200 protein-coding genes, 3 tRNA genes and 1 pseudogene (2 of these 204 only partly in view) are annotated in these 230,686 nt (G+C 59.1%); 115 read left to right on the top strand and 89 right to left on the bottom strand.

Annotated elements, in window-relative coordinates; genetic code table 11:
- The 7 genes from dnaK to AC5SEM_RS00500 all read left to right on the top strand — a co-directional run.
- Positions 1–579 carry the final stretch of a molecular chaperone DnaK gene (gene dnaK, locus AC5SEM_RS00470; protein ID WP_007915221.1) on the top strand. Its footprint begins 1,338 nt before the window's first position, so 579 of the gene's 1,917 nt are visible here — the last part of the coding sequence; its start codon lies beyond the left edge, outside the window; its stop codon occupies positions 577–579.
- A gap of 297 nt (positions 580–876) precedes the next feature.
- On the top strand, positions 877–2,001 hold the full coding sequence (gene dnaJ, locus AC5SEM_RS00475) for a molecular chaperone DnaJ (RefSeq protein WP_016986506.1): 1,125 nt from the start codon (positions 877–879) through the stop codon (positions 1,999–2,001).
- 9 nt (positions 2,002–2,010) lie between these two features.
- Complete coding sequence (gene dapB, locus AC5SEM_RS00480; protein ID WP_495471940.1) at positions 2,011–2,817, top strand: 4-hydroxy-tetrahydrodipicolinate reductase; 807 nt, start codon at positions 2,011–2,013, stop codon at positions 2,815–2,817.
- Positions 2,818–3,074: 257 nt separating this feature from the next.
- On the top strand, positions 3,075–4,211 hold the full coding sequence (carA, locus tag AC5SEM_RS00485) for a glutamine-hydrolyzing carbamoyl-phosphate synthase small subunit (RefSeq protein WP_007915228.1): 1,137 nt from the start codon (positions 3,075–3,077) through the stop codon (positions 4,209–4,211).
- A 125-nt stretch (positions 4,212–4,336) separates the two neighbouring features.
- A complete protein-coding gene (carB, locus tag AC5SEM_RS00490) occupies positions 4,337–7,558 on the top strand; it encodes a carbamoyl-phosphate synthase large subunit (protein WP_077571025.1) in 3,222 nt (1,073 codons plus the stop codon).
- Positions 7,555–8,031, top strand: coding sequence for a transcription elongation factor GreA (gene greA, locus AC5SEM_RS00495; protein ID WP_003221530.1), 477 nt, complete (start codon positions 7,555–7,557; stop codon positions 8,029–8,031). The genes carB and greA overlap by 4 nt, the downstream gene beginning before the upstream one ends.
- A gap of 28 nt (positions 8,032–8,059) precedes the next feature.
- Entirely contained in the window at positions 8,060–8,464 is a 405-nt protein-coding gene (locus tag AC5SEM_RS00500; protein ID WP_016986502.1) for a hypothetical protein, read from the top strand.
- 9 nt (positions 8,465–8,473) lie between these two features.
- Here the strand turns inward: AC5SEM_RS00500 and AC5SEM_RS00505 are convergent, their stop codons facing one another.
- Positions 8,474–8,782, bottom strand: coding sequence for a YhbY family RNA-binding protein (locus AC5SEM_RS00505; RefSeq protein WP_016771761.1), 309 nt, complete (start codon positions 8,780–8,782; stop codon positions 8,474–8,476).
- A gap of 101 nt (positions 8,783–8,883) precedes the next feature.
- Between AC5SEM_RS00505 and rlmE the strand changes: the two genes are divergently transcribed.
- From rlmE to AC5SEM_RS00585, 16 genes are all read left to right on the top strand, one after another.
- A complete protein-coding gene (gene rlmE / locus AC5SEM_RS00510; RefSeq protein ID WP_008088328.1) occupies positions 8,884–9,513 on the top strand; it encodes a 23S rRNA (uridine(2552)-2'-O)-methyltransferase RlmE in 630 nt (209 codons plus the stop codon).
- Between the two features lie 202 nt (positions 9,514–9,715).
- Positions 9,716–11,623: an ATP-dependent zinc metalloprotease FtsH gene (gene ftsH / locus AC5SEM_RS00515; protein WP_016986501.1), complete on the top strand. Its 1,908-nt coding sequence runs from the start codon at positions 9,716–9,718 to the stop codon at positions 11,621–11,623.
- Positions 11,624–11,631: 8 nt separating this feature from the next.
- The gene (gene folP, locus AC5SEM_RS00520; RefSeq protein WP_495471941.1) at positions 11,632–12,483 is read left to right on the top strand and encodes a dihydropteroate synthase; all 852 of its coding nucleotides are present in this window, start codon (positions 11,632–11,634) and stop codon (positions 12,481–12,483) included.
- 16 nt (positions 12,484–12,499) lie between these two features.
- Positions 12,500–13,837 (top strand): phosphoglucosamine mutase, encoded by a 1,338-nt coding sequence (gene glmM, locus AC5SEM_RS00525; RefSeq protein WP_495471942.1) that lies wholly within the window; start codon positions 12,500–12,502, stop codon positions 13,835–13,837.
- Between the two features lie 65 nt (positions 13,838–13,902).
- Entirely contained in the window at positions 13,903–14,658 is a 756-nt protein-coding gene (gene tpiA / locus AC5SEM_RS00530) for a triose-phosphate isomerase (protein WP_016986498.1), read from the top strand.
- 4 nt (positions 14,659–14,662) lie between these two features.
- Positions 14,663–15,049 carry a preprotein translocase subunit SecG gene (secG, locus tag AC5SEM_RS00535; protein ID WP_016986497.1) on the top strand — a complete coding sequence of 129 codons (387 nt, stop codon included), beginning with the start codon at positions 14,663–14,665 and terminating at the stop codon, positions 15,047–15,049.
- Between the two features lie 22 nt (positions 15,050–15,071).
- Positions 15,072–15,157 (top strand) — tRNA-Leu (locus AC5SEM_RS00540).
- A 97-nt stretch (positions 15,158–15,254) separates the two neighbouring features.
- Positions 15,255–15,331: transfer RNA gene (locus AC5SEM_RS00545), tRNA-Met, on the top strand.
- A 139-nt stretch (positions 15,332–15,470) separates the two neighbouring features.
- Positions 15,471–15,929: a ribosome maturation factor RimP gene (rimP, locus tag AC5SEM_RS00550; RefSeq protein WP_077571035.1), complete on the top strand. Its 459-nt coding sequence runs from the start codon at positions 15,471–15,473 to the stop codon at positions 15,927–15,929.
- A gap of 47 nt (positions 15,930–15,976) precedes the next feature.
- Positions 15,977–17,458, top strand: a complete 1,482-nt coding sequence (nusA, locus tag AC5SEM_RS00555; RefSeq protein WP_077571038.1) for a transcription termination factor NusA — start codon at positions 15,977–15,979, stop codon at positions 17,456–17,458.
- 27 nt (positions 17,459–17,485) lie between these two features.
- Positions 17,486–20,017, top strand: coding sequence for a translation initiation factor IF-2 (gene infB / locus AC5SEM_RS00560; RefSeq protein WP_077571040.1), 2,532 nt, complete (start codon positions 17,486–17,488; stop codon positions 20,015–20,017).
- Between the two features lie 160 nt (positions 20,018–20,177).
- Positions 20,178–20,579: a 30S ribosome-binding factor RbfA gene (rbfA, locus tag AC5SEM_RS00565; protein WP_007915259.1), complete on the top strand. Its 402-nt coding sequence runs from the start codon at positions 20,178–20,180 to the stop codon at positions 20,577–20,579.
- 4 nt (positions 20,580–20,583) lie between these two features.
- Complete coding sequence (gene truB / locus AC5SEM_RS00570; RefSeq protein ID WP_034154423.1) at positions 20,584–21,501, top strand: tRNA pseudouridine(55) synthase TruB; 918 nt, start codon at positions 20,584–20,586, stop codon at positions 21,499–21,501.
- Between the two features lie 142 nt (positions 21,502–21,643).
- The gene (rpsO, locus tag AC5SEM_RS00575) at positions 21,644–21,913 is read left to right on the top strand and encodes a 30S ribosomal protein S15 (RefSeq protein WP_003177875.1); all 270 of its coding nucleotides are present in this window, start codon (positions 21,644–21,646) and stop codon (positions 21,911–21,913) included.
- A 193-nt stretch (positions 21,914–22,106) separates the two neighbouring features.
- Positions 22,107–24,212 carry a polyribonucleotide nucleotidyltransferase gene (gene pnp, locus AC5SEM_RS00580; RefSeq protein WP_053117036.1) on the top strand — a complete coding sequence of 702 codons (2,106 nt, stop codon included), beginning with the start codon at positions 22,107–22,109 and terminating at the stop codon, positions 24,210–24,212.
- 129 nt (positions 24,213–24,341) lie between these two features.
- Positions 24,342–24,417: transfer RNA gene (locus AC5SEM_RS00585), tRNA-Thr, on the top strand.
- A gap of 6 nt (positions 24,418–24,423) precedes the next feature.
- Here the strand turns inward: AC5SEM_RS00585 and AC5SEM_RS00590 are convergent.
- The gene (locus AC5SEM_RS00590) at positions 24,424–24,918 is read right to left on the bottom strand and encodes a hypothetical protein (RefSeq protein WP_123594497.1); all 495 of its coding nucleotides are present in this window, start codon (positions 24,916–24,918) and stop codon (positions 24,424–24,426) included.
- 274 nt (positions 24,919–25,192) lie between these two features.
- On the opposite strand from AC5SEM_RS00590, the gene AC5SEM_RS00595 reads away from it, so the two are divergent.
- On the top strand, positions 25,193–25,492 hold the full coding sequence (locus tag AC5SEM_RS00595) for a DUF6388 family protein (RefSeq protein WP_034154593.1): 300 nt from the start codon (positions 25,193–25,195) through the stop codon (positions 25,490–25,492).
- 89 nt (positions 25,493–25,581) lie between these two features.
- Here the strand turns inward: AC5SEM_RS00595 and nadC are convergent, their stop codons facing one another.
- On the bottom strand, positions 25,582–26,430 hold the full coding sequence (nadC, locus tag AC5SEM_RS00600) for a carboxylating nicotinate-nucleotide diphosphorylase (RefSeq protein ID WP_016986492.1): 849 nt from the start codon (positions 26,428–26,430) through the stop codon (positions 25,582–25,584).
- A 372-nt stretch (positions 26,431–26,802) separates the two neighbouring features.
- On the opposite strand from nadC, the gene AC5SEM_RS00605 reads away from it, so the two are divergent.
- The 5 genes from AC5SEM_RS00605 (at position 26,803) to AC5SEM_RS00625 (ending at position 33,340) form a co-directional block, all read left to right on the top strand.
- Positions 26,803–28,983 (top strand): DUF1631 domain-containing protein, encoded by a 2,181-nt coding sequence (locus AC5SEM_RS00605; RefSeq protein ID WP_495471943.1) that lies wholly within the window; start codon positions 26,803–26,805, stop codon positions 28,981–28,983.
- 64 nt (positions 28,984–29,047) lie between these two features.
- Positions 29,048–29,608 carry a 1,6-anhydro-N-acetylmuramyl-L-alanine amidase AmpD gene (gene ampD / locus AC5SEM_RS00610; protein WP_116029441.1) on the top strand — a complete coding sequence of 187 codons (561 nt, stop codon included), beginning with the start codon at positions 29,048–29,050 and terminating at the stop codon, positions 29,606–29,608.
- Positions 29,605–30,444 carry a regulatory signaling modulator protein AmpE gene (gene ampE, locus AC5SEM_RS00615; RefSeq protein WP_495471944.1) on the top strand — a complete coding sequence of 280 codons (840 nt, stop codon included), beginning with the start codon at positions 29,605–29,607 and terminating at the stop codon, positions 30,442–30,444. The genes ampD and ampE overlap by 4 nt, the downstream gene beginning before the upstream one ends.
- A gap of 1,554 nt (positions 30,445–31,998) precedes the next feature.
- Complete coding sequence (locus AC5SEM_RS00620) at positions 31,999–32,703, top strand: methyl-accepting chemotaxis protein (protein ID WP_404943013.1); 705 nt, start codon at positions 31,999–32,001, stop codon at positions 32,701–32,703.
- A 247-nt stretch (positions 32,704–32,950) separates the two neighbouring features.
- Positions 32,951–33,340, top strand: coding sequence for a hypothetical protein (locus AC5SEM_RS00625; RefSeq protein ID WP_034154430.1), 390 nt, complete (start codon positions 32,951–32,953; stop codon positions 33,338–33,340).
- On the opposite strand, the gene AC5SEM_RS00630 is transcribed toward AC5SEM_RS00625, so the two are convergent.
- Positions 33,341–34,117, bottom strand: a complete 777-nt coding sequence (locus AC5SEM_RS00630) for a TatD family hydrolase (RefSeq protein WP_495471945.1) — start codon at positions 34,115–34,117, stop codon at positions 33,341–33,343.
- 3 nt (positions 34,118–34,120) lie between these two features.
- Positions 34,121–35,116 carry a catabolite repressor/activator gene (gene cra / locus AC5SEM_RS00635; RefSeq protein WP_495471946.1) on the bottom strand — a complete coding sequence of 332 codons (996 nt, stop codon included), beginning with the start codon at positions 35,114–35,116 and terminating at the stop codon, positions 34,121–34,123.
- A 308-nt stretch (positions 35,117–35,424) separates the two neighbouring features.
- On the opposite strand from cra, the gene ptsP reads away from it, so the two are divergent.
- The 4 genes from ptsP (at position 35,425) to AC5SEM_RS00655 (ending at position 42,688) form a co-directional block, all read left to right on the top strand.
- Positions 35,425–38,286 (top strand): phosphoenolpyruvate--protein phosphotransferase, encoded by a 2,862-nt coding sequence (gene ptsP / locus AC5SEM_RS00640; protein WP_495471947.1) that lies wholly within the window; start codon positions 35,425–35,427, stop codon positions 38,284–38,286.
- Entirely contained in the window at positions 38,286–39,227 is a 942-nt protein-coding gene (gene pfkB, locus AC5SEM_RS00645; RefSeq protein ID WP_495471948.1) for a 1-phosphofructokinase, read from the top strand. The genes ptsP and pfkB overlap by 1 nt, the downstream gene beginning before the upstream one ends.
- A gap of 11 nt (positions 39,228–39,238) precedes the next feature.
- Positions 39,239–40,972: a PTS fructose-like transporter subunit IIB gene (locus AC5SEM_RS00650; protein WP_495471949.1), complete on the top strand. Its 1,734-nt coding sequence runs from the start codon at positions 39,239–39,241 to the stop codon at positions 40,970–40,972.
- 174 nt (positions 40,973–41,146) lie between these two features.
- Complete coding sequence (locus tag AC5SEM_RS00655) at positions 41,147–42,688, top strand: alkaline phosphatase D family protein (protein WP_495471950.1); 1,542 nt, start codon at positions 41,147–41,149, stop codon at positions 42,686–42,688.
- Between the two features lie 222 nt (positions 42,689–42,910).
- On the opposite strand, the gene AC5SEM_RS00660 is transcribed toward AC5SEM_RS00655, so the two are convergent.
- Positions 42,911–45,439, bottom strand: coding sequence for a PepSY domain-containing protein (locus AC5SEM_RS00660; protein ID WP_495473433.1), 2,529 nt, complete (start codon positions 45,437–45,439; stop codon positions 42,911–42,913).
- Positions 45,440–45,675: 236 nt separating this feature from the next.
- The gene (locus tag AC5SEM_RS00665) at positions 45,676–48,015 is read right to left on the bottom strand and encodes a TonB-dependent receptor (protein WP_495471951.1); all 2,340 of its coding nucleotides are present in this window, start codon (positions 48,013–48,015) and stop codon (positions 45,676–45,678) included.
- A gap of 207 nt (positions 48,016–48,222) precedes the next feature.
- Between AC5SEM_RS00665 and AC5SEM_RS00670 the strand changes: the two genes are divergently transcribed.
- The 4 genes from AC5SEM_RS00670 (at position 48,223) to AC5SEM_RS00685 (ending at position 53,024) form a co-directional block, all read left to right on the top strand.
- Positions 48,223–48,903 carry a Fe2+-dependent dioxygenase gene (locus AC5SEM_RS00670; RefSeq protein WP_495471952.1) on the top strand — a complete coding sequence of 227 codons (681 nt, stop codon included), beginning with the start codon at positions 48,223–48,225 and terminating at the stop codon, positions 48,901–48,903.
- Positions 48,900–49,655 (top strand): tetratricopeptide repeat protein, encoded by a 756-nt coding sequence (locus tag AC5SEM_RS00675; protein WP_495471953.1) that lies wholly within the window; start codon positions 48,900–48,902, stop codon positions 49,653–49,655. The genes AC5SEM_RS00670 and AC5SEM_RS00675 overlap by 4 nt, the downstream gene beginning before the upstream one ends.
- Positions 49,656–49,881: 226 nt before the next feature.
- A complete protein-coding gene (locus AC5SEM_RS00680; RefSeq protein WP_495471954.1) occupies positions 49,882–52,098 on the top strand; it encodes an alpha-xenorhabdolysin family binary toxin subunit A in 2,217 nt (738 codons plus the stop codon).
- Between the two features lie 47 nt (positions 52,099–52,145).
- Positions 52,146–53,024, top strand: a complete 879-nt coding sequence (locus AC5SEM_RS00685) for a hypothetical protein (protein WP_495471955.1) — start codon at positions 52,146–52,148, stop codon at positions 53,022–53,024.
- Positions 53,025–53,063: 39 nt separating this feature from the next.
- On the opposite strand, the gene AC5SEM_RS00690 is transcribed toward AC5SEM_RS00685, so the two are convergent.
- The 5 genes from AC5SEM_RS00690 to AC5SEM_RS00710 form a co-directional block, all read right to left on the bottom strand.
- A complete protein-coding gene (locus tag AC5SEM_RS00690; protein ID WP_034154440.1) occupies positions 53,064–54,227 on the bottom strand; it encodes a type III PLP-dependent enzyme in 1,164 nt (387 codons plus the stop codon).
- A gap of 652 nt (positions 54,228–54,879) precedes the next feature.
- Complete coding sequence (locus AC5SEM_RS00695) at positions 54,880–56,037, bottom strand: osmoprotectant ABC transporter ATP-binding protein OsmV (RefSeq protein WP_047291222.1); 1,158 nt, start codon at positions 56,035–56,037, stop codon at positions 54,880–54,882.
- A complete protein-coding gene (locus AC5SEM_RS00700; protein ID WP_495471956.1) occupies positions 56,034–56,687 on the bottom strand; it encodes an ABC transporter permease in 654 nt (217 codons plus the stop codon). The genes AC5SEM_RS00695 and AC5SEM_RS00700 overlap by 4 nt, the downstream gene beginning before the upstream one ends.
- Before the next feature lie 13 nt (positions 56,688–56,700).
- Positions 56,701–57,606 (bottom strand): glycine betaine ABC transporter substrate-binding protein, encoded by a 906-nt coding sequence (locus tag AC5SEM_RS00705; protein ID WP_495471957.1) that lies wholly within the window; start codon positions 57,604–57,606, stop codon positions 56,701–56,703.
- Positions 57,607–57,627: 21 nt separating this feature from the next.
- The gene (locus AC5SEM_RS00710; RefSeq protein ID WP_495473434.1) at positions 57,628–58,317 is read right to left on the bottom strand and encodes an ABC transporter permease; all 690 of its coding nucleotides are present in this window, start codon (positions 58,315–58,317) and stop codon (positions 57,628–57,630) included.
- A 358-nt stretch (positions 58,318–58,675) separates the two neighbouring features.
- Between AC5SEM_RS00710 and AC5SEM_RS00715 the strand changes: the two genes are divergently transcribed.
- From AC5SEM_RS00715 to AC5SEM_RS00730, 4 genes are all read left to right on the top strand, one after another.
- Positions 58,676–60,259, top strand: coding sequence for a peptide chain release factor 3 (locus tag AC5SEM_RS00715; protein WP_064119440.1), 1,584 nt, complete (start codon positions 58,676–58,678; stop codon positions 60,257–60,259).
- A gap of 308 nt (positions 60,260–60,567) precedes the next feature.
- The gene (fic, locus tag AC5SEM_RS00720) at positions 60,568–61,689 is read left to right on the top strand and encodes a protein adenylyltransferase Fic (RefSeq protein ID WP_122843128.1); all 1,122 of its coding nucleotides are present in this window, start codon (positions 60,568–60,570) and stop codon (positions 61,687–61,689) included.
- Positions 61,690–61,861: 172 nt separating this feature from the next.
- The gene (locus tag AC5SEM_RS00725; RefSeq protein ID WP_495471958.1) at positions 61,862–63,061 is read left to right on the top strand and encodes an MFS transporter; all 1,200 of its coding nucleotides are present in this window, start codon (positions 61,862–61,864) and stop codon (positions 63,059–63,061) included.
- Positions 63,062–63,221: 160 nt separating this feature from the next.
- Complete coding sequence (locus AC5SEM_RS00730; RefSeq protein WP_331694402.1) at positions 63,222–63,479, top strand: hypothetical protein; 258 nt, start codon at positions 63,222–63,224, stop codon at positions 63,477–63,479.
- Positions 63,480–63,676: 197 nt separating this feature from the next.
- Here the strand turns inward: AC5SEM_RS00730 and AC5SEM_RS00735 are convergent, their stop codons facing one another.
- From AC5SEM_RS00735 to AC5SEM_RS00775, 9 genes are all read right to left on the bottom strand, one after another.
- Positions 63,677–64,657, bottom strand: coding sequence for a peptide ABC transporter ATP-binding protein (locus tag AC5SEM_RS00735; RefSeq protein WP_127925811.1), 981 nt, complete (start codon positions 64,655–64,657; stop codon positions 63,677–63,679).
- Positions 64,657–65,625 carry an ABC transporter ATP-binding protein gene (locus AC5SEM_RS00740; RefSeq protein WP_016985406.1) on the bottom strand — a complete coding sequence of 323 codons (969 nt, stop codon included), beginning with the start codon at positions 65,623–65,625 and terminating at the stop codon, positions 64,657–64,659. Before AC5SEM_RS00740 ends, AC5SEM_RS00735 begins: the two co-directional genes overlap by 1 nt.
- Positions 65,626–65,635: 10 nt before the next feature.
- The gene (locus AC5SEM_RS00745; protein ID WP_034154447.1) at positions 65,636–66,559 is read right to left on the bottom strand and encodes an ABC transporter permease subunit; all 924 of its coding nucleotides are present in this window, start codon (positions 66,557–66,559) and stop codon (positions 65,636–65,638) included.
- Between the two features lie 10 nt (positions 66,560–66,569).
- Entirely contained in the window at positions 66,570–67,580 is a 1,011-nt protein-coding gene (locus AC5SEM_RS00750) for an ABC transporter permease subunit (protein ID WP_007917620.1), read from the bottom strand.
- 73 nt (positions 67,581–67,653) lie between these two features.
- Positions 67,654–69,249, bottom strand: coding sequence for an ABC transporter substrate-binding protein (locus AC5SEM_RS00755; protein ID WP_495471959.1), 1,596 nt, complete (start codon positions 69,247–69,249; stop codon positions 67,654–67,656).
- Between the two features lie 78 nt (positions 69,250–69,327).
- Entirely contained in the window at positions 69,328–70,743 is a 1,416-nt protein-coding gene (locus AC5SEM_RS00760; protein WP_495471960.1) for an OprD family porin, read from the bottom strand.
- Positions 70,744–70,919: 176 nt separating this feature from the next.
- Positions 70,920–72,518 carry an ABC transporter substrate-binding protein gene (locus tag AC5SEM_RS00765; RefSeq protein ID WP_495471961.1) on the bottom strand — a complete coding sequence of 533 codons (1,599 nt, stop codon included), beginning with the start codon at positions 72,516–72,518 and terminating at the stop codon, positions 70,920–70,922.
- A gap of 300 nt (positions 72,519–72,818) precedes the next feature.
- Positions 72,819–74,444 (bottom strand): ABC transporter substrate-binding protein, encoded by a 1,626-nt coding sequence (locus AC5SEM_RS00770; RefSeq protein WP_077571094.1) that lies wholly within the window; start codon positions 74,442–74,444, stop codon positions 72,819–72,821.
- Between the two features lie 260 nt (positions 74,445–74,704).
- Complete coding sequence (locus AC5SEM_RS00775) at positions 74,705–76,306, bottom strand: ABC transporter substrate-binding protein (RefSeq protein WP_495471962.1); 1,602 nt, start codon at positions 76,304–76,306, stop codon at positions 74,705–74,707.
- A 277-nt stretch (positions 76,307–76,583) separates the two neighbouring features.
- Here AC5SEM_RS00775 and AC5SEM_RS00780 point away from each other — a divergent pair, with 277 nt between their 5' ends.
- Positions 76,584–77,885 carry an IS4 family transposase gene (locus AC5SEM_RS00780; protein WP_077571455.1) on the top strand — a complete coding sequence of 434 codons (1,302 nt, stop codon included), beginning with the start codon at positions 76,584–76,586 and terminating at the stop codon, positions 77,883–77,885.
- Positions 77,886–78,813: 928 nt separating this feature from the next.
- Complete coding sequence (locus AC5SEM_RS00785; RefSeq protein WP_495471963.1) at positions 78,814–79,170, top strand: DUF6124 family protein; 357 nt, start codon at positions 78,814–78,816, stop codon at positions 79,168–79,170.
- A gap of 173 nt (positions 79,171–79,343) precedes the next feature.
- Here AC5SEM_RS00785 and AC5SEM_RS00790 read toward each other — a convergent pair whose 3' ends face one another.
- Complete coding sequence (locus tag AC5SEM_RS00790; protein ID WP_116029459.1) at positions 79,344–80,060, bottom strand: SIMPL domain-containing protein; 717 nt, start codon at positions 80,058–80,060, stop codon at positions 79,344–79,346.
- Between the two features lie 315 nt (positions 80,061–80,375).
- On the opposite strand from AC5SEM_RS00790, the gene AC5SEM_RS00795 reads away from it, so the two are divergent.
- The 4 genes from AC5SEM_RS00795 (at position 80,376) to AC5SEM_RS00810 (ending at position 84,952) form a co-directional block, all read left to right on the top strand.
- Entirely contained in the window at positions 80,376–81,638 is a 1,263-nt protein-coding gene (locus tag AC5SEM_RS00795) for an ATP-binding protein (protein ID WP_007915316.1), read from the top strand.
- Complete coding sequence (locus AC5SEM_RS00800) at positions 81,631–82,191, top strand: response regulator transcription factor (RefSeq protein ID WP_003221630.1); 561 nt, start codon at positions 81,631–81,633, stop codon at positions 82,189–82,191. The genes AC5SEM_RS00795 and AC5SEM_RS00800 overlap by 8 nt, the downstream gene beginning before the upstream one ends.
- Positions 82,192–82,287: 96 nt before the next feature.
- The gene (locus AC5SEM_RS00805; protein WP_495471964.1) at positions 82,288–84,015 is read left to right on the top strand and encodes an ABC transporter ATP-binding protein/permease; all 1,728 of its coding nucleotides are present in this window, start codon (positions 82,288–82,290) and stop codon (positions 84,013–84,015) included.
- 190 nt (positions 84,016–84,205) lie between these two features.
- Positions 84,206–84,952: a FadR/GntR family transcriptional regulator gene (locus tag AC5SEM_RS00810; protein WP_180988119.1), complete on the top strand. Its 747-nt coding sequence runs from the start codon at positions 84,206–84,208 to the stop codon at positions 84,950–84,952.
- A 7-nt stretch (positions 84,953–84,959) separates the two neighbouring features.
- Here AC5SEM_RS00810 and AC5SEM_RS00815 read toward each other — a convergent pair whose 3' ends face one another.
- Complete coding sequence (locus AC5SEM_RS00815; protein ID WP_495471965.1) at positions 84,960–85,304, bottom strand: hypothetical protein; 345 nt, start codon at positions 85,302–85,304, stop codon at positions 84,960–84,962.
- Positions 85,305–85,484: 180 nt separating this feature from the next.
- Positions 85,485–85,865 carry a hypothetical protein gene (locus AC5SEM_RS00820; RefSeq protein WP_495471966.1) on the bottom strand — a complete coding sequence of 127 codons (381 nt, stop codon included), beginning with the start codon at positions 85,863–85,865 and terminating at the stop codon, positions 85,485–85,487.
- Positions 85,866–86,161: 296 nt separating this feature from the next.
- Between AC5SEM_RS00820 and kdgD the strand changes: the two genes are divergently transcribed.
- From kdgD to AC5SEM_RS00845, 5 genes are all read left to right on the top strand, one after another.
- Positions 86,162–87,073, top strand: coding sequence for a 5-dehydro-4-deoxyglucarate dehydratase (kdgD, locus tag AC5SEM_RS00825; RefSeq protein WP_495471967.1), 912 nt, complete (start codon positions 86,162–86,164; stop codon positions 87,071–87,073).
- 75 nt (positions 87,074–87,148) lie between these two features.
- Complete coding sequence (locus AC5SEM_RS00830; protein WP_034154458.1) at positions 87,149–88,594, top strand: aldehyde dehydrogenase family protein; 1,446 nt, start codon at positions 87,149–87,151, stop codon at positions 88,592–88,594.
- Positions 88,595–88,732: 138 nt separating this feature from the next.
- A complete protein-coding gene (locus AC5SEM_RS00835; RefSeq protein WP_007915342.1) occupies positions 88,733–90,094 on the top strand; it encodes an MFS transporter in 1,362 nt (453 codons plus the stop codon).
- A gap of 11 nt (positions 90,095–90,105) precedes the next feature.
- On the top strand, positions 90,106–91,659 hold the full coding sequence (gene garD / locus AC5SEM_RS00840) for a galactarate dehydratase (RefSeq protein WP_456024204.1): 1,554 nt from the start codon (positions 90,106–90,108) through the stop codon (positions 91,657–91,659).
- Positions 91,660–92,185: 526 nt separating this feature from the next.
- Positions 92,186–93,127 (top strand): AEC family transporter, encoded by a 942-nt coding sequence (locus AC5SEM_RS00845; RefSeq protein ID WP_495471968.1) that lies wholly within the window; start codon positions 92,186–92,188, stop codon positions 93,125–93,127.
- A gap of 108 nt (positions 93,128–93,235) precedes the next feature.
- Here the strand turns inward: AC5SEM_RS00845 and AC5SEM_RS00850 are convergent, their stop codons facing one another.
- From AC5SEM_RS00850 to gatC, 6 genes are all read right to left on the bottom strand, one after another.
- Entirely contained in the window at positions 93,236–93,616 is a 381-nt protein-coding gene (locus AC5SEM_RS00850) for a carboxymuconolactone decarboxylase family protein (protein WP_016984177.1), read from the bottom strand.
- Positions 93,613–94,674: a calcium/sodium antiporter gene (locus AC5SEM_RS00855; protein WP_077571109.1), complete on the bottom strand. Its 1,062-nt coding sequence runs from the start codon at positions 94,672–94,674 to the stop codon at positions 93,613–93,615. The genes AC5SEM_RS00850 and AC5SEM_RS00855 overlap by 4 nt, the downstream gene beginning before the upstream one ends.
- A gap of 46 nt (positions 94,675–94,720) precedes the next feature.
- A complete protein-coding gene (locus AC5SEM_RS00860) occupies positions 94,721–95,095 on the bottom strand; it encodes a septal ring lytic transglycosylase RlpA family protein (protein WP_077571111.1) in 375 nt (124 codons plus the stop codon).
- A gap of 148 nt (positions 95,096–95,243) precedes the next feature.
- Positions 95,244–96,689, bottom strand: a complete 1,446-nt coding sequence (gene gatB / locus AC5SEM_RS00865; RefSeq protein WP_034154465.1) for an Asp-tRNA(Asn)/Glu-tRNA(Gln) amidotransferase subunit GatB — start codon at positions 96,687–96,689, stop codon at positions 95,244–95,246.
- A 10-nt stretch (positions 96,690–96,699) separates the two neighbouring features.
- Positions 96,700–98,151, bottom strand: a complete 1,452-nt coding sequence (gene gatA, locus AC5SEM_RS00870) for an Asp-tRNA(Asn)/Glu-tRNA(Gln) amidotransferase subunit GatA (protein ID WP_220557806.1) — start codon at positions 98,149–98,151, stop codon at positions 96,700–96,702.
- A gap of 16 nt (positions 98,152–98,167) precedes the next feature.
- Positions 98,168–98,455, bottom strand: a complete 288-nt coding sequence (gene gatC, locus AC5SEM_RS00875) for an Asp-tRNA(Asn)/Glu-tRNA(Gln) amidotransferase subunit GatC (protein ID WP_007915356.1) — start codon at positions 98,453–98,455, stop codon at positions 98,168–98,170.
- Between the two features lie 211 nt (positions 98,456–98,666).
- Between gatC and mreB the strand changes: the two genes are divergently transcribed.
- The 8 genes from mreB to tldD all read left to right on the top strand — a co-directional run bounded on the left by mreB (position 98,667) and on the right by tldD (position 109,877).
- The gene (mreB, locus tag AC5SEM_RS00880) at positions 98,667–99,704 is read left to right on the top strand and encodes a rod shape-determining protein MreB (protein ID WP_002555108.1); all 1,038 of its coding nucleotides are present in this window, start codon (positions 98,667–98,669) and stop codon (positions 99,702–99,704) included.
- A gap of 141 nt (positions 99,705–99,845) precedes the next feature.
- Positions 99,846–100,988 (top strand): rod shape-determining protein MreC, encoded by a 1,143-nt coding sequence (gene mreC, locus AC5SEM_RS00885; RefSeq protein WP_116029467.1) that lies wholly within the window; start codon positions 99,846–99,848, stop codon positions 100,986–100,988.
- Positions 100,988–101,479, top strand: a complete 492-nt coding sequence (gene mreD, locus AC5SEM_RS00890) for a rod shape-determining protein MreD (protein WP_077571118.1) — start codon at positions 100,988–100,990, stop codon at positions 101,477–101,479. The genes mreC and mreD overlap by 1 nt, the downstream gene beginning before the upstream one ends.
- Positions 101,480–101,516: 37 nt before the next feature.
- Positions 101,517–102,113, top strand: coding sequence for a Maf family protein (locus AC5SEM_RS00895; RefSeq protein WP_495471969.1), 597 nt, complete (start codon positions 101,517–101,519; stop codon positions 102,111–102,113).
- A 58-nt stretch (positions 102,114–102,171) separates the two neighbouring features.
- Positions 102,172–103,629 carry a ribonuclease G gene (gene rng / locus AC5SEM_RS00900; protein ID WP_007915369.1) on the top strand — a complete coding sequence of 486 codons (1,458 nt, stop codon included), beginning with the start codon at positions 102,172–102,174 and terminating at the stop codon, positions 103,627–103,629.
- A gap of 75 nt (positions 103,630–103,704) precedes the next feature.
- On the top strand, positions 103,705–107,511 hold the full coding sequence (locus AC5SEM_RS00905; protein ID WP_495471970.1) for a YhdP family protein: 3,807 nt from the start codon (positions 103,705–103,707) through the stop codon (positions 107,509–107,511).
- A gap of 58 nt (positions 107,512–107,569) precedes the next feature.
- Positions 107,570–108,430 (top strand): carbon-nitrogen hydrolase family protein, encoded by an 861-nt coding sequence (locus tag AC5SEM_RS00910; RefSeq protein WP_495471971.1) that lies wholly within the window; start codon positions 107,570–107,572, stop codon positions 108,428–108,430.
- Positions 108,431–108,434: 4 nt separating this feature from the next.
- On the top strand, positions 108,435–109,877 hold the full coding sequence (tldD, locus tag AC5SEM_RS00915; RefSeq protein ID WP_007915374.1) for a metalloprotease TldD: 1,443 nt from the start codon (positions 108,435–108,437) through the stop codon (positions 109,875–109,877).
- A 51-nt stretch (positions 109,878–109,928) separates the two neighbouring features.
- On the opposite strand, the gene yjgA is transcribed toward tldD, so the two are convergent.
- Positions 109,929–110,453, bottom strand: coding sequence for a ribosome biogenesis factor YjgA (gene yjgA, locus AC5SEM_RS00920; RefSeq protein ID WP_007915377.1), 525 nt, complete (start codon positions 110,451–110,453; stop codon positions 109,929–109,931).
- Between the two features lie 108 nt (positions 110,454–110,561).
- Here yjgA and pmbA point away from each other — a divergent pair, with 108 nt between their 5' ends.
- The 6 genes from pmbA to AC5SEM_RS00950 all read left to right on the top strand — a co-directional run bounded on the left by pmbA (position 110,562) and on the right by AC5SEM_RS00950 (position 116,196).
- A complete protein-coding gene (pmbA, locus tag AC5SEM_RS00925; RefSeq protein ID WP_038357527.1) occupies positions 110,562–111,908 on the top strand; it encodes a metalloprotease PmbA in 1,347 nt (448 codons plus the stop codon).
- A gap of 251 nt (positions 111,909–112,159) precedes the next feature.
- Positions 112,160–112,555 carry a FagA protein gene (locus AC5SEM_RS00930; protein ID WP_116029471.1) on the top strand — a complete coding sequence of 132 codons (396 nt, stop codon included), beginning with the start codon at positions 112,160–112,162 and terminating at the stop codon, positions 112,553–112,555.
- 253 nt (positions 112,556–112,808) lie between these two features.
- Positions 112,809–114,191 (top strand): class II fumarate hydratase, encoded by a 1,383-nt coding sequence (locus AC5SEM_RS00935; RefSeq protein WP_495471972.1) that lies wholly within the window; start codon positions 112,809–112,811, stop codon positions 114,189–114,191.
- Between the two features lie 27 nt (positions 114,192–114,218).
- Positions 114,219–114,659 carry a DUF2753 family protein gene (locus tag AC5SEM_RS00940; RefSeq protein WP_016984162.1) on the top strand — a complete coding sequence of 147 codons (441 nt, stop codon included), beginning with the start codon at positions 114,219–114,221 and terminating at the stop codon, positions 114,657–114,659.
- Between the two features lies 1 nt (position 114,660).
- Complete coding sequence (locus tag AC5SEM_RS00945) at positions 114,661–115,272, top strand: superoxide dismutase (RefSeq protein ID WP_495473435.1); 612 nt, start codon at positions 114,661–114,663, stop codon at positions 115,270–115,272.
- A 30-nt stretch (positions 115,273–115,302) separates the two neighbouring features.
- On the top strand, positions 115,303–116,196 hold the full coding sequence (locus AC5SEM_RS00950; RefSeq protein ID WP_077571127.1) for a ZIP family metal transporter: 894 nt from the start codon (positions 115,303–115,305) through the stop codon (positions 116,194–116,196).
- A 94-nt stretch (positions 116,197–116,290) separates the two neighbouring features.
- On the opposite strand, the gene AC5SEM_RS00955 is transcribed toward AC5SEM_RS00950, so the two are convergent.
- The 10 genes from AC5SEM_RS00955 to AC5SEM_RS01000 form a co-directional block, all read right to left on the bottom strand.
- Positions 116,291–116,566 (bottom strand): HPr family phosphocarrier protein, encoded by a 276-nt coding sequence (locus AC5SEM_RS00955; RefSeq protein ID WP_242205282.1) that lies wholly within the window; start codon positions 116,564–116,566, stop codon positions 116,291–116,293.
- A 15-nt stretch (positions 116,567–116,581) separates the two neighbouring features.
- A complete protein-coding gene (rapZ, locus tag AC5SEM_RS00960) occupies positions 116,582–117,439 on the bottom strand; it encodes an RNase adapter RapZ (RefSeq protein WP_495471973.1) in 858 nt (285 codons plus the stop codon).
- A 2-nt stretch (positions 117,440–117,441) separates the two neighbouring features.
- A complete protein-coding gene (ptsN, locus tag AC5SEM_RS00965) occupies positions 117,442–117,906 on the bottom strand; it encodes a PTS IIA-like nitrogen regulatory protein PtsN (RefSeq protein ID WP_116029477.1) in 465 nt (154 codons plus the stop codon).
- 11 nt (positions 117,907–117,917) lie between these two features.
- A complete protein-coding gene (gene hpf, locus AC5SEM_RS00970; RefSeq protein WP_495471974.1) occupies positions 117,918–118,226 on the bottom strand; it encodes a ribosome hibernation-promoting factor, HPF/YfiA family in 309 nt (102 codons plus the stop codon).
- 73 nt (positions 118,227–118,299) lie between these two features.
- On the bottom strand, positions 118,300–119,790 hold the full coding sequence (locus AC5SEM_RS00975; RefSeq protein ID WP_077571131.1) for an RNA polymerase factor sigma-54: 1,491 nt from the start codon (positions 119,788–119,790) through the stop codon (positions 118,300–118,302).
- Between the two features lie 187 nt (positions 119,791–119,977).
- A complete protein-coding gene (gene lptB, locus AC5SEM_RS00980; protein ID WP_008085069.1) occupies positions 119,978–120,703 on the bottom strand; it encodes an LPS export ABC transporter ATP-binding protein in 726 nt (241 codons plus the stop codon).
- Positions 120,703–121,248, bottom strand: coding sequence for a lipopolysaccharide transport periplasmic protein LptA (gene lptA, locus AC5SEM_RS00985; protein WP_116029478.1), 546 nt, complete (start codon positions 121,246–121,248; stop codon positions 120,703–120,705). The genes lptB and lptA overlap by 1 nt, the downstream gene beginning before the upstream one ends.
- The gene (lptC, locus tag AC5SEM_RS00990; RefSeq protein WP_495471975.1) at positions 121,235–121,807 is read right to left on the bottom strand and encodes an LPS export ABC transporter periplasmic protein LptC; all 573 of its coding nucleotides are present in this window, start codon (positions 121,805–121,807) and stop codon (positions 121,235–121,237) included. The genes lptA and lptC overlap by 14 nt, the downstream gene beginning before the upstream one ends.
- Before the next feature lie 8 nt (positions 121,808–121,815).
- Positions 121,816–122,340 (bottom strand): KdsC family phosphatase, encoded by a 525-nt coding sequence (locus AC5SEM_RS00995; RefSeq protein ID WP_495471976.1) that lies wholly within the window; start codon positions 122,338–122,340, stop codon positions 121,816–121,818.
- Positions 122,340–123,314, bottom strand: coding sequence for a KpsF/GutQ family sugar-phosphate isomerase (locus tag AC5SEM_RS01000; protein WP_116029481.1), 975 nt, complete (start codon positions 123,312–123,314; stop codon positions 122,340–122,342). Before AC5SEM_RS01000 ends, AC5SEM_RS00995 begins: the two co-directional genes overlap by 1 nt.
- Before the next feature lie 275 nt (positions 123,315–123,589).
- Here AC5SEM_RS01000 and AC5SEM_RS01005 point away from each other — a divergent pair, with 275 nt between their 5' ends.
- The 10 genes from AC5SEM_RS01005 to hisC all read left to right on the top strand — a co-directional run bounded on the left by AC5SEM_RS01005 (position 123,590) and on the right by hisC (position 131,543).
- Positions 123,590–124,399 carry an ATP-binding cassette domain-containing protein gene (locus AC5SEM_RS01005; RefSeq protein ID WP_495471977.1) on the top strand — a complete coding sequence of 270 codons (810 nt, stop codon included), beginning with the start codon at positions 123,590–123,592 and terminating at the stop codon, positions 124,397–124,399.
- Positions 124,399–125,196: a lipid asymmetry maintenance ABC transporter permease subunit MlaE gene (gene mlaE, locus AC5SEM_RS01010; protein ID WP_007912402.1), complete on the top strand. Its 798-nt coding sequence runs from the start codon at positions 124,399–124,401 to the stop codon at positions 125,194–125,196. Before AC5SEM_RS01005 ends, mlaE begins: the two co-directional genes overlap by 1 nt.
- On the top strand, positions 125,196–125,663 hold the full coding sequence (mlaD, locus tag AC5SEM_RS01015; protein WP_007912400.1) for an outer membrane lipid asymmetry maintenance protein MlaD: 468 nt from the start codon (positions 125,196–125,198) through the stop codon (positions 125,661–125,663). Before mlaE ends, mlaD begins: the two co-directional genes overlap by 1 nt.
- Positions 125,664–125,674: 11 nt before the next feature.
- Positions 125,675–126,319 carry an MlaC/ttg2D family ABC transporter substrate-binding protein gene (locus tag AC5SEM_RS01020; protein WP_077571134.1) on the top strand — a complete coding sequence of 215 codons (645 nt, stop codon included), beginning with the start codon at positions 125,675–125,677 and terminating at the stop codon, positions 126,317–126,319.
- Positions 126,316–126,621 carry an STAS domain-containing protein gene (locus tag AC5SEM_RS01025; protein ID WP_471895795.1) on the top strand — a complete coding sequence of 102 codons (306 nt, stop codon included), beginning with the start codon at positions 126,316–126,318 and terminating at the stop codon, positions 126,619–126,621. The genes AC5SEM_RS01020 and AC5SEM_RS01025 overlap by 4 nt, the downstream gene beginning before the upstream one ends.
- A gap of 115 nt (positions 126,622–126,736) precedes the next feature.
- Positions 126,737–126,976, top strand: a complete 240-nt coding sequence (locus AC5SEM_RS01030) for a BolA family protein (RefSeq protein WP_008085051.1) — start codon at positions 126,737–126,739, stop codon at positions 126,974–126,976.
- A gap of 22 nt (positions 126,977–126,998) precedes the next feature.
- Positions 126,999–128,264 carry a UDP-N-acetylglucosamine 1-carboxyvinyltransferase gene (gene murA / locus AC5SEM_RS01035; protein WP_007912385.1) on the top strand — a complete coding sequence of 422 codons (1,266 nt, stop codon included), beginning with the start codon at positions 126,999–127,001 and terminating at the stop codon, positions 128,262–128,264.
- Positions 128,265–128,388: 124 nt separating this feature from the next.
- Positions 128,389–129,024, top strand: coding sequence for an ATP phosphoribosyltransferase (gene hisG, locus AC5SEM_RS01040; protein WP_007912384.1), 636 nt, complete (start codon positions 128,389–128,391; stop codon positions 129,022–129,024).
- A gap of 125 nt (positions 129,025–129,149) precedes the next feature.
- Complete coding sequence (hisD, locus tag AC5SEM_RS01045; protein ID WP_116029483.1) at positions 129,150–130,487, top strand: histidinol dehydrogenase; 1,338 nt, start codon at positions 129,150–129,152, stop codon at positions 130,485–130,487.
- Positions 130,488–130,490: 3 nt separating this feature from the next.
- Positions 130,491–131,543, top strand: coding sequence for a histidinol-phosphate transaminase (gene hisC, locus AC5SEM_RS01050; protein WP_495471978.1), 1,053 nt, complete (start codon positions 130,491–130,493; stop codon positions 131,541–131,543).
- 119 nt (positions 131,544–131,662) lie between these two features.
- Here hisC and AC5SEM_RS01055 read toward each other — a convergent pair whose 3' ends face one another.
- From AC5SEM_RS01055 to algW, 3 genes are all read right to left on the bottom strand, one after another.
- A complete protein-coding gene (locus tag AC5SEM_RS01055) occupies positions 131,663–132,382 on the bottom strand; it encodes a DUF4198 domain-containing protein (RefSeq protein WP_495471979.1) in 720 nt (239 codons plus the stop codon).
- Positions 132,383–132,394: 12 nt separating this feature from the next.
- Entirely contained in the window at positions 132,395–134,500 is a 2,106-nt protein-coding gene (locus tag AC5SEM_RS01060) for a TonB-dependent siderophore receptor (protein ID WP_495471980.1), read from the bottom strand.
- A gap of 88 nt (positions 134,501–134,588) precedes the next feature.
- Positions 134,589–135,746 carry a Do family serine endopeptidase AlgW gene (algW, locus tag AC5SEM_RS01065; protein WP_064387994.1) on the bottom strand — a complete coding sequence of 386 codons (1,158 nt, stop codon included), beginning with the start codon at positions 135,744–135,746 and terminating at the stop codon, positions 134,589–134,591.
- A 103-nt stretch (positions 135,747–135,849) separates the two neighbouring features.
- Here algW and AC5SEM_RS01070 point away from each other — a divergent pair, with 103 nt between their 5' ends.
- The 3 genes from AC5SEM_RS01070 to cysN all read left to right on the top strand — a co-directional run bounded on the left by AC5SEM_RS01070 (position 135,850) and on the right by cysN (position 139,683).
- On the top strand, positions 135,850–136,608 hold the full coding sequence (locus AC5SEM_RS01070) for a Nif3-like dinuclear metal center hexameric protein (protein WP_495471981.1): 759 nt from the start codon (positions 135,850–135,852) through the stop codon (positions 136,606–136,608).
- Between the two features lie 249 nt (positions 136,609–136,857).
- On the top strand, positions 136,858–137,775 hold the full coding sequence (gene cysD / locus AC5SEM_RS01075) for a sulfate adenylyltransferase subunit CysD (RefSeq protein WP_007912374.1): 918 nt from the start codon (positions 136,858–136,860) through the stop codon (positions 137,773–137,775).
- Positions 137,776–137,784: 9 nt separating this feature from the next.
- The gene (cysN, locus tag AC5SEM_RS01080) at positions 137,785–139,683 is read left to right on the top strand and encodes a sulfate adenylyltransferase subunit CysN (RefSeq protein ID WP_137219263.1); all 1,899 of its coding nucleotides are present in this window, start codon (positions 137,785–137,787) and stop codon (positions 139,681–139,683) included.
- 170 nt (positions 139,684–139,853) lie between these two features.
- Here the strand turns inward: cysN and yihG are convergent, their stop codons facing one another.
- From yihG to AC5SEM_RS01095, 3 genes are read right to left on the bottom strand one after another with little or no spacing between them, the layout of a single operon-like run.
- The gene (gene yihG / locus AC5SEM_RS01085; protein WP_495471982.1) at positions 139,854–140,759 is read right to left on the bottom strand and encodes a 1-acylglycerol-3-phosphate O-acyltransferase, YihG family; all 906 of its coding nucleotides are present in this window, start codon (positions 140,757–140,759) and stop codon (positions 139,854–139,856) included.
- Positions 140,760–142,859 carry a phosphate acetyltransferase gene (gene pta / locus AC5SEM_RS01090; protein WP_077571143.1) on the bottom strand — a complete coding sequence of 700 codons (2,100 nt, stop codon included), beginning with the start codon at positions 142,857–142,859 and terminating at the stop codon, positions 140,760–140,762.
- Between the two features lie 60 nt (positions 142,860–142,919).
- On the bottom strand, positions 142,920–143,246 hold the full coding sequence (locus AC5SEM_RS01095; RefSeq protein WP_077571443.1) for a DUF3565 domain-containing protein: 327 nt from the start codon (positions 143,244–143,246) through the stop codon (positions 142,920–142,922).
- Between AC5SEM_RS01095 and AC5SEM_RS01100 the strand changes: the two genes are divergently transcribed.
- The 3 genes from AC5SEM_RS01100 to AC5SEM_RS01110 all read left to right on the top strand — a co-directional run bounded on the left by AC5SEM_RS01100 (position 143,215) and on the right by AC5SEM_RS01110 (position 145,635).
- Positions 143,215–143,700, top strand: a complete 486-nt coding sequence (locus AC5SEM_RS01100; protein ID WP_007912368.1) for an FKBP-type peptidyl-prolyl cis-trans isomerase — start codon at positions 143,215–143,217, stop codon at positions 143,698–143,700. The genes AC5SEM_RS01095 and AC5SEM_RS01100 overlap by 32 nt on opposite strands.
- Before the next feature lie 123 nt (positions 143,701–143,823).
- Positions 143,824–144,306 (top strand): glutathione peroxidase, encoded by a 483-nt coding sequence (locus AC5SEM_RS01105; protein ID WP_077571144.1) that lies wholly within the window; start codon positions 143,824–143,826, stop codon positions 144,304–144,306.
- Positions 144,307–144,531: 225 nt separating this feature from the next.
- Entirely contained in the window at positions 144,532–145,635 is a 1,104-nt protein-coding gene (locus AC5SEM_RS01110) for an NADH:flavin oxidoreductase (RefSeq protein ID WP_495471983.1), read from the top strand.
- A gap of 109 nt (positions 145,636–145,744) precedes the next feature.
- Here the strand turns inward: AC5SEM_RS01110 and AC5SEM_RS01115 are convergent, their stop codons facing one another.
- A complete protein-coding gene (locus AC5SEM_RS01115) occupies positions 145,745–146,944 on the bottom strand; it encodes a glycosyltransferase family 4 protein (RefSeq protein ID WP_495471984.1) in 1,200 nt (399 codons plus the stop codon).
- A gap of 42 nt (positions 146,945–146,986) precedes the next feature.
- A complete protein-coding gene (gene cysZ / locus AC5SEM_RS01120; protein ID WP_123594963.1) occupies positions 146,987–147,739 on the bottom strand; it encodes a sulfate transporter CysZ in 753 nt (250 codons plus the stop codon).
- A 311-nt stretch (positions 147,740–148,050) separates the two neighbouring features.
- Here cysZ and trxB point away from each other — a divergent pair, with 311 nt between their 5' ends.
- Complete coding sequence (gene trxB, locus AC5SEM_RS01125) at positions 148,051–149,013, top strand: thioredoxin-disulfide reductase (RefSeq protein WP_116029496.1); 963 nt, start codon at positions 148,051–148,053, stop codon at positions 149,011–149,013.
- A 183-nt stretch (positions 149,014–149,196) separates the two neighbouring features.
- Here the strand turns inward: trxB and AC5SEM_RS01130 are convergent, their stop codons facing one another.
- The 6 genes from AC5SEM_RS01130 to AC5SEM_RS01155 all read right to left on the bottom strand — a co-directional run bounded on the left by AC5SEM_RS01130 (position 149,197) and on the right by AC5SEM_RS01155 (position 152,329).
- On the bottom strand, positions 149,197–149,535 hold the full coding sequence (locus tag AC5SEM_RS01130) for a HopJ type III effector protein (RefSeq protein WP_047299789.1): 339 nt from the start codon (positions 149,533–149,535) through the stop codon (positions 149,197–149,199).
- Positions 149,528–149,824: a DUF1244 domain-containing protein gene (locus AC5SEM_RS01135; protein WP_077571159.1), complete on the bottom strand. Its 297-nt coding sequence runs from the start codon at positions 149,822–149,824 to the stop codon at positions 149,528–149,530. Before AC5SEM_RS01135 ends, AC5SEM_RS01130 begins: the two co-directional genes overlap by 8 nt.
- Positions 149,825–149,923: 99 nt before the next feature.
- Entirely contained in the window at positions 149,924–150,295 is a 372-nt protein-coding gene (folX, locus tag AC5SEM_RS01140; protein ID WP_007914273.1) for a dihydroneopterin triphosphate 2'-epimerase, read from the bottom strand.
- The gene (folE, locus tag AC5SEM_RS01145; RefSeq protein ID WP_331694732.1) at positions 150,296–150,856 is read right to left on the bottom strand and encodes a GTP cyclohydrolase I FolE; all 561 of its coding nucleotides are present in this window, start codon (positions 150,854–150,856) and stop codon (positions 150,296–150,298) included.
- A 20-nt stretch (positions 150,857–150,876) separates the two neighbouring features.
- The gene (gene folM / locus AC5SEM_RS01150; RefSeq protein WP_495471985.1) at positions 150,877–151,587 is read right to left on the bottom strand and encodes a dihydromonapterin reductase; all 711 of its coding nucleotides are present in this window, start codon (positions 151,585–151,587) and stop codon (positions 150,877–150,879) included.
- Between the two features lie 172 nt (positions 151,588–151,759).
- Positions 151,760–152,329 (bottom strand): putative antibiotic biosynthesis monooxygenase, encoded by a 570-nt coding sequence (locus tag AC5SEM_RS01155; RefSeq protein WP_077571162.1) that lies wholly within the window; start codon positions 152,327–152,329, stop codon positions 151,760–151,762.
- Between the two features lie 213 nt (positions 152,330–152,542).
- Here AC5SEM_RS01155 and AC5SEM_RS01160 point away from each other — a divergent pair, with 213 nt between their 5' ends.
- On the top strand, positions 152,543–153,502 hold the full coding sequence (locus AC5SEM_RS01160; protein ID WP_495471986.1) for a MerR family transcriptional regulator: 960 nt from the start codon (positions 152,543–152,545) through the stop codon (positions 153,500–153,502).
- Positions 153,503–153,505: 3 nt separating this feature from the next.
- On the opposite strand, the gene AC5SEM_RS01165 is transcribed toward AC5SEM_RS01160, so the two are convergent.
- The gene (locus AC5SEM_RS01165; RefSeq protein ID WP_034154507.1) at positions 153,506–154,111 is read right to left on the bottom strand and encodes a hypothetical protein; all 606 of its coding nucleotides are present in this window, start codon (positions 154,109–154,111) and stop codon (positions 153,506–153,508) included.
- Positions 154,112–154,165: 54 nt separating this feature from the next.
- On the bottom strand, positions 154,166–154,642 hold the full coding sequence (locus AC5SEM_RS01170) for a PAS domain-containing protein (RefSeq protein ID WP_495471987.1): 477 nt from the start codon (positions 154,640–154,642) through the stop codon (positions 154,166–154,168).
- Positions 154,643–154,795: 153 nt separating this feature from the next.
- Here AC5SEM_RS01170 and AC5SEM_RS01175 point away from each other — a divergent pair, with 153 nt between their 5' ends.
- Complete coding sequence (locus tag AC5SEM_RS01175) at positions 154,796–155,251, top strand: flavodoxin (protein ID WP_495471988.1); 456 nt, start codon at positions 154,796–154,798, stop codon at positions 155,249–155,251.
- Here the strand turns inward: AC5SEM_RS01175 and AC5SEM_RS01180 are convergent.
- Positions 155,241–156,128, bottom strand: coding sequence for a LysR family transcriptional regulator (locus AC5SEM_RS01180; RefSeq protein WP_495471989.1), 888 nt, complete (start codon positions 156,126–156,128; stop codon positions 155,241–155,243). The two genes, AC5SEM_RS01175 and AC5SEM_RS01180, sit on opposite strands and share 11 nt — an antisense overlap.
- A gap of 95 nt (positions 156,129–156,223) precedes the next feature.
- Here AC5SEM_RS01180 and AC5SEM_RS01185 point away from each other — a divergent pair, with 95 nt between their 5' ends.
- The 5 genes from AC5SEM_RS01185 (at position 156,224) to AC5SEM_RS01205 (ending at position 160,223) form a co-directional block, all read left to right on the top strand.
- Positions 156,224–156,610 (top strand): CidA/LrgA family protein, encoded by a 387-nt coding sequence (locus AC5SEM_RS01185; protein ID WP_495471990.1) that lies wholly within the window; start codon positions 156,224–156,226, stop codon positions 156,608–156,610.
- Positions 156,600–157,286 carry an LrgB family protein gene (locus tag AC5SEM_RS01190; protein ID WP_077571167.1) on the top strand — a complete coding sequence of 229 codons (687 nt, stop codon included), beginning with the start codon at positions 156,600–156,602 and terminating at the stop codon, positions 157,284–157,286. Before AC5SEM_RS01185 ends, AC5SEM_RS01190 begins: the two co-directional genes overlap by 11 nt.
- 131 nt (positions 157,287–157,417) lie before the next feature.
- Positions 157,418–158,200, top strand: coding sequence for a class II aldolase/adducin family protein (locus tag AC5SEM_RS01195; protein ID WP_007950070.1), 783 nt, complete (start codon positions 157,418–157,420; stop codon positions 158,198–158,200).
- Entirely contained in the window at positions 158,200–159,102 is a 903-nt protein-coding gene (locus tag AC5SEM_RS01200; protein ID WP_495471991.1) for an alpha/beta fold hydrolase, read from the top strand. Before AC5SEM_RS01195 ends, AC5SEM_RS01200 begins: the two co-directional genes overlap by 1 nt.
- 209 nt (positions 159,103–159,311) lie before the next feature.
- Positions 159,312–160,223: an SDR family oxidoreductase gene (locus tag AC5SEM_RS01205; RefSeq protein WP_495471992.1), complete on the top strand. Its 912-nt coding sequence runs from the start codon at positions 159,312–159,314 to the stop codon at positions 160,221–160,223.
- Between the two features lie 52 nt (positions 160,224–160,275).
- Here the strand turns inward: AC5SEM_RS01205 and AC5SEM_RS01210 are convergent, their stop codons facing one another.
- On the bottom strand, positions 160,276–160,533 hold the full coding sequence (locus tag AC5SEM_RS01210) for an immunity protein (protein ID WP_077571171.1): 258 nt from the start codon (positions 160,531–160,533) through the stop codon (positions 160,276–160,278).
- Complete coding sequence (locus AC5SEM_RS01215) at positions 160,530–162,860, bottom strand: S-type pyocin domain-containing protein (protein ID WP_495471993.1); 2,331 nt, start codon at positions 162,858–162,860, stop codon at positions 160,530–160,532. Before AC5SEM_RS01215 ends, AC5SEM_RS01210 begins: the two co-directional genes overlap by 4 nt.
- Positions 162,861–163,595: 735 nt before the next feature.
- Here AC5SEM_RS01215 and AC5SEM_RS01220 point away from each other — a divergent pair.
- From AC5SEM_RS01220 to AC5SEM_RS01235, 4 genes are all read left to right on the top strand, one after another.
- A complete protein-coding gene (locus AC5SEM_RS01220; RefSeq protein WP_212622956.1) occupies positions 163,596–165,389 on the top strand; it encodes a DUF1302 domain-containing protein in 1,794 nt (597 codons plus the stop codon).
- Between the two features lie 23 nt (positions 165,390–165,412).
- The gene (locus tag AC5SEM_RS01225) at positions 165,413–166,780 is read left to right on the top strand and encodes a DUF1329 domain-containing protein (RefSeq protein ID WP_077571173.1); all 1,368 of its coding nucleotides are present in this window, start codon (positions 165,413–165,415) and stop codon (positions 166,778–166,780) included.
- A 139-nt stretch (positions 166,781–166,919) separates the two neighbouring features.
- The gene (locus tag AC5SEM_RS01230) at positions 166,920–169,475 is read left to right on the top strand and encodes a helix-turn-helix transcriptional regulator (protein ID WP_495471994.1); all 2,556 of its coding nucleotides are present in this window, start codon (positions 166,920–166,922) and stop codon (positions 169,473–169,475) included.
- Positions 169,476–169,627: 152 nt separating this feature from the next.
- Positions 169,628–173,092 (top strand): dermonecrotic toxin domain-containing protein, encoded by a 3,465-nt coding sequence (locus AC5SEM_RS01235; protein WP_495471995.1) that lies wholly within the window; start codon positions 169,628–169,630, stop codon positions 173,090–173,092.
- A gap of 29 nt (positions 173,093–173,121) precedes the next feature.
- Here the strand turns inward: AC5SEM_RS01235 and AC5SEM_RS01240 are convergent, their stop codons facing one another.
- On the bottom strand, positions 173,122–173,901 hold the full coding sequence (locus AC5SEM_RS01240; protein WP_495471996.1) for an IclR family transcriptional regulator: 780 nt from the start codon (positions 173,899–173,901) through the stop codon (positions 173,122–173,124).
- 164 nt (positions 173,902–174,065) lie between these two features.
- Here AC5SEM_RS01240 and hmgA point away from each other — a divergent pair, with 164 nt between their 5' ends.
- From hmgA to AC5SEM_RS01260, 4 genes are all read left to right on the top strand, one after another.
- Positions 174,066–175,370, top strand: coding sequence for a homogentisate 1,2-dioxygenase (hmgA, locus tag AC5SEM_RS01245; protein ID WP_095112653.1), 1,305 nt, complete (start codon positions 174,066–174,068; stop codon positions 175,368–175,370).
- A 2-nt stretch (positions 175,371–175,372) separates the two neighbouring features.
- Complete coding sequence (fahA, locus tag AC5SEM_RS01250) at positions 175,373–176,677, top strand: fumarylacetoacetase (protein ID WP_495471997.1); 1,305 nt, start codon at positions 175,373–175,375, stop codon at positions 176,675–176,677.
- A 12-nt stretch (positions 176,678–176,689) separates the two neighbouring features.
- Complete coding sequence (gene maiA, locus AC5SEM_RS01255) at positions 176,690–177,325, top strand: maleylacetoacetate isomerase (RefSeq protein WP_495471998.1); 636 nt, start codon at positions 176,690–176,692, stop codon at positions 177,323–177,325.
- A 142-nt stretch (positions 177,326–177,467) separates the two neighbouring features.
- Positions 177,468–178,838 carry an MFS transporter gene (locus tag AC5SEM_RS01260; RefSeq protein WP_495471999.1) on the top strand — a complete coding sequence of 457 codons (1,371 nt, stop codon included), beginning with the start codon at positions 177,468–177,470 and terminating at the stop codon, positions 178,836–178,838.
- A 50-nt stretch (positions 178,839–178,888) separates the two neighbouring features.
- On the opposite strand, the gene AC5SEM_RS01265 is transcribed toward AC5SEM_RS01260, so the two are convergent.
- The gene (locus AC5SEM_RS01265; RefSeq protein WP_077571181.1) at positions 178,889–179,692 is read right to left on the bottom strand and encodes a SirB1 family protein; all 804 of its coding nucleotides are present in this window, start codon (positions 179,690–179,692) and stop codon (positions 178,889–178,891) included.
- Between the two features lie 185 nt (positions 179,693–179,877).
- Between AC5SEM_RS01265 and AC5SEM_RS01270 the strand changes: the two genes are divergently transcribed.
- Complete coding sequence (locus tag AC5SEM_RS01270) at positions 179,878–180,897, top strand: Leu/Phe/Val dehydrogenase (RefSeq protein WP_495472000.1); 1,020 nt, start codon at positions 179,878–179,880, stop codon at positions 180,895–180,897.
- A 144-nt stretch (positions 180,898–181,041) separates the two neighbouring features.
- On the opposite strand, the pseudogene AC5SEM_RS01275 reads toward AC5SEM_RS01270, so the two are convergent.
- Positions 181,042–181,296: pseudogene (locus AC5SEM_RS01275) on the bottom strand (YebG family protein); the annotation flags it as partial.
- 327 nt (positions 181,297–181,623) lie between these two features.
- On the opposite strand from AC5SEM_RS01275, the gene AC5SEM_RS01280 reads away from it, so the two are divergent.
- Positions 181,624–182,124: a phosphate-starvation-inducible protein PsiE gene (locus AC5SEM_RS01280; RefSeq protein ID WP_026000737.1), complete on the top strand. Its 501-nt coding sequence runs from the start codon at positions 181,624–181,626 to the stop codon at positions 182,122–182,124.
- Here AC5SEM_RS01280 and AC5SEM_RS01285 read toward each other — a convergent pair.
- The 3 genes from AC5SEM_RS01285 to AC5SEM_RS01295 all read right to left on the bottom strand — a co-directional run bounded on the left by AC5SEM_RS01285 (position 182,121) and on the right by AC5SEM_RS01295 (position 185,498).
- Positions 182,121–182,438: a DUF3509 domain-containing protein gene (locus AC5SEM_RS01285; RefSeq protein ID WP_212622950.1), complete on the bottom strand. Its 318-nt coding sequence runs from the start codon at positions 182,436–182,438 to the stop codon at positions 182,121–182,123. The genes AC5SEM_RS01280 and AC5SEM_RS01285 overlap by 4 nt on opposite strands.
- A 295-nt stretch (positions 182,439–182,733) precedes the next feature.
- On the bottom strand, positions 182,734–184,035 hold the full coding sequence (locus AC5SEM_RS01290) for a serine/threonine transporter (protein ID WP_495472001.1): 1,302 nt from the start codon (positions 184,033–184,035) through the stop codon (positions 182,734–182,736).
- Positions 184,036–184,121: 86 nt separating this feature from the next.
- Positions 184,122–185,498, bottom strand: a complete 1,377-nt coding sequence (locus AC5SEM_RS01295; protein WP_495472002.1) for an L-serine ammonia-lyase — start codon at positions 185,496–185,498, stop codon at positions 184,122–184,124.
- Positions 185,499–185,633: 135 nt separating this feature from the next.
- On the opposite strand from AC5SEM_RS01295, the gene AC5SEM_RS01300 reads away from it, so the two are divergent.
- Positions 185,634–186,581, top strand: a complete 948-nt coding sequence (locus AC5SEM_RS01300; protein WP_160055961.1) for a LysR substrate-binding domain-containing protein — start codon at positions 185,634–185,636, stop codon at positions 186,579–186,581.
- Positions 186,582–186,781: 200 nt separating this feature from the next.
- The gene (locus AC5SEM_RS01305; RefSeq protein WP_038357585.1) at positions 186,782–187,186 is read left to right on the top strand and encodes an HPF/RaiA family ribosome-associated protein; all 405 of its coding nucleotides are present in this window, start codon (positions 186,782–186,784) and stop codon (positions 187,184–187,186) included.
- 277 nt (positions 187,187–187,463) lie between these two features.
- Here the strand turns inward: AC5SEM_RS01305 and fecA are convergent, their stop codons facing one another.
- From fecA to AC5SEM_RS01320, 3 genes are all read right to left on the bottom strand, one after another.
- On the bottom strand, positions 187,464–189,797 hold the full coding sequence (gene fecA / locus AC5SEM_RS01310) for a TonB-dependent Fe(3+) dicitrate receptor FecA (RefSeq protein ID WP_495472003.1): 2,334 nt from the start codon (positions 189,795–189,797) through the stop codon (positions 187,464–187,466).
- A 90-nt stretch (positions 189,798–189,887) separates the two neighbouring features.
- On the bottom strand, positions 189,888–190,820 hold the full coding sequence (locus tag AC5SEM_RS01315; protein ID WP_495472004.1) for a FecR domain-containing protein: 933 nt from the start codon (positions 190,818–190,820) through the stop codon (positions 189,888–189,890).
- A complete protein-coding gene (locus AC5SEM_RS01320; RefSeq protein ID WP_495472005.1) occupies positions 190,817–191,305 on the bottom strand; it encodes a sigma-70 family RNA polymerase sigma factor in 489 nt (162 codons plus the stop codon). Before AC5SEM_RS01320 ends, AC5SEM_RS01315 begins: the two co-directional genes overlap by 4 nt.
- Before the next feature lie 190 nt (positions 191,306–191,495).
- On the opposite strand from AC5SEM_RS01320, the gene AC5SEM_RS01325 reads away from it, so the two are divergent.
- The 6 genes from AC5SEM_RS01325 to AC5SEM_RS01350 all read left to right on the top strand — a co-directional run bounded on the left by AC5SEM_RS01325 (position 191,496) and on the right by AC5SEM_RS01350 (position 197,900).
- Positions 191,496–191,801 carry a DUF3649 domain-containing protein gene (locus AC5SEM_RS01325; RefSeq protein WP_495472006.1) on the top strand — a complete coding sequence of 102 codons (306 nt, stop codon included), beginning with the start codon at positions 191,496–191,498 and terminating at the stop codon, positions 191,799–191,801.
- Positions 191,798–193,384, top strand: a complete 1,587-nt coding sequence (locus AC5SEM_RS01330) for a PepSY-associated TM helix domain-containing protein (protein ID WP_495472007.1) — start codon at positions 191,798–191,800, stop codon at positions 193,382–193,384. The genes AC5SEM_RS01325 and AC5SEM_RS01330 overlap by 4 nt, the downstream gene beginning before the upstream one ends.
- Positions 193,384–193,710, top strand: coding sequence for a DUF3325 domain-containing protein (locus AC5SEM_RS01335; RefSeq protein WP_123594982.1), 327 nt, complete (start codon positions 193,384–193,386; stop codon positions 193,708–193,710). The genes AC5SEM_RS01330 and AC5SEM_RS01335 overlap by 1 nt, the downstream gene beginning before the upstream one ends.
- A 1-nt stretch (position 193,711) precedes the next feature.
- Entirely contained in the window at positions 193,712–194,278 is a 567-nt protein-coding gene (locus AC5SEM_RS01340) for an RNA polymerase sigma factor (RefSeq protein ID WP_034154542.1), read from the top strand.
- Positions 194,275–195,264, top strand: a complete 990-nt coding sequence (locus AC5SEM_RS01345) for a FecR family protein (protein ID WP_495472008.1) — start codon at positions 194,275–194,277, stop codon at positions 195,262–195,264. The genes AC5SEM_RS01340 and AC5SEM_RS01345 overlap by 4 nt, the downstream gene beginning before the upstream one ends.
- 206 nt (positions 195,265–195,470) lie before the next feature.
- Complete coding sequence (locus tag AC5SEM_RS01350) at positions 195,471–197,900, top strand: TonB-dependent siderophore receptor (RefSeq protein WP_495472009.1); 2,430 nt, start codon at positions 195,471–195,473, stop codon at positions 197,898–197,900.
- Positions 197,901–198,226: 326 nt separating this feature from the next.
- Here the strand turns inward: AC5SEM_RS01350 and AC5SEM_RS01355 are convergent, their stop codons facing one another.
- Positions 198,227–199,102 carry an AraC family transcriptional regulator gene (locus AC5SEM_RS01355; RefSeq protein ID WP_186616525.1) on the bottom strand — a complete coding sequence of 292 codons (876 nt, stop codon included), beginning with the start codon at positions 199,100–199,102 and terminating at the stop codon, positions 198,227–198,229.
- 139 nt (positions 199,103–199,241) lie between these two features.
- Here AC5SEM_RS01355 and AC5SEM_RS01360 point away from each other — a divergent pair, with 139 nt between their 5' ends.
- The gene (locus AC5SEM_RS01360; RefSeq protein WP_495472010.1) at positions 199,242–200,144 is read left to right on the top strand and encodes a DMT family transporter; all 903 of its coding nucleotides are present in this window, start codon (positions 199,242–199,244) and stop codon (positions 200,142–200,144) included.
- A gap of 19 nt (positions 200,145–200,163) precedes the next feature.
- Here AC5SEM_RS01360 and AC5SEM_RS01365 read toward each other — a convergent pair whose 3' ends face one another.
- A complete protein-coding gene (locus AC5SEM_RS01365) occupies positions 200,164–200,673 on the bottom strand; it encodes a DUF2165 family protein (protein ID WP_495472011.1) in 510 nt (169 codons plus the stop codon).
- A 147-nt stretch (positions 200,674–200,820) separates the two neighbouring features.
- On the bottom strand, positions 200,821–201,795 hold the full coding sequence (locus tag AC5SEM_RS01370) for a 2-hydroxyacid dehydrogenase (RefSeq protein ID WP_495472012.1): 975 nt from the start codon (positions 201,793–201,795) through the stop codon (positions 200,821–200,823).
- 393 nt (positions 201,796–202,188) lie between these two features.
- Here AC5SEM_RS01370 and AC5SEM_RS01375 point away from each other — a divergent pair.
- A protein-coding gene (locus AC5SEM_RS01375; protein WP_495471026.1) for an IS3 family transposase occupies positions 202,189–203,372 on the top strand; the annotation gives its coding sequence in 2 pieces (ribosomal slippage) (positions 202,189–202,453 and positions 202,453–203,372; 1,185 coding nt in all).
- A gap of 529 nt (positions 203,373–203,901) precedes the next feature.
- On the opposite strand, the gene AC5SEM_RS01380 is transcribed toward AC5SEM_RS01375, so the two are convergent.
- From AC5SEM_RS01380 to AC5SEM_RS01390, 3 genes are all read right to left on the bottom strand, one after another.
- A protein-coding gene (locus AC5SEM_RS01380) for an IS3 family transposase (RefSeq protein WP_320413090.1) occupies positions 203,902–205,043 on the bottom strand; the annotation gives its coding sequence in 2 pieces (ribosomal slippage) (positions 203,902–204,782 and positions 204,782–205,043; 1,143 coding nt in all).
- 224 nt (positions 205,044–205,267) lie between these two features.
- Positions 205,268–205,642: a DUF6124 family protein gene (locus tag AC5SEM_RS01385; RefSeq protein WP_495472013.1), complete on the bottom strand. Its 375-nt coding sequence runs from the start codon at positions 205,640–205,642 to the stop codon at positions 205,268–205,270.
- Between the two features lie 410 nt (positions 205,643–206,052).
- Positions 206,053–207,021, bottom strand: a complete 969-nt coding sequence (locus AC5SEM_RS01390) for a LysR family transcriptional regulator (RefSeq protein WP_102900633.1) — start codon at positions 207,019–207,021, stop codon at positions 206,053–206,055.
- Between the two features lie 275 nt (positions 207,022–207,296).
- Here AC5SEM_RS01390 and AC5SEM_RS01395 point away from each other — a divergent pair, with 275 nt between their 5' ends.
- The 4 genes from AC5SEM_RS01395 (at position 207,297) to AC5SEM_RS01410 (ending at position 212,198) form a co-directional block, all read left to right on the top strand.
- Complete coding sequence (locus AC5SEM_RS01395) at positions 207,297–208,796, top strand: efflux transporter outer membrane subunit (protein WP_495472014.1); 1,500 nt, start codon at positions 207,297–207,299, stop codon at positions 208,794–208,796.
- Positions 208,797–208,938: 142 nt separating this feature from the next.
- Entirely contained in the window at positions 208,939–211,131 is a 2,193-nt protein-coding gene (locus AC5SEM_RS01400) for an FUSC family protein (protein ID WP_495472015.1), read from the top strand.
- Positions 211,121–211,321: a DUF1656 domain-containing protein gene (locus AC5SEM_RS01405; protein WP_007914106.1), complete on the top strand. Its 201-nt coding sequence runs from the start codon at positions 211,121–211,123 to the stop codon at positions 211,319–211,321. The genes AC5SEM_RS01400 and AC5SEM_RS01405 overlap by 11 nt, the downstream gene beginning before the upstream one ends.
- 10 nt (positions 211,322–211,331) lie before the next feature.
- The gene (locus AC5SEM_RS01410; protein ID WP_495472016.1) at positions 211,332–212,198 is read left to right on the top strand and encodes an efflux RND transporter periplasmic adaptor subunit; all 867 of its coding nucleotides are present in this window, start codon (positions 211,332–211,334) and stop codon (positions 212,196–212,198) included.
- Between the two features lie 129 nt (positions 212,199–212,327).
- Here the strand turns inward: AC5SEM_RS01410 and AC5SEM_RS01415 are convergent, their stop codons facing one another.
- Together AC5SEM_RS01415 and AC5SEM_RS01420 are read right to left on the bottom strand one after the other, a co-directional pair.
- Positions 212,328–212,726, bottom strand: a complete 399-nt coding sequence (locus AC5SEM_RS01415; RefSeq protein WP_495472017.1) for a DUF4440 domain-containing protein — start codon at positions 212,724–212,726, stop codon at positions 212,328–212,330.
- Complete coding sequence (locus tag AC5SEM_RS01420) at positions 212,723–214,141, bottom strand: MFS transporter (protein WP_495472018.1); 1,419 nt, start codon at positions 214,139–214,141, stop codon at positions 212,723–212,725. The genes AC5SEM_RS01415 and AC5SEM_RS01420 overlap by 4 nt, the downstream gene beginning before the upstream one ends.
- A gap of 61 nt (positions 214,142–214,202) precedes the next feature.
- Here AC5SEM_RS01420 and AC5SEM_RS01425 point away from each other — a divergent pair, with 61 nt between their 5' ends.
- Complete coding sequence (locus tag AC5SEM_RS01425; protein ID WP_331695841.1) at positions 214,203–215,084, top strand: LysR family transcriptional regulator; 882 nt, start codon at positions 214,203–214,205, stop codon at positions 215,082–215,084.
- Between the two features lie 117 nt (positions 215,085–215,201).
- Here AC5SEM_RS01425 and AC5SEM_RS01430 read toward each other — a convergent pair whose 3' ends face one another.
- From AC5SEM_RS01430 to AC5SEM_RS01485, 12 genes are all read right to left on the bottom strand, one after another.
- A complete protein-coding gene (locus tag AC5SEM_RS01430; protein ID WP_495472019.1) occupies positions 215,202–216,026 on the bottom strand; it encodes an SDR family oxidoreductase in 825 nt (274 codons plus the stop codon).
- A 36-nt stretch (positions 216,027–216,062) separates the two neighbouring features.
- The gene (locus AC5SEM_RS01435; RefSeq protein ID WP_077571208.1) at positions 216,063–216,527 is read right to left on the bottom strand and encodes a multidrug transporter; all 465 of its coding nucleotides are present in this window, start codon (positions 216,525–216,527) and stop codon (positions 216,063–216,065) included.
- A 265-nt stretch (positions 216,528–216,792) separates the two neighbouring features.
- Positions 216,793–218,244, bottom strand: a complete 1,452-nt coding sequence (locus AC5SEM_RS01440) for a mannose-1-phosphate guanylyltransferase/mannose-6-phosphate isomerase (protein ID WP_495472020.1) — start codon at positions 218,242–218,244, stop codon at positions 216,793–216,795.
- Positions 218,245–218,459: 215 nt separating this feature from the next.
- Positions 218,460–219,116 (bottom strand): alginate O-acetyltransferase AlgF, encoded by a 657-nt coding sequence (locus tag AC5SEM_RS01445; RefSeq protein ID WP_007914291.1) that lies wholly within the window; start codon positions 219,114–219,116, stop codon positions 218,460–218,462.
- A gap of 14 nt (positions 219,117–219,130) precedes the next feature.
- Positions 219,131–220,306 (bottom strand): alginate O-acetyltransferase, encoded by a 1,176-nt coding sequence (locus tag AC5SEM_RS01450; protein ID WP_495472021.1) that lies wholly within the window; start codon positions 220,304–220,306, stop codon positions 219,131–219,133.
- A gap of 10 nt (positions 220,307–220,316) precedes the next feature.
- Positions 220,317–221,882, bottom strand: coding sequence for an MBOAT family O-acyltransferase (locus tag AC5SEM_RS01455; protein WP_495472022.1), 1,566 nt, complete (start codon positions 221,880–221,882; stop codon positions 220,317–220,319).
- Between the two features lie 532 nt (positions 221,883–222,414).
- Positions 222,415–223,527: a mannuronate-specific alginate lyase gene (locus tag AC5SEM_RS01460; RefSeq protein ID WP_495472023.1), complete on the bottom strand. Its 1,113-nt coding sequence runs from the start codon at positions 223,525–223,527 to the stop codon at positions 222,415–222,417.
- An 8-nt stretch (positions 223,528–223,535) separates the two neighbouring features.
- The gene (locus AC5SEM_RS01465) at positions 223,536–224,996 is read right to left on the bottom strand and encodes an alginate O-acetyltransferase (RefSeq protein WP_495472024.1); all 1,461 of its coding nucleotides are present in this window, start codon (positions 224,994–224,996) and stop codon (positions 223,536–223,538) included.
- 10 nt (positions 224,997–225,006) lie between these two features.
- A complete protein-coding gene (algG, locus tag AC5SEM_RS01470) occupies positions 225,007–226,578 on the bottom strand; it encodes a mannuronan 5-epimerase AlgG (RefSeq protein WP_495472025.1) in 1,572 nt (523 codons plus the stop codon).
- A gap of 26 nt (positions 226,579–226,604) precedes the next feature.
- Positions 226,605–228,086: an alginate export family protein gene (locus tag AC5SEM_RS01475; protein ID WP_495472026.1), complete on the bottom strand. Its 1,482-nt coding sequence runs from the start codon at positions 228,084–228,086 to the stop codon at positions 226,605–226,607.
- Positions 228,083–229,591, bottom strand: a complete 1,509-nt coding sequence (algK, locus tag AC5SEM_RS01480) for an alginate biosynthesis TPR repeat lipoprotein AlgK (RefSeq protein WP_495472027.1) — start codon at positions 229,589–229,591, stop codon at positions 228,083–228,085. Before algK ends, AC5SEM_RS01475 begins: the two co-directional genes overlap by 4 nt.
- A 9-nt stretch (positions 229,592–229,600) precedes the next feature.
- Positions 229,601–230,686: the 3' portion of an alginate biosynthesis protein Alg44 gene (locus tag AC5SEM_RS01485; protein WP_077571216.1), read on the bottom strand. Its footprint extends 84 nt past the window's final position; the window shows 1,086 of its 1,170 coding nt (coding positions 85–1,170); its start codon lies off the right edge, out of view — the gene reads right to left on this strand; it ends in the stop codon at positions 229,601–229,603.

Here is a 230,686-nt window from a genome sequence, read left to right on the forward strand (position 1 = left end):
CAAGCCACTCAGAACAAGTCCCTGGGCAAGTTCGACCTGGCCGACATTCCACCTGCTCCACGTGGCGTGCCACAGATCGAAGTGACCTTCGACATCGACGCTAACGGCATCCTGCACGTTGGTGCGAAAGACAAGGCTACCGGCAAGACCCAGTCGATCGTGATCAAGGCCAACTCCGGTCTGTCCGACGAAGAAATCGAGCGCATGGTGCGTGACGCCGAAGCCAACGCTGAGGAAGACCGCAAGTTCGAAGAGCTGGCCGCTGCCCGTAACCAGGGTGACGCACTGGTTCACTCGACGCGCAAAATGATTGCTGACGCGGGCGACAAAGTCACCGCCGAAGAGAAGACTGCGATCGAAGCCGCTGTGGTTGCTCTGGAAGCTGCTGTCAAAGGCGACGACAAGGCTGCTATCGAAGCGAAGGTTGAAGAGCTGTCGAAAGTCTCCGCTCCGGTTGCTCAGAAGATGTATGCCGAACAGGCTCAGCCAGCTGATGGCGCAGCCCCGCAAGGCGAATCGGCTGAGAAGGCTGACGACGTTGTCGATGCAGAGTTCGAAGAAGTCAAAGACCACAAGTAAGTTGTTGGTCGGCCGGTTGACTGCCTTTAGGCAGTGACTGGTAGGATGTCGCCGCGCGGGAGCTAGCTCCCGCGTTGGCGTATCTGGAATACGCGAATTTTTACAGCATGCGACAAGGTTCGGATGTTGGCGGTATGGCCGGGAATGCTCCTGCTTTTCGTGCCGAAAGTACCGCAAGAAACAAAGACCAGGATCGTTGAATTGACGTGAGTTGGGTCCGGGCCTGTATTGGGGCTCAACGAGTTTGGCCATCCTCAGGAGGGGTTTGCCGAACGTCCTCAAGAGTGCAGAAGACTTATGGCAAAGCGTGACTATTACGAAGTGTTGGGTGTTGAGCGCGGCTCAAGCGATGCGGACCTGAAGAAGGCTTACCGTCGTCTGGCGATGAAGCACCACCCGGACCGTAATCCCGATGACAAAGCGTCGGAAGAAATGTTCAAAGAGGCCAATGAGGCCTATGAAGTGCTGTCCGATTCCAGCAAGCGCGCGGCGTACGACCAGTACGGTCATGCCGGCGTCGACCCGAGCATGGGCGGCGGCGGTGCCGGTTTCGGTGGTCAGAACTTCTCGGATATCTTTGGCGATGTCTTCAGTGATTTCTTCGGTGGCGGTCGCGGCGGTTCCCGCGGCGGCGCTCAGCGTGGCAGCGACTTGCGCTACACCCTGGAGCTGAATCTGGAAGAAGCGGTGCGCGGCACGTCGGTGAATATCCGCGTTCCGACACTGGTCAACTGCAAGCCGTGCGACGGTTCCGGCGCTAAGAAAGGCTCGTCGCCATCGACCTGCCCGACCTGCGGCGGCATTGGTCAGGTGCGCATGCAGCAGGGCTTCTTCTCGGTGCAGCAGACCTGCCCGCGTTGCCATGGCCAAGGCAAGATCATTTCCGATCCGTGCGATTCCTGCCACGGTGACGGTCGCGTTGAAGAGTACAAAACCCTGTCGGTCAAAGTGCCGGCCGGTGTCGATACCGGCGACCGCATTCGTCTGTCCGGCGAAGGTGAGGCGGGCACGCAGGGCGGTCCGACGGGCGACCTGTATGTGGTCATCAATGTCCGCGAGCACGATATTTTCCAGCGCGATGGCAAGCATCTGTTCTGCGAAGTGCCGATCAGCTTCGTCGATGCGGCGCTGGGCGGCGAGCTGGAAATTCCGACCCTCGACGGTCGCGTCAAACTGAAAATCCCTGAAGGCACCCAGACCGGCAAGCAGTTCCGTGTACGCGGCAAAGGCGTTGCGCCGGTGCGTGGCGGTGGTGCGGGCGACTTGATGTGCCGTGTGGCGGTCGAGACCCCGGTCAACCTGAACCGTCGTCAGCGCGAACTGCTGGAAGAGTTCCGCAGCTCGCTGGCGGACGACAACAGCCACTCGCCGAAAACCACCGGTTGGTTCGACGGTGTGAAGCGCTTCTTCGGCGATCTGTAAGGAGTCGGCATGCGACGTATAGCTGTGATGGGCGCTGCTGGGCGCATGGGTAAGATTCTGGTCGAGGCCGTGCAGCAGCGCGCGCCGCTGACCGGTTTGACTGCTGCCGTGGTGCGCCCGGGCAGCACGCTGATCGGCGTCGATGCCGGTGAGTTGGCGTCGTTGGGTCGCATCGGCGTGCCGTTGTCCGGGCATATCGAAGCGGTGGCTGAAGAGTTCGATGTGTTGATCGACTTTACGCTGCCGGAAGTGATGCTGAAAAACCTCGCGTTCTGCCGCAAGGCCGGCAAGTCCATGGTCATTGGCACCACCGGCCTGGATGCGGCGCAGAAGCAGTTGCTGGTCGAGGCGGGCAAGGATATTCCGATCGTGTTCGCGGCCAACTTCAGTGTCGGCGTCAATCTGTCGCTCAAACTGCTGGATATGGCGGCGCGGGTGCTGGGTGATGATGCGGATATCGAAATCATCGAAGCGCATCACCGTCACAAGATCGATGCGCCGTCGGGTACGGCGTTGCGCATGGGTGAAGTGATCGCCAGTGCGCTGGATCGTGATCTGCAGAAAGTCGCGGTTTACGGTCGCGAGGGTCACACCGGCGCTCGTGAGCGTGAAACCATCGGCTTCGCCACTGTGCGTGGTGGTGATGTGGTGGGTGATCACACCGTGCTGTTCGCCTGCGAAGGTGAGCGTCTGGAGATCACGCACAAGGCGTCGAGCCGGATGACGTTTGCCAAGGGCGCGGTGCGTGCGGCGTTGTGGCTGGACGGTCGCGAGCCGGGTCTGTATGACATGCAAGACGTGCTCGACCTGCGTTGATACACTGCTGAACCCGGCGCAAACGCCCTGTTTGCGCTGGTTTTTCTCCGCTTGGCGACGACCTGTCGCATTCTCCGGCCTTTTAGGCTCTTTAGCGGTGGACCAAAAAAGCCTTTTTCTGTAAGCTACAGCTTTAGTGTGTCCACTAAAAGCGCGCAGAATAATTCAGTGAAGAAGCGGGGTGACGTGTCCATACGTCACTCCGCTTTTTTACAACCTGCGATCGCCCTTTCATGCGTTATTTACGGGAGGTCTTCTTGACTAAGCCAGCCATACTTGCCCTTGCTGATGGCAGCATTTTTCGCGGCGAAGCCATTGGTGCCGACGGTCAAACCGTTGGTGAGGTGGTGTTCAACACCGCAATGACCGGCTATCAGGAAATCCTTACCGATCCTTCCTACGCCCAACAGATCGTTACCCTGACTTACCCGCACATCGGCAACACCGGCACCACGCCGGAAGACGCCGAGTCCGACCGCGTCTGGTCCGCTGGCCTGGTCATTCGTGATCTACCGCTGGTAGCGAGCAACTGGCGTAACACGATGTCCCTGTCCGATTACCTGAAAGCCAACAACGTTGTCGCCATCGCCGGTATCGACACCCGCCGCCTGACCCGCATCCTGCGTGAAAAAGGCGCACAGAACGGCTGCATCATGGCCGGCGACAACATCTCCGAAGAAGCGGCCATCGCCGCTGCGCAAGGCTTCCCGGGCCTGAAGGGCATGGACCTGGCGAAAGTCGTCAGCACCAAGACCCAATACGAATGGCGCTCGACTGTCTGGGATCTGAAGACCGACAGCCACGCGACCATCGACGCTTCCGAGCTGCCTTACCACGTGGTTGCCTACGACTACGGCGTCAAGGTCAACATCCTGCGCATGCTGGTCGAGCGCGGCTGCCGCGTCACCGTCGTACCTGCGCAGACGCCAGCCGCTGATGTGCTGGCACTGAAGCCCGACGGCGTGTTCCTGTCCAACGGCCCTGGTGATCCGGAGCCATGCGACTACGCGATCAAGGCGATCAAGGAAGTCCTGGAAACCGAAATTCCGGTATTCGGCATCTGCCTCGGTCACCAATTGCTGGCACTGGCCTCCGGCGCCAAGACCCTGAAAATGGGCCACGGCCACCACGGTGCCAACCACCCGGTGCAGGATCTGGACACTGGCGTCGTAATGATCACCAGCCAGAACCACGGTTTCGCGGTAGACGAAGAAACCCTGCCAGCCAACGTGCGTGCGATCCACAAATCGCTGTTCGACGGCACCCTGCAAGGCATCGAACGCACCGACAAGAGCGCGTTCAGCTTCCAGGGCCACCCTGAAGCGAGCCCGGGCCCGAACGATGTCGCGCCACTGTTCGACCGCTTCATCAACGAGATGGCCAAGCGACGCTAAGCGTTCGCCTTGAGACTGTAGAGAGAAGCCCTCGAGGGCGGCCCCGACACCGGCGGCCCCCTCGGGACTTCAGAAATCGATCAAGACGGCTTGCCGACTGACCTGCGGATTTGAGTGACAAACCCATGCCAAAACGTACAGACATTAAAAGCATCCTGATTCTCGGCGCTGGCCCGATCGTTATCGGCCAGGCCTGCGAATTCGACTACTCCGGCGCCCAGGCCTGTAAAGCCCTGCGCGAAGAGGGTTACCGCGTCATCCTGGTGAACTCCAACCCAGCCACCATCATGACCGACCCGGACATGGCCGACGCCACCTACATCGAACCGATCAAGTGGCAGACCGTTGCCAAGATCATCGAAAAAGAGCGTCCGGACGCCGTGCTGCCAACCATGGGCGGCCAGACGGCTCTGAACTGCGCCCTGGACCTGGAGCGCGAAGGCGTTCTGGAGAAGTTCGGCGTAGAGATGATCGGCGCCAACGCTGACACCATCGACAAGGCTGAAGACCGTTCGCGTTTCGACAAGGCGATGAAATCCATCGGCCTGGCGTGCCCGCGTTCCGGTATCGCGCACAGCATGGAAGAAGCCAACGCGGTTCTCGAAACCCTCGGCTTCCCGTGCATCATCCGTCCGTCCTTCACCATGGGCGGCACCGGTGGCGGTATCGCGTACAACCGTGAAGAGTTCGAAGAAATCTGCGCCCGTGGTCTGGACCTGTCGCCGACCAAAGAGCTGCTGATCGACGAATCGCTGATCGGCTGGAAAGAATATGAAATGGAAGTTGTCCGCGACAAAAAGGACAACTGCATCATCGTCTGCTCGATCGAAAACTTCGACCCGATGGGCGTGCACACCGGTGACTCGATCACCGTGGCTCCAGCACAAACCCTGACCGACAAGGAATACCAGATCCTGCGTAACGCCTCGCTGGCGGTACTGCGCGAGATCGGCGTCGAGACCGGTGGTTCCAACGTTCAATTCGGTATCTGCCCGAACACTGGCCGCATGGTCGTGATCGAAATGAACCCGCGCGTATCGCGTTCCTCGGCACTGGCTTCGAAAGCCACCGGTTTCCCGATTGCCAAAGTCGCGGCCAAACTGGCTGTGGGCTACACCCTCGACGAACTGTCGAACGACATCACCGGCGGCAAGACCCCGGCGTCCTTCGAGCCGTCGATCGACTACGTCGTGACCAAGTTGCCACGCTTTGCCTTCGAGAAATTCGCCAAGGCTGACGCACGCCTGACCACTCAGATGAAGTCGGTTGGTGAAGTCATGGCCATCGGCCGTACCTTCCAGGAATCCCTGCAGAAAGCTCTGCGCGGTCTGGAAGTGGGCGTTTGCGGCCTGGACGAGAAGCTCGACCTGAGCAACCCGGAAAGCATGAGCGTGCTCAAGCGCGAACTGACCGTGCCGGGCGCCGAGCGTATCTGGTACGTGGCGGACGCTTTCCGCGCCGGCATGACCGTCGAAGAAATCTTCGCCATGAACATGATCGACCCGTGGTTCCTGGTGCAGATCGAAGATCTGATCAAGGAAGAAGAGAAGGTCAAGACCCTTGGTCTGTCCGCGATCGACCGCGACCTGATGTTCAAGCTCAAGCGCAAAGGCTTCTCCGATCAGCGTCTGGCCAAGCTGCTGGGTGTGACCGAGAAGAACCTGCGGACTCACCGTCACAAGCTGGAAGTGTTCCCGGTTTACAAGCGCGTTGACACCTGCGCCGCTGAGTTCGCCACCGACACCGCATACCTCTACTCGACTTACGAGGAAGAGTGCGAAGCCGCGCCGTCGGGCCGCGACAAAATCATGATTCTGGGTGGCGGTCCGAACCGTATCGGCCAGGGCATCGAGTTCGACTACTGCTGCGTTCACGCTGCCCTCGCTCTGCGTGAAGACGGCTACGAAACCATCATGGTCAACTGCAACCCGGAAACCGTTTCCACCGACTACGACACTTCCGACCGTCTGTACTTCGAATCGGTAACCCTCGAAGACGTGCTGGAAATCTGCCGCGTCGAGAAGCCGAAAGGCGTGATCGTCCAGTACGGTGGTCAGACTCCACTGAAACTGGCGCGAGCTCTGGAAGCGGCTGGCGTGCCAATCATCGGCACCAGCCCTGACGCTATCGACCGTGCCGAAGACCGTGAGCGCTTCCAGCAAATGGTTGAGCGCCTGAACCTGCGTCAGCCGCCAAACGCCACCGTGCGCAGCGAAGACGAAGCGATTCGTGCCGCCAGCAAGATCGGCTACCCACTGGTAGTGCGCCCATCCTATGTCCTGGGTGGTCGCGCGATGGAAATCGTTTACGAAGAAGAAGAGCTCAAGCGCTACCTGCGTGACGCGGTGAAAGTGTCCAACGACAGCCCGGTGCTGCTCGACCACTTCCTCAACTGCGCCATCGAAATGGACGTGGATGCGGTCTGTGACGGCAAAGACGTGGTGATCGGCGCGATCATGCAGCACATCGAACAGGCTGGTGTTCACTCCGGTGACTCCGCGTGCTCGCTGCCGCCGTACTCGCTGCCGGCGCACATCCAGGACGAGATGCGTGAACAGGTCAAGAAAATGGCCTTGGAACTGGGCGTTGTCGGCCTGATGAACGTGCAGTTGGCGCTGCAAGGCGAGGACATCTACGTCATCGAAGTCAACCCGCGCGCTTCGCGTACCGTACCGTTCGTATCGAAGTGCATCGGTGTTTCCCTCGCCATGATCGCTGCCCGCGTGATGGCCGGTAAGACCCTGAAGGAAATTGGCTTCACTAAAGAAATCATCCCGAACTTCTACAGCGTGAAAGAGGCGGTGTTCCCGTTCGCCAAATTCCCTGGCGTTGACCCGATCCTCGGCCCAGAGATGAAGTCGACCGGTGAAGTGATGGGCGTGGGTGACACCTTCGGTGAAGCATTCGCCAAAGCCCAGATGGGTGCCAGCGAAGTGCTGCCGACCGGCGGTACAGCGTTCATCAGCGTGCGCGACGACGACAAGCCATTGGTTGCAGGCGTTGCCCGTGATCTGATCAACTTGGGCTTTGAAGTGGTTGCCACTGCCGGTACTGCCAAGCTGATCGAAGCCGCAGGCCTGAAAGTGCGCCGTGTGAACAAGGTGACCGAGGGTCGTCCGCACGTGGTCGACATGATCAAGAATGACGAAGTCACCCTGATCATCAACACCACCGAGGGTCGTCAGTCGATCGCTGATTCGTACTCCATTCGTCGTAATGCCTTGCAGCACAAGATTTACTGCACCACCACCATTGCTGCTGGCGAAGCTATCTGTGAAGCGCTGAAGTTCGGTCCGGAAAAAACCGTGCGTCGCTTGCAGGATCTACACGCAGGATTGAAGGCATGATCAAATACCCAATGACTGTCCAGGGCGCTAAAGCCCTGGAAGAAGAACACGCTCACCTGACCAAGGTCGTTCGTCCGAAGCTCAGCCAGGACATCGGTACGGCCCGCGAGTTGGGTGACTTGAAAGAAAACGCTGAATACCATGCCGCACGCGAACAGCAAGGCATGGTCGAGGCGCGGATTCGCGACATCGAAGGCCGGATTCAGAATCAGGTCATCATCGATGTCACGACCATTCCTCATACCGGCAAAGTGATTTTCGGTACTACTGTCGAAATCGCCAACGTCGAGACCGATGAAAGCGTCACTTACCACATCGTGGGTGAGGATGAGGCTGACTTCAAACTCGGCAAGATTTCGGTCGGCTCGCCTTTGGCCCGTGCCTTGATCGGCAAGGAAGAGGGCGATGTGGTCGCCGTGAAAACGCCAAGCGGCGTGATCGAGTACGAGATTGTCGAAGTCCGTCACATCTGAAAAAGGGCGCCCGCTGCATGCGGGCGCCATGCTTTGGCAGCTGACCCAGATGCTTTGGGTCGGCGGTCTATGGCTGATACATCTCGGTTTGCAGCCGGCGCTGGGCAAGATTGGCCTGGCACCGTTGCTGATCGATGAAGTGGCCAGTGCATTTGAAGTGTTGGTGGTAGGTTTTTCCGCCGCATGCGTTATTTTTCAGGCTTTGGTGCTGGTACAGGCCGAGGGCCTTGCCAGTCTATGGCGAGATTTTCGCGGTCAGGTGCTGCTGATGGCGTTGTATGCGTGTGCGATGTTTGTCGCAGTGCGTGTCGGCTGGCCGGATGCGCAGCGCTGGCAGGTATTCAGTTATCTGGTTCTGGGGTTTTCCGGGCTGGTGCTGGTGATGCAGCCGGTGCCGGGATGGAGTGGCAGGGTGCGCCAGGCACACCCGTGACCCTTTTCATCACTTGAAGCGATGAACGTTCGACAGCTGCTTGTTGGCGCTGAAATTCTTGCGGTAAACCAGTGCCATCTTGCCGATGACCTGTACCAGATCCGCTTTGCCAACCTTGCACAGCTCTGCGATGTGCGCCAAGCGCGATTCGCGATCGAGGATATTGAGCTTGATTTTGATCAGCTCGTGATCCGCCAAAGCGCGCTCAAGTTCGGCTAAAACACCTTCAGTCAAACCGTTGTCAGCTACCGTCAAAACCGGTTTGAGGTGGTGGCCAATGGATTTGTACTGTTTCTTCTGCTCTGGAGTGAGCGGCATAATCTGACCCTTTCGTCTGGATTCTGTAAAATGGCGGCCATTTTACCCGAGGGCTCGTGGATCCGCCCAATTAATCACGACTCTTATTATCGAGGTGCCCAATGGCGCGTTCCAAGACAAGCCTTGGTTGGCTGAAGCGACATGTCAACGATCCCTATGTGAAGCAAGCGCAGAAGGATGGCTACCGCTCGCGTGCGAGTTACAAACTTCTGGAAGTCCAGGAGAAATACAAGCTGATCCGTCCTGGCATGAGCGTTGTCGACCTCGGTGCGGCACCTGGTGGCTGGTCGCAGGTCACCAGCCGTCTGATCGGCGGTCAGGGGCGTTTGATCGCTTCGGACATTCTGGAAATGGACAGCATCCCTGACGTGACCTTCATTCAGGGTGACTTCACCGAGGACGCAGTGCTCGCGCAGATTCTTGAAGCGGTGGGTAATTCGCAGGTGGACCTTGTGATTTCCGATATGGCCCCCAATATGAGTGGTACGCCTGAAGTGGATATGCCGAAGGCCATGTTCCTGTGCGAGCTGGCACTTGATCTGGCGGAGCGGATCCTCAAGCCGGGCGGTAATTTCGTGATCAAGATTTTTCAGGGCGAAGGCTTTGATGTTTACCTGAAGGATGCTCGCAAGAAGTTCGACAAGATCCAGATGATCAAGCCGGACTCCTCTCGTGGCAGCTCCCGCGAGCAATACATGCTGGCTTGGGGTTATCGCGGGCGTAGCGAGTAAAACGAGGTTTTTGTGCGGGGTGATAGGTTTTTAGTATTTCGCCCGGCGAGCATTAACGAATATTGTGTAGAAAGTGTTTCACAAAGGGTTACAGACGGCGCCTGCCAGAGTCGTAGGTAATGTAGTAAGTTAGGCCGGTGAATATCATGCGAAGCGCGCGCCAGTAGCGGAGCTTGCTTCAGAGGGTAGTTAATTGAACGATATGGCAAAGAATCTGATCCTGTGGTTGATCATCGCGGCTGTCCTGGTGACGGTGATGAACAACTTCTCCAGCCCTAACGAGCCGCAGACCCTCAACTATTCCGACTTCATCCAGCAGGTCAAGGATGGCAAGGTCGAGCGCGTAGCGGTTGATGGCTATGTAATCACCGGCAAACGCAATGATGGCGACAGTTTCAAGACCATTCGTCCGGCAATTCAGGACAATGGCCTGATCGGCGATCTGGTCGACAACCACGTTGTGGTTGAAGGCAAGCAGCCTGAACAGCAAAGCATCTGGACCCAGCTTCTGGTGGCCAGCTTCCCGATCCTGGTGATCATCGCGGTGTTCATGTTCTTCATGCGCCAGATGCAGGGCGGTGCCGGTGGCAAGGGCGGACCGATGAGCTTCGGCAAGAGCAAGGCGCGCCTGCTCTCCGAAGATCAGGTGAAAACCACATTGGCTGACGTTGCCGGTTGCGACGAAGCCAAGGAAGAAGTCGGCGAGCTGGTTGAATTCCTCCGTGACCCGGGCAAGTTCCAGCGCCTGGGCGGCCGCATTCCTCGCGGCGTGTTGATGGTCGGTCCTCCGGGTACCGGTAAAACCTTGCTGGCCAAGGCGATCGCCGGCGAAGCCAAGGTTCCGTTCTTCACCATATCCGGCTCTGACTTCGTCGAAATGTTCGTCGGTGTTGGTGCCAGCCGTGTTCGTGACATGTTCGAACAGGCGAAGAAGCACGCGCCGTGCATCATTTTTATCGACGAAATCGACGCCGTCGGTCGCCATCGTGGCGCCGGCATGGGTGGCGGTCACGACGAGCGTGAGCAGACTCTCAACCAACTGCTGGTTGAGATGGACGGCTTCGAGATGAATGACGGCATCATTGTTATCGCTGCAACCAACCGTCCTGACGTACTCGACCCTGCGCTGCTGCGTCCGGGCCGTTTCGACCGTCAGGTTGTCGTTGGTCTGCCGGATATCCGTGGTCGCGAGCAGATTCTCAAGGTTCACATGCGTAAAGTGCCAATGGGTGACGACGTTGCTCCGGCCGTTATTGCACGTGGTACTCCGGGGTTCTCGGGTGCTGACCTGGCTAACCTGGTCAACGAAGCGTCGCTGTTCGCTGCACGCAGCGGCAAGCGCATCGTTGAAATGAAAGAATTCGAACTGGCCAAAGACAAAATCATGATGGGCGCCGAGCGCAAATCGATGGTCATGTCCGAGAAAGAGAAGCAGAACACCGCTTATCACGAAGCAGGTCACGCCATCGTTGGTCGCGTCGTGCCTGAGCATGATCCGGTGTACAAGGTGTCGATCATTCCGCGCGGCCGTGCGCTGGGTGTGACCATGTTCCTGCCGGAAGAAGATCGCTACAGCCTGTCCAAGCGTGCGCTGATCAGCCAGATCTGCTCGCTGTACGGCGGCCGTATCGCTGAAGAAATGACCCTTGGCTTCGACGGTGTGACTACCGGTGCTTCCAACGACATCATGCGTGCCAGCCAGATCGCGCGAAACATGGTGACCAAGTGGGGTCTGTCGGAAAAACTCGGTCCGTTGATGTACGCCGAAGAAGAGGGTGAAGTATTCCTCGGTCGCGGCGGTGGCGGCCAGGCTGCCAGCTTCTCCGGGGAGACAGCCAAGCTGATCGACTCCGAAGTGCGCAGCATCATTGACCAGTGCTACGGCACGGCCAAGCAGATCCTCACGGACAACCGTGACAAACTCGATGCCATGGCTGATGCCCTGATGAAGTACGAAACGATCGATGCTGAACAGATCGACGACATCATGGCAGGTCGTACACCTCGCGAGCCTCGTGACTGGTCGGGTGGCACTGGTACGCCACCACCTCCAGTGGTTCGGGACGAGCGTCCGGAAACACCGATTGGCGGTCCGGCTGCTGACGTTTAAGGTTTGAAATGACTTCTGTACAGTCCCTGACCCGGTTGCCTTGCGGCAACCGGGTTCTTGATTTGGCCCAGACGCATGTCATGGGTATTCTCAATGTCACCCCTGATTCTTTCTCCGACGGCGGGCAATACAGCCAGCTGGATGCAGCCTTGCGTCACGCTGCCGCCATGGTTGCAGCCGGTGCGACGCTGATTGATGTTGGTGGCGAATCTACTCGTCCTGGCGCGCGAGCAGTGTCCCCGCTCGAAGAGCTTGAACGTGTGGCGCCGATCGTCGAGCTGATCAATCGTGAGCTTGATGTGATCATTTCGGTGGATACCTCCACACCCGCCGTGATGCGCGAAACCGCGCGCTTGGGGGCCGGGTTGATCAACGATGTGCGTTCGCTGCAGCGCGACGGCGCACTGGATGCGGCGGCGGCTACCGGTTTGCCGGTGTGCCTCATGCATATGCTCGGCGAGCCCGGAGATATGCAGGACAATCCGCATTATCAGGATGTCACGCGCGAAGTGGGCGACTTTCTCGCTGAGCGCATGACGCAATGTGCGGCTGCCGGTATTCCTGCCGAGCGAATCATTCTCGATCCGGGTTTCGGTTTCGCCAAAACCCTGCAGCACAATCTAAGCTTGTTCAAGCATATGGAAGCCCTGCATGCGCTGGGTCGACCGTTGCTGGTCGGCGTTTCGCGCAAAAGCATGATCGGCCATGCCCTGAATCGCCCGGTTGGCGAGCGGCTTTTTGGTGGTCTGGCGCTGGCAGCGCTGGCATCTGTTAAAGGTGCGCGTATATTGCGCGTCCATGATGTTGCGGAAACGGTAGACGTGGTGCGCATGATCGCAGCCGTAGAGTCAGCCGAATAAGAATGGTGGAGCACTTATGAGCAAGAAATACTTTGGTACCGACGGCATTCGTGGTCGCGTCGGTGAATACCCGATTACTCCTGACTTCATGCTCAAGCTCGGCTGGGCGGCCGGCATGGCCTTTCGCAAGATGGGTGCCTGCAAGGTGCTGGTCGGCAAAGACACACGGATTTCCGGTTATATGTTCGAGTCGGCGCTTGAGGCCGGCCTGACGTCGGCGGGTGCCGATGTGATGCTGCTGGGCCCTATGCCGACGCCGGCGATCGCCTATCTGTCGCGCACGTTCCAGGCTGAGGCCGGCATCGTGATCAGTGCTTCGCACAATCCGCATGACGATAACGGCATCAAATTCTTTTCCGGTAAAGGCACCAAATTGCCGGATGAGCTGGAATTGATGATCGAGGAGTTGCTTGATACTCCGATGACCGTGGTCGAGTCGAGCAAGATCGGCAAAGTTTCGCGGATCAACGATGCGTCAGGGCGCTACATCGAATTCTGCAAAAGCAGCGTGCCAACGGGGACCAGTTTTTCCGGCCTCAAGATCGTTATCGACTGTGCGCATGGTGCGACCTATAAGGTGGCTCCGAGCGTTTTCCGCGAGTTGGGTGCAGAGGTCGTCGTTCTGTCGGCGCAACCTAATGGTCTGAACATCAACGAAAATTGCGGCTCGACCCATATGGGACAGTTGCAGGCTGCGGTACTCGCTGAGCACGCCGACCTGGGTATTGCTTTTGATGGTGATGGCGACCGGGTTTTGATGGTTGACCACACGGGTGCCATTGTTGATGGCGACGAATTGTTGTACATCATCGCCCGAGACCTGCATGAGCGTGGCAAATTGCAGGGCGGCGTGGTTGGCACATTGATGAGTAATCTGGGGCTGGAGCTCGCGCTTGCAGAGCTTTCCATTCCATTTATTCGTGCCAATGTCGGCGACCGTTACGTGATCGCCGAGTTGCTTGAGCGCAATTGGCTGGTCGGTGGTGAGAATTCGGGGCACATCGTTTGCTTCAATCACACCACGACCGGTGATGCGATCATTGCTGCGCTGCAAGTATTGATGGCGCTGAAGACTCGTAATGAGGGCTTGGCGCAAGCGCGTCAGGCATTGCGCAAGTGCCCCCAGGTACTGATCAATGTGCGTTTCGGTGGTGGCGAAAGTCCGCTCGAGCATCCGGCTGTCAAGGAAGCCAGTGCGCGAGTCACCCAGGCAATGGCGGGGCGCGGTCGCGTGCTTTTGCGCAAGTCCGGGACAGAGCCGTTGGTGCGTGTAATGGTCGAAGGCGAGGACGAAACACAAGTTCGCAACTATGCCGAAGAGCTGGCAAAACTGGTAACTGAAGTTTCTGCCTGATTCGGCTTGCAAGCCATGATTGTGTTGGGTAACATCTGCGCCCACTTTGACCGACGAGGTACAGCATGCGTCGCCCTATGGTAGCTGGTAACTGGAAGATGCACGGTACCCGCGCCAGCGTCGCTGAGCTGATCAACGGCCTTCGTCATCTGGCCTTGCCAAGCGGTGTTGATGTCGCGGTATTCCCGCCTTGCTTGTATATCAATCAAGTGATTGATGGCTTGAAAGGCAAGTCGATTTCGGTCGGCGCGCAGAATTCTGCGGTGGAATCGATGCAAGGTGCATTGACCGGTGAAATTGCTCCGAGTCAGTTGGTGGATGCAGGTTGTTCCCTGGTGCTTGTCGGGCACTCCGAACGCCGCCAGATAATGGGCGAGCGAGACGGGATGCTGAATCGCAAGTTCGCAGCGGCACAGGCATGTGGCTTGATTCCGGTGCTGTGTATAGGGGAGACCCTTGAGCAGCGTGAAGCCGGGAAAACTCTTGAGGTTGTCGGGCGTCAGCTGGGCAGCATCATCGAGGAGCTGGGTGTAGGTGCTTTTGCCAAGGCAGTCATTGCTTACGAGCCTGTCTGGGCTATTGGTACCGGACTGACTGCAACGCCGCAACAAGCTCAGGATGTGCATAAAGCCATCCGCGAGCAGTTGGCGGCAGAGAATTCTGAAGTCGCACGAGGTGTGCGGCTTCTATACGGCGGCAGCGTGAAGGCGGCCAATGCGGTCGAACTGTTCGGCATGCCGGATATCGATGGGGGGCTCATTGGTGGAGCTTCCCTGAATGCAGATGAGTTCGGTGCGATCTGTCGCGCCGCGGGAAACTGAAAAAATGCTGGAAACAGTCGTAGTCGTTTTTCATCTGCTGGGTGCATTGGGCGTAGTTGCTCTGGTTTTGCTGCAGCAGGGTAAGGGTGCGGACGCTGGCGCGTCTTTCGGAGCAGGTGCTTCAAATACTGTGTTCGGAAGCCAAGGTTCCTCTACCTTTCTTAGTAAGTTTACTGCTATACTTGCCGCCGGTTTCTTCATAACCAGCTTGGGGTTAGGTTACTTTGCTAAAGAGAAGGCTCATCAGCTGACTCAGGCAGGTCTCCCAAATCCAGCAGTGTTGGAAGTACCTAAGCAACAACAACCGGCTTCTGATGATGTACCGGTGCTTCAAGAGCAAAAGTCGGCTACTCCAGCGACTGACGTACCTCCAGCTCAAGAGCAGAAGTAAGAAGGGTTTCAAACGTAGTTTTGCCGAGGTGGTGGAATTGGTAGACACGCAACCTTGAGGTGGTTGTGCCCATAGGGTGTAGGGGTTCGAGTCCCCTTCTCGGTACCAATTAGTCAGGAGAGCCCGCTGTTGCGGGCTTTCTTGCAGGTGGAAGGTTACATTGACCCTATAAGGGATCGGTCGTATACTTCCGCCCCAGCTTTGTCGCGGGGTGGAGCAGTCTGGTAGCTCGTCGGGCTCATAACCCGAAGGTCGTCGGTTCAAATCCGGCCCCCGCAACCAGTTTAAGGAGCCCCTTTTCAGGGGCTTTTTGTTAGCTGGACACTTTCAACGCCGCTGTTCGACGGCGTTTCAAGGATGGGCGTTATGCCCATTTTTTTATTTTGCAAAGCATGCACATATCATGCACTAGGGGGTTCAGGTGTCGAGCAAGCTAGAAGAGTTGCAGGCCTTGCTGGCCCCGGTGGTCGTGGCCCTGGGCTATGAATGCTGGGGTATCGAGTTTTCGGCTCAGGGTCGTCACTCGATGTTGCGCGTTTATATCGATAAAGAGGGCGGCGTGCTGGTGGACGATTGCGCCATTGTCAGCCGTCAGATCAGCGGTGTACTGGATGTTGAAGATCCTATCGCCGTTGAATACACCCTCGAAGTTTCCTCGCCTGGCATGGAGCGCCCACTGTTCACTCTTGAGCAGTTTGCAAAGTTTGCCGGTGAACAAGTGAAGATCAAGCTGCGCTCGCCTTTTGAAGGTCGACGCAACTTTCAGGGCCTTCTGCGCGGTGTAGAAGAACAGGACGTCGTGGTGCAGGTAGATGACCATGAGTTCCTGTTGCCGATCGATATGATCGACAAGGCCAACATTATTCCCAGTTTTGACTGAGACGCGGATCCCGCGGATCCAATGGCTTGCGAAAGGCGAGGCGTACGATGAGCAAAGAAGTACTGCTGGTTGTTGAGTCGGTATCCAATGAAAAGGGCGTACCGGCAAGCGTAATTTTTGAAGCGCTGGAGCTGGCTTTGGCCACTGCTACCAAAAAGCGTTTTGAAGACGAAGTTGACCTGCGTGTGGAAATTAACCGCCACACCGGGGCATACGAAACTTTCCGTCGCTGGACGGTCGTCGAAGAGAATGATCTCGACGATCCGGCCATCGAAACCTGGCCAAGCAAGGTTGCCGAAACGCATCCGGGTGCCAAGGTTGGCGACGTTGTCGAAGAAAAGATCGAATCCATCGAGTTCGGCCGCATTGCTGCGCAGACTGCCAAGCAAGTCATCGTGCAGAAAGTTCGCGAAGCCGAGCGCGCTCAAGTGGTTGACGCTTATCGCGAGCGCCTGGGAGAAATCATCTCCGGCACCGTGAAAAAAGTCACCCGCGACAACGTGATCGTCGATCTGGGTAACAATGCTGAAGCGTTGCTGGCCCGTGAAGACATCATTTCTCGCGAAACCTTCCGTGTCGGCGTGCGTCTGCGTGCGCTGCTCAAGGAAATCCGCACCGAGAACCGCGGCCCGCAGCTGATCCTGTCGCGTACTGCGCCGGAAATGCTGATCGAGCTGTTCCGCATCGAAGTGCCGGAAATTGCCGAAGGCCTGATCGAAGTAATGGCAGCGTCCCGTGATCCGGGTTCGCGCGCCAAGATCGCCGTTCGCTCGAAGGACAAACGCATCGACCCGCAAGGCGCTTGCATTGGTATGCGCGGTTCGCGCGTCCAGGCAGTGTCGGGTGAGTTGGGCGGTGAGCGTGTTGATATCGTCCTGTGGGATGACAACCCGGCTCAGTTCGTGATCAACGCCATGTCCCCGGCTGAGGTTGCGGCAATTATCGTTGACGAAGATGCCCACGCAATGGACATCGCCGTTGGCGCAGACAATCTGGCTCAGGCCATCGGTCGCGGTGGTCAGAACGTGCGTCTGGCGAGCCAGTTGACTGGCTGGACCCTGAACGTGATGACCGAATCGGACATCCAGGCTAAGCAGCAAGCAGAAACCGGCGACATCCTGCGCAACTTCATCGACGAGCTTGAAGTCGACGAAGACCTGGCACAGGTGCTGGTAGATGAAGGCTTCACCAGCCTGGAAGAGATTGCCTACGTACCGTTGGAAGAAATGCTCAACATCGACGGCTTTGACGAAGATACCGTCAACGAGCTTCGCGCTCGTGCCAAGGATCGTTTGTTGACCAAAGCCATCGCTACTGAGGAAAAGCTGGCAGACGCCCATCCGGCCGAAGACCTGCTCTCGCTTGAGGGTATGGACAAGGATTTGGCGATGGAACTGGCGGTGCGCGGCGTAATTACCCGCGAAGACCTGGCCGAGCAGTCTATTGACGACCTGCTCGACATCGACGGCATTGACGATGATCGTGCCGGCAAGTTGATCATGGCCGCCCGAGCCCACTGGTTCGAGTAATTAGGCGCGGCCTGAGGAGAGAAGTGCATGACGCAAGTCACGGTGAAACAACTGGCCGATGAGGTCAAAACACCGGTAGAGCGCCTGTTGCAGCAGATGCGTGAGGCAGGTCTGCCGCACACCGCCGCCGAAGAAAATGTGACTGACAGTGAGAAGCAGTCCCTGCTGACTCACTTGAAAAGCAGCCACAAGGCGAAAGTGGAAGAACCACGCAAGATCACGCTGCAGCGTAAAACCACCAGCACCCTGCGTGTTGCTGGCAGCAAAAGCATCAGCGTTGAAGTCCGCAAGAAGAAAGTTTTCGTACAGCGCAGCCCGGAAGAAATCGAAGCCGAGCGCAAGCGTGAACTGGATGAGCGTCGCGCAGTAGAAAATGCTGCCCGTCAGAAGGCTGAAGAAGAAGCCAAGCAACGCGCCGAAGTAGAAGCGCGTAATCAGCCTGCTGCTGCGCAGACCGCTACCAGCGACGCCGTTGCGGCGCCGGCTGCAGTTGCCGAACCTGTTCGCGAAAGCGCACCGGTAGTTGCCGCTGCTCCAGCTCCGTCTGCTGACGTTCGCAACAAGCAGAACGAACAGCGCCGTCCGGACAAGCCACGTGCCGACGACAACAATCGTCGCAGCGGTGGTGGTGATGGCGAGCGCAAAAACGCTCCGCATCGCGCCTCGGTCAAAGAAAAAGCGCCGGCTCCACGTGTGGCGCCACGCACTACCGACGAAGAAAGCGATGGCTTCCGTCGCGGTGGTCGCGGCAAGGCCAAGCTGAAGAAGCGCAACGCTCACGGTTTCCAGAGCCCAACCGGCCCTGTCGTGCGTGATGTGCAGATCGGCGAGACCATCACTGTTGGCGATCTCGCCAATCAGATGTCGGTCAAAGCTGCTGAAATCATCAAGTTCATGTTCAAACTGGGTACTCCAGCGACCATCAACCAGGTGCTTGATCAGGAAACTGCTCAACTGGTAGCCGAAGAACTGGGCCACAAAGTGACCCTGGTCAGCGACACCGCCCTGGAAGATTCCCTGGCCGAGTCCCTGAAGTTTGAAGGTGAGTCGTTCTCCCGTGCGCCAGTCGTGACCGTAATGGGCCACGTTGACCACGGTAAAACTTCCCTGCTCGACTACATCCGTCGTGCCAAGGTAGCTGCTGGCGAAGCCGGCGGTATCACCCAGCACATCGGTGCATACCACGTTGAAACCGAACGCGGCATGGTCACCTTCCTCGATACCCCTGGTCACGCCGCGTTTACCGCAATGCGTGCTCGTGGTGCCAAGGCGACCGACATCGTGATCCTGGTGGTTGCAGCGGACGACGGCGTGATGCCGCAGACCATTGAAGCTGTTCAGCACGCAGTAGCGGCTGGCGTTCCACTGGTTGTAGCCGTGAACAAAATCGACAAGCCGGGCGCCGATCTCGATCGCATCCGTAGCGAACTGTCGGTTCACGGCGTGACTTCCGAAGAGTGGGGCGGTGATACGCCGTTCGTTCCGGTTTCGGCGAAGGTCGGTACTGGCGTGGACGAGCTGCTTGAAGCCGTTCTGCTGCAAGCTGAAGTTCTCGAACTGAAAGCGACCCCATCGGCTCCTGGCCGTGGCGTTGTGGTTGAATCGCGTCTCGACAAAGGTCGTGGCCCGGTGGCAACCGTTCTGGTTCAAGACGGTACCCTGCGCCAAGGCGACATGGTGCTGGTCGGTTCGAACTATGGCCGCGTTCGCGCCATGCTCGACGAGAATGGCAAGCCAATCAAGGAAGCCGGTCCTTCCATCCCTGTCGAGATCCTCGGCCTGGACGGTACCCCGGACGCTGGCGACGAGATGAGCGTGGTTGCCGACGAGAAGAAAGCCCGTGAAGTGGCTCTGTTCCGTCAAGGCAAGTTCCGCGAAGTCAAACTGGCTCGCGCTCACGCCGGCAAGCTGGAAAACATCTTCGAAAACATGGGTCAGGCCGAGAAGAAGACGCTCAACATCGTCCTCAAATCCGACGTCCGTGGTTCGCTGGAAGCGTTGAACGGTGCCTTGAATGGCCTGGGCAACGACGAAGTACAAGTGCGCGTAGTTGGCGGCGGTGTCGGTGGTATCACCGAGTCCGACGCTAACCTGGCACTGGCTTCCAACGCTGTACTGTTCGGCTTCAACGTGCGTGCCGATGCTGGCGCACGGAAGATCGTCGAGCAGGAAGGTCTGGACATGCGTTACTACAACGTGATCTACGACATCATCGAGGACGTCAAGAAAGCCCTGACCGGCATGCTCGGCAGCGATGTTCGCGAGAACATCCTGGGTGTGGCCGAAGTGCGTGACGTGTTCCGTTCGCCGAAGTTTGGCGCGATCGCTGGCTGCATGGTGATCGAAGGTGTTGTGCACCGTAACCGTCCGATCCGTGTACTGCGTGAAGACATCGTTATCTTCGAAGGCGAGCTGGAATCCCTGCGCCGCTTCAAGGATGACGCTTCCGAAGTACGTGCCGGCATGGAATGCGGTATCGGTGTGAAGAGCTACAACGACGTCAAAGTCGGCGACAAGATCGAAGTCTTCGAGAAGGTTCAGGTTGCTCGCAGCCTCTAACTCGCGCACTTCAGGAGCCGTGATGGGCTGCCGTACTCAACAGTGCGGCGCATCACCCGGACTCTAAACGCAACGCCCGGTCTGGCTTTTGTCAGGCCGGGCGTTTGCCGCTTTCAGACCTTGCGGGTTTCACCGCTGGGCAGTAACAGGTAACAAAATCATGGCAAAAGAATACAGCCGTACCCAACGTATCGGCGATCAGATGCAGCGTGAGCTGGCTCAACTGATCCGTCGCGAAGTCAAAGATCCACGTGTGGGTCTGGTCACCATTACCGCTGTTGAAGTCAGCCGTGACGTCGGTCACGCGAAGATTTTCATCACCGTAATGGGCCAGGACAACGCTGAAGACATCGCACAAAGCATCAAGGTGCTCAACGCCGCCGCAGGCTTCCTGCGTATGCAACTGGCCCGTGAAATGAAGCTGCGCAGCGTGCCGCAACTGCACTTCCACTACGACGAATCCGTCGTACGTGGTGCGCATCTGTCGGCCCTGATCGAGCGTGCGGTTGCTGAAGACAATCAGCATCCGGTCGCTGCTGAACCTGAAGACACCAAGGAGTAATTCGGTGGCTCAGGTCAAACGTATCCGTCGTAACGTCAGTGGCATCATCCTGCTCGACAAGCCGTTGGGGTTCACCTCCAACGCCGCGTTGCAGAAGGTTCGCTGGCTGCTGAATGCCGAGAAGGCCGGTCACACCGGCAGCCTCGACCCGCTGGCCACCGGTGTTTTACCGTTGTGCTTTGGCGAAGCGACCAAGTTCTCGCAATACCTGCTCGATTCCGACAAGGGTTATGAAACCCTGGCGCAACTGGGCAAGACCACCACCACGGCTGATGCTGAAGGTGAGGTTTTGCAGGAACGCCCGGTGACCGTTGGTCGCGCCGATGTCGAAGCGGCATTGCCGAAATTTCGTGGGCAAATCAGTCAGATACCGCCGATGTACTCGGCGCTCAAGCGTGATGGCCAACCGCTGTACAAGCTGGCTCGTGCAGGCGAAGTAGTGGAGCGCGAACCGCGTTCTGTTACTATTGCGCGCTTGGAATTACTGGCCTTCGAAGGCGATACTGCGCGTCTTGCGGTGGATTGCAGCAAGGGCACCTATATTCGCACCCTGGTGGAGGATATTGGTGAGCAACTCGGTTGTGGTGCGTACGTCGCTGAATTGCGCCGTACCCAGGCCGGGCCTTTCACCCTCGCGCAGACGGTTACCCTCGAAGAGCTTGAAGCAGTACATGCCGAAGGCGGCAACGAAGCAGTTGATCGCTTCCTGATGCCATCGGACAGCGGCCTGCTGGACTGGCCGTTGCTGCACTTCTCGGAAGCGAGCGCGTTCTACTGGCTCAACGGCCAGCCGGTACGTGCCCCGGATGCTCCGAAGTTCGGCATGGTACGGGTACAGGATCACAATGGTCGCTTCATCGGTATCGGTGAAGTGAGCGAAGACGGGCGTATTGCGCCACGTCGACTGATTCGGTCGGAATGACCGAAACCGGTCTGTGTCAAAGCAGGCTGGCGAGGGTGGCTGTTAACAGGCACGGTCACTACTCATTTATAGATACAGGGATTTGTCCCTGGCCTGTTGAAGCTGTTTCTTTGAAACAGTTTCCTGATAAAAGGATTGCCTCATGGCTCTCGACGTTCAAGAAAAAGCTCAAATCGTTGCTGACTACCAGCAAGCTGTTGGTGACACTGGTTCGCCAGAAGTGCAAGTTGCACTGCTGACCCACAACATCAACAAGCTGCAAGGTCACTTCAAGGCCAACGGTAAAGATCACCACTCCCGTCGTGGTCTGATCCGCATGGTAAACCAGCGTCGCAAGCTGCTGGACTACCTGAAAGGCAAGGATCTGGGTCGTTATCAGACTCTGATCGGTCGCCTGGGTCTGCGTCGCTAATCAGCGATTGCGCTATGAGGTTGGTTGTCTGTCGGACGTCTGCGGTTTACCGCCGGCGGCTTGCAGGCTCCCAGCCTCAAGTTTTATCTGGATACACGTTTTACCCCGGACAACGGTTGGGCCGATTCCCGACATTGCCCAAGAATTCGCAAGAAACCAGTTCCCCCAAGAGCCACAAAGAAGGTAGGACACCGTGAACCCGGTAATCAAAAAATTCCAGTTCGGTCAATCGACCGTTACCCTCGAGACTGGCCGTATCGCCCGTCAGGCCTCCGGCGCAGTATTGGTCACCGTTGACGACGACGTCAGCGTATTGGTGACTGTAGTTGGCGCAAAACAAGCTGATCCAGGCAAGGGCTTCTTCCCTCTGTCGGTTCACTACCAGGAAAAGACTTACGCTGCCGGTAAGATCCCTGGCGGTTTCTTCAAGCGTGAAGGCCGTCCTTCCGAGAAAGAAACCCTGACTTCCCGACTGATCGACCGTCCGATCCGTCCGCTGTTCCCGGAAGGCTTCATGAACGAAGTGCAGGTTGTCTGCACCGTCGTTTCCACCAGCAAGAAGACCGATCCGGACATCGCTGCGATGATCGGTACCTCGGCTGCCCTGGCCATCTCGGGCATTCCGTTCGACGGCCCGATCGGCGCCGCTCGTGTAGCTTTCCACGAAAGCACCGGCTACCTGCTGAACCCGACTTACGAGCAGCAAGCTGCTTCGAGCCTGGACATGGTCGTTGCCGGTACTTCCGACGCCGTACTGATGGTTGAATCGGAAGCCAAAGAGCTGACCGAAGACCAGATGCTGGGCGCGGTACTGTTTGCTCACGACGAATTCCAGGTGGTGATCAACGCTGTTAAAGAGCTGGCCGCTGAAGCTGCCAAGCCAACCTGGAACTGGGCTCCGGCGCCAGAAGCCACCGAACTGCTGGGCGCTATCCGTGCCGAGTTCGGCGAAGCGATCTCCCAGGCTTACACCATCACCATCAAGGCCGACCGTTACGCTCGCCTGGGTGAGCTGAAGGATCAAGTGGTTGCCAAACTGTCCGGTGAAGAAGGCCAGCCTTCGTCCAGCGAAGTCAAAGCCGCTTTCGGCGAAATCGAATACCGCACCGTTCGCGAAAACATCGTTAACGGCAAGCCACGTATCGACGGCCGCGACACCAAAACCGTACGTCCGCTGAACATCGAAGTCGGCGTTCTGCCGAAGACTCACGGTTCGGCGCTGTTCACCCGTGGTGAAACCCAGGCTCTGGTTGTTGCAACACTGGGCACCGCCCGTGACGCACAGCTGCTGGACACCCTGGAAGGCGAGAAAAAAGACCCGTTCATGCTGCACTACAACTTCCCTCCGTTCTCGGTGGGCGAGTGTGGTCGCATGGGTGGTGCAGGTCGTCGTGAAATCGGTCACGGCCGTCTGGCCCGTCGTTCGGTTTCGGCCATGCTGCCAGCCGCTGACGTGTTCCCGTACACCATCCGTGTAGTTTCGGAAATCACCGAATCCAACGGTTCGAGCTCGATGGCTTCCGTTTGCGGCGCTTCCCTGGCCCTGATGGACGCTGGTGTGCCGATGAAGGCGCCGGTTGCCGGTATCGCCATGGGTCTGGTTAAAGAAGGCGAGAAATTCGCCGTCCTGACCGACATCCTCGGTGACGAAGACCACCTGGGCGACATGGACTTCAAAGTAGCCGGTACCGCCAAAGGTGTTACCGCGCTGCAGATGGACATCAAGATCAAGGGCATCACCGAAGAAATCATGGAAATCGCTCTGGGCCAAGCCCTGGAAGCGCGCCTGAACATCCTCGGTCAGATGAACCAGATCATTGGCCAGTCGCGTACCGAACTGTCGGCCAACGCTCCGACCATGATCGCGATGAAGATCGACACCGACAAAATCCGTGACGTTATCGGTAAAGGTGGCGCGACCATCCGTGCGATCTGCGAAGAAACCAAGGCTTCGATCGACATCGAAGACGACGGTTCGATCAAGATCTTCGGCGAAACCAAGGAAGCCGCTGAAGCAGCACGTCAGCGCGTTCTGGGCATCACCGCTGAAGCCGAGATCGGCAAGATCTACGTGGGTAAAGTTGAGCGCATCGTCGATTTCGGCGCATTCGTCAACATCCTGCCTGGCAAGGACGGTCTGGTGCACATCTCGATGCTGAGCGACGCTCGCGTAGAGAAAGTGACCGACATCCTGAAAGAAGGCCAGGAAGTGGAAGTGCTGGTACTGGACGTGGACAACCGCGGCCGTATCAAGCTGTCCATCAAAGACGTGGCAGCGGCCAAGGCTTCGGGCGTTTAATCACCCCAAAGCGTTAGCGCAATAAAAATGCCCCGCCGTGAAAACGGTGGGGCATTTTTTTGTCTGCGAAATATCGAGACATTCTGCGAAGTTGCCGGACTTCAGAACCGGTGCTAGGTTTAGCCCACCGCCCGTGTAGCTCAGCCGGTAGAGCAGCGCACTCGTAACGCGAAGGTCGCAGGTTCGATTCCTGTCTCGGGCACCACCTCTCTTATTTCACCTTGCGGCTCAGATCCTCGACGGTACGTTTGAGCTGTTCCATCGCCCGATCCTGATCGTTGATTTTCTGCTTTAGATTCGAAATCTCGCTGCTGTTCGAGTTGGAACTGGAGCCACTGTTGCGCTTGAGGTCTTCGACCTGACGACCGAGCGTGTCCAGTTCACGGTCCTGGTCTTTGACCTTGTTTTTCAGATCATCGATTTCCTTGCCGCTGGAGCTTGAGCTCGAACCGCTGCTGCGTTTCAGTTCTTCGATCTGGCGCGATTGCTCGCTGATGGTATCGCGCATTTTTCTCAGGTCATCGATGCTGACATCGCTTCTGATCACCACGTCTTTGCCGTAGTCGTTGTGAATCAGTGAAACCTTGTCGCCGTAGGAAGCGCTGCTGTTACTCAATTCAACAGCCATTGCACTGGCCGGCAGAACCAAAGTGGCGATCAGAGCGGTGGCAGACACAACAGAAGAAATTTTCGAAAAGCTGCGCATCACTGGGTTTCCTTGTGAACAGCGAAGAAGTGCCGAAGTGGCACATCGCTATGACTCGAAATCCGCATTTATGTTCCGCAGGTCAGCTTTTTGTGGGAGAGATGTAAAGAGCCGTGTAATTCGTCATGCAAACGTCCTATATTCGGTGCCTGCATGAGCATCGCCCAGCAGTTTTCAGATGATCCCGAATGGTTCCGAAGGCCGGACAATCCGCGTCAGAGAGATCCTTGATGATCCAGATCCATCCTCCATTCTTACGATCAGCGAGAACGCCATGACCGAATTAACTCAAGAGCAACGTCACGAACAAGCGCTGGAAAAGTACATTCTGGACGTACCGGACCTGAAGGAAGAGATCAAGGACCTCAGTCCTGATGATCAGAAAGATCAGATTCAGTGGGCCTTCGAAGACGAGGCTGAAGCCCAGGGCCTGCAGCCGTGGGAACTGACGCTCAAGTACACGAGCACGCCGGAGGAGTTCGAGGCGCAGCGCCTTGTGCTGCACAAAGAGGCGGCCGAAGTACTGGGTGTCGAATGGGACGAGTACTGCGAGATGAATAATCTCGTCGTATAACAGCAGCTACAAGCTTTCAGCGGCAAGCTGCAAGTCAACGCAAAAGCGCTTTGGCTTGCAGCTTGTAGCTTGGAACTTGCCGCTGCTGCTTAAAGGCTGAGTCGCATCGACAGATCCACCGCTTTGACATCCTTGGTCATCGCACCGATCGAGATGTAATCCACGCCGGTTTCGGCGATCGGCAGCAGCGTGCTTTCGTTGATGCCGCCGCTGGCTTCCAGTTTTGCCTTGCCACCGTTCAGGCGCACGGCTTCGCGCATGTCGTCCAGGCTCAACTCATCAAGCATGATGATGTCGGCGCCAGCAGCCAGCGCTTCTTTCAGTTCATCCAGACTTTCCACTTCGACTTCCACCGGTTTGCCCGGCGCAATCTTGTGCGCAGCGGCAATGGCTTGTGGAATGCCACCGCTGGCGGCGATGTGGTTTTCCTTGATCAGGAACGCGTCGTACAGACCGATGCGATGGTTGTGGCAGCCACCGCAGGTCACCGCGTATTTCTGCGCCAGACGCAGACCCGGCAGAGTCTTGCGGGTGTCGAGCAGTTTGACCTGAGTGGTGCCGACGAAATCGGCAAGGTACTGCGCGCGCGTGGCTACGCCGGACAGCAGTTGCAGGAAATTCAGCGCACTGCGCTCACCGGTCAGCAGCGAACGGGCCGGGCCTTCGAGGTGAAACAGCGGCTGATTGGGTTTCACCCGTTCGCCATCGACTACCTGCCAATGCACCGCGACCCGCGGATCAAGCTGACGGAACACGGCATCGACCCACGCGGTGCCGCAGATGACGGCCGCGTCGCGCGTAATGATGGTGGCTTTGGCCAAGCGTTCGGCCGGGATCAGTTGCGCGGTGATGTCGCCGCTGCCGATGTCTTCGAGCAACGCACGGCGCACGTTGGCTTCGATTTCGGCGGTCAAATCGGCGAGACGTAGATTCGGCATAACGGGCTCCACAAACAAAGTGGTTCGATTATAGGGGCATGGCGCGAGCCAACCCAAGGCGAGAACGCGCGTGCTTGCCTGCATCCGGTCGATTTTCTTTGAGCAAACCCGGCCAGTCGTGGTCACTGAAAGGGGCGGTATAGGGGAAACCCTGACGGCTATGGCGCCGGGTGCAAGTTATGAAAGATAATTCGCCTTGCATTTGACGTCATAGCTTTGACGTCCTGATTGAACTTGCGCGAGCGAACCTGCTCGGAAATGCATGCTCTCAGTGACATTGCTGCGGCTGATACACCGCCATCGCGAGCAGGCTCGCTCCCACAGGGGGCCGGGTTGGCTTGACCGAACGAATCACCGTTTCAGGAGGCTTGGATGCACAACGACGGGAAAGTGGTGCCTTTGCACAAAGGCACTGCCGATCAGGCGAATCACTCGCCGCTCGCCCGCCTGCCTGTAATTCTGCTTCAGGTTCGCGACAAGGCTGCCCAGCAACTGCGCCACGGTTTGCAGGAGCTGTTCGATAACGCCGACGACACGCTGTTTGAAATGGCCGACCGGGCGCGCAACGATGTCGAACAGAATATTTTTTTCGAAGCCATGCGCGACCTGCGTCTGAAGCGCAAAAACATCGAGCGTGGTTTTCTTGAGCAGTTTTTTGAAGCCTTTGTCGGCCTGACTCAATACGATCCCACGCACCACACGCTGCCCCATGCCCTGATATATGACGAGTTGGCGCCACGCAGCGACGACATGGAACGCAGTGTGGCGGTCGAGACCATGGTCGGTCGCGTACTCAAGCGTGACGGCTTCGCGCTCGATCAACTGACCGCGCGGCTCAACGCGCTGCTCGGCAATACCCTCAATCATCAGCACAACCCGCTAGGCCCGGCGCTGCTCTGCGAGTTTTTCCTGCAGGCCGGACGTAACCTGGGCGTGGAAATCAAGGTCAAGCTGATCCTGCTCAAACTGTTCGAGCGCTATGTCTTGGCCGACACCGAACAGCTCTACGCCGAAGCCAATCAATTGCTGCTTGCCACCGGTGTGTTGCCCGAATTGAAAGCAGCCCCGGCACGTCGCGCAATTGATTGTGCGGCAGCCGATGTCGACCGCGAGGAAGGCCACGACCCGGCGCCAGTCGACGAAGGTGTACAGGAAGTTTTCGCGGCATTGCAGGAGTTGCTTTTGCATGTGCGCGGCAGTGTCGCACCAACGCTGGAGTCCAGCGCAGCAGCGCAGCCGATTTCCACTCGCGACCTGTTGCGTCTGCTCTCGCACCTGCAACAGTACGTGCCGGCGCTTGCGGCTCAGGATGACTTCGATCTGCGCAATCAGCTCGAGCAACTGCTGACTCGAGTCAGCGTCAGAAGTGGCAAATCACGGATCGTCGGCGATGCGGACGAAGACGTGATCAACCTGATCGCCATGGTCTTCGATTGTATTCTTGAAGACCGCAATGTGCCGGATTCGCTCAAGGCCTTGATCGCTCGCTTGCAGATTCCGATGCTCAAGGTCGCGGTGCTCGACAAGAGTTTCTTCAGCCGCAGCACCCATCCGGCGCGGCGCCTGCTCAACGAAATTGCCGAGGCGGCCATGGGCTGGGGCGATTGTGACGGTGACGCGCGTGACAGCTTGTACCTGCGTATCGAACAAGTGGTGCAGCGTCTGCTGACTGACTTCGTTGATGATCCGGCGATTTTTTCCGAGTTGCTGGCCGATTTCCTCGCGTTCACCAGCGACGAACGCCGACGCAGTGAGTTGCTTGAGCAACGGTTGCGCGATGCCGAAGAGGGGCGGGCAAAAACCGAACTGGCCCGGCGCCGGGTCGAACGGGCGCTGAATCAAGCGTTGCTGGGTAAAACGCTGCCGCCGACCGTGGTCACCTTCGTCCAGGACGCCTGGAGCAAAGTACTCCTGCTGACCTGCCTCAAGCATGGCGATCAGTCAGCCGAATGGCAGGCCGACGTGCAAACCATGGAGCAATTGATCTGGAGCGTGCAGCGTCATGAAGACACTGAATCCAGTCTGCGTTTGCTGGCACTGGTGCCGGGCTTGCTCAAGTCGCTGCGGGATGGCCTGAGCAGTTCGGCGTTCGATCCATTCGCCACCAGTGAATTTTTCAGTGAGCTGGAAGCCTTGCACGTACGGGTGCTGGAGCGTTCCGTCGAGGCGGATCCGGCCGCACCGATGATCGAGGTGTCGCAGCAGATCATGCTGCAAACTGCCGACGAGGGCAGCATGGCGCTGACGTCGGTACGCTTGCCCCATGACGCTGCGGGTCTGCGCCAGGTCGAGCAACTGCGCCTGGGCAGCTGGGTGGCGTTTCAGGAAGACGAGGAAAACAGTCTGCGCTGCAAGCTGGCGGCAATTGTCGAAGCCACTGGCAAGTATGTATTTGTCGATCGCACCGGGATGAAGGTGCTGGAGCGCAGCCGCATTACGTTGGCCTTGGAATTCGAGCGCGGTGTGGTGCGTGCGCTGGACGACACCTTGCTGTTCGACCGGGCGCTGGAGTCGGTGCTGGGCAATCTGCGGCGACTCAATCGCGGCAAGTGATCGCGCGCCGGGGGCCGATCACGGCATACTGGGCGCCAACACAGTCGGCGTTGAAGGAATCGGTATGCAGTTGGATCCCGCTAGCGGGTGGTGTCACGGGGTGCAGGTCTGCCCATCGCCCAACTTCAATGAACGCCCTGCGGGCGAAATTTCCCTGTTGGTCATCCACAACATCAGCCTGCCGCCGGCGCAGTTCGCCACGGGCAAGGTGCAGGAATTTTTCCAGAATCGTCTGGATGTCACCGAACATCCCTACTTTGCAGGGATCGCTGACCTACGCGTCTCGGCGCATTTTCTGATCGAACGTGACGGTAAGGTCACCCAGTTTGTCTCCTGTCTTGAGCGGGCTTGGCATGCCGGCGTGTCAATTTTTGAAGGGCGTGAAACCTGTAACGATTTTTCCGTGGGCATCGAGCTTGAAGGCACCGATGATCTACCGTTCACCGACGCGCAGTATCAGGCGTTGACGGCGTTGACTCGCCAGTTGCAGACAGCATTTCCGGCCATCACCGGCGCCCGCATTTGTGGGCACAGCGACATAGCACCCGGGCGTAAGACCGATCCTGGCCCGGCATTCGACTGGGCACGTTACCGCGCAGCCCTGGCACAAGAGGAAGGACAATGAGTTTTCTGGTGTTACTGCTGGCGCTGTGGATCGAGAAGTTTTCGGCCCTGCGTCATCGGGTTCAACGCGATGGCGGATGGATCCGCGAACTGAACAAGCTGGAAAGCAGCGCGCGGCTGGCCAAACAGCCGTGGCTGGTGCTGAGCATTCTGGTGCTGTTTCCAGTGGCGTTGCTGGCGCTGTTGCTGGTGGTGCTGGAGCCGGTGGCTTACGGCTTGCTGGCGTTGCCGGTGCATTTGCTGGTGGTGATTTACAGTCTGGGGCGCGGCGACTTGCTTGGCGGTCTCGGGCCCTTTCGTGATGCCTGGCGCCGTGAGGATCTGCAAGCCGCGGCGCACGTGGCCAAGCGCGATCTGAATATCTGCGCCGACAGCGGCGAGCAGTTGCTTGAAAGCGTGCAAGGGCATCTGCTGTGGCAGGCCTATCAGAGCTTTTTTGCGGTGATCTTCTGGTATTTCGTACTTGGCCCGGTGGCGGCGTTGGCGTATCGCCTGTTGGCGCTGGCGCAGGAACATGGCCAGAACCCGGCATTGGTGGAGCGCGCTGCGCAACTGCGGCATGCCTTTGACTGGCTGCCGGTGCGCTTGTTGGCGGCGAGTCTGGCGCTGGTCGGCAATTTTGTCGCGGTCAGCCGGGTGATGCTGCATGAGCTGCTCAACTGGAACATCAGCGCTGCGCAACTGATCAATCGGGTCGGTTTGGCGGCGGGTGAAATTCCACCTCCAGTGGTCGGGCCGGAAGGCATCAACACGCTCGATTGCCTGTGGGAACTGCTGCTGCGTGCGGCGGTGCTGTGGTATGCCGGGTTTGCCTTGTGGACAGTCCTGATCCACTGATTTCACTGATTTAAAGAAGGATCAAAAGATCGCAGCCTGCGGCAGCTCCTACACAGGGATTGTGTGTTTCCTGTGAGAGCTGCCGCAGGCTGCGATCTTTTTGTCGTTAACCTTAAGTTACAAAACCTCCCTTCGATTTGAGCTATACAGAGATGGCGCCCGATAGTGGCTATCTGCTGTCGCCCCGCGCCTGCCAATAAAAACAAGAAAAACCAAGGGAGACTTCCAGTGAAGAGCTTGCTCTATCCCGCTGTCTCGCTGATGAACCGTCTGAGCTTCGGCATGAAGTTCAGCCTGATCAGCGTGCTGTTCCTGGTGCCGATGCTGGTGACCAATTTCTATCTGGTGCGCGATTCCTATCGCGAATTCCAGGGCACCCGCGTCGAACTGCAAAGCCTCGATCTGCTGGGCAGCAGCCTGGCCTTGCGCCGGGATCTGGAAACCCTCAACAATCTGGTGCAGATCAACGTCACCCTCGGCCAGTCCGGCAAGGCCGGGAATGTCGAGGCGCAGATCACCACCCTCGAACAAGCGGTACTGGCCCACCTGCAAGGGCTGACGGCGATGACCGACGACCCTGAGCAGGTCCAGGTATTCGATGGCAAGCGCGACGAAATGATCGCTGCATTCAAGGCCCAGCAAGCGGAAAACTCGCTGCAGAGCAAAAGCGCGTTGATCGGCAAACTGCTGGCCAGTGCGCAGATTTTCAGTCAGATCATCACCAGTCAGGCCGGACTGAGCCGCGATAATCAGAGCGACATCCGTCAGCTCAGCGAACTGATCACCCTGATCACGCCGAGCGTCACGCAAACCCTCGGCGAAGGCCGGGCGATGGGCTCGTATTCATTGGGCCAGGGGTTTCTCAACAGTTCTTCGAGCACCCGTTTTGATGAGCTGCTGGTGCAGATCGAAAAACTCCAGGCCGAATACGGCTTGAAACTGCAGGACGCCCTCGGCTCCAGCAAAGCCGCGCGGGACAACCTCAGCACGGCGGCCGACAGCAGCAAGGGCTCACTGAAACAGGCCAGCGAACTGTTCGAAGAACAGGTGGTGATGGCCGACACGCTCGATGCGCCGTGGCAGGCTTTTTACGATCAGGTCACTGGGCTGATCGGCAAGACCTATGAGCTCAACGAAGCCACGCTGAAATTCCTCGACACTCAATTGCAGCAGCGTCTGGCGCAGAACCGCACGCACATGGTCTTGCAGGCGGTGGCGCTGTCGGTGGTGTTCGTGCTGATTTTCTATCTCTACGGTGGTTTTTACGCCTCGACCCGCACCACGCTTAAACGCCTTGGAGCAATGATGGACAAAGTCGCGGCGGGGGACATGACGGTCAACTTCAAAGCCAACAGCCAGGATGAACTCGGCGAGTTGGGCGAAGTGTTCAACGGCACGGTGAGGAAGATTCACGACTTGATTGAGCGGGTGGGGCAGACCGTCGGCGAGGTCGAGCGTCAGGCCGGACAGGTTGAAAACGTTTCGGCGCAAAGCAACCAAGCGGTCGCAGGGCAACGTACGCAGATCGAGCAAGTGGCGACGGCAATGAACCAGATGTCGGCGACCTCTCTGGAGGTGGCGCGCAGTGCCGCCGCAGCGGTGAGCAGTGCCCACAGCGTGAATGACGAGACCATCAGTGGTCGTGGCCTGGTCGAGTCACAGCAGGGCAGCATTGCCGCGCTGGCCAGTGAAATCGATCAGTCGGTACGGGTGATCAACCAGTTGGCGAGCGACAGCCAATCGATCAGCCGCGTACTGGAAGTGATCAAGAGCATCGCCGAACAGACCAACCTGCTGGCGCTGAATGCCGCGATCGAAGCGGCGCGTGCCGGCGAGCAGGGGCGTGGTTTTGCCGTGGTGGCGGACGAAGTGCGCACGCTGGCCAAACGCACCCAGCAATCGACCGAAGAAATCGAACAGATGATCGCCAAACTGCACGGCGGTGTCGGCGCGGCGGTGAAAGCCATGGGCATCAGCCATCAGATGGCCAGCGGCACGGTGGGGCAGTCGGAGAAGGTCCAGCAGGCGCTGGAAAACATCCTCGGCGCGGTCGGCATGATCGTCGATCAGAACCAGCAGATTGCCGCTGCAGTTGAACAGCAAACGGCGGTGGCCCATGACATCGACCAGAACATCGTCGAAATCAACCGCGCCGGCGAGCGCACGGCGCAAGGTGCGCACCAGACCGAAGATGCCAGCCGCGCGCTGTCAGCCCAAGTGGTAGAGCTCAAACAACTGATCAGCGCCTTCCGCGTCTGAGGCACGCACGAAAAACTGTGGGAGCGAGCCTGCTCGCGAATGCAATCTGTCAGTGACATCTCTGTTACCTGATACACCGCCTTCGCGAGCAGGCTCGCTCCCACAGGGCTTTGGGTTTTGTCAGAACCCTTTGTAGTACTTCTTCACTTCCGGCCGTAAGCCCAATCCTGTTTCTCTGCAGACTCTGGAATTTCCCCAGCAATGAGCCAGTATCCATACCCAATCGTTTGTGTAGAGGAGGCCGCTCATGTCTGCCGCAACTCTGGGAGTCCAGGGCCGTTGTGCTCATTGCCAGACCACGCTGCTGCTCAAACCGTGGCAACTCAATGCCATCTCGATCAATGAACCGTTCACCTGCGAGCATTGCCAGCAAACGCTGGAATTGCGTTGCCCGCAACAGATCAAACGCTTCAAGTCCCTCGATTCACTGGCGCTGCTGCGTTTCAGCGCTTCGGTGACGGTGTGCACCGCGCTGCTGGTGGCGTTGGTGATGGAATGGGTGGGGCTGCTGAGCGTCACCGAACAACTGAACGCTTCACTGATCACGATCTTCGTGTATTTCGTGGTCGTCCGTTACGCGCGCCAGCGTCAGCATCTGACGCTGATTCTGGAGGCCGCCAAGGCGCACGCCGACTGATTACCAGCCGAATACTTCGCAGCTGTTGGCGGTACTGGCCGTGGCCAGTTGTTGCGGGCTGATCTTCATCAACTCGGCCAGCGTCTCACAAATCGCCGGCAAGTGCGCCGGGCTGTTGCGCTGACCGGCAAACATCGCAGGCGCCATGTCCGGCGAATCGGTTTCCAGCACAATCGAATCCAGCGGCAGTTCCGCCAGCACCCGATGCATGCGCAACGCCTGCGGCCAGGTCGGTGCGCCGCCCAGGCCCAGTTTGAAACCGAGTTTGATGTACTCCCGCGCTTCTTCACGGCTGCCGGCGAAAGCGTGGATGATTCCCGCGCGTTTGAGCTTGAAGCGTTTGAGCGTAGCGATGACCGCCGCATGACTACGGCGAACGTGGATTAATGCCGGTAATTCGAAGTCCGCCGCCAATTGCAGCTGTGCTTCGAACAGCGCCTGTTGCTGCCCGCGGTCGAGAGATTCAATGAAGTAATCCAGACCGATTTCGCCCACCGCACACAACTGCCGATGACCACGCAGCCGCGTCAGCCAATCACCCAAAGCCGACAAATCCTCAGGACGATGCTGATCGAGATACACCGGGTGCAGGCCGAACGCGGCGTACAGATCCGCATCGCTCTGCACCAGATCCCAGACCCGTTGCCAATTGCCTTCATAAACGCCCAACACCACCATCCGCCGCACCCCGAGGGCGCGGCTTTCGGCGAGCAACGCTAAGCGATCGGCGTCGAAGTCGGGGAAATCGAGGTGGGTGTGGCTGTCGATCAGCTCCACGGCTCAGTCCCGGTGAATACGCTGCTTGAAGGTCCGCGCAATGGCCTGCACGCCGCGCTTGTACTCCGACTGTTCGACGGCGGCCAGCGCCAGTTCCAGCGCCTTGTCGGCGATCAGCTGGTGTTGCTGGGCCATGGCGTTGACCGGCAGCGGCAGGAAATCCAGCAACTGCGTATCGCCGAAGGTGCCGAGGCGCAGCGGGCGCGATTTCAGCGGGAAGTCATGCAATGCATCGAACACGCCTTGCAGCAGCACGTAGGAAGTTGTCACCAGTGCATCCGGCAAATGTCCCAGACGCTGCAGGAGTTCTTCCATCAATTGCTTGCCGCACTCACGACTGAAAGACTCGGCGTGTTCGACCAGCACTTCGCCTTTGAAGTCGACCAGCGCCTCTTTGAAACCGGCGGCACGTTCCTGACTGATGCTCAGTTCCGGACGGGCGCCGAGCAGTACGATCTGCTTCGGTTGCGGATCGAGCAGGCTCTGGGTCAGGTGCAGGCTGGCCTCGCGGTCGTCACTGATCACCGAGCAGAAGTGCTCGGGTTCCATGACCCGGTCGATGGCAATGATCGGCAGACCTTTGGCCTGTAGCTGCCGATAGCTGTCATCGCCGGCTGGCAGGCAACTGGCGACGATCAGCGCATCGCAACGCCGCGCGCGAAACAGTTGCAGCAACTGGCGCTCACTGTCCGGTGCATCGTCGGAACTGGCGATCAGCAACTGATAGCCGCGCGCCCGCGCACCTTGCTCGAGCAGTTTGGCGATCCGCGCGTAACTGGGGTTTTCCAGATCCGGCAGAATAAAGCCCAGCGTGCGCGTATGCCGACTGCGCAGCCCGGCCGCTTGAGGGTTTGGCGTGAAGCCGTGCAGATCGACCACCGCCCGCACCCGCTCGACGGTGGCGGTGCTGATGCGTTGCTGTTCGGCCTTGCCGTTGATGACGTAGCTGGCGGTGGTCACGGACACTCCGGCCAACCGCGCGATATCACTGAGTTTCAACCCGGTATTTCCTTGTTTTTTCGAGCTTGCCGCCACATTTTCGCCAATCCTACCCGATTAGGGCAGGCGACTATTGTCGCAGCGCATCCGACAAGTTGGACTTCAAGGATGGGACATTATCGAGTAACGTGCCGATCAATCTAGATTAAACGTTTCAGCAAGCGTATTTTCTACGTTTTAGACGTCTTTGGCCGGTTCTGCCGTGAAACCGCCAAAACTGCCGCTGAAAAGCAAAGCGGTAAAGCGCCTAAGCTGCAAACCATCCAAAACAATACCTGGCACTCATATAGCGCCAAAAAGGAGATCGCATGCTCGAGCTCACTATAGAGCAGATATCCATGGGCCAATCGGCTGTGGATAAACCCGCTGCCCTGCAACTGCTGGCCAATCACCTGGTGGCCGATGGTCTGGTTGCCGACGGTTACCTCGCCGGATTGCAGGCCCGGGAAGCCCAGGGCTCGACCTTTCTCGGTCAAGGTATTGCCATTCCCCACGGAACCCCGGAAACCCGCGATCAGGTGTTCGCCACTGGCGTGCGCCTGATGCAATTTCCTGAGGGCGTGGATTGGGGCGATGGCCAGATCGTTTATCTGGCGATTGGCATCGCCGCCAAATCCGACGAACACCTGCGCCTGCTGCAACTGCTGACCCGCGCCCTCGGCGAAACCGATCTGGGCCAGGCCCTGCGTCGTGCCAGTTCGCCTGAAGCGCTGCTGAAACTGCTGCAAGGCGCGCCACAAGAGCTGGCGTTGGATGCGCAGATGATCGGCCTCGGCGTCTCGGCCGACGATTTCGAAGAACTGGTCTGGCGTGGCGCACGTCTGTTGCGTCAGGCCGATTGTGTGAGCAACGGTTTCTCGGCGGTGCTGCAACAGGTCGAAGCACTGCCGTTGGGCGATGGTTTGTGGTGGTTGCACAGCGAGCAAACCGTAAAGCGTCCGGGGCTGGCGTTTGTAACCCCGGACAAACCGATGCGCTACCTCGGCCAGCCACTCAGCGGACTGTTCTGTTTGGCCAGCCTTGGCGAAGCGCATCAGGCGCTGCTTGAACGCCTCTGTGCGTTGCTCATCGAAGGTCGCGGCCACGAGTTGGGGCGCGCCACCAGCAGCCGCAAAGTTCTCGAAGTGCTAGGCGGTGAATTGCCCGCCGATTGGCCAAGCGCACGCATTGCCCTGGCCAATGCCCATGGTCTGCACGCGCGTCCGGCGAAGATCCTCGCGCAACTGGCGAAGAGTTTTGATGGCGAAATTCGCGTGCGCATTGTCGATGGTCAGGACAGCGCCGTGTCGGTGAAGAGCTTGAGCAAACTGCTCAGCCTCGGCGCCCGTCGCGGTCAGGTGCTGGAGTTGATCGCCGAGCCGAGCATTGCCGCTGATGCCTTGCCGGCCTTGCTCGCTGCTATCGAAGAAGGGCTTGGTGAAGAAGTCGAGCCGCTGCCCGCCGTCAGTCAGCAACGTGAAGTCATCGCCGACATCGCCGAAGTTCTGATCGCTCCGGCGTCCGGCGCTCAGTTGCAGGCGATCCCGGCAGCACCGGGCATTGCTATCGGGCCTGCGCATATTCAGGTGCAGCAAACCATCGATTACCCGCTGCGCGGCGAGTCCGCCGCCGTTGAACGCGAACGTCTCAAGCAAGCGCTCAGCGACGTGCGCAGTGACATCCAAGGCCTGATCGAACGCAGCAAAGCCAAAGCCATCCGCGAGATTTTCATCACCCATCAGGAAATGCTCGACGACCCGGAACTCACCGACGAAGTCGACACCCGCCTCAAGCAAGGCGAAAGCGCTGAAGCGGCGTGGATGGCGGTGATCGAGGCGGCGGCCAAACAACAGGAATCGCTGCAGGATGCCTTGCTTGCCGAGCGCGCGGCGGACCTGCGAGACGTCGGTCGTCGCGTGTTGGCGCAACTGTGTGGCGTGCAGACGTCGAGCGAACCTGAACAGCCGTACATTCTGGTGATGGACGAGGTCGGCCCGTCCGACGTCGCACGGCTGGACCCGGCGCGTGTGGCGGGGATTCTCACCGCGCGCGGCGGTGCCACCGCGCACAGTGCAATCGTTGCGCGCGCCCTTGGCATCCCGGCGCTGGTCGGCGCTGGCGCGGCGGTGTTGCTGCTGGCGCCGGGCACGCCGTTGCTGCTCGACGGTCAACGCGGTCGCCTGCACGTCGACGCCGATGCCGCGACCCTGCAACGCGCTACCGAAGAACGCGACAGCCGCGAACAACGCCTGAAGATTGCCGCCGAACAACGCCACCAACCGGCGCACACCACCGACGGTCATGCGGTCGAAGTGTTCGCCAACATCGGCGAAAGCGCGGGCGTGATCAGCGCGGTGGAGCAGGGCGCCGAAGGCATTGGCCTGCTGCGTACCGAACTGATTTTCATGGCCCATCCGCAAGCGCCGGACGAAGCCACGCAAGAAGCCGAATACCGCCGCGTGCTTGACGGTCTTGCCGGGCGTCCGCTGGTGGTGCGCACGCTGGATGTCGGTGGCGACAAACCGTTGCCGTATTGGCCGATCGCCAAGGAAGAAAACCCGTTCCTCGGCGTACGCGGTATTCGCCTGACCTTGCAGCGTCCGCAGATCATGGAAGCGCAACTGCGCGCCTTGCTGCGTTCGGCGGACAACCGTCCGCTGCGAATCATGTTCCCAATGGTCGGCAGCGTTGAAGAATGGCGTCAGGCCCGCGACATGACCGAACGTCTACGCCTGGAAATCCCGGTTGCTGATCTGCAACTGGGGATCATGATCGAAGTGCCGTCCGCCGCGTTACTCGCGCCGGTATTGGCCAAGGAAGTCGACTTCTTCAGCGTCGGCACCAACGATCTCACGCAATACACCCTGGCCATCGACCGTGGTCATCCGACACTGTCGGCGCAGGCGGATGGCTTGCACCCGGCGGTGCTGCAACTGATCGACATCACCGTGCGCGCGGCCCATGCCCATGGCAAATGGGTCGGCGTCTGTGGCGAACTGGCGGCGGACCCGCTGGCGGTGCCGGTGCTGGTCGGCCTCGGTGTCGATGAACTCAGTGTCTCCGGGCGCAGCATTGCTGAAGTGAAAGCGCGCATCCGCGAACTCAGCCTGACCCAGGCGCAAACCCTTGCTCAACAGGCCCTGGCCGTGGGCAGCGCGAATGAAGTGCGCGCATTAGTGGAGGCCCTGTAATGGCCAAGATTCTTACCCTGACCCTTAACCCGGCGCTCGACCTCACCGTCGAACTGCCACGGCTGGAGGCCGGTCAGGTCAATCGCAGCGACGAGATGCACACCCACGCCGCTGGTAAAGGCGTGAACGTCGCGCAGGTGCTCGCCGACCTTGGTCATCAACTGACGGTCAGCGGCTTTCTCGGCGAAGACAATCTGCAAGCGTTCGAGACCCTGTTCGCCAAGCGCGGTTTTGTCGACGCGTTTATCCGCGTGCCGGGTGAGACGCGCAGCAACATCAAAGTCGCGGAACAGGATGGCCGTATCACCGACATCAACGGCCCTGGACCGGTGGTCGACGCCGCCGCGCAGCAGGCGTTGCTCGAGCGTCTGCTGCAGATTGCACCGGGTCACGATGCGGTGGTGGTCGCCGGCAGTTTGCCGCGCGGCGTCACGGCGCAATGGTTGCGTGAACTGATCGAACGGCTCAACCAGCTCGGTTTGAAAGTCGCCCTCGACTCCAGCGGCGAAGCCTTGCGTGCGGCGTTGAAGGCCAGTCCATGGCTGATCAAACCGAACACTGAAGAACTCGCCGATGCACTCGGTTGCGAGGTGGTTTCTCACGCGGCCGAGGCACAGGCAGCGGCACGTTTGCATGCCCAAGGCATCGAGCACGTGGTGATTTCCCACGGTGCTGACGGTGTGAATTGGTTCAGCGTCGGTTCGGCACTGCACGCCACGCCGCCGAAGGTCAGCGTCGCCAGTACCGTTGGTGCCGGTGATTCGTTGCTGGCCGGCATGCTCCACGGTTTGCTCAGTGCCGACACGCCTGAACAAACCCTGCGCACGGCCACCGCGATTGCGGCGATGGCGGTGACCCAGATCGGTTTTGGCATCAACGACGCTGCGCAACTGGCGCAGCTCGAACAGGGCGTGCGCGTGCGCCCCCTGACAGAACAATAAGAGGGTTTGTCATGAAATTAGCCATTGTTACGGCTTGCCCGAACGGCATGGTCACCAGTGTGCTGTGCGCGCGTTTGCTCGATGCGGCGGCGCAGCGTCAGGGCTGGAGCACTAGCGTTGAAGTGGTCGATGCGGCGCACCCCGAACGGGAATTGTCGGCGGCGACCATTGCCGCGGCCGAGTGGGTTTTGCTAGTCGCCACAGGTGCGGTCGACATGAGCCGCTTTGTCGGTAAACGTGTTTTACAGATTGCTCCGGCTCAGGCGTTGCAGGATGTCGAAGCGGTGCTGCGTCGTGGCGCTGAAGAGGCTGAGGTTTACGTTGCCAGCGCGGCTGAACCGGTTGCTGATGCGCCGCGTGCGCCACGCATCGTCGCGATTACCGCGTGCCCGACCGGTGTCGCCCACACCTTCATGGCCGCCGAAGCTTTGCAGCAAACTGCCAAGCGTCTGGGCTATGAATTGCAGGTCGAAACCCAAGGCTCGGTGGGCGCGAAAACTCCGTTGAGCGCAGCGGCGATTGCCGAGGCTGACGTGGTGTTGCTGGCGGCGGATATCGAAGTCGCCACCGAGCGTTTCGCTGGCAAGAAAATCTATCGCTGCGGCACCGGGATCGCTTTGAAGCAGTCCGAAGCCACGCTGAAAAAAGCCTTGGCCGAAGGTGCTGTGGAAAGCGCTGCGGCTGACGGCAAAGTACCAGCCAAGCAAGAGAAAACCGGCATTTACAAGCACCTGCTGACTGGCGTGTCGTTCATGCTGCCGATGGTTGTGGCCGGCGGTTTGATGATTGCGCTGTCGTTCGTGTTCGGCATCACCGCGTTCAAGGAAGAGGGCACGCTGGCGGCGGCATTGATGCAGATCGGCGGCGAGACCGCGTTCAAATTGATGGTGCCGCTGCTGGCCGGTTACATCGCTTATTCGATCGCCGACCGTCCGGGCTTGGCACCGGGGATGATTGGTGGATTGCTTGCCAGTACCTTGGGCGCCGGGTTTATCGGCGGCATCGTCGCTGGATTTATCGCCGGTTATGCGGCCAAGGCGATCAGCCGTTATGTCGCCTTGCCGCAGAGTCTTGAGGCGCTGAAACCGATTCTGATCATCCCGCTGTTCGCCAGTCTGTTTACCGGTCTGGTGATGATTTACGTGGTCGGCAAACCAGTCGCCGGTATGCTCGGGGCGCTCACGCATTTCCTCGACAGCATGGGCACCACCAACGCGATTCTGCTCGGTGTGTTGCTCGGCGGCATGATGTGCGTCGACCTCGGCGGGCCAATCAACAAAGCCGCGTACGCGTTCTCGGTGGGGCTGTTGGCGTCGCAGAGTTATGCGCCGATGGCCGCAACCATGGCGGCGGGCATGGTGCCGCCGATTGGCCTGGGCATCGCCACGTTTATTGCGCGGCGCAAGTTTGCTCAGACCGAGCGCGAGGCGGGTAAAGCGGCGCTGGTACTGGGGCTGTGTTTTATCTCCGAGGGGGCGATTCCGTTTGCCGCGAAAGACCCGTTGCGGGTGATCCCAGCGAGCATTGCCGGCGGTGCGCTGACCGGTGCGTTGTCGATGTACTTCGGCTGCAAGTTGATGGCGCCGCACGGTGGCTTGTTTGTGCTGGCGATTCCGAATGCGATCAATCATGCACTGCTGTATCTGCTGGCGATTGTCGCGGGGAGTTTGTTGACCGCTGTGGTCTATGCGACGGTCAAACGCCCGGAAGCCGTCGAGCTGGCGCTGGAACCCGCCAAGGCCTGACTGACACCGCCCCCCGCTGTGGGAGCGAGCCTGCTCGCGAATGCAATCTGCCAGCGACATGTATGTTGACTGGCACACCGCTTTCGCGAGCAGGCTCGCTCCCACAATGGTTGGTGGTGTCATGGCGAGTTCATATAGGCGTGCTTAAGTTTTCCTTTTTTCAGGGAGAACACCATGAGCGATTTCAACCCCGGTCGCCGGCGTGTCATGCAAGTCGTCGGCGCCGGTCTGCTGATGCCAAGCCTGGCGCCGGCGGTGATTGCCTCGGTCAAGGATCGTCCGCAGTTGACCGATGGCGTGCAGTCCGGCGACCTGCAAGGCAACCGCGCAATGATCTGGAGCCGCAGCGATCGCCCGGCGCATATGGTGGTCGAGTGGGACACCCGCAGCCAGTTTCGTCACCCGCGCCGGGTGGTCTCGGCGCTGGCCGATGCGCGCACAGATTTCACCGCTCGGGTCGAGCTCACCGGGCTGCCCGCCGATCAGGCGATTTTCTATCGGGTGTATTTCAAAGACGCGCAAACCGGCGTCGCCAGCGAGCCGTGGCTGGGTCACCTGCGCAGCGCACCGACGGCGCGGCGCAATATTCGTTTTGTCTGGAGCGGCGACACCGTCGGCCAGGGTTTCGGCATCAACCCGGACATCGGCGGCATGCGCATCTACGAAGCCATGCGTCTGCGCCTGCCGGACTTCTTTATCCACAGCGGCGACACCATCTACGCCGACGGCCCGGTACCCGCGCAGCTCACCACGGAAAACGGTCGCATCTGGCGCAACCTCACCACCGAAGCCAAGAGCAAAGTCGCGCAGACCCTCGACGACTATCGTGGCAACTACCGCTACAACCTGATGGACGAAAACATCCGCCGCTTCAACGCCGAAGTGCCGCAGATCTGGCAGTGGGACGACCATGAAGTGGTCAACAATTGGTCACCGGGCAAGCAGCTCGACGAGCGTTATCAGGAGAAAGATATCCACACCCTGGTCGGGCGCGCACGCAAGGCCTGGCTGGAATATTCGCCGATGCGTTTGCAGGCTGCCGACGGTGGCGGGCGGATTTATCGCAAGCTCAGTTACGGGCCGATGCTCGATGTGTTTGTGCTCGACATGCGCAGTTATCGCAGCGCCAATGACGACAACCTCGGCGCGGCGAAACCGTTTCTGGGGCGTGAGCAACTGGACTGGCTCAAACGTGGCTTGAGGAAATCCAAAGCTCAGTGGAAGGTCATCGCCGCTGACATGCCGATTGGTCTTGGCGTGCCGGATGGCGAGGTCAGTCCGGGTGTGGCGCGTTGGGAGGCAGTGGCTAACGGTGATCCGGGACCGGCGCAGGGGCGCGAGGTGGAAATCGCCGAGTTGCTTGGCTTCCTGCGTGCACAGCAGGTGCGCAATTTTGTTTTTCTGACGGCGGACGTGCATTACTGCGCGGCGCATCACTATCACCCGGATCGCGCGGCGTTTCAGGATTTCGAACCGTTCTGGGAGTTTGTCGCGGGACCGCTGAATGCCGGGAGTTTCGGGCCCAATCCGCTGGATAAAACCTTTGGCCCGGAGGTGGTGTTCGAGAAGGCGCCGCCGGCGCAGAACACGTCGCCGTTTGCCGGGTTTCAGTTTTTTGGCGAGGTGAATATTGAAGGGGGGAGTGGGGAGATGAGCGTGGTGTTGCGGGATTTGAATGGGGTGGCGGTTTTCGAGAAAAAATTGCAGCCGGTTTGAAGATCAAGAGCGACCCTCACCCCAGCCCTCTCCCGGAGGGAGAGGGGGCCGACGGAGGTGTCTTGCGTCATACATCGACCTGAAAGACCGGGTCGATTAGGAGATCAGCACAAAGCCTTTCTCGATTATGGATTCGGTAAAGCAGTCGCAGGTCGGCGTACATCTCAAGCATCCCCCAATCAGTCCCCTCTCCCTCTGGGAGAGGGCTAGGGTGAGGGGCTTTTAATAGACATCACGCCGATATCGACCCTGCTCAATCAACCGCTCGACTTCGGCGCTGCCGAGAATGTCGTTAAGCACCTGATCAACCCCCGAAGCCATTCCCTGCAAGCTGCCGCAGATATAAATCACCGCCCCCTCCGCCAGCCATTTCTTCAGCTCATCAGCCGACTCACGCAAACGATCCTGCACATAAACCTTCTCCGCCTGATCCCGCGAAAACGCCAGATCCAGCCGCGCCAGATCGCCATTGATCAACCACTCTTCCAGCTCCGCGCGGCAGAGGAAATCGTGTTCACGATTGCGCTCGCCAAACAGCAACCACTGACGCTGTTGACCCTCGGCAATCCGTGCCTTGAGCAAACTGCGCAGCCCGGCCAGACCCGTACCGTTGCCCAGCAGAATCATCGGCAGCGGTTCGTTCGGCAGGTGGAAACCACTGTTGCGGCGCACGCGCAAACTGATGCTGCCGCCCACCGGCGCATGCTCGGTCAGCCAGCCAGAACCGATGCCAAGGGTGCCATCAGCATGCTGCTCCTGACGCACGATCAACTCCAGCACGCCGTCGGCGGCAATCGAGGCGATCGAGTATTCGCGCATGGCCAGCGGCACCATCGCATCGACCAGCGATTGCGCATGCAAACCGACCAGATGCGCGCGATGTTCAGGCAATTGCCGCGACGCCAATGCCACTTCCAGCGGCTCATCGAGGCCGTTGATTTTCACTGGGGTTTCACCGCGAATGCCGAGGCCATCGAGGAAATGTTCGATGGCCCACGGGCAGTTGCGCGGCAGCACTTCGACCAGATCACCGGCCAGCCAACTGCTGGTGTTCGGTGCGCTCAGGCCCAGCAAGTAAACCGGCGAACCGCTGCTGTCCGGGTTCATCAGTTCGCGGCGGATCAGGGTCCAGTTGTCGTAACTCGGCGCCTGCCAGGTGTCGACCGGTGCTTGGCCGGTGAGCAGGCCGAGTTGGGTTTGCCAGTGACGCAGGGCATACGGATCACCGCTGTCGACTTCCACCGGGGCGAACAATGTCTTGCCGCCGTGCTCCGCCAACCATTGGTGCAGGCGTTTGGCGAAACCGCAGAAGTGCTGATATTGACGATCACCGAGACCGAGCACCGAGTAATTCAGACTGTCGAACGTTGCCGCCTTGCTCAACACCTTGCGCTCGAATCCGCGCGCGCTGTCCGGCGCTTCGCCGTCGCCGAACGTGCTCACCACAAACAGTGCGTTGTTCGATTCACGCAAATCCTGCTCGCTGACATTCGCCAGTGGCTGCACTTTCACCGGCAATCCGGCGGCCTGCAATTGCCCGGCGGTCTGCCACGCCAGTTGCTCGGCAAACCCGCTCTGGCTGGCGAAACCGATCAGCCACGCCGAAGCATCGCCGGCCGGTTGAGCGAGGCCTTTGCGCGCATCCTTGATCTGCTTTTTCTTGCGCCGACGATCGAGGTACAGCAGCCATCCGGTGATGAAAAACAGCGGCATGCACACCGCTGCGAGCGTGATGATGATCCGCCCGACCAGGCCGAAGTAACTACCGACGTGCAGCGCATAAATGCTGGTCAGCAGTTGCGCCTTGAAGCTCTTGTCGGCGTAGCGGTCGACACGTTTGACGATGCCGGTGGCCGGGTCGAGGGTGATCTGGTTCAGCGCGCGATCATGCGGCGAGCTGTCGAGCAGGTAGAACACGGTCGCCGGTTGGCCTGCGACGGCCGGCATGCGGATGTTGTACGCGGCCAGTCCCGGGCCGGCAGCGCTGTAGATGCTGCTCCACATTGCCGCGTAATCGGCGGTTGGCGCCGGGCCTTCTGGCGCGGGGCCACGACCGCCGCGCACGCGCTCGTTTTGCGGCGCATCGGAAAGCAGTCTGGTCAGGCCTTTGTTGTACCACTCGTAAGACCACGACAACCCTGTCAGTGCCAGCAGCAGATACACCAGCAGGCACCAGGTACCGGCCACCGAATGCAGATCCCAGTTGAAGGCGCGGCCCTTTTTCTTCCAGTCGAGGGTCAGCCAAACACGCCAGCTGTTCCACTGCCGCGGCCAGCGCAGGTACAACCCTGAAAGGCAGAAGAACAGCAGAATCAGCGTGCAGGCGCCGGTGATATTGCGGCCGGTGTCGCCCATGGCGAGGAAGCGGTGCAGTTGCAGCATCAGGCCGAAGAAATCCTGGCCGACGGCATCGCCCATGAACTCAGCGTTGTACGGATCGAAGTAACGCATCTCGCCGCGCCGTTCACCTTTGGGCGGCGTGAAGAACACTTTCGCGGCGTTGCCGCTGTCGGTTTCGACCCAGAGCATCGAGACCTTTTTGCCGGACGTGGCTTCGATGCGCTCGACCAGTTCCACGGGCGGCAGGACGCCGGCGACCTGTTTTTCTACTTGCAGGACGGACGGATTCAGCGCCCGCAGGATCTCGTCCTGAAACGAATAGGCCGCGCCGGTGATGCCCATCAGGGCCAGCACCAGGCCTGCGGTGATGCCAAAAAACCAGTGCAACTGGAACAGGGTTTTCTTCAACACGTCACTCGCCGTCCGTTCGGAAATTGTTTTCACGGCGCGCATTATGCCGTGGGTTATCGAGAAGCGTTCTTTCTTACGCACAAAAGCCCCGTTCAATTGAATGAACGGGGCCAAGCCTTGCGGCGTATTCCCTGTAGGAGTGAGCCTGCTCGCGATAGCGGTGTGTCATCCAATCAATTTGCTGACTGACACAACCCCATCGCGAGCAGGCTCACTCCTACAGTTTCCAATATCGGTCAGAAGTGGAAGTTGGTGCTGAACAGTGCCGTACGGCCCGCCGCCTGATTGGCGAAGTGGGTCGAGAAGGCTTTGTCGTAATAGGTTTCGTTGGTCAGGTTCTGCACGTTGAGTTGCAGGTCGACGTTCTTGGTCAGCTTGTAAGCCGCCATCGCGTCGTAGCGAACATACGAGTCAACCATGGTGGTGTTGGCCACGCTGCCGTACACGTCGTCGACGTAGAACGCACCGCCACCGATGGTCAGCTTCGGCGTGACCTGATAAGTGGTCCACAGGCTGGCGCTGTTTTTCGGCGTGTTAGGCAGCTCGTTGCCATCGTTGGCCCGGCCCAGTGGACCGCCGTCGACTTGTTCGCTGTCCATGAAGGCGTAACCGGCGAACACTTGCCACTTGTCGGTGATCTTGCCGCTGGCCGACAGTTCGACACCTTGCACACGGGTCTTGCCGGCGTTTTCGTACGAGGTGGTGTCGGTCTGAACGCGGGCGTTGTCTTTCTCGGTACGGAAGATGTCAGCGGTCAGCGACAGACGATCGTTGAGCAGGTCCCACTTGGTACCGATTTCGTAGTTCTTGGTGGTTTCCGGCTCCATGTCGCTGCTGAGCAGGTTTTTGCTGCGATCGACGGTGCCGCCCAACGGATTGCCGTCCATGCCTTCGCCGAGAGTGTTGCCCGGTGGGGTGGCAGAGGTGGCATAGGAGGCGTAGATACTGCCGTTCTCAGCCGGCTTGTAGACCACACCGAACTGGCCGGTTACAAATTCGCTGGTGTCTTTGCCTTTGGCTTCTACGCCTTTGTTGACGGTTGTGGAACCGTCGGCTTCATAGGAGCGGTATTGGGTGTCGAAGTGGTCGTAACGCAGCCCCATGTTCACCAGCCACTGCTCGTTCAACTCCAAGGTGTCGAACACGTACAGCGCGTAGGTGTTGGCCTGAGTGTCGGTGCCGGCGTAGTTGCGCGAGATCGCGCCGTTCCACGGATCGTTCGGGTTCGGGTTCGACAGCGAGGTGCAGTTGTAGCCGCTCGACGCACCGATCATCGATGGCGTGCAGTTGGTGCTCGCCGCGACGTTGGTGGTGCCTGGTGTGGTGTCAGTGTTGACGTTGTACGAGGACTTCTGGCTTTCCTCACGGGTGTATTCGACACCGGTGGAGAAGCTGTTCTTGAAGCCGGCGACGTAGAAGTTGCCGAACAGGTCAGTCTGGTTGGTGGTGGTCTCGGTGTTGCTCACACGAGTATTCGCCCGACGCCAGACCGTGCCGTTGTTGACGTTGCCTTTACTGTCGTCCGGCTGGGTGAGGATGTAATCCTGCATGCTGGTGCCGTGACGCAGGGTGTTCTTGATCGTCAGCGAGTCGCTCAGGTCGTGCTCGATGGCGAAGGTCGCGGTGTCGGTGCGGCCTTTGCGGAAGTCGCGATCCAGGCCGTAGAAATTGCTGTGGTCACCACCGGCGTATGGCTTGTCCGGATTGGACTTGGTGCGTGCAGCGGAGCCGCCGGCAGGAATGGTGTACGGCACTCCCGAATCCGGGGTGTCGTTGCTTTCGAGATGGTAATAATCGAGGTTGACGCGGGTGTCGGTGCCCAGGCCAAACGCCAGGGACGGGGCGATACCCCAACGGTCGTAGTCGACCTTGTCGCGACCGGCGACATTGCTCTCGTGGCTCATCAGGTTCAGACGGCCGGCGGCGGTGTCGCTGAACTGGTAGTTGCCATCGAGGGTGTAGCGCTGGGTCTGGTCGGAGCCGTAGGTGAAGCCGCCGTCGAACGAGTTGCCCAAGTGCGCTTTCTTGCTCACCAGGTTGATGCTGCCGCCTGCCGCGCCACGACCGCCGATGGCGGAGTTCGGGCCCTTGCTGACTTCGATGTTTTCCACGGCGAAGATCTCGCGGCTCTGCGAGCCGGTGTCGCGCACGCCGTCGAGGTAGGTGTCGCCCTGGGCGTCGAAGCCACGGATGAACGGACGGTCGCCCTGTGGGTTACCGCCTTCACCGGCGCCGAAGGTGATGCCTGGCACGGTGCGCAGCGCGTCCTGCATGTTCAGCGCGCCGGTATCTTTCAGAACTTGTTGCGGAATAACGGTGACCGAGCGCGGCGTGTCGACCAGCGGCGCGGTGTACTTGGGCGAGGAGGCTTTTTCGACCTGGTAGGACGTCGAGTCCTGGGCTTCGCCAGTGATGGCGGTGGCGTCCAGGGCGATGGCATTGCCGGCGGCTTTGCTGTCGGTTTTTTCCGCAGCGAAGACCATCTGGCCAGCAGAGCCGGCGGTGATTGCCACACCGATTGCAGAGGCGAGCAGACGTGGTGAACTGACCGGTAATTGTGCGTGTTGACGTGCCATTTTTATTCCCCTCCCCAAGGATTTGAGGCGGCGGAATATAGGGTAAACAGGTATTCGTATCAATTGCGAAACATTGTTATTCGCACTGAATTTACATTCTTTACAATTTAACCTTACGGTTTTTGCCAGTTCATTCGTCTCTCGGGTTTTACACGGCCAATAAGAATCAATACCATTGCCGCCTCTTTGCCATCAGGTGACAACCCCATGCTGCTGCACATTCCCGGATTGTTCGCGAAAGACGAAGTGCAGCGCATTCGCCAGGCGTTGGAGCAGGCCGATTGGGCCGATGGCAAGATCACCGCCGGCTTTCAGTCAGCGAAGGCCAAGCACAATCTGCAATTGCCTGAAGGTCATCCGCTGGCCAAGGAAATCGGCGCGGCGATGCTTGAACGGTTGTGGAAAAAACCGCTGTTCATGTCCGCCGCGCTGCCGCACAAAGTCTTCCCGCCGTTAGTGAACTGTTACACGGCCGGTGGCTGTTTCGATTTCCACATCGACAACGCCGTGCGCCAACCCAAGGGCAGCATCGAACGGGTGCGCACCGATCTGTCGGCGACGCTGTTCTTCAGCGAACCTGAGGATTACGACGGCGGCGAGCTGGAAATCCAGGACACCTACGGCACGCAACAGGTGAAACTGCCGGCAGGCGATATGGTTTTGTACCCCGGCACCAGTTTGCACAAGGTCAACGCGGTCACTCGTGGTGCGCGTTATGCGTCGTTCTTCTGGACGCAAAGTCTGGTACGCGAAGACAGCCAGCGCGCGTTGCTGTTCGAGATGGACGGGGCGATTCAGCAACTGACTCAAGACATGCCTGATCATCCTTCGCTGATCCGCCTCACCGGCACCTATCACAACTTGCTGCGGCGCTGGGTCGAGGTATGAGTTTCCAGCTGCGCCGCGAGGAAGTCCTCGACGGCGAACAACTCAGCACCATGCTCGCCGAAAGCCCGGCACGCGCGGCGCAGGCAATTCTGCTGACGGCGGGTGAGGGCGAAGTAGAGGCGCAGGCGTTGCTCGGGCAGATCCTGCTCGACGGTCAGGGCATCGCCCAGGATCAACCGCTGGCGCTGCGCTGGTTCGGCATCGCCGCGGGGCGCGGGCATCTGATGGCGCGCAACATGCTCGGGCGTTGTCATGAGCATGGCTGGGGCGTGGCTGCGGATGCGTCGATTGCCGCGCAGCACTATCGGCTTGCAGCAGATGCCGGGCTGGATTGGGCCATGTACAACCTCGCCAATCTGCTGGCGACCGGGCGCGGTGTCGCGGTGGATCATTTGCAGGCGCTGGCGTTGTATCAGTGTGCGGCTGAACGGGGCCACGCGAAATCAATGAATCTGCTTGGACGGTATCTGGAAGAAGGGCAGGTGTGTCCGGCGGATTCGGCAGCGGCGCGCGACTGGTATCGGCGCTCGGCCGAGGGCGGGGATTTTCGCGGGCAGTTCAGTTTTGCAGCGGTGCTGGCGGATGAGGGACGTGTCGAAGAAGCGCTCGGCTGGCTGCGCAAGGCGATGGTCGGGGGGAATGCGAACTTTCTGCGGGTCGCCAGTGAATCATTGATGAAGGCTCAGCACGCGCAGATCCGTGCACTGGCGCACGCCTACTTATTACGCCTGAATCAGTGGGGTGGCGAGTAAGTTTGATAGTGCTCGTTAGTTGTTCGAGTAGTTATTGGCTTGTTTAAGTTGTCTTGAAGATGAATGGAGTGTCTTTGCTGTCTTGATTTTTAATATATTGACGCTTGTTGATTGTTGTCTGGGTGCTCTATGGTTTGTTTCTGGCTGGCGATAAAGGAAGTTGGTTTGATTTCCTCTTTGCTGCCTGTTTGACAAATTAATCATCCAACTAAGACAAGGGGTCTTTATGGAATCCAGAATTGACGACAAGATTGTCGAGGCCGCCGCCAAGGCGCCTCAAGCATTTGTTAATGCCTCTATGGGCGACGGTGAAGAATACAATCGGGATACCGGTATTCAGTTAACCAAAGAACAGATCATCAGTTTAAGAAAGTATGAAGTTCTCGGGCTGTCTTTGCCCGTCAGATTGCAAGACGTTATTGCTTATTTGAATTACGGTGCCGGTGATGCCGGTGGCGTAGGACTCAAACCCGCAGATTTTCTGCGCACCTTCACTACGACGTATGACCACGCCAAGCGCTGGTCGCCGTTACGCGAGCAAGTCATGCTCACCGGAACCGACCTGAAGATTTTCGCCGGCAGCATCATCCGCACAGGCAAAGGCATCGTCGAAATCTATGAGGATCTGAAAGCTTCGAGGTATCTGGAAGAGCACGATATCAACACCCCAGAACAGTATCTGGAACTCAAGCGACAGATTCCCAACCTGCCTGATCTTGCATTGCCGGCTGGCGATGTTCCGGAGATCAAGGCCTACCTCAACGATATGCTAGGCAAAGTCAGACAGTGCCATGAAAAAGCCGAACGGGTGCGAGCGCAACTGGACAGCTTTGGCATTGATATGCGCGAAAAAGTCTTGCCGGAGATCAAGCTGCGCCTGGAGTTTGTGTCGAGGAATACCTACCAGGCGGACATTCAGGTTCTCCAGGGTGAGATTGACCAGCGCTCGAAAGAGATCGATGAACTCAACAAGCAGTATGACCAGCTTGTTCAGGAGGCAATCAAATCTGCAGCGACGTTGAACATCGGTGGCTTGATTCTGGGTATCTATCAGGGCGTCAAGGCTGAAAAAATCCGCAAGGAGCGAAACAGTCTTAAAGAACAACAACAAACGGCCAACCAGAAAATGGCCAGCAAGAGCCAGACACTGAGTTCGTTGAACAAAGTGCGCGACGACTTGCAGAATCTTAGCTATGTAACGATCGAGGCTGAAGTTGCCACGCAAAATCTGATGCTGGTATGGAATGCACTAAGTACTTATGTGAGTGCCTCTATCAAGGAAGCTGATCTGCTATTGGAAGTGACTTCCTTGCGACGCTTCAAAAACCAGATTCTGGCCATTATTGATCCGTGGGAACAGATCAAATCGAGTTCTGATCAACTGCTGGGCGTTTTCGCAGCGGCGGATAAAGAGTATGGAAACAGCTTTCCGGCATTCAGGAGCAAGACAGTCATGCTGTCGTCGTATAACAATAAAACCTACCCCGATTTAAATGTTGCTGCTCTGCGTGAGCATGCCCTTGCAGTCCAGCAGCGTAATGTTACAGCGCAAATGCTGTTTGAGCAGTTCAACTATTTGCCGGGCACCGTGCGCACCATGAAAGAACTGGCCGATGCCATCCAGAAAACCGGCTTTGATATGCGTAATCAGTCCCAGAGTGATGTTATCGCTCTGGAGCGCGCGCAGACCAAGCTGAAGGGCTATCAGGCTGAACTTGCCTTTCCGGAAGATGCAGATGAAGTCCGTGAGGATATGGAAACCGAGCTTAAAAGCCTCTACAAAAAAATCTGCGAACGCTTCGAAGATCTGAAAACTACCCGCAACGCTATGAGCACGGCCTATGACCGAGCCGCTTCGCAGGAATGGATTGCGACGCTGCAACAGGATCAGGACATCACGCGAGCGCTGAAACTGAAGGCTGAGGAGAAAGTGATCGCTCTGGAAGCGGAAATGAAATCGGTGGCCGAAGGCATCGACTTGATCGCCAAGGCTGGCGTGGAGAAGATCGGCAAGGAAACGCAGCTATCCCTGGACAGTCTCAAAGCCTTGGGGATGGCGCCACCACAGGTTGCAGTTGCGATGCTGGCTGTCGACACGCTGAAAAAAATCATCGCCGGTATCGGTGAATCGATTTCCTTCCTGAACATGCTGGCGGGCTACAACAAACTCAGGGACAAAGCCGCAGACTTGCGAGCGCAGGTCAAAAAATACGTGAACGAGATCGCCCAGACCGCGGGGAAAATTCAACTGGTCGAGGAGCTTGATCAATTGGATGACGGACGTTGGAGCTATGTGAATGAGTTTTCCAATCTGGTCGCCGGGTTTGAGTCGTTCTGCCGAGATTTCAAGCAGGACAAGGCTCTGCCGGTAGACGACCGCGCAACCGATGCGATTGCCCGGATTGCCGACGTCGTCAAGTATCTGAAAACTGTTCAACAATAAGGGGGGGCGGGGCGGTGGGCTGTGCGCCCATCGCCTCCTGAGTAGTGATGAATACACTTGCCTATGAGTTTTCTGCCGAGCAACGGCGCATATTGGATCGCTACACGGCGTTTCTCGGGTCTCTCGTGCCGACGTTTAACAACATTGCCGTGGTATTTGAGCGCTGCAGGGCCAGCGGTCACGCACCTGCCGTGTTAGCCAGCGACTCGCGTTTGAGCAACATCCGATTCAATGAGCGCTATCTGCAAGAGTTCCGGAAATGGACTGATGAGGCCCGGGACTTGTGCAGGGCTTACGTTTCGGATCTCACCGTATTTACCCACGAAACTCGGGACATCAGCCAAAGTACCTCGAGGAGCGAGCGGCTCGATCAAGTGGATTTCAAGTTGTACAGCCTGTCCCGATCGCCAACGTGGAAGTTGTCTCCAGCCACTGACGTGCGGGGCCTGATTCACGAGCTGATGCTGCGCTTTTATTCGCTCAGAGCGGTGATCCAACAACTGAAATACCCCATCGCAGAGGTGCATGATGAGTCGTTCGGATTGCACTCCGTGTTTGTCAGGGCAATGGACCATCGCATCTGCCAATGCCATGCCGAGCCGACAATTGTCTCGGAACTGTTCCGCGATACCAACACAGTACCGGTTTGGGACATCACGTATTCCTCTTTGAATGCAGTCGTTCGCGCCGCAGAGTACAAGGCTGATATTGTCCGGTTGTTTAACGGATTGGCTTCCGTGAGCGCGCAAATCAGCGTGTTTATCGAGGAAACGATATTGCGCATAGACACTGCAATCAATGAGTTGTTGAAGGCCTACGGCGTGTCGACACTCAGAGAGCTGAATTTCCAGTTAGCGGGTATAAAGGAAGGAGCCGACGAGTTCATGGCGATGGTCGATCACCTTGAGACATGGTTGCGCAAATAAAAAAGGCCCATGCATGGGCCTTTTCATTCAGAGCATTGATTACACGTAGAACGACTTCAACGGCGGAAAGCCATTGAACTCAACGGCGCTGTAACTGGTGGTGTATGCACCGGTCGACAGCCAGTACAGACGATCACCGATCGCCAGGTTCAGCGGCAGACCGTACTTGTAGTTCTCGTACATGATGTCGGCGCTGTCGCAGGTCGGGCCGGCGATCACCACTTCTTCCATCTCGCCTTTTTTCTCGGTCCAGATCGGGAACTTGATGGCTTCGTCCATGGTTTCGATCAGGCCGGAGAACTTGCCCACATCGGTATACACCCAACGCTCGACCGCCGTGCGCGACTTGCGTGCAACCAGTACCACTTCACTGACCAGAATGCCGGCGTTGGCGATCAGCGAACGGCCCGGCTCCAGAATGATTTCCGGCAAGTCATCACCGAAGTCTTCTTTGAGGAAGCGGATGATTTCTTCGGCGTAGGTTTCCAGGCTGTTAGTGCGGGTGATGTAGTTCGCCGGGAAGCCACCGCCCATGTTGATCAGCTTGAGGTGGATGCCGTCTTCTTCTTTCAGACGCTCGAAGATTACTTTGACCTTAGCGATCGCTGCGTCCCAGACGCTGATGTCGCGTTGCTGCGAACCGACGTGGAAGGAGATCCCGTAAGGCACCAGGCCGAGGTCGCGAGCGAGAATCAGCAGGTCCATGGCCATGTCGGTCTGGCAGCCGAATTTGCGCGACAGTGGCCAGTCAGCCGTGGTCGAGCCTTCGGTGAGGATGCGCACGTAAACTTTCGAGCCCGGTGCAGCCTTGGCGATGTTGCGCAGGTCGGCTTCGGAGTCGGTGGAGAACAGACGCACGCCCTTCTCGTAGAAGTAGCGGATGTCCTTGGATTTCTTGATCGTGTTGCCGTAGCTGATACGGTCGGCGCTGACGCCACGATCCATCACCTTGTCCAGTTCGTAGATAGAGGCGATGTCGAAGCTCGAACCTTTCTCTTTGAGCAGGTCGATGATCTCGACAGCCGGGTTGGCCTTGACCGCGTAGTAGACCTTGGCGAATTCGAAACCGGCGCGCAGATCATCGTAGGCCTGGGCGATCATCGCGGTGTCGATCACCACGAACGGGGTTTCCTGTTTGTCGGCGAACGCCTTCATTTTGTCGAATGTAGCGCGCGCGAAATAGTCTTCGACCTGGATCGACATGCTGGGAACTCCTACTGGCAAACTAAGTTAATCAATGGGTGCAAATGAACGCCCTCCGTATCCCCACTTTGGTTCGCCTACTTCCCAAGGCATGTCGCCGAAAGCAAAAAGGCCATGGGAGGTGCAGCTTTCCCTTGGCCTTGCTGTCTCGTCGTCAGTACTTGAGCCGGATGGATCGTTTCCAGCATGGACGTTCGGCGCGAACTTTAGGGCGTGAGGGGCGTGAGATCAACTAAAAATGTCGCGTTTTTGCACGCTTCTGACGTGCGTCGCGTTCATCACTCTTTGTAGCCGACCGAGATGACGGGCAGATGTTCCCCGAGAATTTTTGAGTGTTAAAAATACCTGCACGTTCGCGGATTATGTCGGCGAAGTCGTGGGTAAGTGTGAAGGCGGCAATATCGGCGACGTTGGCGGCGAGAGGAGGGGGTGAGGGGGATTTTGGTTGTTTGGAAGGCTGTCCAGGGCATGCTGTCTGATTCTCAGGTGTTGAGATTCTTTTCCGCCTTGTGAAGGACTTGGTAACAACCCCGGTCCTGTAGGAGTGAGCCTGCTCGCGATGACTTTTTTTCAGCCGACATCTTCATTGACTGATATTGCGCTATCGCGAGCAGGCTCACTCCTACAGGGATTTGTGTTTCCTATCCGAAAATCAGGCGACGACGGCTTCAGCCGGCGAGACGATATTGGTCTTCATCCCGCGCGAGCGACCCGAACTCAGATAAGCCGCAATCGACTCCTGCGTCACCTCACCGAGGAACACCCGCTCGGCATCCATCACCGGCAGCCACGAACGGTTGAACTCGTACATGCGCGACAGCAGGATGCGCAAATGCTCGTCGTACGCCGCCGTGGCATTGAACTCACGGAGGAACTGCGCGCAAGTGCCGGTCTGACGGTGCAGATCGCGACGACGCACATAACCCAGCGCCTTGTTCTCGGCACAGGTGACCACGACATAGCGACGGTCATGTTCGTCCATCAATTCCAGCGCATCGGCCACTGGCGTTTCCGGGCTCACCGACGGTGCGTTGTCCGCGGCATCTTCGGCTTTCACCAACAACAGACGTTTGAGCGTGCTGTCCTGACCGACGAAGTTGCTGACAAAGTCGTCTGCCGGGTGCGCGAGCAGCGTGTCCGGATGATCGATCTGCAGCAGTTTACCAGCGCGGAAAATCGCGATCTTGTCGCCGAGTTTGATCGCTTCGTCGATGTCGTGGCTGACCATGATCACGGTCTTGTTCAGCGCGCGCTGCATCTCGAAAAACTCGTTCTGGATCATCTCGCGGTTGATCGGGTCGACCGCGCCGAACGGTTCGTCCATCAACAGCAGCGGCGCATCCGCCGCCAGTGCGCGGATCACGCCGATGCGCTGTTGCTGGCCGCCGGACAATTCGCGCGGATAACGATGCAGATACTGCTTGGGCTCCAGCTTGATCATGCTCATCAACTCGCGGGCGCGGTCGTGGCATTTCTGTTTGTCCCAGCCGAGCAGTTTCGGCACGACGACGATGTTCTCTTCGATGGTCATGTTCGGGAACAGACCGATCTGCTGGATCACATAACCGATGTTGCGCCGCAGGGTCACTTCGTCGAGATCGGTGGTGTCTTCGCCGTTGATGAGGATCTTGCCCGAGGTCGGTTTGATCAGGCGATTGATCATCTTCAGCGTGGTGCTTTTGCCGCAACCCGATGGCCCGAGGAACACACAGATTTCGCCTTCATTGACGGTCAGGCTCACCGAGTCCACGGCTTTGACGTCTTTGCCGTTGCTTTGGAAAGTTTTGCTGAGGTTTTGAAGTTCGATCATTTGAGCAGTCCTTTTGGAGTCAACGAGCGTTGCAGCCATTGGAGAAACAGGTCAGCGAAAATGGCCAAAAGACTGACCAGCAGTGCGCCGACGATGAGCATCGACATGTCACTGCGGCTGATGGAAGCGAGGATCAATACACCGAGGCCGCCGGCGCCGATGGTCGCGGCGATGGTCATCACGCCGATGTTCATCACCACGGCGGTGCGTACGCCGGCGAGGATCACCGGTACGGCGATCGGCAACTCGACCATGCGCAGACGTTGGCCGAAGGTCATGCCGATACCGCGTGCGGCTTCACGGATACCCGGTTCCACGCCGGTGAGGGCGAGGTAGGTGTTGCGCATGATCGGCAGCAGTGAATAGAGGAACACGGCGGTGATCGCCGGCATCGGGCCGAGGCCCTGGCCGAACTTGGAGTAGAACGGCAGCAGCAGACCGAACAGGGCAATCGACGGCACGGTCAGCAGCACGGTGGCGCCGGCTTGCAATGGACCGGCGAGGGTCGGAAAGCGTGTCATCAGAATGCCCAGCGGCACGCCAACCACAATCGCCAGTGTCACGGCGATGCCGACGAGGGTGATGTGCTGCCAGGTCAGGTGCATCACCTGCTGCCAGTCGAGATGGGAAAAGGCGTTCAGGAATTCCATGACTTCTCCTCTCTTAATTCAGCGGATGTTGGCGCAGGAAATCGGCGGCAACTTTCGATGGGCTTTCGTGATCGACGTCGACCCGCGCGTTGAGCTGGCGCATGGTTTCGTCATCGAACAGTTCGGCCAGCGGCTTGAGCTGTTCGGCCAGTTGCGGGTGCTTATCGAGATAAGCCTGACGCACCACCGGTGCGGCGGTGTAGTCGGGGAAGTAGTGCTTGTCGTCTTCCAGCAGTTTCAGGCCGAAGGCATTGAGGCGACCGTCCGTGGTGTAAACCAGACCGGCAAACACCTGGCCGTTGCGTAGCGCGGTGTAGACCAGCCCCGCGTCCATCTGGCGGATGTTCTTGCGGGTCAGGTTCATGCCGTACAGATCGACCATGCCGATCAGGCCGTCAGAGCGGTTGGCGAACTCGGTATCCAGCGCCACCAGGTGATTGGTCTTGGCCTCGGCGCGCAGCACTTCGTTCAACTGGCTGATGTTGTTGATCTGCGGATATTCCTCGGCGACCTTTTCAGGGAGGGCGAGGGCGTAGGTGTTGCTGAATTTCGACGGGGTCAGCCAGACCAGGCCTTTGTTCGCGTCGAGTTCTTTTACCCGGGCGTAGGACTGGGCGCTGTCGAGTTTTTCGGTGACATGGTTGTAGGCCACCAGCGACACGCCGGTGTATTCCCAGAGCATGTCCAGCTGCCCGCTTTCGTGAGCGCTGCGGGCAAGGTTGCTGCCCAGACCACCGGTGATCTGTGCGTCGTAGCCTTTGCTGCGCAGGTATTGCGCGGTGATTTCCGCGAGCAGGGTTTGCTCGGTGAAGACCCGGGCGCCGAGGCGAATCAGCGGTTTTTCAGCGGCTTGCGCTACTCCTGCGAACAGCAGGATGCAGCCTGCTATCAATCCCAAAGACGAGCTAAATCGTTTCATATTCATTCCTTCGCAAAAGCCTTAAGACGGGCGCAAACCGCGTTCCAGCCAGAGACGGCTGGCGAGGGTGACGACGCCATCGAGCAGCAAGGCCATCAGCGCGGTGCACGCGGCGCCGAGCAGCAGTTGCGGCTGATTGTTCAGGGCGATGCCAGGGAAGATCAGGCTGCCGAGGCTGTTGGCACCGATCAGGAAGGCCAGCGGCGCGGTGCCGACGTTGATTGCCAAAGCCACGCGCACACCACCGACGATGATCGGCACGGCATTGGGCAATTCGACTTTCCATAGCACTTGGCGCGGGGTCATGCCGATGCCGACGGCCGCTTCTTTCAGCGAGCCCTGCACGTTTTTCAGGCCTTCGTAGGTGTTGCGCACAATCGGCAACAGGGAGGCGAGGAACAAAGCGAAGATCGCCGGGCCACTGCCGATCCCGAGGACGCCCAGGGCAATCGCGAGCACGGCCAGCGGAGGTACGGTGTTACCGATATTGAAGATCTGCATGAAGCGTTCGGCGCGGCCGACCATGGTCGGGCGACTGAGAAAGATACCGGCGGGGATGCCCACGACAAGGGCGGCCAGCATTGAAGCGAGGACGAGAATCAGATGAGCTTGCAGGTAAAACAACAAATCGTCGCGGTAGTGTTCGATCGTGTTGATGCCGATCCAGTGGACCAGCAGGGCCAGGAGCGCGATCACCACCGCACCTCCCATCAGCCCTTTGCCATAGCGGATAGCCACAGGCGGACTCCTTTTTTTGTAGTCGGCGAGCGCAGTCCCGTGTGGCAAGCCAAGCCTTGGCTGCCGGGAGCGTCGTTCGCGAAAAGTAGCCGTTTTTCAGCGCCGCAAAAGGGGGCTGAAAGCGAGCCATGAGCGCAGCCTCGTCAGGCTAACTTGCTGATTTTTCAGCCCCTGACGAAAATTCGTAACAGGGGATGGACGTCTCCGTGCTTTAAAAGGTTCCCATCTGCGGCAGCATTTGGCCACCCTTAATGTGCTCAACGGTTCGGTTATTGCATCGAGTTGGGCTATAATCGCGGCCCTTTTTTGAATCACCGCCAGGCGATTTCCCATGACCAACCAGGCCGCCGAAGTCGCGAAACGCCGCACTTTCGCCATTATTTCCCACCCCGATGCCGGTAAAACCACGATCACCGAAAAGCTCCTGTTGATGGGCAAGGCGATTGCAGTGGCCGGTACGGTGAAATCCCGTAAATCCGATCGCCATGCGACATCCGACTGGATGGAGATGGAGAAGCAACGGGGTATTTCCATTACCACGTCGGTCATGCAGTTCCCGTATCGCGAACACATGATCAACCTGCTCGACACCCCGGGCCACGAAGACTTCTCCGAAGATACTTACCGCACCCTGACGGCGGTGGACTCGGCATTGATGGTTCTCGACGGCGGTAAAGGTGTCGAGCCACGGACCATTGCGCTGATGGACGTCTGCCGTCTGCGTGATACGCCGATCGTCAGCTTCATCAACAAACTCGACCGTGACATCCGCGACCCGATCGAACTGCTCGACGAGATCGAAGCCGTGCTGAAGATCAAGGCTGCGCCGATCACCTGGCCGATTGGTTGTTACCGTGACTTCAAGGGCGTGTACCACCTGGCGGACGACTACATCATTGTCTACACCGCCGGTCACGGTCACGAACGCACCGAAACCAAGATCATCGAGAAACTCGACTCCGACGAAGCTCGCGCACACCTGGGCGACGAGTACGAGCGTTTCATCGAGCAGCTGGAACTGGTTCAGGGCGCCTGCCACGAATTCAACCAGCAGGAATTCCTCGACGGTCAGCTGACTCCTGTGTTCTTCGGTACTGCACTGGGCAACTTCGGTGTTGACCACGTTTTGGACGCCGTCGTTGATTGGGCGCCGCGTCCATTGGCCCGTGTCGCCAACGAGCGTACCGTCGAGCCGGTGGAAGAGAAGTTCTCGGGCTTCATCTTCAAGATCCAGGCGAACATGGACCCGAAACATCGCGACCGCATCGCCTTCATGCGCATTTGCTCCGGCAAGTACGAGAAAGGCATGAAGATGCGCCACGTGCGTACCGGCAAGGACGTGCGCATCGGCGACGCCTTGACGTTCTTCTCCTCCGAGCGTGAGCAGCTTGAAGAAGCCTTTGCCGGCGACATCATTGGTCTGCACAACCACGGTACGATCCAGATCGGCGACACCTTCAGCGAAGGTGAAACCCTGGGCTTTACCGGTATCCCGCACTTTGCGCCGGAGCTGTTCCGTCGTGTGCGTCTGCGTGATCCGCTGAAGTCCAAGCAGTTGCGTCAGGGTCTGCAGCAGTTGGCCGAAGAGGGTGCAACGCAGGTGTTTTTCCCGGAGCGCAGCAACGACATCATTCTGGGCGCCGTCGGTGTGCTGCAGTTTGATGTGGTCGCCAGCCGTTTGAAGGAGGAATACAAGGTTGAGTGCTCGTATGAGCCGATTACTGTGTATTCCGCGCGCTGGATTGAATGCGGTGACAAGAAGAAGCTTGAGGAATTCTCTAACAAGGCTGTGGAGAACCTGGCGGTCGATGGCGGGGGGCACCTGACTTACCTGGCGCCGACGCGGGTTAACCTTGCGTTGATGGAAGAGCGTTGGCCGGATGTGAAATTCCGTGCGACGCGTGAGCATCACTAAGTTCTGAATTGGTTTGTCCGAAGCCCCTGAAGTGTATGCCTTGGGGGTTTTTTTGGCCTGCTGGTTTTGGTTTTGGCTGCTTGGGCCTCTATTTAATGTTCTCTGAGTCGTTAGCTACACGTCGCTCAAAATCCATTTCAAAGACACGAGATATGCACGTGTCGCCGCCAGCGACATAAGATCAAAACGTGTCGTCAAAATTGAAATGCGGCGACACGTATGGTGTACATGTTTACACTGACGCCACGAAAAGGGCCCTTATCGAGTGCCCTTGCTTTAGATGGATCCAAAGGATCAGGCCCTCATCCATGACCGCATACCCTTTCCCTTGGCAGGCCGACAAGCCCTATAACCAGCTTCCGACCTTGCCGCCCAGAGCGGAGCTGGAGACTCGCGCAGTGCTCAAGCGCTGTATCGAGGCCCGCACAGCGCTTGCCGAGTTGAAACAGGCAGCCGAGCTGATTCCGAACCAAACGGTTTTGATCAACACCATCCCATTACTGGAAGCGAAGGACAGCTCGGAAATCGAAAGCATCGTCACCACGACGGACTTGCTCTTTCAGCACGCCCAGGATGGCGAAAACCACGCTGATCCCGCTACTAAAGAGGCTCTGCGCTATCGCAAGGCCCTCCATCATGGCTACCAGTCTTTGGCCGAACGGCCACTTTCCACGGGTACGGCAGTCGAGATTTGTCGCACTCTCAAAGGTGTGGATATGGATATACGCCGAGTGCCCGGTATCCAGTTGGCCAACGACCGCACTGGCGAGATCATCTACACCCCTCCCGAAGGCGAGGATCACTTGCGTGATCTGCTCGCTAACTGGGAGCGCTTCCTGCACAACGAGACGGACCTGGATCCACTGGTTCGCATGGCCGTTGGTCATTACCAGTTTGAGGCCATTCACCCGTTTACCGACGGCAATGGCCGTACCGGGCGAGTGCTCAATACCCTATACCTGATTCAAGAAGGGCTGCTGAATCTGCCGATTCTTTACCTCAGCCGGTACATCATCGCCCATCGCGCCGATTACTACCGCCTGCTGCTCGATGTCACTCGCGAGCAAGCTTGGGAACCTTGGCTGCTGTATATGCTCAGCGCTGTAGAAGAAACCGCCCGCTGGACCAGCGCAAAAATCGCCGCCATCCGCAGCCTGTCCGAGCACACCACTCAGTTTGTTCGCGAGCAGTTGCCGAAAACCTATTCCCGCGAGCTGGTGGACGTCATTTTCGAGCAACCCTATTGTCGCATCAGCAACGTCGTCGACAAACGGGTTGCCCAGCGTCAGGCAGCCTCCCGCTACCTCAAAGAGCTAGTCGTCATCGGCGTACTTAAAGAAATACAGGTCGGCAAGGAAAAACTCTTTATCCACCCCAAACTGATGCAACTGTTGATTCGCGACAGCAACGACTTCAAACCGTACGTCTGATCCTGTTTTTGAGGCGCGCATGATAAGTAAGCAAAAGACCAAATTACAGCACCGCTGGGTAAGTCCGTAGGGCGATTCCTTTTTTGCGATCTCGATGTTCTTCAGCGCGACAACACGCGTGCTCCCCGTTAGTGTTCCAGCTCCACCCAAGTCGCTCTGAGAGGTCAATGGAATGACGAGTCGCCTGACTCACCTGCTGCGCCTCGGCGGCTATTTCAGCGTAATGGCCTGGGTGCTTGCGGCGCTGTTGTTCATCAATCGCTTGAGCAGCATGGTCAAGCTGTTCATGGCGTTGTACCTGCGTCAGGAGCTGGGGCTGGCGATCGAGACAGTGGGCTGGCTGCTCTCGGCGTACGGCGCGGGTTTGCTGGTCGGTTCGATGCTCGGGGGCTGGCTCAGTGATCATGTGCGCACGGCGCGGCTGACGGCGGCGTTGTTCTTTGTTTCGGTGTGGGTGCTGATTCTGCTGGGGCTGGTGACGCAGGTGCCATTGCTGGCGGCATTGCTGTTGCTCAGCGGAACCATCGACGGGGCTATTCGCACCCTGCATCAGCGGTTGATCATGGAATATTGCGTAGTCGCTCAACGTTCGCGTGCGCAGGCTTTGAGCCGGGTGGCGCGTAATCTCGGCATGGCCGCTGCCGGGGTGGCGGGCGGGGTGTTGGCGCAGACCGATTTTCGCTGGGTGTTTTTCGGCAGTGCGGCGATGACGTTGCTGGCGTTGCTGTGGTTTGTTCGCACCACGTGGCAGCGGCCGGTGTTGATCAATGATGAGCCATCCATGAGCGGCACAGGTGGATCAGGTGTGCCGTTTCGTGACAAACCGTTCCTGTGGTTGCTGGCGGCGACGGCCGTGCTCGGCATCGCGTTCGACACGGTCTACAGCACGCTGGGCAATTATCTGCGTGATTACTATCAGTTGAGCACCGAGGCCATTGGCTGGCAGTTCGGGCTCAATGCGTTGCTGGTGATTGCCCTGCAGATTCCGCTGTCGCATTGGGGCGAGCGTTGGGGCACGCGGCGGCAAATGCTCGCGGGGAGTTTGCTGCTGGCGTGCGGACTGGGCATGTTGCCATTCGGTTCCGGGCTGGCGTTCGTCTGTCTGTCGACGGTGATCTGGACCTTGGGTGAGGCGTTGTTCATGCCGCCGCTGAATGTGCTGGCGATGCAGTTTGCGCAGAGTGGCAAAAGCGGTCAGTACTTCGGCCTGTTCTTTATGAGCTGGAGCGCCAGTGCGCTGTTGTCACCGGTGCTCAGTGGCCAGTTGTATGGTCAATTCGGGGGCCACAGTGTGTGGCTGGCGAGTGCGCTGATGGTGTTGATTTCCATCCCGCTGACTTGGCAGGCCACGCGATCACGCGGCGGCGCTTAGCTGTTGCGGCTATGAGTATTATTCGAAAACTGTCTTTCCATGAAGGGCATTTCTGCCTGCTCGTTAGCGTCCTATCTGGTGAACCCGATGGATCGGAACTAGATTTCACACAGCGCCAGTCAGGCACGAATGTCTCACCTGAAAATGGATGGAGTCGGCTATGAAAAGCAGGTTGCTACGGGTTTTATTGCTGTTGAAAGTGATGGTCATGCTGTCCCTCGGCACCGCGACGGCCTGGGCCGAGTGCGAGGATCACGATTCCCAGGCGTTCAACGGCCAGGTCGGGCATAGCGGCTTGATGCTCGCCAAGTCCGAGTCCGAGCCGGGCGATCAGGGGCAGGGCGGCAGCGCCGATGATGACGACTCGACCACTGATGAACCGGACTCTGATGACGACGAAGGTGATAGCCAGACGTAAATCGCAGGCAAAAGAAAACCCCTACTGCCTCGACTGATGCGCAATCGAGGTGGAAGGGGCTTGGTTAACTCAGGAATAACTCACATCCCCTGTGGGAGCGAGCCTGCTCGCGAAGGCGTCATCTCAGTCAACATTAATGGTGACTGATTCACCGCTTTCGCGAGCAGGCTCGCTCCCACATTGTTTCAGGGCGGTTTTTAGGCCGCGCCATCAAGGAACTGCTCGGCGTAGTGGCAAGCCACCTGCCGACTGTCGAGCTGACGCAAGGCCGGCTCTTCGCTGCTGCAACGTTCGGTCGCATACGGGCAGCGCTTGTGGAAAGCACAGCCCGGTGGCGGGTTCAGCGGGTTAGGCAGTTCGCCGACAATCTTGATTTTCGGCTTGTTCGGGTCCGGATGAATGGTCGGGGTCGCCGACAGCAGCGCCTGGGTGTACGGGTGCAGCGGACGCTCGTAGATGTCGTTCTTCGGGCCCAGTTCCACCGGGCGACCGAGGTACATCACCATCACGTCATCGGCCACGTGTTGCACCACCGCGAGGTTGTGCGAGATGAACACGTACGCGGTATTGAACTCCTGCTGCAGATCCATGAACAGGTTCAGCACCTGCGCCTGAATCGACACGTCCAATGCCGAAGTCGGTTCATCCGCCACCAGCACTTTCGGTTGCAACATCATCGCCCGAGCCAGGGCGATACGCTGACGCTGACCACCGGAAAACATGTGCGGATAGCGCTGGTAGTGCTCAGGGCGCAAACCGACCTGCTTCATCATCGCCTGGACTTTCTCGCGACGTTCGGCGGCGGAGAGGTTGGTGTTGATCAGCAGCGGTTCGCCGAGCTGGTCACCGACTTTCTGCCGGGGGTTCAACGACGCGTACGGGCTCTGAAACACCATCTGCACGTCTTTGCGCAGTTGCTTGCGCTGGGCCTTGTCGGCGCCGGCGACTTCCTGGCCGGCGATTTTCAGCGAGCCGGACGACGGATCTTCAATCAGCGTCAACGCACGGGCGAGGGTGGATTTGCCGCAGCCCGATTCGCCTACAACAGCGAGGGTCTTGCCGGCTTCCAGTTCGAACGACACGCCGTTCAGTGCGCGCACGGTCGCATGGCCCTTGAACAGGCCACGGGAGACTTCATAGTGACGGGTCAGGTCGCGGGCGGTAAGTACGACGGCCATTACGCCACCTCCTGGTTCAGCGGGAAGAAGCAGCGGGCGAGGCTGTGGGCTTTCGGATCAAGGCCTGGACGCTGCGCGCGGCAGCTGTCCTGCACGTACGGGCAGCGCGGCGACAGCAGGCAACCCTGCGGACGGTCGTAGCGGCCCGGAACGATGCCCGGCAGGGTCGACAGGCGTGCGGCGCCGAGGCTGTGCTCGGGAATCGCCTTGAGCAGCGCTTCGCTGTAGGGGTGTGCCGGGACGTCGAACAGTTGCGGCACCTGACCGACTTCAACAGCCTGGCCTGCGTACATCACGCAGACGCGCTGGGCGGTTTCAGCCACGACCGCGAGGTCGTGAGTAATCAGCACCAGGCCCATGTTCTGTTCTTTCTGCAACGCCAGCAGCAGATCCATGATCTGTGCCTGAATCGTCACGTCCAAAGCCGTGGTCGGTTCGTCGGCGATCAGCAGTTTCGGTTCGCCGGCAATCGCCATGGCGATCGCGACGCGCTGGCTCATACCGCCGGACAGTTGATGGGGGTAGGCATCCATACGGCTGGCGGCGCCCGGGATTTCAACTTTTTCCAGCAGCTCGATCGCACGTTTGCGCGCTTGCTTGCCGGACATTTTCAGGTGCAGACGCAGCACTTCTTCGATCTGGAAACCGACGGTGTAGCTCGGGTTCAGCGCGGTCATCGGATCCTGAAAGACCATCGACAGGTCTTTGCCGACGATCTGCCGACGCTGACGGTTGCTCAGCTTGAGCATGTCCTTGCCGTCAAAGCTGAGCGAGTCAGCGGTGACGATGCCGGGATGCTCGATCAGGCCCATCAGCGCCATCATGGTCACGGATTTACCCGAACCCGACTCGCCAACGATGGCCAGCACTTCGCCCTTGTCGACTTTCAGGTCGAGGCCGTCGACCACCGGGGTCGCGGTCTTGTCGCCGAAGCGAACGTTGAGATTCTTGATTTCTAACAGTGACATGGGAATCTCCTCAGGCGGCGTTCTTGAGTTTCGGGTCCAGCGCATCGCGTAGACCGTCGCCCATCAAGTTGATTGCCAGCACGCTGAGCAAAATGGTCAAACCAGGCAGGCTCACTACCCACCACGCGCGTTCGATGTAGTCGCGGGCCGAAGCGAGCATGGTGCCCCACTCAGGGGTTGGCGGTTGTACGCCAAGGCCGAGGAAGCCCAGTGCGGCGGCATCGAGAATCGCCGAAGAGAAGCTCAGGGTCGCCTGCACGATCAGCGGCGCCATGCAGTTCGGCAGCACGGTGATGAACATCAGGCGTGGCAGACCGGCACCGGCCAGGCGCGCGGCGGTCACGTAGTCGCGGTTCAGTTCGCCCATCACCGCAGCGCGGGTCAGACGTACGTAGGACGGCAGGGATACCACAGCAATGGCGATCACGGTGTTGATCAGGCCAGGGCCGAGGATGGCGACAATCGCCACAGCCAGCAGCAGCGACGGCAGGGCCAGCATGATGTCCATCAGACGCATGATGGTCGGGCCGATCATCTTCGGGAAGAACCCGGCGAACAGACCGAGGAGGATCCCCGGAATCAGCGACATCACGACCGACGACAAACCGATCAGCAGCGACAGGCGCGAGCCCTGGATCAGACGCGACAGCAGGTCACGACCGAGTTCATCGGTGCCGAGCAGGAATTGCATCTGCCCGCCTTCCAGCCACGCCGGCGGCGTCAGCAGGAAGTCGCGGTATTGCTCGCTCGGGTTGTGCGGCGCGACCCACGGCGCGAACAGTGCGCAGAAGATCACCAGCAACATGAACAGCAGGCCGGCAACCGCGCCCTTGTTCTTCGAGAAGGCTTGCCAGAATTCTTTGTACGGTGACGGGTACAGCAGACTTTGATCCGCGTTGGCGGCGGTGGCTACTGAGGATGTTGGAGTGCTCATGGTATGGACCTCAGCGCTGATGACGGATGCGTGGGTTGGCAAAGCCGTAGAGGATGTCCACTACGAAGTTGACCAGAATCACCAGGCAGGCGATTAACAGGATGCCGTTTTGCACAACCGGGTAGTCCCGGGCGCCGATGGCTTCGATCAGCCATTTACCGATGCCGGGCCAGGAGAAGATGGTTTCGGTCAAAACTGCACCGGCCAGCAGGGTGCCGACTTGCAGGCCGACCACGGTGAGTACCGGAATCAGTGCGTTACGCAGACCGTGGACGAACACCACGCGCGACGGCGACAGGCCCTTGGCCTTGGCGGTGCGGATGTAGTCTTCGCGCAGCACTTCGAGCATCGACGAACGGGTCATCCGCGCGATCACCGCCAGCGGAATGGTGCCGAGGACGATGGCCGGCAGGATCAGGTGATGCAGTGCATCGAAGAACGCCCCGACGTCGTCGGCCAGCAGCGTGTCGATCAGCATGAAACCGGTGCGCGGCTCGATGTCGTAGAGCAGGTCGATCCGTCCGGAAACCGGGGTCCAGCCCAGGCTCACCGAGAAGAACATGATCAGGATCAGGCCCCACCAGAAGATCGGCATCGAATACCCCGCGAGGGAAATGCCCATCACCCCGTGGTCGAACAGCGATCCTCGTTTGAGTGCCGCGATTACCCCGGCCAGAAGCCCGAGAATGCCGGCGAACAGCAGGGCGGCCATGGACAGTTCCAGGGTCGCCGGGAAGAGGGAGGTGAACTCGGTCCATACGCTCTCACGCGTACGCAGGGATTCGCCGAGATCGCCTTGAGCCAGTTTGCCGATGTAGTCCAGATACTGGGCATACAGTGGCTTGTTCAGACCTAGGCGTTCCATTGCCTGAGCGTGCATTTCGGGGTCGACCCGACGTTCGCCCATCATCACTTCCACGGGGTCGCCCGGAATCATGCGAATCAACGCGAAAGTCAGCAAGGTGATGCCGAAAAACGTGGGGATCAATAACCCCAGTCGGCGGGCAATAAAACTAAACATCTTGTGTGGTACCTCATCAGCCGGTTAGGCGTGCCCGGCATCCCTGGGGTCAGGGACGCCGGGAGTTTCTTATCTACTTCACCTGGGTAGTGGCGAAGTTATTAGTGGTGAGAGGGCTGATGTGATAGCCCTCTACATTTTTACGCATTGCGGTAAACATCCGGGTGTGGGCCATGCTGATCCACGGTTGATCCTGATTAAACAGAACCTGAGCCTGCTCATAGAGTTTCGCGCGTTCGGCCGGATCTACTTTAGCCCGTGCTTCGTCGAGCAGTGCCTGGAATTTCTCGTTGCACCAGCGTGCATAGTTTTCGCCGTTCTTGGCAGCTTCGCAACTGAGCATAGGCGTCAGGAAGTTATCCGGGTCGCCGTTGTCGCCCGCCCATCCGGCCGAGACCATGTCGTGCTCGCCGGCCTTGGCGCGTTTAAGCATTTCGCCCCATTCCATCACGCGAATATCGATCTTGATCCCGACTTTCGCCAGGTCAGCCTGCATCATCTGCGCGCCGAGCATCGGGTTGGGGTTGGTCGGGCCGCCGCCGTTGCGGGTAAACAGGGTAAACACGGTGCCGTCCGGAACCCCGGCTTCCTTGAGCAGGGCGCGGGCCTTGTCGAGGTCACGTGGCGGGTTCTTCAGGTCGTGGTTGTAGCCGAGCAGGGTTGGCGGGTACGGGTTGACCGCGACCGAGGCATTGCCCTTGCCAAACAAGGCGTTGACGTAGGCTTCCTTGTCGAAGGCGATGTCGATGGCCTTACGTACACGCACGTCGCTCATGTACTTGTGCTGGGTGTTCATGGCGATGTACGAGACGGTCATCGCGTCCAGCTCATCGACTTTCAGGTTGCTGTCTTTCTTGATGCTCGGGATGTCGTCCGGTTTCGGATACAGAGCGATCTGGCACTCGTTGGCCTTGAGCTTTTGCAGGCGTACGTTGTTGTCGGTGGCGATGGCCAGGATCAACGCGTCAGCCGGCGCCTTGCCACGGAAGTAATCCGGGTTGGCCTTGAAGCGCACCTGAGCGTCTTTGGCGTAGCGCTGGAAGATGAACGGGCCGGTGCCGACCGGCTTGTTGTTGAGGTCGCCGGTCTTGTTGGCCTTGAGCAACTGGTCGGCGTATTCGGCCGGATAGATCGAGGAGAACGCCATCGCGATATCGGCCAGGAACGGCGCTTCGCGGCGGGTCAGGGTGAACTTGACAGTGTTGTCGTCGACTTTTTCGACGTTTTTCAGCAGTTCCTTGAAGCCCATGCTTTCAAAGTACGGGAAGCCCACGCTCGACAGTTTGTGCCATGGGTGGTTCGGGTCCAGCTGACGCTGGAAGCTCCAGACCACGTCGTCGGCGTTCATGTCGCGGGTCGGCTTGAAATATTCGGTGGTGTGAAACTTGACGCCTTTGCGCAGGTGGAACGTGTAGGTCAGGCCGTCTTCGCTGATGTCCCAGGACTCGGCGAGAGCCGGGATCACTTCAGTGGTGCCAGGCTTGAAGTCGGCCAGGCGGTTGAAGATGGTTTCGGCCACAGCGTCCGCCGTGACTGCAGTTGTGTACTGGACCATATCGAAGCCTTCCGGACTGGCTTCGGTGCAGACCACCAAGGGTTTGGCCGAGACGCCAACAGCGACACTCAGCAACGCAGCCGCGATGGCCGCACGTAGGGGAAGCATTTTCATCGATAACCCTCTGCAATCGGTTGAAGACAAAAAACCGAACGGCCGACTCATCATGAGTCAGCCGTCGGTTGGCGTTTTTTACAGGATGTTGAATGGAATCGTGGTCACGAGACGGAACTCGTTGATGCTGCCATCCAGCTGGTTTTCACTGGCACGGTGTGCGGTGTAGGTTGCGCGTATTGCGGTAGCCTTGAGCGGCCCGCTTTGCACGGCGTATGCGGCGCCGATACCGTATTCGTAATGATGTTCTCCATCCATCGCCAGCACGCTGTCGTATGCGCCACCTTTGTAGTGAGTACCGTCGATGCCCCAGCCGCGAGCGCTGTAGATGTTGAACTTCAGGCCAGGCACGCCGTACTCGGCCATGTTCAGACCGTAAGCGACCTGGAACGACTTCTCGTTCGGACCGTTGAAGTCCGAGAGCAGGGAGTTGGCCAGGTAGATGCCGTTGGTTTCGTGCAGGTAGTCGAAGTACTCGTTACCGTTAATTTCCTGGTACGAGAAGGTCAGGCTATGGGCCTGGTGAGTCAGACCCAGCGACAGCGAGTAGGTATCGTTGTCGATTTCGCCCAGCTTCTTTTTGCCTTCATCGACGGTCTTGTAGTAGTTCAGACCGGTGGTCAGGCTGAGGATCTGGCTGTCGCCCAGCTCGTGGGTAGCGCCGAAGTAGTACTGTTTCCACATGTCTTCAGCCTGAGTTGCCCACAGGCTGGTTTTCAGACTGGCAAACGGTTGGTAGGAAATACCAGCGGTGTTGACGTGATCAATTTCAATGAGCGTGTCAGCATATTCGGAGCGGAACTTGCGCTGGCTTTCTTCCATACGTGGCGAGTTCTTGTCGAACGTGGCGATGTCGAAGGTCAGGTTTTCCAACTCTTCGCTGTGCAAGCTGACACCCTGGAAGCTCGAAGGAAGAGCGCGGTTGCCGATCACATCGACCATCGGGCTGCTGAAGTTTTGGCGGCCGGCGGTCAGAGTGGTATTTGAAACCCGCGCCTTGACGTTGGCCAGACCCAGTTTGCTCCACTGTCCCTCCGCATCGCCACCATCTCGGGTCAGGGTCCGGTTGTTACCGGAGGCGACGTTAGGAATCGGCGCCCCACCGACGTTTGCAGCGAGGTTTTTACGATCACGTTCAAGGGCTACAGCGTTGTAGACCGCCACTTCAGTGCTGATGCCGACAGTACCTTCGGTGAACCCCGAGTTGTACTTGAGAATCGTGCCTTGTACCCAGTTGATCCGGCGATCAGTAAGTTCGGTTGTACCGTTTTTTTGGTACTTGAACTTGGCGCCACGTTTCAATTGCTCATTGGCGTACCAGTTACGTGTCGTACCGGTGATCGACTGTCCTTCGACGAAGCCGGTTGCTTCAGCCTGGGCGCTCTTGGTGTTGACGGTCACCGGAGTGAATGCCTGACTCTGGGTTTCCGCATAAGCCGTGGCGGTGACGCTGCTGATGGCCAGGGCCAGTATCGCGGTGCTGCTCAGTTTCATGGGTGAAGCTCCTTTACTTTCTTTTTATGCCGGCTTTTTTTGGTATGCCGGTTATTGGTTTAGAACTCATTCACACATCGCAAACGTTTGCCAAAGGCCAGATTGGCGAATTTCGGCAAAGCGCTTGCGTGAGGGGCTTGACAGTGCCCCCCAGCGTTGCGGCTAAAACGGTTGGTTTAATCGATACCGACACCCGAGAAAACGTTGCGACCGAACGGGCTGACTTTGAACCCTTCGATCCTCGCGCTTAACGGCTGGTTGACCGTCGAGTGGGCGATAGGCGTGATTGGCACTTGCTGTTTAAGCAATTGCTGAGCCTGTTTGTAGAGCACGGTGCGCTGGTCGCGGTCGGTGACGACCTTGGCCTGTTTGATCAGCTTGTCGTACGCCGGATCGCACCACATGGAGTAGTTGTTGCCGCCAATGGCATCGCAGCTGTACAACGTGCCGAGCCAGTTGTCCGGATCCCCATTGTCACCGGTCCAGCCGATCAGGCTGATGTCGTGCTCGCCATTTTTGGTGCGCTTGATGTACTCGCCCCATTCGTAGCTGACGATCTTCACTTTCAGGCCGATCTTGGCCCAGTCCGCCTGGAGCATTTCGGCCATCAGTTTGGCGTTCGGGTTGTATGGACGCTGCACCGGCATCGCCCACAGGGTGATCTCGGTGCCTTCTTTGACGCCAGCAGCCTTGAGCAGCTCTTTGGCTTTTTCCGGGTTGTAGGCGGCGTCTTTGATGCTGTCGTCGTAGGACCACTGGGTCGGTGGCATGGCGTTCACGGCCAGTTGGCCGGCGCCTTGATAAACAGCGTTGAGAATCCCTTGTTTATTCACCGCCATGTCCAGCGCCTGGCGCACTTCGAGCTGGTCGAAGGGCTTGTGGCGCACGTTATAGGCGATGTAGCCGAGGTTGAAACCCGGCTTGGAGATCAGTTGCAGTTTCGGATCGGCCTTCAGCGCTTCAACATCGGCAGGGCGCGGATGCAGGGTGATCTGGCATTCGCCGGCCTTGAGCTTCTGCACGCGCACCGAGGCGTCGGTGTTGATCGCGAAGATCAGGTTGTCGAGTTTGACCCGGCTCGGATCCCAGTAATGTTTATTACCGGTGTAACGAATGTTCGAGTCTTTCTGATAACTCTTGAACACGAACGGCCCGGTGCCGATCGGTTTCTGGTTGATATCGCTCGGCTTGCCTTCGGCCAGCAGTTTGTCGGCGTATTCGGCGGACAGGATGGAGGCGAAGCTCATGGCGATGTTCTGAACGAACGCGGCGTCGACGCTGTTGAGCGTGAACTCCACGGTCAGCGGCCCGGTCTTTTCGACCTTGGCGATGTTCTTGTTCAGGCTCATGCCGTTGAAGTACGGGAATTCGGTGGGATAAGCCTTACGGAAAGGTTGCTGGGCATCGAGCATGCGATTAAACGTGAACAACACGTCATCGGCGTTGAAATCGCGGGTCGGCTTGAAGTACGGCGTTGTATGAAACTTCACACCTTCACGCAGGTGAAAGGTGTACTCGAGACCATCCTCGGAAATATCCCACTGGGTTGCCAGGCCAGGTACAACATTGGTCGCACCTTTTTCGAACTCGACCAAGCGGTTGTACAGCGGTTCGGCGGCATCGTTATCGGTGGCCGTCGTGTACTGCGCGGTATCAAAACCCGCCGGGCTGCCTTCAGAGCAGAACACCAGACTTTTGCTGGCGGCGAAACTGGCGGACGAGGCGGCCAACAGGCCGGCGCCCAGCAATGCGGAAAAAATCAAGGTATGGCGCATGACGCTCCCTCTTTTTTAGTGTTGTTCAACGCGCCGTCGTCTCATCCGGAGACGTTTTGGCAGCATTGAGCTCAATCCAGTACGTGCAGCAAACCGGTGGCCCACGCAGAAACTGGTCAGTACCCGACGGTAGGGGCCGCGGTCCTGGCAGTAAATGCGTAAATGCCTTAAAGCTCGTAGGAAAAGGCGACGCGTCCTATACCACTGTGGTAATCCGCAGCGGAATTGGTTGTAGGCAATTTCCTAACTTCCCGGCAGGTAAAACAACGGCGACGTCAAAAACGTCGCCGTTGCAGTGCCTTATTTGCTGACGCTGACGCCGTAGAAGGAGTTCAAGCCGAATGGGCTGATCTTGAAGTCCTGCACGTTGGCGCGCATGGGTTGATACACCGTCGAGTGAGCGATAGGTGTCATCGGGACTGCATCTTTGAGGACGTGTTGTGCCTCTTTGTACAGTTCGGTGCGCTTACCTTGGTCGGTTGTACGCTTGGCTTCTTTGACGAGGCCATCGAACTTCTTGTCGCACCACTTGGAGAAGTTGTTGCCGCTGAGCGAGTCGCAGCCGAACAGCACGTTCAGCCAGTTGTCCGGATCACCATTGTCACCGCTCCAGCCAATGATCATGGCCTGGTTCTCGCCACCTTTGGAGCGCTTGATGTACTCGCCCCACTCGTAGCTGGTGATCTTCACTTTCAAGCCGATCTTGGCCCAGTCGGACTGGAGCATTTCAGCCATCAGTTTGGCGTTCGGGTTGTATGGACGCTGCACCGGCATCGCCCACAGCACGATCTCGGTACCTTCCTTGACGCCGGCTTCCTTGAGCAGCTGTTTGGCTTTCTCAGGATCGTACTTGGCGTCCTTTATGGTGGTGTCGTAAGACCACTGGGTCGGCGGCATGGCATTGACGGCCAGTTGGCCGGCGCCCTGGTAAACCGAGTCGATGATCTGCGGCTTGTTCACCGCCATGTCCAGCGCCTGACGTACACGCAGGTCTGCCAGCGGGTTGGCTTCGTTGCTGCCCTTGACCTTGTCCATCACGTTGTAGGCGATGTAACCCAGGTTGAAACCAGCCTGGTCAGGCATTTTCAGGGTTTTGTCTTCTTTCAGCGCTTTCAGGTCGGCTGGACGCGGGAACAGGGTGACCTGGCACTCGTTCTTTTTCAGCTTCTGAATACGTACCGACGGGTCGGTGGTGATGGCGAAGATCAGGTTGTCGATCTTCACATCCTCAGGCTTCCAGTAATCCTTGTTGCCGGTGTAACGGATGTTGGAATCTTTCTGGTAGCTCTTGAACACGAACGGACCAGTGCCGATCGGCTTCTGGTTGATGTCGGCAGCCTTGCCTTCTTTCAGCAGCTGCGCTGCGTACTCGGCGGACTGCACCGAGGCGAAGCTCATGGCCATGTTCTGGATGAACGCGGCATCCACTTCTTTCAACGTGAACTTGACGGTGTGGTCGTCGACTTTATCGATCTTGGTGATGTTGGTGTCCATCCCCATGTCGGTGAAGTACGGGAATTCGGTCGGGTACGCCTTACGGAACGGGTCATCCTTGTTAATCATGCGATTGAAGGTGAACAGCACGTCGTCGGCGTTGAACTCACGAGTCGGCTTGAAATACGGGGTGGTGTGGAACTTGACGCCTTCACGCAGGTGGAAGGTGTACGTCAGGCCATCATCGGAAATGTCCCACTTGGTCGCCAGACCAGGAATCACGGCGGTGCCGCCGCGCTCGAACTGGGTCAGGCGGTTGAACATGGTTTCGGCTGAGGCGTCGAAGTCGGTTCCGGTGGTGTACTGGCCTGGGTCGAAACCGGCCGGGCTGCCTTCGGAGCAGAACACCAGGTTAGTCGCAGCGGATGCGAAAGGTGCGGAGGCTAACAAGCCTGCGCCGACTAAAAACGGAATGACCGCGTGTTTAAGCATGTTGGCCTCATGATTTGTTGTCATTTTTTAGTTGTGAGGTACGACCTCGTGAGTCGTGCCTGCGGATACTTATGCAGGGGCCATACCCATTGCAAGATCCAGAGTGACTGCCGGCCTCAAAGCGTGGCACGAACGTACCTTAATGTCGCATCTGTATAACTTCTGACGCATTTGACCGTTTGCGGGTGGTTTTTACGGTGCAAATGAAGCCCCAAAACGGTGCATTGGTCACGTTGTGCGCGCCGCCTTGGGGCTTGGTGTTACTTATTTATACCCACGCCATAGAACGGGGTTAGACCGAACGGGCTGATCCGGAAGTCGGTGACTTCCTTGCGCAGCGGCTGGAACACCGTGGAGTTGGCAATCGGCGTGATCGGCACTTGCTGTTTAAGGATCAGTTGCGCCTGTTGATACAGTTTTACTCGTTGATCTTTGTCGGTGGACAATTTGGCCTGTTGCACCAGTTTGTCGTAGGTCGGATCACACCATTTGGCGTAGTTGCTGCCTTTTACCGCTGCGCAGCTGTAAAGCACGCCAAGCCAGTTGTCCGGGTCACCGTTGTCACCTGTCCAACCATAGATCATGGCGTCGTGTTCGCCATTTTTCGCGCGTTTGATGTACTCGCCCCATTCATAGCTGACGATGTTGGCCTTGATGCCGATCTTCTCCCAATCCTGCTGGATCATCTGCGCCGACATCCGCGCATTCGGGTTGGACGCGCGTTGCACTGTCATTGCCCAAAGGTTGATGGTTGTACCCGGTGCAACCCCTGCTTCTTTCAGTAGCACCCGCGCTTTGACCGGATCGTAGGGCGCATCCTTGATGTTCGGGTCATACGACCATTGCGCCGGCGGCAAAGCGTTTTGGGCCAACTGGCCGGCGCTTTGGTAAACGGCTTTGATGATTGCCGGTTTGTCGATGGCCATGTCCAGCGCCTGCCGGACTTTAAGCTGATCCAGAGGCGCGTGGGTGGTGTTGTAGGCGAGGAAGCCGAGGTTGAAACCGGCCTGCTTGAGCACGCGCAGGTTTGGGTCTTTTTCCATCACTTCGATGTCGGCCGGGCGTGGGTAGCCGCTGACCTGACATTCGCCGGCCTTGAGTTTTTGCAGGCGTACGGCGGCGTCGGGGGTGATCGAGAAGATCAGGTTATCGATTTTGACGTCTTCGGGTTTCCAGTAGGCGGTGTTGGCGGCATAGCGGATTTGCGAATCCTTCTGGTAGCGCTTGAACACGAACGGGCCGGTGCCGATCGGCTTCTGGTTGAGGTCGGCGGCTTTGCCTTCCTTCAACAGTTGGGCGGCGTATTCAGCCGATTGCACCGAGGCGAAGCTCATGGCGAGGTTTTGCACGAAGGCGGCGTCGACGTTGTTGAGGTTGAAGCGCACGGTGTTTTCGTCGAGTTTTTCTACCGATTTGATCGTGGTGTTCAGGCCCATGTCGGTGAAGTACGGGGATTCGGCGGGGTAGGCCTTGCGGAAGGCGTTGTCCGGGTCGAGCAGGCGCTGGAAGGTGAAGAGCACGTCGTCGGCGTTGAAGTCGCGGGTCGGTTTGAAGTAGTCGGTGGTGTGGAATTTTGCGTTTTGGCGCAGGTGGAAGGTGTATTGCAGGCCATCGTTGGAGATGTCCCATTTTGTTGCCAGGCCGGGTTCGATGTCGGTGCCGCCGCGTTTGAATTGGGTCAGGCGGTTGAAGACGGTTTCGGCGGAGGCGTCGAAGTCGGTACCGCTGGTGTATTGGCTGGGGTCGAAGCCCGCCGGGCTGGCTTCGGAGCAGTAGACCAGGGTGGTGGCGGCGTTTGCCAGTGGGGCGGTTGTGGCCAGGGCCAGGGAGATCAAGAGCGGTTTGAGGGTGAATCTTGGCATGGAGTCCCCGGGGAGATTGGAGGTGGTTGTTGGTTGAGGTTAGCGGGGATCTGGGGGTGTTCGGAAATATCGTTTTTCTTGGGGAGGTGTCTAACTCGGTATATCTGGAGTTTTGTGGGTATATCCGTTGCTGCGGTTAGGGCTGCTTAGGGTTCCGCCCTTACGGCCATCCCTTTCAAGGTCTTCGGTAAAATCCCCTGAAATTTCATTCAGGGATCCCCAAACGATGTGGGCCGATGTTCTAGCGCGTTTCGAGAAAAAAGCACCTGCCAGTGTCATGGCTAAATTGGCGCTGGAGCAGGCTATTGCCCCTGAGTGGGTCGATCAGGTTTTCGAAGAGCATCGGCAACGGCAGTATTCTCGTGAGCTGCTGTTCTCGACCATCATCAAGCTGATGTCCCTTGTTTCATTGGGCCTGAAGCCATCCCTGCACGCCGCCGCGCGGCAACTGGAAGATCTTCCTGTCAGTTTGGCGGCTCTCTACGACAAGATCAGTCGTACCGAGCCGGCGCTGTTGCGCGCCCTGGTTACGGGCTGCGCTCAACGCCTGACTCCAACCATAAAAGAGCTGGGTTGCACGACGATGCTGCCGGGTTGGCAGGTTCGGGTAGTGGACGGTAATCACTTGGCATCCACTGAGAAACGTCTGGGAGCTTTACGTCACGAGCGCGGCGCCGCTCGTCCCGGTTTTTCGGTGGTGGCCTACGACCCCGACCTCGATCAGGTCATCGACCTTCAGGCGTGTGAGGATGCCTACGCAAGCGAGCGTGTTTGCGTGCTGCCGCTGTTGGCTGATGCCGAGCCGGGCCAAGTGTGGTTGGCTGATCGACTCTATTGCACGCTCCCGGTCATGGAAGCTTGTGAGCAGGCCCAGACCTCCTTTGTCATTCGCCAGCAAGCCAAGCATCCACGCTTGATTCAAGAAGGTGAGTGGCAAGAGCCGGTGCCTGTGGAAACAGGCACTGTGCGTGAGCAGATCATCCAGGTCAGAGGCGGTTACCAATGTCGGCGTGTCGAACTGACGCTTCATTCGCCAACGGACTCGGGAGACAGCAGCTTGATGTTCTGGAGCAACCTACCCCAAAGCGTCAGTGCACAGCAGATCGCAGAGCTCTATCGCCGCCGCTGGAGCATTGAAGGTATGTTCCAGCGACTGGAAGCGATTCTGGAAAGTGAAATCGAAACCCTTGGCAGCCCAAAGGCTGCCTTGCTCGGGTTCGCCACTGCGGTATTGGCTTACAACGTCCTGGCCGTCCTCAAACGAAGTGTCGAGCAAGCTCACCGGGAGACTCAGCCTGAAGGATGGGAAGCCTCCATCTATCACTTGGCGGTTCAGGTCAGGAGTGGTTATGAGGGAATGCAGATTGCGCTGCCCTCGGAATATCTTCCCGTTGTCCCTCTGGAGCAACTGGCCCAGCGCTTGTTGGAGCTGGCCAGAAACATCCAGCCCAAACAAGTTGCGAAAAGCCCCCGCGGTCCCAAGGTGCCTAAACCCAAGACATGGGTTCAAGGTACAGCGGTCCATGCTCATGTTTCAACGGACAGAGTTATCAAGGCTGCCAAAACGAAAAGACCTTGAAAGGGATGGCCCTTACGGCGGGTCACTTTTTCCAGACGCCGAAAAAGTAACCAAAAAGGCTTGCTCCTACGTGCGGCCCGCTCGCTGGGGCTCGGGGTTCCTTCGCTCCGGGATCGATCCGGGCGCAGCGCCTACGGTTTGCTTCGCTGCACCTCCTCTCGCTGTGTTTGGCTGCGCCAAACGGTCGCTGCGCTCCCACGCCCGGATCAATCCCTCCACTCAGCCTTCCGACGTCGCCCGTGGATCAAGATCAAGAGCTGCAGCCGAGCTAACGCTCATCCTGTGAGTGGTGAAGAGCGGGTGTTCGGCTTTGGTTTTGTGGTGAATTCGCCCCTCACCCCAGCCCTCTCCCGAGGGAGAGGGAGCCGATGGTGGGCCTCTCAGAATCTGAGTTCGCCTCGGTATTCCAAGTCGGCGTAACTCTCCCAAACACCTCGGTCAGTCCCCTCTCCCTCCGGGAGAGGGCTAGGGTGAGGGGCTTTTGATCTGTTTCAGAATCTGAGTTCGACTCGGTATTTCAAGTCGGCGTAGCTCTCCCAAACACCACGGTCAGTCCCCTCTCCCTCCGGGAGAGGGCTAGGGTGAGGGTTGGCTTTTGGCTGTTTAAATTTGTGTCAAATAACCAGAACCTTCCCACAAGGTTTTCAGGTTGTCCGTCGGACGTGGGCTCTCTAGTCTCAGAGTGTCGCTGAAAACTCAGCGATCGGGAGGTGAGATTCCCGGTTATTGAATTTGGAAACCTGCACAAGCCACCTCATAATCGCCGCCAGCTCATGCTGTCAGCAGTTTTTATGGCGGCTATGTACGGGCGGACTTTTGTCCGGCCGGGTTGGTTTCCTTACCGGTAATCTCACTCCGTACATAGTTGCCACCTCATTTCTCGAGTGAGATCGGAAATGAATGGCGTCAGTTCATAAGGAAATTTTTCATGGATAAATTGATACCTGACCCACCCCTCGATACCCCACTCGAAGACGCCATCCGCGCCGACGACCAGATCAAAACCCGCGAAGCCATCAAGCGCGCCCTGGATTTCTACCTCAGCCCCGAACCCCTCAAACCCCGCCAACCCAGCACGATGTTCCTGATCCAGCCGAACATCGACACCGAAAGCCTGCTGGCGCATGCCTGTGAGTCACTCGCGTCGGCGAACACGCTAACGGGTAATTTTGCCGATCAATTGGGCCGGCCTGAGCGTCATACGGCGTTGGCGATTCAGCAGATCATCATGCTGGCCGAGCTGGCGGTGAATCGGGCGCTGGATCGGGTTGATCCGCAGGGCTGACGATCGCGTTATCGTTCATCGCGAGCAGGCTCACTCCTACAGGGGAATGCATTCCAAAGTGTAGGAGTGAGCCTGCTCGCGATGGCGACGGAACATTCAACACAAAATTTGCGGGCACAAAAAAACCGCCGACCCTTCACAGATCGGCGGTTTTTTATTCAGCTCGAATCACATCACTGCATCAACACTTCAATCGAACCATCAGCGGTCATGCTGACCTGGCTCGTACCCGCTTCAACTTCCGGCGTCACCGGCGCCGAGTCCATCGCCGCCGCTTTCATCATCATCGGTGCGCGCAGGTACGGTTGTGGATAACCGTTGCTGTTGAGGTTCAGGTTGACGATTTTGTAGCCCTTGCCGCCCAGCGCATCGGTGGCAAGCTGCGCGCGGGCCTTGAAGGCGGTCACGGCCTCTTTGAGCAACTGGTCTTCACTGGATTTGCGGGTCGGGTCGGCGATGGCGAAGTCCATGCCGCCCATTTTCAGGTCGCCCAGCAGTTCGCCGGTGAGTTTGGACAGCGCGGCGAAGTCAGAGCTTTCCAGGCGCAGTTCGGCGCGTTCACGCCAGCCGGTGATCTTCTGGCCCTTGGTGTCGTAGATCGGGTAGCTGTTGCGGCTGCCTTGGCGCAGGGTGATGTCTTTGACTTGCTTGGCCTGGGCCAGGGCCTTGTTCATGGTGGTGCTGACGTCGGCGGCGAGTTTCGCCGGGTCGGTGTTTTGCTCTTCGGTGTAGAGGGTGACGATCATCAGGTCGCGGGCGACTTCCGTGCTGACTTCGGCGCGCAGGGAAATCTGGTTGTAGTGCAGCTCATCGGCGGCGAGGGCCGGAAGGCTGGCGACGCTGCCGATGGTGAGGGCGAGAAGGGCGGCGCTGCGGCGAAATGTGTGCATGAAAGCTCCTTGATGAGGGCGCAGGTGATGATTCGGGGGCCTGCGTGAAACCATCAGACTCTAGCTTTTATGATCCGGTTCGCCCAGTTACAACTTCTATACAGATGGCCGGGGCTGCTGCGCAGCCAATCGCGAGCAGGCTCGCTCCCACAGGGGAATGCATTTCAAAGGTGGGAGCGAGCCTGCTCGCGAAGAGGCCCTTATAGCCGCCGAAGATGTTTTCGCCATGTGGTCGTTTGCCGCACTTTCGCCTCTCAAGCCCGCGGCTTGGTTATACTCCGTGCGATCCGCCTGGAGCGCTCATCAGGAGAGCTCATGCTCGCCCCCGTACAATTGACTTCCGCCACTCGCCAGAACCTCTGGCGGCTGACTTTCATCCGCACTCTGGTGCTCGCCGCGCAGGCTGGCTCCGTAGGCCTGGCCTACTGGCTGCAACTGCTGCCGTTGCCGTGGGTGCAACTGGCGATGACCCTTGGCTGCTCGACGCTGCTTTGCGTGTTCACTGCCGTGCGCCTGCGAACTTCGTGGCCAGTGACGGAACTCGAATATGCGCTGCAACTGGCCTGTGATCTGGTGATCCACAGTGCGCTGCTGTACTTCTCCGGCGGTTCGACCAACCCCTTTGTTTCCTATTATCTGGTGCCACTGACCATCGCTGCGGTGACGCTGCCGTGGCGCTATTCGGTGATTCTGTCCGGCATCGCGCTGGCGCTGTACACGGTAATGCTGACGCGTTTCTATCCGCTGGAAACCCTGCCAGTGGCCCGCGAGAACTTGCAGATCTACGGCATGTGGCTGAGCTTTGCACTGGCCGCTGCGGTGATCACCTTCTTCGCCGCGCGCATGGCTGAAGAGTTGCGCCGTCAGGAAGAATTGCGTGCGATCCGTCGTGAAGAAGGCCTGCGCGATCAGCAATTGTTGGCCGTCGCCACTCAAGCCGCCGGCGCTGCGCATGAACTCGGCACGCCGCTGGCGACCATGAGCGTGTTGCTCAAGGAAATGCAGCAGGATCATCCCGACCCGATGCTGCAGGACGATCTGAAGGTGCTGCAGGATCAGGTCAAACTCTGCAAAGAAACCCTGCAGCAACTGGTGCGCGCCGCTGAAGCCAATCGGCGTCTGGCAGTAGAAATGCAGGACGTCACCGACTGGCTCGACGAAGCGCTGAACCGCTGGCACCTGATGCGTCCGGAGGCCAGTTACCGTTTCCACCGTCTCGGCCAAGGCACGGTGCCGCGCATGGCGCCGCCGCCGGATCTGACGCAGGCGCTGTTGAATTTGCTCAACAACGCCGCCGATGCCTGTCCGGAAAACCTCAAAGTGACCCTGGACTGGGACGTCGAGAACCTGACCATCAGCATTCGTGACCACGGCGCCGGTGTGCCGCTGGCCATCGCCGAACAGATCGGCAAACCGTTTTTTACCACCAAGGGCAAAGGTTTCGGCCTGGGCCTGTTTTTGAGCAAGGCCAGCGTGACACGCGCCGGCGGCTCAGTGAAACTCTATAGTCATGAGGAAGGCGGCACGCTCACCGAGCTGCGCCTGCCCCACGGCGCCCGAGGAGACCAACATGAGTGACGAAATCCAAGTCGAAGGCGAAGAACTGCCGCATTTGCTGCTGGTCGACGACGACGCAACGTTCACCCGAGTGATGGCCCGTGCCATGGCTCGGCGTGGCTTTCGCGTCAGCACTGCCGGCTCGGCCGAAGAAGGCCTGACCATCGCCCAGGCCGATCTGCCTGATTACGCTGCGCTCGACCTGAAAATGGACGGCGACTCCGGTCTGGTGCTGCTGCCCAAGCTGCTGGAACTGGACCCGGAAATGCGCGTGGTGATCCTCACCGGTTATTCGAGCATCGCCACCGCGGTCGAAGCGATCAAGCGCGGCGCCTGCAACTACCTGTGCAAGCCGGCCGATGCCGACGACGTGCTGGCCGCGTTGTTGTCCGAGCACGCCGACCTCGACAGTCTGGTGCCGGAAAACCCGATGTCGGTCGATCGCCTGCAGTGGGAACACATCCAGCGCGTGCTCACCGAGCACGAAGGCAACATCTCCGCCACTGCCCGCGCTTTGGGCATGCACCGCCGCACCCTGCAGCGCAAACTGCAGAAGCGCCCGGTTCGTCGCTGAACCTGCGCTGAACGACTATCGCCAGCCCTCGCGATAAAACGCACCGATCATCTATGATCGGTGCGTGTCTGTTCTTTTCTATATCGAGCCTTATCCATGAATCAGAACGCTGAATATTCCGCGGTCAACGATGCTGTGCGCGGGCAGTTTTTTCGCAAAGTGTGGGCGATCATCACGCCTTATTGGCGCAGCGAAGAGAAGGGCAAGGCCTGGACGCTATTGATTGCGGTGATCGCGCTGTCGTTGCTCAGCGTGGGCATCTCGGTGTGGTTCAACACCTGGTACAAGGATTTTTACAACGCCCTGCAAAAGAAGGATGAAGTGGCGTTCTGGCGTTTGATTCTGTATTTCTGCGGGATTGCGGCTGTGGCAATTGTCGGTGCCGTGTACAGGCTCTATCTGACTCAGATGCTGACGATTCGCTGGCGGGCCTGGCTCACCGAAAAGCATTTCTCGCGTTGGCTTGCCGACAAGAATTACTACCAGCTGGAGCAGGGCGGTTACACCGATAACCCGGACCAGCGGATTTCCGAAGACCTCAACAACTTCACCTCCAACACCCTCGAACTGGGCATCGGCCTGCTGCGCAATATCGTCAGTCTGGTGTCATTCTCGATCATTCTCTGGGGCGTGTCGGGCAGCATCGAAGTCTATGGCATCACCATTCCCGGCTACATGTTCTGGTGTGTGCTGGTGTATGCGGTGGTGGGCAGTTGGCTGACGCATTTGATTGGTCGTCGCTTGATCGGTCTGAACAACCAACAACAACGCTTTGAAGCCGACCTGCGTTTTTCCATGGTGCGGATTCGCGAGAATGCCGAAAGCATCGCGTTGTACAACGGTGAGCCGAACGAAAATCGTCGTCTGAGCGCCCGCTTCGGCAATGTCTGGCACAACTTCTGGGACATCATGAAAGTGTCCAAGCGCCTGACCTTTTTCACCGCTGGTTACAGTCAGGCGGCCATTATCTTTCCGTTTATCGTGGCTTCGCCGCGTTACCTCGCCGGCAAGATCGAGCTGGGTGAGCTGATGCAGATCAGCTCGGCATTCGGCAACGTCCAGGAGAGTTTCAGCTGGTTCATCAGTGCGTACCAGAGCCTCGCTTCCTGGCGCGCCACCTGTGATCGTCTGCTGAGTTTCCGTCAGGCCATGACCGACAACGAAGAGCGCACGCCAGCGATCGACGTGCAGAATCAGGGCAGCGAATTGCAGGTGCACAGCCTCGGTCTGGATCTGGCCGACGGTCGTCATCTGCTGACCAATGCCGACATGACCGTCGAAGCGGGCGAGCGAGTGATGCTCAGCGGGCGTTCGGGCAGCGGCAAGTCGACGCTGTTGCGAGCAATGGGCCATTTGTGGCCAGCGGGCCACGGCAACATCCGCTTGCCGGCGGCACGTTATCTGTTCCTGCCACAGAAACCGTATCTGCCGATCGGCACTCTGCGCGAGGCGTTGAGTTATCCACAACCGGGCGACACTTACGCGCCGGAGCGTTATGCACAAGTGTTGGAAACCTGCCGCTTGCCGCATCTGGTCGCGCGGCTGGACGAGGCCAATCACTGGCAACGCATGCTCTCGCCGGGCGAACAGCAACGACTGGCCTTCGCTCGCGCGTTGCTATACGCACCACAGTGGCTGTACATGGACGAAGCCACTTCGGCGATGGATGAGGAAGACGAAGCGACGCTGTATCAGGCGTTGATTGATCAGATACCGGGGTTGAGCATTGTCAGTGTCGGCCATCGCAGCAGCTTGAAACGCTTCCACCCACGGCATGTGCGGATCGACAGCGGCCATTTGGTTGAACAGACCGTGACTGCCTGATCACCGCTAAACCCCTGTAGGAGTGAGCCTGCTCGCGATAGCGTAGGGTCAGTCACATTGATGCTGAATGTGCGGACGTCATCGCGAGCAGGCTCACTCCTACATAAAGCGATGTAAACCGGAAAGTGATCGTACAACCTGCTTGAGCTATCATGCCTCCAAGCCGAATTTTCGAGACTAGATGCACACCATGGAAAACCTGATCGAAACCCCGCGTCTCCCGCGCAAACGCCGCAGCCTGGCCCAGGAACTGGTGACGGTGCTGAGCGAGCAGATCCGCGATGGCCTGCTCAAGCGCGGTGACAAACTGCCTACCGAGTCGGCGATCATGGAAGCCCATGGCGTCAGCCGCACTGTGGTGCGCGAGGCGATTTCCCGTTTGCAGGCTGCAGGGCAAGTGGAAACCCGCCACGGCATCGGCACCTTCGTGCTCGACACACCGAGCCCGAGTGGTTTCCGCATCGACCCGGCCACCGTCGTCACCCTGCGTGATGTGTTGGCGATTCTCGAATTGCGCATCAGCCTCGAAGTGGAATCTGCCGGCCTTGCCGCGCAACGTCGCAGCGCCGAGCAACTGGCGACCATGCGCGCCGCGCTCGATGCGCTCAACGAAAGCGCAGCACACGCCAGCGATGCTGTGGCTTCAGATTTCGCTTTCCACCTGGAAATTGCCCTGTCCACCGGCAACCGTTACTTCACCGACATCATGACCCACCTGGGCACCAGCATCATTCCGCGTACGCGGCTGAATTCGGCGCGACTGGCTCATGATGATCAACAGCACTACATGGGGCGCCTGAGCCGAGAACACGAAGAAATCTACGACGCGATTGCCCGTCAGGATTCCGATGCGGCGCGTGCGGCGATGCGTCTGCATTTGACCAACAGCCGTGAAAGACTGCGCCAGGCCCATGAAGAGGCACAGGCGCAGGGGTGACGGGTAATTAAGGTTCGAGTCGAACTGTCAGCACTGGCGACGCAGAAACATTACTGGCGCGGGTAACGCTGTAGTCAAGCTTGGCGTTTGCACCCGGAACGAGGTTTTTCTCAAAAATATTTTTGGGAATAACGAAGATGACGGGCATTGACGTCGTTGAAGTCAATGTGAAATGAGTCTCGAAGTCGTTGCCGGAAGAGGTTTTTACGTACAGCGCAACGACGTCACCTACAACCGAGTTTTCGTAAGTCACCAATCCGTGAGCGTCTCCGTCTAACTTCCCAACAAAAAGAACGTCGTCTTTGGCCTCTTTGAGTACTGGTTTAGCGAGCGCGTTTACTTGTGCAGTCATGATCAAATTCCTTTTCGCTATCTGTTAAACCTTTGAATGAGCGCAAGCGACCGTATGCGGCGGATGCGCGGGCGGAGCCGGTTCGTTACTCCTCAGTCATTAAGCGAGTATTCGAAAATCGCTGGCACCTGTAAGAAATACCAGTTCCGACGAACGGTCACAGCTCCCGCACGACCAGATTCAGCCCTCGATCCGCAACCTCAACACCTGCGAAAACGGCTCCATACTCGACTCATCGGAAAACTTGTAGCGCAATTCGACCTCTCTGTTCAGGTACGGACGCAGCGCCTCTTTGGGGATCTGCAACTCGATCCCCGTCAGTTTTTCCATCTCGTCTTCAGCATCGTCCCAAGTGCCAGTGTCCACTTCTTCACCAATCCACTCCGGTTCTTCCGGGTCGCCGCCGAGAATCGGATAAACACTCCAGTTCGCCGGAAAATCGCTCGAATCCGGGACCTGTACGATCAATACATCGGGCAGCACGGATAGCTGCAGAGCGAGGGTGTCAGAGGCAGAGGAAGCGATTTGGGCGAGGGTCGGCGCAGCGTAATTCAAAGACATTTCGGTTTCCTTCGAAGGTCCGCCACGATCCTTCGTGGCAGTCGTCGCACCTTACCCGGCGTTTCTCCAGCGCTCAGTAAACGAATCTTGACCAAACATTTCTGCGCTAAAACCCTTTAAATACGGGCTTTTGCGACTATTCCTGCCAAGCCTTAAACAGCTTTGTCCGACAAAAAAACACCCACAACGATGAAATGCAGTTGACGGTTATTATTTAAGTTGTACGATGACCTACAACTTCAGCGAAGGCTGAACGGACCAATCACAAAAAACGTTGCTACCAGGGTGTTCGAATAATGAATCCACAAGAACTGAAGTCCATCCTCTCTGCCGGCCTGCTGTCTTTTCCGGTGACCGATTTCAACGCGCAGGGCGATTTCAACCGCGCAGGCTACATCGAACGTCTGGAATGGCTGGCTCCGTATGGCGCCTCGGCACTGTTCGCCGCCGGGGGCACCGGTGAGTTCTTCTCCCTGGCCGCCAGCGAATATTCGGAAATCATCAAGACTGCCGTCGATACTTGCGAAACCAGCGTGCCGATCCTCGCCGGTGTCGGTGGTTCGACCCGTCAGGCCATCGAATACGCTCAGGAAGCCGAGCGTCTGGGCGCCAAAGGCCTGTTGCTGCTGCCGCACTACCTGACCGAAGCGAGCCAGGACGGTGTTGCTGCTCACGTTGAAGCCGTGTGTAAATCGGTCAACATCGGCGTGGTCGTTTACAACCGCAACGTTTGCCGCTTGACCGCGCCGCTGCTGGAACGTCTGGCCGAGCGCTGCCCGAACCTGATCGGTTACAAGGACGGTCTGGGCGATATCGAGTTGATGGTGTCGATCCGTCGCCGCCTCGGTGATCGCTTCAGCTACCTGGGTGGCCTGCCGACCGCCGAAGTCTACGCAGCTGCCTACAAGGCGCTGGGCGTACCGGTTTACTCCTCGGCGGTGTTCAACTTCATTCCGAAAACCGCGATGGACTTCTACCACGCGATCGCCCGTGAAGATCACGCCACCGTCGGCAAGATCATCGACGACTTCTTCCTGCCGTACCTCGACATCCGCAACCGCAAGGCCGGTTACGCCGTGAGCATCGTCAAGGCAGGCGCAAAAATCGCCGGCTATGACGCAGGCCCGGTGCGGGCGCCGCTGACCGATCTGACCGGTGAAGAGTACGAAATGCTCGCCGCGCTGATCGACAAGCAAGGTGCGCAGTAACACCCGACAAAAACGCGGCCGCTGAGTAATCAGCGGCTTTTTGCGTAAAGGCTTTTAGTTTTGAGGGCTGCCCCTGTGACAAATGCAAAACGCTACGACAACTACATCAACGGCGAATGGGTTGCCGGTGCCGACTACTCGGCCAACATCAACCCGTCGGAACTGAGCGACACCATCGGCGATTACGCCAAGGCTGACCTGACTCAGGTTCACGCCGCCATCGACGCTGCCCGCGCCGCGTTCCCGGCCTATTCGACTTCGGGTATTCAGGCCCGTCACGACTCGCTGGATAAAGTCGGAACTGAGATTCTGGCTCGTCGCGAAGAACTCGGCACCCTGCTGGCCCGGGAAGAGGGCAAGACCCTGCCCGAAGCCATCGGCGAAGTGACCCGCGCCGGCAATATCTTCAAATTCTTCGCCGGTGAATGCCTGCGCCTGTCCGGTGACTACGTGCCGTCGGTGCGTCCGGGCGTCAACGTCGAAGTGACCCGCGAAGCGCTGGGCGTGGTCGGTCTGATTACCCCGTGGAACTTCCCGATCGCGATTCCGGCGTGGAAAATCGCACCAGCCTTGGCCTACGGCAACTGCGTGGTGTTGAAACCGGCCGATCTGGTGCCGGGTTGCGCCTGGGCACTGGCGGAAATCATCTCTCGCGCAGGCTTCCCGGCCGGCGTGTTCAACCTGGTGATGGGCAGCGGTCGCGTAGTTGGCGATGCGCTGGTGCAGAGCCCGAAAGTCGACGGCATCAGCTTCACCGGTTCGGTGGGCGTGGGTCGTCAGATCGCGGTCAACTGCGTGTCGCGCCAGGCCAAGGTTCAGCTGGAAATGGGCGGCAAGAACCCGCAGATCATTCTCGACGACGCCGACCTCAAGCAAGCGGTCGAGCTGTCGGTGCAGAGCGCGTTCTACTCCACCGGACAGCGTTGCACCGCGTCGAGCCGTTTGATCGTCACTGCCGGGATTCACGACAAGTTCGTCGAGGCCATGGCCGAGCGCATGAAGTCGATCAAGGTCGGCCACGCACTGAAATCCGGCACCGATATCGGTCCAGTGGTTTCGCAAGCGCAGCTGGAACAGGACATGAAGTACATCGATATCGGCCAGTCCGAAGGTGCGCGTCTGGTCAGTGGCGGCGGTCTGGTAACTTGCGACACCGAAGGTTACTTCCTCGCGCCAACGCTGTTTGCCGACAGTGAAGCGTCGATGCGCATCAGCCGCGAAGAGATCTTCGGCCCGGTGGCCAACATCGTTCGCGTGGCTGACTACGACGCGGCGCTGGCAATGGCCAACGACACCGAATTCGGTCTGTCGGCGGGTATTGCAACCACCTCGTTGAAGTACGCCAACCACTTCAAGCGCCATTCGCAAGCCGGGATGGTCATGGTCAACCTGCCAACGGCTGGCGTGGATTACCACGTTCCGTTCGGTGGCCGTAAAGGTTCATCCTATGGATCACGTGAGCAAGGCCGCTATGCGCAAGAGTTTTACACGGTCGTGAAGACCAGTTACATCGGCTCCTGATACACGCAATACCCCTGTAGGAGCTGCCGAAGGCTGCGATCTTTCAAGATCAAAAGATCGCAGCCTTCGGCAGCTCCTACAGGGAATACCAAAGAAGATTCACCCGCGCATAAAAATAATCAGTGGGAGTACATCTACATGCAATCGTCCAAGCCGACTCACGTCCGCTATTTGATCCTGCTCATGCTGTTTCTGGTGACCACGATCAACTACGCCGACCGCGCCACGATCGCCATCGCCGGCTCCAGCCTGCAAAAAGATCTGGGCATCGACGCAGTCACCCTCGGCTACATCTTCTCCGCATTCGGTTGGGCCTACGTGGCCGGGCAAATCCCCGGTGGCTGGCTGCTCGATCGCTTCGGCTCGAAAAAAGTCTATGCCCTGAGCATTTTCACCTGGTCGCTGTTCACCGTGCTGCAAGGCTTCGTCGGTGAATTCGGCATGTCCACGGCCATCGTTGCGCTGTTCATGCTGCGCTTCCTCGTCGGTCTGGCTGAAGCGCCATCCTTCCCCGGTAACGCGCGCATCGTCGCCGCGTGGTTCCCGACCGCTGAACGCGGCACCGCTTCGGCGATCTTCAACTCGGCGCAATACTTTGCCACCGTGTTGTTCGCACCGCTGATGGGCTGGATCGTTTACTCCTTTGGCTGGGAGCACGTGTTTATCGTCATGGGGATTCTCGGGATCATCTTCTCGCTGGTCTGGCTGAAAGTGATCTACAGCCCGCGTGAACACCCGCGTATCAACGAAGCCGAGTTCAAACACATCGCTGAAAACGGCGGCATGGTCGACATGGATCAGAAGGGCAAAAAGTCCGACGGTCCGAAGTGGGATTACATCCGTCAGCTCCTGACCAACCGCATGATGCTTGGCGTGTATCTGGGCCAGTACTGCATCAACGGCATCACCTATTTCTTCCTGACCTGGTTCCCGGTGTATCTGGTGCAAGAGCGTGGCATGACCATTCTCAAAGCTGGTTTCATCGCCTCGTTGCCGGCAATCTGCGGCTTTATCGGCGGCGTACTTGGCGGGGTGATTTCCGACTACCTGCTGCGCAAAGGCCACTCGCTGACCTTCGCGCGCAAAGCGCCGATCATTGCCGGCCTGCTGGTTTCCAGCAGCATCGTTGCCTGCAACTATGTTGAAGTGGAATGGATGGTGGTTGGCTTCATGGCCCTGGCCTTCTTTGGCAAAGGCGTTGGCGCACTGGGTTGGGCGGTGGTTTCCGACACCTCGCCAAAACAGATCGCCGGTCTGAGCGGTGGCCTGTTCAACACTTTCGGCAACATCGCTTCGATTACCACGCCGATCGTGATTGGCTACATCATCAGCTCCACCGGTTCGTTCAAATGGGCGCTGGTGTTTGTCGGTGCCAACGCACTGGTGGCGGTGTTCAGCTATCTGGTCATCGTCGGCCCGATCAAACGTGTGGTACTCAAAGAGCCGCCAACCAATGGCGGTGTTGAAGCCAGCGGTAAATTGTCCCAAGCGCATTCCTGAGGAGCGGCGTCATGCAGTTGATTGAACATTCCGACTCGCCGCGCCACATCCGCCTGCACGAGCGGGACAATGTGGTGGTAGTGGTCAACGACCAGGGCGCCCCGGCCGGTACTGAATTTGCCGATGGCCTGGTGACGCTGGAATTTGTGCCGCAGAGCCACAAGGTCACCCTTGAAGACATTCCCGAGGGCGGCCAGGTGATTCGCTACGGTCAGGTGATTGGCTACGCATTGCAGCCGATTCGCCGGGGCAGTTGGGTCAAGGAAGATCAACTGCGCATGCCGACCGCGCCGCCGCTGGACAGCTTGCCGCTGTCCACCGATGTGCCGGACGCGCAGGCACCGCTGGAAGGTTTCACCTTCGAGGGTTATCGCAACGCCGACGGCACCGTCGGCACGCGCAATATTCTTGGCATCACCACCACGGTGCAGTGCGTCACCGGCGTGCTCGATCACGCGGTGAAACGCATCAAGGAAGAACTGCTGCCGAAGTACCCGCACGTCGATGACGTGGTGGCGCTGACTCACAGTTACGGCTGCGGCGTGGCGATTACCGCCACCGACGCTTACATCCCGATCCGCACCGTGCGCAATCTGGCGCGCAACCCGAATCTGGGGGGCGAGGCGTTGGTGATCAGTCTGGGCTGCGAGAAATTGCAGGCCGGGCAGGTGATGCACGAGGACGATGCGTCGGTGGATCTGAGTGATCCGTGGCTGTATCGCCTGCAGGATTCCAGTCACGGTTTCACCGAGATGATCGAGCAGATCATGGACTTGGCTGAAGTGCGCCTGAAGAAACTCGACCAGCGCCGCCGCGAAACAGTGCCGGCGTCCGAGCTGATCCTGGGCATGCAGTGTGGCGGCAGCGATGCGTTCTCCGGGATCACCGCCAACCCGGCGCTAGGCTACGCTTCGGACTTGCTGCTGCGTGCGGGGGCGACGGTGATGTTTTCCGAAGTCACCGAAGTGCGCGATGCGATTTACCTGCTGACTTCACGTGCCGAAAGCAAAACCGTTGCCGAGGAACTGGTGCGTGAGATGGACTGGTACGACCGTTACCTGGCCAAGGGTGAAGCGGATCGTAGCGCCAACACTACGCCTGGCAACAAGAAGGGCGGGCTGTCGAACATTGTCGAGAAGTCGCTGGGTTCGATCGTCAAATCCGGCAGCAGCGCGATCAACGGCGTGCTCGGCCCGGGTGAGCGCTTCAAGCAGAAGGGTTTGATTTTCTGTGCGACGCCGGCCAGTGATTTTGTTTGCGGGACGTTGCAGTTGGCGGCGGGGATGAACCTGCATGTGTTCACAACCGGGCGGGGTACGCCGTATGGGTTGGCGATGGCGCCGGTGGTGAAGGTGTCGACGCGTACGGAGCTGGCGCAGCGCTGGCCGGATCTGATCGACATTGATGCCGGGCGGATCGCTACCGGGCGCGCGACGATCGAGGAATTGGGTTGGGAGTTGTTCCACTATTACCTGGATGTGGCGAGCGGCAAGCAGCAGACCTGGGCGGAGAAGCACAAGCTGCATAACGACATTACGTTGTTCAACCCGGCGCCGATTACTTGAGGTGTGATCGGCTTGCCCTCACCCCAGCCCTCTCCCGGAGGGAGAGGGGGCCGACCGAGTTGTCTGTCGCTATACATCGACCTGAAATACCGAGTTGATTATGGATTCAGCGAAGTCATTTCAGGTCGATGGATTTATGCAATATCCCCCGATCGGTCCCCTCTCCCTCGGGGAGAGGGTTAGGGTGAGGGGCTGATCGAGTTGTCTGGCGCTATACATCGACCTGAAATATCGGGTCGATTATGGATTCAGCGATGTCATTTCAGGTCGATGGATTTCTGCAATATCCCCCGATCGGTCCCCTCTCCCTCGGGGAGAGGGCTAGGGTGAGGGGCCGACCGGGTTGTCTTACGCTGGACATCGACCTGACAAATCGGGTCGATTATGGATTCAGCGATGTCATTTCAGGTCGATGGATTTCTGCAATATCCCCCGATCGGTCCCCTCTCCCTCGGGGAGAGGGCTAGGGTGAGGGGCTTTTGCTTTATCATTGGCCCCTAACGACGCTCACCCAAGGCTCCCCGGCATGCTGGCAATCTTCCTCGAAACCCTGAACATCACCGCGCCGGTGTTTGCCATGCTGTTTCTCGGTGTGCTGCTCAAGCGCATCGACTGGATCAACGACAACTTCATCCACACCGCCTCGTCGCTGGTGTTCAACGTGACCATGCCGGCGCTGCTGTTCCTCGGCATTCTGCATGCCGACCTGCACGCCGCGTTGCAACCGTCCCTGCTGATCTACTTCTCCCTCGCCACGCTGGTTAGCTTTGCCCTGGCCTGGGGTTGGGCGATTTTCAAATGCCCGCGTGAAGATCGCGGCATCTATACCCAAGGCGCGTTTCGCGGCAACAACGGCGTCATTGGCCTGGCACTGGCAGCGAGCATGTACGGCGACTACGGGATTTCCCTCGGGGCGATTCTCGCGGCGCTGGTGATCCTGTTTTACAACACCCTGTCGACCATTGTGCTGGCGGTGTACAGCCCGGTGATCAAGTCCGATCCGTGGAGCATCTGCAAAAGCGTGTTCAGCAATCCGCTGATCATCAGCGTGATTGCGGCGGCGCCGTTTGCCTATTTCAAGATCGGTTTGCCGGGCTGTCTGGAGACTTCCGGGCAGTATCTGGCGCAGACCACCTTGCCGCTGGCGCTGATCTGCATCGGCGGCACGCTGTCACTGGCGGCGCTGCGCAAGAGCGGCAATATGGCGCTCAGTTCCAGTCTGGTGAAGATGGTCGGCTTGCCGGTGCTGGCGACGCTCGGCGCGTGGTTGTGGGGATTTCGTGGGGCGGAGTTGGGGATACTGTTTCTGTATTTCGGCAGCCCGACGGCGGCGGCGAGTTTTGTCATGGCCCGCGCGGCGCAGGGCAATCATGAGCTGGCGGCGGCGATTATCGTGATGACCACGTTGATGGCGGCGATTACCACCAACGTCGGGATCTTCGTTTTGCAGTGGGGTGGGTGGATCTGATTTTGATGTTGTGGTGTTGCTCAGGGCCTCTTCGCGAGCAGGCTCGCTCCCACATGTGAAATGCAATCCAATGTGGGAGCGAGCCTGCTCGCGAAGGCGTCAGTTCAATCACTCAGGTTTCTGGTAGGTATCGATCACTTCCTGCGCCGCCCGAAACGCATCGATCGCCGCCGGCACGCCGGCATACACCGCGCAATGCAGCAGCGCCTCACGAATCTCATCCACGGTGCAGCCATTGTTCAGCGCACCGCGCACATGGCCCTTCAGCTCTTGCGGGCACTTCAGTGCTGTCAGCGCGGCGAGGGTGATCAGGCTGCGGGTTTTCAGCGGCAGGCCTTCACGATTCCACACGCCACCCCAGGCATGTTCATTGACGAAGTCCTGCAATGGCTGGGTGAACTCGGTGGCGTTGCCCAAGGCGCGATCAACAAACGCATCGCCCATTACCTGGCGGCGGACTTCAACCCCGGACTTCTTCGATTCGGTCATGGTTTATCACTCTTGTGGTGTTGGCGGCGCCAGGCGCGGATCGACGTGAACAGCAAAAACGTCAACAGCGTCGGCAAGACATAAAACAGCATCAGCCGCTCAAGCTTGCCGGCCAGTGGCATGCCGGTGGTGAACGACACCACGTGCAGTCCGTACGCCAGATACAAACCGAGCAACAGCAGACCTTCGGCGCGGGTCACGCGGTAGCCTGAATAGAACACCGGCAGGCACAGCGCGGCGACGCCGAGCATCACCGGCAGGTCGAAATCCAGTGCGTTCGGCGACACCGACAGCGGCGTCGGTGCGATCAATGCGGTCAGGCCGAGTACCCCGAGCAGATTGAACAGGTTGGCGCCGATCACGTTACCGACGGCAATATCCCGTTGCCCGCGCAGTGCGGCGATCAGCGAGGTCGCCAGTTCCGGCAGGGAGGTGCCGACAGCGACAACGGTCAGGCCAATGACGCGCTCGGAAAATCCAAGATCAGTTGCCACCACCACGGCAGCCCCGAGCAGAAGATGGCCGGCGAATACCAGCATCGCCAAACCGACAATGATCATCAGCGAACTGCCGATCCACGACGCTTGGGTTGTTTCAACTCGATCCGTGTGCGGCCGCGCCGAATGCCGTGACTGGCGCAACAACAAGCCGAGATACAACGCCAACGCGCCCAACAACAGGAGGCCGTCAAAGCGCCCGATCTCTTCGTTCCAAGCTAGGACGAACACCAGCAGACTGGCGCCGATCATCAGCGGAATATCCAGCCGCACCAGTTGCCGCGAGACACGCAAAGGAATAATCAGCGCTGACAAGCCGAGGGTGACGAGAATGTTGAAGATGCTGCTGCCGACCACGCTGCCGACGGCAATGTCCGGGTTGTGCGCCAGTGCCGCTTGCAAACTGACGGCCATTTGCGGCGCGCTGCTGCCGAGGGCGACGATGGTCAGGCCGATGATCAGTGGCCGCACATGCAGACGCGCTGCCAGACGCACCGCCGCGCGCACCATCAACTCTGCGCCGAAGATCAGCAGGCACAGGCCGGCGAGCAGTTCGATCACGCTGATCAGGGGTAAGTCGGCTAATCCGAAAATGGTCAGCGCTCCATCAGTCGTCGAGGGCCTGCACGCGAACCCGTGCGGTGCCGCTGCGCAGCATGCCGAGTTGTTCGGCGGCCTCGCGGGACACGTCGATCAGGCGTCCACGGGTATGCGGGCCACGGTCGTTGATGCGGACCACGACGGATTCATCGTTTTTCAGGTTGGTGACCTTCACCCGTGTGCCGAAGGGTAGCTGGCGGTGGGCGGCGGTCAGGGAATTCTGGTTGAACGGCTCGCCACTGGCGGTGCGTTTACCGTGGTGCTTGGCGCCGTAATAGGAGGCGACACCGGTCTGGTCGTAACCGTGCGGGTCGATGGTGTCGGTGCTGGCGCAACCGGCCAGTAAAGAGAGCAGGGCAAAAAGGCTGAGCAGACGCTTCATTCAAGGTTTCCCGAAAACAAATGTAGGAGTGAGCCTGCTCGCGATAGCGCAATGTCAGACACCGGAAAAGTGACTGTCAAATCGCTATCGCGAGCAGGCTCACTCCTACAGGGGATGGAGCCAGGCTGTTTGTCTGGCTCCATTTTCATCAGCCTTCGAGCTTGCTTTTCAGCAGTTCGTTCACTTGCTGCGGGTTGGCTTTGCCTTTCGACGCTTTCATCGCCTGACCGACAAAGAAGCCGAACATCTTGCCGCGTTTGGCTTCATCCGCTGCACGATACTGTTCAACCTGCTCGGCGTTGGCCGCGAGCATTTCGTCCAGTACCGCCGAGATCGCACCGCTGTCGGTCACTTGCTTGAGGCCACGTTTTTCGATGATCTCGTCCGCGCTGCCTTCACCGTTGGCCATCGCTTCGAACACCACTTTGGCAATTTTGCCGGAGATGGTGTTGTCCTTGATGCGCTGCAGCATGCCGCCCAACAGTTCAGCGGAAACCGGCGACTCGTCGATGTCCAGGCCTTGCTTGTTGAGCAGGCTACCCAACTCGACCATCACCCAGTTCGCCGCCAGTTTGGCGTCGCCGCCGATGCTCGCGACTTTCTCGAAGTAATCGGCTTGTTCGCGGCTGGTGGCCAGCACGCTGGCGTCATAGACCGACAGGCCGAATTGCTCCTGGAAGCGCTCGCGTTTCTGCGGTGGCAGTTCCGGCAGGGTGGCGCGCACCTCGCCGAGGAACGATTCTTCGATAACGACCGGCAGCAGATCCGGATCGGGGAAGTAACGGTAGTCGTTGGCTTCCTCTTTCGAACGCATCGGACGGGTTTCGTCCTTGTTCGGATCGTACAGACGAGTCTGCTGGATCACTTTGCCGCCGTCTTCGATCAGCTCGATCTGACGCTGGATCTCGGAGTTGATCGCCTTCTCGATGAAACGGAACGAGTTGACGTTCTTGATCTCGCACCGCGTGCCGAATTCGACCTGACCTTTCGGACGGATCGACACGTTGCAGTCGCAACGCAGCGAGCCTTCGGCCATGTTGCCGTCGCAGATGCCCAGATAACGTACCAGCGCGTGGATCGCCTTGACGTAAGCCACGGCTTCCTTGGCGCTGCGCATGTCCGGTTCGGAAACGATTTCCAGAAGCGGCGTGCCTGCACGGTTCAGGTCGATGCCGGTGGCACCGTTGAATTCTTCGTGCAGGCTCTTGCCGGCGTCTTCTTCCAGGTGCGCGCGGGTGATGCCGACACGTTTGACGGTGCCGTCTTCCAGGGCGATATCCAGGTGGCCCTTGCCAACGATCGGCAATTCCATCTGGCTGATCTGGTAGCCCTTCGGCAGATCCGGGTAGAAGTAGTTTTTACGCGCGAACACGTTGTGCTGACCGATCTCGGCATCAATCGCCAGACCGAACATCACCGCCATACGCACCGCTTCCTGGTTCAGCACCGGCAGAACGCCGGGCATGCCCAGGTCGATCAGGCTGGCCTGGGTGTTCGGCTCGGAACCGAATGTGGTGGAACTACCGGAAAAGATTTTCGACCGGGTAGTGAGCTGAGTGTGAATCTCCAGCCCGATCACGACTTCCCATTGCATGTGTGTCTCCTCAGAAGCCGGTTGGGGTGCGGGTGTGCCAGTCAGTGTTGAGCTGATACTGGTGGGCAACGTTCAACAGGCGACCTTCCTGGAAATACGGCGCGAGCAACTGCACGCCCACCGGCAGACCGTCGACAAAACCGGCCGGCATCGACAGGCCCGGCAGGCCCGCGAGGTTGGCGGTGATGGTGTAGACGTCTTCCAGATAGGCAGCGACCGGGTCACTGTTCTTGGCGCCAAGCTTCCAGGCCGGGTTCGGCGTGGTCGGGCCGAGGATGATGTCGACTTCATTAAAGGCAGCCATGAAGTCGTTCTTCACCAGACGACGGATCTTCTGCGCTTTCAGGTAGTAGGCGTCGTAGTAACCGGCGGACAGCGCGTACGCACCGACCATGATCCGGCGCTGCACTTCCGCGCCGAAGCCTTCGCCACGGGAGCGCTTGTACAGGTCGATCAGGTCTTTCGGTTGCTCGCAGCGATGGCCGAAACGCACGCCGTCGAAACGCGACAGGTTCGACGAGGCCTCTGCTGGCGCGATCACGTAGTACGCAGGAATCGCGTGCTGCATGTTCGGCAGGCTGATTTCCTTGATCACGGCACCGAGCTTCTGCAGCTCTTTGATGCTGTTCTGGATCAGCTCGGCGATGCGCGGGTCGAGACCGGCGCTGAAGTATTCCTTCGGCACGCCGATGCGCAGGCCTTGCAGCGAGTCGCCGAGGCTTGCGGAGTAATCCGGAACCGGTTCATCGATGCTGGTCGAATCGTTCTGATCGAAGCCGGCCATACCTTGCAACAAAATTGCGCAGTCTTCGGCCGTGCGCGCCAACGGCCCGCCCTGATCGAGGCTGGAGGCGTAAGCGATCATGCCCCAGCGCGAAACACGACCGTAGGTCGGTTTCAGGCCGGTGAGGTTGGTGAACGCTGCTGGCTGACGGATCGAACCGCCGGTGTCGGTGGCGGTTGCCGCTGGCAACAGACGCGCGGCAACTGCCGCCGCCGAACCACCGGACGAACCGCCCGGCACGTGTTCCAGGTTCCACGGGTTTTTCACCGCGCCATACCAGCTCGACTCGTTGGCCGAACCCATGGCGAATTCGTCCATGTTGGTCTTGCCCAGGGTCACGGCACCGGCAGCGGCCAGTTTCGCGACCACGGTGGCGTCGTACGGGGCTTTGAAGTTGTCGAGCATCTTCGAGCCGCAGCTGGTGCGAATGCCCTGGGTGCAGAACAGATCTTTGTGAGCGATCGGCGCGCCGAGCAGGGCGCCGCTCTCACCGTTGGCGCGGCGTGCATCGGCAGCTTTCGCCTGCTCGAGGGCCAGCTCTTCGGTGAGGCTGATGAAACTGTTGAGCTGCGGATCGAGCTGGGTAATGCGTGCCAGCAGGACTTTGGTCAGCTCTTCGGAGGAAAACTTTTTATCGGCGAGACCGCGGGCGATCTCGGCCAGAGTCATTTGATGCATTGCAGGCTCTTTCCCTTTAGTCGATGACTTTCGGAACCAGATACAGGCCGTTTTCGACCGCTGGTGCGATGGACTGGTAGGCCTCGCGGTGATTGCTCTCGGTCACGACGTCGGCGCGCAGGCGCTGACTGGCTTCCAGCGGGTGGGCCAGAGGCTCGATTCCGTCGGTATTAACAGCCTGCATTTCGTCGACCAGACCGAGAATGCTGTTGAGAGCGGAAGTAATGTGTGGAAGATCGGCATCATTAAGGCCAAGGCAGGCCAGATGAGCGATTTTTTCCACGTCGGAGCGTTCTAGCGCCATCGGGATTCTCCTGTGGAAAACAGAACGGACGGCGTCCGTGTGTTAGATTGTCGGAACACTACCGCACTTCTACGGTCATAAGGCCGCGATTGTGGGGCTTGGTGCACAGAAAAGCGGCCAATTTAACATATTGGCGCCTTGCCCAAAATCCCTGTCGTTGTTAGAGTTTGCCGCACTTTTTTACCCACGCGTTGCCTAGGGTCCCTTTCCCATGTTCAAGAAACTGCGTGGCATGTTTTCCAGCGATCTTTCCATTGACCTGGGCACTGCCAACACCCTTATTTACGTGCGCGAGCGCGGTATCGTCCTGAATGAGCCATCGGTTGTGGCCATTCGGACACACGGTAACCAGAAAAGTGTCGTTGCTGTCGGCACCGAGGCCAAGCGCATGCTCGGCCGTACGCCGGGCAACATTGCTGCCATTCGTCCGATGAAGGACGGCGTGATCGCCGACTTCAGCGTCTGCGAAAAGATGCTGCAATACTTTATTAACAAGGTTCACGAAAACAGCTTTCTGCAGCCTAGCCCTCGTGTGCTGATCTGCGTTCCATGCAAGTCCACTCAGGTTGAGCGTCGTGCCATCCGTGAATCGGCCCTCGGTGCCGGTGCCCGTGAAGTGTTCCTGATCGAAGAGCCAATGGCTGCTGCGATCGGTGCCGGCCTGCCGGTCGAAGAAGCACGCGGTTCGATGGTCGTGGATATCGGTGGTGGTACTACCGAAATCGCGCTGATCTCCCTGAACGGTGTGGTCTATGCCGAATCCGTCCGCGTTGGCGGCGACCGCTTCGACGAAGCGATCATCACCTACGTGCGCCGTAACTACGGCAGCCTGATCGGTGAATCCACCGCTGAGCGCATCAAACAGGAAATCGGCACGGCCTACCCGGGCGGCGAAGTTCGCGAAGTCGACGTTCGCGGTCGCAACCTGGCCGAAGGCGTTCCACGCGCATTCACCCTGAACTCCAACGAAGTACTGGAAGCTCTGCAAGAGTCTCTGGCGACCATCGTTCAGGCTGTGAAAAGCGCTCTGGAGCAATCGCCGCCGGAACTGGCTTCCGACATCGCCGAGCGTGGCCTGGTGCTGACCGGTGGTGGCGCGTTGCTGCGTGACCTCGACAAGTTGCTGGCCCAGGAAACCGGTCTGCCAGTCATCGTTGCCGAAGATCCGCTGACCTGTGTTGCTCGCGGCGGTGGCCGTGCATTGGAAATGATGGATAAGCACACCATGGATCTGCTTTCGAGCGAATAAGTCGCCGATTGCAATACGTGGGTGAGCGCGCAGGCAGCACTTTGCAGTGCTGCCTGTTGGCGTTTATCTTCTGTCAGTCTTCATCCAGGCCGGTTTGATGCCGTATGAATAAACAGAACATTTGCCTGGGAGGAGCGGCTTATTAAACCGCTTTTCGCCAAAGGCCCTTCGTTGGGTGTGCGCCTGTTGGTGCTGGCCGTGCTGTCGGTCGCGCTGATGGTGGTCGATGCCCGCTTCGACCTGCTCAAGCCTGCACGCAAACAAGCGTCGCTGGTGTTGATGGACGCCTACTGGATCACTGACCTGCCCGGACGGCTGTGGGAAGGGATTGCCAGTCAGTTCGGCAGTCGCACCGAACTGGTCGCCGAAAACGAAAAACTCAAGACCGAAAATCTGCTGTATCAGGGCCGCATGCAAAAGCTTGCTGCACTGACCGAGCAGAACGTTCGGCTGCGCGAGTTGCTCAATTCCTCTGCGCTGGTCAATGAAAAGGTCGAAGTGGCCGAGTTGATCGGCATGGACCCCAACCCCTTCACCCATCGCATCATCATCAATAAAGGTGAGCGCGATGGCGTGGTGCTGGGTCAACCGGTGCTCGATGCGCGCGGCTTGATGGGCCAGGTGGTCGAGTTGATGCCGTACACCTCGCGTGTACTGCTGCTGACCGACACCACTCACAGCATTCCTGTGCAGGTGAACCGCAACGGCTTGCGTGCGATTGCCAGCGGCACCGGTAACCCGGAACGTCTGGAATTGCGTCACGTCGCCGACACGGCAGATATCAAGGAAGGCGATCTGCTGGTCAGCTCCGGGCTTGGCCAGCGCTTCCCGGCCGGTTACCCGGTGGCCACGGTGAAGGAAGTCATTCACGATTCCGGTCAGCCGTTCGCGATCGTCCGCGCCGTGCCGACGGCCGCACTCAATCGCAGCCGTTACCTGCTATTGGTATTCAGCGACAACCGCACCGCCGAAGAGCGCGCCAACGATGTCGCGCAAGCCCAGGAAAATCTTGATGCCTTTGGCGGCGGCCCGATTGTTCCGGCCACTGTGCCGAAAACCGTGACACCGCCTGCAGCGGCTGCGACGACGCCAGCAACGCCTGCCGCACCGGCCGCTGCCGCCAGCACCACACCGGTCAAACCCGCAGCAAGCAAACCGCCAGCGGCTGCCAAGCCACCGGCAGCGACGCCAGCGGCCAGCAAACCTCCAGCTGCCCAGCCCGCTGCACGACCTGCGGCAAAACCGCCCGTCAGTGCGCCGGCGACAACCGGGAGACAAGAATAATGGTCGGGGCTACTGCATCGCGAAACGGCTGGATTGTCTGGCTGACGTTTCTCATCGGCATGTTGCTCAGTGTCTCGCCGTTGCCGCAATTCATGGAAATCCTGCGTCCGCTGTGGCTGGCACTGCTCCTGACATTCTGGGCGCTGTACATGCCGCAAACGGTCGGCATGGTCACGGCGTTCTGTCTGGGCCTGGCTGAAGATGTGCTCTACGGCACGCTGCTGGGGCAGAACGCCTTGATCCTGACGCTGATCACTTTCCTCGTGCTGTCATTGCAACAACGCCTGCGGATGTTTCCGATGTGGCAGCAATGCCTGGTGATCCTGGTGATTTTCGGCCTCGCGCAACTGGTGCAGTTGTGGCTCAGTGCCTTGACCGGCAACCGTCAACCCACCCTGGCGCTGGTTCTACCAGCACTGGTGAGCGCCTTGCTCTGGCCTTGGGTCAGCTTTGCCCTACGCGGATTGCGCCGACGCTACAAAATCAATTGAGCCGGTGAAGCTGGGCACTGAACAGGGAGATGTTTTGATGAAGCCGCTTTACCTCGCCTCCGGATCGCCGCGTCGCCGTGAATTGCTTACGCAGATCGGCTTTGCGTTCTCCGCCATCAGTGCGGATATCGACGAAACCCCATTGCCCGAAGAATCGCCGTCGGCTTACGTCGAGCGTCTGGCGCGCGGCAAGGCCGAGGCCGGGCGGCGCACAATCGTGTCCGCTCAGCCATTCTGCGTGCTGGGTGCCGACACCGCCGTGGTGCTTGACGGCAAAATTCTTGGCAAACCGGTGGACGAAGACGATGCATGCGCCATGCTGATGATGTTGTCTGGCAAGGAGCATGAAGTCCTGACCGCCATCGCTGTGCTGGAAGGCGAGCGCTGTGAGTCGCGGGTGGTGCGCAGTCTGGTGCGGTTCCGGCCTATCAGCGGGGATGAAGCCGCCGCCTATTGGGCCAGTGGCGAGCCGCGGGACAAGGCCGGCGGTTATGGCATTCAGGGGCTCGGCGCGGTGTTTGTCGCGGGGCTCAACGGCAGTTACTCGGCAGTGGTCGGGTTGCCGGTTTGCGAAACCGCAGAACTGTTAGGCCATTTCGGCATACCCTGTTGGCAAAACCTGAACGCGCAATAAGCGTCGTACGAATCCAGATGCGGCCATTATCGTGAACACGCCTGAACGAGATCCTGCCATGAGTGAAGAGATTCTGATCAACATCACGCCGATGGAGTCGCGCGTGGCGGTGGTCGAAAACGGTGTGCTGCAAGAAGTCCACGTTGAGCGCACGCAAAAACGCGGGATCGTCGGCAACATCTATAAGGGCAAGATTGTTCGGGTACTGCCGGGCATGCAGGCGGCGTTCGTCGACATCGGCCTGGATCGCGCGGCATTCATTCATGCTGCGGAAATCTCTCTGCGTGAAGGCCCGGCGGTGGAAAGCATCAGCGCGCTGGTGCATGAAGGCCAGAGCCTGGTGGTGCAGGTCACCAAAGATCCGATCGGCTCGAAAGGCGCGCGGTTGACTACGCAGCTGTCGATCCCGTCGCGCTATCTGGTGTACATGCCACGCACCGCCCACGTCGGCATCTCGCTGAAAATCGAAGACGAAGCCGAACGCGAGCGCCTCAAGCAGGTGGTCAGCGATTGCGTGGCCAAAGAGGGGATCAAGGAGGCCGGCGGTTTCATTCTGCGCACCGCCGCCGAAGGCGCTGGCGCCGATGAAATCCTCATGGACATCCGCTACCTGCGCCGCCTGTGGGATCAGATCAACGAGCAGATCAAAACCATCGCCGCACCGAGCGTGATTTACGAAGACCTCGGTCTGGCGTTGCGTACGCTGCGTGATCTGGTCAACCCGAAGATCGAGAAGATCCGCATCGACTCGCGGGAAACCTTCCAGAAAACCACGCAGTTCGTCGCCGAACTGATGCCGGAGATCGCCGATCGTCTGGAGCATTATCCGGGTGAACGGCCGATTTTTGACCTGTACGGCGTCGAAGACGAAATCCAGAAAGCCCTCGAACGCAAGGTGCCGCTGAAATCCGGTGGATATCTGGTGGTGGATCCGGCAGAAGCCATGACCACCATCGATGTGAACACCGGGGCCTTCGTCGGCCATCGCAACCTCGAAGAAACCATCTTCAAGACCAATCTCGAAGCGGCCACCGCGATTGCCCGGCAGATGCGTCTGCGCAATCTGGGCGGGATCATCATCATCGACTTCATCGACATGGAAGATGAAGAGCATCAGCGCCAGGTGCTGCGCACTCTGGAAAAACAGCTGGAGCGCGATCACGCCAAGACCAACATCATCGGCATCACCGAGTTGGGTCTGGTGCAAATGACCCGCAAGCGCACCCGTGAAAGTCTCGAACAAGTGCTGTGCGAACCGTGCAGCAGTTGCCAGGGGCGCGGCAAACTGAAAACTGCGGAAACCATCTGTTACGAGATCTTCCGCGAGATCCTCCGTGAAGCGCGGGCCTATCAGGCCGAGGGTTACCGGGTGCTGGCGAACCAGAAAGTCGTCGACCGCTTGCTCGACGAAGAATCCGGTAACGTTGCCGAGCTTGAAGGGTTTATCGGGCGCACCATACGCTTCCAGGTGGAAACCATGTATTCCCAGGAACAATATGACGTGGTGCTGCTCTGATCCCCTGCGTCACGTTAATTCCACCGCGGCTGGCCTCAGCTTTTCGCAGTATTTTTGCCATGGGAGCCAACTGACATGGAGCGTCTGACACGCATTCTGGCCGCACTCACCCGTTGGGGGCTGGGCCTGTGCGCGTTGGTTCTGGTGTTGATGGCGTTGTACGTCAGTCTCGGCCGTGAGCTGACCCCGTTGGTGGCCGAGTATCGCGCCGACATCGAAGACAAGGCCAGCGCCGCCCTTGGCATGCCGTTGCAGATTGGCGAACTGGAAGGCAACTGGAGCGGTTTTGCGCCGATCCTGCTGGCTCATGACGTTATGGTCGGGGCTGGTGCCAATGCGTTGCGTCTGGACCGCGTGCGAGCGGTGCCGGATCTCTGGGCCAGTCTGTTGGCGCGTGAAGTGCGCATTGCCCATCTCGAACTCAACGGCCTGAAAATCAGCCTCAAAGAGGCCGAAGACGGCACTTGGGCGCTGGAAGGTCTGCCGGTGCAGAACGATCAGCCGCTCGATCCGCAGCAACTGTTCAAGCGCTCGCAGATGATTCAACAACTGTCGGTGCTCGACAGTCAGGTGACCTTGCAGCCGCAGGATCACGCGCCGCTGACGCTCACCTATGTCGGCCTCAATCTGAAAACCGGCGCCAGCCGTCAACGGCTCGATGCGCGTTTGACCTTGCCCGATGGCCAGCCTGTTGCGTTGAGTCTGCGTACGCGAATTCGCCCGGAGCAATGGCAGGACAGTGTGGTGGAGGGGTATGCCAGCCTGCCGCAAAGCGACTGGTCGAAGTGGCTGCCGGAGCGTCTGACCCAACAATGGAATTTTTCCGAGATCAAGGCTGGTGGCGAACTCTGGGTCAATTGGGCCAAGGGCACGCTGCAAAGTGCGGCGCTCCGTTTGAACGCGCCGCAACTGACCGGCGCTTACGCCGATCGCAAGCCGATCCAGATCAATAATCTGGCGCTTAACGCCTACTACGAGAACAGTGCCGAGGGCGCGACCGTTACCCTCGATTCGCTGGCGATGAGTTTTGGTGAAAACCGTTGGGAGTCGCATGTACAGCTGAAGCAGACGCGCGCGACCGACAAGGTGGACGAGCTCTGGCACTTGCAGGCGGATCGCCTCGATCTGACCCCGATCACTCCACTACTGAACGCCTTGGGGCCGCTGCCGCAAGGATTCGCCACGGCCGTTGATCATTTGAAAGTCACCGGTGGTCTGCGCAATGTGTTGCTGGATTTCCGCCCCAATGCCACCGATGGCAACAAATTCAGCTTCGCCACCAACCTGGATAACGTCGGTTTCGACGCCTATCACGGCGCCCCGGCAGCTCGAAACGTCAGCGGCAGCCTCAGTGGCAACCTCGACGGTGGCGAGTTGCGCATGGACAGCAAGGATTTTGTCCTGCACCTCGATCCGATTTTCGCCAAGCCATGGCAGTACCTCCAGGCCAACGCACGCCTGACCTGGAAACTCGATAAAGACGGCTTCACCCTGATAGCCCCGTACCTGAAGGTGCTCGGCGAGGAGGGCAAGATTGCCGGCGATTTCCTGATTCGCCTGCATTTCGATCATAGCCAGGAAGACTACATGGACCTGCGGGTCGGTCTGGTCGATGGCGATGGTCGCTATACGGCCAAATACCTGCCCGAAGTCTTGAGCCCGGCGCTCGACGAGTGGCTGCGTACGGCGATTCTCAAAGGCGCGGTCGATCAGGGTTTCTTCCAGTATCAGGGCTCGCTGAGCAAGAACGCCGGGGAGGCCGATCGCAGCATCAGTCTGTTCTTTAAGGTGCACGACGCTGAACTGGCCTTCCAGCCAGGCTGGCCGCACGTGAGCAAGGTCAGTGGCGACGTGTTCATCGAAGACAGTGGCGTGCGGATCTGGGCAGACAAGGGCCAGTTGCTCGACACTCAGGTCAGCGATGTCTTCGTCAATATTCCCCACGTACCGGCCGGGCAACACACGCACATGTATCTCGATGGCGGCTTTGCCGGCGGCCTCGGTGATGGTCTGAAAATTCTCCAGGACGCACCGATCGGCACCGGTGAAACCTTCGCCGGTTGGGAAGGGGCGGGGGATCTGCAAGGCAAGCTCAAGCTCGATATCCCATTGGACAAGGGCGGCGACCAACCGAAAATCCTCGTCGACTTCAAAACCGCCAATGCGCGCCTCAAGCTGGCCGAGCCGAAGCTTGAGCTGACCCAGCTCAAGGGTGATTTCCGCTTTGACAGCGCCAAAGGTCTCAGCGGGCAGAACATCGCCGCGCGTGCCTTCGATAAACCGGTCACTGCGCAGATCTTCGCCGACGGCAGTCCCGGCAAGCTCAAGACCCGGGTCGCGGCATCCGGGCAGGTCGAGGTGAAGAAACTCACCGACTGGCTGGGCGTGACGCAGCCATTGCCAGTGTTAGGGACGATTCCGTATCAGTTGCAGTTGAATCTGGACGGCGCCGATAGCCAGTTGATGGTCAGCTCCAGCATGAAAGGTGTGGCGGTGGATCTGCCAGCGCCGTTCGGCATGGCGGCAGATGTCGGTCGCGACACGGTGTTTCGCATGACCTTGCAGGGGCAGGAGCGGCGTTATTGGGTCAATTACGATCAACTGGCCAATTTCACCTTTGCGGCACCGCCGAGCAATTTTGCCGAGGGCCGTGGCGAGCTGTTCCTCGGTGCTGGCGAAGCCGTGCTGCCGGGTGCCAAAGGCTTGCGGATTCGCGGGGTGCTCTCGGAGCTGGACGTCGCGCCGTGGCAGGACCTGGTGAACAAATACGCTGGGCAGGATCCGGGCGGCAGCGCCAAGCAATTGCTCAACAGTGCTGATTTCAAGGTCGGCAAGCTCACCGCGTTCGGCACCACGCTGGATCAGGCGTCGGTTCAGGTCAATCGCAAGCCGGGCGCGTGGAATCTGGCGCTCGACAGCCAGCAGGCCAAAGGTTCGGCAAGCCTGCCAGACGCCAAGGGCGTGCCGATTGCGGTCAATCTGCAATACGTGAAACTGCCGGCGCCGGACCCGACGGTGCAGGCTGACGAGAATTCGCCGGATCCGTTGGTATCGGTCGATCCGACGAAAATTCCCGCGCTGGATATCACCATCAATCAACTGTTCCTCGGCCCGGATCTGGTCGGCGGCTGGTCGTTGAAGGTGCGCCCGACCGCTAAAGGCATCGCCCTGAACAACCTCGACATGGGCCTCAAAGGCATCCTGTTGCAGGGTAATGGCGGTTGGGAAGGCACGCCGGGTGCGACCAACAGCTGGTTCAAGGGCCGGATTGGCGGCAAGAATCTCGCTGATGTCCTCAAGGGCTGGGGCTTTGCCCCGAGCGTGACCAGCGAAGAATTCCACATGGACGTCGATGGCCGTTGGCCGGGCTCGCCGGCATGGCTGGCGACCAAGCGTTTCTCCGGCACCCTCGATGCGTCGCTGAACAAAGGCCAGTTTGTTGAAGTGGAGGGCGGCGCCCAGGCTTTGCGGGTGTTCGGTCTGCTCAACTTCAACTCGATCGGCCGCCGTTTGCGTCTGGACTTCTCCGATCTGTTCGGTAAAGGCTTGAGCTACGACCGGGTCAAAGGCCTGCTGGTGGCAAACAATGGTGTGTATGTCACCCGTGAGCCGATTCGCCTGACCGGCCCTTCGAGCAACCTCGAACTGGACGGCACGCTGGATCTGGTCGGCGACAAGGTCGACGCCAAATTGTTGGTGACCTTGCCGGTGACCAACAACCTGCCGATCGCAGCGTTGATCGTCGGCGCACCAGCGGTTGGCGGCGCACTGTTCCTGATCGACAAGCTCATCGGTGATCGTGTGGCGCGCTTCGCCAGTGTGAAATACACCGTCAAAGGCCCATGGAAAGAGCCGAAAATCACCTTCGACAAGCCTTTTTGAACAGCCAGCCCCTGAACCGATGGAGTAGCATGGCCGCATACCTCTTGCGGAGTTCGCCATGTCTTTAGCGGTGATTCAAATGGTCAGCCAGAGCGATGTGCTGGCCAATCTGGCTCAGGCCCGACGCCTGCTCGAGCAGGCTGCTGCCGGCGGCGCGAAGCTCGCGGTGCTACCGGAAAATTTCGCTGCCATGGGCCGTCGCGACGTCGCTGATATCGGTCGCGCCGAAGCAATGGGCGAAGGACCGATCCTGCCATGGTTGAAACAGACCGCCCGCGACCTCAAGTTATGGATAGTGGCTGGCACCTTGCCGTTGCCGCCGGTTGATCAACCGACAGCCAAGGTCAATGCCTGCTCGCTGTTGGTCGATGAACACGGCGAAACTGTTGCCCGCTATGACAAGTTGCATCTGTTCGATGTCGATGTGGCGGACAATCGCGGCCGTTACCGCGAATCCGATGACTATGCTTATGGCAGTGGCGTGGTGGTGGCGGATACACCGGTGGGCCGACTTGGCCTGACCGTGTGTTACGACTTGCGCTTTCCCGAGCTGTACAGCGAATTGCGTGCTGCCGGTGCTGAACTGATTACCGCACCGTCAGCCTTCACTGCGGTGACCGGCGCAGCGCATTGGGATGTGCTGATTCGCGCGCGGGCCATCGAGACACAATGTTATGTGCTGGCCGCAGCGCAGGGCGGGACCCACCCAGGACCGCGGGAAACCTTTGGCCACGCGGCGATTATCGACCCGTGGGGCCGCGTGCTGGCGAGTCAGGATCAAGGCGAGGCGGTGCTGTTGGCCGAGCGCGACAGCAATGAACAAGCGTCCATCAGGGCGCGAATGCCGGTGACCAGTCATCGGCGGTTTTTCTCGCAGGGCGCACAGCGGCCTGCTTCAGAACACGAATTTAAGGCGTAAACCTATGAGCGAGTTGTTGTCCTCAGTCAGTGATCACCTGTTGGCGCCCGGCGGCGTGACGATCGAGAGTCTGCAAGGCGTGCTCGGTGATCTGGCCGGCCCCGGCATCGATGCAGCCGACCTGTATTTCCAGGGCCAGATCTCCGAGTCTTGGGCGCTGGAAGACGGCATCGTCAAGGAAGGCAGCTTCAACCTCGACCAGGGTGTCGGCGTACGCGCGCAGTCCGGTGAGAAAACCGGTTTTGCCTACAGTAACGCGATCACCCTCGAAGCCCTCGGCGCAGCGGCCCGTGCCGCGCGTTCGATCTCCCGTGCGGGTCAGAACGGCACGGTACAGGCGTTCACCACTCAAGACGTTGCCCAGTTATACGCGCCGGATAACCCGTTGGAAGTGCTGACTCGTGCCGAGAAAGTCGAACTGCTCAAACGCATCGACGTTGCGACCCGCGCACTCGATCCGCGCATCCAGCAGGTCAGCGTCAGCATGGCGGGTGTGTGGGAGCGGATTCTGGTGGCGTCGACCGACGGCGGTCTGGCGGCGGATGTGCGGCCACTGGTGCGCTTCAACGTCAGCGTCATCGTTGAACAGAATGGTCGCCGCGAGCGTGGCGGGCATGGCGGCGGCGGGCGAACCGATTACCGTTATTTCCTCGCCGAAGACCGCGCCATGGGCTATGCCCGTGAGGCGCTGCGCCAGGCGCTGGTGAATCTGGAAGCGATTCCGGCACCGGCCGGTACGTTGCCGGTGGTGTTGGGTTCGGGCTGGTCTGGGGTGCTGCTGCATGAGGCGGTCGGCCACGGTCTGGAAGGCGATTTCAACCGCAAGGGCAGCTCCGCCTACAGCGGGCGCATGGGTGAAATGGTTGCCTCGAAACTTTGCACTATCGTCGATGATGGCACCTTGAGCGGCCGTCGCGGTTCGCTCAGCGTCGATGACGAAGGCACCCCGACCGAGTGCACCACGCTGATCGAAAACGGCGTACTCAAGGGCTACATGCAGGACAAGCTCAACGCGCGCCTGATGGGCGTGGCCCGCACCGGTAACGGTCGTCGTGAGTCCTATGCGCATCTGCCGATGCCGCGTATGACCAACACCTACATGCTCGGTGGCGAAAGCGATCCGGCGGAAATCATTGCTTCGGTGAAGAAAGGTATCTACTGCGCCAACCTCGGCGGCGGTCAGGTCGACATCACCAGCGGCAAGTTCGTGTTCTCCACCAGCGAGGCGTACCTGATCGAAGACGGCAAGATCACTGCGCCGGTCAAAGGCGCGACGTTGATCGGCAACGGCCCCGAGGCGATGAGCCGGGTGTCGATGGTCGGTAATGATCTGGCGCTGGACAGCGGTGTGGGCACGTGCGGCAAGGATGGGCAATCGGTGCCGGTAGGCGTCGGTCAGCCGACGTTGAAGATCGATGCGATCACCGTGGGTGGCACGGGCGCATAAGAAGAGGTGGAGCTTCGGGTGGCGCGCAGGGCGACCACCCGGTGGCGAATATCAACGCAGGCCGCGTTGAGTCTCGTCCAGCTCACGGATGTACTTGAAGATCTTGCGGCTGGAAGCAGGAGGTTTGTTTTGCGCAACCTCGTGCTGAGCCTGACGGATCAGGGAACGCAGTTGCTGGCGATCGGCGTCCGGGTACTCGACGACGAATTTTTCCAGCACGGCATCGTCGCCCGCGATCAGGCGATCACGCCAGCGTTCGAGATTGTGGAAACGCTCGTTGTACTGGCGAGTGGAGGCATCGAGTTGATCGAGCAAGGTCAGAATCGCGTCAGTGTCCTGATCGCGCATCAGTTTGCCGATGAACTGCAAGTGCCGTTTACGCGCGATGTTCGCGGTGTGCTTGGGCGCATCGGCCAAGGCCCGGCGCATGGCGTCGGTCAGCGGCAGTTTTGCGATCAAGTCAGGCTTGAGTGTTGTCAGGCGCTCGCCGAGGTCAACCAGAGCATGCAGCTCGCGTTTGACCTGAGATTTGCTTTTTTCTCCCGTATCGAGGGAGTCGTCGTAAGAATCAACCATGGTGGCAGTCCGCAAAGAAACGCCGCCATGATAACCAGTCGGGGGCCGCTTGTCCGGCCCGGTCGCTCGATGACCCTAGCCGAAAGCAGAATTTGAGTGGAGATGAGCATGAGTGCAGTTCAAAGCGTCGGCCCGCAGGCATTGCCGGCACTGCAGGAACAAGTCGAGCAGATCATCGCCGAAGCCAAGCGTCAGGGCGCCAGCGCCTGCGAAGTAGCCGTGTCGCTCGAGCAGGGTCTGTCGACCTCGGTGCGCCAGCGCGAAGTCGAAACGGTCGAATTCAACCGCGATCAGGGCTTTGGCATCACGCTGTATGTAGGTCAGCGCAAAGGCTCGGCCAGCACCTCGGCAACCGGCCCGGATGCGATTCGCGAGACCGTTGCTGCGGCACTGGCCATCGCCAAACATACCTCGGAAGACGAAGCTTCGGGCCTGGCTGACGCTGCGCTGATGGCCCGCGAGCAACAGGATTTCGATCTGTTCCATGAATGGGACATCACTCCGGAGCAAGCTATCGAGAAGGCTCTGCTCTGTGAGGCGGCAGCATTCGACGCCGATGCGCGGATCAAGAACGCCGATGGCACCACCCTCAGCACCCATCAGGGCTGCCGCGTTTACGGCAACAGCCACGGTTTTATCGGTGGATATGCCTCGACTCGGCACAGCCTGAGTTGCGTGATGATCGCCGAGGCTGATGGCCAGATGCAGCGTGATTACTGGTATGACGTGAGCCGTCAGGGAGAACTGCTGGCCGATCCGGTGAGCATCGGTCAGCGTGCTGCGCAACGGGCGGCAAGCCGTCTCGGCGCGCGTCCGGTGCCGACCTGCGAGGTGCCGGTGCTGTTTTCCGCAGAGCTGGCGGGGGGGCTGTTTGGCAGTTTCCTTTCGGCGGTGTCTGGCGGCAGTCTGTATCGTAAATCGTCGTTTCTTGAAGGCACTCTGGGGCAAAAGCTGTTCCCGGAATGGCTGACCATCGATGAGCGTCCGCATCTGATGCGCGCTATGGGCAGTGCTTCGTACGACGGTGATGGTCTGGCGACGTATGCCAAACCTTTCGTCGAAAAAGGCGAGTTGGTGTCGTACATCCTCGGCACTTACTCCGGACGCAAACTGGGTATGCCGAGCACCGCTAACGCGGGTGGCGTGCACAACCTGTTCGTCACCCACGGCGACGAAGACCAGGCGGCGCTGTTGAAGCGCATGGGTCGCGGGTTGCTGGTCACCGAACTGATGGGCCATGGCTTGAACATGGTCACCGGCGATTATTCGCGTGGTGCAGCAGGTTTCTGGGTCGAGAACGGTGAAATCCAGTTTGCGGTGCAGGAAGTGACCATCGCCGGCAACATGCGCGACATGTTCAAGCAGATCGTAGCGGTGGGTAATGACCTGGAGCTGCGCAGCAACATTCGCACAGGTTCGGTGTTGATCGAACGGATGACCGTCGCGGGCAGCTAAACCCCAGCCGTCCTACACAAAAGGCGCGCCACCTGATCGGGTGGCGCGCCTTTTTTATTGGCTCCACACAAAACCAATGTGGGAGCGAGCCTGCTCGCGAAAGCGATTTTACTGCCGACCGCCAGGGTGACTGACACGACGCCTTCGCGAGCAGGCTCGCTCCCACCCTGAAATCTGCATCGTTCGGTGCTCTTGTTTTGGTTCTCATTATCATCTAATAATAAATCTCATTATCGGATGAGCCCCGGATCATGAGTTCTGCCTTGCACGAGCAGCCGTACCTCGAAAGCTGGCGCTGGATGAGTCGCCAGATCCGTTGCGCGATGGATCCCGACGAGCCGCGCCTGATCGAACACTATCTGGCCGAAGGCCGGTATCTGGCCTGTTGTACGGCAACGTCTCCCTGGACCATCGCTGAAACCTCCTTCCGTTTGCTGCTCGACACGGCCACCGACATCGCCTTGCCGTGGCACTGGCGCAGCTTCTGTCTCGATCAAGCCTGGCGCCCGCTGCGTGAAATGGAGCGCCTGTCCCTGTGCAAATGCCGGCTCAACCGCTGGCAACGCTACACCTGGCAGCTCGCCACTTGCGAACTGCTTCCCTCGATTCCTCTCATTGAATTAGTCCAAGGATTTACCGATGAGTAGGGTCTGCCATCAGTTATTTCCTATGCCGCGCCGCGCCTGCTGTTGCGCAGGGCAAGGCGCGAGGAGTGAGGTTTGGTCGTTCCAAATAAGCTCCGAGCAACGCAGCCCTGCGCAACAGCAGGCGCGGCCCTCCGGGTTGTGTCTGAAAGCGGGCCAGACTGCGTTGCAGTCCTTGGCAAGGGAAAAACCATTACCAGCGGACTGCGCCTTGCCTGGCCCGCTTTCATACACAACGCGACATAGGAAATAACTGATGGCAGACCCTCAGACACGTATTGAGCGCGACAGCATGGGCGAACTGCAGGTGCCGGTGGACGCTCTCTACGGCGCGCAAACCCAGCGCGCGGTGGATAACTTCCCGATCAGCGGCAAACCGATGCCGACGCAATTCATCCGCGCGCTGATCCTCGCCAAAGCCGCCGCAGCCCGCGCCAACGTCGAACTCAGCCAGATCACTGCCGCGCAGGGCAAAGCCATCAGCGACGCCGCGCAAGGTTTGCTCGAAGGCGATTTCATGCAGCATTTCCCGGTGGACATCTTCCAGACCGGCTCCGGCACAAGTTCCAACATGAACGCCAACGAAGTGATCGCCACCCTCGCCAGTCGCCTGCTCGGTGAGCCGGTCAACGCCAACGATCACGTCAACTGTGGCCAAAGCAGCAACGACATCATCCCGTCCACCATCCACGTCAGCGCTGCGCTGGCCCTGCACGAACAATTGCTGCCGGCGCTGTTGCATCTGGTGCAAGTAATAGAGCACAAAGCCGAGCAGGTACATCACCACGTCAAAACCGGCCGCACGCATTTGATGGACGCGATGCCAGTGCGCATGAGCCAGGTACTCAATGGCTGGGCGCAGCAGCTCAAGGCCAACATCGGCCACCTGCAGGATTTGCTGCCGAGTCTGCAATCGCTGGCGCAGGGCGGTACGGCGGTGGGCACCGGGATCAACGCGCATCCTGAGTTCGCCGCACGTTTCAGCCGTCAGTTGAGCCAGTTGACCGACGTGCAATTCACCCCGGGCAAGGATCTGTTCGCGCTGATCGGCTCGCAAGACACCGCCGTCGCCGTCTCTGGCCAGCTTAAAGCCACGGCCGTGTCGCTGATGAAAATCGCCAACGACCTGCGCTGGATGAACTCCGGCCCGCTCGCTGGCCTCGGCGAAATCGAACTGGAGGCCTTGCAACCGGGCTCGTCGATCATGCCCGGCAAGGTCAATCCGGTGATTCCGGAAGCCACCGCCATGGTCGCCGCGCAAGTCATCGGTAACGATTCGGTGATCACCATTGCCGGCCAGTCGGGCAACTTCGAACTCAACGTGATGCTGCCGATCATCGCGCAAAACCTGTTGAGCAGCATCGAACTGCTGGCCAACTCCAGCCGCCTGCTCGGCGACAAAGCCATCGCCAGCTTCAAGGTCAACGAGTCGCGCTTGAAAGAGGCGTTGTCGCGCAACCCGATTCTGGTCACCGCGCTCAACCCGATTATCGGTTACCAGAAAGCCGCCGAAATCGCCAAGCAGGCCTACAAGGAAGGTCGCGCGGTGATCGACGTCGCCCTCGAGCATACCGACCTGTCGCGCAGCCAGCTGGAAGAGTTGCTCAATCCCGAGAAACTCACCGCCGGCGGCGTGTAAAACCTGCAACCGCTTTGGAGGCTCACCATGGAGCACTGGAAACGCACGATCGAACGGGCCAATCGCTGCTTCATGCTCGGCGAATTGATCGACGCCCGTGAGGCTTACCTGCAAGCCCTGGCCCTGGCGCAAGTGTTATTCGAACGCTGGGCGGATGCCGACGAAGCGGTGGCGGCCTGCGTCATTTCTCACCACAACCTGGCGGATCTGCACTTGCGCCTGAACCAGCCGGAGGAGAGCGCCGAATACCTCTGCGCGATCCATCAACGACTGTTGCAGACCATGCAGGACGAACGTCAGCGCCTGGCCTTGCGTGAAGCAGCGCTGCGCCAGAGCAGCAAGACCTACGTCGAGCTGCTGAATTTCATCAGTGAACACGGCGAATACCCGCGCACCCAGCGCCTGCTGCACCCGGATACCGGCAATGCGCGCCGCGCGCCTGCCCCACATCACCATGGAGTCCATTGAAATGGCTTTTACCTTGCCTGCCTTGCCTTACGCCTACGACGCCCTCGAACCGCATATCGATGCGCAAACCATGGAGATTCACTACACCAAGCATCACCAGACCTACATCAACAACCTCAACGCGGCGGTAGACGGCACTGAATACGCTGAGTGGCCGGTAGAAAAACTGGTCGCCAGCGTTAAGGATCTGCCGGAAAAACTCCGTGCGGCAGTGATCAATCAGGGCGGCGGTCACGCCAACCATTCGCTGTTCTGGGAAGTGATGGTGCCCAACGGCGGCGGTAAACCGGATGGCGCGTTGGCCAAGGCGATTGATGAGCAACTGGGTGGTCTCGACAGTTTCAAGGAAGCGTTCACCAAAGCCGCGCTGACCCGCTTCGGCAGCGGCTGGGCCTGGCTCAGCGTGACCCCGGAGAAAAAACTGATCGTGGAAAGCAGCGGCAATCAGGACAGCCCGTTGATGAATGGCAACACGCCGATCCTCGGTCTCGACGTCTGGGAGCACGCCTATTACCTGCGCTATCAGAACCGTCGCCCGGAATACATCAATGCGTTCTACAACGTGATCAATTGGCCTGAAGTGGCTGCGCGCTATCAGGCCGCACTGGTTTAAGTCTTCTATAAAAACAATCCAAGGCTGACTATGGGCACTGAAACACTGGCGATCGGAAGTGGGCGTATGTTTCGTTACGCAGTGGGATCGCTGTTGCTGTTGGCGGGCATGACCTTGCTGGTCGCTCACGGCCTGGAATGGCTGAATCTCGAGCCGAGGCTGTCGCGGGCGTTGCAGGGCGGCGCGATCTGCGCCCTCGGCACGGCGCTTGGCGCGGTGCCGGTGCTGGTGATTCGGCGCATGCCGCAGGCACTCAGCGATACCTTGCTGGGTTTTGGCGCCGGGGTGATGCTGGCGGCGACGGCGTTTTCGCTGATCGTGCCGGGTATCGCTGCCGCCGAAAGCCTGGGTCTGACTCCGTGGGGCGCCAGTGGCTTGATCTGCTTCGGCATCATGCTCGGGGCGTTCGGGCTGTATCTGGTCGATCGCAGGGTTTCCGGCGCTTCCCCGGAAATGCTCGTCGGCACCGTCGAGCATCCGGTGATTCCGCCACGGATCTGGCTGTTCGTGTTCGCCATCATTGCCCATAACATCCCGGAAGGCATGGCCGTCGGCGTCTCCGCTGGCGGCGGCATGCCGGACGCGGACAGTCTGGCCATGGGCATTGCCCTGCAGGATGTGCCGGAAGGTCTGGTGATTGCGCTGGTATTGGCCGGGGCAGGAATGTCGCGGGTCAAGGCGTTCCTGATCGGCGCGGCGTCAGGTCTGGTCGAACCGGTGTTTGCGTTGCTGTGTGCGTGGCTGGTCGGTCTGGCGCAGGTGCTGCTGCCATTAGGTCTGGCACTGGCGGCGGGGGCAATGTTGCTGGTGGTGACCCACGAGGTCATCCCGGAATCACGACGCCATGGTCATGACAAACTGGCCAGCCTTGGCCTGTTGATCGGGTTTTGTCTGATGATGGTGATGGATACGGCGTTGGGCTGAAGCAGATCAAAAGATCGCAGCCTTCGGCAGTTCCTACAGGGAACGCATTCCAATGCAGGAGCTGCCGAAGGCTGCGATCTTTTGATTTTGGCTGTCAGCCACCTTCGTCGAAATAGTTGTTGATCAGCGCCACCAGCGCATCCAGCGCTTCCTGTTCCTGATGCCCTTCAGTACTCAGATAGATTCTGGTGCCCTTGCCAGCTGCCAGCATCATCATTGCCATGATGCTTTTACCGTCAACCGTGGTCTCTGGCGTGCGGCCTACTCTGATCGTGCAATCCGGATACTGCCCGGCCACCCCGACAAACTTGGCCGATGCGCGGGCATGCAGGCCCAGCTTGTTGATGATTTCGATTTCCAGAGCAGGCATCGCGGTGTGAATCCTTTAAGTGAGGTCGCGGTGGCGAACCTGGACGTTCTTCAGGGTTTTCTGCAGGGCCTGACCCAGGCGTTCGGTCAGGTAGACGGAGCGATGGTGTCCGCCGGTGCAGCCAATGGCAATGGTGACGTAGGCACGGTTGCTCGCGGCAAAGCGCGGTAACCATTTGTGCAGGTAGGTGACGATGTCCTGAAACATTTCTTCGACCTCCGGCTGCGCCGCGAGGTACTCGGCCACCGGCGCATCGAGACCCGATTGCGCACGCAGTTCCGGCTTCCAGTACGGATTGGGCAGGCAGCGCACGTCGAACACCAGATCTGCATCCACCGGCATGCCGCGCTTGAAGCCAAATGACTCGACCAGAAACGCGGTGCCCGGCTCTGGCTGATTCAGCAGGCGCAGCTTGATGGAGTCGCGCAGCTGATACAGGTTCAGATTGGTGGTGTTGATCTTCAGGTCGGCGAGGTCGGCGATCGGGCCGAGCAGGGCGGTTTCATCCTGGATCGCTTCGGCCAGCGAGCGATTGGCGTTGCTCAGCGGGTGGCGACGGCGGGTTTCGGAGAAACGCTTGAGCAAGGTTTCTTCGTCGGCGTCCAGATACAGGACATCGCACTGGATGTGCTTGGCCCGGACGTCTTCGAGCAGCTCGGGAAAGCGCGTCAGATGACTCGGCAGGTTACGCGCATCGATCGACACGGCCACCAGCGGTTGCGCCAGCTCAGTATGAATCAGCGCACGTTCGGCGAGTTCCGGCAGCAAGCCTGCGGGCAGGTTGTCGATGCAGTAATAGCCGTTGTCCTCAAGGACATCCAGAGCCGTACTTTTACCCGAGCCGGAACGGCCGCTGACGATGATCAAACGCATGATTAATGCCCGTTCTGCTCGCTCAGGACGACCTGATACAAGGCTTCGCTACTCGGTGCGCTACGCAGCTGTTCGCGCACTTCCTTACGATCCAGCATGCTGGCGATCTGACGTAGCAACTCCAGATGCGCATCGGTGGCGGCTTCCGGGACCAGCAAAACAAACAGCAGGTCAACCGGAGCGCCGTCAATGGCGTCGAAATCGATCGGAGCGTCAAGGTGCATCAGCGCGCTGATCGGCGCTTGGCAACCCTTGAGGCGGCAATGGGGGATGGCGATGCCGTTACCAAAACCGGTGGAACCGAGTTTTTCACGGGCAATCAACGCCTCGAAGACATCCTGCATGGCCAGATCCGGCACTTCGCGGGCGATCAGGTTGGCAATTTGTTCGAGGGCTTTCTTTTTACTGCCGCCCGGCACGTTCACAAGGGAACGGCCGGGGGTCAGGATACTTTCAAGTCGGATCATGGAATGGGGGGTTATCGACCTGTCGCGCCCTGGAGGAGGCTTTGGGTCTTTTCCTTATGCTTTTTGAGTTGGCGATCCAGCTTGTCGGTCAGCAGGTCAATGGCGGCATACATGTCGTCATGCTCGGCATTGGCAACCACTTCTCCGCCGGGAATATGCAAGGTGGCTTCGATTTTCTGCTTCAGCTTTTCGACGCACATCGTGACTTGCACGTTGGTGATCTTGTCGAAATGGCGCTCTAATCGGTCGAGTTTTTCGTTGATGTAGTCGCGCAGAGGTTCGGTCACTTCCAGTTGGTGTCCACTGATGTTGACTTGCATACAGCTTCTCCTTCGTTGCCAGTGCATAAAGCGGCAGGCTGGATAGCCTGCCACTGGAACGCTGTAACGTGGCTTACATCAACCGCTTGCGTTCGCTCGAAGGCGCGATCCCGAGGGATTCGCGGTACTTGGCGACGGTGCGGCGAGCCACCTGAATGCCTTGTGCCTCCAGTAAACCAGCGATCTTGCTGTCACTCAACGGCTTTTTCTGATTTTCCGCAGCAACCAGTTTTTTGATGATCGCGCGGATCGCCGTGGACGAGCATTCGCCGCCTTCGGAGGTGCTGACGTGGCTGGAGAAAAAGTATTTCAGCTCATAAATACCGCGCGGGGTATGCATGAATTTCTGCGTGGTCACCCGTGAAATCGTCGATTCGTGCATGCCGACCGCTTCAGCGATGTCATGCAGGACCAACGGCTTCATCGCTTCGTCGCCGTACTCCAGAAAACCGCGCTGATGCTCGACGATCTGGGTGGCAACTTTCATCAGGGTTTCGTTGCGGCTCTGCAGGCTCTTGATGAACCAGCGAGCTTCCTGCAACTGGTTGCGCATGAAGGTGTTGTCGGCACTGGTGTCGGCGCGGCGGACGAAACCAGCGTACTGGGCGTTGACGCGCAGGCGTGGCACCGATTCCTGATTGAGTTCGACCAGCCAGCGTTCGTTGTCCTTGCGCACGATCACGTCGGGCACGACGTATTCGGCTTCGGTTGACTCGATCTGCGAACCCGGGCGCGGATTAAGGCTTTGCACCAGCTCGATGACCTGACGCAGTTCGTCTTCCTTGAGCTTCATGCGCCGCATCAACTGGCTGTAGTCGCGGCTGCCAAGCAGGTCGATGTAATCGCTGACCAGACGTTTCGCTTCAGCCAGCCAAGGTGTCTTGGCCGACAACTGGCGCAATTGCAGCAGCAGGCATTCGCCGAGATTGCGCGCGCCGATGCCGGCCGGTTCGAACTGCTGGATGCGGTGCAGGACGGCTTCGATTTCGTCCAGTTCGATGTCCAGTTCCGGGTCGAACGCCTCAAGGATCTCTTCGAGGGTTTCGTCCAGGTAGCCCTGATTGTTGATGCAATCGATCAGGGTCACGGCGATCAGGCGATCGGTGTCGGACATCGGTGCAAGGTTCAGTTGCCATAGCAGGTGGCTTTGCAGGCTCTCGCCGGCGGACGTGCGTGTGGTGAAATCCCACTCGTCATCGTCGCTGCTGGGCAGGCTGCTGGCGCTGGTCTGGTAGACGTCTTCCCAGGCCGTGTCGACCGGAAGCTCGTTGGGGATGCGCTCGTTCCATTCGCCGTCCTCGAGGTTGTCCACCGTCGGCGCGGTTTCCTGATAGGAGGGTTCCTGGATTTCGGTGGGCTTCTGTTCGGCGTTGTCGGCCATGGGGTCGGAATTGTCGAAGTCGTCGCCTTCTTCCTGGCGTTCGAGCATCGGATTGGATTCCAGCGCCTCCTGGATTTCCTGTTGCAGATCCAGGGTCGACAATTGGAGCAGGCGGATGGCCTGTTGCAGCTGCGGTGTCATCGTCAGCTGCTGGCCCATTCTCAAGACTAGCGATGGTTTCATGGCAGGGGCTTAACACCTTATTCGCCGGCGCTATGCGCCATCCACTACAGGGCGCCGGAGCGCCAAACTTAAGCAAATTATATGCCTGAAACTGAAGTGTTTGCCTAGAGCGCTGTAACAATTAAAGCGTATTAAATCCTGCTTGAATCGATACAGCGCCCGGGCGGCGCACCGGGCACTGTTGCGCTTACAGGCGGAACTCGTGGCCCAGATACACTTCCTTGACCAGATCGTTGGCCAGGATGGTTTCTGCATCGCCCTCGGCAATCAACTGACCATCGTTGACGATGTAAGCGGTTTCGCAGATATCCAGCGTCTCACGAACGTTGTGGTCGGTGATCAGCACACCGATGCCTTTGGCCTTGAGGTGGTGGATGATCTGCTTGATGTCGCCGACCGAGATCGGGTCGACACCGGCAAACGGTTCGTCGAGCAGGATGAATTTCGGTGCCGTTGCCAGCGCGCGAGCGATTTCCACCCGGCGGCGTTCACCACCGGACAGGCTCATGCCGAGGTTGTCGCGGATGTGGCTGATGTGGAATTCCTGCAGCAGGCTTTCCAGCTCTTTGCGGCGACCGGCCTTGTCGAGTTCCTGACGGGTCTCGAGGATGGCCATGATGTTGTCGGCCACCGACAGTTTGCGGAAGATCGACGCTTCTTGCGGCAGATAGCCGATGCCAGCCTTTGCACGGCCGTGCATTGGCTGGTGGCTGACGTCCAGATCATCGATCAGTACGCGGCCCTGATCGGCCTGTACCAAGCCGACGATCATGTAGAAGCAGGTGGTCTTGCCGGCACCGTTCGGGCCGAGCAGGCCGACGATCTGGCCGCTGTCGATCGACAGGCTGACATCACGCACGACCTGGCGGCTTTTATAGGCCTTGGCCAGGTGCTGAGCTTTCAGAGTTGCCATTACTGGGTTTTCTCGTCGGTTTTCTTCTTCGGCTGGATCACCATGTCGATGCGCGGACGCGACTCGGTAACCTTGCTGCCGGTAGCGCGACCGGCGCTGGCCAGTTTCTTCACGGTGTCATAGACGATTTTCTCGCCTTGCGTCGTGTTGTTGTCCTTGTCGACAACCTTGGCCTTGTCGATCAGCACGACGCGATTCTGCGCAGCATGGTACTGGATCGTCACGCCCCAGCCCTGAACCGGCTTGGTGTCGCCAGCGGTCTGCAGTTGTTCGAAGTAGGCAAGGTTGCCCACCGAAGTCACCACGTCGATATCGCCGGCCGGGGTGCGGGTGATGGTCACGGTATTACCGGTCACCTTCATCGAGCCTTGGGTGATGATCACGTCGCCCTTGTAGGTGGCGATGCCGTTCTTGTCATCCAGTTGGGCGTCGTCGGCCTGAATGCGGATAGGTTGCTGCTGATCGTTCGGCAGAGCCCAGGCGCTCACGCTTCCCAGTGCTGCGCCCAGACTGAGCAAAATAGGGAGGGTTTTAACGAGCCTCATACTGTCCTCTTACGTTCGATAGCAGGTGTATCCTGCTTTCCTTCAGGTACGCTTTCATTCCAACGCCGGTCGATACACCGCCAGCGCCGTCGATTCTAACGGGTTGCTCGGTCTGCGCATATTCCTGCTGCGGGAACACGGTCATGCGGGTGCTGGTGATCAGGGTGCCGCGGTTTTTCTCATCGGTGCGCTGCACGCGTACCGAATCGATCAGTTCGACTTCGGTGCCGCCTGAGTTCACTTCACCGCGCTCACTGGTCACGTGCCACGGAAAATCCGTTCCGCGATACATGTTCAGGTCCGGTTTGGTCACGAGCGTGACGTCGGTTGCCTTCACGTGCTCGGCTTTTTCGGACGTCATTTCATACTGCACCTTGCCATCCGGCAGGTATTGCAGGGTATGCGTGTTGGTTGCATACCAGTCGATAGGTGTCTCGATCGACGTAACCGGCGGTTTGTCGAGAAAGCGTTCTGGGCTGATGTTCCAGTAGCCCACTGCGGCGAATATCGCCGCGATGCAGCCGAACAGCAGGAAGTTGCGAAATTTTTTGCTGAACATGGTTTGGCTCACAGGTACGCGGCGTGGGCCGCATCGAGGCGGCCCTGGGCGCGCAGGATCAATTCGCAGAATTCGCGGGCGGCGCCTTCGCCACCACGGGCGCGGGTGACGCCATGGGCGTGTTCGCGGACGAAATCGGCAGCGTTGGCAACCGCCATGCCCAGGCCAACACGGCGGATCACCGGCAGGTCGGGCAGGTCGTCACCGAGATAGGCGACCTCTTCATAGCTTAGGCCCAGTTGCTCAAGCAGGCCGTCGAGAACGACCAATTTGTCTTCGCGGCCCTGAAACAGGTGGGGAATGCCCAGGTTTTTCGCTCGACGTTCGACCACCGGGGTCTTGCGGCCGCTGATGATAGCGGTCTGCACGCCGGCGTTCATCAGCATTTTGATGCCTTGACCGTCGAGGGTGTTGAAGGTCTTGAATTCGCCGCCGTCTTCAAGGAAGTACAGGCGACCGTCAGTGAGGACGCCATCGACGTCGAAAACTGCCAGTTTGATCGCTTTGCCGCGTTGCAGCAGATCTTTGCTCATTACATGACTCCTGCGCGCAGCAGATCGGAGAGGTTGAAGGCGCCGACCGGGCGGTCTTCCTCGTCTACGACTACCAATGCATTGATTCGGTGATCTTCCATGATTTTCAGGGCTTCGGCGGCCAGCATTTCCGGGCGGGCAGTCTTGCCGTGGGCCGTCATCACCTGGTCGATAGTTGCGGTGCGAATGTCGATGCTGCGATCCAGCGTGCGGCGCAAGTCGCCGTCGGTGAAGATCCCAGCCAGTTTTCCGTCCGTTTCAAGGATGACGGTCATGCCCAGACCTTTACGGGTCATTTCCATCAATGCGTCCTTGAGCAGTGTGCCGCGTTGTACTTGCGGCAATTCCTGTCCGGCGTGCATGACGTTTTCCACTTTCAGCAGCAGGCGGCGGCCCAAGGCTCCGCCCGGGTGCGAGAACGCGAAGTCTTCAGCAGTGAAACCGCGTGCTTCCAGCAGCGCGACGGCCAGCGCATCGCCCATGACCAGTGCTGCGGTCGTCGACGAGGTCGGGGCCAGGTTCAGCGGGCAGGCTTCATGCTCGACGTGAACGTTGAGATTGACCTCGGCCGCCTTGGCCAGTGGCGATTGCGGGTTGCCGGTGACGCTGATGAGCTGGATGCCCAGACGCTTGATCAGCGGCAGCAGGGTAACGATTTCATTGGTCGAGCCGGAGTTCGACAGGGCCAGGATCACGTCGTCGCGGGTGATCATGCCCATGTCGCCATGGCTGGCCTCGGCCGGGTGTACGAAAAATGCCGGGGTGCCGGTGCTGGCCAGGGTCGCGGCAATCTTGTTGCCGATGTGCCCGGATTTGCCCATGCCGACCACGACTACACGGCCTTTACTGGCCAGAATCATCTCGCAAGCGCGTACGAAATCGGCGTCGATATGGGGCAACAAGCCTTGTACGGCTTCCACTTCGAGTTGGATGGTGCGTTGTGCCGATTGAATCAGGTCGCTGGATTGGCTCATGTCAGAAATCGTATAGCCCGATGAAAAGGCGGCGATTATAGCGGTTATGTGGCAAAGCCTCACGCAAGTTCGTCGTGCTTTGTCATTACTCGTTACCAAAACCCGGTAAAAGAGCCTGCGGACCTGTCATATCGCCGAACTCAGGCTGGTACAAGCCTTGGGCGCGTAGCCTTTGCAGTGATATAGTTCGCCGCCAGTTCGGCCTGCCCGGGATGTACGTACTTTTTAAGTAAAGACAGGCGTCCGAGTGAGAGGCTGCATCGCAAGGAGTTTAGATGAGTGCCGATAACGCCTACGCGGTCGAGCTGAAGGGAGTTTCCTTCAAGCGCGGTGCGCGCAGCATTTTCAATAACGTCGATATTCGCATCCCGCGCGGCAAGGTCACCGGCATCATGGGGCCTTCCGGGTGTGGCAAGACCACGCTGCTGCGATTGATGGGCGCACAATTGCGCCCTGCCAGCGGCGAAGTCTGGGTCAACGGCCAGAACCTGCCTGTGCTTTCGCGCAGCGATCTGTTCGATGCGCGAAAGCACATGGGTGTGCTGTTTCAAAGCGGCGCGCTGTTCACCGATCTCGATGTATTCGAGAACGTGGCTTTCCCCCTGCGTGTTCATACCGATCTGCCGGAAGAAATGATCCGCGACATCGTCCTGCTCAAACTGCAGGCGGTCGGTCTGCGCGGTGCCATCGAGCTGATGCCGGACGAGCTGTCCGGTGGCATGAAACGCCGCGTCGCACTGGCGCGGGCGATTGCGCTCGATCCGCAGATCCTCATGTACGACGAACCGTTCGTCGGGCAGGACCCGATCGCCATGGGCGTGCTGGTCCGATTGATCCGTCTGCTCAACGATGCGCTGGGGATTACCAGTATCGTGGTGTCCCACGATCTGGCTGAAACCGCGAGCATCGCCGACTACATCTATGTTGTCGGTGATGGTCAGGTGCTGGGGCAGGGTACGCCGGACGAGTTGATGAGCTCGGACGAGCCGCGTATCCGTCAGTTCATGACCGGCGATCCCGATGGCCCGGTGCCGTACCATTTTCCAGCGACGGATTACCGCGCAGATCTTCTGGGGAAGCGCTGATGCGCAGAATTTCATTAATAGAACGCGTGCGCCGGTTCGGCGAGGCGGCGATCGACGCCGTCGCGGTGTTCGGTCGTGCGACGCTGTTCCTGTTTCATGCCTTGCTGGGGCGTGGCGGGATCAGCGGAGGTTTCAGTCTGCTGGTCAAGCAGCTGCATTCAGTCGGCGTCATGTCGCTGGTGATCATCGTCGTTTCCGGGATCTTCATCGGCATGGTGCTGGCGCTGCAGGGCTTCAGCATTCTGTCGAGCTACGGTTCGGAGCAGGCGGTGGGGCAGATGGTTGCACTGACCCTGTTGCGTGAACTCGGTCCGGTGGTGACGGCATTGTTGTTTGCCGGTCGTGCCGGTTCGGCGCTGACCGCCGAGATCGGCAACATGAAATCCACCGAACAGCTTTCCAGTCTGGAAATGATCGGCGTCGATCCGCTCAAGTACATCATTGCCCCGCGCCTGTGGGCCGGTTTCATTTCCCTGCCAGTGCTGGCGATGATTTTCAGCGTGGTCGGGATTTGGGGCGGTTCGTGGGTGGCCGTCGACTGGCTGGGTGTGTATGAAGGCTCTTACTGGGCGAACATGCAGAACAGCGTGAATTTCACCAGTGACGTGCTCAATGGCGTAATCAAAAGTATCGTTTTCGCCTTTGTCGTGACCTGGATCGCCGTATTCCAAGGCTATGACTGTGAGCCCACTTCCGAGGGCATCAGTCGCGCCACCACCAAGACCGTGGTATTTGCCTCGCTGGCAGTGCTCGGCCTGGACTTTATTCTGACTGCTTTGATGTTTGGAGATTTCTGATGCAAAACCGCACCCTGGAAATCGGTGTCGGCCTGTTCCTGCTGGCAGGGATCCTGGCTTTGTTGCTGCTTGCTTTGCGGGTCAGTGGTCTGTCTCCGACGTCGACCACCGACACCTATAAACTGTATGCCTATTTCGACAATATCGCCGGTTTGACGGTCAGAGCCAAAGTGACCATGGCCGGCGTGACCATCGGCAAGGTCACGGCGATCGATCTGGATCGCGACAGCTTCACCGGTCGGGTCACCCTGCAAGTGGATAAAAAGGTCGACAACCTGCCGACTGACTCCACAGCGTCTATCCTGACCGCTGGTCTGCTGGGCGAGAAGTACATCGGTATCAGCGTCGGCGGGGAAGACAAACCGCTGAAGGATGGTGGAACCATTCACGACACCCAGTCGTCACTGGTACTGGAAGACCTGATCGGTAAATTCCTGCTCAATACCGTTAGCAAAGACGCCAAATGAGGAGCTTTTGAATGATTTCTACCTTGCGACGTGGCCTGTTGGTGTTGCTCGCGGCATTGCCACTGATGGCTAACGCTGCGCCTGGGCAATCCGCGCATGAACTGGTGCAGGACACGACCACCCGGTTGCTGGCCGACCTGGCTGCCAACAAAGAGAAATACAAGCAGGATCCGACGGATTTCTACGCGGCGCTCAACAGCATCGTCGGGCCAGTGGTGGACGCCGAAGGCATTTCCAAGAGCATCATGACGGTCAAGTATTCGCGCAAGGCCACGCCGGCGCAGATGCAGACCTTCCAGGAAAACTTCAAGAAAGGCCTGTTCCAGTTCTACGGCAATGCCTTGCTCGAGTACAACAACCAGGGGATTACCGTTGACCCTGCCAAGGACGAATCGGGTGACCGCACCAGCGTCAACATGACCGTCAAGGGCAGCAGCGGCGCAATCTATCCTGTGCAGTACACACTGGAGAAGATCAACGGCGAGTGGAAACTGCGCAACGTGATCATCAATGGCATCAACATCGGCAAGCTGTTCCGTGATCAGTTCGCCGACGCGATGCAGCGCAATGGCAACGACCTGGACAAGACCATCAATGGTTGGGCCGGTGAAGTGGCCAAGGCCAAGGAAGCCACCGAAAAGAACCCCGCGCAATGAATGAGGCCGCAGTTCGTATGAGTGATGTCGACGAGCTTCTGCTCAGCGGAGTGCTGGACTATCGCACCGGTGCCGACCTGCGCAAGCAAGGCCAGGCGCTGATCAAGTCCAGCAAGGCTGCTTCGCTGGTGATCGATTGCTCGGCGGTGAAGAAGTCCAGCAGCGTCGGTTTGTCGTTGCTGCTGTGCTTCATGCGCGATGCGAATGCGGCCGGAAAGGCTGTCAGCATCCGTGCGATGCCCGAAGACATGCGCGAAATCGCTCAGGTCAGTGAGCTGACCGAACTTTTGGCGCACCCCTGAAACAGCATCTATAAAGAAGCCCCCCGTCAGAGTCCTGCCATGCGGGGTTCGCAGGCGCGGGGCTTTTTTGTATGATGTCCGACCCGTGCGCACAGGGCGCCGATTGAGGTTGAGCATGCAGGCCGTAGAAGTGAAGAGCTTCCTTGAAGGAAAGCTGCCCGGAACGTTGGTAGAAGTTGAGGGCGAAGGCTGCAATTTCCAGCTGAACGTGATTAGCGATGAACTGGCGGCGTTGAGCCCGGTGAAGCGTCAGCAGCAGGTCTATGCCCATTTGAACCCATGGATTACCGATGGCAGCATCCATGCGGTCACTATGAAATTTTTCAGCAGCGCGGCCTGGGCCGAGCGCACCTGAGCCTTAGGGCGTCGAGATTCTTATGGATAAATTGATTATTACCGGTGGCGCTCGTCTTGATGGCGAGATCCGCATTTCCGGCGCAAAAAACTCCGCCCTGCCGATCCTGGCTGCCACCCTGCTGTGCGATGGCCCGGTGACCGTTGGCAACCTGCCGCACCTGCACGACATCACCACCATGATCGAGCTGTTCGGTCGCATGGGCATTGAGCCGGTGATCGACGAGAAACTCAGCGTCGAAATCGACCCGCGCACCATCAAGACCCTGATCGCCCCGTACGAACTGGTGAAAACCATGCGTGCGTCGATCCTGGTACTGGGCCCGATGGTTGCCCGTTTCGGTGAGGCCGAAGTGGCACTGCCTGGCGGTTGCGCCATCGGTTCGCGTCCGGTTGACCTGCACATCCGTGGTCTCGAAGCCATGGGCGCGGTGATCGACGTCGAAGGCGGCTACATCAAGGCCAAGGCGCCGGAAGGCGGCCTGCGCGGTGCGCACTTCTTCTTCGATACCGTCAGCGTGACCGGTACCGAGAACATCATGATGGCCGCTGCTCTGGCCAAGGGCCGCAGCGTGTTGCAGAACGCCGCTCGCGAACCTGAAGTGGTCGACCTGGCGAACTTCCTCAACGCCATGGGCGCCAAGGTTTCCGGTGCTGGCACCGACACCATCACCATCGATGGCGTTGAGCGTCTGGGTTCGGCTTTCTACAAAGTCATGCCTGACCGCATCGAGACCGGCACCTACCTGGTCGCCGCAGCCGTGACCGGTGGTCGCGTCAAGGTCAAGGACACCGATCCGACCATCCTTGAAGCCGTTCTGGAAAAGCTCCGTGAAGCCGGCGCAGAAATCACCTGTGGTGAAGACTGGATCGAGCTGAACATGCATGGCAAGCGTCCGAAAGCAGTCAACGTGCGCACCGCGCCGTACCCTGCATTCCCGACTGACATGCAAGCGCAGTTCATCTCGCTCAACGCCATTGCCGAAGGCACCGGTGCGGTGATCGAGACGATCTTCGAAAACCGTTTCATGCACGTGTACGAACTGCACCGCATGGGCGCCAAGATCCAGGTCGAAGGCAATACTGCCATCGTCACCGGTACTGAAGTCCTCAAAGGCGCGCCAGTAATGGCCACCGACCTGCGGGCTTCGGCCAGTCTGGTGATCTCGGCGCTGGTTGCCGAAGGCGACACGCTGATCGACCGCATCTACCACATCGACCGTGGTTACGAGTGCATCGAAGAAAAACTGCAGATGCTGGGCGCCAAGATCCGTCGCGTTCCGGGCTGATTGCTGCATTGGGACACAGGGACGTGTCCACTGATTTTAAGAGTCGAGCCGGTTTCCGGCTCGATGTGTGTCCGGCGCCGATTGCGACCGGACATGAGTACCTTGATAAGGACTGACGTTTCCCATGTTGACCATCGCACTGTCCAAGGGCCGCATCCTTGACGACACCCTGCCGCTTCTCGCCGAAGCGGGCATCGTGCCGACCGAGAATCCGGACAAGAGCCGCAAGCTGATCATTCCCACGACGCAGGACGACGTTCGTCTGCTGATCGTGCGTGCCACCGATGTGCCGACTTACGTTGAGCATGGCGCGGCTGACCTCGGCGTTGCCGGTAAAGACGTGTTGATGGAATACACCGGCCAGGGCCTGTACGAGCCACTGGATCTGCAAATCGCCCAGTGCAAGCTGATGACCGCCGGCAAGATCGGTGCGCCTGAGCCCAAGGGCCGTCTGCGCGTGGCGACCAAGTTCGTCAACGTTGCCAAGCGTTATTACGCCGAGCAGGGCCGTCAGGTCGATATCATCAAGCTGTACGGCTCGATGGAGCTGGCACCGCTGATCGGTCTGGCCGACAAGATCATCGACGTGGTCGACACCGGCAACACCCTGCGCGCCAACGGCCTGGAACCTCAGGAACTGATCGCCACGATCAGCTCGCGCCTGGTCGTCAATAAAGCTTCGATGAAAATGCAACACGCCCGAATCCAGGCGTTGATCGATACCCTGCGCAACGCAGTGGAATCGCGACACCGCGGCTGATTTACCTGCGCGCCGTTAAGTCGCGCCCGTCTATCCGCCTCATAGCCAGAATCTCAGGTGCCCAAGCGGAAACGACTGCTAAGTTAGGGCGCCTGAGTTTTTGCCATTCCTATGAGGCTCTCGCTATGACCGCAACGACTGCAATTCGCCGACTCAACGCTGCTGACCCGGATTTCGCGCATCATCTGGATCATCTGCTGAGCTGGGAAAGTGTGTCTGACGACTCGGTCAATCAGCGGGTGCTGGACATCATCAAGGCTGTGCGCGAACGTGGTGATGCGGCGCTGGTCGAGTTCACCCAGAAATTCGACGGCCTCGAAGTCGCTTCGATGGCCGACCTGATCCTGCCGCGCGAGCGTCTGGAACTGGCCCTGACCCGCATCACCGTTGCGCAGCGCGAAGCATTGGAAAAAGCCGCCGCTCGCGTGCGCAGCTACCACGAAAAACAGAAACAGGATTCCTGGAGCTACACCGAAGCCGACGGCACTGTGCTGGGCCAGAAGGTCACGCCGCTGGATCGCGCCGGTCTGTATGTGCCGGGCGGCAAGGCGTCTTACCCATCCTCTGTATTGATGAACGCGATTCCGGCCAAGGTCGCCGGCGTGACCGAAGTGGTCATGGTCGTGCCGACCCCGCGCGGTGAAATCAACGAACTGGTGCTGGCGGCTGCCTGCATCGCTGGCGTCGACCGGGTGTTCACCATCGGTGGCGCTCAGGCTGTTGCTGCTTTGGCCTACGGCACCGAAAGCGTGCCGAAAGTCGACAAAGTCGTTGGCCCGGGCAACATCTATGTCGCCACCGCCAAGCGTCATGTGTTCGGTCAGGTCGGCATCGACATGATCGCCGGCCCTTCGGAAATCCTCGTGGTGTGCGACGGCCAGACCGATCCGGACTGGATCGCCATGGACCTGTTCTCGCAAGCCGAGCACGACGAAGATGCGCAGGCGATTCTGGTCAGCCCGGACGCCGAGTTCCTCGACAAGGTCGCCGCGAGCATCGACAAACTGCTGCCGACCATGGACCGCGCGACGATCATCGAAACCTCGATCAATGGCCGTGGTGCGCTGATTCACGTACGCGACATGGCGCAAGCCATCGAAGTCGCCAACCGTATCGCCCCGGAACACCTGGAGCTGTCGGTCGCTGATCCACAGGCCTGGCTGCCGCAGATCCGCCACGCCGGCGCGATCTTCATGGGCCGTCACACCTCCGAAGCGCTGGGCGACTACTGCGCAGGCCCGAACCACGTACTGCCGACGTCCGGCACTGCGAGGTTCTCTTCGCCGCTGGGCGTGTACGACTTCCAGAAGCGTTCGTCGATCATCTTCTGCTCCGAAGCCGGCGCTTCCGAGCTGGGCAAGACTGCATCGGTGCTGGCCCGTGGCGAATCGCTGAGTGCGCACGCGCGCAGTGCCGAATACCGCATCAAAGACGAAGACTTTCTACAAGGGCAGGGGAACTGAGCGATGAGTAAATTCTGGAGCCCGTTCGTCAAGGATCTGGTGCCGTACGTGCCGGGCGAACAGCCGAAGCTGACCAAACTGGTCAAGCTCAACACCAACGAAAACCCGTACGGCCCATCGCCAAAAGCCTTGGCGGCGATGCAGGTCGAGCTTAACGATAACCTGCGTCTGTACCCGGACCCGAACAGTGACCTGCTGAAAACTGCCGTCGCCCAGTATTACGGCGTGCGGAGCAATCAGGTGTTCCTCGGCAACGGTTCGGATGAAGTGCTCGCGCACATTTTCCATGGCTTGCTGCAACACGATCAGCCACTGCTGTTCCCGGACATCAGCTACAGCTTCTATCCGGTTTACTGCGGTTTGTACGGCATCAAATACGATGCGGTGCCGCTGGACGCGCAGTTCCAGATCAACCCGGCGGACTATGCCAAGCCGAATGGCGGGATCATTTTCCCTAACCCGAACGCGCCAACCGGTTGCCTGCTGGCACTGGACGCGGTCGAGCAAATCCTCAAGGCCAGCGCGGATTCGGTGGTGGTCGTAGACGAGGCCTATATCGACTTCGGCGGCGAAACCGCAATCAGTCTGGTGGACCGTTACCCCAACCTGTTGGTGACGCAAACCCTGTCCAAGTCGCGTTCGCTGGCTGGTTTGCGCGTGGGTTTCGCGGTCGGACATCCGGATCTGATCGAGGCGCTGGAGCGGATCAAGAACAGCTTCAACTCTTATCCGCTGGATCGTCTGGCGATTGTCGGGGCGGCAGCGGCGTTTGAAGATCGCGAGCATTTCGACAAGACCTGCCGACTGGTGATCGAGAGCCGTGAGTGGGTGATTGCGCAATTGCAGGTCAAGGGGTTTGAAGTGTTGCCGTCGGCGGCGAACTTCATTTTCGCCCGGCACCCGCAGCATGACGCGGCGGGACTGGCGGCCAAACTGCGCGAGCAGGGTGTGATCGTGCGGCACTTCAAGCAGGAGCGGATTGCGCAGTTCCTGCGGATTTCGATTGGTACGCCGGAGCAGAATCGGGCGCTGATCGACGGCCTCGGCAACCTCTGAATCACCGCTGCACCCTGTAGGAGTGAGCCTGCTCGCGATGCGTTTCAGCATTCAACATGTGAGTTGAATGACACACCGCAATCGCGAGCAGGCTCACTCCTACAGGGGATTTGTGGTGATTATTCGTGATGTGGTTCGCCAAGAAAGGTCAGTGAGCTGAACAAGCCGCGACTGTTCACATCAGCACTGTCCTTGACCGGCACCTCAACCTGCGCCGCAATCACGTTCAACCCTTCATTTCGCACCAGCACCTGCGCGCGGCCATCCTTGTCGGTCTCGGTGCTCAGGGTGTTCGGCGCACTGCGATAGTCGCCAATCAACTTCACCCCAGCCGCCGGTTTACCATCGAGCAACACCCGAACTGGCAATGACTTGCCCGGCCCAACCGTCAGCGGATCAACCTCCGGCAGAATCAGCAACTTGATCTGATCCAGCTTCGGCAACTTCGCCCCCGGCTGATAAATCGCCAGGCTGTATTTGAATGTCTCGGTGGCCTCAATGGCGCCAGGGACTTTGCTGCGACCTTGGTTGATCCACTTCTTGTCAGCCGTTTGCGACCACATGCCGTTGTTCAGCGCCACGGCCATCACCGCAGGCGACTTCAGCGGCTTCAAACGTGCATGATCCGCCAGGCGCTCGACGCTGACCGGGATCATTTTCCCGCTCGCGTCATAAGCCCACGCGCCGCTGATCTTCTGCGCCTTGAACGCATTGTCCTCAGCGCCATGACCGTAGACCACTTCGATATTGCCGCGCCGTTGCTCAGTCCACAGGCCATGGGCCGAGACCTGACCGGCGAACAGCGCGGCGATGAGTACAAGGGATTTGCCGTATTGCATGGTGACGTCCTTTTACAGGTTGAGAGTCAGGCTGACGGTGAAATTGCGCGGCTCACCGGGGTTGACCCAGTAGTTGCTGTAGGAGCGCTCGTAATACTTTTCGTCGAAGAGGTTGTTCAGGTTCAGGCCGACGGTGACGTTGTCGCTGGCCTTGTAATGCGCGAGCAGGTCGACGGTGTGATAGGCCGGCAGTTCGAAGTCGCTGCCGGATTCTCCCGAGCGATCGCCGACATAAGTGAACGCCGCGCCAACGTCCGAGCCACGCAAATGGCCATCCTGAAACTCATAAACCCCGAGCAGGCTACCGCTGCGTTTGGCCACGCCGAGGATGCGGCTACCGGTGGGAATTGCCGCGTCGCCCTGGGTCACCTCGGCATCGATGTAAGCGAAGGCGCCGATCAGCCGCACTGCGTCAGTCACTTGTCCGGTGATTTGCAGATCGAAACCACGACTGCGTGCCTTGCCCATCGCCCGGCTGGTGTCGCTGGCCGGATCGAGGGCGAGGACGTTTTCCTTGTCGATGTGGAAGAAGGCGAGGGTGCTGCTCAGGCGCTCGTCGAATAGCTCGTTCTTGATCCCGACTTCGTAGCCGACGCCTTCTTCCGGGTCGAAGGATTTGCCGGAGGCGTCGAGGCCATTGTTTGGTTTGAACGAGGTCGAGGCATTGGCGAAGAGGCCGGTATCCGGCGTCAGTTGATAGAGCAGGCCGACGCGTTGGGTGAGGGCATCGTGACGTTGGTTGCTGGTGGCGTTGCGGCTGTGGTCGTCAATGTGCTGATCGAAGTGCTCGAAGCGCGCACCGATCATCCCGCGCAGTTTGTCGGTGAAGACGATTTGATCCTGCAGGTTCAGTGCATGACTTTCGACGTTTTCGAAAAAGTCGCTGCCCGAGCGGGCGCCGTTGGGTTTGGGCTGACCGTAGATCGGCTTGTAGATGTCGATGGCGTAAGGGCCGCCGGCAATCGTGGTGACGCGCTCGTTCTTGCGGAAGTTTTCGTACTCGGTGCCGATCAGCAGTTCGTGCTGCCAAGGGCCGAGGTCGAACAGACCGCGCAGTTCCAGTTGGGTGATGCTGTCATGCCAGTTGGTATCGCGCTCGCGATAGCGGCGGTTGACGGTGTGGCCATCGGCGTTCAACGGGCGGGATTCGGAAGCGTCGCCCCAGAGTTTGCCTTCCTTGTAATGACTGGCCAGACGCAGCTTCCAGCTGTCGTTGAGGTGATGTTCGAGCGTCGCCTGAAGCAGATTGTTGTGGTTATCGATGTTGCCGTCGTTGGGTTCGCCGAGGAAGGTCGAGCGCGACACGCCGCTCCATTTGTTGTTCGGTGCGACGATGCCGCGATCGAAGGTGGAGCTGTGACGGACGATTTCGCTTTCCACCAACAGCGACGTGTCCGGGTTCAATTGCCAACTGATCGAAGGCGCGACGAATACGCGCTGGCTGTCGACATGATCGCGAAAACTGTTGTTGTCTTCGACCGCAAGGTTGATCCGCGAGAGCACATCGCCCTGATCATCCAGCGGCGTGTTGACGTCCAGTGCGGTGCGATAACGATCCCAACTGCCGGCGCTGGTTTGCAGGGTAGTGAAGGCTTCGGGCTGCGGTTTCTTGGTGACGATGTTTACCGTGCCGCCGGGATCACCTCGGCCATACAGACTGGCGGCGGGGCCTTTGAGCACTTCAATGCGCTCGATGTTGGCCGCATCCGGTGTGCTCGGATAACCGCGATTGGCGCTGAAGCCATCCTTGTAGAACTCCGAAGTGGTGAAGCCGCGCACGCTGTATTCGTACAGCGTCAGGCCGCCGAAGTTGTTTTGCTTGGATACGCCACCGGCGAAATCCAGCGCGCGCTCGACACTGGTGCTGCCCAGATCCTTGAGCACGCTGGCGGGCACAACGCTGATCGCCTGCGGGATATCGCGGATCGCGGTGTCGGTCTTGGTTGCACTGGATGAACGTGTGGCGCGATAGCCCTTGACCGGGCCGGTCGGCGATTCGTAGTCGGAGATGACGCTGATGGCGTCGAGTTCGAGGGGTTTGGGCTCTTCGGCGAAGGCTGGATCGACCAGCAGACCAAGGCTCAGACCGAGCAGGGAAGCCTTTGTTCGAGACGACATGTTATGTTGTTCCAATTCTTAGAATTGAAACAATATAACATGCCTGTTGAGAATGTCTTTTATTCGCGCGGTTAGCGCGAAGAAAGTTTTATTCTTCTTTTTCTTTCACCGGCGCCGGTGGTGGACGCAGGCCGATTTCAGCGGTGAGCTTCAGCTCTTTGCCGTTGCGCATCACCTGAATCGTCACTTTGTCGGTCGGTTTGATCCGTGCAACCTGGTTCATCGAACGACGGCCATCGCCGGCCGGCTCGCCATCAATGCTCAGAATCACGTCGCCCAATTGCAGGCCTGCCTTCTGTGCCGGGCCATCGCGGAAGATCCCCGCAACGACAATTCCCGGACGCCCGGACAGACCAAACGACTCAGCCAGTTCCTGTGTCAGCGGCTGCACTTCAATGCCCAGCCAGCCACGAATCACCTGACCGTGTTCGATGATCGACTTCATCACTTCCATCGCCAGTTTCACCGGGATCGCAAAGCCAATGCCTTGCGAGCCGCCGGACTTGGAGAAGATCGCCGTGTTGATGCCGGTAAGGTTGCCGTTGGCATCGACCAGCGCGCCGCCGGAGTTGCCCGGGTTGATCGCCGCGTCGGTCTGGATGAAGTCTTCGTAGTTGTTCAGGCCCAACTGGTTACGCCCGGTGGCGCTGATGATGCCCATGGTCACGGTCTGGCCAACGCCGAATGGGTTGCCGATGGCCAGCGCGACGTCGCCGATACGAATGTTGTCGGAGCGACCGACGGTGATCGCCGGCAGGGTTTTCAGATCGATCTTCAACACTGCAAGGTCGGTTTCCGGATCGCTGCCGATGACGCGGGCGAGGGTTTCGCGGCCATCCTTCAGCGCCACGACGATCTGGTCGGCGCCGCTGGTCACGTGGTTGTTGGTGAGGATGTAGCCTTCCGGGCTCATGATCACGCCGGAACCGAGGCTCGATTCCATGCGTTTCTGCTTCGGCGAGTTATCGCCGAAGAAACGGCGGAACTGCGGATCTTCGAACAGCGGATGCGCCGGTTTGTTGATGACTTTGGTGGTGTACAAGTTGACCACCGAAGGCGCGGCGATGGTCACCGCGTCCGCATAGGACACCGGCCCCTGCTGCACGCTGGTGGTTTGCGGCGCCTGTTGCAGGTTGACGTCGAGGCTCGGCAGCCCGACCCACTGCGGGTAACGCTGAATAATCAACAGAGCGATAAGCACGCCGGCCAACAACGGCCAGCCCATAAAACGCAGCGCCTTGAACATTAAGCACGTCCTGGAAGAGTTGCAGGCGGGGTCAGACCGCCCATAATGTCGCGCATTATACGAGGCCGCGCGTGCCTCTGAACGGGATATTTAGGAGTCTTTCATGGCCGTTGCCCTCAGCACCCTCGTCGAAGAAGCCGACCGTTACCTTGGCAGTGCGAAAATTGCCGATTATTGCCCCAACGGTTTGCAGGTCGAAGGCCGTCCGCAGGTGATGCGCATTGTCAGCGGCGTCACGGCCAGCCAGGCGTTGCTGGACGCTGCCGTCGAGGCCGGGGCCGATCTGGTGCTGGTGCATCACGGTTACTTCTGGAAGGGCGAGAACCCGTGCGTCACTGGAATGAAGCAGCGTCGACTGAAGACCTTGCTCAAGCATGACATCAGTCTGCTTGCCTATCACTTGCCGCTGGATCTGCACCCGGACGTTGGCAACAACGTGCAACTTGCGCGTCAACTGGACATCACTGTGGAAGGCCCGCTGGACCCGGACAATCTGAAAATCGTTGGTCTGGTCGGGTCTTTGAAAGAACCGCTGACCGCCCGCGATTTCGCCCGCAAGGTGCAGGAAGTCATGGGCCGCGAGCCGTTATTGATTGAAGGCAGCCCGATGATTCGTCGGGTCGGCTGGTGCACCGGCGGCGGTCAGGGCTATATCGATCAGGCCGTCGCGGCGGGCGTCGATCTTTATCTGAGCGGTGAAGCCTCCGAGCAGACCTTTCACAGCGCCCGCGAGAACGACATCAGCTTCATCGCTGCCGGTCACCACGCCACCGAACGCTACGGCGTGCAGGCACTGGGCGACTACCTGGCGAAACGCTTCGCCGTCGAACACATCTTCATCGATTGCCCCAACCCGATCTGAAAACCACCGCAAATCCCCTGTAGGAGTGAGCCTGCTCGCGATAGCGGAGTGTCAGTCACCGCTATGTCGAATGTGACAACGCTATCGCGAGCAGGCTCACTCCTACAGGGGGCATCGCCCAAACGAGTGGGCATATTCATATACCCTTTCGATCTAGTTGGCGTCCTGATTAGAAGAGGCCGCTGTGCTAGGATTTCCCGCTCGAACACGGCCCGCTGGCCGTTCATAAGAAAGTTTTCGTGAGTAGCCATGGTCGACAAACTGACGCATCTGAAACAGCTGGAGGCGGAAAGCATCCACATCATCCGCGAGGTGGCCGCCGAGTTCGATAACCCGGTGATGCTGTACTCCATCGGTAAAGACTCCGCCGTGATGCTGCACCTGGCACGCAAGGCGTTCTTCCCGGGCAAACTGCCGTTTCCGGTGATGCACGTCGACACCCGCTGGAAATTCCAGGAGATGTACAAGTTCCGCGACAAGATGGTCGAAGAGCTGGGCCTGGACCTGATCACCCACATCAATCCCGATGGCGTGGCACAGAACATCAACCCGTTCACTCACGGCAGCGCCAAGCACACCGACATCATGAAGACCGAGGGCCTGAAACAGGCACTCGACAAGCATGGTTTCGACGCAGCGTTCGGCGGCGCTCGTCGCGATGAAGAGAAATCCCGTGCCAAAGAGCGCGTGTACTCGTTCCGCGACAGCAAGCACCGTTGGGACCCGAAAAACCAGCGCCCGGAGCTGTGGAACGTCTACAACGGCAAGGTCAACAAGGGCGAATCCATTCGTGTATTCCCTCTGTCGAACTGGACCGAGCTGGACATCTGGCAGTACATCTACCTCGAAGGCATCCCGATTGTGCCGTTGTACTTCGCCGCCGAGCGCGAAGTGATCGAGAAGAACGGCACGCTGATCATGATCGACGACGAGCGCATCCTTGAGCACCTGTCCGACGAAGACAAAGCGCGCATCGTCAAAAAGAAAGTGCGTTTCCGCACCCTTGGCTGCTACCCGTTGACGGGGGCCGTGGAGTCCGAGGCCGAAAGCCTCACGGACATCATTCAAGAAATGCTCCTGACGCGAACTTCCGAGCGCCAGGGCCGAGTCATCGACCACGATGGCGCCGGCTCGATGGAAGATAAAAAACGTCAAGGCTATTTCTAAGGGGCTGTCATGTCGCACGTATCTGATTTGATCAGCGAGGACATCCTCGCCTACCTGGGCCAGCACGAACGTAAAGAGCTGCTGCGCTTTTTGACTTGCGGTAACGTCGATGACGGCAAGAGCACCCTGATCGGGCGCCTGCTGCACGACTCGAAGATGATCTACGAAGATCACCTCGAAGCGATCACTCGCGACTCGAAGAAAGTCGGCACCACCGGTGACGATATCGACCTGGCATTGCTGGTCGACGGCCTGCAGGCCGAGCGGGAGCAGGGCATCACCATTGACGTTGCTTACCGCTATTTCTCCACCGCCAAGCGCAAATTCATCATCGCCGACACTCCCGGCCATGAGCAGTACACCCGCAACATGGCCACCGGTGCGTCCACCTGTGACCTGGCGATCATTCTGGTCGACGCGCGTTACGGCGTGCAGACCCAGACCCGTCGCCACAGCTTTATCGCCTCCCTGCTGGGCATCAAGCACATCGTTGTCGCCATCAACAAGATGGACTTGAAGGGCTTCGATGAAGGCGTGTTCGAGTCGATCAAGGCCGACTACCTGAAGTTCGCCGAAGGCTTGAAGATGAAGCCAACCAGCATGCACTTTGTGCCGATGTCTGCCCTGAAGGGCGACAACGTGGTGAACAAATCCGAGCGCTCGCCTTGGTACAAAGGCCAGTCGCTGATGGAAATCCTCGAGACCGTGGAAGTCGCGGGCGATCGCAACTTCACCGATCTGCGTTTCCCGGTGCAGTACGTCAACCGTCCGAACCTGAACTTCCGTGGTTTCGCCGGCACGCTGGCCAGCGGCATCGTGCACAAGGGTGACGAAGTCGTGGTGCTGCCGTCGGGCAAAAGCAGCCGGGTGAAATCCATCGTCACTTTCGAAGGTGAACTGGAACACGCCGGTCCAGGTCAGGCCGTAACGCTGACCATGGAAGACGAAATCGACATCTCCCGTGGCGACTTGTTGGTGCATGCCGACAACGTGCCGCCGGTCACCGACAGCTTTGAAGCGATGCTGGTGTGGATGGCTGAAGAGCCGATGCTGCCGGGCAAGAAATACGACATCAAACGCGCCACCAGTTACGTGCCGGGCTCGATTGCCAGCATCGTTAACAAGGTCGACGTCAACACCCTTGAAGAAGGCCCGGCGAGCGCGTTGCAGCTCAACGAAATCGGCAAGGTGAAGATCGCGCTCGACGCGCCGATCGCCCTCGACGGTTACGAAAGCAACCGCACCACCGGCGCGTTCATCATCATCGACCGTTTGACCAACGGCACTGTTGGCGCCGGCATGATCGTCGCGCAGCCAGTGACCCATGGCACTGCCACGCACCACGGCAAACTGGCGCACGTGGCCACTGAAGAGCGCGCTCAGCGTTTCGGTCAGCAACCGGCCACTGTGCTGTTCAGCGGCCTGTCGGGCGCCGGCAAAAGCACGCTGGCTTACGCGGTCGAGCGCAAGCTGTTCGACCTGGGCCGTGCGGTGTTTGTGCTGGATGGCCAGAACCTGCGTCACGACCTCAACAAAGGTCTGCCACAGGATCGCGCCGGGCGTACCGAGAACTGGCGCCGTGCCGCACACGTGGCGCGTCAGTTCAACGAAGCCGGTCTGCTGACCCTGGCTGCGTTCGTTGCACCGAGTGCTGAGGGGCGCGAGCAAGCCAGGGAGCTGATCGGCAAGGATCGTCTGCTGACGGTCTACGTGCAGGCCTCGCCGGCTGTCTGCGCCGAGCGTGATCCGCAAGGTCTGTATGCCGCCGCTGGCGACAACATCCCGGGCGAATCCTTCCCGTACGACGTGCCGCTGAATGCCGATCTGGTGATCGACACGCAGACGCTGAGTCTGGAAGACAGCGTCAAGCAAGTGCTGGATCTGCTGCGTCAGCGTGGCGCGATCTAAGCGTTAGCGACAAATAAAAAGCCCGCCGATGAGCAATTATCGGCGGGCTTTTTTATTGGGGCCAACTCGGTCAATTGTAGGAGTGAGCCTGCTCGCGATAGCGGTGTGTCATTCAACATTGTTGGTGGCTGATCCACCGCTATCGCGAGCAGGCTCACTCCTACAGGGGGTTAGTGTTTGGCTGGAAATTCGCGGTGCATCTGTTCGAGCAGCGCATCCTTGTCCAGCCACAGCTGGTTGATCCAGCCCTGAAACTGCAATCGATACTCGCCGTCCTGATCGTAATTCTTGCCAATGAACTGCTGGGGAATCTTCAGCTCTGCAAAGTGCACCACCACATCGCGCACATTGCCGCAGAGCAAATCCCAGAACCCCGGACGCCCGGCCGGGTAGTGGATGGTCACGTTGACGATCGACTCCAGCTGTTCACCCATCGCATCCAGCACAAAGGCAATGCCGCCAGCCTTGGGCTTGAGCAGATATTTGAACGGTGACTGCTGCTGCGCATGCTTGCCTTCGGTGAAGCGCGTGCCTTCGACGAAGTTGAAAATCCCCACCGGGTTATTGCAAAACTTCGCACACGTCTTGCGCGTGGTTTCGAGGTCTTTGCCTTTCTTCTCCGGGTGTTTGGCCAGGTACGCCTTGGAGTAGCGCTTCATGAACGGAAAGCCCAGCGCCCACCACGCCAGACCGATCACCGGCACCCAGATCAGCTCCTGCTTGAGGAAGAATTTCAGCGGCTGAATCCGGCGGTTGAGCACGTATTGCAGCACCAGAATATCGACCCAGCTCTGGTGGTTGCTGGTGATCAGATACGAGTGCTGATAGTCGAGGCCTTGCAGACCGCTGATGTGCCAGCGCGTGCGCCGCACCAGATTCATCCAGCCCTTGTTGTTGCTGATCCACGCTTCGTGGGTGTGGCTCATCAGCCAGAGCGAGGCGCGTCGGGCGAGGTCGAACGGCAACACTTTGATCAGCGCCACGCAGAACAGAAACGAGCACAGCAGAATCGTATTGAGTGCCAACAGCAGCGAGGCGATCACGCCGCGCAGCGGTGCAGGTAGAAAATCCAGCATTTACACATCCATAGGTCGGTTGGCGGCTTGAATCGCGGTGAGGGCGATGGTGTAGACGATGTCATCGACTTGCGCGCCGCGCGGCAAGTCGTTCACCGGTTTGCGCAGGCCTTGCAGCATCGGCCCGAGGCTGACGCAATCGGCACTGCGTTGCACCGCTTTGTGAGTGGTGTTGCCGGTGTTCAGATCGGGGAACACAAACACCGTGGCGCGCCCGGCGACCTGGCTGTTCGGCGCCAGTTGCCGGGCCACGTCGGCGTTGGCAGCAGCGTCGTATTGCAGCGGACCGTCGATCAACAGCGAATGCTGTTGTTCGTGGGCGAGCAGGGTGGCTTCGCGCACTTTCTCGACTTCTTCGCCGGTGGCCGATTCGCCGCTGGAATAACTGATCATCGCTACGCGCGGAGTGATACCGAACGCCGCTGCCGAGTCGGCGCTTTGCAAAGCAATTTCCGCCAGCTCGGTGGCGCTCGGGTGCGGGTTCATCACGCAGTCGCCATACACCAGCACTTCTTCCGGGAACAGCATGAAGAACACCGATGACACCAGCGTGCAGCCCGGCGCGGTCTTGATCAATTGCAGAGCCGGGCGGATGGTATTGGCGGTGGTGTTGATCACGCCGGAGACCAATCCGTCGACTTCATCCAGTGCGAGCATCATGGTGCCGATCACCACGGTGTCTTCCAGTTGCTGCTCGGCCATCGGTGCATTGAGGCTTTTGGTCTTGCGCAGAGCCACCATCGGCTCGACGTAGCGCTCGCGGATCAGGTCCGGATCGAGAATTTCCAGGCCCGGCGGCAACACAATGCCTTGAGCGCGAGCGACGGCTTCGACGTCTTCGGGTTTGGCCAGCAACACGCAACGGGCGATCCCGCGCTCCTGACAGATCGCCGCCGCTTGCACGGTGAACGGCTCGCTGCCTTCCGGCAGAACGATTCGTTTGTTCGCCGCTTGCGCACGCTGGATCAACTGATAGCGGAATACTGCCGGCGACAGGCGCATTTCCCGAGGCGTACCACAGCGCTGGTGCAGCCACTTGGCGTCGAGGTGACTAGCGACGAAGTCGGTGATGATTTCCGCACGTTCGCGGTCGTCGATCGGAATTTCCTTGTTCAAACCGTTGAGCAGGTTGGCGGTGTCGTAGGAACCGGTGCTCACCGACAACACCGGCAAACCAGCCTGCAAGGCGCCACGGCATAAATCCATGATGCGCGGATCGGGCAGGGTGTCGCTGGTCAGCAGCAGGCCGGCCAGTGGCACGCCGTTAATCGCCGCGAGGCTGACGGCGAGGATGATGTCGTCGCGATCCCCCGGCGTCACCACGAGTACACCGGGCTTGAGCAGCTCGACGGTGTTGCGCATGGTCCGTGCGCAAATGATGATTTTGGTCATGCGCCGGGTTTCGTAGTCGCCGGCGTTGAGCACTTGCGCGCCCATCAGGTCGGCGACGTCGCGGGTACGTGGCGCGTTGAGTTCCGGCTGATAGGGAATGCAGCCGAGCAGGCGGAAATCACCGCTGCGCAGCAACGGCGAATGCTCTTTCAGACGCGTGGCGAAGGCGTCCATGCTCTCGTCGGTTTTGACCTTGTTGAGGATCACGCCGAGGACTTTCGGGTCTTTCGGCCCGCCGAACAGTTGCGCCTGCAATTCGACCCGGCCGGAGAGCTCGGCGAGCACTTCGTTTTCCGGCGCCGAAACTAGAATCACCTCGGCATCGAGGCTTTTGGCCAAGTGCAGGTTGACCCGCGCGGCATAGCTGGCGCTGCGGGTCGGCACCATGCCTTCGACGACCAGCACGTCTTTGCCGACGGCCGCCTGTTGATAAAGGGTGATGATTTCTTCGAGCAGCTCATCGAGCTGACCATCGCCGAGCATCCGCTCGACGTGGGCCAGGCCGAGCGGTTGCGGCGGTTTCAGGCCGTGGGTGCGCGCCACCAGTTCGGTGGAACGCTCAGGGCCGGTGTCGCCCGGGTGCGGCTGGGCAATCGGTTTGAAGAAACCGACTTTCAGGCCCGCTCGCTCAAGCGTGCGCACCAGCCCGAGGCTGATGGAGGTCAGACCCACGCCAAAATCGGTGGGGGCGATAAAAAAAGTTTGCATGCGAATTCTCTAAGGGTGCATGGCAATGGCGGTCGCTTATGGCTGACGACCTACCGAAATTCAGTCGCCAAGGTTAGCGCTAACCGAGCCTTGTGCGCACCAACCGCAGGCAAAGGGTTGGCCTATTTTTTCAATACGTTGCGCCGGGTCGAGCACCCAGGCACGTGATTGCCACGGCGGCTGATGGCGCAGGTGCTGGGTGTGGCCACAGGAAAGCTCGGCTACCCAATGACCCTCTTCGTCCTGATGGAAGCCTGCGATCGTCGAAACCCGTTTGTCCGGGTTGTGTTCGCTTTCGCGCGTTTGCTTCGCTAAACTTGGCCTTTCTATATTCTTCTGCAAAAGGTCTCGCCCCATGCTGATCGCCGCCAATAAGGCTGTCTCCATCGACTATACCCTGACCAACGACGCTGGTGAGGTCATCGACAGCTCCGCCGGCGGCGCTCCGCTGGTCTACCTGCAAGGCGCAGGCAACATCATCCCGGGCCTGGAAAAAGCTCTGGAAGGCAAAGCTGTTGGTGACGAGCTGGAAGTTTCCGTTGAACCGGAAGACGCTTACGGCGAATACGCCGCCGAGCTGGTCAGCACCCTGAGCCGCAGCATGTTCGAAGGCGTTGACGAGCTGGAAGTCGGCATGCAGTTCCACGCTTCGGCGCCGGACGGCCAGATGCAAATCGTCACCATCCGTGACCTCGACGGCGACGACGTGACGGTTGATGGCAACCACCCACTGGCCGGTCAGCGCCTGAACTTCAAAGTGAAGATCGTTGACATCCGTGACGCCAGCCAGGAAGAAATCGCTCATGGTCACGTCCATGGCGAAGGTGGCCATCACCACTGATTTTCTGCGCTAAGCTTCGAGTACTGGAGAGGCGCCTGCGGGCGCCTTTTTAGTCCGCGGCTGTCCTTGGTGACCTCGCCAAGTGGCTGTTTCGAGTAGAACACGGGAATCTTGGAGTTCGTCATGAGTGCTTTTCACGACCTTAAGTTGACAGCCCTGGATGGTCAGGAGCTACCGCTGGCGCCGTTCAAGGGCCAAGTCGTGCTGGTGGTCAACGTCGCCTCCAAATGCGGCTTGACCCCACAGTACGCGGCGCTGGAAAACCTCTATCAGCAGTTCAAAGGCAAAGGCTTCAGTGTGCTGGGCCTGCCGTGCAACCAGTTTGCCGGCCAGGAGCCCGGTTCCGAAAAGGACATTCAGGACTTCTGCAGCCTTAACTATGGCGTGACGTTTCCGTTGTCGAGCAAGCTTGAAGTCAACGGTCATGATCGTCACCAGCTCTACCGTCTGCTGGCGGGCGAGGGCGCGGAGTTTCCCGGTGACATCACCTGGAATTTCGAGAAGTTTCTGCTCGGCAAGGACGGTCGGGTGCTGGCCCGGTTTTCGCCGCGCACGGCGCCGGATGATCCGACCATTGTTCATGCGATTGAAAAAGCGCTGGGCTGAAAAGCAAAATCAAAAGATCGCAGCCTTCGGCAGCTCCTACACGGGATTGTCGGGGCTGCGATTTTTTTTGTTCCAATCGCATCCGATCATGGAGGAGCTGCCGAAGGCTGCGATCTTTTGCTTTGCGTCTTTTAATCCTTAATCACCGAAATCAATAATGCTGTTCAACGGCTTGGGCTCTCCATATTATCGCCGTCATAAAGTCATTCCCTGTGGAGCCTTCCAATGCCGGTTCAAGCCTTGTTCAAACCGTTCCATCTCGGTGCCCTCGAACTGCCGACCCGTGTGGTCATGGCGCCGATGACTCGCTCCTTCTCTCCGGGTGGCGTGCCTAATTCGAAAGTCATCGAGTACTACCGTCGTCGCGCAGCGGCCGGTGTCGGCCTGATCATCACCGAAGGCACCACCGTCGGCCACATCGCCTCCAACGGTTACCCCAACGTGCCGCAGTTCTTTGGTGACGCGCCATTGGCCGGTTGGAAGAAAGTTGTCGACGCTGTTCACGCTGAAGGCGGCAAAATTGTTCCGCAGCTGTGGCATGTCGGCAGCGTGCGCCGCATCGGCACCGAGCCGGACGCCAGCGTGCCGGCTTACGGCCCGTCGGAAAAACTCAAGGACGGTCAGGTCGTGGTGCACGGCATGACCCAACAGGACATCAAGGACGTGATCGCCGCGTTCGCCCAAGCCGCCAAGGATGCACAAAGCATCGGCATGGACGGCGTGGAAATCCACGGCGCGCATGGTTACCTGATCGACCAGTTCTTCTGGGAAGGCAGCAACCAGCGCAGCGACGAATACGGCGGCAGCCTGGCCAACCGTTCGCGCTTTGCCATCGAACTGATTCAAGCCGTACGTGCGGCCGTAGGCGAAGGTTTCCCGATCATCTTCCGTTTCTCGCAGTGGAAACAGCAGGATTACACCGCGCGTCTGGTGCAAACCCCGGAAGCCTTGGGCGAATTCCTCAAACCGTTGTCTGACGCCGGCGTAGATATTTTCCACTGCTCGACGCGGCGCTTCTGGGAGCCGGAGTTCGACGGTTCCGATCTGAACCTGGCAGGCTGGACGCGCAAACTCACCGGCAAGCCGACCATTACCGTTGGCAGCATCGGTCTGGATGGCGAGTTCCTGCAGTTCATGGTCAACACCGACAAGGTCGCGCAACCGGCCAGTCTGGAGAACCTGCTGGAGCGTCTGAACAAAGAGGAATTCGATCTGGTGGCGGTAGGGCGTGCGCTGCTGGTCGATCCGGATTGGGCGCTGAAGGTTCGTGAAGGGCGCGAGCAGGATATCTTGCCGTTCAGCCGTGAGGCGTTGATGACGCTGGTTTAATCAGCGGCTGTACTGACGCCATCGCGAGCAGGCTCACTCCTACAATTGGAATGCATTCCACCTGTAGGAGTGAGCCTGCTCGCGATGGCGGTCTCCAAGTCGCCTGGATTCAAGGCAGTGTCTGCGCATTCGGGACAACTTGCTCCCCCACACAAGCCCCGCGCAAATGCTTTTCAAACTGCTCGATAACCGCCGGCCAACCCTGGCGACTCGCATGCTGCCGCGCATTCAAACGCACGCAACGCAACGTCTCGTCCTCTTCCAGCAACCACGCCGCCGCCTCGCAAAAGGCCTGCTCATCACCAGGCATCGCCAGCACGCCGTTGTAGCCATGGCGAATGTGCTGCGCCGCCGCAGCCTGATCGTAAGCCACCACGCCCAACCCTGAAGCCAACGCCTCCAGCACCACGTTGCCGAAGGTTTCCGTCAGGCTCGGAAACAGAAACAGATCCCCGGACGCGTAGTGCGCCGCCAACGCTTCACCGCGCTGCGCGCCGCAGAAAATCGCCCCGGGTAAATCCTTTTCCAGCGCCAGCCGTTGCGGCCCGTCGCCAACCACGATCAGTTTCAGATTGCGCTGTGGATAAGTGTCACGCAGATTTTCGAAGCAGCGTTTAAGCAGGCCAAGGTTCTTCTCCGGCGCGAGCCGTCCTACGTGAATCACCGCAATGTCCTGCTCGGACAGGCCCCATTGCTCACGCAAGGCATTCAGCCGTTTGCTTGGATGAAACAACTGGCTATCGACACCGCGCGACAACAGCGCCAAACGCTCGAAATGGCGCCGCTCCAGTTCCAGGCGCTGGCTGACGCTCGGTACCAACGTCATGGCCGAACGATTGTGAAACCAGCGCAGATAATGCGTGAGCATCCGCGTCAGTAAGCCGAGGCCGTACTGACTGGTGTACTGCTGAAAATTGGTATGGAAACCGCTGACTACCGAAATCCCCAGACGCCGCGCCGCACGCAGGGCCGATAACCCGAGCGGTCCTTCCGTGGCGATATACAGCACATCGGGACGCTGACGTTTCCAGCGCCGCAGCAGTTTGTGCATCGACGACTGACCCCATTGCAGCCCCGGATACCCCGGCAATGGCCAGCCCCGACACAGCAACAGCGAGTCATCCTCACTGCGCTGCGGATCACCGGCCTGACGCGGTCGCACCAGTTCAACCTGATGCCCACGCGCGCGCAACCCATCGCACAAGCGGCCAAGGGTATTGGCCACGCCGTTGATTTCCGGTGGGAAGGTTTCGCTGATCAGGGTGATGTGTAGAGCTGTCGTCATGACCTCAGTGTCGGCTAAGGCCATGTCGTGCTTGTGACGTTCGGATGATGGATTTGTGACGTCGCGTTAGCGCTGAGTCAGCAGATTCTCTGCGCCACGTTCACGCACCCAGAACAACGTCGCCCCGGCCACAGCCGCCGGCATCATCAGGATGTTGACCACCGGTATCAGCAACACCAAATAGACGATCCCGCCAAAGCTCATGCTCTGCCAGCGCTTCTGGCGCAGCCAGGCGAGCATTTCGTTCCAGCCCAGTTTGTGGTTGTCCGCCGGGTAGTCGATGTACTGGATCGCCATCATCCACACGCCGAACAGCAGCCACAGCGGCGCGGCGATGATGTTCACCACCGGGATGAACGAGAGGATGAACAGACCGATGGCGCGGGGCAGGAAGTAACCGAGTTTGCGCATTTCCCGGGCGAGGGTGCGCGGGACCATCGCGATCAATTCTCCCCAACTGAACGCCGGGAAGTCATCAGTGCCGCGCACCACCACTTCGACTTTTTCCGCGAGGAAGCCGTTGAACGGTGCGGCGATCACATTAGCGAGCATGGTGAAGGTGAAAAACACCATCAATGCCACCAGCACCACGAACAAGGGCCAGAGGATGTAGCTGAGGAAGCTCAGCCATTCAGGAAGCGACGGCATCAGCGTATCGACCCACAGGCTGAACTGGTGGCCGGCCAGATAGATCAATCCGACGAACAGCACCAGGTTGATTGCCAGCGGCAGCAACACGAACAGGCGCAAGCCAGGGCTGAGAACCAGTTTGAGGCCTTCGCGCAGGTATTGCGGTCCGGACAGAACAGGGGCGGGCATAAGGTGCTCCGAGCAAGGGAAAACGCGCCGACCTTACCGACTTTGCCACGGCGGCGAAAGCGCGGTAGAGCGATCGACATTCACTGTAACAAAGACGTCCGTCTCGTCAGTGTGTCGGCATAGAGACCACCTATGAGCTGGATTGTTAAACCGTATTTCCTTAATCTTGCCCCCCTCGATACGCTGCACCCAACTTTTTACAGGACTGTCGAGCTCAAGCCTTCCCCAAGTTTTTCCACGGTCCTTTTTTATTCCCGCCGGCAGTCCGGCGATCCGTGCCCGTTTTTTGGCCCGGTCAACAGGAGCAGGTCATGTCTGAAGTCCGTCATTCGCGAGTGATTATTCTCGGTTCCGGCCCTGCCGGTTACAGCGCTGCGGTATACGCGGCCCGTGCCAACCTCAAGCCACTGCTGATCACCGGCATGCAGGCTGGCGGTCAGCTGACCACCACCACCGAAGTCGACAACTGGCCGGGCGACGTCCATGGTCTGACCGGCCCAGTGCTGATGGAGCGCATGCGCGAGCACGCCGAGCGTTTTGAAACCGAGATCGTGTTCGATCACATCAACGCCGTCGACTTCGCTGCCAAGCCGTACACCCTGACCGGCGACAGCGCGACTTACACCTGCGACGCCCTGATCATCGCCACCGGCGCCAGCGCGCGCTATCTGGGCCTGCCGTCGGAAGAAGCGTTCATGGGCAAAGGCGTTTCGGCCTGCGCGACCTGTGACGGTTTCTTCTATCGCAACAAGCCTGTTGCAGTGGTCGGCGGCGGCAACACTGCCGTTGAAGAAGCGCTGTACCTGGCCAACATCGCCAGCACCGTGACCCTGATCCACCGTCGCGAAACTTTCCGCGCCGAGAAGATCCTGATCGACAAGCTCAACGCTCGCGTCGCCGAAGGCAAGATCATCCTCAAGTTGAACGCCAACCTCGACGAAGTGCTGGGCGACAACATGGGCGTGACCGGTGCGCGTCTGAAGAACAACGATGGCAGCTTCGACGAAATCACCGTCGACGGCGTGTTCATCGCCATCGGCCACACTCCGAACACGTCGCTGTTCGAAGGCCAGCTGACCCTGAAAGACGGTTATCTGGTGGTGCACGGCGGCCGTGAAGGCAACGCGACTGCAACCAGCGTCGAAGGCATCTTCGCTGCCGGTGACGTGGCTGATCACGTTTACCGTCAGGCGATCACCTCGGCCGGCGCCGGCTGCATGGCGGCACTGGACACCGAGCGTTACCTGGACGGTCTGCAGAACGCTTCGTTCTAAGATCGCAGGCATAAAAAAACCGGCTTCGGCCGGTTTTTTTGTGCCCGTTATTCCTGCTCCAACGCAATTCATTGTAGGAGTGAGCCTGCTCGCGATAGCGGTGTACCGGTCAACATATGAGTCGACTGATACACCGCTATCGCGAGCAGGCTCACTCCTACAGGGGGGACGTTGCAGCTGGGATCAGCGGCGGGTCAGGGGTTGCGCGGTGAATTTGACGCCGGCCAGGCCGTGCTGGATCAACGCACGGATGTTGCCGTGATCGCTGCCCTCTGGCGTCGCGACCACCGAACGATAATGTTCGCCGAACGCCAACAGCGCTTCCTCATCGCTCAGACCTTCCAGCAGCGCCAGACCCAAGGTCTTGCACGAACCTTCGTTCTGCCCGGCGGCGTTTTCCACGCCACCGTTGTTGAAGGCTTGCGGCTGGTAGTCGTAACCCGCAGCAATGAAAGCCAGGGTGTCGGCGAAAGCGTGTTCGCCGCTCTTGAGGCTGGCGCGCAGGGTGTTCAGATCACTCATGGGTTTTTCCTTTGGCGAACGCTGCTTGTTGTTCAGCGTTGGCTTCTTGCTGAAATTGGGCTTTCCACTCGGCGTACGGCATGCCGTAAACCACTTCGCGGGCGTCATCGAGGCTGACCTCGATCTGGCGCTCATCGGCTTCGGCCTTGTACCACTTCGACAGGCAGTTGCGGCAGAAGCCAGCAAGGTTCATCAGATCGATGTTCTGCACGTCCTTGCGGCTGTCCAGGTGGGCGACCAGCCGGCGGAAGGCGGCGGCTTCAAGTTCGAGGCGTTGTTGATCAGTCATGGGGGTCTCTGCGAGACAGCTTTGAGCGGCAAGCTTCAAGCTGCAAGATTGGATCGGGGTCGGCCGTTAGCTTACCGCTTGCAGCTCGAAGCTTGAAGCTCAGCGGCTAGCCGCGAGCGTGATCGAAACCGATTCGGCAAACCGCAGCGCATGGGGCTTGTCGACTTCGACTTCGGCGTACAGTACCGAACCGTTGCTCATCACCAGATCGAGCAATTCCTGCGTCAGGCGTTCGAGCAGGGCAAAGCGGTTGCCCTCGACGTGGGCGATGATCGCTTTGGTGATCGTGCGGTAATTCAGTGCGTGATCAATGTCGTTGTCACGCACCGCTTCCTGCGCGGCGTACAGAATGGTCAGGTTGATCAGCACATCCTGCTTGTTGAGGATTTCGTCCTCGTTGATCCCGATAAAGGTGCGCAAGCGCAAATCCTTGACCCGGATACGCGCCATTCCCGGCTGAAGTTGTGGCATTTACTTGCTCCGTCCAATCAATTGCAGGAACTCCTGGCGGGTGTTGCTCGACTCGCGGAACGCGCCGAGCATGACCGAGGTGTTCATGGTCGAATTCTGTTTCTCGACACCGCGCATCATCATGCACATGTGTCTGGCCTCGATGACAACCGCGACGCCGGCAGCATCGGTGACCTGTTGCACCGCATCGGCGATTTGTCGGGTGAGGTTTTCCTGGATCTGCAGACGCCGGGCGAACATGTCGACCAGCCGCGCGATCTTCGATAATCCCAGCACCTTGCCCGTCGGAATATAAGCCACATGGGCCTTGCCGATGAAGGGCAGCAGGTGATGTTCGCACAATGAGTACAGTTCGATGTCGGCAACGATGATCATCTCGTCACTGTCCGAGGCAAACAGCGCGCCGTTAACAATGTCATCGACGCTCTGTTCATAACCGTGACACAGGTATTGCATGGCCTTGGCCGCGCGCACTGGCGTATCGAGCAATCCTTCGCGGTCGGGATTTTCACCGAGACCGATGAGGATTTCGCGGTAATTATCGGGCAGTGAGCGGGTCATGGAAATCCTCGCGAGTCGGCTTATTTGACGTGCCGTCCGCCGTTGACGGTCAGGGTCGTACCGGTGACATAGGGGTTGTCGAGCAGATAGCGCAGGCTCTGATAGATCACTTCGCAGCCGGGTTCGATGCCCAGCGCGGATTTGGCCAGGGCCTTGGCGCGGTACGCCGCGTCGTCGTCGGGATTGAACAATAGCAGGGCGGGGGCGATGCCGTTGACCTTGATGGCCGGCGCGTAGCGGGCGGCGAAGGACAGCGTCAGGCTGTCGAGCCCGGCTTTGCTGGCGCAGTAGCCGATGTGCTTGCTGCTGCCTTTGCGGGTGACGTCGTCGCTGATATGGATGATGTCGGCGGGTGTCGAGCGCTTCAACAATTCACTGCAGTGCAGGTTGATCAGGTACGGCGCGAGCATGTGCAGATTGAACATGCGCGTGAAGGCTTCGGCCTCGCTGTCCGGGGTTTCGGCCAGCCATTCGGAGGCGTTGTGCACGATGGCGCGCAGGCTGGCGGTATGGGTTTTCAATTCATTGATGAAGGCAAGAACCCCAGCCTCGCTGGAGAAGTCCGCGAACAGGCCGATGGCGCCCAGATCTCGTAACGTCTGTACGCCGGGGCGTTCGCTGCGGTAGGTGAAGATGACGCGATAGCCGTCCTCGAGTAACCGCTGCGCGCAATGCAGGCCGACACGTTGGCCGGCACCGGTGATGAGGATCGGGGCTGCGGAATTTGGCATGAACGGCTCGCATCGCGGTGGGAGCAAAAACTATAACAGCGACTTGGCTTGCCCACCTATCGTCGGCCCCCATTACTGTGAGAGCGAGCCTGCTCGCGAAAGCGGTGTCTCAGTCGACATCAATGTTGAAGGTCAGTCCGTATTCGCGAGCAGGCTCGCTCCCACACAGAGATCATCGATTCTGTGCAGAAGACGTCACTGGCAACGGGCGCACCGGGGTGCTGTTCAGCCAGTTCGCCAGCAAGCGCGTCGACAGCGGAATAAAGAAGTAAACCATCAACGGCGTCAGGCACGCCGTGCTGATCAATACGCGCGGCAATAAACTCATGTCAGCGAGCAACGGGCCGAGGACAAAGTTGAACAGCAGCGACACCGGAAAGAACGCCAGCCAGATCGCGACAGCCTGCTTCCAGCGCGGTGGACGCTGACCGGCCGCGCCGAACCAGCCTTCGATACCGCTGACCCGATGCTCTTTCGGGTGCGCGAAGAGATCGCTGCCACGGCTCAGCCACGCGGTGCGCGATGCCGAGTATTCCCACGCATGCAGCGTCTGTTCATCGACGAAACGGAAAATGATTTGAAACTCGTTATCACCGGGCGGCGGAGCGAGCACGCCAGAGCCCAGGTAACCGGGAAAGTCAGTGGCCAGTTGTTCGCCTTCGCGCAGCCAGGCGATCAAATCCTGATAACGGCCGTCGGCGACGCGACGCGCGACCATCAGCGTGACGGGGGAAGTAGACATTTTGTATCTCCGTATTTCGAGTGCGTCACTCCGGGTAGGAATTTCGCCTGACGCAGGGCCGGGGTAGAGGCCTGCGTTTTTCAACAAGCAAGGATTATTCCGGTTTTTCACGATTAAACCAGCGACTTTCGTCGCATTTCATCACTTGAACCCCATCGGGGCATAAGCGTTAGAATAGGATCCAATTGAACCGACATGGAAGTTGAACGCCATATGCCTGTCATCACGGACGCAAACCCCGCTACGCAGGCCTCTGTTGCGCTCGAACGCGCCGATCTGTTCCCGATCCGTGAGGTCGCACGCCTGACAGGCGTCAACCCGGTGACCTTGCGCGCCTGGGAGCGGCGCTATGGTTTGATTCAGCCGACACGCACTGAAAGTGGGCATCGACTTTATTCGATGAGCGATATCGAGCGCGTGCGCAGCATCGTCGACTGGATTGATCGCGGTGTCGCCGTGAGCAAGGTCGGCAAGATCCTCGCCAAGACCGAACCGATGAAAGTGCTCGCGCACATCATCCCCGACGATCTGGTGCAGGCCGATTACCTGCAATGGCAAGAGCAGATCCAGCAGGCGGTCAGTGCGTTCGACGACCAGCAACTGGATCGCGTCTATGGGCAGATTTTCTCTTCTTACGCGTTGCCGGTGGTGTTCCAGGACATCCTCATGCCGTTGTGGCTGCAATTGTTGCAGCGCCAGGAGGCTTTCGGGCAAACCAGCGAGTGGCTGTTCTTCGATGGATTCCTGCGCGCGCGCGTATTGCAGCGGATTGTCATGCTGCGCGGCACGCAACCGCGCCGGGTGATCGTCAGTGCGCTGGCCGGGCAGTGTCGGGAGCTGGAATTGCTGGTGGCGGCGTTGTTTCTCAGCGACAGCAATGCCGGTGTTCGGGTGCTGACGACAGGTCAGCCGTTCGATGAGCTGACGCTGGTGTGCGAAAAGATCAAACCTGATGCACTCGTGCTGTTTTCCAATCACGCGCCCAGCGCCGAATTACCTCGGCGTCTGAACCGGCTGGCGTTAAGCCTCGATTGTCAGTTGATGCTGGCGGGCGATGCTTCAGATCTGGCGCAGGACAGCCTGGCTGGCTCCTCTGTTGCCTGTCTGGGCAATGAAGGGGCGAACATGCGTCAGCGCATGTTGCAGTTTCTGGCCGGCAATCTGGATACCTGAAACTCAGGTGTGAAGGGCAGGATGCGTCAGGCGATGTTGCTGCAGGATGAACTGGCGCAGGCGTTCGGTTTCGTCGGTGTCGGTCTGGCTCAGTTCGTAGGCATAGAAACCATTTTCGGTTTCCCGTTCGAAATTGCCACGCAATGAAATCCGCTCGTAACCCGAAGGGCTGAACCACAACGCGAAATGCTTGGGAGGTTTGGTCTTGTTGCGCACTTCCAGTAGCACACCTTTGTGCGAAACCTCATGGACCCACAACGTGCCCGGCTGACCTTTGGCGTTCTCCAGGGCTACTGGCTCTTCGAGAGTCAACCGCCATGGCCGCACCATCGGGCCGTCTTCATAAATACTCGGCACACCGAGGCGCAAGTGCAGCGCGTGAAACTCGTCTTCCACCAGATGCAGCGGGAAGGTCATCTGCTGATTTTCGAAGTTGGCCTGAATGGTCACTTGCTCGTGAGCGGCCAGGCGCGTGAGCAAATCACGGATCTGCGAACCGCCGTTAACCAGCAGACTCGACGTCGCATCCCGCACGTTCAGTTGCGGGTTGTGCTGCATGGTCTGGATGAAATCCAGCTCATCCTGAGTGAGGAGGGCGTCACGCTGCATGGCTAACTCGAAAGATATAGATACAAAGTCATTGGTGATTGTAGTTAATGACAATTAGTTCGCGATTTTGTTTTGACCGTTTGTCGCTTTCAGTGCAGCCAGTTCTGCTTCAAGGGCTGCGACTTGGGCTTCGAGCTGCGCCACGCGCTGCTGAGCCTTGACCTGAACGGTGACGTCCTTCTGTACACCCACGAAATAAGTCTGCCCGTCATCGGCGTTTTTTACCGTGGAAAGCGACAGTTCATTCCAGAACGGCGTGCCGTCCTTGCGATAGTTGCGCAGGATTTCCCGGCACGATCCGCCGCCGCGCAACGTGTCGCGAATCAGCTCCAGGTTCTCTTGGTCGCGGTCCCCGGACTGCAGGAAACGGCAGTCCTGATAGAGGATTTCTTCGCTGGTGTAGCCGGTCAGACGTTCAAAAGCCGGGTTCACATAAATCAGGATGTTGTCCTGCTCACCTTCTTTTTCGGCGACCACGATGCCGTCGTTCGACGCGTTGATCACCATTTGCAACAAGCTTGCGTTGATCATCTTTGAATCCTTTCAGAGTTGTCAGTGGCTCGCATTCTAGAAGAACCGTAGGCGCTGTCTACTGGCCATTACCGCCAATTGAGATCCAGTCGCAGCTTTGCGTTGGAGGCTGTTACTATCGCCGCTCTTTTTTTCAGTTGCAGGATCAGATTGATGAAAGTCGCCATCCTCTCCGGTTCGGTCTACGGCACCGCCGAAGAAGTCGCCCGTCACGCCCAGAACCTGTTGAAAGCCGCGGGCTTTGAAACCTTCTACAACTCGCGCGCCAGCCTGGCAGACATTCAAGCGTTCGGCCCTGAGGCGTTTCTCGCAGTGACGTCGACCACCGGCATGGGCGAGTTGCCCGACAACCTGCAGCCGCTGTATTCGGCGATTCGCGACCAGTTGCCTGCGGCGTGGCGTGGTTTGCCGGGCGCGGTGATTGCGCTGGGCGACTCCAGTTACGGCGACACCTTCTGCGGCGGTGGCGAGCAAATGCGTGAACTGTTTGGTGAACTGGGCGTACGTGAAGTGCAGGAGATGCTGCGTATCGACGCCAGCGAAAGCGTCACTCCGGAAACCGACGCCGAGCCTTGGCTGGCGCAGTTGATCGACGCCCTCAAGGGCTGACCGCGCGCTCGCGCAACAAGCTCAGCCACGCCTGTGCGGCTTTTGACAGATAGGCGCCGCGACGCCAGATGAAGGCGATATCCCAACGCAGATAATCTGGCGCTCGCAAGGTCAGGCGTACCACGCCTGGCCGCACCAGCCCGCGTGCGACCACGCTGGGCAACAGCACCACGCCTTGCCCGGCGGCCACCAGCGCCGCAAGAAAGTCTGCCTGACCGCTGCGTCCGCCTTCCTTCGGCGTGAAACCCAGTTGCTGGCACGCCTGCAACAAGCGGTCGTTGAGCACGAAGCTGCGCTGATAGAGCAGAAAAGGCGTCTCGGCCAACTCTTCCAGCCCGATCTCACCCCGACCAGCCAGCAGATGATCGGCCGGCAACAGGGCGTCGAGTGGCTCATTGCAGAACGGCTGACAATCGAATTGCGGATCCTTTGGCAACAGACTGCCGCCCAGTTCCAGTTCACCGCTCAGCACTGCCTGCTCGATGTTGCGGCTGCCACCCTCAAGCAACTGAATGCTGATATTCGGATAGCGTCGCCGATATTCGGCAAACAATTCTGCGAACAGTGCATCGCTACCCAGCAGCGGCAAACCCAGGCGCAATTCTCCACGCGCCAGATGACTCAGATCATCCAGTTCCGCGAGCAATTCGTTACGCAAGCGCAGCATGCCCTCGGCCCGTTGCAGCACCACACTGCCAGCGGCGGTCAGGCGCAACTGCGAACCGAGTCGTTCGAGCAATGGCGTGCCGAGGCTCTGCTCCAGTTGCGCGATTTGTTTGCTCACCGCTGACTGGCTGATGTGCAGTGTTTTGGCGGCCTGGGTGAAACCGCCCTGATGCATGACTTCGACAAAACTGCGCAGCTGTTTGAATTCCATCGCCTGATTCCATTTTGGAATGGTGTTGAGTCTAACAATTCGCTTCGGGGATGGCAGGCCGCTTCGTAAAATAGGCCCCTGTCAGGAGCACAATCATGAACGCCGCCCGTCTCAAACACTTTTTCCGTCTCTTCGTCGAACTCGCCGTGTTACTCGGTCTCTACCTGCTTGGCTGCCAACTCGCCGCATGGCTAGCCTGGCCGATTCCCGGCGGCGTGATCGGCATGGCGCTGTTGCTGTTGGCCTTCGCTTTCGGCTGGGTCAAACCGGGGGCGCTGCAATTGGGCGCGGGTTTGCTGATGGCCGAGATGTTGTTGTTCTTCATCCCGGCACTGATGAGCTTGCTCGACTACGGCGCGTTGCTGCGCAATGACGGCTGGCGGATTTTGCTGGTGATCGCGGCCAGCACTTTGATGGTGATGCTGGTGACTGCGTTCACCGTGGAACTGGCCGTGCGCGCGAGGCGCTCCCATGAAGCTTGAATGGATGCCGATGTTCTGGCTGGCCTTTACCTTGGCGGCATACCTGTTCAGTCGCTGGTTGTATCGGCGCACCGGACGCTATGTATTGTCGCCTCTGATTCTGGTGCCGGCGTTGTTGCTGGCGCTCGCCGTGCCGCTGCACACCGCGTATGCCGAATATTCCAGCAACACCCATTGGCTGATGCTGGTGCTGGGCCCGGTCACCGTGGCTTTCGCCGTGCCGATCTGGCAGCAACGGCGCTTGCTGATGCGGCACTGGTCGGCACTGCTGTTGGGCATGGTTGCCGGCAGTGCAGCCTCGATCGGCACCTCGTTCGGGCTGGCCAAAGCGCTGGCGCTCGACAGTTCGGTGACGATGTCGCTGGTGCCACGCTCGATCACCACACCGTTCGCCATGCCGCTGGCGCAGAACTTGGGTGGCGTGCCGGAACTGACGGCGGTCTTTGTAATGTTCACCGGTGTGTTTGGCGCAATGCTCGGCGGCGTGCTGTTGAAGTGGTTGCCGTTGCGCAGTGCCTTGGCGCGCGGTGCGCTGTTCGGGGTGGGTGCGCACGGTGCCGGAGTCAGCCGGGCCCATGAAGTGGGTGGCGAAGAAGGTTCTGTCGCCGGGCTGGTGATGGTGCTGACCGGTTTGCTGAATCTATTCGCTGCACCTTTGTTGGCGTCGTTGCTTTGACATGGATCCAAGGTGTTTGCGTTGCTGACTCGGTCAGTCATCAAGCTGGCTGCTAATGCAACTACGCGATCCTCTGCGCCTGACTAGACTGCTCGTACGTGCAGAACAATAAGAACGCAGAGGTGCATACAGTGAGCGTAGCCCCCGTCCAATCGTCCCTTAATGTCAAAGACCAGGTCAGCGCCGCAGAGTGGCAGACCCGGGTCGATCTCGCCGCTTGTTATCGTCTGGTCGCCGCCCATGGCTGGGACGATCTGATCTTTACCCATATTTCCGCCAAAGTGCCGGGCACCGAAGATTTCCTGATCAACCCGTTCGGTCTCATGTTCCATGAGATCACCGCCTCGAGCCTGGTGAAAGTCGATCAGGCCGGCAACAAACTCATGGACAGCCCCTACGAGATCAACCCCGCCGGTTACACCATCCACAGCGCCGTGCACGAAGTGCGGCACGATGTGGTTTGCGTACTGCATACGCACACCGCCTCCGGTGTCGCGGTGTCGGCGCAAAAGCAGGGTGTGTTGCCGATCAGTCAGCAGTCGCTGTTCGTTCTCTCGAGTCTGGCTTATCACGCCTATGAAGGCGTGGCGCTGAATCACGAAGAGAAGGCGCGGTTGCAAGCCGATCTGGGCGAGAACAATTTCCTGATGCTGCACAACCACGGTCTGCTGACCTGTGGCGGCACCATCGCCGATACGTTTCTGATGATGTTCACCTTCCAGCGCGCCTGCGATATTCAGGTCATGGCGCAAACCGGTGGTGCTGAACTGATCGCCATCGAACCGCAAATTCTGGCCGGCGCCAAAGCGATGATCGCCGGCGTCACCAAAAGTGCTCAAGGCATGGGTGGTGCGCTGGCCTGGCCGGCGTTGCTGCGCAAACTCGATAAACAAGACCCCGGATATAAACTCTAATGCCTCTTGCCGAGATTCCTCTGTGTGTCTGGCGCAAACGCAGCCAGACGTTTGTCTTTCGTGGCCAGCCGATCCGCTACTGGACGGCGGGACAGGGTGAGCCGCTGTTGCTGATCCACGGTTTCCCGACCGCCAGTTGGGATTGGCATTACCTGTGGCAGCCGCTGGCCCAGCGATATCGAGTGATTGCCTGCGACATGCTCGGTTTTGGCGATTCGGCCAAACCGATCAATCACACCTATAGCCTGCTGGAACAGGCTGACCTGCAACAGGCATTGCTCGCGCATTTGCAGGTTGAACAACCGGTGCATGTGCTGGCGCATGATTACGGTGACAGTGTTGCGCAAGAACTGCTTGCCCGACACTACGAAGACCAGATCGAGATCGCCAGTTGCGTGTTTCTCAACGGCGGATTGTTTCCGGAAACCCATCGCCCGGTGCTGATGCAGAAACTGCTGCTTAGCCCGTTGGGCTGGATGATTGGTCGGGCGTTTACTCGTGATGCTTTGGTGAAAAGCTTCCGGCAGATCTTCGGTCCGCAAACGCGGCCGAGCGAAAGTGAACTGGACGACTTCTGGAGTCTGGTCGACAGCAATCGCGGGCCTCGGATCATGCACAAATTGATCAGCTACATTCCCGAACGCCGAGTGCAGCGTGATCGTTGGGTGAGCGCGATGCAGCGTGGCGAGATTCCGTTGCGGGTGATCGATGGCGAAGTCGATCCGATTTCCGGGGCGCACATGGTCGAGCGTTACCGCGAATTGATCCCCGACGCAGACACGGTGCTGCTGCCGGGCATTGGTCACTATCCCCAGACCGAAGCGCCGGTGCAGGTGCTCAAGCACTATCTGGCGTTTCGCGAGCGTTTTGTGCTGCCACCGCGCAAAGTCGCCTGCTCCTGAAAGATCAACAGATCGCAGCCTGCGGCAGCTCCTACACAAATCTAATGTAGGAGCTGCCGCAGGCTGCGATCTTTTGCTCTTTTGTTTCTTTGACGCCTTCATCATCGCGCAACCTTATTGCACACCATTCAGCCTCAGCCGTATTCGTTGTGACCAAAAGCCCTGTGCCTGACACTCAGGCTCAATACTGGCCTGCTGGAGTTGCTGCGATGAATGAGTCTGTGCGTTTCGAAGATAAAGTTGTCATCGTCACCGGAGCCGGTGGTGGCCTCGGACGCGCCCACGCATTGTTGTTTGCCAAGCAGGGCGCCAGGGTGTTGGTCAATGATCTCGGCGGCTCGACCCAGGGTGAAGGCGCCAATGCCTCCGCGGCCGATCGCGTGGTGGCGGAAATCCGCGAAGCCGGCGGCACTGCCGAAGCCAACCACGACTCGGTCACCGACGGCGACAAACTGGTGCAGAACGCCCTCGATGCCTTCGGCCGCGTCGACGTCGTGGTCAACAACGCCGGAATCCTGCGCGACAAGACTTTCCACAAAATGGACGACGCCGACTGGGATCTGGTTTACCGCGTCCACGTCGAAGGCGCCTACAAAGTCACCCGCGCCGCATGGCCGCACATGCGTGAGCAAAACTACGGCCGGGTGATCTTCACCGCGTCGACCTCCGGCATCTACGGCAACTTCGGCCAGTCCAACTACGGCATGGCCAAACTCGGCCTCTACGGCCTGACCCGCACCCTGGCCATCGAAGGTCGCAAGAACAACATCCTCGTCAACGCCATCGCGCCTACCGGCGGCACGCGCATGACCGAAGGCCTGATCCCGCCGCAAGTATTCGAGCAATTGAAGCCGGAGCTGGTCAGCCCGTTGGTGGTGTATCTGGCCAGTGAGCAGTGCCAGGAAACGTCTGGACTGTTCGAAGTCGGTGGCGGCTGGATGGGCAAGGTGCGCTGGGAGCGCAGCCTCGGTGCCGGTTTTGATCCGCGGGTGGGTTTCTCGCCGGAAGATGTCGCGGCGCACTGGCAGCAGATCTGTGATTTCGAAGGGGCGGCGCATCCGAAGGATAATATTGAGGCGCTGAAGGAAATGATGGCGAATTTGCAGAAGTATTCGCTTTAAGTACTTAAGCCACCCGACCAATGCAAGTGATGGTCGGGTGGCTTTTTGTGTTTTAGTCGTAGCGTTTTTCTGTCATGAACGCTGGCGGTGTCCAATTGGGACCTTTAATGGTTTTTCCATTTTCGTCGTAGGACAACACCCCCTCTCTGAACAGCGAGTTGTATGTGTCGATGAAGACACTGTGGGGGATTGTATCCTTGCGATAACGTGCATACATTTGATCGAGGCGCATGGGATGAAAACAAAGTGCTAAGAGTGAAATGACGTCCGCAATCGGTTCGTTTTTTATGATTTTCTCGACAGTAGTCATTGGGCGAAACTCCGCATGTCGTTTTGATATTCCCGTTCATCTTGAGCATTCATTGCGTTGACTGCCTCTTCGTTGTAGAGCAGAGTCAATTCGCTACCGAGTTTGTAGTCCTCAAGGGTCGCAGTATGGGCATTGTTCCATATCGTGGATTCCTCAGAGGGCGATGTGTCGTCGCTATAGCCAAAATTTCTGTATCGCTCCAGCTCTCTCAATTCGTGAGTGTAGTAACGCAGGTCAGTGTCAGTAAAACTCAGATCACCTTTTAAAATTCTCTCTAATCGCTGAATCATGATGTCGTTAGCGTCTGATTGGTTGAATCTCGCTACGTGTAATTTCACGTTGGTGACTCCAGCTTGCGTGATTACAGCCGTTCGCCAATCCAGATCAAGTATTGGTCCACCAGACTGCTCTGGGTTGTAGGTCCGACCGCTGTATTTCCCTTTTACATAACCTCCCGCGTACGGACTGCTAAACACCACATAAAGCGGCGCAATCCCCGAGTCATCGGGAAACACGATGATGAATCGTTCCCAGCCTTCGACCAGAATCGGATTCAGGTCCAGCCGTCCTTCAATCGGAACAATCGGAGCGCCCGTATATGCAGTGGCGTCGGTATCTACTATGGGCGATTCCGTCGAGCTGTCATCCGGCGAGATAGCGGGTGTCCAGGTCAGAAAGTCCGTCGGCGAATCTGGTAGCGCTACTTCATAAACATCATTCAGCAAGTCATAGGCCGCATTCAGAACCAGCACACTCGAGCGGATATGGAAGTCATCGCTTGTGGCGACGAAGATTTCCGCGCCAGCCCCGACCCGCCTTACGCCCAATCCCACGGGCAGCTCTAATGTGCCTTGCCGATCCGCTATTTCGCGCAATGTCTGAGGAGACTCCGGCGACAACTCCGCAAGTGGAACGCTCATGGAAAAGCGTTCGCCGTTGCCCAAGCGTGATGGCATTAACAGTGCCGCGAAACCTACCAGCACCGGACCGCTGATCAGCGCAGCCCCTGCTGCTCTCACGGTCAGTAACCCCGCCCGCAGAGAGGTAAGAATCGCGGAAGATGTTGCTGGAGGAAGGTGCGTAGCTTTAGAAGCAAATGATACCGCCGGACTGTTACTCGCCAGTGCTCCATTAGCCGGATAGACATGCTGAACTTCTGTTGCACGGCGTTCTTGCTGTTGCAACTTCTCGATAGGTTGTTCCGGTTTCGTTTGAGGTTGAGGCTTCTCGGTTGCCAATTGCTGCTCAGTTGCTTCAGCTTTGGAATCTGCGCCATCCACCGCGGTCTTCGTTGCTGCAATCCGAGATCTCTCCTGCGATTGGGCCCGAGCTTCAGCAATCAACCGTGTCAAGATTTCAGAGTATCTTGCCAAAATGGCAGCCAGTTCCTGTTTCTTTGCCAACTCTGCAAGTTGGGCCTGTTCTGGCGTGCGTATCAGCTCCTCTTCCTTTTTGCGTCTTGTCGCCTCGGCCAAGGCCTGCTGGTGACGCTGTTCGGAAAGTCTTGCCTTTTCAGCAGCCTCTTGCCTTGTTTCTGCGTCGGTGCGAGCGCGTTCCTTAGCCAACCGCTGAGCCTCTGCCAGAGCAGCAAGTCTTGTTTGCTCCCCATGTGCTGCTTCGGCGAGTTCTTTTTGCCGCTTTTGTTCTGCTGCGATACGGCTGCGTTGCGCAGCCAATTGTTGCGCTTGCTCCGCCGCAACTCTCGCCTGCTCGGCAGCCACTCGCGCGGCTTGCTCTTGGTTCTGCGCCGCCCTCAAATAGACGTGTGCAGTCGCCGATTGCTGCTGCAATAGCGCAATCGACTGCCTCAGAAGTTGTGCTTCGTGGGCCGCCAGAAAGGACTGTTCCCAGAGTTGTGTGGAGCGAGCCCCGGGCCAGATCAACGTGTCGATGGTGGTCGCTTTGCGGACAAAGTCGGCAAACGATTTATCCCGAGGGTCGCTACCGAAAAAAGCGTTCGCAATGGTGGTTCTCTGCGCAAGCTCGGCAGTTTTTCTGGTGCGCAACGCCTCTCGAATATCCACCTCTCGTTGCCACGCCTGTACGGCGGATAAAGATGAGTTGGGATATTGAGATCGATGACTGGAAATTTCAGCGTCCAGATTCGTTGGTAGTGCTTGAGATTTGGTTTCGAACTCTTGTCGGACTGTTCTTGTTATTCCCTGGGTTCTGACGGATGTTTCGACCTGCTGAAGTTGACGGTTGGTTCCATTGCCAAACATACCGCTGCCGCGAGGGCGTGAAGTAGTGGTAATGGGGGTCATCCATTCCGGCGCGGGTGCGTTAACAGGTGTGGCGGGTAGAGTAAGATCGGGTGGTCTGTGCATTTAAATTCCTTTTTAAATGCGATATCAAAATTTGCTGGCAGCTATCCGTTATTGACTGATGGCTGTCGAGCTGAGTGCCTGTGCCAATGTTGTGAACAGGTATCTATATGCTAAGTTAATAATCTCTCGGAAAGGGCGCAGAAGATTGTCGGAAGCTTCTTGTGAGAAATAGAGAGAAGTATTGAAGGGGGCGAGAAGGGATAAGGCTTAATGAAGTTTCGGACGCTTCCTACAATACGCGGCGGTGAATGTTCAGCAGCGGCAACTTCTGACGAATTAATCGCCCATAAAAAAGGCCGCTGCAAACGCAGCGGCCAAGGTAAGACGTTGGATCAAGGAGCTACAAATCAACGTCAGTGAACACCGGGGCGATAAACCGAAGTCTTCGATTTATCTGAAATCTGTCAGCAATGACCTGAGTTGCTCAAAGGCCAGTGCTTGGTGCTTTGCGGCGTGTCCCGTGAAAGCGCGTTCAGAATAAGGTCTTGAGCGCGTAGGAAAAATACCGATTCCGGACATGCACTGTTGCGGGGCATGCAACAGTCCCGTGATCCGATGTGCACCATGCGCTGCACTGATGATCCTCCATCCAGCCAATCCATGAGCGACGCAAAGCCCCGCGGCGCAAGGCCATTCATCCTTTCGAGCGACAACACGAATACCTCCTTGGTGCGCTTATCGACGCGGTTGCCCGGCAGTAGGGTGGGGCCTTCTGTCACTCACCGGGGAAGACGCATGACAAAAACAACAATGCGCGCCATCTTCACACCGCAGGCGCTGGCAGCCGCGGTGGCTTTGGGTTGCTGCGCCCAGGCGCAAGCGGTTGCGTTCAACATTGGCGAAATCGAGGGCACCTTCGACTCGTCGCTGTCGATCGGCGCGAGCTGGGGCATGCGCGATGCCGACAAATCGCTGGTCGGCACAGTCAATGGTGGTACCGGGCAATCCTCGACAGGTGATGACGGGCGTTTGAATTTCAAGAAGGGCGAGACCTTCTCGAAAATCTTCAAAGGTATTCACGACCTCGAACTCAAGTACGGCGACACCGGTGTCTTCGTGCGTGGCAAGTACTGGTATGACTTCGAACTGAAGGACGAGGACCGCGAGTTCAAGCAGATCAGCGATAGCGGGCGCAAGGAAGGCGCGAAATCTTCCGGCGCACAAATTCTCGATGCATTCGTCTATCACAACTATTCCATCGCCGACCTGCCGGGCACCGTGCGTGCGGGCAAACAGGTGGTGAGCTGGGGCGAAAGTACCTTCATCGGCAACTCGATCAACAGCATCAACCCGATCGACGTTTCAGCGTTTCGCCGCCCTGGTGCGGAGATCAAGGAAGGCCTGATTCCGGTCAACATGCTGTTTGGTTCGCAAGGCCTGACCGATCAACTGACCGTTGAAGGCTTCTATCAACTGGAATGGGACCAGACCGTTCTCGACAACTGCGGCACCTTCTTCGGCGTCGATGTGGCAGCGGACGGGTGCAACAACGGCTACACCGTCGGCAACCCGGCGATCGCACCGTTTGTTCCGCTGACCCAGGCCTTTGGACAAGGCATTCAGGTGACCCGCGAAGGCGTGGTGATTCCCCGTGGCGGCGACCGCGATGCGCGAGATTCCGGGCAGTGGGGGACAGCGTTGCGCTGGCTCGGCGACGACACAGAGTACGGTCTCTACTTCATGAACTACCACAGCCGTACACCGACGGTTGGCACTACCACGGCCGGTCTTTCGACATTGGCGGCGTTACCGGGCATGGTCGGGATCGCCAATGGTCTGGCCCCCGGCAGCGGCTCCGGTCTGGCGCAGAGCGTCATGCTCGGACGTGGTGGGTATTACCTTGAGTACCCGGAAGACATTCGTCTCTACGGCGCGAGTTTTTCCACCACATTGCCCACCGGTACCGCGTGGACCGGCGAGATCAGCTACCGCCCGAATGCGCCGGTGCAAGTCAACACCAACGACCTGACGCTGGCGCTGCTCAACCCGATTGCCGGTGGCACGGCGTCGCCACTTTCGACCTCACCGGGAGCGGACAACAAAGGCTATCGGCGCAAAGAAGTCACGCAAATCCAGAGCACCCTCACGCACTTTTTCGATCAGGTCTGGGGCGCTCAGCGCTTGACTCTGGTCGGTGAAGCGGCGGTGGTGCGGGTCGGTGGTCTGGAGTCGCGCGACAAGCTGCGTTATGGCCGCGACTCGGTATATGGCCAATACGGTTTCGGCGGCGACACCGACGGTTTCGTCACCTCGACCTCGTGGGGCTACCGCGCCCGGGCGATCCTCGATTACGCCAACGTGATCGGCGGGATCAACCTCAAACCCAACCTGTCGTGGTCGCATGACGTCGCCGGTTACGGCCCCAACGGGCTGTTCAACGAAGGCGCGAAAGCGATCAGCGTCGGCGTCGATGCCGACTACCGCAACACCTACACCGCGAGCCTCAGTTACACCGACTTTTTCGGTGGTGACTACAACGTCCTCGAAGACCGTGACTTCGTCGCTCTGAGCTTCGGCGTGAACTTCTGATCTGCCCGAGAAGGATGAAAGCAATGCGCAAAATGATTCTGCAATGTGGCGTGCTGGCCCTGAGTCTGCTGGCTGCCAACGTGATGGCGGCGGTGTCGCCAGACGAGGCCAACAAGCTCGGCACCAGCCTGACCCCGCTCGGCGCTGAGAAGGCCGGTAACGCCGATGGCTCTATCCCGGCATGGACCGGCGGCATCCCGAAAAATGCTGCAGCGGTGGACAGCAAAGGCTTCCTCGCTGACCCGTTCGCCAACGAAAAACCGTTGTTCACTATCACCGCGGCCAACGTCGACAAGTACAAGGACAAACTTTCCGATGGCCAGGTGGCGATGTTCAAACGCTACCCGGAGACTTACAAGATCCCGGTCTATCCGACCCACCGCACCGTCGCCGCACCGGCGGAAATCTACGAGTCGGCCAAGCGCAGTGCGCTCAACGTGACCACCATCAACGACGGTAACGGCCTGGCCAATTTCACCGGCAATCGCTATTACGCGTTCCCGATTCCGAAGAACGGCGTCGAGGTGTTGTGGAACCACATCACCCGTTATCACGGCGGTAATGTCAAACGCATCATTACTCAAGTGACCCCGCAGACCAACGGCAGCTATACGCCGATCCGCTTTGAAGAAGAGATCGCCGTGCCGCAACTGATCAAGGATATCGACCCGGAAAAAGCCGCCAACGTGCTGACCTTTTTCAAGCAGTCGGTGACCGCGCCAGCGCGTCTGGCCGGTAACGTGCTGCTGGTGCACGAGACCCTCGATCAGGTCAAGGAACCGCGCCTGGCGTGGATCTACAACGCTGGTCAGCGCCGTGTGCGTCGTGCGCCGCAGGTTGCTTATGACGGTCCGGGCACCGCCGCCGATGGCCTGCGTACCTCGGACAACTTCGACATGTTCTCCGGTGCACCCGATCGCTACGACTGGAAACTGGTCGGCAAGAAGGAAATGTACATCCCGTACAACAGCTACAAACTCGATTCGCCGAAGCTCAAGTACGACGACATCGTCAAGGCCGGGCACATCAATCAGGACCTGACGCGCTATGAGTTGCACCGGGTCTGGGAAGTGATCGGCACCGTCAAACCGAATGAGCGGCATATCTACGCCAAGCGCCACATGTATATCGACGAGGACAGTTGGCAGGTTGCACTGGCCGACCACTACGACGGTCGTGGTCAACTCTGGCGCGTAGCCGAAGGCCACTCTGAATATCACTACGAGCATCAGGCACAGGCATACACACTGGAAGCGCTCTACGACATCATTGCCGGCCGCTACATTGCCTTGGGGATGAAGAACGAAGAGAAGCACAGTTACGAATTCGGCTTCGAAGCCAAGGCTGCCGACTACACGCCAGCGGCCTTGCGTGCCGAGGGCGTGCGGTAACCGTTTTGATACAAGGGCGAGGCAAAAGGCGACCGCTCGGTCGCCTTTTTTATGGACGCCAATCAGCGCGCTGAATACTCGTCAACAAGCGCACGGGAGAGGGCTAGGGTGAGCGCACAACGATAAGAAGGCTCACTCGATGACTGCCATGACTCCGTGCCTGGATCGACCCGGTTTTTTGCCCAGACTTTCTTCCCATCATCAGCCTCGCAGTCGCTTGAGTGCGCCTCTTCTGGCTTCGAACGCGCGGGTCAGGCTGTTGTGCGCACCCGCTGGCAGTGGCAAAACCGCACTGCTCAGCGAATGTTTTCTGCAGGTGCGTGCAGACTGCGAGACGATTTGGCTGCCGCTGGCGGGAGCAGCGCTCGACTGCGAGGAATTTTGCCTGCGTCTGACCCGAGCGCTCGGGCTGGTCGAAGACCTTGACGTTACGCAACTGATGGCGGAGCTGGCACGTTGGTCCAGGACGACTTCGCTGTTTATCGACGATTACAGTCGTCTGCCGGATCCGGCTCTGGATGCTTTACTGGATCGTTTGTTGGCGGTCAGCAGCCCGGCGCTTACCTGGTGGATCAGCACTCGTCGCCGGCCACAGTGCAACTGGCCGCGCCTGTTGCTCGATGACGAACTCTACGAATCCGAGCGCGCCAGCCTGGCACTGACCCACGATGAGGTTGTACCGGTGTTGCGCCATTTGCCACCAGACCAAGCGGACCGGGTCGCCGCCCGTATCATCCAGCGTACCGGCGGCTGGTGCGCGGGTGCGCGCATGGCGCTCCTGCAAAAATGCGACTGGTCGCAAAACCTGCAGCCACAACAGCGTGTCGACACCCTGCTCGATTATCTGCAGCACGAACTCTTCAGCAACCTGACGCCAGAGCAGGATGAGGCATGGCGTGTTCTGGCTCACCTGCCACGGTTCAACGCGCCATTATGCGAGCATTTGTTCGGCCCCGGCGAAGGCGCACAGCTGTTGCATGATCTGCAAGTGCTGGGCTGCTTTATCGAGCCTTGGCAGGAGTCCGCCGATTGGCTGCAGGTCTTTCGCCCGCTGTCGCGAATCATGCAGGAGTCGCATTGGCCGTGTGCGCGTTCGTGGCACCGACGCGCCTGTCAGTGGTTCACTGCGGTGCAGGATTGGCGAGCAGCGTTCGAGCAAGCGTTGTTGGCCGAAGAGTACGAAACGGCCGTAAGCCTATTGCAGCACTTGAGCTTCGAGGATTTGCTGGAAGACCAGACGGTCGTCCTGCTGTTGCGCTTGCATGAGCAGCAAAGCCGCGAGCTGACCTTGATGACACCGCAATTGATCGGGCTGGTCACCGGGGCATTGCTGTTCGCCGGCCGATTCGAACAGGCCGCGCAATGCATGGCCCATCTCGTGCGCTTCATGCCGCAGCCGACGAGGCATCTGGAGCAGCAACTGCTGGCACGTTGGCAGGCGCAACAAGGTTGGCTCTGCCACTTGCAGGGGCAAATGGAGCCGGCGCGCGCCTGTTTTCAGGAGGCATTGTCGGCCCTGACCGACGATGCCTGGCAGGCCCGTCTGATGTGTCTGTCGGGACTGACGCAGCAGGCCTTACTGTGCGGTGAACTCGATCAGGCCCATGCCCTCAACCGCGAGGCGCTGTGCCTGGCGCGCGCGCATGGCTCCCTGTTGTTCGAAGGGTTGCTCGAGCTTGATCATGCGCAATGGCTCGAGCAGCGAGGAGCGCCCGTGCGTGCCGAAAGTCTGCTGGTGGACATTGAGCATTTGCTGCGCCAGCGCACCCTGGTGCCCACGCCGCTGCTGGGCCGAATTGCCCTGCGACGAGGACGGCTGGCGCTGTGCATGGGGCTTGAAGAGCAGGCTGCGGATCTGTTCAGCCGAGGCCTTGAAGATTGCTTGCGCAGTGCAGACAAGCGGGTCTTGTATGGCTACCTCGGGCAGGCTCAACTGGCCGGCAATCGAGGCGATTATGCCTGCGCTTTCGAGCGCCTGCGCGAGGCCGAAAGGGTCATGCAGCAGCGGCAGATTCCCGATACGGTCTATCGCGGTGTCGTGCTTCAGGTCAGCAGCCAGTTCTGGTTGCAGCAGGGGCGACCGCAATTGGTGCAAGAGGCGTTGGGCCGGCTGTTACGGCATTACCGTGGACCCTCTGCACTCCAGGCGCCGCCCGCGACATTCGAGCTGATTATCCGCATTGAATACCTGCTGGCCTGCGCGCATACGCAGTTGAATCCGGATGAAAACTGTCTGCCAACCATTGAACGATTGCTGAATCAGGCCCAGGCCAGAGGCATGTTGACGGCGGAAACGGAGTTGTTGCTGGCCTTCGCCCAGTTGGCCGAATCGAACGGTGACACGGTAGCGGCGCAGCAAGCTTTCCAGCGTGCCGCAATGCTGGTGGAACGCTGCCAATTGCAGTACGCCATGCGGGAGTGGGAATTACGCCGAGGCAGTCTCGGAACAGTGTCTGCCAAGCAGTTTCCTGCCAGGCAATGCGATAACCGTGATCTGGCGTCGGGCCTCAGTCGGCGTGAGCGCGAAGTGCTGATGTTAATTGCTCAAGGTGCTTCGAATCAGCAAGTTGCAGAACAACTTTTTATTTCGTTGCATACAGTAAAAACACACGCGAGACGGATTAACGGAAAGTTGGGTGTAGAGCGCAGAACTCAGGCTGTGGCGAAAGCAAAGTTGATGGGGATATTGGCTTAGTGTTGTGATTTTCTGCGAGTGCAAATGGTTCTGGTTATTTGTTGGCATGTTTTGTAAATTGTTCGGACTTCAGGTTGCTTGAAAAAGAAACTACCTTGCGATCCTCTGCATGGCTGCACTCGCAGCCCTGGATAGTCAAGTAAGGAATTGTTGTGGCCAAGTTATTTAAAAGTTTGATGCGTGGTTCGTTGGGGGAGCAAGTTACATGGGCTGAAGAGTGGGAAAAGGCAAGCCAGGCAAAAGCAGGTCTATTGAAGATCATTGATGCCATGCCAAGCGTGCTGGATATTCTTCGCAACATGCTTGAAAGTGAATTAAAGCGTTTGGGCAAAACGGTCGATATCGACAAAGTCTATGTCAATACGGATCCTGTGTTCCCCGCCAATGAAAAACGGCCTTCGGGCACTCTTTGGGATGTTACTGTTCATTGTCTTGATAACAACATCCGTCCCGCCTACATCGTGGGCGGCGATGGTGTGTTTTTTCTGCCGGACACGTTTAGTGAGCAATTCAAAGTCAATGCTCTGAATACGCTTATTGTCGAAGATCTGATCGCTGCTGTAGCTGCCGGACTGGAAAAAACGTTGCGAACCGAGATCGCAAAGTTCTGGGCGGCGCCAGCGAAAACCATTCGCCCGGACACTGCATCGCTGTCGAACAAGCAGGCTTTCATCGCAGCGTACGCCGTGGTCACGAGTGCAGAGCTGTCCCTGTCGATCATGGCCAACAATTTCGATGCCCGGTTGGGTGAGCGATTCGCCCATCTGCTCGACGCAGACGCCGGTCGCGCAGTGTTCGAAGTGAAGTTGCAACCGGCGCAGGATTACCTTCTGTCGCTCCAGCCCTGTTTCGTTCTGGACAACGCCGAGCGTGCGGGTGCAGAAATGCCGCTGGTCAACGAGTCGACCTCTTACCTCATGCACACGCCGGAAAACGGCTTCGAGTTCTTTGAAAAAAATACCGATTTGCACCGCAAACTTCAGCAGCGATTGTCCTTGGGTAGTGATCAGATCCGATACCCGAAGGCTACGCGAAGTCCTCACGCCTTTTGTGTAGAGACTCATCTCGAAGGCCAGCTTGAAAGCGTGTCATCGTTGTTCAGTGGCCGGGAACAACTGGATAGTCCGCTCACCTCCGTGCTGCAGGAGAATCAAGGCCTGCACGTGCTGCGCTACGGTATCGACACTCGCTTCTATCTGCTTTGGGCTGCGTTGAAACGCACCGACTGGCCGTTTTGGCTCCATGATGCTGATAGCGATATTCAACAGCGATATAACGAGCTTGAAGAGTCCAGGGATCAATACCAGACCGCGTATTCAACCGTCTTCGATGCGTACTTTTCGTTTAAGGGTTATGTGGTGCGTACGTTCGCCGAATGGGCAGACAGGACGCTCGGGGAGCACCTTGATCCAGAAACAATAAGTGTCCATAGCTCGTACACCCTGCAAATTGCCGGACGTACTGTCGAGCAGGAAGACACCCGGACGCTGACGGAATTTATCGTTTTCGGTCTGCATGACAATGGTTATAAAGCCGCGCTGACTATCATCGGCGTTCCCGACGGAAGTCGGCTGACGACGGTGGCGCTCGAGCAGTGGCTGGAGAATCGCAACCTGCGACTGGAATTTACCGGCAGCCATGCCTTCTCGCCCTCGATTGATTACCAGGAGGCCTACCGCAACTACCTCTTCAGCCAGATGGAGTTTGCAGTTTTTGTTGCTCGCCACTCCGGAAAGCTGGACTCCACCGATGCGAATATCATCGCGCGAGCCATGGCCAATGACCATTCGGTGACTATTCAGGGATTGAGAATCAGTGCTCAAGTACCCGCTTTAAAAGATGTCCTGATTATTTCGGCCAGGGAATACGTACCGTCGCTGATGTTGGTCAAAACGCCTCGTGGTGAATTTGAACTGCTGAAATTTTCCGATGTTTACGCGGCGAACCGCTGGCTGGAGTCGGCATTGTCCGCAGATCGTGAATACGCTGCATTGCTGATCCATCCAGACTACCTGCACGAAGCAGGTAAGTTGCTCGGCAGCGATCCCACACAGCTGAACTACCGCTACACGCTCGATGGCCGGCCGGTCGATCTTGGCCTGAATCTCAAGGCACCGTTGGCAGACTATGTAAATGTCGCTTACCCAGCCGAAGTTGCCCTGCACAAGGCCATTGCTCCGGTAAGTTATCGGGCGCTGGGCATCGAAGGCCGCAAGCGTTATTCGCGTCTGACAACCGAGCTAAAGGCACTGTCTACGGTTGATGCACGAGATAATGGTTTTCCGACATTCGAGCAGTTCACTTATGACTCGGTGAAAGCTCAGATAGAAGACATTTTGCGTACTCGTGGGAGCAATGTTTCGGTCAATCCCGACCAGATCATTATTCAAACCGAAGAGTTTCGTAAGAGCGTTACCGACGTTTTGCTTGAGGGACTCGCCTTTGAAGCAGTGCATCCGGCCTACGAAACGAAATTCAGCCCGAAATACTATTTGGTGAATGGCCATCCCGGCATTGAAAAACTGGATATCCGAGACCTGTCCTCACTGTCGAAAACTTTCCGTCCCGGCGACAGATATACCGCCATGCTGAAAGCGCAATATCAGAACAAGGCTCATCCTGATTACGCGTTCAGGCGCGCAGTACACGCGCGAAGAATTCGCTGTGAAATGTACTGCAGTGCTTTTGCCGACTTTACCAATGGCAGACTGTCAGTAGAGTATTTCTCTGCTATCCAGCGGACTATCGATAATCTGAAAGAAAGTGGCGGCTATCAGTCGATTGTGAATCGCGTCGCCGAAGGTGACGTCGGTCTGTATAAATTCAATATCAGTGAGCTGGGTTTGACGGCTGCCTGGGATCGCACGGTTGGCGGCGTTTATATTTTCCGACTGAAGATGTATTCAGGGTTCGTCGATTTGCTCTATACGCCTGACGCGCCGGATCTGGTCAGCTTCCGGCCAATCGCTGAGTTCATTCCTTCGATTCGTTTTCGATACGGCCCGTTCAGGAACTACTACAGCCAGCGGATACTGCTGCTCGACCAAAAGGTGATCAACGACTATTTCGACAATCTGGTCGCAACCGTCGATACCAAACCGGTTATTCGCACGCAGCAGCGTTCGTTATTGCCTGATCTGTTCACTTTCCATGACGAGCGAGTGCGCCGTGTATTGAGCGATATCGACGAACGCACCACCAGCCTCAATGAAATAATCGCCGGTCTTGTTTACGACAACCTGTTGAAGGCCGCGAACATCATAAGCCTGCTGGTGCCTCCCGTGGGCACTGTCGTGGTGGCTGTGCAGATGATGAAAAGCATCTACGACGCTTCGCAGTCGCACCGACGGGGTGATTACTCCGCTGCGCTTGGACATGTACGGGATGTATTGAGCGAACTGCTGACATTGGGTCAGGCTGCGGCGGCGGGCGCACCGGTTAAAGAACTTACTCGTGCGCAACGCTCGTTCCTCAGTTTGTTTGAAGACGCTCGGACAGTCGCGGAACTCGTTACGTATTACACCGGCCATGAAGACCCCACAGATGAACTGATTGGTTTCTTCAAGTCACTGATGGAAGATGCTGACTCGGCATTGAGCAAGACCACGGTTCGTTGAGCCGTTTCGAGCGCGCTTAGTCCGCGGATTTATCTTTCATAACCCATCCGCCAACTCACGGCCCGCGTCGCCGCCAGCAACCGCTGCGCCGCCGGGCCGTTTTCGTCGGCATGGAACAGCGAGGTCGGGCCAACGATGGTCAGCACGGCGGCGACTTGTCCGACAGCATTGAACACCGGTGCGGATAACGCATCCACACCCGGCATCAGCAGGCCATGCACATGATGCAGACCGCGTTCGCGGATCTGTTCGCACAGCGTTACGTAAGTCTTCTCATCCTTCAGCGGATGATCAACAGCGGCGATTTCCTGAACGCGCAATTCATCGGTTTCCCGATGCGGCAGGTAGGCGCTGAAGACCAGTCCGGTCGATGAACTGAGCAGCGGCAGCACTGAACCCAATTGCGTCACCACCGTCACCGCGCGCACTGCAGGTTCGATGTGCACCACCGTTGCGCCCTGATTGCCCCACACCGCCAAAAAGCAGGTTTCGTTGAGTTCATCGCGCAGTTCGGCCAGCGGCAGGGCGGCGACTTTCAGCACGTCCATACTGTTGAGAGCGGCCAGGCCCACGCGCAACGCTTCACGGCCGAGACCGTAATGGTTGGTGGCGGCGTTCTGCTCGGCAAAACCCGAGGCAATCAACGCCTGCAGATAGCGATGCACCTTGCTTGCTGGCATCTGCACATGTTCGGCCAGCCGCGATAGCGAAGTCGACGGCGACAACTCGGCCAAGGCCTTGAGGATGTCGGTGCCGACTTCGGCGGAGCGGACTTTCTGTTTGCCGTTGCTGTCGCTGGTTTTTTCCATGGTGCGGCCGGGTTCCGAAACGAATGGGCGTCTTTATAGCTTGACGCTGGATAGCGAGCAAATTACGTTATGCGTAATCGAATTACGATAATAACAACCCCGGCGTGCCGAAACCTCTGAGCCAGAGCGATGGGCCACTGCCGACTCCCTGTTCAGGAGGCTCCATGAACCTCGATTCAACCGCCCAGGCGCTGGCGTATCAGTCCGGTTTCGGCAACGAATTCAGCTCTGAGGCGTTGCCCGGCGCGCTGCCCGTCGGCCAGAACTCCCCGCAAAAAGCCCCGTACGGCCTCTACACCGAATTGTTTTCCGGCACCGCGTTCACCATGACTCGCAGTGAAGCGCGGCGCACCTGGATGTACCGCATTCAGCCGTCGGCCAATCACCCGGCATTCGTCAAACTGGAGCGGCAATTGGCCGGTGGCCCATTGGGTGAGGTGACGCCCAATCGCCTGCGCTGGAACCCGCTGGAGATCCCGGCCGAGCCGACCGATTTCATCGACGGTCTGGTGAGCATGGTCGCCAACGCTGGTGCGGAAAAGCCGTCCGGCATCAGCATCTACAACTACGTCGCTAACCGTTCGATGGAGCGCGTGTTCTTCAATGCCGACGGCGAACTGCTGCTGGTGCCGCAACTCGGGCGTCTGCGCATCGCCACCGAACTGGGTGTGCTGGAAGTCGCGCCGCTGGAAATCGTTGTGCTGCCGCGCGGCCTGAAATTCCGCGTTGAATTGCTCGACCCACAAGCGCGCGGCTATGTCGCCGAGAACCACGGCGCGCCACTGCGCCTGCCGGATCTGGGGCCGATCGGCAGCAACGGTCTGGCCAATCCGCGCGATTTCCTGACCCCGGTCGCCGCTTACGAGAACCTGCAGCAACCGACCACCCTGGTGCAGAAATTCCTCGGCCAGCTGTGGGCCACCGAACTCAATCACTCGCCGCTCAACGTGGTCGCCTGGCACGGTAACAACGTGCCGTACAAATATGATCTGCGCCGTTTCAACACCATCGGTACGGTGAGTTTCGATCACCCGGATCCGTCGATCTTCACCGTGCTGACCTCGCCGACCAGCGTGCACGGTCTGGCCAACCTCGACTTCGTGATCTTCCCGCCACGCTGGATGGTCGCCGAGAACACCTTCCGGCCACCGTGGTTCCACCGCAATCTGATGAACGAATTCATGGGCCTGATCCAGGGCGAATACGACGCCAAGGCTGAAGGCTTCGTGCCCGGCGGTGCGTCGCTGCACAGTTGCATGAGCGCCCACGGCCCGGATGGCGAGACCTGCACCAAAGCGATCAACGCCGAGCTCAAACCAGCGAAAATCGACAACACCATGGCCTTCATGTTCGAGACCAGCCAAGTGCTGCGCCCAAGCCGTTTCGCCCTCGACTGCCCGCAACTGCAATCCACTTACGACGCTTGCTGGGCCACGCTGCCCGCCACGTTCGACCCGACCCGGAGATAACCATGACTCAGACTTCCATCACCCGCAGTTGGGTCGTTTCGGCCAACGGCCACGCTGATTTCCCCCTGCAGAACCTGCCGCTCGGCGTATTCAGCATCACCGATTCGGCACCGCGCGCTGGCGTGGCGATTGGCGAACACATCTTCGATCTGCAAGTGGCGCTGGAAGCAGGGCTGTTCGACGGTGTTGCACGTAGCGCCGTCGAAGCCATGCACGGCGGCCAGTTGAACGCGTTCTTCGACCTCGGTCGGGAGGCACGTGTGGCTTTGCGCACACGCCTGCTGGAACTGTTCAGTGAAGGCAGCACGCACCGTGGCAACATCGAAGCTCAAGGCGCGAAACTGTTGCCACTGGCCGCCGATTGCCAACTGCACCTGCCGGCACGCATCAGCGATTACACCGACTTCTACGTCGGCATCGAGCACGCGCAGAACGTCGGCAAACTGTTCCGCCCGGATAACCCGCTGCTGCCGAACTACAAGCATGTGCCGATCGGTTATCACGGTCGCGCCTCCACCGTGCGTGCATCCGGCACCGACGTGCGCCGTCCGAAAGGTCAGACGCTGCCGGCCGGTCAGACCGAACCTGTGTTTGGCCCGTGCGCGCGCCTGGACTATGAGCTGGAACTGGGCATCTGGATCGGTCAGGGCAACGAGATGGGCGATTCGATCGCCATCGGTGACGCCGCTGATCACATCGCCGGTTTCTGCCTGCTCAACGACTGGTCGGCCCGCGATATCCAGGCCTGGGAATACCAGCCGCTGGGTCCGTTCCTGTCGAAAAGTTTTATCACCAGCGTCTCGCCATGGGTGGTAACAGCGGAAGCGCTGGAGCCATTCCGTACTGCGCAGCCGAAGCGTCCTGAAGGCGATCCGCAGCCGCTGCCGTACCTGTTCGACAAGCGCGATCAGGACGGCGGTGCCTTCGACATCGAGCTGGAAGTGTTGCTGCTGACCGAAACCATGCGCGAGCAGAACCTGCCGGCCCATCGCCTGACGCTGAGCAACACCCGCTACATGTACTGGACCGTTGCGCAAATGGTCGCGCACCACAGCGTCAACGGTTGCCAGTTGCAGGCCGGCGATCTGTTCGGTTCGGGCACCTTGTCCGGCCCGGAAAACGGTCAGTTCGGCAGCCTGCTGGAAATCACCGAGGGCGGCAAAAAGCCGATCGAACTGGCCTCCGGCGAGGTGCGTAAATTCCTCGAGGACGGTGACGAAATCATTCTGCGCGCTCGCTGCGCCCGTGATGGTTTTGCTTCAATCGGCTTCGGTGAGTGCCGCGGCAAAGTGCTGGCGGCGCGCTGACAGGAGCGGCTTATGGATCTCTATACCTATTACCGTTCGACCTCGTCGTACCGGGTGCGAATTGCGCTGGCGTTGAAGGGCCTCGACTATCAGGCGTTGCCGGTCAATTTGATCGCACCGCCGGGTGGCGAGCATCGGCAAGCGGCGTATCTGGCGATCAATCCACAGGGCCGGGTGCCGGCCTTGCGCACTGATGAGGGCGGTTTGCTGATTCAATCGCCTGCGATCATCGAGTACCTGGAAGAACGTTATCCACAGGTGCCGTTGCTACCTGAAGATCTGCTCGCCCGTGCGCAGGTGCGCGGTGTAGCGGCGGTGATCGGCTGCGACGTGCATCCGCTGCACAACGTCAGTGTGCTCAATCGACTGCGCCAACTGGGGCAGGACGAACCGCAGGTGGTCGAGTGGATCGGTCACTGGATCGGCCAGGGGCTGGCGACGGTGGAGCAGTTGATTGGCGATGAGGGCTTCTGTTTTGGTGAGTGGCCGTGCGTGGCGGATGTGTATCTGATTCCGCAGTTGTATGCGGCGGAGCGGTTCAATGTCAGCCTTGAGGCGTATCCGAAAATTCGTCGGGTCGCCGCACTGGCGGCTGAACATTCAGCATTCATCAAGGCCCATCCTGCCAATCAACCAGACACCCCATAACCCTGTAGGAGTGAGCCTGCTCGCGATGAGGGAGTGTCAGTCACTCATGTTCTGACTGACCCACCGCTATCGCGAGCAGGCTCACTCCTACAAGGGAATATCGCCGTTCACATAATCATAAAAACAAAACAGGTACCTTGCGATGCACAACCAGATTGCCAGCTTCCGCGCGGCACTCGACGCCCGTCCTGTGTCCCCCTATCAGTGGTTGCTCTTGATCCTGCTCGCGCTGTTGCTGGTCACCGACGGCTATGACGCCCAGGTGCTCGGTTACGTGGTGCCCGCGCTGGCGCAGGACTGGGGCCTGGAAAAATCTGCGTTCGGGCCTGTGTTCAGCGCCAATCTGCTCGGTCTCACCCTTGGTTCACTGGCGGTCACGCCGCTGGCTGACCGCTTTGGCGTGCGCCGGATTCTGCTCGCCTGCGTACTGATCTACGCCACGCTGACCGTGCTGATGGTCTTCGCCGACTCGCTCAACACGCTGATGATCGCGCGCTTCATCTGTGGCATCGGCATGGGCGGGGCGATGCCCAGTGCCATGGCGTTGATGTCGGAATACTCGCCACCGCGTTTGCGTACCTTGATGGTGACGCTGGCAGCCTGTGGCTTCTCGTTCGGTGGCGCGGCGGGTGGTTTTGTCGCCGCCGGTTTCATCGACCAGTTCGGCTGGCAGGCGGTGTTTCTCGCCGGTGGCGTCACGCCGTTGCTGCTGTTTCCGTTTCTCTGGTGGATGCTGCCGGAGTCGTTGCCACGTCTGTTGCGTGATTCGCCGCCGTACGCGCGTCTGCGCAAAGTTACTGCGCGCATGCTGCCGGACTGGCAACCGCCGGTGGCGACTGTCGAGCAGAATGAACGTGAGCAGGGCAGCAAACTGACCGTGGTCGAGTTGTTCCGCAATGGCTACGCGCGGCCGACTTTGCTGATCTGGGCGACGTTTTTCGTCAGCCTGATTTTGCTGTATTTCATGATCAGCTGGTTGCCGACGCTGTTGCTGGAAAGCGGCCTGAAACTCAACGAAGCCAATCTGGTGACGTCGATGTTTCTGTTCGCCGGTACTTTGGGCGCGATCTGTATGGCCTGGTTTGCCGACCGCTTGAAGCGCAAGGTTCGTTTGTTGTCCGCAGTGTTGGCAGGGGCGGCGCTGTGCACGATTCTGCTGGGACTCAATCATGACAATCCGCGTTACCTGGTGGCCTGCGTCTTCGCTGCAGGTTTCTGCATCATCGGCGGGCAGCTGACGCTGAATGCGTTTGCCAGCAATTTTTACCCGGCGCATGTGCGTGCAACCGGCACCGGTTGGGCGTTGGGTGTGGGGCGTTTTGGTTCGATTCTCGGGCCGCTGTTTGGCAGCCTGTTGCTGGCGATGCACATTCCGGTGGCGCAGATTTTCTTCTTTTGTGCGATTCCGGCGGTGATCGCCGCGTTGCTGATTATTCAGGTACGTTCGCCCACTGACACAGCGCAATCTCCTGTGGGAGCTAGCCTGCTAGCGAAGAACGATAACGCGGTTTAACTGAGAGACCGAGCCGCCTGCATCGCTAGCAGGCTAGCTCCCACAAGGTATCAGTGGACGACCGAGTTGGGCGGCAGGTGTCCGAGCCGCTCGGTCAGGCGCAGGCGTTGAATCGGGTCATCGCTGAGCATCAGCGCATGCTCCAGATCGAAGCGCTCGGCATTCGGACAGTCGAGCCGCTGATAAAGACTGGCCCGGGCCAGGTAATCAGCGGCTCCGGCGTCACCCAGTTCGAGCACGCGTTCGGCATCGATCAGCGCGGCAATGAAATCATCATGCGTCAGGTACAACTGGCGCAGGTTGCGCGACAGGCGCTGAAGCATTTGCACCGGCGAGGCGGTCAGCAGATGTTCGGCATTCAGCTTCATGTTCGGCCCGTACTGGCGCTGCAACAGTTCGCGACAATCATTGGGGTACAACCGCCGGCCACCGCAGGGATCAAGCAAGTGATCGGCACCGGGCACTCGCAACAGGAAATGCCCGGGGAAGTTGACCCCGACCAGAGGAATCTCCAGACCACGCGCCAGCTCCAGGGCTATAAGTGCCAATGCCAGCGGCTGGCCGCGTCGGGTCTGCAACACTTTGTGCAACAGCGCAGCCTGCGGGCGCAGTGGCAGAAAATCATCCTGTGCAAAACCCAGATCGGTCATGCGGCGTAACAACGGTTGCGCCAGCTCACTCACCGGCAGCATTGGCAAACCGTAACTCACCCGTTGTTGCAGGTCTTTGAATTCCTGCAACAGCGCGTCGGGGTCGACCGCTTTTTCGTGCTCGGCCGCCATCCACAGCGCGGCTTCGAACAGCGCGGGCGGTGAACGGTGCAGGCATTCGAAAAAACGTTGACGCGCACTCATCGAAATCTCCGGGGAATGCCTCGTTTTAGCCCGGTCCGTGTCATTCGTCCAGTGCCTCGCAACACCGGTGTCGGGTTATGCCGCAAAGTCGTTGTCGACGCGGGCGCTTATTCCGGTGCGCTCCAGCAATTTTCGGGCGCAGGCCTATACTGGCGTTCTACAAGAAGTGATTCGGGAGCCCAACGATGTTTGCGCTCATGCAAAGCACTCGCCTGGAATCGCTGCACCTTAGCGTTGACCCGGTCAGCGGGTTGAAGGCGGTCATTGCCATCCATAACAGTCGCCTCGGGCCAGCCTTGGGTGGATGTCGTTATCTTGCCTATCCCAATGACGAATCTGCCGTTGAGGATGCCATTCGCCTCGCTCAGGGCATGAGTTACAAGGCCGCACTGGCGGGGTTGCCGCAAGGCGGTGGCGTTGCGGTGATCGTGCGTCCGGTGCATGTGGAAAACCGTGGCGCGCTGTTCGAAGCCTTTGGCCGCTGCATCGAACAGCTCGACGGTCGCTACATCACCGCTATCGACAGCGGTACCTCGGTGGCGGACATGGATTGCATCGCCCAGCAGACCCAGCATGTCACCAGCACCACGTCGGCCGGTGACCCCGCACCACACGCAGCGATGGGCGTGTTTGCCGGCATTCGGGCAACCGCCATGGCCCGGCTGGGCAGCGACAATCTCGAAGGTTTGCGCATCGCGATTCAGGGCTTGGGCAATGTCGGTTACGCGTTGGCCGAGCAACTTCACGCCGCCGGGGCAGAACTGCTGGTCAGCGACATTGACCACGGCAAAGTGCAACTGGCGATGGAACAACTCAATGCTCACCCGATCGCTAACGACGCGTTACTCAGCACGCCGTGTGACATCCTTGCGCCGTGCGGTCTGGGCGGTGTGCTGAACAGCCACAGCGTTACTCAACTGCGTTGCTCGGCGGTGGCGGGTTCGGCAAACAATCAACTGACGCACCTGGATGTCGCCGATCAACTGGAACGGCGCGGGATTCTGTATGCGCCGGATTATGTGATCAATGCGGGTGGGCTGATTTACGTCTCGCTGAAACACCGTGGCGAGGAATTGCCGACGATTACTGCGCATCTGTCGAAAATCAGTTCTCGGCTGACCGAGGTGTTTGCGCATGCGCAGGCGGAAAAACGTTCGCCGGCGCGGGTGGCGGATGAGTTGGCGGAGAAAGTTTTGTATCGCTGAGTTTCACAGGCATGAAAAAGGCCCTGAGCCATTCGACTCAGGGCCTATTCAATTCGGGCTGGATTACTTCGCAGCCTTCGCCGCTTTGGCTGGCTTCGCCGGCGTTTCAGCCGGTTCCGCTGCTTGCGCATTATCGACCGGTTCCGCCGGTGCATTGAGCAGCTCGGACAGTGCATCCGGCTGGCTCTTGAACGCCCGGGCGAACACATCGCGATTCTTCGCCATGTAGATCCCGGCTTCTTCCACTTGCTGTTCAGTCAGGGACGGAACGGCTTTTTGCAGCACATCGGCCAGATATTCGGCCAGTTCGAGCATTTTGTCATGACGGTCAGCTTCGGCTTTATCCATGAACAAGCGCTCCAGATCTCGGCTGCTGCGGTATACCACTTCGACGGCCATTCACCACCTCACATGCCTTCACATTAAGTTGTCTTGACGACTACTGTATCCATATACAGCGAAAAGGATAAGCGAATCCCTGCGCCATGGGTAGTGGCTTTTCAATGTAGACCGGATTTCGGGTTTGTCAGGGAGACCGTGTCGCTGCATTCGCGAGCAGGCTCGCTCCCACAAAAGCACAGCGGTGCGACCAAACGCCACGGCGCGGGTCTGGCGGCGGTTCGCCATGATGGCGTGGCCTCTTTTCTGCATGAAAACCGTTACGTGCAGAAAACCGTCACGTCCAACACGCATCATCCGCTCGCATTCGAGCTAAGGAACATCATCGTGAAAATCAACTGGGCCGAGAAACTGCGGCAAAACGTGCATCAACTGGCCGAGTCCCTGGGCAACCTGTTCGTCGAGACCTTCCACTATCTGGCGCTGTTCGCCATCGGTGCGGTGACGGCGTGGGCGGCGGTGATGGAGTTTCTCGGGATGCTCGAGGAAGGCCACATCAAGATCGATGACATTCTGCTGCTGTTCATCTATCTCGAACTGGGCGCGATGGTCGGGATTTATTTCAAGACCAACCACATGCCGGTGCGCTTTCTGATTTATGTGGCGATCACCGCGCTGACCCGTCTGCTGATCTCCAATGTCTCGCACCACAACCCGCCGGACATGGGCATCATCTACCTGTGCGGCGGGATTCTGCTGTTGGCCTTCTCGATTCTGGTGGTGCGTTACGCCTCGTCACAATTTCCTTCGGTGAAGATCGAGAAACCACAGCGCAAACTTGGCGCCGGTTCCAGCGAGCATCCTGAAGTCGAGAAGGGCGAGCTTTAAAGCCCGGCCGCCGGTCGGGGCTGGCTGCTGACGAGGGGCGGTGGCGGGGTCAGCCCGTCGCCACCGGTCATCGCTTCGAGGATCGCCATAGCGCTGTGGCCCTGTTCGATGGCGATGCCGAACTGGATGCTTTGCACCAGTCGCTTGAGACGCGCGGGGTCGTTGCGCTGTTCGGCACTGATCATGCGTTTGGCCACGATCCGGCCGCTGTTGGACAGGGTCAGCATGATGCTGCCGTCCAGGCCCTGAATGCTCAGGTTGATCTGATAGTCCGGCGCGAAGGCATCGGTAATGATCTGAAAAGGATTGTCCATGATGCGTCACCGCCTGATTGAACGTGCAGTTGTTGACCGGCCGTGATCGGGTTGGTTCGCCAAACCGGATCATCGGCCATTCCGTGGCCTGTATCGTTGCTTCGTGTAGGAGATGCCGCAGGCTGCGATCTTTTGCTCATCGCTGTTTTGATTTCGATCATGAAGAGCAAAAGATCGCCGCCTTCGGCCGCTCGAACAGAGCTATAGCAAGGGCTGTGCCGGGAAAATTGTCGAACAATGAACACGGGCATAAAAAAGGCGAGCCACACGGCTCGCCTTTTTTAATGGCCCGTTTTCAGGGCAGAACCAAGTAGATGATCGCTGACAGTGCAATCAGACCGATCAACACTACAAATACGTTGGACGCTTGCCCCGAATACTGGCGCAAGGCTGGCACGCGGCGGATGGCGTACATGGGCATCAAGAACAGCAGACAGGCAATCACGGGCCCACCGAAAGCCTCGATCATCCCGAGGATGCTCGGGTTGAAAGTCGCCACGGCCCAGCAACTGAGGATCATGAACACGGCGGTCGCGCGGTTCCGCCAGCTCGCCGACATCACCCGGCCACGGCTGCGCAGGGTTTTCACGATCATGCCCTGAAAGCCTTCGCTGGCACCGATGTAGTGGCCGAGGAAGGATTTGGTGATTGCCACCAGCGCAATCAGCGGCGCGGCGTAAGCGATCACTGGCGTCTGGAAGTGGTTGGCCAGGTACGACAGGATCGAAATGTTCTGTGCCTTGGCGGCTGCCAGATCCGCCGGCGACAACGCCAGCACGCAACTGAAGCAGAAGAACATCACCGTCACCACCATCATGCCGTGGGCCATGGCGAGGATGCCGCTGCTTTTGCGTTCGGCCTGCTCGCCGTAACGTTGTTTTTGATCAACGGCGAACGCGGAGATGATCGGCGAATGATTGAACGAGAACACCATCACCGGAATCGCCAGCCACAGCGTCTTGAGAAAATCAGACATCGGCATGGCGTCTTTGGCGCTGGCGAAGAACGCGCCGTTCCAGTTTGGAATCAGGCTGAGCGCGAGCAGCAGCAACGCGGCAACAAACGGATAAACCAGCACGCTCATGGCTTTGACGATCACGCTCTGACCACAGCGAACTATCGCCATCAAAGCGAGAATCAGGCCCAGCGAAAGGATCGCCCGTGGCGGCGGGGCGATGTGCAATTGATGTTCGAGAAAACTGCTCAAGGTGTTGGTCAGCGCCACGCTGTACACCAGCAGGATCGGGAAAATTGCGAAGAAATACAGCAGCGTGATCAGCTTGCCGGCACCGATGCCGAAGTGTTCTTCGACCACTTCGGTGATGTCCCCGGAGCGACCGGACAAGACAAAACGACACAGACCACGGTGGGCAAAAAACGTCATCGGGAAGGCCAGCACAGCCAGAATCAACAATGGCCAGAAACCGCCGACACCAGCGTTGATCGGCAGAAACAAAGTCCCGGCGCCGATGGCGGTGCCGTACAGTCCAAGCATCCAGGTGGTGTCGAATTTGTTCCAGCCCTTGTGGGCTGTTTCTGTATTGCGTGTGCGGTCTACAGCGGGATTATCGGCAGCAGGTGTACGTACGTCGGTCATCGGTATCGCCTCGTTATTATTTTTGCTCGGGCTCACGGTTGGCAGACCGTCGGGTGCGGTCTGCCGGGGCGGTCAGGGAATGCGCCTCAGCATTCCACCCAGCTCACGGCCAGGCCGCCCCGTGAAGTCTCTTTGTATTTGTCGTGCATGTCGGCGCCGGTGTCGCGCATGGTGCGGATCACCCGGTCAAGGGAAATGAAGTGTTTGCCGTCGCCGCGCAAAGCCATTTGCGTGGCGTTGATCGCTTTCACGGCGGCGATGGCATTGCGCTCGATGCACGGCACTTGCACGAGGCCACCGACCGGATCGCAGGTCAGGCCGAGGTTGTGTTCCAGGCCGATTTCGGCGGCGTTCTCCAGTTGTTCCGGAGTGGCACCGAGCACGTCGGCCAAGCCAGCAGCGGCCATCGCACAGGCCGAACCGACTTCGCCCTGGCAGCCGACTTCGGCGCCGGAGATCGAAGCATTTTTCTTACACAAAATGCCGACAGCAGCCGCGCCCAGAAAGAAAGCGACGACATCATCGTCAGACGCGTCCGGATTGAATTTCATGTAGTAGTGCAGAACGGCCGGGATGATTCCGGCTGCACCGTTGGTCGGCGCGGTGACCATGCGCCCGCCGGCGGCGTTCTCTTCGTTGACGGCGAGGGCGAACAGGTTGACCCATTCCATTGCCGATAGCGTCGAACTGATCACGTTCGGCTTGCCTATCTCCAGCAGGCTGCGATGCAGTTTCGCTGCACGACGCGGCACATTCAGACCACCGGGCAGGATGCCTTCGTGGCGCAGGCCTTGTTCGACGCACTCGCGCATCACCGACCAGATATGCAGCAGGCCTTGGCGGATTTCGGCGTCGGTACGCCAGGCGCGCTCGTTGGCCATCATCAGTTCGGACACGCGCAGGTTGTGCTGTTTGCACAGTGACAACAGTTCGGCGGCGCTGGAGAAATCGTACGGCAACACCACGTCACCGGCCGGCGCCACACCGGACTCGGCTTCCGCTGCTTCAATGATGAAACCGCCGCCAACCGAGTAGTACGTCTGCTCGAACAGCTCGGCAGTTTCGCCAAAGGCTGTCAGCGACATGGCGTTGGGGTGGTAGGGCAGGCTCTCGTCGAGCAACAGGAGATCACGCTGCCAGTCGAAGGCAATTTCTCTTTGCCCGGCGAGGGACAGTTGGCCTGTCTCGCGCAGTTGCTGGATGCGTGGATCGATGGTCGCCGGATCGATGCTGTCCGGCCATTCGCCCATCAGGCCCATGACCGTGGCGCGGTCGGTGGCGTGACCGACACCCGTGGCCGACAGCGAACCGTATAAACGGATTTCCACGCGGCGCACATCGTTCAACAAATGTTGATCGATCAGCGCTTGAGCGAAGGTCGCTGCTGCGCGCATCGGGCCGACGGTGTGGGAGCTGGACGGGCCGATGCCGACTTTGAATAGATCGAAAACACTGATAGCCATGCTAAACCCTTACAAGCAATGGAGTAGGAATCGCTGCCATTTTTTGTAGGACAAGCGCAATGTCGGCGATACTGCCTACCTCGGTCCTACGTGACTAACGAAACTTCCTAAGTAAGCCTTTAGCAGGACTAAACGATGAGTCGTCAATTGCATGCCCAGACCTATGTCTGGCTTCAGGTGTTTTCCTGTGCCGCGCGGCATCTGTCGTTTACCCGCTGTGCCGAAGAACTGCACATCACCCCGGGGGCGGTCAGCCAGCAGATTCGCCAACTGGAAGAACGCCTCGGCTTTCGCCTGTTTCATCGTCGCGCGCGCGGTGTGGAATTGAGTGCAGAGGGGCAGCGGTTGGCGATTACCGTCAATGAGGCATATGGCAGCATCGATGCGGAATTGCGACGGCTTGATGCCGGAATGATCAGCGGGATTCTGCGCCTGCGCTCGATTCCGTCATTCCTCAGCAAGTGGCTGACGCCGCGTTTGCCGCGCCTGCAACAGCGCTATCCGGATATTCAGCTGCGGCTCGTCGCCGAGGACAGCAGCGTGCCGTTGCACGAGGGTGACTTTGATCTGGCGATTGATCTGAACGACGGCAGTTACCCTGGATTGTTATCCACAGCCTTGCTCGACGAGCAGATTTTTCCCGTGTGTGCACCGAGCCTGTTGCGTGGTCGTCCGCCATTGCATGGGCCAGCGGATCTGGTGCATTTCCCGTTGCTGCATGACATTACTGCCTGGCGTGGCAGTTATGAATACGCGGAGTGGGAGTTCTATTTGAACGCGATCGGCTTTGAAGGCGCCGACGTACGGCGCGGGCACACGTTCAATCGCAATCACCTGACCATTGAAGCGGCGATTGCCGGTATGGGCGTGGCGATTGCCCGACGGACATTGCTTAACGATGAACTGGAGCGAGGCACATTGATTGTGCCGTTTGGCCTGTCGGTACCGAATCACAAACGCTACGTGTTGCTGTACGCGCCAGGGGCGTTGAGCCATCCGGGCGTACGTGCGGTGCATGATTGGCTGGTCGAAGAGGCGGGGATTTTTCGCAGTCTGCACCCGTTGAACGACGGGCAATTGTGAGTAAATTTTGCCGGGTTGCGAGGCGACCCAACTCCCGACCTTACCAGTGCTTTGCTCGGTTGTCCGGCTTTTTTTGCGAATGAATATTTATCTTTTTTCAGGGGTTGAAATGTTCGCCGGTCGGGCCGATTGTTGTAACCAGGAGGTCAGGAAATTCAACTCAAGGCCTCTCACGAGCTAGCTGAAATAAGGGATGAACTATGCAAATCCAAGTCAACAGCGATAACCATGTTCAAGGCAGTAAACGACTGGAGGAGTGGGTACGTACAACCATTGAGAGCACGCTCGACCGTTATGAAGAAGACCTGACCCGTGTCGAAGTCCACCTGAGCGACGAGAACGGTGACAAACCAGGTCCCCATGACTTGCGCTGCCAACTGGAAGCGCGGCCTAAAGGCCATCAACCGATTTCCGTGACCCACAAGGCCGATTCGCTGGAACAGGCGATCGACGGCGCTGCCGAAAAACTCGAGCACGCACTGGAGCACCTTTTCGGCAAACTGCGAGGTAAGCCACGTGCCGCTGTGGTGCCATTTAGCAAGGCGAATGATGCTCTGCTGGAGGAAGAATTTCTTGAGAACGAACAGGCAGCGATCAACAGTTGATGCGCTGATTTCATAAGCCACCCAATGAGAACGGGCCTGCGGAAGCAGGCCCGTTTTTTGTTTGTAGCAGAAAAGCCCCTCACCCCAGCCCTCTCCCGGAGGGAGAGGGGGCCGACCGGGGTGTCTTGAGTGATATATCGACCTGGAAACCGAGTCGATTATGGATTCGGCACAGCACGTTCAGGTCGGCGTACCTCGCAAGCATCCCCCGGTCAGTCCCCTCTCCCTCTGGGAGAGGGTTAGGCGGGCGGCGTTCCGATGAGGGGCTTTTCAATCCTCAGAACGCCACAGAAGTCTGCACATAAACCGTACGCGGCTCACCCACATACTTACCCTTGTTGTTGTCATCAAACGAACGCGTGAAGTACTGCGTGTTGAAGATGTTCTTCACGCCTACCGCCACATTCAAATCCGCCAACTGCGGCCCGAAGTCATACCCGGCGCGGCTGCTGAACAGCATGTACCCCGGGATCTTGCCGGTGCTGCCATCGGCACTTTCTTTCGAGGTGTTGGCGTTGTCGGCGAACTGATCGCTCTGGAAGCTGCTATCCAGATTCAACTTCCAAGGGCCTTCGGTGTAACCCACGCCGATCGTGCCTTTGTGTTTCGACGAGAACGGCACGCGATTGCCCTTGTTCGGTCCGTCTTCGCGGATGGTCGCGTCTACATAGGCATAGCTGGCGTAGACGTCGAAACCAGCCAGCGCCGGGCTCAAGTCATCCAGCGCGTAATTGACGCTGGTCTCGATCCCTTGATGGCGAGTTTCGCCACGGGCGATCACCGAGTCGTTGGTCTGGTTACTTTCGTACTGATTGTCGAAGTTGATCAGGAACGCGCCGATCTCGGCCCGCAACGCTCCATTGTCATAGCGCGTGCCGAGTTCCCAAGTGCGCGCCTTTTCCGGTTTCACTTCGCCGCTGGTCACACGGTTGGGCATCTGGCTGTATTGCACGCTGCCGAACGAGCCTTCGGTGTTGGCGTACAGATTCCAGCTGTCGGTGAGGTGATAGAGCACGTTCAACGCCGGCAGCGCGGTGTTGTAGTCGCCCTTGTATTTGACGTTGGTCAGGTTGTTGGTCTGCTGCGATTCGATCATCTCGTAGCGCACGCCCGGGGTGATCGTCCATTTGCCGATGTCGATGCGGTCGTCAACGAAGAACGCGTTGGCCTCGGTGCCGCCACGGGTATCGCGGTCGTTGCGGCTGGCAGTGGTCGGGTATTCGTTGCTGCTGATCGGCGTGCGATAGCGCAGTTCGTGACCTGCCTCGTTGATGTAGCGGTAGCCGACGCCGACTTCATGGCTGGTCGGGCCGAGGTCGAAGCCTTGGGCGAAACGGGTTTCCAGACCGCGCACCCAATACTCGCGCGGCGACAGCGAAAGGAACGTGCCCTGATCGAGATAACCGCTGCGCAGGGTCTTGGTGAAGAAGGTATTGGCGGTGAATTCGCGGCGATCTTCCTGATAGCGATAGCCGAAATTGAACATCGTGCGGCGGCCCCAGAACTGGTCTTTCGGCCGTGTCGATTGGTACGGGTCGGCGTCGTAATCGGCGACGTTCAAACCGCCGGGCATATCAGCCTTGCCTTCGTAGTACTGGGCCATGGCGTTGAAGCTGTTGGCGTCGTCGAGCTGGTATTTGCCCTTGAGGATCAGGTCGTCGATCTCGGTGTCGCTGTGTTCACGCCAGTCACCACCACGGGTGCCGGAGTAGAGTAACGCGCCGCCCAGACCATTTTCATTGGTGCCGCCGGCCAGCAGGTTGGCGCTGGTCTTGAAGCCGTCATGGCTCGACGATGGGCTGGTTTCGGTCTGGAAGCCGCCCTTGACCGTTGGCTCGTCAGGAATCGCCCGGGTCACGAAGTTGACCACACCACCGACGTTCTGCGGTCCGTAACGCACCGCGCCGCCGCCGCGCACCACGTCCACGGCATCCATGTTGCCCATGCTGATTGGCGCGAACGATAACTGCGGCTGGCCATAAGGCGCGAACGGCACCGGAATGCCGTCCATCAACACCGTCGAGCGCGCCGCCAGGCGTGGATTCAACCCACGAATGCCGAAGTTCAGCGCCATGTCGTGGCTGCCAGTGCCGTTGTTTTCCGGGGCGTTGACGCCGGGAATGCGGTTGAGCACATCACGCGCCTGAGTCGCGCCCTGACGCTCGAACTCTTCGCGGCGGATTACATCACGGGCGCCGGGATGTTCGAAGACGTTGATTTGCGCAGCATCGCCGAGCCAGTCGCCGACGACTTTCGAGGTGTCCAGCTCCAGCGCAGCGTCTGCCACCGGTTGCAGACTGAACGCATTGTTGCCCTCGGCGCGTGCTTGCAGACCGGTGCCTTCGAGCAGCGCGTTCAAACCCTGTTCAGGCGTGTAGCTGCCCTCCAGACCTCGACTTTGCACACCGCTGGTGACTTGCGAACCAAATGAAATCAACACGCCTGCTTCACGACCAAACTGGTTGAGAGCGTTCTCCAGCGACGACGGCGCGATGTGGTAGGCCTTGGCATCGCCAGCCAGCGCGGCGGGCAGGGCGCTGAAGCTCAGAGTGGCACCGAGGACGAGATTGCGCAGGGCGCGGGCCAGTGGCGTGAGGCGGGTTGGGTGCATGGTGGTTGATCCTGAGAAGGTTGAATCAAGGGGGCTTTCCTTCTCTGTCACGCCAGATCTGAAAAACGGCTCATTTATTTTTGATGTTTTTTAAACCCGTGCTTCGACGCTCACCCAGTAACGGGTAAAGCGCCTCACCTTCACCGGCAAACTGATTTCCAGCAGGTCGAGAATCCGCTCGCTGTCGTCCAGCGGGTAAGTCCCGGAGATCAGCAGGTCGGCGACGTTCTTGGCGCAATTGAGCTGGCCGCGACGATAGCGGCCGAGCTCATCGAGGAAGTCGCCCAGGCGCATGTGCGCCGCCACTAGCATGCCGTCGGCCCAGGCGCCGCTGTTGGCATCCAGCGGTTTGGCTTCGCTGACGGAGGTCGAGGTGAAACTCAGTTGCCGTGCAAGCGGCAGCAACATCGGCGCGCGTCCATTGCTGCTCAGTTCGACCCGACCGTCGAACAGCGCAACCTGCGTGCGATCGGCAAACTGGCGCACATTGAGTCGCGCGCCTTGTGTTTTTAACAGGCCCTGAGCCGTGCGCACTTCGAAAGATTGCGCGGCCGTCAGGAGGATTTCGCCTTCGAGCAAGCGGATCAGTCGCGCCGACGTGTCGACATCCACCGCGCTGGCTGTGTTGAGTTGCAACTGATCGCCGGCACCCAGTGCGACCTTGCGCCGTTGCCCGATTGGACTGCGGAAATCGGCGAGCAGCGACGGCAATGGATTGTGCTCACGTATGCCCCAGGTGACAGCCGAACCGGCGCCGAGAATCAGCAGCAGTTTCAGTGTCTGACGACGACTGCCGGACTTCGCTCCATTCAACGCCGCGTGCGCCAGTGGTGAGGACACTCCGCGCAAACGCTGGTTGACCCGCTGAATATGCTCCCACGCCCGACGATGCTCGCTGTGCGCATCCAGCCATTGTTGCATCGCCATTTGCTGGCGCGGACTCAGTGCGCCTTGCTGCATTTCCTGCAACCAATGCACGGCCTGTTCCGCCACCTGTGAGGAGAAATCCGGTGCGCGGTTCATAGGGCGAAATAGCAGCGCATCGCCGCTTTGTTCAAATGCCGTTTAACCGTGGCCACGGAAATGCCCAGTTCGCCAGCAATCTGTGGATAAGTCAGACCATCGACCTGCGCCAGCAAAAAGGCGCGTTTGACCTGACGTGGTAAACCGTCGAGCAACTCATCCAGTTCCATCAGGGTTTGCAGGATGATCGCTTTGTCTTCTTCCGACGGCGCGACCATTTCCGGCATCTGCGCCAAGGTATCGAGGTAAGCGCGTTCCAGATCCTGACGGCGGTAATGATTGAACAGGACCCGCTTGGCCAACGTCGTCAGAAAGGCGCGCGGCTCGATGATCAGCGGCGCCTCGCGGGCGGTCAGCACCTTGATAAACGTGTCCTGTGCCAGGTCCGCCGCGCTGTCCGGGCAGCCGAGTTTGCGCCGTAGCCAGCTGGTGAGCCAGCTGTGGTGGGCCTGATAGAGCGATTCGACGGGATGGGCGGACGACAACGGTATTACTCCGGGCGCTTGCTGGCGCGGTAGAGAGTATGCGTTAGAGAACAAGAACTGTTCGCATTGTAAGGGGCGAAGCGCTGGGCCGGCAATCAGATGCTTTTGCATATGAGAATATTTATCATTAATATTGCTCGCCTGTAGGTTCGGCTGATCGGCCGGACGTTTTTCGTTTCAGGGTCGAAACATGAATGGCAAACTCGCCACACTTCCCATGTCCTATCGTCTGGCCGTCACTTCTCGGGTGCTGGCGGCGGTGTTTGGCGGCTATCTCGTCGCGGCGCTGGCCAGTGTCACCCTGACGCTGTGGCTGCCGTTGAGCCGAGCCGAAGCGGTGGTGACTGGCATGACCATTTCCTTTCTGGTCTATCTGGTGGCGGTGCTCTGGTGTTTTGCCTGCCGTACGGCGTGGTCGGCCTGGGTTGGCTTGCTGGTGCCGAGCGTGATTCTGGCAACCATTTCCGGCGCGGCACGTGGATTGGGCCTGGCATGAAAGAGGGCTTTCGTCAGGCGATGGCCTGGCTGCACACCTGGACCGGACTGCTGTTCGGCTGGTTGCTGTTCGCGATTTTTCTGACCGGGACGCTGGCCTATTTCAAAGATGAAATCAGCCACTGGATGCAGCCGGAAATCCCCGCGCGATCGGTGAGCGCCGAGACCAGCCTGACGCTGGCCCAGGATTATCTGCAGCAACACGCGGCCGGCGCTTCGCGCTGGCTGATCGACCTGCCCGATGCCCGTGATCCCGGCCTGATCGTGCGTTGGCAGCAAGCACCGGCAAAACCGGGTGAGCGCGGACGTTTCGAAGCAAAAACTCTGGATGCGCAAACCGGCGCCGAAGTGCAGGGCCGCGACAGCATGGGCGGCGAGTTCTTTTATCGCTTCCACTTTCAGCTACAAATGCCTTACCCGTGGGGCCGTTGGCTATCGACCATTGCTGCGATGGTGATGTTCATCGCGCTGATCACCGGGATCATCACTCACAAGAAAATCTTCAAAGACTTTTTTACCTTCCGCCCGCGCAAGGGCCAGCGTTCCTGGCTCGACGGGCATAACGCGGTGGGTGTGCTGGTGCTGCCGTTTCACTTGATGATCACCTACAGCAGCCTGGTGATTTTCATGTCGATGGTCATGCCGGCGAGCATCGTCGCGTCTTACGGCAGTGACGTGCGCACGTTTTATGACGAAGTTTTCCCCGCTTCGAAAACCCCGGAGCGCGCCGATATCGCTGCGTCGTTGACGTCCATGGCGCCGCTGTTGGACAAGGCCCGCGAGCAATGGTCGGGCGGCCATACGGCGCGTCTGTCGGTGAGCAATCCGGGGGACGCCAATGCCACGGTGGTGCTGTCCCGCGCGGGCGATCGCGTGGTGCATGATTTCGGCCGTGCCGTGACCTTCAACGGTGTGACCGGGCAGATACTCGGCAGCACACCGGAACAGCCGCTTGCAATGGCGGTGGGTGGCGCGTTCTATGGTTTGCACATGGGCCACTTTGCCGGGCCGGTGTTGCGCTGGCTGTACTTCATCTGCGGGCTGGCGGGTACGGCGATGATCGGCACCGGGCTGGTGATCTGGCTGGGCAAACGTCAGCTCAAACACGCCAAGAGCGGCGTGATGCCGTTCGAACTGCGGCTGGTGGAAGTGCTGAATATCGCCAGCATGGCCGGGCTGGTGTCGGCGGTGGCGGTGTTCTTCCTGGCCAATCGTCTGTTGCCGGTGAATCTCGCCGGACGTGCAGATTGGGAGGTGAACGCTTTCTTCATGGCCTGGGGCCTGAGCGTGCTGCACGCGATGGTACGACCGGGGCGCAAAGCCTGGGTTGAACAGCTTGTGCTGGGGGCGGCGCTGTTTGTCGCGGTGCCGCTGATCAATGCGCTGACTACCCCTTGGAATCTCGGCGTGGCTTTGCTGCAGCGCGATTGGGCGTTGGCCGGTTTTGATCTGGCGTGCCTCGCAACAGGTTTTTTCCTCGCTTGGGCTGCATGGACAATGCAGCGCGCTGGCAACACGGTCAGCGTTAAAAAGCCTCGTCGCGAAAAGGCCCAGCCGATCATTCTTGAGCAAGGGACGAACTGATGCTTTTGCCCTTGTTGCTGACTTACGCCGGATTCACCGCGTTGTGCCTGTCGATGCCTCGCCACCACGATGAATTGCTCGGCCACAAGCCTTCCGCGCGTCGTCGTCAGAGCCTGGCATTATCCGGCTGGTTGCTGCTGGGCTTTTCGCTGTGGGCGGCGGTGACCTCCAACGGCTGGAGTTTCGGCCTGGTCGACTGGTTCGCCGTACTGATGCTCAGCGCCCTGGCGTTGGTATTGCTGCTGCCGTATCGCCCGCGTTTCGCGTTGGCGCTGGCTGGTGTCAGTCTGCTGGCCAGCCCGGTTGCTGCATGGGCGCAGTGCTGACGTGCTGATCGGTCTGCCGCCGGAATCCCGCGACGACGAGCCGCGCGGGGCGCGTGCGCATTTTCTCCAGGTGTTTCTGTCCCAGCGTTCGCAGATGGAGGCGCTGGTGAACCGCCGGGTCGGTTGCCGGGCGACGGCGGCGGATCTGGTGCAGGACCTGTTTCTGCGTTTCTGGCGGCGGCCGCTGGTGCAAGTCGAAGAACTCAGCACCTATCTTTTGCGCTGCGCCGGCAACATCGCCATCGATCATCTGCGCAGCGAAGGCACGCGCACGCGGGTCAACGAGGGCTGGCAACCGGACGCGCCGGACAGCCACGGCAGCGAACCGCAAGCGGCGCTGGAAGCGGGCAATGATCTGAAACATGTCGAAGCGGCGTTGCGCGCCTTGCCCGAGCGCACCCGACAGATCTTTTTGCTCAATCGCATCCACGGCCGCAAATACGCGGACATCGCCAAGGCCATGGGCTTGTCCCAAAGTGCCGTGGAAAAACATATGATGCGCGCCCTCGAGGCCTGCAAGGCCAGCCTGCGCGAACCCGCGCCACGCCTGCCAGGGAAAGCACCGTGAAGCCATCCGACTCCATTATTCCGACGCCCGCGCAAGAGCAGGCTGCGTTTGCCTGGCTGAGCCTGTTGCATGACCGGCCGAGTGCCGGCGATCAACTGACCTTCAGTCAATGGCTGCGTGCCGATCCGGCGCATGCCGAGGCTTACGCGCAGGCGCAGGTGGTCTGGGAATTGAGCGAAAGCCCTGCGCGCACGCTGGCCGATGAAGAGGCCTTGGCATTGCAGGGCTATCTCGATGCGATGGATCGCCCGCGTCGTCCGCAGCTTTTGCGTTGGTCGGGGGCGCTGGCGATGGCGGCGTGTCTTTTGCTGATGGTCAGCCTCGGCACCGGCTGGCAGCCGCAGCGCTGGATCGATGATCTGGGCGCCGATTATGTCTCGGCGCCCGGCGAGATCCGCACGGTGACGCTGGCTGATCAATCGCAAGTGACGCTGGATGGCGACAGTGCGATTGCCGTGGATTTCAGTCAGGGCGAGCGACATGTTCAGTTGCGTCGTGGTGCCGGTTTTTTCACGGTAACGCACACTGGCGAGCCGTTTGTGGTCGCGGCCGAAAAGGGCGAGGCGCGGGTGCTCGGCACGCAGTTCGAAGTGCGACTGCAACCGCATGGCGCGCAGGTCACGGTGTTGTCCGGGCGCGTTGGGGTGACGGCGGATCGCGACGGCGAACAGCAGATTCTCACCGCTGGTCAGCAGGTTGCTTACGGCGAAGGCACGGCGCAAAAGCTTCACGCGGTGGACAGCGAAGCGCAACTGGCCTGGCGTCAGGGCTGGCTGACTTATTACAAGTCGACGCTGGGCGATGTGGTGGACGATCTGCGGCGTTATTACCCGGGGCGGATTGTGTTGTTCAACGATGAACTGGCGGCGCGCAAGGTCAGTGGCAGTTTTCCGAGCAAGGATCCGCAGGCGGTGTTGAATTCTTTGCAAGGGGTGATGGGGTTTGAGCAACATCAGGTGATGGGGCATCTGATTATTTTGCGTTGAGGCTGCTGGACTCTTCGCGAGCAGGCTCGCTCCCACAGGGAACGCATTCCAAAATGTGGGAGCGAGCCTGCTCGCGAAGGCGCCCGATCGAACACCACAAAAAATAATTTTCAAATGTTGGTGAGGTAAACCCAAGCCCCATCCGTGTAGTGACTGAAACTGCGAGTCATTCGCATCCGTTGCGGTTCTACACAGGTCATTGAGTCATGAAGTCCAGGGCAAAATCGGGTTCGGTCAAACAGTGGTTGGGCGTGTCGGCATTGAGTTTTTCGGCATTGGCATTGCTGCCGATAAGCGTGTCTCTGGCCGCTGAAACCGTCAGCAGCCAGGCGCAAAAGCAGTTCAATTTTTCCCTGGCCGCCAAACCGCTGCCGCAAGCCTTGAGTGACTTCAGCCGCGTCACCGGGCAAAGCGTGGTCTACACCGACGAAGCGCCGTACGGCCTCACCGCGCCGGCCGTCAATGGCCAGATGAGTGCCGAACAGGCACTGCAACGCTTGCTCAGTGGCTCTGGCCTCAACTTCCGCCGCACCGATAGCCACACGCTGGCGCTGGAGCCGAAACCCACCGAAGGCGCGTTGAACCTCGGTGCCACCACCATCACTTCGCTGCGCGACGAATCGATGAGCTACCAGCCGCCGGAAACCAGTTCGGTGATGCGTTCCTCGGCCTCGCTTCAGGAAATCCCGCAGACCGTCAACGTCATCCCGGCGCAAGTGATCCGCGATCAGGCGCCACGCAATCTGGATGATGCACTGGCCAATGTCAGCGGCATCACCCAGGGCAACACCTTGGGCAGCACTCAGGATTCGGTGATGACCCGCGGTTTCGGTGACAACCGCAACGGCTCGATCATGCGCGACGGCATGCCGATCGTGCAGGGCCGAGGCATGAACGCCACCGTTGATCGTGTTGAAGTGCTCAAAGGCCCGGCTTCGTTGCTGTACGGCATTCAAGACCCGGGTGGCGTGGTCAACCTGGTCAGCAAGAAGCCGGAACTGACGCAGTACAATGCGCTGACCTTGCGCGGCTCGACTTACGGCGAGGGCAAGAACGGCAGCGGCGGCACCTTCGACAGCACCGGCCCGCTGGGCGATTCCGGGCTGGCCTACCGCATGGTGCTCGATCACGAAGACGAAGATTACTGGCGCAACTTCGGCACCCATCGTGAAACCCTGATTGCGCCGTCGCTGGCCTGGTTCGGCGAGAGCACCAAGCTGTTGTTCGCCTACGAGCACCGCGAATTTCTCACACCGTTCGACCGTGGCACGCTGATCGATCCGCGCACCAATCATCCGCTGGACATCTCGCGCAAGGAGCGTCTGGACGAACCGTTCAACAACATGGAAGGCCGTTCGGATCTGTATCACTTTGAAGCCGATCACGAACTCAACGACGACTGGAAAGCGCACTTCGGCTACAGCTGGAACCGCGAAACCTACGACGCCAGCCAAGTCCGCGTGACCGCCATCGACACCAAAAAAGGCACGCTGACCCGCAGCATGGACGGCACCCAGAACGCGATCAGCACCGACCGCTTCACCACCGCCAGCCTCGAAGGCAAGGTCAACCTGCTGGGCATGCAGCATGATCTGGTGTTCGGCGTCGATGACGAGTACCGCAAGATCTACCGCGCCGACCTGATCCGGCAGAAAAGCCTGACCACCTTCAGCTACCTCAATCCGGTGTATGGCCGCGAAGTCGCCGGCACGACCGTCAGCGCCCCCGACAGCGCGCAGACCGATGAACTGCGCAGCGATTCGGTGTTCATGCAGGACTCGATTCACCTCAACGACCAGTGGATTCTGGTCGCCGGCGGGCGCTTCCAGGAGTACGACCAGTACGCCGGCAAAGGCGTGCCGTTCAAGGCCAACACCGACAGCAACGGGCAGAAGTGGGTGCCGCGCGCTGGTCTGGTGTATCGCTACACCGATGCTCTGTCGTTCTACGGCAGCTACACCGAATCGTTCAAACCCAACTCGACCATTGCCCCGCTGAGCGGCAGCAGCACCGTGCTCGACGGCAGCATCGCGCCGGAAGAAGCCAAGTCGTGGGAGCTCGGTGCGCGCCTGGATCTGCCGGGGCGTGTGACCGGCAACATTGCGTTGTTCGACATCAAGAAACGTAACGTGCTGGTGGCCAACTCCGAAGGCCCGACGACGATCTACAGCGCGGCCGGTGAGGTGCGTTCGCGCGGTCTGGAAATGGACCTGACCGGTCAGTTGAGCGATCACTGGAGCATGATTGGCAGCTACGCCTACACCGATGCCGAAGTCACCGAAGACCCGGACTATAAAGGCAAGCGCCTGCAAAACGTGGCGAAGAATTCCGGCTCGTTGTCGGCGGTGTATGACTTCGGCAGTGTGATCGGCGGTGACCAGTTGCGCGTCGGCGCCGGGGCGCGGTATGTCGGTGAACGTGCGGGGAACGCGGTGAATGACTTTGATCTGCCGAGCTATACCGTGGCCGATGCGTTTGCCACTTACGACACCAGGGTTGAGGGGCAGAAGGTCAAGTTTCAGCTCAATGTGAAGAACCTGTTTGATCGCACTTACTACACTTCGGCGGCGAGCCGGTTCTTTGTGTCGATGGGGGATTCGCGGCAGGTATCGCTGTCCAGCACTTTGGAGTTTTAAGGCAAGATCAAAAGCCCCTCACCCTAACCCTCTCCCGGGGGGAGAGGGGACTGATTGGGGGGTATTGGAGAACTCCGCCGACGTGATCGATCTTTACCGAATCCATAATCGATTCGGTGTTTCAGGTCGACGTATAGCGCCAGACACCTCGGTCGGCCTCCTTCTGGGAGAAGGAGCTGATTGGGAGATATTGGAGAGCTCCGCCGACGTGATCGATCTTTACCGAATCCATAATCGATTCGGTGTTTCAGGTCGACGTATAGCGCCAGACACCTCGGTCGGCTCCCTCTCCCTCCGGGAGAGGGCTGGGGTGAGGGGAAAAGGGCTCAACGCAAAAACGCCTGCCGATACTCACCCGGCGTCCCGCCCAACACCTGCTTGAACCGATTAGTGAAATGACTGGCACTGGCAAACCCGCACGCCAGCGCAATCTCGCCCAACGGCAACGCCGTCCCGCGCAACAACTCCCGCGCGCGGCTCAAGCGCCGCGCCAGCACATATTGATGCGGCGGCAGGCCGAAACTCGTGCGAAACATTCGCGCAAAGTGGTATTCCGACAGGGCACACATCCCGGCCAGTTGCCCCAGGCTAATCGGCTCGGCCAACTGAGTGTCGATGAACTCCACCAATTGCCGCCGCTGGTGTGGCGCCAATCCACCCTTCAAACGCAAACCCTGACGCGCGCCGACCTGACTGAGCAAAGTGTGGCTGATCAATTCATGGGCGAGGCTGCTGGTCAGCAAACGCTCGGCGGGTTCGTCCCAATTCAGCGTCAGCAACTGCCGGAAGCGTTGTGCCTGTTGTGGGTCTTCGAGAAAGGTCTGCTCGCGCAACTGCATCTCGCGGGGTTCGCGATCCAGCAGCGTGACGCAACCGAGGGCAAATTGTTCGGCGCTGAAATACAGGTGCGCCAAGCGGATATCGCCGTTGATCACCCAGCCTGACTCGTGATCGGCCGGCAGGATGCACAGCTTGTCCGGCCCGCCTTTTTGACCGGGTTGATCGCGACGGAATGTGCCGGTACCACCGGCGATGTAGCAGGACAGGGTGTGGTGGCTCGGCGCTTCATAATCCTGCGCATCGTGGTGGTTGGTCCACAAAGCGGCAGACAAGCCGTCACCGAGCTCGGCGCTGTGCACAAGGCGTGCGTTCGGCGAGCTGTTCAATGCTTGAAAGACTTGCAGGGTATCGATGGCGGCCATGGTCGGTTCTCTTCAACGCCTTGCATCCTACTCCGTAGGCGCCGCGCTGCCAGCCTGCCACCAGACAAAAGCGCAAGAATCTGCAAGCGCGCAACGCCCGCCCGGGCAGACACTCAAGGCCTATCGAGGAGTGTGTGCCATGAACCTGTCGTTGTATTTGCTGACCGTGCTGATCTGGGGCACCACGTGGATTGCGCTGAAATGGCAACTGGGCGTGGTGGCGATTCCGGTGTCGATCGTCTATCGCTTCGGCCTCGCCGCGTTGGTGCTGTTTGTGCTGTTGCTGCTCAGCCGGCGCCTGCAACCGATGAACCGCCGTGGGCATCTGATCTGCGTGGCGCAGGGGTTGTGTCTGTTCTGCGTCAACTTCATGTGCTTCCTGACCGCCAGTCAGTGGATCCCGAGCGGTCTGGTCGCGGTGGTGTTTTCTACCGCAACACTGTGGAACGCGCTGAATGCGCGGGTGTTCTTTGGCCAGCGCATCGCACGCAATGTGCTGATGGGCGGTGCGCTTGGGTTGTTCGGCCTGGGCATGTTGTTCTGGCCGGAATTGGCCGGGCATCAGGCCAGCCCGCAAACCTTGCTCGGTCTGGGCCTGGCGTTGTGCGGCACCTTGTGTTTCTCGGCGGGCAACATGCTTTCGAGTCTGCAGCAGAAGGCCGGTCTCAAGCCGCTGACCACCAACGCCTGGGGCATGGCCTATGGTGCGGCGATGCTGTCGGTGTGGTGCCTGGTCAAGGGCATTCCGTTCGACATGGATTGGAGCCCGCGTTACGTCGGTGCGCTGCTGTATCTGGTAATCCCGGGTTCAGTGATCGGTTTCACTGCGTATCTGACGCTGGTCGGACGCATGGGCCCGGAGCGCGCGGCTTACTGCACGGTGTTGTTTCCAGTGGTGGCGCTGAACGTCTCGGCATTTGCTGAGGGTTATCAGTGGACAGCGCCGGCGCTGGTCGGTCTGGTGTTAGTGATGCTGGGCAACGTACTGGTGTTTCGTAAACCGAAAGCGGTGGTGGCGCCGGTACAGGGAAAGTTGGCTTGAAATAAACGAGCGCTGAACTTCAGCGCTCGACTTTCAAAGTGATGTAAATCATCACCGGAAAAATGAAATCAACGATATGCCGTGCCCAGTCCTTGGCATTCCATGATTGCGAAGTGTCCATGTCGAACCATTCCACTCCCACCGTTTGCAGGCACACGTAATAAATGAAAATGGCTGCCAATATGCCCATGATCGAGAACTTTTTTGCCTCGTGGAATATCTCTGCGGACGCATCGATGTGGCGATATAACTGATAAGTGCCTATCAGGCACAGCACGGTATACGTGACTTCCAGCGTGATGATGAACCAGTAGATCCGGTGATGAATCATCGGTGATTCAATGGCCCGGTACTTGATGGATTCACTGGCGGTGGTGGTGTCCATGCTCAGGATATGAGCCACGTAGGTGTAGTTTGAATTGTAGTCGGTAAAGTTGTGGATCATTACAAGCACGCCAAAGAAGCTGATGTAAGCCATTAATATGACTTTGCTGTAACGAATGAGTTTGTCGGTTGTCAGGGTGTTCAAGGTATTGGCTCTCCATAGCGTTTGTCGATTATTCGACAGGCAGGCAGAGCTTATAATGCTGTTGTTTAATTGGCTTCTTTGTTCAATTTCAAGTTGTGTAAGGCATAACTAACGGGCAAGTGCGATAACGCACTTGCCCGTGTTTTTTTATCCGCGCCAGACTTGCGGGTTGACCAGATCCTGCGGGCGTTCGCCGAGCAGGGCGCTGCGCAGGTTGGCCAGTGCACGATTTGCCATGGCTTCACGGGTTTCATTCGTCGCCGAGCCGATGTGCGGCAAAGTCACGGCATTGCTGAGCTGGAACAGCGGCGACTCAGCCAGCGGTTCTTTTTCGTATACATCAAGGCCGGCGCCACGAATGCGCTTGGCTTGCAAGGCCTCGATCAAGGCCGGCTCGTCGACGACCGGGCCGCGAGAAATGTTCACCAGGATGGCCTCGGGTTTCATCAGGGCCAGTTCGCGGTGGCTGATCAAGTGGCGGGTCTTGTCGCTGAGCGGCACGACCAGGCAGACGAAATCGGCTTCGGCGAGCAGTTGATCGAGGCTGCGAAATTGCGCGCCGAGTTCCTGCTCCAGTTCGGTTTTGCGGCTGTTGCCGCTGTAGATGATCGGCATGTTGAAACCGAAGCGGCCACGGCGCGCGACGGCGGCGCCGATGTTGCCCATGCCCACGATGCCGAGGGTTTTGCCGTGGACGTCGCAGCCAAACAGCGGGGCGCCAACACTGGCTTGCCATTGGCCGGCCTTGGTCCAGGCGTCGAGTTCGGCGACGCGGCGGGCGCTGCTCATGATCAGGGCGAAGGCGAGGTCGGCGGTGCTTTCGGTGAGCACATCCGGGGTGTTGGTGAGCATGATCCCGCGTTCGTTGAAGTAGGCGAGGTCGTAGTTGTCGTAGCCGACGGAGACGCTGGAGACTACTTCGAGTTTTGTCGCGGTTTCGAGTTGGGCCTGGCCGAGTTTGCGGCCGACGCCGATGAGGCCGTGGGCGTGGGGCAGGGCTTCGTTGAATTGGGCGTTGATGTCGCCGGCTTTTGGGTTGGGGACGATGACGTCGAACTCTTGCTGCAGGCGTTCGATCATGGGCGGGGTGATGCGGCTGAAGGCCAGGACAGTCTTTTTCATCGTTGTTGGCTCTTGTTCGGGCTTGATACCAAGCACGCTAACATTTCTGGCTTGGGGTTGTCTTGGCGGCCTCTGGGCCGACCATGTTGTGGTTGTTCGGTGTGTATATCCGTTTCTTCGGTAACGGCGGCTTAGGGTTTCGCCCTGACGGCGACTCACTTTTTTTACAAACGCCTAAAAAAAGTAAGCAAAAAAACGCTTGCTCCTACGTGCGGCCCGCTCGCTGGGGCTCGGGGTTCCTTCGCTCCGGGATCGATCCGGGCGCAGCGCCTACGGTTTGCTTCGCTGCACCTCCTCTCGCTGTGTTTGGCTTCGCCAAACGGTCGCTGTGCAGTGGTCTAATTTCCCCAGACACCCCGATAGGTGGAAAATACATCTATCGAGGAGTTATTCATGACTAAAAAACGCAGGGCATTCGACGACAGCTTCAAGCTGCAAGTCGTGAAGATGATCAAGGATCAGGGACTGACCGTTGTGCAGGTTTGCCAAGATCTGAACATTGGTGAGACAGCCGTTCGACGCTGGGTGCAGCAATACGAGGCAGAGCAACTGGGGCAGGCCGGAATCGGCAAGCCATTGACGGCGGAACAGCAGCGCATCCGGCAATTGGAACAAGAAAATCGGCAGCTCAAGATGGATAACGACATCTTAAAAAAGGCTACCGCCTTCTTTGCCCGCGAGCTGAAGTAAGGTATCGACTGGTTCGGCAGCTGCAACAGAAGGCTTACTCAGTGGCACATGTCTGTCGGTTGCTGAGCATTAGTCGTTCAGGCTTCTATGAGTTTCAGAAGCGTGCCGATGCGCCTGTTCGGCAGAGTTGTCCTGTTCTTGTGCAACTCAAGGCGTCTTTCGCCGAGAGTGGAGGCTGCTACGGCAGCCGCCCTTTGCGCGACGCTTTGCGCGGTAAAGGCATGCTTGTCGGGCTGTATAAAATCCGTCGATTGATGCGGGCTAACGGACTGCGTTCAGCCTGGAAGCGCAAGTTTGTACACACAACCGATAGTAATCATGACCTGCCGATTGCAGAGAATGTACTGAACAGAAAATTTGATCCAGTAGCGCCAAACAAGGCCTGGGTAGCCGACATCACCTATATCCGCACCCGCAGTGGCTGGTTGTATCTGGCCGTAGTATTGGACTTGTTCTCGCGCAAGATAGTGGGCTGGTCGATGGCTCCGAACATGCCGGCAGAGCTGGTGTGCACCGCGATGCAACTGGCTATCGCGCAGCGTCAACCGCCACCAGGCTTGATTGCCCACTCAGATCGGGGCAGTCAATACGCAAGTGCAACTTACAGAGAGTTACTGGCAAGAAACGACATGCAGCAGAGCATGAGCCGTAAAGGTAATTGCTGGGACAATGCGGTGATGGAACGCTTCTTCCTGAGTTTGAAAATGGAGCGGGTATGGCGACGTGACTACGCCAACCATGCTGAAGCGATCCGCGACATCACCGAGTACATCGTTGGGTTTTATAACAACGAACGGCTGCACTCGAAACTGGGATATCTGCCACCGACCGTCTATGAGCGGGCGATGGCGTCAGAACCACCTATCGAGGTGTCCGGAATTAGTTGACCACTGCACTGCGCTCCCACGCCCGGATCAATCCCTCCACTCAGCCTTCCGACGTCGCCTTACAGATCAAAAGCTGCAGCCGAGCTAACGCTCATCCTGTTGAGTGGTGAGGAGCACGGGTGTTCGGCTTTTGATTTGCGTTGTTGCTGCCCCTCACCCCAGCCCTCTCCCCAGGGAGAGGGAGCCGATTTGTGGTCTTATCAAGGCCGGAGTTCAACGCGGTATTGCACGTCGGCGTAACTCTCGCAATCACCTCGGTCAGTCCCCTCTCCCTCCGGGAGAGGGCTAGGGTGAGGGGCTTTTGATCTGATTCAAAATCTGAGGGTCGACTCGGTATTTCACGTCGGCGTAACTCTCCCAAACACCACGGTCAGTCCCCTCTCCCTCCGGGAGAGGGCTAGGGTGAGGGGCTTTTGATCTGTTTCAGAATCTGAGTTCGACTCGGTATTTCACGTCGGCGTAACTCGCCCAAACACCACGGTGATCTGGTCAAACGATACTGGACACGGTTATAGGGTTTTACCCTTTTTCATGCCGCCAGGGCCTCCATGTCCACCGGAGTTCGGTAGCCATTGTGACTGTGCAGCCTGATCCGATTGTAATAATGGGTCAGGTAGCGCAATACATCGGTACTGGCCTCATCTTCGTTTCGGTAGCCAGCCTTGGGTATCCATTCAGATTTCAAACTGCCAAAGAAACGCTCCATCGGGGCGTTGTCCCAGCAGTTTCCTCGTCGACTCATGCTTTGTTTTATGCGCATGTCCGCCAGCGTTTCACGAAACACTTTACTGCTGTAATGACAGCCCTGATCCGAATGGAACATTAGGTTTTCAGGGCGTCCTCGCGACTCGAAAGCCATCTTTAACGCTCGACAGGTCAGAGCTGAATCCGGACTTCTGGACATCGCCCAGCCGACGATGCGGCGGGCATGCAGATCAAGTACAGCAGCCAGATAAACCCAGTAAGTACCGGCCCAAATGTAAGTCACGTCGCCACACCACACTCGATTGGGGGCCTCGACTTTGAATTTACGCTCCAAATGATTGGGGGCGTATTGCGCCTCCGCACCGCTGGGTTTGTACCGATGCCTGCGCCGTTGCTGGCTCTTCAAACCGAGCTCGCGCATCAGGCTACGAGCCATGTAACGACCTACCGACTCTTTTTCGTTACACAGCGCTTTTGACAGGCTGCGCGCGCCCATTGAGCCGCGACTTTGCTCATGTAATTCGGCAGCCTTGATCTTTAGGCGATCGCGCCCGACATGCACTTTCGCCCGCTGTTTCAGACGCTCGTAATAACTGCTGCGGTTGATACCAAACACGCCACACAACTCGGATCTTGGATATTGCTCGCTTAACTCCTCGACCAGCCTTACCGATCGAGGGAATCCGACATCAAGAGAGCTGTAGCCTTTTTTAAAATTTCCTTCTCGCGCTCAATCCGTCGAATTGTTGCTTCCAGCTCCTGGATGCGTTGTTGGTCAACGGTCATGGCCTTGGACTTCTCAGGCGTCTTGCCACTGCGCTCCGCACGCAGTTGCTCAACCCAGCGACGCAGAGCTGTAGGGCCCACGCCCATTGCTTCGCAGGCTTCACTCACCGAATAGTCTTTATCCAAAACCAGGCAAGCCGCATCCCGTTTGAAATCTGTCGAAAAATATCGTCTGGTCAAATCACACCTCGTCGTTGGGCGTAGATTAACGCCCTTTAGGGGTGTCCAGAATCATTAAGCCAGATCACGGTCAGTCCCCTCTCCCTCCGGGAGAGGGTTAGGGTGAGGGGCTTTTGATCTGTTTCAGAACCTGAGTTCGACTCGGTATTTCACGTCGGCGTAACTCGCCCAAACACCACGGTCAGTCCCCTCTCCCTCCGGGAGTGGGTTAGGGTGAGGGGCTTTTAGCTGTTGGCCGGAGATTGCGGGATTTCGTGGTTATCCAGCACGCGATTCACCGCCAGTTCGGCGAGCATGATGATCTGCTGAATCGCCAGAATCGTGCGCCGTTGCGGCAGGTCGATGTAGGCGGCGATGTCGCTGGTCATCAGGCTGGCCTGTGCCAGTGATTCGCAGGCGTGGACCAGCAGGCTTTCGCTGTCCTGTTCCGGGGCGACCTGGAACATGGTGCTGGGTTTGTGGAAGCGCAGGGTGAGGGCGTTGGGTTTGAGGTAGTGGTCGAGGGCGCGGTCGGCGGCTTCGTGGAATTTCTTTGAACCGGGGAATTCGTAGGGGGTGGTGTTCTCCGCTTCGGGCGGATTGGGTGTCGGTTTGATCATAGGAAACATACTCGTGGCAAGTTGGGTGAAGCCGCCACTGTTCGTTTTCCAGACGATAGGGTGGCAGCTGTGCGCGGACTGGAAAAACCGGCCAACTTCCCAAAACCGGCAGGCCCTAGGGCCTCCCGCGCACAGCCGCCATAACATTGCGAGCTAAAAAGCGCCGCAGTATGCCATGAGCTTTGGTAGTTGAAATCGGGTTTTCCAGACCCGGTCGCTGATGCGTCAGCGACACCCAAATCCTAGCCACCGCACTTCCGACGGACAACCGTCAAAACCTGTCGGAAAGATCCGCGAAACCCTGATTTCTGTAGGCTCTGCCGTAGGCTGCGATCTGTTGATTTTTAAACATCAAGATCAAAAGATCGCAGCCTGCGGCAGCTCCTACACGTTTCGTGGTGTGTTGAAAATCAGTTAGCGACGCGCACGCCGGCGAGGCTGCCGCTCAGTTCATAGGCGGCCAATTCCGCCTGATGCGCCGCCAGAATCTCCGGCAACGACCCACGCAGATACTCGACCCACGTCTTGATCTTCGCATCCAGATATTGCCGCGACGGGTAGATCGCATACAGGTTCAGCTCTTGCGAGCGGTAGTTCGGCATGACTCGCACCAGCGTGCCGTTACGCAAACCTTCGATCGCGGCATACACCGGCAACACGCCCACGCCCATGCCGCTGGTGATCGCGGTTTTCATCGCGTCGGCGGAGTTCACCAGAAACGGCGAACTGTTGATGGTGACCATTTCCTGGCCTTCCGGGCCGTCGAAGGCCCATTTTTCCAGGGGGATTACCGGGCTGACCAGGCGCAGGCAGGCATGGTTGAGCAGGTCGCTGGGCTTTTGCGCGGCGCCGTTGGCTTTCACGTAGGCCGGTGAGGCGCAGACGATGCTGTAGGTGATGCCCAGCCGTTGCGAGACAAAACCCGAATCCGGCAGTTCGCTGGCCAGCACGATGGACACGTCGTAGCCCTCGTCGAGCAGGTCCGGCACGCGGTTGGCCAGGGTCAGGTCGAAGGTCACGTCGGGGTGGGTCTTGCGGTAGCGGGCGATGGCGTCGATGACGAAGTGCTGGCCGATGCCGGTCATGGTGTGCACTTTCAATTGCCCGGCCGGGCGGGCGTGGGCGTCGCTGGCTTCGGCTTCGGCTTCTTCGACGTAGGCCAGAATCTGTTCGCAGCGCAGCAGGTAGCGTTTGCCCGCTTCGGTGAGGGCGATGCGCCGCGTGGTGCGGTTGAGCAAGCGGGTTTGCAGGTGGGCTTCCAGGTTGGAGACCGCGCGCGAGACGTTGGCGGTGGTGGTGTCGAGTTGCACGGCGGCGGCAGTGAAGCTGCCGGCTTCGGCGACACAACTGAAGGCGCGCATGTTTTGCAAAGTGTCCATGGGGTGCTCTCAAGGGAGATGGCAAATTGTGACACGAAGTTTCCGGGGCGAGACCCCCGACTTAGGGATTATCTCGTTAACCGTAACAAAGATTCACAGAAATCCCAGCTTATCGCCGTACAGGGCCTTCCATAGAATTGCGCCGATCCCTGTAGGAGCTGCCGCAGGCTGCGATCTTTTGATTTTGTTTTAAGGGAATCAAGATCAAAGGATCGCAGCCTGCGGCAGTTCCTGCACGGGTCCTCGATCTACCCCTCTCTCAGGAATTCGCAGCTGTGCCGCGTCGCATCAACAGAGCGCTTTTGCCGCTCAGTGTTCTGGCTTTTACCCTGGGTCTTGGCGGCTGCATCTCAACGGACGGAATTGCTCCACAGGGCAAGGCGCTGGAGGCCAATTCACTGGCCACCGACGACGCCATCGCCCATGCCGCCCGTGACGCCAATTGGCCCACCGCGCAATGGTGGCAAGCCTACGGTGACCCGCAACTCAATCGCTGGATCGACCTCGCCGTGCAAGGCAGTCCGACCATGGCCATGGCCGCTGCGCGAGTGCGCCAGGCCAAAGCCATGGCCGGCGTCGCCGAGGCGGCTGAGTCGTTGCAGATCAATGGCGAGTCGACGCTCAAACGCCACAACTGGCCGACCGATCAGTTCTATGGCCCTGGCGAGCTGGCCAATACCACCACCTGGGACAACAACGCCGCGCTGGGTTTCAGCTACGCCCTCGACCTCTGGGGCCGTGAAAGCAATGCCAGCGAGCGGGCTGTGGATCTGGCGCACATGAGCGCGGCCGAGGCGCGATTGGCGCAGCTCGAATTGCAGAACAACATCGTCCGCGCTTACATCGAACTGTCGCTGCATTACGCGCAGCGCGACATCGTCGCTGCGACGCTCAAACAGCAACAGCAGATTCTCGATCTGGCGCAGAAGCGTTTGAATGGCGGCATTGGTACGCACTTCGAAGTCAGCCAGGCGGAAACACCGCTGCCGGAAACCCATCGGCAAATCGATGCGCTGGATGAGGAGATTGCCCTCAGTCGCAATCAACTTGCCGCGCTGGCGGGTAAAGGGCCGGGAGAGGGTGCGCTGTTGCAGCGTCCGACCCTGTCGCTCGGTGCAGCGTTGAAACTGCCGTCGGCATTGCCCGCCGAACTGCTCGGTCAGCGTCCGGACGTGGTCGCCAGTCGCTGGCAAGTGGCGGCTCAGGCGCGTGGCATCGATGTGGCGCATGCCGGGTTTTACCCCAACGTCGATCTGGTCGGCAGCCTCGGCTACATGGCCACCGGCGGTGGCGCGCTGGAGTTTTTGACTGGCAAGAAACTCAACTACAACGTCGGCCCGGCGATCTCGCTCCCGATCTTCGACGGTGGCCGACTGCGCGCCGAATTGGGTGAGGCCTCCGCCGGTTACGACATCGCCGTGGCGCATTACAACCAGACGCTGGTGAATGCGCTGAAGAATATCTCCGATCAACTGATTCGCCGCGAGTCCATGGACAAACAGCAAGGTTTCGCCGCCGAGTCGGTGGCCACGGCGCAGAAGACCTACGACATCGCGATGATCGCCTATCAACGCGGCCTCACCGATTACCTCAACGTGCTCAATGCGCAGACGTTGCTGTTCAAGCAGCAGCAAGTGCAGCAGCAGGTGCAGGCGGCGCGGTTGAGTGCGCATGCCGAGTTGGTGACTGCGCTGGGCGGTGGCCTCGGTGCCGGCAATGACATACCGACTGCCGAGAAAACCCAAGCGCCGAAAACCCCGATGCTCCTGCATTGAACACACAACCCAATGTGGGAGCGAGCCTGCTCGCGAAAGCGGTTTATCAGTCGACATCAACGTTGAATATGAAAAAGCATTCGCGAGCAGGCTCGCTCCCACAGGTTCTGCGACCAGACCGAATCTCATTGAGCACAATTGAATGACTCCCTTGCCCGCACCTTTGCGCTGGCTCTACTCCCTGGAATGGCGCCGTGGTTTTTTCGACTGGGCGCGCAGCGATGGCGTGACCTGGGTCTACATCTTCAAGGTGTTGATCGCTGCATTCCTCACGCTGTGGCTGGCCATGCGTCTGGAATTGCCGCAACCGCGCACGGCGATGATCACCGTGTTCATCGTCATGCAGCCGCAGAGCGGCCAGGTGTTCGCCAAGAGTTTCTATCGCTTCCTCGGCACGTTGGCCGGCTCGGCGATGATGGTCACGCTGATCGCATTGTTCGCGCAGAACACCGAACTGTTCCTCGGTTCGCTGGCGATCTGGGTCGGCATCTGCTCGGCCGGTGCCGCGCGTTGCCGCAACTTCCGTGCTTACGGTTTTGTCCTCGCCGGTTACACCGCCGCGATGGTCGGGCTGCCGGCGCTGGCGCACCCGGACGGCGCGTTCATGGCGGCGGTGTGGCGGGTGCTGGAAATCTCCCTGGGGATTCTCTGCTCGACTCTGGTCAGCGCCGCGATCCTGCCGCAAACCGCCAGCGCCGCCATGCGCAATGCCTTGTATCAGCGCTTTGGCGTGTTCGCGCTGTTCGTCACCGATGGCCTGCGCGGGCGCAGCAAAGCCGAGTCTTTCGAGGCGAGCAACGTGCGTTTTATCGCCGAAGCCGTGGGGCTGGAAGGGCTGCGCAGCGTGACCGTGTTCGAAGACCCGCACATGCGTCGGCGCAACGGTCGCCTGAGCCGCTTGAACAGCGAGTTCATGGGCATCACCACCCGCTTCAACGCCCTGCATCAGTTGCTTGAACGCTTGCGTGGCAATGGCGAAGAACATGTGGTCGCCGCTATCAGACCGGGTCTGCAGGATCTCGCCGAAGTGCTCGACGGCTTCAGTGGTCGCGCCCTGACCAGCCCCGATGCAGCGCGCTTGGCGACAGCGCTGGCGAGCTACAAGGAAGGCCTGCCGGCACGCGTGCGCAGCCTGCGCGCTATCTTCCAGGAAACCGAGCCGAGCGACGCCGAGCAACTGGATTTCCACACCGCTTACGAACTGCTCTATCGCTTCGTCGATGATTTGCACAGTTATGCACAGACCCACGCATCCTTGGCCGATCACCGCCACGAACGTGAGCGCTGGGACGAGCCGTTCACCCCGCAAACCAATTGGTGGGCGGCTGCTGCGTCGGGCATTCGCGCCTCGTTCATTCTGGTTGTACTGGGCAGCTATTGGGTCGCCACCGCATGGCCAAGCGGCGCGACGATGACCCTGATTGCGGCCGCCACCGTGGGTCTTTCGGCCGCCACGCCAAACCCGAAGCGCATGGCGTTCCAGATGGCGTGCGGTACGTTTCTCGGTGCCCTGATCGGCTTTGTCGAGATGTTTTTCATCTTCCCGTGGATCGATGGTTTCCCGCTGCTGTGCGTGATGCTCGCACCGGTGATCGTCCTCGGCTCGTTCCTCACGTCGCGGCCGCAATACGCCGGTGTAGGCCTCGGTTTGCTGATCTTCTTCAGCACCGGTTCGGTGCCGGACAACCTGACTATTTACAACCCTTACACCTTCATCAACGACTACATCGCCATGGTCATGGGCATGCTGGTCTGCGCCGCGGCGGGGGCAATTATTCTGCCGCCGAACAGTCGCTGGTTGTGGAAGCGTCTGGAGCAGGATCTGCGCGGCCAAGTGGTCTACGCGATCAGCGGCAAACTCAAAGGCCTGGCGTCGAGTTTCGAGAGCCGCACACGTGATCTGCTGCACCAGGCTTACGGCCTGGCGGCTGGGGAGCCGAAGGTGCAAAAGAACCTGCTGCGCTGGATGTTCGTGGTACTGGAAGTCGGCCACGCGATCATCGAGCTGCGCAAGGAGCAGGCGATCCTGCCGGTGCACCCGGCCTATGCCGAATCGCAACCATGGCGACAAGCGATCCGTGTGATGGGTCGTGCGTTGGTGCGACTGTTCCTGCAACCGAACTCCAGCAATCTCGAACGCGCACTGGTCGCGGTCGACCATGCGATCAGTCGCGTAGCGGCCACTGACGAACCGTTCGCGCCGCACTTCGATACCTCGGCATTGCGTCGGGTTAAGAGCTATCTGCACTTTATCCGCACTTCGCTGCTCGACCCGCAATCACCGCTCGCTGCCTACGCCATCGCCAAGCCCGAAGGACTTGCCCATGCCTCGTGAAATCGCCTTCCACGGCGTGTACATGCCGACCATGACTTTGATGTTTTTCATTGCTGCGGCGCTGGCCTGGGCGGTGGATCGTTTTTTGTCCGGATTCGATCTGTACCGCTTTTTCTGGCACCCGGCGCTGCTGCGTCTGAGTCTGTTTACCTGTCTGTTCGGCGCCATGGCGCTGACTGTCTACCGTTGAGAACGATCTGATGAAAAAGTTTTTCAGCCTGCTCGCGACCCTGCTGGTGCTGGCCCTGGCGTTGTGGATCGGCCGCACGTTGTGGGAGCACTACATGAACACGCCGTGGACCCGCGATGGCCGGGTTCGCGCCGACATCATCAACGTCGCCGCCGACGTCACTGGCGAAGTGATCGATGTGCCGGTGCGCGACAACCAACTGGTGAAGAAGGGCGATTTGCTCATGCAGATCGACCCCGAGCATTACCGTATCGCGGTCAAACAAGCGCAGTCGCTGGTGGCTTCGCGCAAGTCGACGTGGGAGATGCGCAAGGTCAATGCCCATCGCCGCGCCGACCTCGACAACCTGGTGATCTCCAAGGAAAACCGCGACGACGCCAGCAACATCGCCGACGCCGCGCTGGCCGATTACCAACACGCCCAGGCGCAACTGGAAGCCGCTGAACTCAACCTGAAACGCACCGAAGTGCGCGCGGCGGTCGACGGTTATGTGACCAACCTCAACGTGCACCGCGGTGACTACGCGCGCATCGGCGAGGCGAAAATGGCCGTGGTCGACATGAATTCGTTCTGGGTTTACGGCTTTTTCGAAGAAACCAAACTGCCCCACGTGAAAGTGGGCGACAAGGCCGACATGCAGTTGATGAGCGGCGAAGTGCTCAAGGGCCATGTGGAAAGTATTTCCCGCGGTATCTATGATCGCGATAACCCGGAAAGCCGCGAGTTGATTGCCGATGTGAACCCGACGTTCAACTGGGTGCGGTTGGCGCAACGGGTGCCGGTGCGGATTCATATTGATGAAGTGCCGGAGGGTGTTTTGTTGGCAGCGGGGATTACTTGCACGGTGGTGGTAAATCAGAGCGCTATGGATAACTGATGGATCGAGTCGTCTGCATCGCGAGCAGGCTCACTCCTACAGGGGATCTGTGTCACACCGCAGATCCCCTGTAGGAGTGAGCCTGCTCGCGATAAGGGCGGCTCGGTATTTCAGGAAACTGCCGAACATTCACTCACTGCAAAACGTCTCTTGCAAATGCAGCCAGAACACCCGCCCGGATTCGAGTTTTTCAAACACCACCGTCGAGCGCCGATCCGTGTGCGCACCGCTCGCATCGCTCTGCTGTTCGCGGTAACTCACGGTCGCGCCGCGCTGATGCAGGGCAATCACGCGTAACTCACTGAGCTGGATTCTGAAACCTTTCTTCTGCCCGCCTGCGGCTTGGAACAGCAGGCGCAAGGCATCGACATCCAGCGCTCGGCCCAACGGCGTCACCATGGAAAAACGCGGTGAAAAACGCGCCAGCAATCGCTGCAGCGCGGCGTCATCTTCTTCTACGGCAAACCATCGTTCGATGGCTTCGTGCGCCTGGATCACCTCGTCCAGGTAGGGGGTGGCGTCATTCATGCAGTTTTTTCCTCAAGGGCAGGTGGGTTCAATAGTGCGAGCACGTGGGTCGAGTCGAAACGCAGGACGGCGACCATTGGCAACACGGTCAGCAGCGCGGCGGCGATAAAGCAGGCACTGAAACCGTCACCACCCAACGCGCCCAGCAGTGAGCTGAGCAGCGCCGCCGCGAGGCAGAAACCGAGTTGGCGATTGATGTTCCACAGGGCGCTGGAGTGGCCCATTTTTTCTGGCGTAATGCCGACGAAGGCCAAGGTCTGGGCGGTGACGCTGCACACGCTGCCGCCCAGCCCCATCAGGGCGTAGGCGATGATCAGCGGTGTGCTCGCCGGTTGTTCGATGCGCATCAGCAGAACAATACCCAGGCATTGCAGGAGCATGCCGACGCTGAGCAATGGCTTGGGGCCGATGCGGTTGAAACTGCGTTTGCCAAGCATGATCGCCACGCCCGAACCGACGGCCCACGGCAGCATCAGTGCGCCGGTCTGCGCCGCGCCGACACCGAGGGTGTGCAGGTACAACACGGCAATCATGTGGGTGCCGGTGAACACCCCGGGCACACACAAGTAGATCAACATCGCCAGACGCAGCGACGGGTGCTTGATCAGTTGCAGATCGAGGATCGCGCCGGGTTTGCGCCAGCCATCGCGCAGGTAAAGGCCCAGGATCAGGATGCTGAGTATCAGAACAATGATGCCGAGTGCTCTGGTGCTGGCGTCGCTTACCAGACTGACGGCGATCAATAACAAACTCAGTGCCGACGCCGCCAGCAGCAGGCCACGGGCATCCAGCGTCGGACGCTCATGCAAGGGCTGATCGGCTTTCAACCAGAGCAGGCCAAGCCCGAATGCGAGCAGTGTCAGCGGCAGATTCAGGTAGAAAATCCAGCGCCACGACAATGCCTGAACGATCAACCCGCCGGCCGCCGGCGACAGTGCCGGCACCAGCAGCGCCACCAGCAACACCACACCGGTGAAGTGCGCGCGTTGTGTCGCCGGAAATTGTCGATAGGCCAGGGCTTGGCCCACCGGCAGCAGCAGTCCGCCACCGAGGCCTTGCAGGAGTCGCCAGGCAATCAGGCTTTCAATCGATCCGGCCTGTGCCACCAGCGCCGAACCCAGGCCGAACAACAGCAGCGACGCGAGGATCAGCCGCCGTTCGCCGACCCGTGTTGCCAGCCATACGCTCAGTGGAATGATCAGCGTCAGACCAAGCATGTAGGCGTTGCTGATCCACGCCAGTTGCGTCACCGAGGCGTGCAGTTGTTGAGCGATGTCGGGGTAAGCGATGCTGGCGACGAACATGTTCAGCAGGTCGAGCGCGAAGCCCAACAAATACACCAGCGCGACTTTCGAGCGATAAGCCATGGCAGCTTCCCTGTGATGAGACGTGCAGGTTAGGGCGCTTCTGCTCATAGGAAAACGCTGGTTTGGCTGCTAGTTTGTCAAAATTATTTTGACAAGGAGTGCCGTGGATATGGTCAGCCTGGATCGTTTTGACACCTTCAAAGCCGTGGTCGAGGCCGGTTCGCTGACCGCTGCTGCCGATACGCTAGGGCAAACGCGGGCGGTGGTCAGCTTCAACCTCAAGCGCCTGGAGGAAGAACTGGGTGTGACCTTGCTCACGCGCAACACCCGGCAACTGGCGCTGACCGATGCCGGTGAACGCTTTTATCGACGCTGCCTGCGCACGCTGGATGAGGCGCGGCTGGCGATCGAAGAAGCGCGTTCGGAGCACGCACAGCTCAAGGGCACACTGCGTATCACCACGACGGTCGAGTTTGCCTTGGCTCAGGTGGTGCCGGCGCTTGAGGTGTTTCGCCAGCAGCAACCACAGCTGAACATTCATCTGTCCACATCCTCGACCCATGCCGATCTGATTTCCGAGCGCTTTGACATGGCGATTCGGCTGGGACGCATGCACGACTCCAATCTGCGTGCGGTGCAGTTGTCGACGTTCGAAATATTTGCCGTGGCGGCGCCGGAGTTGGTCGAGCGCTTCGCGCCGGTGGTCACGCTGGCCACGCTGGAGTCGATGCCGACGTTAGGGCATGGACGGGTGCCGGAACTGACCGTGACCGATCCGGCCGGTACAGAGCATTTCTACCAGCCGAAACCGGGAACCACCGCCATCGTCGCGGACAACTCGGCGACGCTGCGGGCGTTTGCATTGACCGGGCAAGGCGTGGCGATTTTGCCGCAATGGCTGATTCAGGACGATCTTGATGCGGGGCGGTTACAGCGTTTGCTGGTGGATTACCGGTTTGCGCCGCAAGGGGTGTATGCGCTGTACCCGGACACCCGGCATTTGCCGCTGAAAGTACGGGCGTTCATTGATTTCATGAAGGGCTGGGGCTGAGTGTTTGAGGTGTATTTTCTGGCCTCTTCGCGAGCAAGCTCGCTCCCACAGGGGATCTTCGGCATGACAGAGAACCCATGTGGGAGCGAGCCTGCTCGCGAAAGCGTCAACCCGGTCTCAGAGCTTTGCGCGCAACCCGAACCGCTTCATCAACGTCGATTCCAGCAAGCCCTTGGGCAACAACGTCGCCAACAACGGCAGCGCGCGGCTGCCATTGCCGATGCGGATCAAGCGTGGCGGTTTGCTCTGCTGTACAGCCTTCAACAATACAGCCGCAAACTCATTGGCCGGCGTCGGTTTGTCCTGTGAAGCCTTGGCCCGTGCCCGGATGCCTTCACGCAGTGGAAACCACGGTGACTGCTCGTTGATCAACTGCTCGGCTTCATGCCCGGCATTCTTGGCGAAACTCGATTGAATCGCCCCCGGTTGAACCTCCATGACGCGTACACCAAACGGCGCGAGTTCCATGCGCAAGGCATCACTCAATGCGTGCACGGCTGCTTTCGAGGCGCAGTACGCACCGGCAAACGGCGTGACCAGCACACCGGACACACTGCCGATATTCACCACCAGACCCTTGGCCCGGCGCAGCACCGGAAACAACGCGCGAGTGACGCCGACAATCGAAAACACATTGGTCTCGAACTGACGCTGCATCGCCGCCACTCCGCCATCGAGCAGCGGCCCCATGGCGCCGTAACCGGCGTTGTTGATCAGCACGTCGAGGCCGCCGTGTTGCTGGTTGATCCGCTCGCCGAGTTGCTCCAGCGCCGCATTGTCGTTGACGTCGAGTTGCACGGCGGTGAACCCGGCAGACGCCAGCAACGCGACATCTTCAGCCTTGCGCGTGCTGGCCCAGACTTCGAAACCGGCGGCTTTGAACGCATCGGCGAGGGCACGGCCGATGCCGCTGGAACAACCGGTAATCAACGCAACGGGCATGGCGCATTCCTTGTGCAAATAGAGTGGGGAAGGGGATCAGTCGGAGAAACTGCCTTGCAATCGCTCGGCGCGAAACTCCAGGGTTTGCGGGCGATAACCGGGGCGCAGCGGCGGCATCGGCAGACAGTCTTCCCATTCGCCGCCGGCTTGCAGTTCGCCAGGGCCGCGATAGCGTGGCGCGGTGTATTGGTTGTCGGCCAGATTCACCGTGTCGCCCGGCGCATAGGCTGCAATGCGCCAGCGTAGCTCGGTGAGGGGCACGTCGTTGGCGTTTTTCATTTTCAGTTGCAACGGACGATCGGCCGGGCATTGCTCCGGGGCGTACGCGATACGCATCTCAAGGCGCGCCAGTTGCTTGATCTCGCGGTTGTCCAGCCACACCACCCACATGGCCACAAAGCCCAGGCCAATCGCCGCCGCCACCGAGACCGGCAAGGCTTTGGCCGGGTAGCGCAACAGCAGGATCAACCAGGTAATGACCAGCAGAATGCCGATGAACATGCGCACAACCTCGAGGAGAGAGAGGGTCATCCTACCTAAGCGTAGGTGAGGTTGGCGATGGGCATCGGGACTTGCGGTGTCTGACCGGGCCTCTTCGCGAGCAGGCTCGCTCCCACAGGGGAATGCATTTCAAGTGTGGGAGCGAGCCTGCTCGCGAAGAGGCCATTTCAGGCGCCACAGAATCAGGACAAAAAAAGCCCCCGCCCAACCCGCTGCGGATAGGGGACGCAGTGGGCTGGACGGGGGCTTCTTGTTCTACTGAACGTTATTGCGCGATGGTCTTCACCGACACGCCACGTTCGATCGGGGTGGAGCGACCGTAGATATCTTCGAAGCGTTCGATGTCGTCTTCGCCCAGGTACGAGCCCGACTGTACTTCGATGATTTCCAGCGGGATCTTGCCCGGGTTGCGCAGGCGATGCACCGAAGCGATCGGGATGTAGGTCGACTGGTTTTCGCAGAGCAGGAACACGTTTTCATCGCAGGTCACTTCGGCGGTGCCGCTGACCACGATCCAGTGTTCGGCGCGGTGGTGGTGCATCTGCAGCGACAGGCACGCGCCCGGTTTCACCGAGATGTGCTTGACCTGGAAACGCCCGCCCATGTCCACCGAGTCGTACGAGCCCCAAGGACGATAGACTTCACAGTGATTCTGGGTTTCGCTGCGGCCCTGCTCATTGAGCGTGTTGACCATTTGCTTGACGCCCTGAACCTTGTCTTTGTGCGCAATCATCATGGCGTCTTTGGTTTCGACCACGACGATGTTTTCCAGACCGATCACCGACACCAGTTTGCCGTTGCCGTGGATCATGCAGTTCTTGCTGTCCTGAATCACCACATCGCCCTTGGTGACGTTGCCGTTGGCGTCTTTCTCGTTGACTTCCCACAGCGACGACCAGCAACCGACATCGCTCCAGCCGGCGGTCAACGGCACGACGCAGGCGCGCTGGGTTTTTTCCATGACGGAGTAGTCGATGGAGTTGTCCGGGCAGCAGGCGAAGGTGGCTTCGTCGAAGGTGATGGTGTCGGCGTCCTGCTGGCTGCGTTCGAGGGTCAGCAGGCAGGTGTCGTAGATGTCCGGATCGTGCTTTTTCAGTTCTTCGAGGAAGCGGCTGGCGCGGAACAGGAACATGCCGCTGTTCCAGTAGTAACCGCCGGATTCGACGTACTCGGTGGCACGTTTGACGTCAGGTTTTTCGACGAAGTGCGAAACGCGGCTGACGCCTTCGGGCAGCAGCGAATCGGCGGTGGATTTGATGTAGCCGTAACCGGTTTCCGGTTTGGTCGCCGGCACGCCGAACAGGACCATTTCGCCGTTTTCGGCAGCTACGGTGGCCAGGGCGAGGGCGCGTTGCAGGGCTTTCTGGTCTTCCAGCACGTGGTCGGCCGGCAGCACCAGCATCAACTCGTCACGACCTTCATTGACCAGCATCATCGCCGTCAGCGCCACGGCCGGCGCGGTGTTGCGGCCGAACGGTTCCATCAGGATGCGCTGGCATTCCAGATTGCGGTTGCTCAACTGCTCGTTGACGATGAAGCGGTGATCCTTGTTGCAGACCACGATCGGGGTGTCCATGCCTTCGAACACCAAGCGCTCGAGGGTCTGCTGGAACAGTGTGTGTTCGCCGGTCAGGGCGAGGAATTGCTTAGGGAACTGCTTACGCGAAAGCGGCCAGAGACGCGAACCGCTACCACCTGACAAGATCACCGGAATCATATTGTTTACTCCATAAAATCGATTGGTTAGAGGCACGAACGCTGTGTCGTTTCACTCTTGTTTTTGTCTCGTATCCGAACTGACAACCCGGTCAAGGGTGGGAGCGAGCCTGCTCGCGAAAGCGGCGTATCAGTCGACATTGATGTTGGATGTCAGACCGTATTCGCGAGCAGGCTCGCTCCCACATGGGGCAATGCGTCAGTTCGGAAAATTTGTTAGCGAGTCGATACCGGGCGTTTCACCCAGACTGGCGACAGGCTGCTGCCGCTGCCGGTGACGTACAGCACCGCGGCTTCACCGCGCTCCAGGGCAACCGGTTTGACGTCGCCGACTTTCTTGTCACCTTCGTACAGCGCCAGGCTGACTTTCACCGGGTTGATTTCACGCTCGCCACGGCCCTTGGCGGCCACGTTCGGCACCACGTCGGTCTTGCCGTCGGCAGTCTTCAGGGTCAGCGGCTTGTCGCTGAGGTTCTGCACGCGCACCAAGGATTTCTGCTTGTTCTTGAACGGCGGCTCTTCGATCAGTTGCGGCGCGCCGGAAGCGTTGTTGACCAGGGTGTAGTAGTGGTCACCGGCGAGTTTCACCGGCAGGGTCTGGCTGCCGACCTTGGCGCTGTAATCACCGCCCGGCATGAAGCTGAAGTCGCTGCTGGCCAGTGGCGCAACGTCGCTCAGGTTGGTGCTGCCGACAGTCGCGCTGACTTCTGCGTTGCTGGCGTTGTAGACACGCACAAAGGTCGAGCCTTTCGGTGCGGTCGGGCCGTAGAGCGCGGCGTCGCCACCGGCGAAGGCAGGCACGGAAAGCACGCTGAGGCCAGCAACCAGAGCGAAGCTTTTAGCGAGACGACGAGGAGTAGTAGTGAAAGTCATGGTGTACCTCTCTTTCAGTTTTGCGCCCGATCGGGCGTCTCGGATTTAGTGTTGATTGCTACGTTTTGTTGGCGTGCGCCGGCTTGTTTAAGCTCTGCGACCCACTGCGGGTCGGCGTCGCCGATTTCGTTGTTCACAGGCAGATAACGTTCAGGAAACTCCCAGATCAGCACCTGTGGCGGGCTGTTCTTGAAGTCATCGCTTTTCAGGTAGCTGAGCATCGGCAGGATCGGACCGTGGCCGTCTTCGGCGTAGCTCACCACGTCGCTGTGCAGCGCTTGTTTCAGTGCACCGACGAAGTTCCAGTTGGGGTTGGCGCTGTAGCTGGTGCCGACCAGTGCCACCGGCACTTCATTGCTGGCGAACAGCGCGTCGTCACCGGCAGGCTGATCGTCGGCCGCGACGGTGTTGCGCTTTTGCAGCGGCTCTTGCGCCGGCATCAGGTTTTCAAACAGCGGATCGAGCGGCAGGAACAAGCGCAGGTCGCCCTTGTGCGTGACCTTCTCCGCCGGGGTGGTGACGAAGCGCTGCGGCTCACCGCTCAGCGGGAACTTGTCGGCGATGGTTTTCGCCAGGGTGTTCGCCGCGATCTCCGCGCCTTCCGGCGTCCAGTGGGTGTCGGTGCGCAGGAACACTTGCTGACCGTTCTGCTTGGCCTGTTGGAAAGGCTTGAGCAGGTCAGGGGCGAGGATCTTGTCGGCCGCGACGCGGTGGTGGAAATCCTGATAAAGGTTTTCGTGGATGCTCGCCGGTTTCACTTCACCCAGATGCTCCGGGTACAGACGAACCTTGGCCGGCACGATCGCCATCACCAGTTTCACGCCTTTCTCTTTGAGGGTCTGGCGTACGCCTTCGACCAGCGCGTAGTTGCCTTGCAGGTTCAGCTCTTCGTTGACGATCGGGTTGAATTCCTCATCGCTGTACAACCACTGATCGCGACCGAGCACCACGCCCGGACGACCTTCGTTGAACAGTTTGAAATCCAGCGCGGCCCAGAGGTTGGTGCCCAGACGCTTGATCGGGAATTCATCGTCGTAGTGCGTTTCCACAGCCTTGGTCCAGCGGCCGTTGAGTACCGTCGCATCGGCGTTGGTGCTGAAGCCGAAGAAGCTGCGAACCGACCACACACCGAGGACCAACAGGGTCACCAGGAACAGGGCGATGTAGAAGATGCGTAATGAGCGGGTCATGTCAGATCCCTCAGAACTGGAAGTAAAGGAACGGCGAGAAGCTTTGCGCCGAAAGTTTGAGAATCGAGGCGATGAACAGCAGCAGGATCAAGCCGCGCATCACATAGCGCGACCAGTCCGCGCTCCAGTAGGCCGGTTGCACCTGGGCTTCGACGCCGACGGTGTAGCCAGGCTCGTGGATGCTCGCCGGGTTTTCGCCGGGTGCTGCTTTGATCATTCCCGGGGTCGCGGTGGCAGGGCCGTTGGCCTCGACGTTGACTTCAGGTCTGGTTTTGGCCGGCGGCTGGTTGGTGTACAGATCGCGCAGACCGAAGAAGGCCAGCGTTACGTACGCCACAACCAAAGTTGCCACTTGCAGACCGGTAAGGCTGGCCTGATTGAGTTCCGACAACGACCAGTCGCCGAAGCTGAACATTGCGCCGTACATGCGACCGGCAACGTGCAGGTTCTCGGCACGGAAGATCACCCAGCCCATGACCACGAGCAGGAAGGTCAGTGCCCAGCGGATCGGGTTGAGGCTGCGCGGCGAGGTGTTCAGGCCCAGCGCTTTTTCAATCGCCAGCCACATGCCGTGCCAGGCGCCCCAGACGATGTAGGTGATGTTCGCGCCGTGCCACAGACCACCGAGGAGCATGGTCAGGAACAGGTTGCGATAGGTCATCAGCGTGCCTTTACGGTTACCGCCGAGGGTGATGTACAGATAGTCACGCAGCCAGGTCGACAGGCTGATGTGCCAGCGACGCCAGAACTCGGTGATCGACTGGCTGATGTACGGCTGTTTGAAGTTTTCCATGAAACGGAAACCCATCATCAAGCCCAGACCGATGGCCATGTCGCTGTAACCGGAGAAGTCGAAATACAGCTGCGCGGTGTAGGCCAGCGCGCCGAGCCAGGCATCACCGGTAGTCGGGTTTTGCAGGGCGAAGCAATGGTCAGCGACCACCGCGAGGGTGTCGGCGATGAAGACCTTCTTGATGAAACCCTGCATGAACCGCGTGCAGCCCTCGGAGAACTTGTCGAGGGTGTGCGTGCGGTTGTTGAACTGGTCGGCGAGGTCGCGGAAACGCAGAACCGGGCCGGCAATCAAGTGCGGGAAGATCGCCACGAACGCCGCGAAGTCGATCAGGTTGCGCGTGGCCGGGGTGTCGCCGCGATACACGTCGATGATGTAGCTGATCGACTCGAAGATGTAGAACGAGATCCCGATCGGCAGCAGCACGTGGGTGAGGATGAACGGCTCAAGACCGACCGACGTCATCATCGCGTTGATGCTGTCGACGCCGAAGTTGGCGTACTTGAAGTAGCCGAGGATGCACAGGTCGACTGCTACGCCGAGCAACAGCCAGCGCTGCGCCGGTTTGGTCCGCACACCGGCGGCACCGACTTTGAGGCCGATCCAGTAGTTCCACAATGTGACGGCGGCGAACAGCGCGAGGAAGTCCACACGCCACCAGGCATAGAACACATAGCTGGCGATCAGCAGCAGCAGATTGCGATAGCGTTGCCCGCTCAAGTAGTACAAGCCGAGAAAGATCGGCAAGAACAGAAACAGGAACACGTTGGATGAAAATACCATCCCGATCTCTCCATGTTTGAACCAACAGTCAAGGGCCAAAGCCCCCCCAACCCCCCCGTGGTAGTGGAGGGGTGAAACGGTGTTTCTGTCAGGGTTGTGCAGGGCCTTGAAATCTTTCCCTCACCCCCCGCCCTCTCCCGGAGGGAGAGGGAGCCTGATCTCCATGTTTTTCAAAAATGGAGATCGACTCGGTATTTCCTTGCAGCCTGATCTCGTTTTTTTCAAAGCCTGAGATCGACTCGGTATTTCTGTGCAGCCTGATCTCGGTTGTTTTTCAAAGCCTGAGATCGACTCGGTATTTCATTTCGGCGTAACTCGCACAGCCACCTCGGTCAGTCCCCTCTCCCGGAGGGAGAGGGGGCCTGATCTCCATGTTTTTCAAAAATGGAGATCGACTCGGTATTTCTGTGCAGCCTGATCTCGGTTGTTTTTCAACACCTGAGATCGACTCGGTATTTCATTTCGGCGTAACTCGCGCAGCCACCTCGGTCAGTTCCCTCTCCCTTTGGGAGAGGGTTAGGGTGAGGGGCTTTTAGCCCTTTTCATGTGACGGGTCGTAGACCTTGGTCAGGTCGCCACCCAGGCGGAAAGTCTTGAACGGCTGCATGCCGTGCTTCTTCTCGATGACATCCGGCGCACAGGTGTAGAGCGTGCAGAACGGTTCGAGCCAAGCGAATTTCATGTCCTCTTTCAGGTCAGTCATGTCCTGCTCTTTGCCGTTCTTCTTCTCGAATTCATCCGGGTCTTTCACCCCGGACAACACCCGATCACCGAGACGTTTCAGCGCGCCATTGTTTTCCTGACGCAAATCAACCCCGTTGACCTGGGCGAAACTGGCAATCATCGCCAGCGGCGGCAGGGCGTAGTTGTGATAGGCAAGAGCGCGTTGCTGACGCTTGAGTTCGTTCGGCAGGAAGCCGTCGGCATCGACTTGATTGACGCCAACCTTGTATTCCTTCACTGCCCAGTCAAACAGGTCGCGGCGGTTGGTCGCGACCGACGTCGCCATCACCGACCATGCAGCCCAGTAGGAGTGGTTGTTGGTTTTTTCCAGCGGCAGGTTGTCCCAGTCGCTGACCACCTGATCGGCCATTTTGCTGAACCACGCCTCGATCAACTGCGCTTCCTGCTGATGCTGGGCCAGCGGGTGCGAGTCGGAGAACTTCAGGCGAATGTACGAAGAGGCCATGCTGCCCAGCGCCCATTTGCGCATCGACTTGCCGGTGTGGTTGAAGTCTTTCGACATCAACGCATCGGCCTTGGCCCACGCGGTCAGCCAGTTCAGCGTGCAATCGAGCTGCTCCGGGCGACCGTCGCGCATGAACTGCATCACCCGTTTGGCGGTGCCGCGTTCCAGCGTGGTGATGTCTTTGGTGGTGTCGCGAAAGGCCTTTTCCGACTGCACGTTCAGCGTTGCGCGGGCCTTGTCCGAACCTTCGTATTTGCTGCGAAATTGCAGCGGCCCGGTGTACGGCGTCGGCATCGCATCGCAGCCTTCGCTTTTGTCACCGGTCTTGAATTTATCCACAGGCGCGAAATAGCCCTGAGGTGGACGCAGTGGCGCGGCGGCCTGAGTCGCCCCGGCGAACATCGCCAGCCCGAGCAGCGTTGGCGCTAACAGAGTTTTCAGTTTCGAGTTTCGCATAGCAGACCTCATTGCCCGACCTGAGCGGTTTGTTGCCCAGCGCCCGGGAATACGTTGCGTTTGCAGATTTTCGCTTCGACTTTCTGTGGCGCGGTGCCCGCTTCCGGGCCCTGGACTTCGACCGCCAGCAGGTTTTGCGAGGCCCAGTCTTCGTCCGTGCGCAACTCAAAGGCGAAACGACCGTCGGTGTCGGAGGTTTCCGGTTTCTCGATCTTGATGTCCTCGTGGCGACCGTTCATGTACCAGAGGGTGGCTTGCAGGGTTTTCACCGAAGGGTCGGCGAAGCGGATGTCGACCTGATGGCTGCTGTTCTGCAGGTTCAGGTTCTTGCTGTTGACCAGCAGTTCTTGTTTGCTGCCCGGCTTGAGCGTAGTGCTCGCGGACATTTGCGCGTCTTTGCCTTCGCAGCCGTTGTCGAGAAGAGACATCATCTGGCGATAGATGGTTTCCTGATCGAGGCGGTACAGCGGCGAGAATTCCCAGATGAGAATTTTCGGCGGAGTCTTCTGGAATTCGTCGCTGCCCAGGTACTGCAACATCGAACCTTCCAGACCACCGCCGGGGAAGGCGACGTTGAGAATGTCGGCGCCGATGGCTTCTTCGAGGAAGCCGGCGAAGTTGTAGTTCTTGCCGCTGTGCGACGTACCGACGAGGGTGATTTGCGGGTTGCCGGAATCACCAAACAGGTCGCCATCACCGGCCTCGCCCTTAGGCTCGGTGGTGAACTGATCCATGTACTGGATCGCGTAACTGGTGCCGCACAGTTGCCCGGCCATGTTGTGCAGGGTGCCGGTCTTGCCCATGCGCCCGGAGCGCTTGGTCTCGAATTCACGCTTGGGCACGTCGGCGAAAGCCGGGATCTGCTTGACCTTCTCGGCGACGATTTTCGCCGTGCGCTGTGCACCGTATGGCGTCCAGTGTTGGTCGCCACGGAAGTAGAAATCGTGGGCGGGCAGGGTGTCTGGCAGCGACTCGTTGGTCAGCGGCGACAGGTCCGGCACCACGTAACCCATCTTGGCAAAACGGCCGAGCATGGTCTTGTAGTTGCCCAGCGCTTTCTCATAATCGAACGCGGCTTTTTCCTGCGGGTTGAGCTTGTTGCGGTTCACCAGGCCACGGGTTGGCTGATAGACGATCACCAACTCAACGCCTTTGGCCTTGAACGCATCGTGCAGTTGTTGCAGGCGTTTGTAGCCGGCCGGGGTGGTGTTGAACTCGGTACGCAGATCTTCCTGAGTCCGGAACAACCAGTCGCCCTGGGCCTGCACCAACGTGGTGAAGTTCTGCTGATAACGCGTGGTGTAGTTCTTCGCGTCATGGGCGGCCGGGCACAGGTTGCAGCACGGTTCGGCGCTGAATTTTGGCGGCGTGGCAGCGGCGCCTTCATCGGCGCGCGCGCCGTTGCTGACCGCGAGAATGCCCACGGTCAGGGCCGACAGGCTGAGTAATCTGATCAAGTGTGGGTGCATAAAATTATCCTCAGTCCCGCATTTCGGTCTGGCGTTCGACAGGGTCGATCAGCACGGCTTTCTGCTGGCGCACCAGCAGGTCGAGAATTTCATCCTGGCGCTCGCCGAGGATGCCGTTGAAGCTGATGCCGCTGGATTTGGTCGGCGCCAGCATCGACACGCGATACAGCTCGACACTCAACGGTGAATCGATCGACAGCGGGCCGCTGCCGTTGGCCGCCAGTTCACCGCCAACGACGATCAGCGACACCTGCGCATCGAACGGGTCGAGCTTGATGTCACGGTCGGTGTCGGTGAGGTCTTTGATGTGGCCGTAGACGCCGGTCAAACCGTTGGCCATGGCGACGTTTTCGTAGAGGCGGATGTTCACGCTGTTACGAATGCGGATGCCGTGGCGCTTGTTGCTGATGACTTTGTTGCCCCACAGCAAATTGTCGGCGGACTCGTAGAGGGTGATGCCGTCGGTGTGGTTCTTGTAGATCTCGTTGTAGGCAATGATGTTGTTGACGCTGTTACGGTCGATCACCAGGCCCGACAGGTGGTTGTCGAAGCTCTTGTTGTTGAAGATGAAGCTGTCGTTGACCTCACGGGAAATAATGATCCCGTGCTTCTTCTTCGTGCCGTGCACGGTGTTTTCGGCAATGATCAGGCCGTGGGAACGGTCGTGCGGGTCGATGCCGTAGACGATATTGTCTTTGTAGGTGTTGCCCTTGACCACGAAGTCGCGGGTCTCGTAGCAGTAGAAGCCGTACCACATGTCGGAGAACTCGGAGCCGACGATCCAGCCAGTCGGTTCAGGACGCTTGAGGACCTTGGCCATGTTCGGCGTGTACTGGGAAATACTCACCCCGTACGACTTACTGTTGGCGTAGCCGAAACTGGCCATCTTGCTGTTGACGATGTAGGTCTCGGTGCCACCCCAAGCGAGCAGGAACGGACGGAATTCCTTCGGCGAACGGAAGGTCGCCGGGCCGTTTTCCTTTTCGCGCCAGCCGGTGACTTTGGTGTCACGCACGAACAGCTGGCCGTCGTTGACCATGAACGCACCGGCCTCTTGCGACAGGCGCAGTTCCTGGGTCTGGCCGTCGATTTCGAGGATGCCTTTACGGCCAACCACGATCGGCAGCTTCGACAGGTACACGCCCGGCGCGGTCTCGCTGAAATACTGCTTGGGCAGTTTCTGCGCCAGATCCTTGAGGTTCATGTAGCCGTCATCGACGAAGATCGCCTGCGGGATACCGTGCTGACGCACCACCCATTCGGCCATCTTGTTGTCGCCGCCGATAAAGTCCTTCAGCGCGTCTTCCTGCATCATCCGGCGCACGCTGATCTTGCCCGCTTTGCTGCGGTTGATCTTCGCGGCGGCGGCTTCTGCGGTGTAGCCGGAAATGTCCGGCAGTTTCGGCGCGGCCAGATTCAGCGCCTCGGTGGGTGCGCTGCTGACGGTATACGTCTTGGCTTGTTGCAGCTCTTTCGCGGTGGTCACCGGCTTAACCGGCTCCACAGTCGCGAAGGCGCCAGCGCTGGCCAGCAGCATCGCGCCGGCCAGCAGGCTGAGTGAGCCTATCCTGGTGCTGATCATGTCGGGCACTCCCTTGGCGGTTTGCATCAGAAGCGCCAGATCACGTCGATGAACGCGCGGTGCATGTACGAATCAACCTGCTTGCCGTAGGCATCGCCCGGTTTGAACACACCGCCACGGAAGCGCACCAGGGCCGAAGGCTCGTCGATCGACTGGCTCAACGCCGCCGGCAACAGGCCTTGCTTGAAGTACTTGGTGACGACCAGGTCCATCTCCTGACCAAGGTCCTTGTTGCCGTCTTCAAGCGGCAGCGAGGTGCTGGAGAGGATCGCGCCGGTGGCGTCGTCGGTGTTGTTTTCCACGGCGTTGATGCCGTTGCTGCCCACCGGCTTGTTGCCGTCGACACGCCAGAACTTGTGGTAGATCAGGCTGGCGTCGTACTCGTCGTTGACCATCCACGAACCGAACAGGGTCGCGGTCTGCATGTTGTTCATTTCGCCACGGAACGCTTCGCCGAAACGGTGCACACGCGAGCGCGTACCGGTGTAGTTGGAGCGGTTGCTCTCCAGACCGTTCTGTTCGTAATCGGCGCTGGCGCGGGCATAGGCACCGCCGACTTGCCATTGCGGATCGAGGCGCAGGCGCACACCGATGTCGGTGGCCCAGCCGTTGACGTCATCGCTGCGCTTGGCTTGCGCCGGGCGCGAACCATCGGCGTTCAGCGCGTTGACCGTGTCGCGGTCACCGCTCATGCCGGTGATGCTGCCCCAGTAGTTGACGGTGTTGGTGTTGCGCCAGTTGTAGGCGTCGCTGTCAGCGGTCAGGCCGATCCAGCTGATGTCGCCGTTCTCGGTCTTGTCCAGCGAGTCGCGCGGAACACCCGGCTCGGCGTAATCGAGTTTGCCGTCATCGTGGGTGTGATGACCGCGAATGCCGACCCAGTTGCCCGGCGTCCACTGATAGGCCGCATCGGCGTAGGCGTGCAGGCGATCCTTGTCTTTCGGCGCCAGCTCTTTCAGGTCGGTGCGGTATTCGCTGAAGCGTTCGGCAACACCGGCGTTGGCGCGCAACAGGGTGGTGTCGAAGGTCCAGTTCAGCGCTTCGATGTTGGTGTCGCGCCACTGGCCGTCGTCATTACGCAGACGCTGGCGACCGAACTTGAGCATCTCGCCCGGGTACGGGGTGAGGCCGCTGTAGCCGACCCAGAACTCACGCATTGCCAGGTAGTTTTTCTTGGTTTTGCGATCACTGTTGTCGGTGGCTTGTTCGCCGTCGGATTGTTGCAGGGTGTCGGTTTCGATGATGTCGGTCGAGGTCACGGCCTGACCCATGGCGTAGGCGCTCCACGCGCCGCTTTCGCCGTAGATCCATGGACGCAGGTCGAGGCCGACGCCATTGACGTCGCCGCCACCGGCGGTGCCGAGGTCACGGTCATCTTCGGACTGGCCGGTGACTTTCACTTCGAGGCCGAAGTTCTTGGTTTCAGTCATCGCGGCCAGTGTCGGGCAAGACCAGATCAGCGCGAACGAAAGGCCAATGCCGGCCTTCACGAATGGATTCAGCTTCATAGTTTTTCCTCGCCGTCTTCTTCTTGCAGGGCGTGCAGTTGCAGCGTGTTCGGGTTCAGAGCGCCACGGCTGGCTTGCTCTTGTTGCAGCAGACGTTGCGCTTCGGCGAGACGCTCGGGCGGCAGTTGCGCGGCGAGGGTGGTCGCCAGCTCATCGGCTTGCGGGGTGTTTTGCGCCTTGGCCAGTTGGCTGAACACGTAGGCGTTGAGCGGATCGGGCTTGGTGCCCTTGCCTTGGGAGAACAGTTGCGCGATGGCGAAGTCGGCGCTGTTCTGGCCGTTGCGCGCAGCGGTCAGCAAGTGGTCGAGAGCCTTCTGCGGGTAGACCTTGCCGAGGTAGCCACGGCGATAGATCTGGCCGAGGTAGTAGTCGGCGGCGACTTCGCGGCCAACGGCTTTCTGGAAATGTTCTTCGGCGACTTTGGCGTCGGCCGGGACCATTTTGCCTTCGTAGTAGAGCTTGCCCAGCAACAGCTCGGCGCGCGGCTGGTCGGCGGCGCGGCCGTTGTCGAGGTACTTCATCATCTGGTCGACGTCACCCAGTTCCGGGTAGTCGTAGAGCAATTGCGCGAGGGTCACCCACGACGCCGGGTAGCCGGGAGCAATCGGTTCGAGCAGCGACTGAGCGGTTTTTTCGTCGGTCTTGCCCAGGGTCGAATCGGCCAGTACACGGGCTACAGAATCGACGCGCTGTGCAGTGACGGTGCCACGGCTGTAACCGGCCTGCATCTGCTTGATCAGCTCGGCTTGCTGTTCTGGCTGGGCACGTTTCTGATAAACCGTGGCCAGTTCGACGTAGCAGATGTCGGTGGTGTTGAGCGCGGCTTTGCAGATTTTTTCCACGTCATCCAGGTGCTGGTCGTAAGTACCCTGAGTGCGATACAGCAGCACTTGCGCCAGACCTGCTTCCGGGTAACCGGATTTGCGCCACTGATCGATCTGCTGCTGCGCGTTGATGTTCGGGAAGCTGTGCGGGTATTGCAGATAGAGCATCGCCAGCGGGATCAACGTATTGCCTTCGCCATTGGCGGCGGCTTTTTTCAACAGGGTTTCGGCTTCGTGGTGCTCGGCTTCGGTGGAACCCGGTTTGGCCACCAGCAAACGGCCGAGACGGGCCTGAGCGCGCGGCGAAACACTGGCAGCAGCGCGGTAAGTCGCTTCGGCCTGTTTCATTTGCGCAGGGTCGCGGCTGTCGACCTGGATATCGGCGAGGCCGACTTGCGCTTCGCTGTAACCGAGATCGGCCAGTTGCTGATAGTTCTGCGCGGCGGTGGCGGTGTCGCCACGCTTGAGCGCTTCGTTGGCCAGACGCTGATCGGGCAGGCCGGCGCAACCGGCCAGAGAGACTGCCAAAGCCAGCGAGCACACCACTAGTCCCATGTGGGAGCGAGCCTGCTCGCGAAGCAGTCGACTCGGTACATCAGACAAACCGTGCTGACCCTTTCGCGAGCAGGCTCGCTCCCACAGGGTCGGCGGTGTGTTGAAGATAGGAGTAGTCACAGGCATGTCCTCGACTTAAAGACCGGCAGCCATGGCTTTGTCGATCAGCCAGTTCAGGTTCGGGCCACGGTCGCTGTTCACTTCCACCGGGCGGCCGGCGAGGCTGCTGTCGAGCGGCTCGTCAGGCTGGATCTGCACGCGGATGTCGGAGGACAGGTCGGCGCTCTTCAGGCTGGTGCTGCTGACGATCTTGCCGGTGCGGGTCTTGTCTTCGCCGGCAATCTGGAAGCTCACCGGGGTGCCCGGACGCACGTCGCCGAACTGGCGATAGGAGAAGCGCGCATCAACGGTGGCCTGGGTGTTGCGCGGTACCAGTTGGAAGATCACGTCACCCTTGCTCGCGTACTGACCGTCCGCCACCAGTTGCTGGGCCACGGTGCAATCGCATGGCGAGGTCAGGGTGCCGGTCATTTGTTTGCCGAACAGTTCTTCAACCTTGGCCGGGGACAGTTGATCTTCTTCCAGATGGCCCTTGAGCACGTCGAGCATGCTGGTGCTGAAGGTCGCCAGTGGCGCGCCTTTGGCCGCAACGCCGTCGGACTTGACCAGGCTCTGCACGGTGCCGTCGCGCGGCATGGTGATGTTCATCCCCGGCACGCTGACCAGACCGGCCTGCGCGTGGCTGACGAAGTACATGCCGTACACCGATTTGAAAATGAACCCCGCCGCGACCAGGCCGACCGCGAAGATGCCGGCGCTGAAGGTCACGGCCTTCAAGCGACCGAACGGGGTCATGCCGGAGCCGCCGTCCTTGACCTTGCGCGCTTTGGTGAAGTTGTCGCGCTGCAGCGTTGCCAGCACTTCGCCGATGCTGACGATGTCGCCGGCCAGGTGTGAAGTGATCAAGTGGCGCAGGGTGGAAATGTCCTGCTGCTCGAGGTTCTGGAACTGGCAGCCGACGCGGCCGGTCTGGCGGTCGTAGGAACGCACTTGCAGTTCAACGTCCATCGCCAGGCCGAGGTTGTCGATGACGAATTGCAGACGCGCCTTGTACACCTCGCCGATGGTCAGCGGCATCTGCCCGGCGTTGAACGCCAGACCACCGGCGGACAGGTCGAGCACCCGCGCTTCTACCGGGGTCCGGTCGGGACCGAAGAAGCG

Source organism: Pseudomonas sp. CH61 (assembly GCF_059429415.1).

Bases quoted from the DNA above. Each gene is read 5' to 3' on its own strand.
- dnaJ (WP_016986506.1), top strand. From the start codon at position 877: ATGGCAAAGCGTGACTATTACGAAGTGTTGGGTGTTGAGCGCGGCTCA.
- dapB (WP_495471940.1), top strand. From the start codon at position 2,011: ATGCGACGTATAGCTGTGATGGGCGCTGCTGGGCGCATGGGTAAGATT.
- carB (WP_077571025.1), top strand. From the start codon at position 4,337: ATGCCAAAACGTACAGACATTAAAAGCATCCTGATTCTCGGCGCTGGC.
- greA (WP_003221530.1), top strand. From the start codon at position 7,555: ATGATCAAATACCCAATGACTGTCCAGGGCGCTAAAGCCCTGGAAGAA.
- AC5SEM_RS00500 (WP_016986502.1), top strand. From the start codon at position 8,060: ATGCTTTGGCAGCTGACCCAGATGCTTTGGGTCGGCGGTCTATGGCTG.
- AC5SEM_RS00505 (WP_016771761.1), bottom strand. From the start codon at position 8,782: ATGCCGCTCACTCCAGAGCAGAAGAAACAGTACAAATCCATTGGCCAC.
- rlmE (WP_008088328.1), top strand. From the start codon at position 8,884: ATGGCGCGTTCCAAGACAAGCCTTGGTTGGCTGAAGCGACATGTCAAC.
- ftsH (WP_016986501.1), top strand. From the start codon at position 9,716: ATGGCAAAGAATCTGATCCTGTGGTTGATCATCGCGGCTGTCCTGGTG.
- folP (WP_495471941.1), top strand. From the start codon at position 11,632: ATGACTTCTGTACAGTCCCTGACCCGGTTGCCTTGCGGCAACCGGGTT.
- glmM (WP_495471942.1), top strand. From the start codon at position 12,500: ATGAGCAAGAAATACTTTGGTACCGACGGCATTCGTGGTCGCGTCGGT.
- tpiA (WP_016986498.1), top strand. From the start codon at position 13,903: ATGCGTCGCCCTATGGTAGCTGGTAACTGGAAGATGCACGGTACCCGC.
- secG (WP_016986497.1), top strand. From the start codon at position 14,663: ATGCTGGAAACAGTCGTAGTCGTTTTTCATCTGCTGGGTGCATTGGGC.
- nusA (WP_077571038.1), top strand. From the start codon at position 15,977: ATGAGCAAAGAAGTACTGCTGGTTGTTGAGTCGGTATCCAATGAAAAG.
- infB (WP_077571040.1), top strand. From the start codon at position 17,486: ATGACGCAAGTCACGGTGAAACAACTGGCCGATGAGGTCAAAACACCG.
- rbfA (WP_007915259.1), top strand. From the start codon at position 20,178: ATGGCAAAAGAATACAGCCGTACCCAACGTATCGGCGATCAGATGCAG.
- rpsO (WP_003177875.1), top strand. From the start codon at position 21,644: ATGGCTCTCGACGTTCAAGAAAAAGCTCAAATCGTTGCTGACTACCAG.
- AC5SEM_RS00590 (WP_123594497.1), bottom strand. From the start codon at position 24,918: ATGCGCAGCTTTTCGAAAATTTCTTCTGTTGTGTCTGCCACCGCTCTG.
- AC5SEM_RS00595 (WP_034154593.1), top strand. From the start codon at position 25,193: ATGACCGAATTAACTCAAGAGCAACGTCACGAACAAGCGCTGGAAAAG.
- nadC (WP_016986492.1), bottom strand. From the start codon at position 26,430: ATGCCGAATCTACGTCTCGCCGATTTGACCGCCGAAATCGAAGCCAAC.
- AC5SEM_RS00605 (WP_495471943.1), top strand. From the start codon at position 26,803: ATGCACAACGACGGGAAAGTGGTGCCTTTGCACAAAGGCACTGCCGAT.
- ampD (WP_116029441.1), top strand. From the start codon at position 29,048: ATGCAGTTGGATCCCGCTAGCGGGTGGTGTCACGGGGTGCAGGTCTGC.
- ampE (WP_495471944.1), top strand. From the start codon at position 29,605: ATGAGTTTTCTGGTGTTACTGCTGGCGCTGTGGATCGAGAAGTTTTCG.
- AC5SEM_RS00620 (WP_404943013.1), top strand. From the start codon at position 31,999: ATGTCGGCGACCTCTCTGGAGGTGGCGCGCAGTGCCGCCGCAGCGGTG.
- AC5SEM_RS00625 (WP_034154430.1), top strand. From the start codon at position 32,951: ATGTCTGCCGCAACTCTGGGAGTCCAGGGCCGTTGTGCTCATTGCCAG.
- ptsP (WP_495471947.1), top strand. From the start codon at position 35,425: ATGCTCGAGCTCACTATAGAGCAGATATCCATGGGCCAATCGGCTGTG.
- pfkB (WP_495471948.1), top strand. From the start codon at position 38,286: ATGGCCAAGATTCTTACCCTGACCCTTAACCCGGCGCTCGACCTCACC.
- AC5SEM_RS00650 (WP_495471949.1), top strand. From the start codon at position 39,239: ATGAAATTAGCCATTGTTACGGCTTGCCCGAACGGCATGGTCACCAGT.
- AC5SEM_RS00655 (WP_495471950.1), top strand. From the start codon at position 41,147: ATGAGCGATTTCAACCCCGGTCGCCGGCGTGTCATGCAAGTCGTCGGC.
- AC5SEM_RS00665 (WP_495471951.1), bottom strand. From the start codon at position 48,015: ATGGCACGTCAACACGCACAATTACCGGTCAGTTCACCACGTCTGCTC.
- AC5SEM_RS00670 (WP_495471952.1), top strand. From the start codon at position 48,223: ATGCTGCTGCACATTCCCGGATTGTTCGCGAAAGACGAAGTGCAGCGC.
- AC5SEM_RS00675 (WP_495471953.1), top strand. From the start codon at position 48,900: ATGAGTTTCCAGCTGCGCCGCGAGGAAGTCCTCGACGGCGAACAACTC.
- AC5SEM_RS00680 (WP_495471954.1), top strand. From the start codon at position 49,882: ATGGAATCCAGAATTGACGACAAGATTGTCGAGGCCGCCGCCAAGGCG.
- AC5SEM_RS00685 (WP_495471955.1), top strand. From the start codon at position 52,146: ATGAATACACTTGCCTATGAGTTTTCTGCCGAGCAACGGCGCATATTG.
- AC5SEM_RS00690 (WP_034154440.1), bottom strand. From the start codon at position 54,227: ATGTCGATCCAGGTCGAAGACTATTTCGCGCGCGCTACATTCGACAAA.
- AC5SEM_RS00695 (WP_047291222.1), bottom strand. From the start codon at position 56,037: ATGATCGAACTTCAAAACCTCAGCAAAACTTTCCAAAGCAACGGCAAA.
- AC5SEM_RS00700 (WP_495471956.1), bottom strand. From the start codon at position 56,687: ATGGAATTCCTGAACGCCTTTTCCCATCTCGACTGGCAGCAGGTGATG.
- AC5SEM_RS00705 (WP_495471957.1), bottom strand. From the start codon at position 57,606: ATGAAACGATTTAGCTCGTCTTTGGGATTGATAGCAGGCTGCATCCTG.
- AC5SEM_RS00710 (WP_495473434.1), bottom strand. From the start codon at position 58,317: ATGGGAGGTGCGGTGGTGATCGCGCTCCTGGCCCTGCTGGTCCACTGG.
- AC5SEM_RS00715 (WP_064119440.1), top strand. From the start codon at position 58,676: ATGACCAACCAGGCCGCCGAAGTCGCGAAACGCCGCACTTTCGCCATT.
- fic (WP_122843128.1), top strand. From the start codon at position 60,568: ATGACCGCATACCCTTTCCCTTGGCAGGCCGACAAGCCCTATAACCAG.
- AC5SEM_RS00725 (WP_495471958.1), top strand. From the start codon at position 61,862: ATGACGAGTCGCCTGACTCACCTGCTGCGCCTCGGCGGCTATTTCAGC.
- AC5SEM_RS00730 (WP_331694402.1), top strand. From the start codon at position 63,222: ATGAAAAGCAGGTTGCTACGGGTTTTATTGCTGTTGAAAGTGATGGTC.
- AC5SEM_RS00735 (WP_127925811.1), bottom strand. From the start codon at position 64,657: ATGGCCGTCGTACTTACCGCCCGCGACCTGACCCGTCACTATGAAGTC.
- AC5SEM_RS00740 (WP_016985406.1), bottom strand. From the start codon at position 65,625: ATGTCACTGTTAGAAATCAAGAATCTCAACGTTCGCTTCGGCGACAAG.
- AC5SEM_RS00745 (WP_034154447.1), bottom strand. From the start codon at position 66,559: ATGAGCACTCCAACATCCTCAGTAGCCACCGCCGCCAACGCGGATCAA.
- AC5SEM_RS00750 (WP_007917620.1), bottom strand. From the start codon at position 67,580: ATGTTTAGTTTTATTGCCCGCCGACTGGGGTTATTGATCCCCACGTTT.
- AC5SEM_RS00755 (WP_495471959.1), bottom strand. From the start codon at position 69,249: ATGAAAATGCTTCCCCTACGTGCGGCCATCGCGGCTGCGTTGCTGAGT.
- AC5SEM_RS00760 (WP_495471960.1), bottom strand. From the start codon at position 70,743: ATGAAACTGAGCAGCACCGCGATACTGGCCCTGGCCATCAGCAGCGTC.
- AC5SEM_RS00765 (WP_495471961.1), bottom strand. From the start codon at position 72,518: ATGCGCCATACCTTGATTTTTTCCGCATTGCTGGGCGCCGGCCTGTTG.
- AC5SEM_RS00770 (WP_077571094.1), bottom strand. From the start codon at position 74,444: ATGCTTAAACACGCGGTCATTCCGTTTTTAGTCGGCGCAGGCTTGTTA.
- AC5SEM_RS00775 (WP_495471962.1), bottom strand. From the start codon at position 76,306: ATGCCAAGATTCACCCTCAAACCGCTCTTGATCTCCCTGGCCCTGGCC.
- AC5SEM_RS00780 (WP_077571455.1), top strand. From the start codon at position 76,584: ATGGCTAAATTGGCGCTGGAGCAGGCTATTGCCCCTGAGTGGGTCGAT.
- AC5SEM_RS00785 (WP_495471963.1), top strand. From the start codon at position 78,814: ATGGATAAATTGATACCTGACCCACCCCTCGATACCCCACTCGAAGAC.
- AC5SEM_RS00790 (WP_116029459.1), bottom strand. From the start codon at position 80,060: ATGCACACATTTCGCCGCAGCGCCGCCCTTCTCGCCCTCACCATCGGC.
- AC5SEM_RS00795 (WP_007915316.1), top strand. From the start codon at position 80,376: ATGCTCGCCCCCGTACAATTGACTTCCGCCACTCGCCAGAACCTCTGG.
- AC5SEM_RS00800 (WP_003221630.1), top strand. From the start codon at position 81,631: ATGAGTGACGAAATCCAAGTCGAAGGCGAAGAACTGCCGCATTTGCTG.
- AC5SEM_RS00805 (WP_495471964.1), top strand. From the start codon at position 82,288: ATGAATCAGAACGCTGAATATTCCGCGGTCAACGATGCTGTGCGCGGG.
- AC5SEM_RS00810 (WP_180988119.1), top strand. From the start codon at position 84,206: ATGGAAAACCTGATCGAAACCCCGCGTCTCCCGCGCAAACGCCGCAGC.
- AC5SEM_RS00815 (WP_495471965.1), bottom strand. From the start codon at position 85,304: ATGACTGCACAAGTAAACGCGCTCGCTAAACCAGTACTCAAAGAGGCC.
- AC5SEM_RS00820 (WP_495471966.1), bottom strand. From the start codon at position 85,865: ATGTCTTTGAATTACGCTGCGCCGACCCTCGCCCAAATCGCTTCCTCT.
- kdgD (WP_495471967.1), top strand. From the start codon at position 86,162: ATGAATCCACAAGAACTGAAGTCCATCCTCTCTGCCGGCCTGCTGTCT.
- AC5SEM_RS00835 (WP_007915342.1), top strand. From the start codon at position 88,733: ATGCAATCGTCCAAGCCGACTCACGTCCGCTATTTGATCCTGCTCATG.
- garD (WP_456024204.1), top strand. From the start codon at position 90,106: ATGCAGTTGATTGAACATTCCGACTCGCCGCGCCACATCCGCCTGCAC.
- AC5SEM_RS00845 (WP_495471968.1), top strand. From the start codon at position 92,186: ATGCTGGCAATCTTCCTCGAAACCCTGAACATCACCGCGCCGGTGTTT.
- AC5SEM_RS00850 (WP_016984177.1), bottom strand. From the start codon at position 93,616: ATGACCGAATCGAAGAAGTCCGGGGTTGAAGTCCGCCGCCAGGTAATG.
- AC5SEM_RS00860 (WP_077571111.1), bottom strand. From the start codon at position 95,095: ATGAAGCGTCTGCTCAGCCTTTTTGCCCTGCTCTCTTTACTGGCCGGT.
- gatB (WP_034154465.1), bottom strand. From the start codon at position 96,689: ATGCAATGGGAAGTCGTGATCGGGCTGGAGATTCACACTCAGCTCACT.
- gatA (WP_220557806.1), bottom strand. From the start codon at position 98,151: ATGCATCAAATGACTCTGGCCGAGATCGCCCGCGGTCTCGCCGATAAA.
- gatC (WP_007915356.1), bottom strand. From the start codon at position 98,455: ATGGCGCTAGAACGCTCCGACGTGGAAAAAATCGCTCATCTGGCCTGC.
- mreB (WP_002555108.1), top strand. From the start codon at position 98,667: ATGTTCAAGAAACTGCGTGGCATGTTTTCCAGCGATCTTTCCATTGAC.
- mreD (WP_077571118.1), top strand. From the start codon at position 100,988: ATGGTCGGGGCTACTGCATCGCGAAACGGCTGGATTGTCTGGCTGACG.
- AC5SEM_RS00895 (WP_495471969.1), top strand. From the start codon at position 101,517: ATGAAGCCGCTTTACCTCGCCTCCGGATCGCCGCGTCGCCGTGAATTG.
- rng (WP_007915369.1), top strand. From the start codon at position 102,172: ATGAGTGAAGAGATTCTGATCAACATCACGCCGATGGAGTCGCGCGTG.
- AC5SEM_RS00905 (WP_495471970.1), top strand. From the start codon at position 103,705: ATGGAGCGTCTGACACGCATTCTGGCCGCACTCACCCGTTGGGGGCTG.
- AC5SEM_RS00910 (WP_495471971.1), top strand. From the start codon at position 107,570: ATGTCTTTAGCGGTGATTCAAATGGTCAGCCAGAGCGATGTGCTGGCC.
- tldD (WP_007915374.1), top strand. From the start codon at position 108,435: ATGAGCGAGTTGTTGTCCTCAGTCAGTGATCACCTGTTGGCGCCCGGC.
- yjgA (WP_007915377.1), bottom strand. From the start codon at position 110,453: ATGGTTGATTCTTACGACGACTCCCTCGATACGGGAGAAAAAAGCAAA.
- pmbA (WP_038357527.1), top strand. From the start codon at position 110,562: ATGAGTGCAGTTCAAAGCGTCGGCCCGCAGGCATTGCCGGCACTGCAG.
- AC5SEM_RS00930 (WP_116029471.1), top strand. From the start codon at position 112,160: ATGAGTTCTGCCTTGCACGAGCAGCCGTACCTCGAAAGCTGGCGCTGG.
- AC5SEM_RS00935 (WP_495471972.1), top strand. From the start codon at position 112,809: ATGGCAGACCCTCAGACACGTATTGAGCGCGACAGCATGGGCGAACTG.
- AC5SEM_RS00940 (WP_016984162.1), top strand. From the start codon at position 114,219: ATGGAGCACTGGAAACGCACGATCGAACGGGCCAATCGCTGCTTCATG.
- AC5SEM_RS00945 (WP_495473435.1), top strand. From the start codon at position 114,661: ATGGCTTTTACCTTGCCTGCCTTGCCTTACGCCTACGACGCCCTCGAA.
- AC5SEM_RS00950 (WP_077571127.1), top strand. From the start codon at position 115,303: ATGGGCACTGAAACACTGGCGATCGGAAGTGGGCGTATGTTTCGTTAC.
- AC5SEM_RS00955 (WP_242205282.1), bottom strand. From the start codon at position 116,566: ATGCCTGCTCTGGAAATCGAAATCATCAACAAGCTGGGCCTGCATGCC.
- rapZ (WP_495471973.1), bottom strand. From the start codon at position 117,439: ATGCGTTTGATCATCGTCAGCGGCCGTTCCGGCTCGGGTAAAAGTACG.
- ptsN (WP_116029477.1), bottom strand. From the start codon at position 117,906: ATGATCCGACTTGAAAGTATCCTGACCCCCGGCCGTTCCCTTGTGAAC.
- hpf (WP_495471974.1), bottom strand. From the start codon at position 118,226: ATGCAAGTCAACATCAGTGGACACCAACTGGAAGTGACCGAACCTCTG.
- AC5SEM_RS00975 (WP_077571131.1), bottom strand. From the start codon at position 119,790: ATGAAACCATCGCTAGTCTTGAGAATGGGCCAGCAGCTGACGATGACA.
- lptB (WP_008085069.1), bottom strand. From the start codon at position 120,703: ATGGCAACTCTGAAAGCTCAGCACCTGGCCAAGGCCTATAAAAGCCGC.
- lptA (WP_116029478.1), bottom strand. From the start codon at position 121,248: ATGAGGCTCGTTAAAACCCTCCCTATTTTGCTCAGTCTGGGCGCAGCA.
- lptC (WP_495471975.1), bottom strand. From the start codon at position 121,807: ATGTTCAGCAAAAAATTTCGCAACTTCCTGCTGTTCGGCTGCATCGCG.
- AC5SEM_RS00995 (WP_495471976.1), bottom strand. From the start codon at position 122,340: ATGAGCAAAGATCTGCTGCAACGCGGCAAAGCGATCAAACTGGCAGTT.
- AC5SEM_RS01000 (WP_116029481.1), bottom strand. From the start codon at position 123,314: ATGAGCCAATCCAGCGACCTGATTCAATCGGCACAACGCACCATCCAA.
- AC5SEM_RS01005 (WP_495471977.1), top strand. From the start codon at position 123,590: ATGAGTGCCGATAACGCCTACGCGGTCGAGCTGAAGGGAGTTTCCTTC.
- mlaE (WP_007912402.1), top strand. From the start codon at position 124,399: ATGCGCAGAATTTCATTAATAGAACGCGTGCGCCGGTTCGGCGAGGCG.
- mlaD (WP_007912400.1), top strand. From the start codon at position 125,196: ATGCAAAACCGCACCCTGGAAATCGGTGTCGGCCTGTTCCTGCTGGCA.
- AC5SEM_RS01020 (WP_077571134.1), top strand. From the start codon at position 125,675: ATGATTTCTACCTTGCGACGTGGCCTGTTGGTGTTGCTCGCGGCATTG.
- AC5SEM_RS01025 (WP_471895795.1), top strand. From the start codon at position 126,316: ATGAATGAGGCCGCAGTTCGTATGAGTGATGTCGACGAGCTTCTGCTC.
- AC5SEM_RS01030 (WP_008085051.1), top strand. From the start codon at position 126,737: ATGCAGGCCGTAGAAGTGAAGAGCTTCCTTGAAGGAAAGCTGCCCGGA.
- murA (WP_007912385.1), top strand. From the start codon at position 126,999: ATGGATAAATTGATTATTACCGGTGGCGCTCGTCTTGATGGCGAGATC.
- hisG (WP_007912384.1), top strand. From the start codon at position 128,389: ATGTTGACCATCGCACTGTCCAAGGGCCGCATCCTTGACGACACCCTG.
- hisD (WP_116029483.1), top strand. From the start codon at position 129,150: ATGACCGCAACGACTGCAATTCGCCGACTCAACGCTGCTGACCCGGAT.
- hisC (WP_495471978.1), top strand. From the start codon at position 130,491: ATGAGTAAATTCTGGAGCCCGTTCGTCAAGGATCTGGTGCCGTACGTG.
- AC5SEM_RS01055 (WP_495471979.1), bottom strand. From the start codon at position 132,382: ATGCAATACGGCAAATCCCTTGTACTCATCGCCGCGCTGTTCGCCGGT.
- AC5SEM_RS01060 (WP_495471980.1), bottom strand. From the start codon at position 134,500: ATGTCGTCTCGAACAAAGGCTTCCCTGCTCGGTCTGAGCCTTGGTCTG.
- algW (WP_064387994.1), bottom strand. From the start codon at position 135,746: ATGTTCAAGGCGCTGCGTTTTATGGGCTGGCCGTTGTTGGCCGGCGTG.
- AC5SEM_RS01070 (WP_495471981.1), top strand. From the start codon at position 135,850: ATGGCCGTTGCCCTCAGCACCCTCGTCGAAGAAGCCGACCGTTACCTT.
- cysD (WP_007912374.1), top strand. From the start codon at position 136,858: ATGGTCGACAAACTGACGCATCTGAAACAGCTGGAGGCGGAAAGCATC.
- cysN (WP_137219263.1), top strand. From the start codon at position 137,785: ATGTCGCACGTATCTGATTTGATCAGCGAGGACATCCTCGCCTACCTG.
- yihG (WP_495471982.1), bottom strand. From the start codon at position 140,759: ATGCTGGATTTTCTACCTGCACCGCTGCGCGGCGTGATCGCCTCGCTG.
- pta (WP_077571143.1), bottom strand. From the start codon at position 142,859: ATGCAAACTTTTTTTATCGCCCCCACCGATTTTGGCGTGGGTCTGACC.
- AC5SEM_RS01100 (WP_007912368.1), top strand. From the start codon at position 143,215: ATGCTGATCGCCGCCAATAAGGCTGTCTCCATCGACTATACCCTGACC.
- AC5SEM_RS01095 (WP_077571443.1), bottom strand. From the start codon at position 143,246: ATGGAGACAGCCTTATTGGCGGCGATCAGCATGGGGCGAGACCTTTTG.
- AC5SEM_RS01105 (WP_077571144.1), top strand. From the start codon at position 143,824: ATGAGTGCTTTTCACGACCTTAAGTTGACAGCCCTGGATGGTCAGGAG.
- AC5SEM_RS01110 (WP_495471983.1), top strand. From the start codon at position 144,532: ATGCCGGTTCAAGCCTTGTTCAAACCGTTCCATCTCGGTGCCCTCGAA.
- AC5SEM_RS01115 (WP_495471984.1), bottom strand. From the start codon at position 146,944: ATGGCCTTAGCCGACACTGAGGTCATGACGACAGCTCTACACATCACC.
- cysZ (WP_123594963.1), bottom strand. From the start codon at position 147,739: ATGCCCGCCCCTGTTCTGTCCGGACCGCAATACCTGCGCGAAGGCCTC.
- trxB (WP_116029496.1), top strand. From the start codon at position 148,051: ATGTCTGAAGTCCGTCATTCGCGAGTGATTATTCTCGGTTCCGGCCCT.
- AC5SEM_RS01130 (WP_047299789.1), bottom strand. From the start codon at position 149,535: ATGAGTGATCTGAACACCCTGCGCGCCAGCCTCAAGAGCGGCGAACAC.
- AC5SEM_RS01135 (WP_077571159.1), bottom strand. From the start codon at position 149,824: ATGACTGATCAACAACGCCTCGAACTTGAAGCCGCCGCCTTCCGCCGG.
- folX (WP_007914273.1), bottom strand. From the start codon at position 150,295: ATGCCACAACTTCAGCCGGGAATGGCGCGTATCCGGGTCAAGGATTTG.
- folE (WP_331694732.1), bottom strand. From the start codon at position 150,856: ATGACCCGCTCACTGCCCGATAATTACCGCGAAATCCTCATCGGTCTC.
- folM (WP_495471985.1), bottom strand. From the start codon at position 151,587: ATGCCAAATTCCGCAGCCCCGATCCTCATCACCGGTGCCGGCCAACGT.
- AC5SEM_RS01155 (WP_077571162.1), bottom strand. From the start codon at position 152,329: ATGTCTACTTCCCCCGTCACGCTGATGGTCGCGCGTCGCGTCGCCGAC.
- AC5SEM_RS01160 (WP_495471986.1), top strand. From the start codon at position 152,543: ATGCCTGTCATCACGGACGCAAACCCCGCTACGCAGGCCTCTGTTGCG.
- AC5SEM_RS01165 (WP_034154507.1), bottom strand. From the start codon at position 154,111: ATGCAGCGTGACGCCCTCCTCACTCAGGATGAGCTGGATTTCATCCAG.
- AC5SEM_RS01170 (WP_495471987.1), bottom strand. From the start codon at position 154,642: ATGATCAACGCAAGCTTGTTGCAAATGGTGATCAACGCGTCGAACGAC.
- AC5SEM_RS01175 (WP_495471988.1), top strand. From the start codon at position 154,796: ATGAAAGTCGCCATCCTCTCCGGTTCGGTCTACGGCACCGCCGAAGAA.
- AC5SEM_RS01180 (WP_495471989.1), bottom strand. From the start codon at position 156,128: ATGGAATTCAAACAGCTGCGCAGTTTTGTCGAAGTCATGCATCAGGGC.
- AC5SEM_RS01185 (WP_495471990.1), top strand. From the start codon at position 156,224: ATGAACGCCGCCCGTCTCAAACACTTTTTCCGTCTCTTCGTCGAACTC.
- AC5SEM_RS01190 (WP_077571167.1), top strand. From the start codon at position 156,600: ATGAAGCTTGAATGGATGCCGATGTTCTGGCTGGCCTTTACCTTGGCG.
- AC5SEM_RS01200 (WP_495471991.1), top strand. From the start codon at position 158,200: ATGCCTCTTGCCGAGATTCCTCTGTGTGTCTGGCGCAAACGCAGCCAG.
- AC5SEM_RS01205 (WP_495471992.1), top strand. From the start codon at position 159,312: ATGAATGAGTCTGTGCGTTTCGAAGATAAAGTTGTCATCGTCACCGGA.
- AC5SEM_RS01210 (WP_077571171.1), bottom strand. From the start codon at position 160,533: ATGACTACTGTCGAGAAAATCATAAAAAACGAACCGATTGCGGACGTC.
- AC5SEM_RS01215 (WP_495471993.1), bottom strand. From the start codon at position 162,860: ATGCACAGACCACCCGATCTTACTCTACCCGCCACACCTGTTAACGCA.
- AC5SEM_RS01220 (WP_212622956.1), top strand. From the start codon at position 163,596: ATGACAAAAACAACAATGCGCGCCATCTTCACACCGCAGGCGCTGGCA.
- AC5SEM_RS01225 (WP_077571173.1), top strand. From the start codon at position 165,413: ATGCGCAAAATGATTCTGCAATGTGGCGTGCTGGCCCTGAGTCTGCTG.
- AC5SEM_RS01230 (WP_495471994.1), top strand. From the start codon at position 166,920: ATGACTGCCATGACTCCGTGCCTGGATCGACCCGGTTTTTTGCCCAGA.
- AC5SEM_RS01240 (WP_495471996.1), bottom strand. From the start codon at position 173,901: ATGGAAAAAACCAGCGACAGCAACGGCAAACAGAAAGTCCGCTCCGCC.
- hmgA (WP_095112653.1), top strand. From the start codon at position 174,066: ATGAACCTCGATTCAACCGCCCAGGCGCTGGCGTATCAGTCCGGTTTC.
- fahA (WP_495471997.1), top strand. From the start codon at position 175,373: ATGACTCAGACTTCCATCACCCGCAGTTGGGTCGTTTCGGCCAACGGC.
- maiA (WP_495471998.1), top strand. From the start codon at position 176,690: ATGGATCTCTATACCTATTACCGTTCGACCTCGTCGTACCGGGTGCGA.
- AC5SEM_RS01260 (WP_495471999.1), top strand. From the start codon at position 177,468: ATGCACAACCAGATTGCCAGCTTCCGCGCGGCACTCGACGCCCGTCCT.
- AC5SEM_RS01265 (WP_077571181.1), bottom strand. From the start codon at position 179,692: ATGAGTGCGCGTCAACGTTTTTTCGAATGCCTGCACCGTTCACCGCCC.
- AC5SEM_RS01270 (WP_495472000.1), top strand. From the start codon at position 179,878: ATGTTTGCGCTCATGCAAAGCACTCGCCTGGAATCGCTGCACCTTAGC.
- AC5SEM_RS01285 (WP_212622950.1), bottom strand. From the start codon at position 182,438: ATGGACAATCCTTTTCAGATCATTACCGATGCCTTCGCGCCGGACTAT.
- AC5SEM_RS01290 (WP_495472001.1), bottom strand. From the start codon at position 184,035: ATGACCGACGTACGTACACCTGCTGCCGATAATCCCGCTGTAGACCGC.
- AC5SEM_RS01295 (WP_495472002.1), bottom strand. From the start codon at position 185,498: ATGGCTATCAGTGTTTTCGATCTATTCAAAGTCGGCATCGGCCCGTCC.
- AC5SEM_RS01300 (WP_160055961.1), top strand. From the start codon at position 185,634: ATGAGTCGTCAATTGCATGCCCAGACCTATGTCTGGCTTCAGGTGTTT.
- AC5SEM_RS01305 (WP_038357585.1), top strand. From the start codon at position 186,782: ATGCAAATCCAAGTCAACAGCGATAACCATGTTCAAGGCAGTAAACGA.
- fecA (WP_495472003.1), bottom strand. From the start codon at position 189,797: ATGCACCCAACCCGCCTCACGCCACTGGCCCGCGCCCTGCGCAATCTC.
- AC5SEM_RS01315 (WP_495472004.1), bottom strand. From the start codon at position 190,820: ATGAACCGCGCACCGGATTTCTCCTCACAGGTGGCGGAACAGGCCGTG.
- AC5SEM_RS01325 (WP_495472006.1), top strand. From the start codon at position 191,496: ATGAATGGCAAACTCGCCACACTTCCCATGTCCTATCGTCTGGCCGTC.
- AC5SEM_RS01330 (WP_495472007.1), top strand. From the start codon at position 191,798: ATGAAAGAGGGCTTTCGTCAGGCGATGGCCTGGCTGCACACCTGGACC.
- AC5SEM_RS01335 (WP_123594982.1), top strand. From the start codon at position 193,384: ATGCTTTTGCCCTTGTTGCTGACTTACGCCGGATTCACCGCGTTGTGC.
- AC5SEM_RS01350 (WP_495472009.1), top strand. From the start codon at position 195,471: ATGAAGTCCAGGGCAAAATCGGGTTCGGTCAAACAGTGGTTGGGCGTG.
- AC5SEM_RS01355 (WP_186616525.1), bottom strand. From the start codon at position 199,102: ATGGCCGCCATCGATACCCTGCAAGTCTTTCAAGCATTGAACAGCTCG.
- AC5SEM_RS01360 (WP_495472010.1), top strand. From the start codon at position 199,242: ATGAACCTGTCGTTGTATTTGCTGACCGTGCTGATCTGGGGCACCACG.
- AC5SEM_RS01370 (WP_495472012.1), bottom strand. From the start codon at position 201,795: ATGAAAAAGACTGTCCTGGCCTTCAGCCGCATCACCCCGCCCATGATC.
- AC5SEM_RS01385 (WP_495472013.1), bottom strand. From the start codon at position 205,642: ATGATCAAACCGACACCCAATCCGCCCGAAGCGGAGAACACCACCCCC.
- AC5SEM_RS01390 (WP_102900633.1), bottom strand. From the start codon at position 207,021: ATGGACACTTTGCAAAACATGCGCGCCTTCAGTTGTGTCGCCGAAGCC.
- AC5SEM_RS01400 (WP_495472015.1), top strand. From the start codon at position 208,939: ATGACTCCCTTGCCCGCACCTTTGCGCTGGCTCTACTCCCTGGAATGG.
- AC5SEM_RS01405 (WP_007914106.1), top strand. From the start codon at position 211,121: ATGCCTCGTGAAATCGCCTTCCACGGCGTGTACATGCCGACCATGACT.
- AC5SEM_RS01410 (WP_495472016.1), top strand. From the start codon at position 211,332: ATGAAAAAGTTTTTCAGCCTGCTCGCGACCCTGCTGGTGCTGGCCCTG.
- AC5SEM_RS01415 (WP_495472017.1), bottom strand. From the start codon at position 212,726: ATGAATGACGCCACCCCCTACCTGGACGAGGTGATCCAGGCGCACGAA.
- AC5SEM_RS01420 (WP_495472018.1), bottom strand. From the start codon at position 214,141: ATGAGCAGAAGCGCCCTAACCTGCACGTCTCATCACAGGGAAGCTGCC.
- AC5SEM_RS01425 (WP_331695841.1), top strand. From the start codon at position 214,203: ATGGTCAGCCTGGATCGTTTTGACACCTTCAAAGCCGTGGTCGAGGCC.
- AC5SEM_RS01430 (WP_495472019.1), bottom strand. From the start codon at position 216,026: ATGCCCGTTGCGTTGATTACCGGTTGTTCCAGCGGCATCGGCCGTGCC.
- AC5SEM_RS01435 (WP_077571208.1), bottom strand. From the start codon at position 216,527: ATGTTCATCGGCATTCTGCTGGTCATTACCTGGTTGATCCTGCTGTTG.
- AC5SEM_RS01440 (WP_495472020.1), bottom strand. From the start codon at position 218,244: ATGATTCCGGTGATCTTGTCAGGTGGTAGCGGTTCGCGTCTCTGGCCG.
- AC5SEM_RS01445 (WP_007914291.1), bottom strand. From the start codon at position 219,116: ATGACTTTCACTACTACTCCTCGTCGTCTCGCTAAAAGCTTCGCTCTG.
- AC5SEM_RS01450 (WP_495472021.1), bottom strand. From the start codon at position 220,306: ATGACCCGCTCATTACGCATCTTCTACATCGCCCTGTTCCTGGTGACC.
- AC5SEM_RS01455 (WP_495472022.1), bottom strand. From the start codon at position 221,882: ATGGTATTTTCATCCAACGTGTTCCTGTTTCTGTTCTTGCCGATCTTT.
- AC5SEM_RS01460 (WP_495472023.1), bottom strand. From the start codon at position 223,527: ATGCGAAACTCGAAACTGAAAACTCTGTTAGCGCCAACGCTGCTCGGG.
- AC5SEM_RS01465 (WP_495472024.1), bottom strand. From the start codon at position 224,996: ATGCACCCACACTTGATCAGATTACTCAGCCTGTCGGCCCTGACCGTG.
- algG (WP_495472025.1), bottom strand. From the start codon at position 226,578: ATGATCAGCACCAGGATAGGCTCACTCAGCCTGCTGGCCGGCGCGATG.
- AC5SEM_RS01475 (WP_495472026.1), bottom strand. From the start codon at position 228,086: ATGAAGCTGAATCCATTCGTGAAGGCCGGCATTGGCCTTTCGTTCGCG.
- algK (WP_495472027.1), bottom strand. From the start codon at position 229,591: ATGCCTGTGACTACTCCTATCTTCAACACACCGCCGACCCTGTGGGAG.